The sequence below is a fragment of the Streptomyces sp. NBC_01304 genome (assembly GCF_035975855.1).
GTDB lineage: Bacteria > Actinomycetota > Actinomycetes > Streptomycetales > Streptomycetaceae > Streptomyces.
The window spans coordinates 6,760,927-6,986,552 of the sequence record NZ_CP109055.1 but is presented as its reverse complement, the minus strand read 5'-3'; the positions used below and the strand labels follow the sequence as shown (position 1 = coordinate 6,986,552).

The window sequence follows — 225,626 nt, the reverse complement described above, 5'->3', positions numbered from 1 at the left end:
CCCGGGTCCCCCACCTGCAGCCGCCGCGCGAGGACCGCGTCGAGGGCCGTGCCGGAGACCACGCCGAGCTGGCCGGTGCGGGACACCGCGCGGGCGAGCTGCCAGCCGGAGACGCCGACGCCCATTCCGCCCTGGATCACCTGGGGAAGCGCCCTGTTCGCCGTGGCCATCGGCATGCTCTACCTCATCGCTCGCATCCGTAACTTACGGAACCGTAAGTTCGCTCAATGCCCAGTGTTGGCCACCTGGACCCGGGGAAAGCACGGCGAAGGGCCCGACTGGCCGTGACCAAAGGCCTGCCACAGGGTCATTTCGGCAGGCGAAGGGCCCCGTACGCGGTGGACGGCACGGCGGGCCGCACCGGCGGGACCGGCCTGACCTGCGCATAGGCCGCACCCTGCGACGGCCGCGGGTCCGTCTCCCCCTTGTTCGGCCACAGCGACATCGCCCGCTCCGCCTGGGCGGTGATGGTCAGGGACGGGTTCACGCCCAGGTTCGCGGAGACCGCCGACCCGTCCACCACCGAGATGCCGGGATACCCGTACAGCCGGTGGTACGGATCGATCACCCCTGCCTCCGCAGACTCCCCGATCGGGCAGCCGCCCAGGAAGTGCGCGGTCAGCGGTCTGCCGACGAGTTCGCCGAGGTTGGTGCCCGCGAAGCCGCCGATGCGTTCGGCGAGGAGGCCGGCCGCCGTCCAGCCCTCCGGGATGTGCACGGGGTTGGGGGCGCCGTGGCCCTGTTCGGCGGTCAGCCGTCCCCGTCGGCCGAGGCGGGTCGTGAGCGAGTTGTCGAGGGTCTGCATGACCAGGCCGATGATGGTCCGCTCCGACCAGCGGTACGTCGTCGCCGTGCGGGCCACCAGGAGCGGGTGCCGGGCGAAGGCGAGGGCCGCGGCGATCGGCTTGGGCAGGTTCTGGGCGTACTGCGGGACGCAGATCAGGGCCATGAGGTTCGAGCCCTTGCCGTAGCGGACGTTCTCGATGTGGGTGGTGGGGGTGGGGTGGATGGATGAGGTGATGGCGACGCCCCGGGTGAAGTCGGGCTCCCCCGCGTCCGCCCCGCGCGCCTTGCGGTAGCGGCGCGGGAACGTCAACGCCCCCACCAGCGCTTCGGAGTTGGTGCGGGTCAGTTCGCCGAGGCGGTCGGAGAGACGCGGGAGCAGTCCGCGGTCCCGCATTCCGTGGAGCAGGGTCTGGGTGCCGTACGTTCCCGCCGCGAGCACCACGTGCCGGGCGCGCAGCACCTTGCGGCCGCGACGCCGGCGACCGGTCGGGACGGCCTCCACCTCGAAGGCACCCGCCTCGTCCTCGCGTGTGCCTGACGGCATTACTTCGTTGACCGCCGTGACGGTGGTGAGGGGGTGGATCACCGCGCCCGCCCGCTCGGCGAGGTGGAGGTAGTTCTCCGTGAGGGTGTTCTTGGCGCCGAACCGGCAGCCGGTCATGCACGAGCCGCACTCCACACAGGCCGTGCGGGCCGGACCCGCCCCGCCGAAGTAGGGGTCGGCGGCCTCCTGCCCGGGGGCCGCCTTCGTCGTGCCTTCCGCGTCCTCGCCGTCACCGAAGAACACGCCGACCGGGGTGAGTTGGAAGGTGTCGCCCACTCCCATGGTGTCGGCGACCGCGCGCAGGTGTTCGTCGGCCTCCGTGGTGGTGGGGTTGCGGCGCACGCCGAGCATCCGCCGGGCCTGGTCGTAATAGGGGGCGAGCTCGGTCTGCCAGTCGGTGATGTCCGCCCACTGCTCGTCCTGGAAGAAGGCGGGTGGTGGGACGTACAGGGTGTTGGCGTAGTTGAGCGAGCCGCCGCCGACGCCGGCGCCCGCGAGGACCATGACATTGCGAAGGAGGTGGATGCGCTGGATGCCGTACAGACCGAGTCGCGGCGCCCACAGGTAGTCCCGCAGCTTCATCGAACTGGTGGGCAGTTCCTCGCGGTTGAAGCGGCGGCCCGCCTCCAGGATCCCGACCCGATAGCCCTTCTCGGTCAGCCGTAACGCCGCCGCCGAGCCGCCGAATCCGGACCCTACGACGATGACGTCATAGTCGTACGCGGCCGGATCAGCCACGGTAGAGCTCCTCGATCTCCTCCGCGTACGCCGCCGCGACCGCATGCCGCTTGATCTTCAGGGAGGGCGTGAGCAGCCCGTTGTCCTCCGTGAACTCGCCCTCGACGAGGGTGAATTTGCGGATCGACTCGGCGCGCGAGACCGCCTCGTTGGCGTAGTCCACGGCCTTCTGGACGGCGGCGATCATCCGCGGGTCGGCGGCGACCTCGGCCATCGGGGTGTCCTTGGGCATCTTGCGTACGGACAGCCAGTGCTCGACGGCGTCCGGCTCCAGGGTGATCACGGCGGCGATGTAGGAGCGGTTGTCGCCGACGACGATGCACTGTCCGACCGGCGGGCGGCTGCGCAGCCGGTCCTCCAGGATCGCGGGCGAGACGTTCTTGCCGCCGCTGGTGACGAGGATGTCCTTCTTGCGGCCGGTGATCCTGAGATAGCCGTCGTCGTCGAGCTCGCCGAGGTCACCGGTCGCGAACCAGCCGTCGTCCAGGGCCTCTTGGGTGGCCTCGGGGTTGTTCCAGTACGAGCGGAAGACGATGCCGCCCTTGATGAGCACCTCGCCGTCGTCGGCGATGCGGACCGCGGTGCCGGGCACGGGAAGGCCGACAGTGCCCGGGCGGGGCTTGAGCGGGGGCGTGATGGTGGCGGCCGCGGAGGTCTCGGTCAGGCCGTAGCCCTCGTAGATGATGATTCCGGCGGCGTAGAAGAAGAGGTTGAGACGGTGGTCCAGGGGCGAGCCGCCGCTGATCGCGTAGCGCAGCCTGCCGCCGATCTCCTTGCGGACGCGGCGGTAGACGAGCAGGTCGTAGAGCGCCCAGGCGAGATAGAGGCCGAGCGAGGGGCCCTTGCCGGTCTCCAGGAACTTGTTGAGGTACGCCTCCCCGAAGCGCACCCCGATCCGGTCGGCCCGCTCGAAGGACGCGCCGCGTCCCAGCTTCTCCGCCGTCGCACGGCCGGTGTCGTGGATCTTCTCGAAGAGGTACGGCACCCCGACGATGAACGTCGGCCTGAGCGTGCGCAGTTCGGGGCGGAGTTCGTCGGGCTTGATGCTCGGGCAGTGGCCCAGTTCGATGCGCGCGAGCATGCAGGCGATCTGGATGGTGCGGCCCAGGATGTGGGCGAGCGGCAGGAAGAGGAGGGTCGAGGCGACCTGGCCCGTGACCTCCTTGAAGATGGGGTGCAGCAGGTCGACGGTGTTCGCAGCCTCGGCGTGCAGATTGCCGTGGGTGAGGACGCAGCCCTTGGGCTTGCCGGTCGTCCCGGAGGTGTAGCAGACGGTCGCGATGGTGTCGGGGGTGAGCGTGGCCCGCCGCTTGGCCACCTCGTCGTCGGGTATCTCCCGCCCGATGGTGGCGAGTTCGAACATCGCGCCCGAGTCGAGTTCCCAGACCCGGGGCGGCTCTGGCAGCCGTTCGGCCGCGCTCTGCACCGTCGCCACGTTCTCGGCGGTCTCGGCGATCAGGAAGCGGGCGCCGGAGTCCTGGACGATCCACTCGATCTGTTCGGCCGAGGAGGTCGCGTAGACGGGGACGGTCTGACCACCGGCCGCCCAGATGGCGAAGTCGAGGACCGCCCACTCGTAGCGGGTGCGCGACATCAGGGCGACCCGGCCGCCCGGCTCCAGGCCCGCGGCGATCAACCCCTTTGCGGCGGCGGTGACTTCACGGGCGAAGGACGCCGCGGACACCGGGCGCCACTTGCCGGCTTCCTTGCGGCGCAGGACGACCGCGGTGGGGTCCTCGGCGGCGTTGGTGAAGGGGATGTCGGCGATGGAGCCGGAACCGGGCTCCGCGGCGAGGCGTTCGGTGCGCACCTCGCGCACGACGCCGTCCTCCCGGACGAGCTCGGTGTGCACGCGCGCCGCCAGGTCGCTGTGCTGCTTCGCCTTCTTCAAGTCCTTGCGTACGCCCATGGGTCGCGGCTCCGTGGTCGACGTTCACTGGTGTGCCGTGCCGTGCTCCGAACTTCTTTACGCAGACGTCAACTTACCGATGCGTAAGCAGAAATCAATGGGTCTGGCAATTTTCTGACTTACGAGTAAGCTTACTCGCGAGTAAGGACGATCAGGGAGGGCTTCCATGGCGGACCGCGACAAGGAGAGCAACGTGGAGAACGTCGACAACCTGGCCGATCTGGACTTCGCGAGCATCTCCCCCGAGGAGTTCGCACGCATCGTGAAGGGCCTGTCGAAGAAGGAGATCAACGAGATCGCCCAGGACGGCGCACTGCGCGACCGCGTCCTGCAGGAGGTCTTCGGCCGCATGGAGCGGCAGTTCAAGCCCGACGCGGCGGGCTCGGTCAAGGCCCTGGTCCGCTGGAAGATCAACGGACTGACCGAGACGGTGTACGAGACGTCGATCGACGAGGGCACCTGCACGGTGACCGCCGGCCGCTCGAACGCGGAGCCGCGCGTGACGCTGATGATGGACGACGCGGAGTTCCTGAAGCTGGTCTCCGGCAACGCCAGCCCGGTCACCCTGTTCATGATGCGCAAGCTCAAGATCGCGGGCGATGTGGCGCTCGCGTCCGGGCTGACGCGCTACTTCGACATCCCGAAGGCGTGAGGGAGTTCGCACGATGCCCTTCTCCCTGGATCTGACAGAAGAACAACGGGACTTGCGGGACTGGGTCCACGGCTTCGCCGCCTCCGTCGTCCGCCCCGCGGCGGCCGAGTGGGACGAGCGCGAGGAGACCCCCTGGCCGGTGATCCAGGAGGCCGCGAAGATCGGGCTCTACGGATTCGAGTCCCTGGCCGACCTCTTCGGCGACCCCAGCGGGCTGTCGTTGCAGATAGCCAACGAGGAGCTTTTCTGGGGCGACGCCGGGATCGGCATGGCCCTGTTCGGCACGTCCCTGGCGGTGGCCGGGATCTTCTCGGCGGGCACTCCGGACCAGTTGGCCGAGTGGGTGCCGCAGTGTTTCGGGGACGAGGACGACCCGAAGGTGGCGGCGTTCTGCGTGTCGGAGCCGCAGGCCGGCTCGGACGTGTCGGCGATGCGGACGCGGGCGCGGTACGACGAGGCGCGCGACGAGTGGGTCCTGGCCGGACAGAAGGCGTGGATCACCAACGGCGGCATAGCGAATGTGCACGTGGTCGTGGCCTCGGTGGAACCCTCGCTCGGCGCGCGCGGGCAGGCGGCCTTCATCGTGCCGCCCGGCACGCGCGGGCTCGAAGGTGCCAAGAAGATAAAGAAGTTGGGGCTTCGGGCCTCCCATACGGCGGATGTGTTCCTGGACGACGTGCGGGTGCCGGGGCACTGTCTGCTCGGCGGCAAGGAGCGGTTGGATGCCCGGCTGGCCCGGGCCCGGGAGGGCTCGGCGGGTGGCGCCAGGGGGCAGGCCGCCATGGCCACGTTCGAGGTGAGCCGGCCGACCGTGGGTGCGCAGGCGCTCGGGATCGCACGGGCCGCGTACGAGTACGCCCTCGAGTACGCCGGGGAGCGTGAGGCGTTCGGCCGGCCCATCATCGAGAACCAGGCGATCGCGTTCGCCCTGGCCGACCTCCGGACCGAGATCGAGGCGGTGCGGCTGCTGATCTGGCAGGCGTCGTGGATGGCTCGGAACGACAAGGTCTTCGACGCGGGGCAGGGGTCGATGTCGAAGCTTCGGGCGGGGGAACTTGCCGTTGCCGCTTCGGAGAAGGCGATTCAGGTGCTTGGGGGTGCGGGGTACAGCCGGGAGCATCCTGTGGAGCGGATGTATCGGGATGCCAAGATCTACACGATCTTCGAGGGGACGAGTGAGATTCAGCGGCTGGTGATCGCTCGGGCCATCTCCGGGCGTCAGATCCGCTGATTCCCTTTCCCCACCCCGCCCCTTCCCGAAAGTCCTGCGGACAGCTTGGGGCTGCGCCCCTGGCCCCCGAATCGGCCTCCGGCCTCTGTCCTCAAACGCCGGACGGGCTGATCTACCGCGGCCGAGCTGATTTAGGCCGACGGCAGTCTTTCGGGAAGGGGCGGGGTGGGGGAAGAAGCCACCTTGCGCGTCACCCGCTCGGCGATCGCCGCGACCAGCGTGCGCGGACGCCGCGGCGTCAGGTGGGCGCCCAGCGCATTGCTCAACCCCGGCGTGACGTACGCCTTGTCCTTCGCCAGGGCGCGCAAGGCCGCCCGAACCACCGGCTCCGGGCCCGAGAACGACCCCGTCACCGCCGCATCCCGCGTCCCGATCGCCTCGAAGAACCCGGTCTCCACCGGGCCCGGGCACAAGGTGAGGACCTTGATCCCGCGCCCCCGGCACTCCTGCCGCAACGCCAGCGAGAAGTTGAGGACGAACGCCTTCGCCGCCGAGTAGACCGCGAAGTAGGGACCGGGCTGGAACCCCGCCGTCGAGCCGACGTTGAGCACCGCACCCCCGCCCCGCGCCAGCATGCCCGGCAGCAGTGCGTGGGTCAGGTCGACCAGGGCGACCACGTTGACCATCAGCTGGTCGTGGTCCCGGCCGGGGTCGATGTCCTCGAAGCGTCCGCAGGTGCCGAATCCGGCGTTGTTCACCAGCAGATCCACGCGCAGGTCACGCGCCGCCAGCTCGGCCTCGATCCGCCGGGCCGCGTCCGGCTCCGCCAGGTCCTGCACCAGGACGTGCGCGGCCACCTTGTGCTCGGCGCGCAGCCGGTCGGCCAGTGCGTGCAGGCGTCCTTCCGAACGGGCCACCAACACCAAGTCGTGCCCGGATGCAGCCAGTTGGACGGCGAACTCGGCGCCGAGGCCCGAGGACGCGCCGGTGATGAGCGCAGTGCTGTTCATGGTCTTTCCCTCCCAGGAACTTCAAGAAGCAGTGACATGAGAGTAGCGGTTTTTCAGTTAACTGCAACATCAATGTTGCAGTTATGCCACGAGCTGCAGCGGCCGCGTATCGTTGCCGCATGCCTGCACCCACCACCCGCCCCCTCCGTGCCGACGCGGAGCGCAGCGTCCGCGTCATCCTCGAAGCGGCCGAGCGTGTCCTCGCCGCCGACCCCGCCGCGTCGATGGAGCAGATCGCCGAGGCCGCGGGGGTGGCCCGCACGACCGTGCACCGCCGGTTCGCCAACCGGCAGGCGCTGGTCGACGCGCTCGCGGACTCCGCCGTACGGCAGCTGCGGCAGGCCATCGAGGACGGCCGCCCGGGCACCGCTCCCCCGCTGGTCGCCCTGCACCGGATCACCGCCAACGTGCTGCGCGTGAAGGGCGCCTGGAGCTTCGCGCTCGGCCAGCCGGCCGAGCCGGGCAGCGCGGCCGCCGCGGCCTGGGACGAAGTGGCGGCGGACTGCCTCGAACTGCTCGCCCGCGCAAGGGAGGGCGGCCTGCTCGCCGCGGACGCCGACCTCGACTGGGTGCGCCGCGTGTACTACGCCCTGATCGGCGAGGCCCTGCACGAGACCCCCGGCGCGAAGGAAGACTCGAAGGATGGCGCGAAGGACGACGCGAAGGACCCCGACGCCCTCGCCACCCGCGTACTCGACACGCTGCTGTACGGAGCGGGCCCGCGGCCCGGCAAGGGCTGACCCAACTCCCGCTCACACCAAGGGCTGCGGGAATCGAAATCTTTCCGCAACCCCCTCGTGCCATCCGTTCGGCCACCTCGCACGTCACAGTCACAAGCAATCGCGACGCGACTGAGGGGCGGCAGCAGCATGGCGCAGTACGGGACACGATCCGGGGGGATACGCAGGGGCCTGTTGGCCCTGACCTGCGCTGCGGGCCTCCTCCTCACCGGGTGCAGCGGCAGCGGGGACCACGCGACCTCGTCCCAGGACAAGAGCCGCGGCGGCAGCGGGCAGAACGGCGGCGGGCCGCTGCCCGGCGTGCCACAGCAATCCGGCGGCCCCGCCGACGGCGAGCAGGGCGAACGGTCCGACGGGTCGAAGGAGTTCGTGCCCCCGCCGGACTACCTCTCCACCTTCGCCCTCGACGTCGACACCGCCTCCTACGGCTTCGCCCGGCGCACCCTGGCCGAGGGGCGGCTGCCCGATCCGGCCACGGTGCGGCCCGAGGAGTTCATCAACAGCTTCCGGCAGGACTATCCACGTCCCAAGGGCAACGGCTTCTCCGTGACCATGGACGGCGCGGGCACCCCGCGCGACGACGACGGCTGGTCGCTGCTGCGCGTCGGCCTCGCCACCAAGGCCGCCGAGTCCCAGGGCGAACGCCCGCCCGCCGCCCTCACGTTCGTCATCGACATCTCCGGGTCCATGGCCGAACCTGGCCGCCTCGACCTGGTCAAGCAGTCCCTGGACCTCATGACCGACCAGCTGCGCGGCGACGACTCGATCGCGATCGTCACCTTCAGCGACGAGGCCGAGGAAGTGCTGCCGATGACCCGCCTCGGCGACCACCGCGGCCGGATCCACGACGTCATCGGCGGACTGCAGCCCACCGACTCCACCAACCTCGACGCGGGTATCCGCACCGGCTACGACACTGCCGTCGAGGGTCGCAGGAGCGGCGCCACCAACCGTGTCGTGCTGCTCTCCGACGCCCTCGCCAACACCGGCTCGACCAGTGCAGACGAGATCCTGGAACGGATCTCCGGCGCCCGCAAGGAGCACGGCATCACGCTGTTCGGCGTGGGGGTCGGCAGCGAGTACGGCGACGCGCTGATGGAGCAGCTCGCCGACAAGGGCGACGGGCACACCACGTACGTCTCCGACATCAAGGAGGCCCGCAAGGTGTTCTGCCAGGACCTGCCCGCGCACATCGAGCTGCGCGCCCGGGACGCCAAGGCGCAGGTGGCCTTCGACCCGCAGACGGTCCAGGAGTTCAAGCTGATCGGGTACGACAACCGGCAGGTCGCCGACGAGGACTTCCGCGACGACCGCGTGGACGGCGGGGAGGTCGGGCCCGGCCACACGGTGACCGCGCTGTACGCGGTACGGCTGAAGGGCAACGGCGGCGGCCACGTCGCCACGGCGAACGTCCGCTGGCTGGACCCGAACACCCGCACCCCGCACGAGACTTCGCAGCAGATCGAGACCGGCGGCCTGGAGGGCTCCCTGTGGGGCGGCGCCGACAAGCGCTTCCAGGTGGCCGCGGTGGCGGCGTACTTCGCGGACGCGCTGCGGGTGGAGTCGACGTACAGCCCGTGCGAGAGCGAGACCCGGTGCGCCGAGCCTGAGCCTGCCGGGGACACGACGACGTACAGCGCGACGCCTTACGACCAGGGTTATGGAGGCTACGGCGGGAAGCGTTACAGCAGCCTGCCGGGGACCATGGCGCTACCTGAACTGGCAGCGAAGGCCAAGGAATTGGCGAGCAACTCCGAGGACAGCGCCCTGCAGCAGCTGGCGACCGCGATACAGCAGGCCAGCGACCTCAGGGGCGACCGCTACTAGCTACTGGCGACGGCCGCACAACTCCCGTTCCGCTTCCGCCGCGTCGATCGGGAAGCGGAAGGCCGTACGTTCCCACGCCCCGGTCAGATTGCGCAGGAAGCGGTCCGCGGTGAGCGGGGCCGTGGTGGCTGTGCGGAGTTCGGCGAGGGGCCCGCAGTTCAGGGCGCGGCGGGCGGCCGCCACGCGCAACGGGTCGACGCGGGGCGGGAGTTCGCCCGCCCCGCGGTCGGCGATGATCCATTCGGCGGGGAGCTGCTTGTCGTGGCCGACCCGGCCCCCGGCGACCTGCTGCGAGTGAGCGGCCAGCGGATACGCGAGGCCGATCGGGTCGAGGGCGGCGCCGTCCAGCGGGACGGCGGTGCCGTTCAGGCCGAGGACGCTGTACACGCCGGTCACGGTCGGGGCGTTCGCGGCGAGCCTGGTGCGGCCGAGGAGGAGCGCCGGGGGCTCGGCGTGGGTGGCCAACTGCCGGTACTGGGCGTGCCAGTCGGCGCCGGCGAAGGTGTGGTGCAGCGGGTGGGCGGACGCGTTCTGCTTGACGTACACCCCGCGCTCGTCGGCGATCCCGGCGGGCCCGAGGCCGCCCTCGTACGGAATCCGCAGCCAGCCCGCGCACACCACCGCCCAGAGGCCGACAGCCGCACCGGCGAGCAGGCACGCGCGCGTGGCGGGCACGACGAACACGGGGAGCAGCATCAGCAGGAGCCCCGGCAGGAACATCCGGCCGTGCATGAAGTCGCCGCCGACCTTGATGACGTACACCCAGCACAGCGCCCCCGCCACGACGGGCGCGAGCGCGGGCACCAGCGGCACCGGGCGGCGCTCGCGGCCCGGTCCCGGCAGCACGGCGGCGACGATGAACAGCGCGGGCAGCCACAGCAGATAGGGGTGCGCGAAGTCGCCGAGGTAGCCGAGGCCGCGCCCCCACAGGCTCTGCGAGGCCTCCTTGGTGACGCCGGGGAGGGGGATCAGATGGCCGTAGTAGCCGGCCCTGAAGATCTCGTACGCGAACGGAAGGGCGAGCGCGATCGCGAGACCGGCGCCCGCGCGGCGCCAGGTCGGGCGGACCACGAGCCACTGCGCGGCCAGGAAGACGGCGGAGACGAGCCCCAAGTCGGGCCGCACCAGCGGGCCGAGGCCCAGGACCAGGCAGGTCCACGGGGAGGCGGGGCGCGCGACGAGGAGGAGCCAGGCGCCCGCGAGCCAGCAGGTGGCGAGGCCCGTCTCAAGGCCGGAGGTGGCGAAGTCCCAGACGGGCGGCAGCGCGAGGAGGACGAGCGCGCCGAGCGGCAGGGCGGCACAGGTGCCGTACAGGCGCATGCCCGCGAGCGCGGCGAGGGCGAAGCCGGCGGCGGTCAGGAGCAGCCCGCCGTACATGGCGGCGGTGGCGACGTCGAGGCCCGGCAGTCCGGCGAGGACGAGCAGCCACTGCCAGAGGGTGCCGGTGGAGGCCTCGGCGCGCTCGCCCGGATTGAAGACGGGCCCGTTGCCCGCGAGGATCTGCCGGACCGTGCGGACGTAGATGTGTCCGTCGTCCGACATCCAGCGGCGCTGGAATCCGGCGAAGAGGACCACGAGTGCGGGCCCGAGACAAAGCGCGATGCGCCGCACGCGCGCGTGGCGTTCATCGGCCCCGCTCCGTGCGGTGAGCAGGTCGACGAAGGTGCCGGGGGCGCGGGCGGGAGTGAACACCATGCCCGGTCAACTGCGGCTTGACGGGGAGGTCACCCGGGCTCGGCCGAACGGGTCGGTCCTGCCCGTCACCCTCTATCGCGGGAACTCCCAGGTGATCATCGCGAAGGTCCCGTCGTCCTTCCCGCCCGTCGAGCGGTACGCCGCGAGGGCCGGCTCGTTGTCCGTGTCCACGCCGACCCACATGTCGTAGCAGCCCCGCTCGCGCGCGAGGGCCGCGAGGCGTTCGATCAGGGCCCGGGCGATCCCGCGCCGCCGGTACGGCTCCGCGACCCCGAGCTCGTACAGGCACATCTCGACGCCCTTGTCGGGGTGGAGCATCTCGATGCCGGTGATGAAGCCGATCGGGAGTTCGCCCTCGTACGCGAGGAAGAGGTGGTGGCCGGATGCGCGCAGGAAGGCCTCGGCCCACTCGGGGCGGGCGGGGTGGTCGAAGAGGGGTGAGGCGGCGACGAGCTCCGCCGGACCGGTCGCGCGTCGGATTTCCATGACCGGGTTCGTACCACGGACGCGGTATGCGGGGCGCGGAGTTTACGCCCCAGGGAGGTGCCCGGGTTCCGCCTGGCGGGTGCCTCGGATGTCAGTTCACGCCCGTACGGTTGATCGTATGACTCGCCCTACGTCCGGAAAGACCGGGAAACCCTGGCTGAAGGCCGGGAAACCCTGGCCGAGGTCCCGTCGGCGGCTGCTCGCGATCGCGGCCGCCGTCGCCGTGCTGGCCGGGGCCGGGACCTGGACCGCCCTCGCGGCCGACGACAAGCCCGCCGTGCGCCAGGCCGACCAGGTCATGGACATGGGCGGCGGCGTCCGGATCGACACCTCCTACTTCACGGCCGGGTCGGCCGACAGCAAGCGCCCCGCCGTCCTCATCGGGCACGGCTTCGGCGGCAGCAAGAAGGACGTGAAGGGGCAGGCCGAGGACCTCGCGCGGGACGGGTACGCGGTGCTGACCTGGTCGGCGCGGGGCTTCGGGAAGTCCGGCGGGAAGATCGGGCTGAACGACCCGAAGGCCGAGGTCGCCGACGTCAGCAAGATGATCGACTGGCTGGCCGAGCGGCCCGAGGTCCAGCTCGACAAGGCCGGCGACCCGCGCGTGGGCATGACCGGCGCCTCGTACGGCGGGGCGGTGTCGCTGCTGGCCGCCGGGTACGACAAGCGGGTCGACGCGCTCGCCCCGCAGATCACGTACTGGAATCTGGCGGACGCCCTGTTCCCGGACGGGGTCTTCAAGAAGCTGTGGGCCGGCGCCTTCGTGTCCACGGGCGGCGGCTGCAAGAAGTTCGAGCCCCGCCTTTGCGAGATGTACGAGCGGGTCGCGGTCGCCGGGAAGCCGGACGAGGCCGCCCGGAAACTCCTCGAAGAGCGCAGTCCGGTCGCCGTCGGCGACAAGATCAAGGTGCCGAGCCTGATCGTGCAGGGGCAGACCGACTCGCTCTTCCCGCTCGGCCAGGCCGACGCGATGGCCAAGACCATCGGGGACAACGGCGCACCGGTGGCGGTGGACTGGATCGCGGGCGGGCACGACGGCGGCGATCGCGAGGCCGGCCGCGTCGAGGCCCGGATCGGCAAGTGGTTCGACCGCTATCTCAAGGAGGACACCTCCGCCGACACCGGGCCCGCCTTCCGCGTCACCCGTACCGGAGGAGTCGACTCCACCGACGGCCGGGCGCAGCTGCGCGGCGCGACGGACGGCGAGTACCCGGGGCTCGACAGCGGGCAGCGCAACATCCCGCTTGGCCGCGGCGGCAAGGCGCAGGCCAAGGCGACGCAGACGATCGACAACCCGGCCGGGGCCAACCCGCCCTCGATCTCGAACGTGCCCGGAATCAGCGGCGGCCTGGAGCAACTTTCCTCGCTCGGGATCGGCGGCCTCTCGGTCGACTTCCCGGGGCAGTTCGCCCACTTCGACTCCGCGCCGATGACGAGCGATCTGACGATCACCGGGTCGCCGACGGTGACCGTGCACGTGAAGTCGTCCCGGGACGACGCGGTGCTCTTCGGGAAGGTGTATGACGTCGGTCCTGACGGCAAGCAGCAGGTGCTGCCCTCCCAGCTGGTCTCTCCGATCCGCGTCACCGGCGCCAAGGACGGCAAGGACGTCCGGATCACGCTGCCGGCCATCGACCACGAGGTGCAGTCCGGACACCGGCTGCGGCTCGCGCTGGCCTCGACGGACCTCGGGTACGCCTCGCCGGCCGACCCGGCGACGTACACCGTGAGCCTCAAGGGCGATCTGGGCGTGCCCACGGCGCCCGGCGTGAAGACCGGCGCGGCCGCGCTGCCCGCCTGGGTGTGGATGCTGCCGCTGGCCGGACTCGCCATCGCGGCGGGGCTGCTCTACACCGCACGCCGTCGCACCAGCGCACCGCCCGCGGACCGCGAGCTCGCCGAAGTGCCGCTCCAGATCGCGGACTTGAGCAAGAAGTACGCCAAGGGCTCCGACCGGTACGCCGTCCGCGACCTGTCCTTCCGGGTCGAGAAGGGCCAGGTCCTCGGCCTGCTCGGCCCGAACGGCGCGGGCAAGACCACCACACTCCGCATGCTGATGGGCCTCATCACGCCGGACGCCGGTGAGATCCGCGTCTTCGGGCACGCCATCCGCCCCGGCGCCCCCGTCCTCTCCCGGGTCGGCGCCTTCGTCGAGGGCGCCGGGTTCCTGCCGCACCTCAGCGGGCGCGACAACCTGGAGCTGTACTGGGCCGCGACCGGCCGGCCCGCCGAGGACGCGCACTTCGACGAGGCGCTGGAGATCGCCGGACTCGGCGACGCGCTCGCCCGCGCGGTGCGCACGTACTCGCAGGGCATGCGGCAGCGGCTCGCCATCGCGCAGGCCATGCTCGGCCTGCCGGACCTCCTGATCCTCGACGAGCCGACGAACGGCCTGGACCCGCCGCAGATCCGCGAGATGCGCGAGGTGATGATCCGGTACGCGGCCGCCGGACGCACGGTGATCGTGTCCAGCCACCTCCTCGCCGAGGTCGAGCAGTCCTGCACCCACCTCGTGGTGATGCACCGGGGCAAGCTCGTCCAGGCCGGCCCGGTCGCCGAGATCGTCGGGTCCGGCGAGACGCTCCTGGTCGGCACCGAGGTGCCGCTCGACGTGGTGACGGTGGAGAAGGTCGCCGCCCTGGAGGGCGTGGCCTCCGCCGAGCCCACGGACGGCGGCGTACTCATCCGGCTCGATGACGCCTCGGTTCCCCAACTCCTCGCGGAACTCGTCCGGTTGGAGGTGCCGGTCACCTCGGTCGGCCCGCACCGCCGCCTGGAGGACGCCTTCCTGAACCTGATCGGAGGCACCGCATGAGCGCCACGCTGACCAAGCCCGCCGATGCCGCGCCCGGCTACCGTCCCGGCCGGACCCTGCCCCTGCGGGTGGAGGCCATGCGCCAGTTGAAGCGGCGCCGGACGCTGGTGATGGCGGCCGTCCTCGGGGCGCTGCCGCTGATCCTGGTGGCCGCCTTCGCGATCGCGGGCGGGGCGCCGGACGCCAACCCCAACCGGGGCGCGACGCTGATGCAGGTCGCCACGGACTCCGGGGCGAACTTCGCGGCGACGTGTCTGTTCGTCTCGGCCGGGTTCCTGCTCGTCGTCCCGGTGGCCCTCTTCTGCGGGGACACGGTGGCGTCGGAGGCCAGTTGGTCGTCGCTGCGGTACTTGCTCGCCGCGCCCGTGCCGCGCTCCCGGCTCCTCTGGAGCAAGCTGGCGGTGGCGCTCGGTTTCAGCGCGGCCGCGATGGTCCTGATGCCGCTGATCGCGCTGGTCGTGGGCACGGCGGCATACGGCTGGGGACCGCTCCAACTGCCGACAGGGGGCGGCCTTCCGGCCGGCGAATCGGTGGTCCGGCTACTGATCGTCGTCGGGTACGTCTTCGTCTCCCAGCTGGTGACGGCCGGGCTCGCGTTCTGGCTGTCGACGAAGACGGACGCACCGCTGGGAGCGGTCGGCGGGGCGGTCGGCCTGACGATCGTCGGGAACGTACTGGACGCGGTCACGGCGCTGGGCGACATGCGCAACGTGCTGCCCGCGCACTGGCAGTTCGCGTGGATCGACGCGCTGCAGCCCAAGATGGAGTGGGGCGGAATGATCCAGGGCGCGTCGGTCTCGCTGACGTACGCCCTGATCCTCTTCGCCCTGGCCTTCCGAGGCTTCGCCCGCAAGGACATCGTCAGCTAGCGGCGCCGAGGTCGCCCCGGAACGTCAAGTGGGGGAAAACGGGCAGCCAGACCGGTGCAAACCAAGACACCGATTGCCCGTTTCCCCCCACCTAACTTCCTTGCCGCCGTTAGTGGTTGCGCGGGAAGCCCAGGTCTACGCCCAGCGGGGACTCCGACGGGTCCGGCCAGCGGGTCGTGACGACCTTCCCCCGGGTGTAGAAGTGCGTGCCGTCGTTGCCGTAGATGTGGTGGTCGCCGAAGAGCGAGTCCTTCCAGCCGCCGAAGGAGTGGTAGCCGACGGGGACCGGGATCGGGACGTTCACGCCGACCATGCCGGCCTCGACCTCCAGCTGGAAGCGGCGGGCCGCGCCGCCGTCCCGGGTGAAGATCGCGGTGCCGTTGCCGAACGGCGAGGCATTGATGAGGGCCAGGCCCTCCTCGTAGGTCTCGGCGCGCAGAACGCACAGGACCGGACCGAAGATCTCGTCCTTGTACGCGTCCGCCGTCACCGGCACGCGGTCGAGGAGCGAGAGGCCGATCCAGTGGCCGTCCTCGAAGCCTTCGACCGAGTAACCGGTGCCGTCGAGGACGACCTCGGAGCCCTGGGCCGCGGCGCCGTGCACGTACGAGGCGACCTTGTCGCGGTGCGCGGCGGTGATCAGCGGGCCCATCTCGGAGGACGGGTCGTTGCCGGGGCCGATCTTGATCTTCTCGGCGCGCTCGCGGATCTTCGCCACGAGCTCGTCGCCGACCTCACCGACCGCGACGACCGCGGAGATCGCCATGCAGCGCTCACCGGCGGAGCCGTACGCCGCCGAGACCGCGGCGTCGGCCGCCGCGTCCAGGTCGGCGTCGGGCAGGACCAGCATGTGGTTCTTGGCGCCGCCAAGTGCCTGGACCCGCTTGCCGTTCGCGGCCGCCGTGGTGTGGATGTGGCGGGCGATCGGGGTCGAGCCGACGAAGGAGACGGCCGCGACGTCCGGGTGCTCCAGGAGGCGGTCGACGGCCACCTTGTCGCCGTGCAGGACATTGAAGACGCCGTCGGGAAGCCCTGCCTCCGCGAGCAGTTCGGCGATCTTGATCGCGGCCGACGGGTCCTTCTCGGACGGCTTGAGCACGAAGGTGTTGCCGCACGCGATGGCGAGCGGGAACATCCACATCGGCACCATGGCCGGGAAGTTGAACGGCGTGATGCCCGCGACGACCCCGATCGGCTGCCGGATCGAGGCGACGTCGACGCGGCTGGAGACGGACGTCGACAGCTCGCCCTTGAGCTGGACCGTGATCCCGCAGGCCAGGTCGACGATCTCCAGGCCGCGCGCCACCTCGCCGAGCGCGTCCGAGTGCACCTTGCCGTGCTCAGCGGTGATCAACTCGGCGATGGCGTCCCGGTTCGCGTCGAGCAACGCCCGGAACTTGAAGAGCACGGTCGTGCGCTGGGCGAGCGAGGACTGGCCCCAGGTCGCGTAGGCCGCCTTGGCCGTGGCGACCGCGGTGTCCACCTCGTCGACCGAGGCGAAGTCGACGCGGGTGGTGACCGCTCCGGTGGCAGGGTCGGTCACCGGGCCGGTGTTCCCCGAGGTGCCCTCGACGGTCTTGCCACCGATCCAGTGGTGAACGGTCTTCGTCATGACGTACAGCTCCTTCGCGTCCTTCACGTTTTTCAGAGGTGGCAGCCTTCACAGGTGGCGGCGGCGTGCTCTGGCCTGCCGGTCGTACTCCTCGCGGGCCTCGACCGCGGAGGGACGGCTCGCGGTCTCGGCCACCGGAACATCCCACCACGCCTGCGCAGGCGGCACGCCCGACACTGTGTCTGCCGTTTCGGTCTCCACGTAGACACATGTGGGAACGTCCGAGGCCCGCGCCTCCTTCAGGGCTTCTCGCAGGTCACGCACGGTGCCGGCGCGCAGGACCCGCATGCCGAGACTCTCGGCGTTGGCCGCGAGATCCACGGGCAGCGGGTCGCCGGTGTACGTCCCGTCGCCGGCCCGGAAGCGGTACGCCGTCCCGAACCGCTCACCGCCGACCGCCTCGGAGAGGCCGCCGATGGAGGCGTACCCGTGGTTCTGCAGGATCACCACCTTGATCGCGATGCCCTCCTGGACGGCGGTGACGATTTCGGTGGGCATGATCAGATACGTACCGTCGCCGACCAGCGCCCACACGGGCCGGTCGGGCGCCGCGAGCTTCACGCCGATCGCGGCCGGGATCTCGTAGCCCATGCAGGAGTAGCCGTACTCGACGTGGTACTGGTCGCGGGAGCGCGTACGCCAGAGTTTGTGGAGGTCGCCGGGGAGGGATCCGGCGGCGTTGATGAGGATGTCGTCGCCGGTGACCAACTCATCGAGCAGACCCAGGACTTGGGCCTGAGTGGGGGGCATCTTCTCGTCCGGGACCGCGTAGGCCTGGCTGACCAGGTCCTCCCAGCGGGCCTTGGCCTCGCGGTAGTCCATTTCGTAGGCGGGGTCCACGCGGTGGGCGGGGATGATCTCCGTGTCGACGACGTGCTCGCGCAGCTTGTCCCAGAGCTGCTGCAGCCCGACCCGCGCGTCCCCCACCAGCGAGATGCCGCCCATCTTGTGGGCGTCGAACCCGGCGATGTTGAGGTTCACGAACCGCACGTCCGGATTATCGAAGAGCGTGCCGGAGGCAGTGGTGAAGTCGGTGTAGCGGGTGCCGACCCCGATCACCAGGTCGGCGGTGCGGGCGAGTTGGTTGGCGGTGGCGGTCCCCGTGTGTCCGATCCCGCCGACGTCCTGCGAGTGGTCGTGGACCAGGGATCCCTTGCCCGCCTGCGTGGAGGCGACGGGGATGCCGGTCTGCTCGGCGAGCAGGCCAAGGACGTGCTCGGCCCGGCTGTGGTGCACTCCCCCGCCCGCGATGATCAGGGGGCGACCGGCCGCGCGGACCGCGCGTACGGCGTCGTACAGGTCCCGCTGCTCCGGCATCTGCTCGGCCACCCGCCAGACCCGCTCCCGGAAGAACTCCTCCGGCCACTCCCACGCCTCCGCCTGCACGTCCTGCGGCAGCGCAAGCGTCACCGCCCCCGTCTCCGCCGGATCGGCAAGCACCCGCATCGCCTGCAGCGCGGCCGGGATCAGGGCCTCGGGGCGGGTGATCCGGTCGAAGTACTTCGACACCGGGCGCAGACAGTCGTTGACGGATACGTCGCCCGCGTACGGCACTTCGAGCTGTTGGAGTACGGGGTCGGCGGGCCGGGACGCGAACACATCGCCGGGCAGGAGCAGTACGGGGATGTGGTTGATGGTGGCGAGCGCGGCCCCGGTGACGAGGTTGGTGGCGCCGGGCCCGATGGACGTGGTGACCGCTTGCGCGCAGAGCCGCCCCGACTGCCGGGCGTAGCCGACCGCCGCGTGCACCATGGCCTGCTCGTTGCGGCCCTGGTGGAAGGGCATGTCGTCCGCGTACTCGACCAGCGCCTGCCCGATCCCGGCCACGTTTCCATGGCCGAAGATCCCCCAGGTGCCGGTGATCAACCGCTGCCGGATGCCGGACCGCTCGGTGTACTGGGCGGCCAGAAACCGCACCAGCGCCTGTGCGACGGTCAGCCGGCTCGTACCGGATGTGCTTCCGGACGTGCTTCCGGACGTGCTCATCGGTATCCCTCCGCATGGTCGGGGTGGAACCGGATCCGCCACTCCCGCTCCTCCCCCGGGCCCGCCATCACATTCAGGTAGTACATGTCGTGGCCGGGCTGCGCGATCGAAGGGCCGTGCCAGCCGTCCGGCACCAACACCGCGTCCCCGCTGCGGACTTCGGCCAGCACGTCCGTGCCGCCTTCGCGCGAGGGCGAGACCCGCTGATAGCCGAAGCCGGGCCGGCCGCCCGGGCCCGAGTCGATCTCGAAGTAGTAGATCTCCTCCAGCTCGGCCTCGGCCCCGGGCTCGTACGCGTCGTGCTTGTGCGGCGGGTACGAGGACCAGTTGCCGCCGGGCGTGACCACCTCGACGGCGATGAGCCGGTCGCACTCGAAGACCCCGGCGGCCCCGAAGTTGCGTACCTCGCGGGCGCAGTTGCCGCTTCCCCGGCGCTCGACGGGAACCTCCGGCGCGGGGCCGTAGCGGGCGGGGAGTCTGCGCTCGCACCTCGCTCCTGCCAGGGCGAAGCGGCCTCCCGCGCCGGAGGCGATCTGGGCGTGGGCATCGCGCGGGACGTAGGCGAAGTCGGTGACATCGCCGAACACGCTTGCCCTGCCTTGGAGTTCGATGATCTCCCCGGCCGCGTGCACCGTACAGCCCCCGCCCAGCGGAAGCACGATCCATTCACGATCTTCCGTGCTGAGGAAGTGTGAACCGCCGGGCTCGAGTTCGATCACACGCAGACTCGTATGGGACAGGGCCGCCCGTTTGGGGCCGATGTCCACTGCGTACGGCCCTTGCGCCGCACTGCCTGCCGGTACGTACATCACGCCTCCGTAGCCGTGTCGCTAGAGCAGCCCGACCGCGGTGTCGACCGCCGCGGCCACATCATCATCCGCCGGATAGAGCAGCGAACGCCCGACGACGAGCCCTTGGACCGTGGGAAGTTGCAGCGCCTTGCGCCAGCGCTCGTACGCCCCTTCCTCGTCCCCGTGGGTGTCGCCGCCGAGCAGCACCGCGGGCAGGGTGGACGTCTCCATCACCCGTGCCATGTCGTCGGGGTCGTCCGTGACGGGGACCTTCAGCCAGGTGTACGCCGAGGTGCCGGCGAGCCCCGAGGCGACGGCGATGGCCGTGGTCACGGCGGCCGGGCTCAGGTCGTTGCGGAGCCGCCCCTCCACCCGGTGGGACAGGAACGGCTCGACGAAGACGGGCAGTCGGCGCTCCGCCATCTCGCCCACGGCCCGGGCGCCGGCCTCCAGGGTGTCGAGCGACGCCGGGTCGTCGTAGTCGATGCGCAGCAACAGCTTGCCCGCGTCGAAGCCGAGCCGCGCCAGGTCGCGCGGCCGGTAGCCGGTGAAGCGGTCGTCCAGCTCGAAGGCGGCGCCCGCGAGGCCGCCCCGGTTCATGGAGCCCATGACGACCTTGTCGTCGAGCACCCCGAGCAGCAGGAGGTCTTCGAGGATGTCGGCGGTGGCGAGGACCCCGTCGACGCCGGGGCGGGACAGCGCCAGGCACAGCCGTTCCAGCAGGTCGAGGCGGTTGGCCATGGCGAACTGCCGTCCCCCGACCGCGAGTGAGCCGCGCGCCGGATGGTCGGCCGCGACGATCATCAGCCGCCCGCTCTCCCCGATCAGCGCGCGCCGCCGGGTGCGCCGCGCCGCTGCCTCGGCGATGGCCTCGGGGTGGCGGGCGCGGGTGCGGGCGAGGGCCTGTGCCGAGATTCCCGTCGTCCGCCCGGAGGGCGGGCCCTGCGCCCGCTGCGGAGCAGCTGGTGTCTGCAGTCGGTGCGTGCTCTCGGCGTGCCGGCCGGAAGGCCCCGTCGACGGACCGGACGTACTTGGGCTTTCGGCCGGTGCGTCGAGAGGGCGTGCCGGGCGTCGCGGGGAGCGGGGCACCTCCCCGCTCGAGCGAAGCCGAGAGCTTGGGGGAGGGAATCTCGGCACGGGCTCTCGGTCGGCGGGGCTGATGCCGGGGCCGCTTCTCGGCAGGCTCACACCCGGCCGCCCTTCAGGACCGCCTCGACCTCGTGCGGGTACGGCATCGCGGCCGAGCAGGCGAGGCGTGAGGCGACGATCGCGCCCGCGGCATTCGCGTACCGCATGATCCGCTCCAGTTCCCAGCCTTCGAGCAGTCCGTGGCAGAGGGCCCCGCCGAAGGCGTCCCCGGCGCCGAGGCCGTTGACCACCTCGACCGGGACGGGCGGCACTTCGGCGCTCTCGCCCGCGCTGCTGACGGCGAGCACGCCCCTGGGGCCCTGCTTGACGACGGCGAGCTCGACGCCGGATGCCAGCAACTTCCTTGCCGCGGCGTGGGGTTCGCGCTCGCCGGTGGCGACCTCGACCTCGTCGAGATTGCCGACGGCGACGGTCGCGTGGGCGAGGGCCTGGGCGTAGTACGTACGCGCCTGGGCAGCGTCAGTCCCTTGCTTCCAGGCCGTGTCCTTCCAAAACATGGGCCGCCAGTCCAGGTCGAACACGGTCGTGCCCGACTTCGCGCGATGCTCAAGGGCGGCGAGCGTGGCGCTCCGGCTCGGCTCCTCGCTCAGGCCCGTCCCCGTCACCCAGAACACCCGCGCCGCCGACGTCGCGTCGAGGTCCAGCTCGGCGGCGTAGATCTCCAGGTCCGGTGCCTTCGGCTGCCGGTAGAAGTACAGCGGGAAGTCGTCCGGCGGGAACACCTCGCAGAACGTCACCGGCGTCGGCAGCCCCTCGACCCCGCCGACCCAGCGGTCGTCGACGCCGAACTCGCGCAGCGCCTCGTGCAGATAGTCGCCGAACGCGTCCTTGCCGGTGCGGGTGATCAGGGCGGTGCGGCGGCCGAGGCGGGCCGCGGCGACCGCGACATTCGAGGGGGAGCCGCCCAGGAACTTGCCGAACGTCTCGACCCGGGCGAGGGGGACCCCGGTCTGCAGCGGGTAGAGGTCGACCCCGATCCGGCCCATCGTGATGACGTCGTACGGAACCTCATGCGGAGCCTCTTGCGGATCCATCCACGCCCCTTCGGTCGTGCGGAAGCCTGCACCGAAAGCCTGCCCTCCCTTTCTACAGGTTGTCCTTACATCAGGACCACACCCGGCCGATGCCTTGACACTCAACTCCCGGCGCAAGGAGGCTGACCGCCATGACGTTGTCGCGTTTGTCGCGTATCCGCATCGGCTCGGCACCCGATTCCTGGGGTGTCTGGTTCCCGGACGACCCGCAGCAAGTGCCCTGGCGGCGCTTCCTGGACGAGGTCGCGGACGCCGGGTACGCGTGGATCGAGCTGGGACCGTACGGCTATCTGCCCGGCGACCCGGCCGTGCTCGGCGACGAGCTCCGCCGACGCGCGCTGCAGGTCTCGGCGGGCACCGTCTTCACCGGGCTGCACCACGGACCCGAGGTGTGGGACGCGACCTGGGAGCAGGTGGCGCGGGTGGCGGCGCTGACGCAGGCGACGGGCGCGGAGCACCTGGTCGTCATCCCCTCGTTCTGGCGCGACGACAAGACCGGCAAGGTCCTGGAGGACAGCGAGCTCACCGCCGCCCAGTGGCGTCAACTGGCCGTGCAGATCGAACGGTTGGGGAGTGAGGTACGGGAGCGGTACGGCCTGCGGATCGTCGTCCATCCGCACGCCGACACCCACATCGACACCGAGGAGAACGTCACCCGCTTCCTCGACGCCACCGACCCCGACCTGGTGTCGCTGTGCCTGGACACCGGGCACTACGCGTACTGCGGGGGCGACAGCGTCAAGCTGATCGAGACGTACGGCGAGCGCATCGGCTATCTGCACCTCAAGCAGGTGGACCCTCAAGTGCTGGCCCAAGTGCGGGCGGAGGAAGTACCGTTCGGGCCTGCCGTGGCCCGCGGCGTGATGTGCGAACCGCCGTCCGGGGAGCCCGCCCTGGAGCCGGTGCTCGCGGCGGCGCAGGGCCTCGGGGTCGACCTCTTCGCCATCGTGGAGCAGGACATGTACCCGTGCGAGCCCGACCGGCCGGGGCCCATCGCCCGCCGGACCCGACAATTCCTGCGCTCATGCGGGGCGTAGGCCGACTAGGAGCGCCCGCCCAGCGCTGCCCGGCCGGAACCTGGGAGCGGGCGCTCGGTGTGCCGCATCCACGACTGCGGCCCGGAGTCATCGGCTACCGGGGGTTCCGGCTGAACCTGGGCCGGCCGCGGAGCCGCCTGGAGGCGCCGGTCGGGGCGGTGACGCTGCTGCTCGGGTTCGAGCACGCGGTGCGCCTGCACCGGGCGGGGCGGCCCAGTGTGACGCGGATGTCCTCGGTGTCGGGGCTGCACACGGGGCCGGTGCTCGGTGAGCACGACGGGCGGCTCGCCGGCATCGAGGTGCTGATCGCCCCCTGGTACGCCTTCACCCTGTTCGGCGTCGCCCAGCACGAACTGGCCGACCAGGTCGCCGATCCGCGCGAAGCGCTGCCGCCCCGCCTCGGCAAGCGGCAGGGGCGGGCGGGCTGGGGCACCGTCGAGGATCTCGCGGGGGCCCTTGCCGCGCTGCCGGGCTGGGCCGCGCGCTTCGCCCTCCTGGACGAGGTGCTGATCCGCTGGGCCGAGGCCGGCACGCCCTGCTCGGCGCGTACGGCGCACGCCTGGGCGGAGCTGGTCCGCACCAGCGGGGCGCTGCCCGTGCACCGGCTCGCGGACGAAGTGGGCTGGAGCACAAGGCAGTTGGAGACCCGGTTCCGGGAGCAGATCGGGCTGAGCCCCAAGGCGGCCGCCCGGGTCCTGCGCCTGCAGCGGGCCCGGCGGATGCTGTCGGCGGGGTGCAGCCAGGCGGAGACCGCGGCGTCCTGCGGCTTCTACGACCAGTCGCACCTCAGTGGCGAGTTCCGGGCCATGACGGGGTGCACGCCCGGCGAGTTCGCGACGGCCCGCGGCGCCGGATCCGCTCCCGGGGGCGGCCCGCCCGGCCCCGACCGGCTCGCGGGCGAGGCGACCAGCCTGGTGCTGCCGCCCGGCCGAGGTGCGCGTTTTTCCAAGACCGGCAGGCTGGCCTGACGGCAAGGTGGGGGACCTGGCTCTCCTGAGCGGGAGTAGCGGGGGTCACCGTGAGCCGGGCCCGACGCAGCGGGTCCGGCCCGCGGTGTGTCCGGGCAACATCGGCCCCTCCGGCGTTTGAGGAGCGGGGTCCGGGGCGCTGTGCCCATCAGCGGCTTCGCCGCAGGCCCGTGACAACACCCCCATCCCGCCCACCCCCACGTGCCGGATTCGTAACCATCGTCCCCCTCCCGTCACACACGTCACGCTCACGCGGGTTCCCCGCAACAGGTGATCGACAAGGGGTCCCTCATGTACGACCGCTTCGTTCATCCGGGCACAGGCTGAGTGATCACCAGCTAGCGCACGCGTCCCGGCTCCCCCGACGGCCCCCCGGCCGCCGCCGCGGCGCGTACAGGGAGGTGCCATTCATGACCGACCGACGGCTCTGGTCGTACAAGGAGATCGCCGCACACATCAAGGTCCAGCCGGACACGGTGCGCTCCTACCGCAAGCACGGGCTGCTCCCTCCCCCGGACCTCGTCGAGGGTGGCAAGCCGTACTGGTTCGCGGACACCATTCGAGCCTGGGTCGCCCGACGGCCCGGCAACCGGGGCCGCAAGGAATGAGCCTTGCCGTCCATATCCCGGTCCCCGCGCACGCCCTGCGCGGGGACCTCTGCATGATGGAGGCATGACCGACCACGACACCCCCGCGACATCCCTGCTCAAGGAGTACGGCGCCGAGACCACCAAGCACTCCGGCGGTACGCTCCTGACGCATCTGCAGCGCGTCGAGGCGCTGCTCGTCGAGTGGGGCGCACGACCTGTCCTGGCGACCGCGGGCCTGTGCCACGCCTTCTACGGCACGGACGGGTTGCCGCTGGTCCTCCTCGAACTCTCCGAGCGCGACCGGCTGTCCGCCGCGGTGGGTACGGAGGTGGAGGAGCTCGTGTACTTCTACGCCAGCTGTGACCGCAAGGCGTCCTATCCCTCGCTCGCGGCCGAGGACGCGTCCACGGTGACCTTCCGGGACCGCTTCACGGGTGAGTCGTTCACGCCTTCGCTGCAGCAGCGGCGGGACTTCGCGGAGCTGACGGTGGCCAATGAGCTCGACCTGGCCAAGGTGAACGCGTCCTTCCGCGAGCGGAACGGGGCGGGACTTCTTGAGCTGTTCACGGGCTGGGCCCCGCTGTTGTCGGATGCGGCCCGCCGCGAGGTGACTGCCGTCCTGGGCTGAGGCCTTTTTTCCCCTCCCCGCCCCTTCCCGAAAGTCCTGCGGACGGCCTGACAAAGTCAGCCCGTCCGGCGTTTGAGGACACCGCCCGGAGGGCGGAAGGCTTCGCAGAATTTCGGGAAGGGGCGGGGAGGGGAAAAACTCACCACGACTCCTCACTCCGCACCGCCCCCGAAGGCCGAGCCCGCTCCCCCACCGCCGTCCGCAACTTCAAGGCCAGCAGCGGAAACACCAGCACCGAAACCATCGCCGCCCCCACCAACGCAGCGGCCTCGCTCGACTTCAACGCCCCGTCGTCAAGCCCGATCGTGGTGATCGCGACAACCAGCGGCAACGCCGTGGACGCGTACAACGTGAGCGCCCGGCGATCCCGTACGCCCAGGTCACGGGGTGCCAGGAACCACACCGGAAGCCCGCGTACGACGACGAACAGCAGCAGGAACACCGGCACCAGCAGCAGCGCCCGGCCACCCTCAAGCAGCGACTTCAGGTCGAACTCGATCCCCGTGACGACGAAGAACAGCGGGACCAGGAAGCCGAAGCCCATCGCCTCGATCTTCGCGAGGACCTCGTCCGCACTGTCCGGCGCCGCGCCTTGCAGCACAAGGCGCGTGATCATGCCGGCCGCGAACGCGCCTAGCAGCACGTCCAGGCCGAGCCACTGCGAGGCGCCCAGCATCAGGGCGAGCAGGAGCACCACGAAGCGGACCGCGAACTGGGCGCTGCTGTGCAGGGTCTTGGCGATGACGTTCGAGAACCAGGGCGGGCGCGGACGCAGCGCCCAGAACACGGCCGCCGCGGTCAGCAGCGCGAAGAGCGCGAGCAGGACCGTGGACTTGCCCGGCGAACGGCCGCTCAGGAGCAGCGCCATGGCGATGATCGGCCCGAACTCGCCCACCGCGCCGAACGCCATCATCACCGACCCGAAGCGGGATGACAGGTCGCCCGCGTCCCGCAGCACGGGCAGCACGGTGCCGAGGGCGGTGCTGGTGAGGGCCACGCCGATGTAGACGCCCTTGGTGTACGCGCCGCCCGCGAGCAGCGTGCCGATGCCAAGCCCCAGGGCGAGCGCGATCAGCCAGGCCCAGACCGAGCGGCGCAGGGTGTCGCCGCGGACCTTGTCGAACTGGATCTCGTACCCGGCCAGGAAGATCAGCATGGCCAGGCCCAGTTGGGAGAGGGCGTCGATGACCTGGTCGCGGTGGGCCCAGCCGAGGACGTCGGGACCGATGGCGATGCCGAGCAGGATCTCGAAGATGACGAGCGGCACCGGCAGCCAACGGCCGATGCCATAGGCGAGCAGCGGGGCGATCACCGCGATGGACATGATCAGGATCAGCGTCCCGGACTGCGACATAACGGCTGTCTACCATAAGCTCCGGACAATTCCGCCCAATTGACCGCACCCCCCATCGCCGCTTCGGGAGGCCCCTGCCGTGAGCTCGCCCGCACCCCTGCAGATCTCGCCCGGCCTGTGGAGACGCTGCCTGTGGGGCGGCCTCGCCCTGTGGCTGCTGACCGCGGTCATCACGTACGTCACCAAGAACACCACCCTGCTGCCGACCCTCATCCTGCTCGGCAGCTTCCTGGTGCCGGCCGTCTTCGTGCTGTGGGCGTACGAACGGCACGGGAGCGATCCACAGGGGGCGGGGAGCCAGACCCTGAGCATCGGCATGATCCTCGGCTGCTTCCTGGTCGGCGGGATCCTCGGGGTGCTCGGCGCCTCGGTGATGGAGTACTACCTGCTGCATCCCTCGCTCTGGCTGTACGTCGGCGTCGGCCTGATCGAGGAGGCCGTGAAGCTGGCCGCGCTGATGTGGGTCCTGCGCCGCTATCCGCAGATCCGCGGGCTGCGCGCGGGTGTGGTGCTCGGCGCGTCCGTCGGCTTCGGGTTCGCCGCGTTCGAGAGCGCGGGGTACGCCTTCAACGCCGCGGTGACCATGCAGGGCATCGATCTGCGTTCGCTGCTGCAGACGGAGATGCTGCGCGGGGTGCTCGCGCCCTTCGGGCACGGGCTGTGGACGGCGATCTCGGGCGCCGTACTGCTGTCCTTCCGGCGGCCGGACGGCCGGTTCAGGTTCGCGGGGCCGGTGATCGGGACGTATCTCGGCGTCTCGCTGCTGCACGCGCTGTGGGACTCGACGCACGGCATCGCGCTCTGGCTCGTCGCGATGCTCACGACCAGCGATCTGGACCGCTCGCTCTTCGCCCAGGGATATCTGCCGCAGCCCACTGACCAGCAGAAGCACCTCTTCACGCTCTTCTCGGTGGGGGGCATGGTCCTGGTCTCGCTGATCGGCCTCGCCTGGGCGCGCTCGCTCGCCCATCGCGACCCCACTTGGAAACGTACCCCCTAGGGGTATACGGTAGGTCCATGAGGGAGCACCGGACGCCCCGGTTTTCCCCTCATGCCACGTCTTCATCAGACTGTCTACGTACGCCCTCGACAGGAGAACGACATGACCGCCCAGACCGAGCTCCCCCAGGCCGAGACCACCGGCTCCTGCTGCTCCCCGACCGGCTCCTGCCACAGCGACAAGGCCGAGGCGAAGGCGGGCGCCGTGACCACGGTGTACCAGGTCACCGGGATGACCTGCGGTCACTGCGAGGGTGCCGTGTCGAGCGAGATCTCCGAGATCGCCGGCGTGACCTCGGTGAAGGCCGTCGCCTCCACCGGCCAGGTCACCGTGATCTCCGAGGCCGAGCTCGACGACGAGGCCGTGCGCGCCGCCGTGGACGAGGCGGGCTACGAGCTCACCGGCCGCGCCTGAGCACCACTTCCGCATCCGGGGATGCGGCGCCTGCCGGCGCCGCATCCCCCGTTCCGTTCTCAGGAAGACCCCATGCCCCCTACGGCGACTCCACCCATACCGACCGTGGACAGTTCCGAGGTCGAGCTCTCCATCGGCGGGATGACCTGCGCCTCCTGCTCGGCCCGCATCGAGAAGAAGCTCAACCGCCTGGAGGGCGTGACCGCTTCGGTCAATCTCGCCACCGAGAAGGCGAAGGTGTCGTACGCCGCCGGGGTCGAGGTCGCGGACCTGATCGGGACGGTCGAGAAACTGGGGTACACGGCCGAGGAGATCGTGCCGGCGCCGCCCGAGGCCACGGGTGCGGCCCCTCCCCTGCCGGACACCACCGACCTGGAGGCCGACGCGCTGCGGCAGCGCCTGACCGTGTCGGCGCTGCTCGCGCTGCCCGTCGTCCTGATGGCGATGGTCCCGGCCCTGCAGTTCGACAACTGGCAGTGGCTCTCGCTCACCCTCGCCGCCCCGGTCGTCGTCTGGGGCGGGCTGCCCTTCCACCGCGCCGCCTGGACCAATGCGCGCCATGCCGCCGCCACCATGGACACCCTCGTCTCGGTCGGCACGCTCGCGGCCTTCGGGTGGTCGCTGTGGGCGCTGTTCTTCGGGGACGCGGGGATGCCCGGGATGCGGCACGGCTTCGACCTCACCGTCTCGCGTACCGAGGGCTCCTCGACGATCTATCTGGAGGTCGCGGCCGGGGTCATCAGCTTCATCCTGCTCGGCCGTTACCTGGAGGCCCGCTCCAAGCGGAAGGCCGGCGCGGCGCTGCGGGCGCTGCTCGATCTGGGCGCCAAGGACGTCGCGGTGCTTCGCTCGGGCACGGAAGTGCGCGTTCCCATCGGCACCTTGGCGGTCGGCGACCACTTCGTCGTGCGCCCCGGCGAGAAGATCGCGACCGACGGGACCGTCCTTGAGGGCCGGTCCGCCGTCGACGCCTCGATGCTCACCGGCGAGTCCGTACCGGTCGACGTCGGCGCGGGGGACACGGTCACCGGCGGCTGCCTGAACACCTCGGGCCGCCTCGTGGTGGCCGCGACCCGGGTCGGCGCCGACACCCGACTGGCCCGCATCGCCAAGCTCGTCGAGGACGCGCAGACCGGCAAGGCGCAGGTGCAGCGGCTCGCCGACAAGATCTCCGCCGTGTTCGTCCCGGTCGTGATCGGCCTCGCCCTCGCCACCCTCGGCTTCTGGCTCGGCAACGGCTCGGGCCCGACCGCCGCCTTCACCGCCGCGGTCGCCGTCCTGATCATCGCCTGCCCCTGCGCCCTCGGCCTGGCCACGCCCACCGCGCTCATGGTCGGCACCGGGCGCGGCGCCCAACTCGGCATCCTGATCAAGGGACCGGAGGTCCTGGAGTCGACGCGGCGCGTGGACACTGTGGTTTTGGACAAGACCGGGACCGTCACCTCCGGAGTGATGCGACTTCATGAGGTGTACGTCGCCGAAGGCGTCCAGGAGCACCGACTCCTGCGCCTCGCCGGGGCCCTGGAACACGCCTCTGAGCACCCCGTGGCCCGGGCGGTCACCGAGGGGGCCGCGGAGCGCCTGGCGGCGGTGGACGGTACCGCCCAGGGCTCCACGGGCGTCGATCACTTCGAAGGTGTCTCGGACTTCGTGAATGTCGCGGGGCTCGGCGTGCGCGGCACGGTGGCCGGGCACGCGGTGCTCGTCGGACGGGAGCGGCTGCTCACCGAGGCGGGCATCGAGCTGCCCGCCGCGCTCGGCCACGCCAAGGAGGCGGCCGAAGCCCAGGGACGTACGGCCGTGGTGGTCGCCTGGGACGGGGCCGCGCGGGGTGTGCTCACGGTCGCCGACGCGGTGAAGGAGACCAGCGCGCAGGCGGTGCGCGAGCTGCGGGCGCTCGGGCTGCGGCCGGTGCTGCTCACCGGCGACAACCGGGCGGTGGCCGAGGCGGTGGCGGCCGAGGTCGGCATCGACGCCGCCGATGTGCACGCGGAGGCGCTGCCGCAGGACAAGGTCGCGGTGGTGGAGCGGCTGCGCACCGAGGGGCGGGTCGTCGCGATGGTCGGGGACGGCGTGAACGACGCGGCCGCCCTTGCCACCGCCGATCTGGGCCTGGCCATGGGGACCGGCACGGACGCGGCGATCGAGGCCGGGGACCTGACGCTGGTCCGCGGCGACCTCCGGGTCGCCGCCGATGCGATCCGATTGGCCCGGCGGACGCTGGCCACGATCAAGGGAAATCTCTGCTGGGCGTTCGGCTACAACGTCGCCGCGCTGCCGCTGGCCGCCGCCGGGCTCCTCAATCCGATGATCGCCGGTGCCGCTATGGCCTTTTCATCGGTGTTTGTCGTGACCAACAGTCTCCGACTGCGAACTTTCAGGTAAGAGAGACCTTCACATCGTCCCCACAACTCCCTTACGCTTGGGCCTCGTTCATCAATTCGGGGCCCTTGCGCACGTAGAGGACAAATGCAAGAGACGTAGATCACAGAGATCCGAACGTAACCATTTGCATGGCTCGCGGGTCTAAGAGTGCGATGGCTGGGACGCCTTGGGGGGCGTTCCAGACATTTGAGGACGTCTTGGGGGATGTCCTCGAACCGCGTTGGCCGGGGCACGTATACCGGGGAGCTTTGAGCGGCCCTCCCGTATATGCGCGTCCCGGCAGACACGCAGCAGGACCTGTACAGCAAGACCCGAAGCAACACCTCAGGTGCACTACCCGCAGACGCCCGGCCGGATCCCGTGGGGGGAATCCGCACCGGGACAAAGGGAAGCGCCCCGTATTGCCGGCCCGTGGGGGGACTGGCAGCGGGGCGCTTCTCTGTATCTGAGCCGTCCGGCGTTTGAGGACCGGGGTCTGGGGCGGAGCCCCAGGAAAAAACCCTTACCCCGCCCCACGCCGGAAGGCGCTAGCGAGCCTCGACCGGCACGAAGTCGCGCTCGACGACGCCCGTGTAGATCTGGCGCGGGCGGCCGATGCGGGAACCCGGCTCCTTGATCATCTCGTGCCACTGGGCGATCCAGCCGGGCAGCCGGCCGAGCGCGAAGAGCACGGTGAACATCTCGGTCGGGAAGCCCATCGCGCGGTAGATGAGGCCCGTGTAGAAGTCCACGTTGGGGTAGAGCTTGCGCTCGACGAAGTAGTCGTCGTTCAGCGCGTGCTCCTCCAGCTTGAGCGCGATGTCGAGCAGCTCGTCGGACTTGCCGAGGGCGGAGAGAACGTCGTGCGCGGCGGCCTTGATGATCTGCGCGCGCGGGTCGAAGTTCTTGTACACCCGGTGGCCGAAGCCCATCAGGCGTACGCCGTCCTCCTTGTTCTTCACCTTGCGGATGAAGGTGTCCACGTCGTTGCCCGAGTCGCGGATGCCCTCGAGCATCTCGAGCACCGACTGGTTGGCGCCGCCGTGCAGCGGGCCCCAGAGCGCGGAGATGCCGGCGGAGATCGACGCGAACATGTTGGCCTGCGAGGAGCCGACCAGACGCACGGTCGAGGTCGAACAGTTCTGCTCGTGGTCGGCGTGCAGGATCAGCAGCTTGTCCAGCGCCGAGACGACGACCGGGTCCAGCTCGTACTCGGCGGCCGGCACCGAGAAGGTCATGCGCAGGAAGTTCTCGACGTACCCGAGGCTGTTGCTCGGGTAGACCACCGGGTGGCCGATCGACTTCTTGTACGCGTACGCGGCGATCGTCGGAAGCTTCGCGAGCAGCCGGATCGTCGAGAGGTGGCGCTGCTTCTCGTCGAACGGGTTGTGGCTGTCCTGGTAGAACGTCGACAGGGCGCTGACCACGGAGGACAGCATCGCCATCGGGTGCGCGTCACGCGGGAAGCCGTCGTAGAAGCGCTTGACGTCCTCGTGCAGCAGCGTGTGCTGGGTGATCTCGTTGCGGAACGTCGCGAGCTCGTCGACCGTCGGCAGCTCGCCGTTGATCAGCAGGTACGCCACCTCGACGAAGGTGGAGCGCTCGGCCAGCTGCTCGATCGGGTAGCCGCGGTAGCGGAGGATGCCCTTCTCGCCATCGAGATAGGTGACGGCGGATTTATAGGCGGCGGTGTTGCCATATCCGCTGTCGAGGGTCACCAGTCCGGTGTTGGTACGGAGCTTCCCGATGTCGAAGCCCTTGTCGCCGACGGTGCTGTCGATCACCGGGTAGGTGAATTCGTCATCGCCGTACCGCAGTACAACCGCGTTGTCGTTGTGCTCGCTCACGTCTCGTCCCTCACCGACGTAGTGCCTCTTCTTCGAGGTGCCCTGACTGTTCTCTACCATCCCCCACTTGGCCCAGCAGAGTGCACTCGGGGTCGACCATTGGGCCTATTGACGGCACTCAGTGCCGTCAGCCTGCTCATCCTGCCCCGTTCGCCCCGGTTCCGGAAGGCCTGCGTGATGTTTACCACCGGGATGATCGATCAACGATCACGCAGGCGAATCGTCAGTTGTGACGGAGCCTGTGGTCAAGGGCCGTACAGCGTCTGCCCGCGGAAACCGTGCGCACCGCCTGCCCTACAGCCTTGCGCGAGCCGACGAGGACGACCAGCTTCTTGGCGCGGGTAACCGCCGTGTAGAGCAAGTTCCGTTGGAGCATCATCCAGGCTCCGGTGGTGACCGGGATCACGACGGCCGGGTACTCGCTGCCCTGCGAGCGGTGGATGGTGACCGCGTACGCGTGCGCCAGCTCGTCCAGTTCGTCGAAGTCGTACGGCACCTCCTCGTCCTCGTCCGTCAGTACGGTCAGCCGCTGGTCGTCGAGGTTCAGCGCGGTGACGACGCCCACCGTGCCGTTGAAGACGCCGTTCTTCCCCTTGTCGTAGTTGTTCCGGATCTGGGTGACCTTGTCGCCGACGCGGAAGGTGCGGCCGCCGAATCTCTTCTCGGGCAGGTCGGGGCAGGCGGGGGTGATCGCCTGCTGCAGCAGGCCGTTGAGCGTGCCGGCGCCGGCCGGGCCGCGGTGCATGGGGGCGAGCACCTGGATGTCGCGCCGGGGGTCGAGCCCGAATTTGGCCGGAATCCGACGGGCGGCCACGTCCACGGTGAGCCGCCCCGCCTCTTCGTTCTCGTCCTCGATGAACAGGAAGAAGTCCCCCAGGCCCTGAGTGAGCGGATGCTGCCCGGAGTTGATGCGGTGGGCGTTGGTGACGACGCCCGACTGCTGTGCCTGGCGGAAGATCCGGGTCAGCCGCACGGCGGGGACGGGGCTGCCCTCGGCGAGCAGGTCCCGCAGCACCTCTCCGGCGCCGACGCTGGGCAGCTGGTCGACGTCCCCGACCAGGAGCAGGTGGGCGCCGGGAGCCACGGCCTTCACCAGCTTGTTGGCCAGAAGCAGATCCAGCATGGAGGCCTCGTCCACCACCACCAGGTCGGCGTCCAGGGGGCGGTCCCGGTCGTACGCCGCGTCGCCGCCGGGCTTGAGTTCCAGGAGGCGGTGCACGGTGGACGCATCGGCTCCGGTGAGCTCGGCCAGGCGCTTGGCGGCCCGCCCCGTGGGGGCGGCGAGGACGACCTTGGCGTGCTTGGCGCGGGCCAGCTCGACGATCGAGCGGACCGTGAAGGACTTGCCGCAGCCGGGCCCGCCGGTGAGGACGGCGACCTTCCGGGTGAGGGCGAGGCGGACCGCCTGCTCCTGCTCGGGGGCGAGCTCGGCGCCGGTACGGGTCTTCAGCCACGCGAGGGCCTTGTCCCAGGCCACGTCCCGGAAGGCGGGCATGCGGTCGTCGGCGGTGCGCAGGAGGCGCAGCAGCTGTGCGGAGAGGGAGAGCTCGGCGCGGTGGAAGGGCACCAGGTAGACGGCGGTGACCGGCTCGCCTCCGTCGGGTCCGGGCACCTGCTCGCGCACGACGCCCTCCTCCTCGGTGGCGAGCTCGGCCAGGCAGTCGATGACCAGGCCGGTGTCGACCTGCAGCAGCTTCACGGAGTCCGCGATCAGCTGCTCCTCGGGCAGGAAGCAGTGGCCCTGGTCGGTGGACTGCGACAGCGCGTACTGCAGGCCGGCCTTCACGCGCTCCGGGCTGTCGTGCGGGATGCCGACGGACTGGGCGATGCGGTCGGCGGTGAGGAAGCCGATGCCCCAGACGTCGGCGGCCAGGCGGTACGGCTCGTTCTTCACTATCGAGATCGAGGCGTCGCCGTACTTCTTGTAGGTGCGTACGGCGATGGAGGTCGACACCTCCACCGACTGCAGGAAGAGCATGACCTCCTTGATCGCCTTCTGCTCCTCCCAGGCGTCGGCGATCTTCTTGGTCCGCTTGGGGCCGAGACCGGGGACCTCGATGAGGCGCTTCGGCTCCTGCTCGATGATGTCGAGGGTGTCCAGGCCGAAGTGCTGCGTGATCCGGTCGGCGAAGACCGGCCCGATGCCTTTGACCAGGCCTGATCCCAGATAGCGGCGGATGCCTTGGACGGTGGCGGGCAGGACCGTCGTGTAGTTCTCCACGGTGAACTGCTTGCCGTACTGCGCATGCGAGCCCCAGCGGCCCTCCATCCGCAGGGACTCCCCCACCTGGGCGCCGAGCAGCGAGCCGACCACGGTGAGCAGGTCGCCGGCGCCTCTTCCGGTGTCCACTCGGGCGACCGTGTAGCCGTTCTCCTCGTTGGCGTACGTGATGCGCTCGAGGACTCCCTCTAGCACCGCGAGGCGCGGCTGGGGGACGGCCGGGTTGGTCCCCTGATTGGTCGCAGTCGGGTTCGACATGATCCGACGCTATCGCCCGGGTCCGACAGCGCGGGCGGCCTGTGGACAACTCGGTCGCCTGCGGCTGAGGACGCACGACTGTGAAGCTGTGGACAAACTTCGAGGGGGCCCGGCCCGTCGGCCGAACCCCCTCGGTTTCCCCCTCCGTGTCAGAACCCCCCGATCCCCCCAGATCCCCCTCCGGCGGTCCTGATGCCAAGTACGACCCACGTCACCCGGCAAGGGTTGTACGACTCCGCCGAGTAATTTTCAGCAGCTTGCTGGGGGCCTCCGAAATGCCGACATAGCCGGGTGGTCGTAGCGTTTCAGGCATGAGCGAGAATTCCCTCGAGCAGGACGTGCTGGACGAGCTCAACGACGACAAGCTCCAGGAGATCGCCGGTCTCCTGGGCCCCGACGCGACCCCGGAGACCGCTCGCGGCTTCGTGGGCGACACCGTCGCGGCGCTCAGCACCGGCATCCAGGAGAAGGCTTCGGGCGCGCCCGAAGACGTCGACGAGGTCAAGCAGGCCTTCGCAGGCGCTGCCGATGCCCCGCTGCAGGGTGTGGCCGCGCTCGGCGGCGGCCTGGGCGGGATGCTCGGCGGCACCATGATGTCCGGCATGCTCGCGAAGATGAGCAAGCCGGTCGCCGAAGCGGTGGCCAAGAAGACGGGGCTGCCCGCGGAGAAGATCGCGGCGGGTATCGCGATGCTGATCCCGGTGATCATCGCGGCGATGAACAAGCGCGCTAAGAACCCGGGCGCGGCTCAGGCGGGGGCTCCGGCCCCGGCACCCGGCGCGGCGCCCGCGCCCGCCTCCGGCGAGTCGGGTGGGCTGGATCTGGGCGCGATCCTGGGCAGCATTTTGGGTGGCGGAAAGAAGTAGTCCCCACCCCGCCCCTTCCCGTAAGGCTGCCGCCGGCTTCAAAAGACTGTCCTCAAACGCCGGACGGGCTGATAAATCAGCCCGTCCGGCGTTTGAGGGATTTCGGGGAGAAATCAGCAGGCGTGTGCCACGAAGCGCTCCGCCGTCTCCCGCAGGACCTCGCGCCCGTCCCGCGCCCACAACGCCTCGTTGAAGAGCTCGACCTCGATGGGCCCCGTGTAACCCTGCTGATCCACGTACCCGCGCCACTCCCTCATGTCGATCGCACCGTCGCCGAGCTGGCCGCGCCCGGTAAGGACGCCCTCGGGCAACGGGGTCACCCAGTCGGCGAGTTGGAACGCGTGCAGACGCCCCGCGTCGGCGGCGCGGACGATCTGGGTGGGGGCCTGGTCGTCCCACCACACGTGGTACGAGTCCACGCAGACGCCCACCTGGGAGGCGGGGAAGCGGTCCGCCAGGTCGAGGGCCTGGGCCAGGGTGGAGATCACGCAGCGGTCGGCCGCGAACATCGGGTGGAGGGGCTCGATGGCCAGGCGCACGCCCCGCTCGGCCGCGTACGGGGCCAGTTCGGCCAAGGCGTCGCCGACCCGCTCGCGGGCGCCGGACAGGTCGCGGCTGCCCTCCGGGAGGCCCCCCGACACCAGGACCAGGGTGTCGGTGCCCAGGGTCGCCGCCTCGTCGATGGCCGCCTTGTTGTCGTCGATGGCGGCCACGCGCGCGTGCGGGTCGATGGCCGTGAAGAACCCGCCGCGGCACAGGGTGGTCACCGTGATGCCCATGTCGCGCAGGAGTTTGGCGGCGGACACCACGCCGTACTCCTGGACCGGCTCGCGCCACAGGCCGATGCCGGGGATGCCCAGCTCCAGGCAGGCGTCCACCAGCTCGGGCAGGAGCAGTTGCTTCACCGTCATCTGGTTGATCGAGAAGCGGGACAGGTCGCCCTCGATGCGGGACAGCTCCGTCATGGGGTCACTCCGTACACGTTCAGCAGGGACTTCATGCGGGCCTCCGCCAGCGCCGGGTCCGGGAACAGGCCGAGGCCGTCGGCCAGTTCATAGGCGCGCGCGAAGTGCGGCAGCGAGCGGGCCGACTGCAGGCCGCCCACCATCGTGAAGTGGGACTGATGGCCCGCCAGCCAGGCCAGGAAGACCACGCCCGTCTTGTAGTAGCGGGTCGGGGGCTGGAAGAGGTGGCGGGACAACTCGACGGTGGGATCGAGGAGTTCGCGGAACTTCTCCACGTCGCCGGTGTCGAGGACCCGTACCGCCTCGGCCGCGAGGGGGCCCAGCGGGTCGAAGATGCCGAGCAGGGCGTGGCTGAAACCGTGGTCGTCGCCCGCGATCAGTTCGGGGTAGTTGAAGTCGTCGCCCGTGTAGCAGCGCACGCCCTGGGGCAGCCGGCGACGCAGGGCGATCTCGCGGTCGGCGTCCAGGAGGGAGACCTTGATGCCGTCGACCTTGTCGGGGTGCGCGGCGATGACCTCCAGGAAGGTCTCGGTCGCCGCGTCCAGGTCGGTGGAGCCCCAGTAGCCCTCCAGGGCGGGATCGAACATCGGGCCCAGCCAGTGCAGGATCACCGGCGCGGAGGCCTGGCGCAGCAGGTGGCCGTACAGGTCGAGGTAGTCCTCGGGGCCGCGGGCCACGGCGGCCAGGGCGCGGGACGCCATCAGGATGGCCTGGGCGCCGCTGTCCTCGACCACGGTCAGCTGGTCCTCGTACGCCTCCAGCACCTGGCTCAAGGAGGCCGGGGGAAGCGTCAGTTGGTCGGTGCCCACTCCGCAGGCGATCAGGCCGCCGACCGCCTTGGCCTCTGCCGCGGAGCGCCGGATCAGTTCGGCAGCACCGGCCCAGTCCAGGCCCATGCCGCGCTGTGCGGTGTCCATCGCCTCGGCCACTCCCAGGCCGTGCGACCACAGGTGGTGGCGGAAGGCCAGGGTGGCGTCCCAGTCGATCCCTGCCGGGTCGTCGGGGGATATGTCGGCGAAGGGGTCCGCCACCACGTGGGCGGCCGAGAAGACCGTACGGGAGGTCAGGGGGCTTCCATCAGGGTGGGCTTGGAGCGGCTCCGTACGCGGGGCGTAGGTGTGGAGTTCGCCCTTGGCGTCAGGGAGTTGGATCACAGGGCACCTCCGGGGTGCGTCGCCGGGTGCGGGTACGTGGTGGGTGGGATTTGTCCCCTACCCGTCCCTTCCCGAAAGGCTGCGCCGCTTGGTGTCGGCTGAGGTACTGGGGGCTCCGCCCCCAGACCCCCGAGTCGCGCTCGTCCTCAAACGCCGGACAGGCTGAGAATGCGAACCCAGGACGGGATGGAAAGAGAGCAGCGGCCCCAGGACGGAATGGACGACTCACAACTCCGGCACCTCGAACCGCCGCCCCTCCGTGGAAGACCGCAGCCCCAACTCCGCCAGCTGCACCCCGCGCGCCCCCGCGAACAGGTCCCAGTGGTAGGGCTCGTCGAGCACCACGTGGCGCAGGAACAGTTCCCACTGGACCTTGAAGCCGTTGTCGAAGTCGCCGTTGTCGGGGACCTCCTGCCACTGGTCGCGGAAGGGCTCCGTCGCCGGGATGTCCGGGTTCCAGACCGGCTTGGGGGTCGCCGAGCGGTGCTGGGCGCGGCAGTTGCGCAGGCCCGCGACCGCCGAGCCCTCCGTGCCGTCCACCTGGAACTCGACCAGCTCGTCGCGGTTCACGCGGACCGCCCAGGACGAGTTGATCTGGGCGATCGCGCCGCCCTCCAGCTCGAAGATGCCGTACGCGGCGTCGTCGGCGGTCGCGTCATAGGGCTTCGACTGCTCGTCCCAGCGCTGCGGGATGTGGGTCGCGGCCAGGGCGGTCACCGACTTCACCCGGCCGAAGAGCTCGTGGAGCACGTACTCCCAGTGCGGGAACATGTCCACGACGATGCCGCCGCCGTCCTCGGCCCGGTAGTTCCACGAGGGGCGCTGCGCGTCCTGCCAGTCGCCCTCGAAGACCCAGTAGCCGAACTCCCCGCGCACGGACAGGATCCGCCCGAAGAAGCCGCCGTCGATGAGGCGCTTCAGCTTGAGCAGGCCCGGCAGGAAGATCTTGTCCTGTACGACGCCGTGCTTGATCCCCGCGGCCTGTGCGAGGCGGGCCAGTTCGAGGGCGCCGTCCAGCGAAGTGGCGCTGGGCTTCTCGATGTAGACGTGCTTGCCCGCCGCGATCGCCCGCTTCACGGCTTCCTCGCGGGCGGAGGTGACCTGCGCGTCGAAGTAGATGTCGATCGAGTCGTCCGCGAGGACCGCGTCGAGGTCCGTCGTCCAGTGCTCCAGACCGTGCGCCTCGGCGAGCGCGCGCAGCGCGTGCTCGCGGCGGCCAATGAGGACCGGCTCCGGCCACAGGACCGTGCCGTCCCCGAGGTCGAGGCCGCCCTGCTCGCGCAGCGCGAGGATCGAGCGGACGAGGTGTTGGCGGTGGCCCATGCGCCCCGTCACACCGTTCATGGCGATGCGCACCGTCTTGCGTGTCACGAAAGTCCCTCCGTACGCCCTTAGTAAGCGCTTTCTATCCAGGTAAAAGCTAGCCTGCCTGACAACCCCCTCACAAGGGGCCCGGGCCAAGTGCCGGCAAAGCACCCGCGGCGGCCCGCTCTGAGCACTCATGCGCACCCCGGAGGCAACGAGATGACCGTGACCCTGGCGGACGTGGCGGCCCGCGCCCAGGTCTCTCCCGCCACCGTTTCCCGCGTACTGAACGGCAATTACCCGGTGGCCGCGGCGACCCGCGAGCGCGTCCTGAAAGCCGTCGACGAGCTGGACTACGTACTGAACGGGCCCGCGAGCTCGCTCGCCGCCGCCACCTCGGACCTGGTCGGCATCCTCGTCAACGACATCGCCGACCCCTTCTTCGGGATCATGGCCGGTGCGGTGCAGTCCGAGATCGGGGGTCCGGGCGGGCGCGCGGGCGGCGAGCGGCTGGCGGTGGTCTGCAACACGGGGGGCTCCCCGGACCGCGAACTCACCTACCTCACCCTGCTCCAGCGTCAGCGCGCCGCCGCCGTCGTCATCACCGGCGGTGCGATCGAGGACGCCGGGCACGCGGCCGCGCTCACCGCGAAGTTGCAGCGCCTGACCGACTCGGGCACGCGCGTCGTGCTGTGCGGGCGACCACCCGCGCCCGACACCGACGCGATCGCCCTGACCTTCGACAACCGCGGCGGCGGCCGCGAGCTCACCGAGCACCTGCTCACCCTCGGCCACCAGCGCATCGGCTACATCGCGGGCCCCGAAGAGCGCACCACCACCCGGCACCGTCTCGAAGGGCACAAGGACGCCATCGAGGCGGCGGGGGTGGCCCTCGGGCCGGTCCTGCACGGGCCCTACGACCGCGGCACCGGGTACGAGGCGGCCCGTGAACTCCTGCGCCTGGACCCCGACTTGACCGCGATCGTCGCGGCCAACGACACGGTCGCGCTTGGCGCGTGCGCGGCGCTGCGGGAGGCGGGGCTGCGGATTCCGGAGGACGTGTCGGTGGCCGGCTTCGACGACCTGCCGTTCTCCGTGGACGCGGTCCCGGCACTGACCACGGTGCGGCTTCCGCTGTATGCGGCGGGGGCCAGGGCGGGGCGGATCGCGATGGGGCGGGAGAAGGCGCCGGGGGGCGAGTTGGGGACGGTGCGGGGGGAGCTGGTGGTGCGGGGGTCCACGGGGGCGCCGCGTCGGTAGTCCGGGGTTCGCCGGGGCCGTGGGGCCGGTAGTGACCGTGCACCCCCGGCTATCGTTTTGGTCATACCGGCTTACGGAGGTGTCATGGCGAGTACGACCATGGACGTACCCAGCGCCTGGGGTGTGCTGGAAGGCGCCAACTTGCCCCGCGGCTATCGCGTCGAGATCACCGACGGCCGGATCCTCATGACGCCGCGGACCGTACAACAGTCGGACATCGTCCTGTCGGTGGCCGCGCAGATCGACCGGCGACTTGAGGGAGGCGGCGTCGTTCTCGGCGACGTGATCGTCGACTTCCCATCCACCGAGTACGGGTACTCCCCCGACCTCACCGTGATCGCCCCGACCGCCCGGCGCAACCGGCGCGGAAGGTTCGAGTGGCACAGTGTCGACGCGATCCTGGAGGTCGTCCCGCAGAGCACCCGGGACGGCGACTTCGAGAAGAAGGTCCGCCACTACGCGCAATGCGCCATCCCGGTCTACGTGACCATCGACCCGGAGACGTCACTCTGCACCATGCACACCGAGCCACAGCGCGACCGTACGTACAGGGATCGCGAAGAAGTGCCCTTCGGCCGGGACTTGGTCGTGCCGACCAGCGGGAACCGGAACCTCGTCATCAACACCGACAGCTTCCCCGGCTCCCATGACCTCGACTGACCCCGCCCGCCCCCCGGGCGTCCGCCTCCGCGACCCCGCCCCCGGCGACCTGGGCTGGATCGTCCAGCGCCACGGCGCCCTGTACGCGACCGAGCAGGGGTACAACACGGACTACGAGGGTCTGATCGCCCGCATCGTGGCCGACTTCGCGCAGGACCACGACCCGTATCTGGAGCGCGTGTGGATCGCGGAGCTGGACGGCCGTCCGGTCGGCTCGATCATGTGCGTACGCGATGACGCACCCGGCACCGCCCGGCTGCGGCTGCTCCTCGTGGAGCCGGATGCCAGGGGGCACGGCATCGGGGACCAACTGGTGGGTACCTGCGTCGACTTCGCGCGCGGACAGGGCTATCGGGAGCTCGTGCTGTGGACGGTGGACGCGCTGGCGGCGGCCCGTGCGCTCTATCAGCGGCACGGCTTCGTGCTGGTGGCGGAGAAGCCCCAGCGGCTCTTCGGGGCGGACGTGGTGGGGCAGGACTGGCGGCTCGCGCTCCACGACACTCCTGCTTGAACCGCGAACGCCCGGCGAAACGCCTGCTTGACGGGGTGGCCGGGGCTTCCTAGGGTCCGCCTCATCCCCCGGTCGACTCCCTGCGGACCTTCCCCATGAAGCTGGAGCCCTCGCCATGAAGCTGGCCTTCTCCACCCTCGGTGTGCCCGGACTGCCGATCTCCGACGTGGTGTGGCTCGCCGCGTCGCACGGCTACCACGGCGTGGAGCTGCGGGCCCATCCCGAGGAGCCGGTGCACACCGGGCTCGGACTCACCGAACGGGCCGATGTGGCCGCCGAGTTCAAGGCGGCCGGGGTGGAGGTCCTCGGCATCGCGGGGTACGCGCGCGTGGCCGAGCCCGGCGAGGACGGCCCGGTACTCGTCGAGATCCGGGCGCTGCTCGAGCTCGCGCGCGACCTGGGGGCGCCGTACATCCGCGTCTTCCCCGGCGGCGGCGAGGAGCAGAGCGAGGCGGAGGCCGACGCCACGGCCGCGCGACGGCTCGGCGCGGCGGCGGAGATCGCCGCGGACCTCGGGGTCCGCATCCTGCTGGAGACCCACGACTCGCACCGGACGGGTGCGGCGGCCATGCGCGTCCTCGGCCAGGTCGGGCACCGGCAGGCCGGGGCCCTGTGGGACGTGATGCACACATGGCTGGGCGGCGAGCAGCCCGCCGAGTCGTACGCGGCCCTGGCCCCGCACCTCGGATACGTCCAGGTCAAGGACATCGCGTCCGGCGAGGACACGACGCCGCTCGCCCTCGGCCAGGGTGTGCTGCCGCTGGCCGAGCTGGTCGAGGTGCTGAGCCGGGCCGGCTGGGACGGGTGGCTGTGCTGGGAGTACGAGGCCCGGTGGTACCCGGAGGCGGCGCCCCTGCCGGGCCTGCTGACGGGAGGCCGGGAGCATCTGGCGCGGCTCCTGAACGAGTCGGCCTGACCTGAGCCGCGCCCAAAAGTACAGCCGTCACCGGCGCTGTCGGAGGGGGGCGCACCGGTGACGGCATGCTGCCGGCCGCGTGCGGCGGAGAGGGAGGTCAGCGTTCGCAGCCAGCAGCGAGGCCGACACCGCACTGCGGAGACTCTCCGGCAGCATGCCGGTTGGACGGAGGGGTAGGCGTACGGGTTCCCCTGAATCCCCAACTCCCTTGACTGGCAGAAACTTTCCGACTATCCGTATGTCCTCGGAAGTTTCCTTCAGTCAGGTTCAGTGCTCAGGCTCAGCCCCCGTTCCACTCACTCCAGCCCTGGGAGCGAAAGTGCAGCAACGCCGGCTCCGCACCGCCACCAGCCCTTCCAGACGCACCCTCCTCGCCGCCACCGCCGGAGCCACCGCCGCGGTCGCGATGGGAGCAACTCCGGTACAGGCGGCGGAAGATGGTCGTGTGAACCGCGACAAGCTCCGCGAGCTCATCGGCCGTATGACTCTTGAGGAGAAGGTCGGTCAGCTCTTCGTCATGCGCGTGTACGGCCATTCGGCCACGGCCCCCGACCAGGTGGACATCGATCACAACCTGGAAGAGATAGGGGTACGCAGCGCCGCCGAGCTCATAGCCAAGTACCACGTCGGCGGCATCATCTACTTCGCGTGGGCGCACAACACCCGCGACCCGCACCAGATAGCCGACCTGAGCAACGGGATACAGAAGTCGGGGCTCCAACAGACCACGCCCGTCCCGCTGTTGATATCCACCGACCAGGAGCACGGCATCGTCTGCCGCGTCGGCAAGCCCGCCACCCTGATGCCCGGCGCGATGGCCCTCGGCGCCGGCGGGTCCACGTCCGACGCCCGCCGGGCCGCGAAGATCGCGGGGGCCGAGCTGGCCGCGGTGGGCATCCGGCAGAACTACGCGCCGGTCGCCGACGTGAACGTCAACCCGGCCAACCCCGTCATCGGCGTACGCTCCTTCGGCGCCGACCCCCAAGCGGTCGCCGAGCTGGTCGCCGCGCAGGTCAAGGGCTATCAGAGCGGGGGCGTCGCGGCGACGAGCAAGCACTTCCCCGGGCACGGCGACACCGCGACCGACAGCCACACCGGGATTCCGTACATCCACCACACCCGCGAGCAGTGGCAGGAACTGGACGCCCCGCCGTTCGAGGCCGCGATAGCCGCCGGCATCGACTCAATCATGACCGCGCACATCGTGGTCCCGGCGCTCGACGCGGCCGAGGACCCGGCCACGCTCTCGCCGCCGATCCTGACCGGCATCCTGCGCGAACAGCTCGGCTACGACGGGGTCGTGGTCACCGACTCGCTCGGCATGCAGGGCGTACGCACCAAGTACGGCGACGACCGGGTGCCGGTGCTCGCCCTGAAGGCGGGCGTCGACCAGCTGCTCAACCCGCCCGACCTGGCCGTGGCGTGGAACGCGGTCCTCGCGGCCGTCCGCGGCGGCGAGCTGACCGAGGCCCGCCTTGACGAATCGATCCTGCGGATCCTTGAACTCAAGGCCAGGCGCGGTCTGTTCAAGCAGCCCTACGTCACCCACAAGGGCGTCGACCGCGTCGTCGGCACCCGCTCCCACCTGGCCTCCGCCGACCGCATCGCCGAAGCGACGACGACCCTGCTCGTCAACGAGGGCGGGGCCCTGCCCCTGTCGAGGCGGCGACAGCCCAACCTGCTCGTGGTGGGCGCCGACCCGGCCTCACCGTCCGGCTCGACCGGCCCGCCCACGACGGTCCTGGCCAAGGCGCTCACCGAACTCGGCTTCACCGCGACGGCGTTGTCGACCGGGACCGCGCCGACCGCCGCGAAGATCGACGAGGCGGTGGCGGCGGCGAGCGGCAAGGACGCCGTGATCGTGGGGACGTACAACGTGGCGGCGGGCAGCGCACAGTCCACCCTCGTCAGCAGGCTGGCCGCGACCGGGGTCCCGGTCGTCACGGTCGCCATCCGCAATCCCTACGACGTGGCGCAGTTGTCGGGGCAGAAGGCCACGCTGGCCGCGTACTCCTGGACGGATGTCGAACTCCGCGCCGCCGCAAGGGTGATCGCAGGCAAGGCCGAGCCCGAGGGGCGGCTGCCGGTGCCGGTGCAGCGGGCGGACGATCCGACCCGGACGCTGTATCCGATCGGCTACGGACTGTCGTACTAGAAGGTGAGGGGCGTGCCGGTTGCGCGTCGTATGCGACGTACGCCGCGCAACCGGCGCACTCCCCCCAACTGACGCAAACCCCCATACACCTCTGGCGTGCACCCCTCGGGACGGGCCACGCTGGAGGGACATACCGGGGGGTACACCATGCGCCAAGCACGATTCGCAGGGGTGGTGTGTGCGTGCGCGCTGCTGCTCGCGGCCGCGCTCACTTCATGTCAGAAATCGCCGGGCACCAGCAGCGGCAGACTCGGCGGCGACGCGTCCACCGTGTCCCCCTCCGGCTACGGCGCGGTCTTCCTGGCCGTCGACGAATGCAGCACGCGCGGTCAGGGCTTCACCGAAGTGGCCTGCGGCAGCGAGAAGGCACAGGCCCGCGTCGTCGCCCGCTACGACGGCAACCTCTCGGACGGCCCCGCCTGCCCCACCACCACCGACTTCGTCCTGCACATCACGGAGACCCGGCCCGCCCTCGACGAGGACGGCGACGGCAACGTCCCGCGCGGCTACGCCTGCATGCGCAACCTGGAGAACCCGCACCCCGGCGACCCGGGCGGCGGCGGTGGCCCGCGCACGATCGTCGGCGACTGCGTCTACCAGGCCAAGGCCGGCGAGGTCCGCGAGACGGCGTGCGACGGCTCGGGCAAGCAGTCACCGGAGTTCCGGGTGGGCTCGGCGGTCACGACCCGGGCCAAGTGCCCGGACTCGACACAGCTGTACGTCCAACTGGGCGGGACGAAGCCGGTGGGGTGCGCACAGCCGGTGTGACGGCCCAGAGGAAGGCTCAGAAGCAGGCGCTGAGGGTCCAGGTCCGCGGCCGCTCGGTATCATCCGCGCACGGCCGTACGACGATGGGGGAACGATGGCCCAGGATGCTCAGGGTGCCCGGGGGGCACAGGAGTTGCCGGACATTCCCGGCTATCGGCTGGATTCGCTTCTCGGGTCCGGCGGCATGGGCCATGTCTATCTCGGCACGTCGCCCTCGGGCCGCCAGGTCGCGGTCAAGGTCATCCGTACCGATCTCGCGCACCAGCCGGACTTCCGCCAGCGCTTCCGGCGCGAGGTGACGGCGGCCCGCCAGGTGAGCGGGGCGTTCACGGCGCCGGTCCTGGACGCGGACCCGGATGCCGACCCGCCGTGGATGGCGACCCTGTACGTGCCGGGGCGGCCGCTCGACCTGCGCATCAAGAACGGTCCGGCCTTCACCGACGACGAGCTGTACCGCCTGGCCCTCGGGCTCGGCGAGGCGCTGCGCGACATCCACCGGGCCGGGATCGTGCACCGCGACCTCAAGCCGGGCAACGTGCTGCTCGCCGACGACGGGCCGCGCGTCATCGACTTCGGGATCGTGCGGGCCGCCGACGCCGACATGCGCACGCACACCGGGATCGCGGTGGGCACCCCGCCGTTCATGTCCCCGGAGCAGATCCGCGCCCAGCGGGACGTGGGATCACCGAGCGACATTTTCTCGCTCGGGTCCGTGATGACGTACGCGGCGAGCGGGCACGTGCCGTTCGACGCGACGGACGTGTACGCGGTGGCCTACCAACTGGTCCACGAGCCGCCGGACCTGGACGGGGTGCCCGACTGGCTGCGGCCCGTCCTCGAGCGCTGCCTGGCCAAGGAGCAGGGTGAGCGGCCGGACGCGGACGAGCTGCTCGTGCTGCTCCAGAAGACGCGGGCCAAGCCGCCCTCGGCCGCGCCCGTCCCGGCCGCGCCGGTGTCGCCGGACACGGTGATGCTGCGGCGGGCGCCGGGCGGGGCGGCGCCTGCCGTGCCGGTGACGAATGGCACCGATGCGGCCTCGGCGCCCACCCCGCCGCCCGTCGGACGGCGCCGCCGCGTGCTCGCCGTGGCGGCCGCGGTGACGGGCGTCGCGGTGCTCACCGGAGGCCTGCTGTACGGGCTGCGGGAAGACACCACCACGGACGACCCCGCGGCCGCGCCCGGCGGTTCGGGCAAGCCGCCCGCGCAGAACACGGCGCCGCGCGAGACACCGCAGCCGCCCGGCGCGGGGGCGTACGCGAGCGTCCAGTCGGGGTCGACGGGGTTCACGTACGCCTACGAGGACAGCGCCGAGCGCCGCCCGGCGGGCTGGCAGCGGTGGGCGTACAACCTGCAGGGCAGCGACTGCGTCTACGCGCAGGCCTCGCTGATCTGCGTCGGGGACGAGACCGTACGGATCGACGCGGCCACCGGCGAGAAGATGTGGTCGACCAAGAAGGCGTCGGCGTACGGCCAGAACTCCCCCGTGGTCCTCGGCGACACCGTGCTCGTCAACAGCGGCGAGCGGATGGTGGGCCTGTCGATCGGCAAGGGCGAGGTGCTCTGGTCCACGCCCCTGCAGATCCTCACGCAGCGGCTGGTCGGAGCGGGCGACAGGGCGTACTCCGCCGACCACGCGGGCCGGGTCTACGCGTTCGACAAGGGCGGCAAGCGGCCGTGGACGACCAAGCCCCCGAACCCGGAGAACATGTCGGGCTATCCGCCCTCGCTGCGCATCGTGGACGGCAGGGTCTACTCGTTCTCCGCCGCGAAGGACGGCGCCGGGACCGAGGACTTCGTCACCGTCCTCGACAAGAGCGGTGAGACGGTCGGCTCCTTCGCGCTCGACAAGCCCTGTGTGATGGGCTCCGAGGCGCTCACCAAGGAGGACGGCAAGCTCCTGCTGCACTGCGCGACCACGGACGAGACCCAGGAGAACACCTCGGTGCTCCGCCAGGAACTGGCGAAGGGCGCCGACTCCAAGACCACGCGGGTGAAGGGGAGTTGGGGTTTCGGCCAGGTGGGTGCGGCCGAACTGTCGGTCACGAAGGGGAAGGTCCTGCTGCTTGCCGACAGCGAGCTCGTGGCCGTCGACCCGGTGGCGGGGCGGGAGCTGTGGCGGTCCCCGGTGCCGCGCAAGGGGGTTTCCGACGCGGCGCCCGTCTGGGCGGGCAACCGGATCTATGTGACCACCGACCAGAACGTCGTCGCCTTCGACCCGAAGACCGGTGACGTCGCCTGGCAGGGCGCAGTACCGACGCTCCCGGACGACAGCGGGATGCCGTCCATCGGATCGGACACCGAACCGCTGATCGCCGGGGGCATCGTCTATGTGTACTCCGAGAAGGACGGCTGGGTGAGCCTCGACAGCACCAAGAAGTGATGCCGAGGCCCACCGGGCCTTCCCCCGTGGAGGCTTACGGCCTGAGCCGCAGCTCCTTCTCGATGTCGCGCTTGTCGAGCTTCGCGTCGTACGAGGCCAGCGGCTTCGCCTTCGACGCGTCCGCCTGGACCGCGGCCGGGGCGACGCCCGCCCAGGCCAGGATGCGGGCGGTGGCCTTGGCCTTCTCGTCCGCGACCAGGCCGGCCACGTTCGCGCCGTGGTTCATGCCCGGGGCCGTGTAGACGTAGGAGTCGCGCGCGCCCTTGCCGGGGCGGAACTGCTCGGCGCCCCACGGGTCGTTCTGGCCGTAGACGAAGAGCATCCGGTTCGCATTGTGGCGGACCCAGGTGTCGACGTCGCGCATGGACTGCGGCTTGAACTTCATCGCGATGTCGCGCGGGACGAAGTTGCGCGGCGGCTGGTAGCCGTAGCGCGTCAGACCGTCCAGGTGCGGCGACTTGATGGTCGGGGCGCCCAGCTCGGTGCCCGCCTGGTAGTAGTACGGGGTGTAGGCGGAAAGGCTCTGGTCGGCGTAGTTCGCCCAGCCGTTGACCGCGTCGATGTAGTCGAAGAGCTGCTGGTCGGTGGCGGTCTTCGCGTTCGGCACCGCGGCGCAGTCGGTGACCGAGCTGTACTGCCAGAAGCCCCAGACGGTGTCCATGACGGTGGCCTCGTAGGCCTTGTCGAGGGTGCCGACCGTGTTCACCGTGTAGTTGTTCGCGGCCAGGAAGTCCGCGTACTTCTTCTCCAGCGGCTCACGGCGGACGAGGGCCTGGCGCTCGACGTCCTGCAGCGCCTCGCGGCACTCCTTGGGGCCGACCTTCTCGAAGAAGCGGTCGTACGCCGAGTCCTCCTTGTTCACCACGTCGTTGGGGGCGACGTACGCGACGACGCCGTCCATGTCACGCGGGTGGAAGCGCTCGTAGTACGTGGCGGTCATGCCGCCCTTGGAGCCGCCGGTGGCCAGCCACTTCTGCTTGTAGATCGGCTTGAGGGCCTTGAAGATGGCGTGCTGGTCGGCCGCGGCCTGCTTGATGTCGAGCTTGGTCCAGTCGGCGGGCGCGGGCCTGGACGGTGTGAAGAAGCGGTACTCCATGGAGACCTGGTTGCCGTCGATGATCCGGGTCGGCTCCGAACGGCCGGGATTCGTCGACACGTTGTAGCCCGAGGTCTGGAAGACCGTCGGCCGCGCGGTGTCCTTGTGCAGGACGGTGAACCGCTGCTTGAAGGTGCCCTTCGACGCGTCGCGGTGGTCGACCCGCTGCGTGAAGTTGAGGACGAAATAGCGGTAGCCGGCGTACGGCTTCTCCTCGATCAGGCTCACGCCGGGTATGGCGAGCAGCTGATCCTTGATGTCGGTCGCCTGCGGCTGTGCGGCGGTGGCCGCCGATGCCGTCGTACTCACGGTGCCTATCAGCACCGTCAGCGACAGCAGCCATCTGAGCGCCTTGCGCATGCACTCTCCCCTGTGGTCACGGATGTCAGCCGGAAGCTACCGGTAGCAACCTGCTCCGCACCAGGGGGAGTTTCGCCGTACGCGCCCTCGACGGGCGCCCCTCGTCAGACGTGCAGCCAGCCGTCGCTGACCTTGCCCGCCCCGACCGATCCCCTGACCCACACCGGACGGGTGCGGCCCGCGGTGACCGTCACGCCGCCCATGTACTTCTTGGCCTTGCCGCTGATCGTCACCGGCCGGTGCCCGCGCGCCTGGATGCTGACCATCATCGGCTTCTTGGAACCGGTGCGTTTGGCGACGGTGAGGGCGCAGAGCTTGTTGCCGCTCCGGTAGATCTTCACGCTGCCGGTGGAGAACCAGAGCGTGTCCACCTTGTGCCCCTTGCAGCGGCCGGCGGCCTGAGCGGTGCCGGTGCCGGGACCCACGAGGGACATCAGCACGATCGCGCTCAGCAGCGCCGCCCCCAGCGCCCAGTGTCTGCGCGCGCGTCCGGCCTTGCGTCCCGCCCGTGCTTCCCGTGTCTCGCGTATCTCCCGTTTCTCCGCAGCCTGCACCGTCAGTCCCTCCCGCCTCAGCAGCGTCTGAGCATACGGACGCCGTTTGGCGGCCGAACGGTTGCACCCTGGACCGGGCCTGAGCGAGGTTGGCCGAACTTGGCCATACCTTTCCCGTGGATTCGGATGTTTCAGGCAACCGTGGACGTATACCCGTGGTCCAACAGACGAGGCTCCGGTTCACCGATTCACCGATTCACCGGAGTCGAACGCGAAAGGCGGTTCCCCCCATGACTCAGCACCGCGTCCTCGTCATCTCCGCCGTACTCGTCTCGCTCGCCGCGGTCCCGGCCGCGGCGAGCACCCTGCCCGACAGGGGAACCGTGGCCCCGGCCTCGTCCCCCTCGTCCGGACCCCCGTCCCGCAGCGGCGGCCCGCACGTCGTCTACGACCGCGTGGCCCACTTCTACGGCGCGTACATCGACGTCGCCAACGACCCCGGCTCGAACGCCGCCGCGGCCGAACTGCGCAAGTTCTATCTGACGCCCGCCCTGCGCCAACGCCTCCTCGACTGGGAGAAGCGCAACGACGCGGACGGCGTCCTGATGGCGCAGAACGTGCCGAACGCCTGGAAGGTCACCGCGGGCGACAGCGGCATGGGCAAGACCCGGTCGACGGTGCGGCTCACCTGGGGTGCGGGCAAGAACCGTACGTACACCTATCTGGAGGTGTCCTCGGACCTCGCCACCCGCAAGATCGTCGACATCAGGGCCAAGTACTGATCCCCATGAGGCCCAAGTACTGATCCCCGCCCGGCAGTTGGAGCCGGCCCTTCACGCCGCGGCCGGCTCCTCCTCGCCGACGAAGGTCCGCCACAGGCGCGCGTACTTCCCGTCGAGCGCGAGCAGTTCCTCGTGCGTGCCGTCCTCCGCGACCTGCCCGCGGTCCATCACCACGACCCGGTCGGCCCGGGCCGCCGTGGTCAGCCGGTGCGCGACGACCAGCGTGGTGCGGCGTCCGGCGAGCCGGTCGGTGGCCTGGTTGACCTGCGCCTCGGTGGCGAGGTCGAGCGCGGCGGTGGCCTCGTCGAGCAGCAGCACGTCCGGGTCGACCAGCTCGGCCCGGGCCAGCGCGATCAACTGCCGCTGCCCCGCCGAGAGATTGCGGCCGCGCTCGCTGACCTCGTGCAGATAGCCGCCGTCCAGCGTCGCGATCATGTCGTGCGCCCCGACCGCGCGGGCGGCGGCCTCCACCTGCGCGTCGGTCGCGTCCGGCCGCCCGTACGCGATGGCGTCCCGCACCGTGCCCTCGAAGAGGTACGCCTCCTGCGGCACGACGCCGAGCCGGTGCCGGTACGAGGTCAGGTCGAGCGCGCGCAGATCGGTGCCGTCGACGGTGACCCGGCCCTCGGTCGGGTCGTAGAACCGCGCGACCAGCTTGACCAGCGTCGACTTGCCGGCGCCGGTCTCACCGACGAAGGCCACGGTCTGCCCGGCGGGAATCCGCAGCGAGACGTCACTGAGGGCCGCCTCTTCGTCGACGTACGAGAAACGCACGTCCTCGAAGGCGATCTCGCCCCGCAACGACAGCACGTCGAGGGGTTCCCCGGCGGCCTTCGTGGAGGTCGGCTCCTGGAGCAGTTCCTGGATGCGGCCGAGCGAGACGGTCGCCTGCTGATAGCCGTCGAAGACCTGCGAGAGCTGCTGCACCGGGGCGAAGAACAGGTCGATGTAGAGCAGGTACGCGACCAGCGCACCGGTCGTCAGGGTGCCCGCGTCGACCCGGTGCGCGCCCACGATCAGCACGGCCGCGACGGCCACGGAGGACAGGAGCTGCACGAAGGGGAAGTAGACGGAGATCAGCCACTGGCCCTTGACGCGCGCCTGCCGGTACTCGTGGCTGCGCGCCGTGAACCGCTCGCTGCCCGAGCGCTCGCGCCTGAAGGCCTGCACGATGCGCAGCCCGGACACGGACTCCTGCAGGTCGGCGTTGACGACCGACACCCGCTCACGCGCCAGCTCGTACGCCTTCACGCTGGACTTGCGGAAGAAGTACGTGCCCACGATCAGGATCGGCAGGGTCGCGAAGACGATCAGGGCCAGCTGTACGTCGATCACGACGAGCGCGACCATGATGCCGAAGAAGGTGACGACCGAGACGAACGCGGTGACGAGCCCGGTCTGCAGGAAGGTGGACAGGGCGTCGACGTCGGTCGTCATCCGGGTCATGATGCGCCCGGTCAACTCCCGCTCGTAGTAGTCGAGTCCGAGGCGTTGCAGCTGCGCGAAGATCTTCATGCGCAGCGAGTAGAGGATCCGTTCGCCGGTACGTCCCGTCAGCCGGGTCTCCGTGGTCTGCGCGGCCCACTGGATCACGACGGTGACCAGGGCGAGCCCCGCCGCCACCCACACCGCGCCGAGCGCGGTCCGCGAGACGCCCTCGTCGATGCCGTGCCGGATCATGACGGGCAGGAGCAGGCCCATGCCCGCGTCGACGACGACCAGGAGCAGGGTGAGGAGCAGCGGGCGGCCGAAGCCGCGGATCAGCCTGCGCAGGCCGTACGACTCCTCGGCGGCGACCGCGCGGGCCTCGTCGATGTCCGGGGTGTCGGTGGCCGGGGGCAGGGCCTCGACCGCGGTGAGGAGTTCGGGGGTGGCCGGGGTGCCGGACAGGGCCGCGTCCTTGGGGGTGCGGTCGCCCGCCCACAGGGTCGGCGTGATGCCGCGCTCGGCGTCGAACTCGGCGTCCAGCTCGGCACGTATGTCTATCGACATTGCTTCGCAGACGGACTGGTCCTCCACAGGCTCCTTGACCAGCGGCAGGGCATGGCCGGGCGAGACCCCGCCGAGCTCGTCCGGGTCGGTGAGCAGGCGCCGGTAGAGGGCGGACTGGGCCTCCAGCTCCTCGTGCGTGCCGATCGCGGCGAGCCGGCCGCCGTCGAGGACGGCGATGCGGTCGGCGAGGTTCAGGGTGGAGCGGCGGTGCGCGATGAGCAGCGTGGTCCGGCCGGCCATCACGCTGCGCAGCGCCTCGTGGATCTCGTGCTCCACGCGCGCGTCGACCGCCGAGGTGGCGTCGTCCAGGACGAGCAGCCGGGGGTCGGTGAGGATGGCGCGGGCGAGCGCGAGGCGCTGGCGCTGGCCGCCCGAGAGGGTCAGGCCGTGCTCGCCGACCTTGGTGTCGTAGCCGAGCGGCAGCTCGTCGATGAAGCGGTCGGCCTGGGCGGCGCGCGCGGCGGTCTCGATCTGCTCCTGGGTGGCGTCCGGGAAGCCGTACGCGATGTTGGCGCGCACGGTGTCCGAGAAGAGGAACGAGTCCTCCGGGACCATGCCGATCGCGGCCCGCAGCGATTCCAGGGTCAGCTCGCGGACGTCGTGCCCGCCGACCAGGACGGCGCCGTGCGTGACGTCGTAGAAGCGCGGCAGCAGCAGCGAGACGGTCGACTTGCCGCTGCCCGAGGAGCCGACGACGGCGACGGTCTCGCCGGGCCGGATGTCGAGGCTGAACCCTTCGAGGACCTGGCGCCCGTCCTCGTACGAGAACGAGACGTCGTCGAACTCGACGGTCGCGGGGGCGTCGGCGGGCAGCTCCTTGCTGCCGTCCTCGATGCTCGGCTCGGTGTCGATCAGCTCGAGCACCCGCTCCACACCGGCCCGCGCCTGCTGCCCGACCGTGAGCACCATGGCGAGCATGCGCACCGGGCCGACGAGCTGCGCGAGATAGGTGGAGAAGGCGACGAACGTACCGAGGGTGATCTTCCCCTCGACCGCCAGCCAGCCGCCCGTCGCCAGCATGGCGACCTGTCCGAGAGCCGGGACGGCCTGCAGCGCGGGCGTGTACTTGGCGTTCAGCCGGATGGTCCGCAGGCGCCCCGCGAAGAGCTTGCGCCCGACCTCCCGGAGCTTCCCGGTCTCCTGCTCCTCCTGCCCGAACCCCTTCACCACGCGCACGCCGGAGACGGCCCCGTCGACGACCCCCGCGACGGCGGCGGCCTGCGCCTGCGCGTACCAGGTGGCCGGGTGCAGGCGGGTCTTGCTGCGCTTGGCGATGAGCCAGAGGGCGGGGGCGACGGCGAGCGCGACGAGGGTCAGCGGCAGTGACAGCCAGGCCATGATGCCCAGCGAGATCACGAAGAGAAGGATGTTGCCGATCGTCATCGGCAACATGAAGAGCAGGCCCTGGATCAGCTGCAGGTCGCTGGTGGCACGCCCGACGACCTGCCCGGTCGACAGCTCGTCCTGCCGCCGGCCGTCGAGGCGGGTGATCGTCCCGTACATGTCGGTGCGCAGGTCGTGCTGGACGTCGAGGGCGAGCCGGCCGCCGTAGTAGCGACGGATGTACGTCATGACGTAGACGACGACCGCGGCGGCTATCAGCAGCCCGGTCCAGGTGGCGAGGGACCGCTCGTGGCTGTCGATCACGTCGTCGATGACGACCTTGGTGATCAGCGGGACGAGGGCCATGACGGCCATGCCGCCCAGCGAGGAGCCCAGCGCGAGGACGACGTCCTTCGGGTAGCGCCATGCGTACCCGGCCAGCCGCCGTGCCCACCCCTGCTGCTTTGCCCCGGTCACCAGTGGCCTCCCGTTGATCTGCTCTGCCGGAAGGCTCTAACGCCGTGGGGTGCGGATTTCATCCCGCCGCAACAATCGGCCCCCGATCACTCCCGATGTCCCCCCGGGCACGGATTTGACCCTGTCCATGACAACGACACAGAACCGACCCACCACGTTCACCCCGGACGCCATCCAGCCATGCCACTCTCCGGTTGTCCCAACGGTCAACCCGCGTAGATCGCCGCCTAGTTGGAGGTGCCCGTGCCCGCTGTCCCGCGCACGCCCCACATACGCCGCCTCAAGAGCCTCGCGCTCGCCGCCGCCGCCGTCCTCGTCGGCGTCACCCTGCCCGCCGCCGCCTCGTCCCCCGCCGCGGCCGCCGACGACACGTACTACCAGGACGCGATCGGCAAGACCGGCCCCGCCCTGAAGGGCGCGCTGCACACGATCATCAGCGACCAGACGAAGATCTCGTACGACGCCGTCTGGAACGCCCTCAAGGTCACCGACCAGGACCCGGCCAACAGCAACAACGTGATCCTGCTGTACGGCGGCACCTCCCGGGCCAAGTCCCTCAACGGCGGCAACTCCGGCAACTGGAACCGCGAGCACGTCTGGGCCAAGTCCCACGGCGACTTCGGCACCTCGACCGGCCCCGGCACGGACCTGCACCACCTGCGCCCCGAGGACGTGACGGTCAACAGCATCCGCGGCAACAAGGACTTCGACAACGGCGGCAGCGCGGTGAGCGGGGCCCCCGGCAGCTACACGGACTCGGACTCCTTCGAGCCGCGCGACGCGGTGAAGGGTGACGTCGCCCGCATGATCCTCTACATGTCGGTCCGCTACGAGGGCGACGACGCCTTCGCCGACCTGGAGCCCAACGACTCCGTCGGCAACGACAGCGACCCGTACATGGGCCGCCTCTCCGTCCTGAAGGCGTGGAGCGCGGAGGACCCGCCGGACGCGTTCGAGAAGAACCGGAACGACGTCATCTACTCCTCGTACCAGCACAACCGGAACCCGTTCATCGACCACCCGGAGTGGGTCGAGGCGATCTGGTAGCGGAGGGGGCGGCGGGGGCTGGGCCCGGCCCCCGCCGAGGCACCCGCAGGGTTGCAAGGGTTACGTGGGGGAAAAGAGGCAGCAGAATCGGGACATAGCGGACCGAAAAGTGCCCCTTTCCCCCCACAGCCCCCTCACGGTGCAGTCCGCCCCGTGGTCAGGCGAGGTGGGTCGCCGCGAACAGACTCAGTACCGCGGGCAGGACGACCACCGAAGGGCCGGGGGCAGCAAGGGACTTGGCGAGGTCCCCGGCCAGCGATTCGGGTGTCGTACGCAGCGCCGGTACGCCGAAGGACTCGGCGAGCGCGACGAAGTCGGGGCGGGCCAGCTCGGTGCCGGTCGTCGTGCCGTACGCCTCCGTCAGGTACTCGCGCAGCACGCCGTAGCCCCCGTCGTCCACGATCAGCCAGGTCACCGGCAGGTCGTGCTGCTTGGCGGTGGCCAGCTCGGCGATCGAGTACAGGGCGCCGCCGTCCCCTGACACGGCGAGCACGGGCTTCGTCGGGTCGGCGACCGCCGCGCCGAGGGCCGCCGGGTAGGCGTAGCCGAGGCCGCCGGCGCCCTGGGCCGAGTGCATGGTGTTGGGGCGGCGGGGGTCGAAGGCGGACCAGGCCCAGTAGGACAGGATCGTCATGTCCCAGAAACTGGGGGCAGCGGCGGGCAGGGCCTCGCGGATCGACGCGAGGACGCCCTGCTCCAGGTCGAGGCCCTGGGATGCGATCCGGTCGCGTACGAGGTCGAGGACCGTACGCACCCGGTCCGCCGCGGTGGCGTCCTCGCGCGGCCCCTCCAGCGTCTCCAGGAGCGCCGTCAGCGCGAGCCGTGCGTCCGCGTGGATGCCGAGCGCCGGGAGGTTGGCCTCCAGCTTGCCCGCGTCCGCGTCGATGTGGACGACGCGGCCTCGCGGCTTGAACGTGTAGTAGTTCGAGGAGAGTTCGCCCAGTCCGGAGCCCACCACCAGCAGGACGTCCGCGTCCTCCAGGAAGTCCGTGACGTGCCGGTCCTCCAGCCAGGACTGGAGCGAGAGCGGGTGGGTCCAGGGGAAGGCGCCCTTGCCGCCGAAGGTCGTGACGACGGGGGCGTTCAGCTGCTCGGCCAGCACCTTCAGCTTGCCCGCCGCGTCGGAACGTACGACCCCACCGCCCGCGATGATCGCCGGCCGCTCGGCCCCCGCGAGGAGGTGCGCGGCGACCGCGGTGAGCTCGGGGCGCGGGGCGAGCTCCTCGGGGAGCGCGTCCGGGGCGTTGACCTCGGGCAGGAGGGTCTCGGCGGCCAGGACGTCGGCGGGGATCTCCACCCAGACCGGGCCGTGCGGGACGGTCAGCGCGGACTCCCAGGCGGCGGCGATCGCGGACGGGATCTGCGACTGGGTGCGGGCCGTGTGCACGGACTTCACGACGTCCCGGAAGGACGCCTGCTGATCGCGGAGCTCGTGCAGATGGCCCTGGCGGCGGCCGCCCAGGCCCCGCGCCGGGATCTGGCTGGAGATCGCGAGCACGGGAGCGGAAGCGGCTGCCGCCTCCTGCAGTGCGGCGAGGGAGGTGAGCGCGCCCGGCCCGGTGGAGAGGAAGAGCGGGGCCGCCTCGCCGGTGATCCGGCCGTACCCGTCCGCCGCGAACCCCGCGTTGTTCTCGACCCGCAGGCCCACGTACTGGAGCGAGGAGCGGCGCAGGGCGTCGAAGAGCGCGAGGGCGTGCTGGCCGGGCAGGCCGAAGACGGTGGTGGCGCCGAGGCCGTGCAGGGTCTCGATGACGAGGTCGCCGCCGGTGCGGCCTGCCGGCGGCGCGAGGGCGGCTTCGGTCTGCCGGGCCGTGGGCTTGAGGACCAGGTCGTGGTCGTGCGTCACTTGCGTGCTCCGTCGCGTCCGCGGGGTGTACGGATTCGAACCTACGCTGCCCGTTGGCGTGCTGCTCGACCGGCCTGGCTCACGGGGCGCTGCCCCCGGACCCCTGCTCCTCAAACGCCGGAGGGGCTGATCTCAGCCCCTCCGGAGCGGGGTCTCAGCCGCGCGCCTCGGCGATCTGCCGGGACATGATCGTGGTGAGCTCGTACGCCGTGTGGGACGCCGCCACCGCCGTGATCTCCGCGTGGTCGTACGCCGGGGCCACCTCCACCACGTCGGCCGAGACGAGGTTGCAGGACGCCAACCCCCGGATGATCTCCAGGAGTTCGCGGGAGGTCATGCCGCCCGCCTCCGGGGTGCCCGTGCCCGGCGCGTGGGCGGGGTCCAGGACGTCGATGTCGATGGAGATGTAGAGCGGGCGGTCCCCGATGCGCTGGCGCAGCTGGTCGGCGACCTCGTCCACGCCCCGGCGCATGACATCGGCGGACGTCACGATGCCGAAGCCCATCTTGGCGTCGTCGTCCAGGTCCTTCTTGCCGTACAGCGGGCCGCGCGTGCCCACGTGGGACAGCGCCTCGGTGTCGAGGATGCCCTCCTCGACGGCCCGGCGGAACGGGGTGCCGTGCGTGTACTCGGCGCCGAAGTAGGTGTCCCAGGTGTCGAGGTGCGCGTCGAAGTGGAGGAGCGCGACCGGGCCGTGCTTCTTGGCCACCGAGCGCAGGAGCGGGAGCGCGATGGTGTGGTCGCCGCCCAGCGTCATCATGCGGGCGCCGGTGCCGAGCAGATCGTCGGCGGCGGCCTCGATGGTGTCGACGGCCTCGTTGATGTTGAAGGGGTTGGCGGCGATGTCACCCGCGTCCGCGACCTGGGCCAGGGCGAACGGCGAGGCGTCCTGCGCCGGGTTGTAGGGGCGCAGGAGGCGCGAGGCCTCACGGATCGCGTTGCCGCCGAAGCGGGCGCCCGGCCGGTAGGAGACGCCGCTGTCGAAGGGCACGCCGACGACCGCGACATCGGCCGAGCCCACCTCGTCGAGCCTCGGCAGCCGCGCGAACGTCGCGGGGCCCGCGTAGCGCGGGATGCGGGAGGAGTCGACGGGGCCGCGGGGCTGGGAGGGAGTGCTCATGAACCGAGCGTAGGTCTGGCTGCGGATTCCGCACATGTACGTTTCCGAGCAGACCGACCCATCATTTGGACACAGAGGCCAGGTCGCACCGTTCGGGCCACAATGGACCCATGCCGATATCGCGAGTACCCAGCCGCGCCGATCTTGTCGACCACCTCGTCCGCACGCGCATCGCCGGAGATGTCGCCACTCCCCGCGACAACAACCTCTCCCACTACCGGAAACTCGCGAACGGCGACCGGCACTACTGGCTGGGCCTGGAACTCGGCGACCGCTGGAAGGACGAGCAGGACGTGCTCGCCGTGATGGCCGAGCGCTGCGGTGTGAACGACGACCCGGAGTACCGCTTCGGCCAGGACACCATCGACCCGGAGCTCACGGTCGACGCCCTGGAGCGGATGGCGGCGCGGCTGCGCAAGGCGGCCGCCGGCAAGCAGCGCGTGCTCTTCGCGACCGGCCATCCGGGCGGTCTGCTCGACGTCCACCGGGCTACGGCGGACGCGTTGCGCCGGGCGGGTTGCGAGATCGTACGGATTCCCGGCGGCCTGACGGCCGACGAGGGCTACGTCTTCCAGTTCGCGGACGTCGCCGTCCTGGAGCGCGGCGCGACGCTCTGGCACACGCACTCGCCGGAGCCGATGAACGCGATCCTGGACGGCCTGGAGCGCGAGTCACTGCCGCTGCCTGACCTGGTGGTCGCGGACCACGGCTGGGCGGGACGCGCGGGCCAGCGCGGGGTCGACTCCGTCGGGTACGCGGACTGCAACGACCCGGCCCTGTTCCTCGGCGAGGCGGAGGGCACGCTCCAGGTGACGGTTCCCCTGGACGACCACGTCCTGGACCCCAGGTTCTACGACCCGATGACGGCTTACTTGCTGGACGCGGCGGGGCTCGACACCGACTGAGGCAAGCGGGCGCGGTCACCTGCGGGTACGTCGTGGCTGGTCGCGCAGTTCCCCGCGCCCCTTACGGGGCACGAACCTCGCCGCCCGGCGACGGCGTCGGGTCGATGAACACCCGCCGGATCGCCGGAAACCGTTCCTGAAGCTGCCGCTCGGCCTCCTCGCAGGCCCACTCCACATCGGCCGCGGTCGACACATCGCGAAAGTCCGCCTTGGCCGCGATCAACACCTCGTGCGGCCCCTGCACGATCGTCACCAGCTCCACCACCTGCACCAGGTGCGGCACCGTGTGCAGCTCCTCGATCACCTGCGCCCGCAGCTCCGGCGGCAGCGAACGCCCGATCAGATGCTCGGCGTTGCTGCGCCCGAGCTCCCAAGCCACCCACACGAGCAGCACCCCGATGAGGATCGACGCCACCCCGTCGAAGACGCCCGACCCGGTGAGATGTCCGCCGAGCAGCCCGCCGGCCGCGAGCACCAGACCGATCAGGGCCGCGACGTTCTCCAGGAGGACGGCCTTGACCGCCGTGTCCGGCGTCTCGCGCACGTACCGCTTCGTCCGTACGTGGAAGCGCGCGGCCTCCCCCTTCACCTGCCGCCACGCGACCAGGAGCGAGTAGCCCTCCAGCAGGAAGGCCACCCCGAGGACGATGTACGAGATCGTGGGATTGCCCGGCTCCTCGCCGTGGGTGAGCGTGTGGATGCCGTCGTACACGGCGAAGACGCCACCACCCACGAACGTCGCGACGGCGGCGAGCAGCGCCCAGACGTAGCGGGCGCCGCTGTAGCCGAGCGGATGGGCGTCGTCGGCGGGCTTCGCGCTGCTCTTCAGGGAGACGAGCAGCATCACCTCGGTGACGGTGTCGGCGACCGAGTGCGCGGCCTCGGAGAGCATCGCGCTGGAGCCGCTGATGACGCCGCCGACCGCCTTGGCGGCGGCGATCCCGAGGTTGGTGAGCGCGGCGATGACGACCGTGCCGACGCTCTCCGACTCCTCGGGGGACGCGCCCGCCTCGGGCCACTCCACCGGTTCCACAGGTCCAGGTCCGCTGTCACCCATGAGGCGACGTTATGCCGGATACATCCCGTACGCCTGGTCAGCGGGGTACACGGACGACTCAGCGGGGTACCCGGACCACGCCCTCCTGGATGACGGTGATCGCCAGCCGCCCGTCCTGCGTATAGATCCGCGCCTGCCCGAGCCCGCGCCCGCCCGAGGCGGACGGCGACTCCTGGTCGTACAGCAGCCACTCGTCGGCCCGGAACGGCCGGTGGAACCACATCGCGTGGTCGAGCGAGGCCCCGACCACGTCCCCGACCGCCCAGCCACCGCGTCCGTGCGCGAGCAGCACCGAGTCGAGCAGGGTCATGTCGGAGACGTACGTCGCCAGGCAGACGTGCAGCAGCGGGTCGTCGGCCAGCTTGCCGTTGGTGCGGAACCAGACCTGCGAGCGCGGCTCGCGCGGGGTGCCGACGCTGCCCCACGGCGGCACCTCCGCATAGCGGAGATCGACGGCACCACGGGCCTTGACCAGACGTGCCGCCACATCGGCCGGCAGATGCCTGGGCAGCATCTCGGCCGCGGTCGGCAACGTCTCCGGGTCGGGTGCGGGCGGCATGTCGTCCTGGTGCTCCAGCCCCTCCTCGTACGTCTGGAAGGACGCGGAGAGATGGAAGATCGGCTGTCCGTGCTGGACGGCGACGACCCGGCGCGTGGTGAAGGACTTGCCGTCGCGGATCCGGTCGACCATGTAGACGATGGGCGCGCCCGGGTCCCCGGCGCGCAGGAAGTACGCGTGCAGGGAGTGCGCGAGGCGGTCCTCGGGCACGGTGCGGCCCGCGGCCACCAGGGCCTGGGCCGCGACCTGGCCGCCGAAGACGCGCGGGACGATCGACGGCTTGGACCGGCCCCGGAAATAGTCCTGCTCGATCTGCTCCAGGTCGAGCAGATCGAGCAGGCCCTCAAGTGCCTCGCTCATAAGGGGTGTTAGAGCCCCATGTCCTTCGCGATGATCATCTTCATGACCTCGCTGGTGCCGCCGTAGATGCGGTTGACGCGGTTGTCCGCGTACAGGCGGGCGATCGGGTACTCGTTCATGAAGCCGTAACCGCCGTGCAGCTGCAGGCACTTGTCGATCACACGGTGCGCGACCTCGGTGTTGAACAGCTTCGCGGAGGCGGCCTCGGCCGCGGTCAGCTCACCCGCGTCCAGGGCCTCCAGGGAGCGGTCGGCGACGGCCTCGGCGGCGTCCACCTCGGCCTGGCAGGCGGCCAGTTCGAACTTGGTGTTCTGGAAGGAGGCGACCGGCTTGCCGAAGACCGTGCGCTCCTGCACGTACTCCTTGGCGAACCGGACGGCGGCCTTGGCCTGGGCGTACGCGCCGTACGCGATGCCCCAGCGCTCGGACGGCAGGTTGGCGCCGAGGTAGTAGAAGCCCTTGTTCTCCTCGCCGAGGAGGTCCTCGACGGGAACCTTCACGTCGACGAACGCCAGCTCGGCGGTGTCGGAGGTCTTCAGGCCCAGCTTGTCGAGCTTGCGGCCGATCGAGTAGCCCTCGGACTTGGTGTCGACGGCGAAGAGCGAGATGCCGTGGCGGCGGTCCTCGGCGGTCGGCGCGGAGGTGCGGGCGCAGACGATCACGCGGTCGGCGTGGACGCCGCCGGTGATGAAGGTCTTGGAGCCGTTGAGGACGTAGTGCGTGCCGTCCTCGGAGAGCTTGGCGGTGGTCTTCATGCCCGCGACGTCGGAGCCGGTGCCCGGCTCGGTCATCGCGAGGGCCCACATCTCCTCGGCGGAGACGAACTTCTCGAGGTAGCGCTTCTTCTGCTCGTCGGTGGCGAGCATCTTGATGTACGGCAGGGCGAGCAGCACGTGCACGCCGGAGCCGCCGAAGGTGACGCCCGCGCGGGCGGTCTCCTCGTACTGGATGGCCTCGAACTTGTGGGTGTCCATGCCCGCGCCGCCGAACTCCTCGGGCACGTTGATGCCGAAGAGGCCCAGCTCGGCGAGCTTGTAGTAGAACTCGCGCGGCACGATGCCCTGCTCGAACCACTCGTCGTAGTGCGGGACGACCTCGGCCTCGATGAAGGCGCGCAGCATCTCCCGGAACGCGTCGTGGTCCTCGTTGAAAACGGTACGGCGCACGGAAAACTCCCTCTACGGACGGTGGCTGCGACTGCCACACGCATGACTACGACGGCAACTAAGCGCTTGCTCAGATTCAGGTTACCCGTCAGTCACCAAAAGCGTCCAGAGATGTGTGTCACCCGGGGGCGCCCCGGAGGTCAGCCGGCGGCAGCGGCGGCGAAGGCCCCGCGCGCGAGCCGGTGCAGCAGCGCCGCCATCGCCGTACGGCCGGGCAGCGCGCCGGGCCGGCCCAGGTGCGGGGTCGAGTTGAGCAGCCCGAAGACGGCATGCACGGAGGCCCGGGCGTCGGCCTCGGCGAGGTCCGGATAGACCTTGCGGACGGCCTCCACCCACAGCTCGACGTACTGGCGCTGCAGCTGGCGCACCAGCTTGCGGTCGCTGTCCCGCAGCCGGTCCAGCTCACGGTCGTGCAGGGTGATCAGCGGCCGGTCGTCCAGGGCGAAGTCGATGTGCCCCTCGATGAGGGAGTCGAGCACCGCCTCGGGCTCCGCCGCGCCGTCGGGGGCCTCGGCGACGCGCCGCTTGCCGCCGATCAGGAGCTGCTCGCTGATGCCGACCAGCAGCTCGGCGAGCATCGCGTCCTTGCCCGCGAAGTGGCGGTAGAGGCCGGGGCCGCTGATGCCGACGGCGGCCCCTATCTCGTCGACGCCGACGCCGTGGAAGCCGCGGGCGGCGAAGAGGCGGGCAGCCTCCTTGAGGATCTGCTCGCGACGGCTCATCGACGCTGCGGTCGGACTCGTGGTGCTCATGAATCCATTCTAGACAGCGCTGTTAGCGGTCGTTAACCTGATGGCAACACGTTAACGCCCATTAACCACGTCCATCGCGTGACCACATCCATCACGTCACCACGTCCATCACGTCGGGGAGCTATGGCGATGCAGCAGGCACCGGAGCTGAAGAGCGGGGCAGACCCCGCTTCGGAGGCCTGGAAGTCCAACGAGGCCGCCCACCAGGCGCTGGTCACCCAGCTGCGCGAGAAGCTCGCCGCGGCGCAGCTCGGCGGCGGCGAGAAGTCGCGGGCCCGCCATGTGGCCCGCGGCAAGCTGCTGCCACGCGACCGCGTGGACACGCTGCTCGACCCGGGCTCGCCCTTCCTGGAGCTGGCGCCGCTGGCCGCCGACGGGATGTACGGCGGAGACGCCCCGGCCGCGGGTGTGATCGCGGGCATCGGCCGGGTGTCGGGCCGCGAGTGCGTGATCGTCGCCAATGACGCGACCGTCAAGGGCGGCACGTACTACCCGATGACGGTGAAGAAGCACCTCCGCGCCCAGGCCGTCGCCCTCGAAAACCGTCTGCCCTGCCTCTACTTGGTGGACTCCGGCGGCGCGTTCCTCCCGATGCAGGACGACGTGTTCCCCGACCGGGAGCACTTCGGGCGGATCTTCTACAACCAGGCGAAGATGTCGGGCGCCGGCATCCCGCAGATCGCCGCGGTCCTCGGCTCCTGCACGGCGGGCGGCGCGTATGTCCCCGCGATGAGCGACGAGGCGGTCATCGTCCGCAACCAGGGCACGATCTTCCTCGGCGGCCCCCCGCTGGTGAAGGCCGCGACCGGTGAGGTGGTCACCGCCGAGGAGCTGGGCGGCGGCGAGGTCCACTCCCGTACGTCCGGCGTCACGGACCACCTCGCCGAGGACGATGCCCACGCGCTCCGCATCGTCCGCAACATCGTCGCCACGCTGCCGCAGCGCGGCCCGCTCCCCTGGTCGGTCGAGCCGGCCGAGGAGCCGAAGGTCGACCCGGCCGGTCTGTACGGCGCCGTGCCGGTCGACTCCCGCACCCCCTATGACGTACGAGAAGTGATCTCGCGGATCGTCGACGGCTCGCGCTTCCAGGAGTTCAAGGCCGAGTACGGCCAGACGCTGGTCACCGGCTTCGCCCACATCCACGGGCACCCGGTCGGGATCGTCGGCAACAACGGCATCCTGTTCTCCGAATCCGCCCAGAAGGGCGCCCACTTCATCGAGCTCTGCGACCAGCGCGGCATTCCGTTGTTGTTCCTGCAGAACATCTCGGGCTTCATGGTCGGCCGGGACTACGAGGCGGGCGGCATCGCCAAGCACGGCGCCAAGATGGTGACCGCGGTCGCCTGCACCCGCGTACCGAAACTGACGGTCGTGGTCGGCGGCTCGTACGGCGCGGGCAACTACTCGATGTGCGGGCGGGCCTATTCACCGCGCTTCCTTTGGATGTGGCCGAACGCCAAAATCTCCGTCATGGGCGGCGAGCAGGCGGCGTCCGTCCTCGCGACGGTCAAGCGCGACCAGTTGGAGGCGCGCGGCGAGTCCTGGCCGGCCGAGGACGAGGAGGCCTTCAAGGACCCGATCCGCGCGCAGTACGAAACCCAGGGCAACGCCTACTACGCCACCGCCCGCCTCTGGGACGACGGTGTGATCGACCCTCTTGAGACCCGGCAGGTCCTCGGCCTGGCCCTGACCGCGTGTGCCAACGCCCCGCTCGGTGACCCCGAGTTCGGCGTCTTCCGGATGTGAGGCGGATGACCTTGAGCACCAAGACGACGGCCATGTTCGACACAGTCCTCGTGGCCAACCGTGGCGAGATCGCGGTCCGCGTCATCCGTACGCTGCGGGAGCTTGGCGTGCGGTCGGTGGCCGTGTTCAGCGACGCGGACGCCGATGCCCGGCACGTACGCGAGGCGGACACGGCGGTCCGGATCGGGCCCGCTGCCGCCTCCGAGAGCTACCTGTCCGTCGACCGGCTCCTGGACGCGGCCCGCCGTTCCGGCGCCCAGGCGGTCCACCCCGGCTACGGCTTCCTCGCCGAGAACGCCGCCTTCGCGCAGGCCTGCGCGGACGCGGGCCTGGTCTTCATCGGGCCGCCCGCCGCCGCGATCGACCTGATGGGCGACAAGATCCGGGCCAAGGAGACGGTCGCGGCGTACGGGGTGCCGGTGGTGCCGGGCTCCTCCGGAAGCGGGCTCAGCGATGCCCAACTGGCTGCCGCCGCGCGGGAGATCGGGGCGCCGGTCCTCCTCAAGCCCTCGGCGGGCGGTGGCGGCAAGGGCATGCGGCTGGTGCGGGACCTCGCCCTGCTCGACGACGAGATCGCGGCGGCCCGCCGCGAGGCCCGCGCCTCCTTCGGCGACGACACGCTGCTCGTGGAGCGCTGGATCGACCGGCCCCGGCACATCGAGATCCAGGTCCTCGCGGACGGGCACGGGAACGTCGTCCACCTGGGCGAGCGCGAGTGCTCGCTGCAGCGCCGCCACCAGAAGATCATCGAGGAGGCGCCCTCGGTGCTCCTCGATGACGGGACCCGGGCGGCGATGGGCGAGGCGGCGGTGCAGGCGGCGCGCTCGTGCGGGTACGCGGGCGCGGGCACGGTCGAGTTCATCGTGCCGGGCAACGACCCGTCCTCGTACTACTTCATGGAGATGAACACCCGGCTCCAGGTGGAGCACCCGGTCACGGAGCTGATCACGGGGATCGACCTGGTGGAGTGGCAGCTGCGGGTCGCCGCCGGCGAGCAACTGCCCTTCTCCCAGGGCGACATCCGGCTGACCGGGCATGCGGTGGAGGCCCGTATCTGCGCGGAGGACCCGTCCCGGGGCTTCCTGCCCTCCGGCGGCACGGTCCTGTCCCTGAACGAACCTTCCGGTTCCGGCGTACGCACCGACTCCGGGCTGTCCCTCGGGACGGAGGTCGGCAGCCTGTACGACCCGATGCTGTCGAAGGTCATCGCGTACGGCCCCGACCGGGCCGCCGCCTTGCGGGGGTTGAGGTCGGCCCTGGCCTCGACGGTCACCCTCGGGGTGCCGACCAACGCGGGCTTCCTGCGCCGGCTCCTGGCCCATCCGGACGTGGTGTCCGGGGACTTGGACACGGGGCTTGTGGAGCGGGAGGTGGATGGGCTGGTCGATGCTTCGGTGCCGGATGAGGTGTATGCGGCGGCGGCGTTGCTGGCTCAGGCGGATCTTTCTCCCCGCCCCGCCCCTTCCCGAAATCCTGCGGAGCTCGGAACGGCGGGGACCCCCGCCAGGGAGTGGGTCGACCCCTTCGGGGCCGCGAGCGGATGGCGGCTCGGGGGTACCCCGGCGTGGACGGTGCACCACGTACGCGTGCCGGGCCACGACCCGGTGACTGTCCGCGTGCGCGGCCTCGCGGATGATGCCGTCGTCCAGCTCACCACCCCCACCCGCGCCCGGCTGGTCACCGTCACCCCCACCCACCTCACCCTCGAACTCGACGGCATCACCCACAAGTTCAGCCACGCCACCAGCCCGGACGGGCACTGGCTCGGCAGGGACGGTGACGCCTGGCACGTCCAGAGCCATGACCCCGTGGCGGCCAACCTCACCGGAGCCGCCCACGCCGGTGCGGACGCGCTCACCGCGCCGATGCCCGGCACCGTCACCGTCGTCAAGGTCACCGTCGGCGAGGAAGTGGCCGCAGGCCAGAGCCTCCTCGTCGTGGAGGCCATGAAGATGGAGCACGTCATCTCCGCCCCGCACGCCGGCACCGTCACCGAACTGGACGTCACACCCGGCGCCACCGTCGCCATGGACCAGGTGCTCGCAGTGGTCACCCCCCAGGAGGAGTCATGACCGAGGGCCCGGGCAGCCTGCCCATGGTCGTCCCCACCCCCGACCTGCCCCCCAAGGTCCGCATCCACGAGGTCGGCGCCCGCGACGGACTGCAGAACGAGAAGGGGACCGTACCGACCGAGGTCAAGGCCGAGTTCATCCACCGCCTCGCGGACGCCGGGCTCACCACCGTCGAGGCGACCAGCTTCGTCCACCCCAAGTGGGTGCCCCAACTCGCCGACGCCGCCGAGCTGTTCCCGATGCTCGGCGACATCGAAGGCGTCCATCTGCCCGTGCTCGTCCCGAACGAGCGGGGCCTGGAAAGGGCCCTCGGCCTCGGCGCCCGCCGCATCGCCGTCTTCGGTTCGGCGACCGAGACCTTCGCCTCCCGCAACCTCAACCGGACCGTCCAGGAATCCCTGGAGATGTTCGAGCCGGTCGTGGCCCGCGCCAAGGCCGACAAGGTGCACGTGCGCGGCTATCTCTCGATGTGCTTCGGCGACCCCTGGGAGGGCCCGGTCCCGGTCCATCAAGTCGTCCGCGTCGCCAAGGCCTTGATGGACATGGGCTGTGACGAGCTGAGTCTGGGCGACACGATCGGCGTGGCCACCCCCGGCCACGTACAGAATCTGCTCTCCGCACTGAACGAGGAGGGCGTGCCGACCGACGTGATCGGCGTGCACTTCCACGACACGTACGGCCAGGCGCTCTCCAACACGCTCGCCGCGCTGCAGCACGGCGTCACCACCGTGGACGCGTCCGCGGGCGGCCTCGGCGGCTGCCCGTACGCCAAGTCCGCGACCGGGAATCTCGCCACCGAAGACCTCGTGTGGATGCTCGACGGCCTCGGCATCGAGACCGGAGTCGATCTCGGCAAGCTCACCGCGACCAGCGCGTGGCTGGCCGAACAACTGGGCCGACCCAGCCCGTCCCGTACCGTCCGCGCACTCACGAGTGCATCGCAGCCCCAACAGGAGCAGTGAGAACGATGGATCACCGCCTCACCCCCGAGCACGAGGAACTGCGCCGCACCGTCGAGGCGTTCGCGCACGACGTCGTCGCGCCGAAGATCGGCGACTTCTACGAGCGCCACGAGTTCCCGTACGAAATCGTCCGCGAGATGGGGAGGATGGGGCTCTTCGGCCTCCCGTTCCCCGAGGAGTACGGCGGCATGGGCGGGGACTACCTGGCCCTGGGGATCGCCCTGGAGGAGCTGGCCCGGGTCGACTCGTCCGTCGCGATCACCCTCGAAGCGGGCGTCTCGCTCGGCGCGATGCCGATCTTCCGGTTCGGTACGGAGGAGCAGAAGCGGGAGTGGCTGCCGCGGATGTGCGCCGGTGAGGTCCTCGGCGCCTTCGGTCTGACCGAGCCGGAGTGCGGTTCGGACGCGGGCGGCACGAAGACCACCGCCGTGCGCGACGGCGACGAGTGGGTGATCAACGGCTCGAAGTGCTTCATCACCAACTCCGGGACCGACATCACCGGCCTGGTCACGGTCACGGCCGTCACCGGCAGGAAGGACGACGGACGTCCGCTCATCTCGTCGATCATCGTGCCGTCCGGGACGCCGGGCTTCACCGTCGCGGCGCCGTACTCCAAGGTCGGCTGGAACGCGTCCGACACCCGCGAGTTGGCCTTCACGGACGTACGTGTCCCCGTCGCGAACCTCGTGGGCGAGGAGGGCCGCGGCTACGCCCAGTTCCTGCGCATCCTGGACGAGGGACGCATCGCCATCTCGGCGCTGGCGACCGGGCTCGCGCAGGGCTGTGTGGACGAGTCGCTGCGGTACGCCAAGGAGCGCAAGGCCTTCGGCCGGCCGATCGGCGACAACCAGGCGATCCAGTTCAAGCTCGCCGACATGGAGATGAAGGCGTACACGGCGCGGCTCGCCTGGCGGGACGCGGCATCGCGCCTGGTGAACGGGGAGCCGTTCAAGAAGGAGGCCGCGCTGGCGAAGCTGCACTCCTCGACGATCGCGGTGGACAACGCCCGCGAGGCCACACAGATCCACGGCGGGTACGGCTTCATGAACGAGTTCCCGGTGGCCCGCATGTGGCGCGACTCCAAGATCCTGGAGATCGGGGAGGGCACGAGTGAGGTGCAGCGGATGCTGATCGCGCGGGAGCTCGGGCTGGGATAGCGGAGGCCGGGCGGGGACCACATACCGCTTAGGTTAGGTTAACCTAACGCCGAAAACCGGCCAGTGACCCGGCCCGCTCACGCGAAAGCAGACACCTCCATGCGCAACGCCCGAGCCCCTCACCTCTCCCGTCGCGGCCTGCTCGCCGCAGGCACCGCCGTAGGCGCCGGTGTCCTGCTGGCGGCCTGCGGCACGGAAAAGGACAAGACGGGCGGCTCGGGCACCGCCGCGGGGAAGAAGGGCCCCTGGTCCTTCAAGGACGACCGCGGCACCACCGTGAAGGCGGACGCGATTCCGTCGAGCATCGTGGCGTTCACCGGTACCGCCGCCGCGCTGTACGACTACGGCATCCAGGTCAAGGGCGTCTTCGGCCCGACGACGACCCCGGACGGCAAGCCCGACGTCCAGGCCGGCGACCTGGACATCGACAAGGTCGAGATCCTCGGCAACGCCTACGACAAGTTCAACGTCGAAAAGTACGCGTCCCTGGCGCCCGATGCCCTGATCACCGACATGTGGATCAAGGACCAGCTCTGGTACGTCAGCGGTACCGCCGCCGAGAAGAAGATCCTCCAGCTGAAGGTGCCGACCGTCGCCCTGTGGGCCGCCGAGACCACGATGGACAAGGCCCTGGCCCGCCGTCTGGACCTCGCCGAGTCGCTCGGCGCCGACATCACGGCCAAGAAGGTCACCGACGCCAAGACCCGCTTCGAGAAGGCCGCCGCCCGACTGCGCGCCGCCGCCAAGGCCAACCCGGACATCAAGGTCCTGATCGGTTCGGGCAGCAAGGATCTCTTCTACGTCTCCCTCGCCAAGATGTCCGCGGACACCGCGTACTTCGCCCAGCTCGGCGTCAAGTTCGTCGAGCCGAAGGTCAACGCCCAGGGCTTCTTCGAGGAGTTGAGCTGGGAGAACGTCGACAAGTACGACGCGGACATCATCATGCTCGACAACCGTGCCCAGTCGCTGCAGCCCGACGCCCTGGACAAGTCCAAGCCGACCTGGAAGCAGCTCCCGGCGGTGCAGGCGGGCCAGGTCGTCCCGCGCGTCACCGAGCCCATCTACTCGTACGCCAAGTGCGCGCCGGTCCTGGAGGACCTGGCGAAGGCGATCGAGACGGCGAAGAAGGTCAAGAAGTGACGTCGGCCGAGGAGACCGCGGCGACGCCGCCCTTCACGCTCTTCGACCTGGAAGTCGTACGCGCCGAACAGCTCTCGCGCTCCCTGATCCGGGTCACCTTCACCGGCCCGGGCCTGGACGCCTTCACCTCCGGCGGCCGCGACCAGAGCCTGTCGCTGTTCCTGCCGCACCCGGGGCAATCGGATCCGGTCCTGCCGCCCGCGCAGGACCCGGCCACCTGGTACCAGGCGTACCGCGAACTCCCCACCGGCGTACGGGCGATCATGCGCTCGTACACGGTCCGCGCGCAGCGCCGCACCCCGGCACCCGAGGTCGACATCGACTTCGCGATCCACGAGGACGGCGGTCCCGCCTGCGTCTGGGCCGAGCGGGCGAAGGCGGGTGACCGGGTGAAGGTGCTCGGCCCGGCGGTCGAGGACAACACGGGCGTACGCTTCCGGCCGCCCGAGGGCACCGACTGGATCCTGCTCTGGGCCGACGAGACGGCGCTGCCCGCCGCTTCGGCGATCCTGGAGTGGCTGCCGGCGGGTACGAAGGCGAAGGTCTGGCTCGAAGTCCCGTACGCGGACGACAAGTTGGAGCTCACCACCCAGGCGGACGCCGACATCACCTGGCTGGTCCGGGACGGCGCCGAGGCCTCGCGCACCGACCTCACGGTGGACGCGATCCGCGCGGCGAACCTGCCCGGGGGCACCCCGTACACCTGGATCGCGGGCGAGGCGGGCACCATCAAGACCCTCCGCCGCCACCTGGTGAACGACCGCACCTTCGACCGCAAGGCGATCACCTTCGTCGGCTATTGGCGCCTGGGCGCAAGCGAGGACAACCTGCGGGACGAAGCCGAATCCGCTTAGCTTTTCAGCCCGTCCGGTTCCCTCATTCAGCCCGTCCGGCGTTTGAGGACAATCTTTTCCAGCCGACGGCAGTCTTACGGGAAGGGGCGGGGAGGGGAAGAAATCCCCACCCCGCCCCGACTGACCCGCACCCATCAACCCGCAGGCCAGGGCACCTTGCTCGACTTGTAGTAGTCCATCCCAAGGGCATCCCACCGAGGCCCTTGCTGAGCAAGCCGCCCCTTGTACTCCTCGAAGGAGTTCGGCTTCCGAAGCGTCCACCCGAGCTCAGCAATCCCCGGCAACCGCGGAAACGCCATGAACTCGATGTGCTTGCTCGTCGAGATCGTCTCGGCCCAGAGCGGCGCCTCGACCCCGGCGATCGATTCCGCGGGCGCCCCCGCCAGCAAGGTGTCCGGGTTCCAGCTGTAGGACCGGTCGACCTCGACATAGCCGGCCCAGGCCAGCCCCAGCGGGGTGTCCTTGTTGTACTTCATGTCGAGATAGGCCCGGTCGGCCGGCGAGAGGACCAGCTTGGTCCCGTTCTTCGCGGCGTTCACGACCTGGTCCTTCTCCGCCTGGCTGGTCCCGTCCAGACCCCACCACTGCGCGATCGCACCCTGCGCGGGCGTCGCCCCGGTCAGCTGGTGCCAACCCATCACGGTCTTCCCGTACTTGGCGACCACCGGCTGCACCCGGTTCATGAACTTCACGTAGTCCTCATGGCTGGTGGAATGCGCCTCGTCCCCACCAATATGAATGTACTGACCCGGAGTGATCTCGGCGATCTCCCGGATCACATCGTCCACGAAGTCGTACGTGACCTCCTTGGGCACGCACAGCGAACTGAAGCCGACGTTGGTGCCGGTGTAGAGCGGCGGCGCCACGCCGTTGCAGTTCAGCTCGGCGTACGAGGCGAGCGCGGCGTTGGTGTGCCCCGGCATGTCGATCTCCGGGACCACCTCCATGTACCGCGAGCCCGCGTACGCGACGAGGTCCTTGTACTGCGCCTTGGTGTAGTAGCCACCGGGACCGCCGCCGACCTGGGTCGAGCCGCCGTACGTGGCAAGCCTCGGCCAGGAGTCGATCGCGATCCGCCAGCCCTGGTCGTCACTCAGGTGCAGGTGCAGTTTGTTGATCTTGTAGAGCGCCAACTGGTCGATGTAGCGCTTGACTTGGTCGACGGTGAAGAAGTGCCGCGACACATCGAGCATGGCACCGCGGTAGGCGTAGCGCGGCGAGTCCTTGACGGTGCCGCCCGCGATCAGCCAGGGCCCGGACTGCCTGGTCTTCTTCTCGACCTTGGCGGGCAGCTGCTGGCGCAGCGTCTGGATGCCGTGGAAGATCCCGCCGGCCGACCAGGACTCGATACGCAGGACGCCGGATCCGGAGATCAGCCGGTAGCCCTCGGGGCCGAGCACCTTGTTCGCGACGTCCGCACTGGTACGCAGGACGATTCCGTCGGTGTCGACGTTGTCCCGGACGACGGGCAGCTTGTACCCCGTGGCGGGCCGCAGCAGCCGGGCCAGGTACTCGCCGGCCCGCAGATCGGCGGGGTCGTCGTGCCAGACGTGGATCTTGGTCTTGGAGTTGATCTGGAACGCGCCCCCGGCCGGCTCCACCGACATCGGCGCCGGAATCACCTGGCCCAGCGGCCTGGGCTCGGCGGCCCGGGCGTCGGCGTCGGGGGCGGCCCCGACGCAGGAGAGTCCGGCGGCCGCGACGAGCAGCAGCGAGCCGATCAGGCGGGTGAGGGCCTTGTTCGTTCTGAGCTGTCTCACAAGCTGGGTCCCTTCGCCGGGTGTCTCACCGGGGGTGGCCTCTGTCGTGCCGGGCAACTGAACGGTCACCATGCGTACCGTGCCCCTCATACAGGGTCAAGGTGTAGACCACTCCTCGCGGCCGCGGATGCCAGAATCGCTGCATGGCGGAAATCATCCAGCGCGAGGGGACCTGGACCTTCGACGGCGAGACGCTGCGGATCGTGCCGGGCCGCGACAAGAGTGTGAGTCTGCTCCGCAAGGAACTGGGCGAACTCGCGGTGCCCCTGGCCGCGTTGGCGGGGATCTCCTTCGAGCAGGGCAAGAAATCGGGCCGGCTGCGACTGCGGCTCCGCGAGGGCGCCGACCCCCTCCTCCAACTGACGGGGAACAGACTCAAGGACTCCGAGGACCCCTACCAGCTGGCGGTGGACCCGGACCGGTACGGCGTCGCCGAGTACTTCGTCGACGAGGTCCGCCAGGCCCACCTCCTCGACCAGATCCCGTCCGTCGGCTGCGACGGCTACCTCCTGCCCGGCCCGTCGATCCCCCTCTCGGTGACGGCGGGCGACGGCACGGCGAGCTTCGACGGGGATCAGCTGCGCCTGGAGTGGAAGTGGAACACCGAGGAGGCCAAGGCGGCCTCGGGCACCCGCACGCTCGCCCTCGCCGACATCACGGCGGTCGAGTGGCAGCCCTCGGCCGGCCTGGAGAACGGCTACCTCCGCTTCACCGTCCGCCACTCCCCCACCAAGGCTCCGCCGAAGTACGACCCGAACGCGATCGACCTGTACGGCTTCAAGAAGGACTCCCTGATGGCCCTGGTCGGCGCCGCGGTCCAGGCCCGCCTGCGCCACCCGGCGGCAACGGAGAAGAGCGCGGCCATCGCCGCAGCCCCCGCAGACGCGGTGGACCACGACACCCTCCTACGCCGCCTGCGCGAACTGGGCGACCTGCACCAGTCGGGAATCCTGACGGACGAGGAATTCACAACGGCGAAACAGGCAGTACTAAAACGCCTCTAGCCCCTCCACCCCGCCCGGCACCTCTCCAGCCCGCCCGCACCTCTCCATCCCGCCCGGCATCCCTCCAGCCCGCCCGCACCCCTCCAGCCCGCCCGCACCCCTCCAGCCCGTCCGGCGTTTGAGGACAGTCCTTTCAGTCGGCGGCAGCCTTTCGGGAAGAGGCGGGGTGGGGAAAAGACACGCCCTTGCCCGAAACCGGGCAGGATTCTTGCACCGGCCCCCCAGATCGAGCACTATCGCCTGGTGCACGACGACCTCGTAGATCACCTGACCCGCAGCACGCCGCTGCAAAAGGGCGAAGCCCTGCGCGTGATCCAGGACGTCCTGGCGTACTTCGACGAAACGACCGAAGGATTCGTCCGCCGCCGCCACCGCGAACTACAGGCCCAGGGCCTGCTGAACGCAGCGATCTTCGAGCAGATCCAGTCAGACCTGAAGTACCGCGCAGTCGCGCCGCCAGAGCTCTCTCTGCGCCAGCTGCGCCGCATCATCTACGGCTAGAGGAAGAGACCCATATGTGCGGAATCGTCGGATACATCGGCAAACGTGACGTAGCCCCCCTCCTCCTCGAGGGCCTCCAGCGCCTGGAGTACCGCGGCTACGACTCCGCCGGCATCGCCATCTTTAACAAGCACAGCACCGGCAAGGGCACGGCCGGCAAGCCCGCCGGCCTGAAGATGGTCAAGGCCAAGGGCCGCGTCCGCGACCTGGAGGCCAAGGTCCCGGCCCGCTTCAAGGGCACCACCGGCATCGCCCACACCCGCTGGGCCACCCACGGCGCCCCCTCCGACGAGAACGCGCACCCCCACCTGGACGCCGAGGGCAAGGTCGCCGTCGTCCACAACGGCATCATCGACAACGCCTCCGAGCTGCGCACCAAGCTCACCGCCGACGGCGTGGAGTTCCTCTCCGAGACGGACACCGAGGTCCTGGTCCACCTCGTCGCCCGCTCCCAGGCCGAGACCCTGGAGGAGAAGGTCCGCGAGGCGCTGCGGCACGTCGAGGGCACGTACGGCATCGCGGTGATGCACGCGGACTTCAACGACCGCATCGTCGTGGCCCGCAACGGCTCCCCGGTCGTCCTCGGCATCGGCGAGAAGGAGATGTTCGTCGCCTCGGACGTCGCCGCCCTCGTCTCGCACACCCGCCAGGTCGTCACCCTCGACGACGGCGAGATGGCCACCCTCAAGGCCGACGACTTCCGTACGTACACGACGGAGGGCTCCCGTACGACGGCGAACCCGACCACCGTGGAGTGGGAGGCCGAGTCGTACGACATGGGCGGCCACGACACGTACATGCACAAGGAGATCAGCGAGCAGGCCGACGCCGTGGACCGCGTGCTGCGCGGCCGCATCGACGACCGCTTCTCCACCGTGCACCTGGGCGGCCTCAACCTCGACGCCCGCGAGGCGCGCACCATCCGCCGCATCAAGATCCTTGGCTGCGGCACCAGTTACCACGCGGGCCTGATCGGCGCCGGCCTCATCGAGGGCCTGGCCCGTATCCCCGCGGACGCCGAGCCGGCCTCGGAGTTCCGCTACCGCAACCCGGTCGTCGACCCGGACACCCTCTACATCGCGGTCTCCCAGTCGGGTGAGACGTACGACGTGCTCGCCGCCGTACAGGAGTTGAAGCGCAAGGGCGCCCGCGTCCTCGGCGTGGTGAACGTCGTCGGCTCGGCGATCGCCCGCGAGGCCGACGGCGGTGTGTACGTGCACGCCGGTCCCGAGGTCTGCGTCGTCTCGACCAAGTGCTTCACCAACACGGTCGTCGCCTTCGCCCTGCTCGCCCTGCACCTGGGCCGCATCCGCGACCTGTCGGTGTCGGACGGCAAGCGGATCATCGAGGGCCTGCGCCGGCTGCCCGGCCAGATCCAGGAGATCCTCAAGCAGGAGGACGACATCAAGAAGCTGGCGAAGCGGTACGCCGAGGCCAAGTCGATGATGTTCATCGGCCGGGTCCGCGGCTATCCGGTCGCCCTGGAGGCTTCGCTGAAGCTGAAGGAGATCTCGTACATCCACGCCGAGGCGTACCCCGCCTCGGAGTTGAAGCACGGCCCGCTCGCCCTGATCGAGCCCGCCCTGCCGACGGTCGCGATCGTCCCGGACGACGACCTCCTGGAGAAGAACCGTGCCGCCCTGGAGGAGATCAAGGCCCGCAGCGGCCAGATCCTCGCGGTCGCCCACCAGGAGCAGGAGAAGGCCGACCACACCATCGTGGTCCCGAAGAACGAGACCGAGCTGGACCCGATCCTGATGGGCATCCCGCTCCAACTCCTCGCCTACCACACGGCATTGGCGCTCGGCCGGGACATCGACAAGCCGCGCAACCTGGCCAAGTCGGTCACCGTCGAGTAGTTCTCGTACGTACGCCGCCGAGGCCGCGTACGCCCGCAAGACATGAACGACCCCCCTGTGGGTGCCACCAAGCACACAGGGGGGTCGTTCTTCACGTGGGCCCAGGGTCGCCCATTACCCCGGGCCCTTGATGGCTGCTCAGCCGGCGGCCGTCACCCCCCGGCCCGCAGCTCGACCAGGAAGCGCCGTGGGCCAATTGGCCAGGGACGCCGTGGCTCCGTACCAGGCGAACGCACCCGCGGCCACCGCGAACCAGCCGCCGACCTTGGCGAGCCCGTCGCTCTCGCCGAACGTCCCGATGGCGAGCAGCAGCAGCGAGACGAACAGCAGGCCGTACCCACCCTGCGAGAGCAGACCGCCGCCGGCTGCCCCCAGGGTCAGGCTGAGCGCGAGGAGCGCGAAGAGCAGCAGGAACAGGCCCGCCGCGTTCTTCGAGACGCCGGCCTCCGCCGTGACGCCCCAGGTGAACCAGAAGGCGGCCAGGCCCGCGAAGGCCGTGCCGGTGAATGAGTCGTTGTCGCGGAAGGCGAAGAGCCCCGCGATGAACAGCGCGATCCCGCCGACGAAGGTCGCGATCGAGACCGCGTCCGCCGCCGTCACGCCGTCGATCACATCGGTGTGACCGAGCCCGAAGGCCAGCAGGGTGAGGCCGAGGGCCAGTGATCCGAGGGTTGATGTGGTGCTTCCCGCAGAGACGTCCTTGTCCACGGCGGGCTCCCTTCATGTGCAGTTGTGCTGCATGGTGGTGCTGGGCCATGCGGTTGTGCCAGCGAGCCTTATGTACCCTTCACAAGGGCACAAACCACCTCTACGCGCGAGTAGATTTATGCGCCGTCAAGCGGGAGTTGACCTGTCGGCGGTCCCATCTCACCTGGGACAACGCGGGGTTACGGAATGACAACGACGGGGCGCTGAGCGCGGCGCGCGAGCCGTCCCGCGACGGAGCCGAAGATCCGGCCGACGATGCCGTGCGTGGAGCCGACGACGATCGCGTCCGCCTCGTACTCCTTGCCGACCTCTTCGAGCTCGTGGCAGATGTCGCCGCCGCGCTCGACGAGGATCCAGGGGACGTCGCAGAGGTACTCGGCGCAGGCGAGTTCGAGTCCGAGGACCTCGGTGCGATGGTCGGGTACGTCGACGAAGACAGGGGGTTCGCAGCCCGCCCAGACCGTGGTGGGCAGCCGGTTGGCCACATGCACGATGATCAGGCCCGAGCCGGAACGGCCCGCCATGCCGATGGCGTACGCGAGGGCCCGCTCACTGGAGTTGGAGCCGTCGAAGCCGACGACAACCCCGTGCTTGAAGGCGGGATCGCAGGACTGACGTGTCTCTTCCGCCGCCAGGGGGGTCGTCGGATCGGCGACCTGCCGCTTGCGGTCCGCGGGTTCGAAGAATTCGTGACCGGCCATGTGTGTCTCGGCTGAAGGAAGTCCTCTGTGCGAGGGACGACTTTTCTCGGGCAGATTTTCTCGGGCAGAGTGGCGCTGAGGGGTGGAGCGTGTCCGGGAATCATCTTCCCAACCCCATACCCCCAAGGGTACGGCGACACTCCTCTCCTGCCCAGGTCCGCGGGGGTTCACCCACGGCGTTCCAGGGAGCATGCACGAGCGCGCCCCGTATGGCAACGGTTGCTGCCCTGTACAGCCTTTTGCCCTTGTAACGGTCTTCCGCTCTTCAACTACGTACGACAGTGACTGTCAACTCTGTACGCCAGTGACCGCCCGCGCCCGCAAGCGTTGAACTTGCGAATCTCCAGCCGCAGGGAGCAACGCCGTGCCCGGACCGTCGCCCGCGCCCCCGAACTCACCCCCGAACCCCCCTTCCCAGCCGCCACCGGGCGCCGGACGCCGCCGGGAGGGATGGGCGCCGCCCGAGCAACGGTGGAGTGCGGCTCAAAAACCGATTGACCTTTATTCTTCTGGCTCCCTCACACGGGCCCAGGAGACCCCGGCCGCCCCGGAGCCGCCGACGGGTCACGCGGTGGGCGACGTGGTGGGCTGGGCCGCCTTCAGCTGCGTCCTGGTACCGGTCGTCCTCGTCGTGTACGGCACCTCGTTCGGCGGGGCCGCCTGGGCGGCGCTCGGGCTCGCGGCGGTGACAGGGGTGTGCCGTGTGCTGCTTCGCCAGTCGGAACGCGGGGCGGCCCGGCAGCGGCTGCGGGACAACGGCGTTCCCGCGCAGGGCGGCGGCGTCCCAGCACAGGGCGGCGACACCCACGGGCCGGACGACGGCATCCGTCGTGGCCGGCGCGGCAGGACGGGCTCGGGGGCGCATCGGGGCGGCCGGCACTCGGCTTGAAATACACCGGGGGCTGACTCGAATCGGCTGCACGCTCCCGGCACTTTTCAGCCAAAGTGCTTGGGGCATGCACCTCTTGGCCCGGACACCCATCAACCCCCTGTCCACCAGGGCAGAAAGCCCAGCGGGGGGCGTCTGCACCCTACGGGGACCGGCCATGGGCCAAAGGCGTACTTCCCAGCAACGCCCTTGAGTGCAACGCTTCGTGATCGAATGCTTCACGCCAAGTTGCCATGTCGACTTTCTAGCGGGTGCTGAACTGGTCACGTCGGCACCACGGGACACAGTAGATTCGATCATGACCGTCTGGGCGGGGGACTTGTGCAGGACCGAGGGGCTGTGACTTTCAGAAGAGAAGTGCAGAAGCACACGACCCAGCAGGACAGCGCCGGGGGCACCGCGACCACCGAGGGGGGCTTAGCCGCATGAGCCACGACTCCGCAGCCGCGTTGGAAGGCGCGCGCAAGCTCTCGGGTCGGCGTCGCAGGGAAATCGTCGCCGTGCTGCTGTTCAGCGGCGGGCCCATCTTCGAGAGCTCGATACCGCTCTCCGTATTCGGAGTTGACCGACAGGATGCCGGGGTTCCCCGGTACCGCCTTCTTGTCTGCGCGGGCGAGGACGGCCCGCTGCGGACCACAGGGGGGCTCGAACTCACCGCGCCCTACGGCCTGGAGGCGATAGCGCGAGCGGGCACCGTGGTGGTGCCGGCCTGGCGCTCGATCACCTCTCCACCGCCGGAGGAGGCGCTCGACGCACTGCGCCGCGCACATGAGGAGGGGGCCCGCATCGTCGGGCTGTGCACCGGCGCGTTCGTACTCGCGGCGGCCGGCCTGCTGGACGGCAGGCCCGCCACCACCCACTGGATGTACGCGCCGACGCTGGCCAAGCGCTATCCATCCGTGCACGTCGATCCACGCGAGCTGTTCGTGGACGACGGTGACGTCCTGACGTCGGCCGGCACGGCCGCGGGCATCGACCTGTGCCTGCACATCGTGCGCACCGACCACGGCAGCGAGGCGGCCGGGGCACTGGCCCGCCGGCTCGTCGTACCACCGCGTCGGTCCGGCGGACAGGAGCGCTACCTCGACCGGTCGCTTCCCGAGGAGATCGGTGCCGACCCCCTCGCGGAGGTCGTGGCGTGGGCGCTCGAGCATTTACACGAACAGTTCGACGTGGAGACGCTGGCCGCGCGCGCCTACATGAGCAGACGGACCTTCGACCGCAGGTTCCGCTCGCTCACCGGCAGCGCACCACTGCAGTGGCTCATCACCCAGCGGGTGCTGCAGGCCCAGCGGCTCCTGGAGACGTCGGAGTACTCGGTGGACGAGGTCGCGGGCCGCTGCGGCTTCCGTTCGCCGGTCGCGCTGCGCGGGCACTTCCGCCGCCAGCTCGGCTCCTCACCCGCGGCCTACCGGGCGGCCTACCGCGCCCGCAGACCGCAGAGCGAGCGCCCGGCAGAGCCGGAAGACCCACTTCCGGTGCCGTCGCGGCGGGCCGCGGCAGCCTCCTCGCTCGGTCTGGCGGGGGCCACCGCCCCCACCGAACCGGGCAAGCCCAGCTCCGATGCGTACGCCCACACCCGCGCGACGCTCCCCGGCCAGCGGGAACGCCCCGTAGGCTGAGACGCATGAACGATCGCATGGTGTGGATCGACTGCGAGATGACCGGGCTCTCGTTGACGGACGACGCACTCATCGAGGTGGCCGCACTGGTCACCGACTCGGAACTGAACGTGCTCGGCGAAGGCGTGGACATCGTGATCCGCCCTCCGGACGCTGCGCTGGAGACGATGCCCGAGGTGGTGCGCAACATGCACACCGCCTCGGGCCTCCTCGAGGAGCTGGCGGGGGGCACCACGCTCGCCACCGCGGAGGAGCAGGTCCTGGCGTACGTACGTGAACACGTCAAAGAGCCCGGCAAGGCCCCGCTGTGCGGAAACTCGGTCGGCACCGACCGCGGCTTCCTGCTGCGGGACATGCCGACGCTCGAGGACTACATGCACTACCGCATCGTGGACGTCTCCTCGATCAAGGAGCTGTCGCGGCGCTGGTACCCGCGCGCGTACTTCAACAGCCCGGAGAAGAACGGCAACCACCGGGCGCTCGCCGACATCCGCGAATCCATCGCCGAGCTGCGCTACTACCGCGAGGCGATCTTCGTCCCGCAGCCCGGCCCCGACTCCGAGACCGCGCGGACCATCGCGGCCAAGTACGTCCTGCCCGCCGAATAGACCCTGCACAGGACCCCCTGCTCAGGGCCCCTGCGGGCCCGGGAAAAAGGTGGGCGCGAGCACCCGCTCGGACCCTGTACACTTTTTCTCGGCCGGTCAGAAAAACGACCGGACATGGTGGGTGTAGCTCAGTTGGTAGAGCACCTGGTTGTGGTCCAGGTGGCCGCGGGTTCAAGTCCCGTCACTCACCCTGATCGATTCGGGCCCCGGTTCTTCGGAACCGGGGCCCCTTTCGTTTGTCGGGGCCCCGGAGCCGCACCTACGAAGACGCCCGCACCACCAGCTCCGCCGGCAGGACGAGCTGGCGCCGGTCCGGGCGGCGGGCCGCCGCCGTGCGGCCCGCCGAGACCTCCGCGATCTCCTTGAGGAGCAGTCCCGTCATCGCGCGGCCCATCTCCTCGATCGGCTGGCGGACGCTGGTCAGCGGCGGATCCATGTGGCGGGCGATCGCCGAGTCGTCATAGCCGACCAGGGCCACGTCGTCGGGTATCCGGCGCCCCGCCTCCCGCAGCACCTGCCGCGCGCCCGCCGCCATCACGTCCGAGCCCGCGAAGACCGCGTCGAGGTCCGGGCGGCGGCGAAGGAGCTCCAGCATCGCGCGCCGGCCGCCCTCCTCCGTGAAGTCGCCCGGCTCGATCAGCCCCTCGTCCACCGTGTGGCCCGCCTCGGTCAGCGCCTCGCGGTAGCCGTCGAGGCGGCGCTGGGCTCCGTACACATCGAGCCGGCCCGTGATCGTGGCTATCACCGTGCGGCCGCGCGCCAGCAGGTGCTCGACGGCGGACCGCGCCCCGGCGAAGTTGTCGGAGTCGACCGAGGGGAGCGGCTCGACGGCACCGCGGCGGCCCGAGATCACGGCCGGGATCTCCAGCTGGGCCAGCAGATCGGGCAGCGGATCGTTGGCGTGCACGGAGACCAGGAGCACCCCGTCCACGCGGTGCGCCGCCAGATACTGGGCAAGGCGCTGCCGCTCCCGGTCACTGCCCGCGAAGATCAGCAGCAGTTGCATCTCCGTCTCGCCGAGCTCCGCGCCGACGCCGCGCAGGACGTCCGAGAAGTACGGCTCGGCGAAGAAGCGGGTCTCCGGCTCGGGCACCACGAGCGCGATCGCGTCCGTACGGTTGGCCGCGAGGGCGCGGGCCGCCGTGTTCGGCACATAGCCGAGCTCCGTGACCGCGGCCTCCACCGCCGCCCGGGTCGCCTCACTCACCCGCGGCGATCCGTTGATGACGCGGGAGACCGTGCCCCGGCCCACGCCCGCCCGCGCGGCGACCTGCTCCAGCGTCGGCCGTCCGCCGCTGCGGCTGCGCCCCGAGTGAGCTGCCATGACCGGCCTCCCGTCACGTCCTTGGGCCAGGAATCTAACAGTCTGATCTTTTCCGGCCTCGGGCACCGACCCCCGCAGCCGTACGCGATCCGCACGGGGCCGGCCGTCACAGCATTCCCCATAACAGGCCGATAACTGAGGACAGGGCGCACTGTCCGGTCCCTTGACACCCCCGCAGCGAACGGCGACTCTTCAACTCATCACCTATGGGAGCGCTCCCACAGTACCTGACGCATACACATCCCGCACGTTCCCCGCCCGAGCCGCAGAGTGAACCGACGGGCCCAGCAGTGGAGTTGGCCGGGGGGCCGGCACATCAGGCAATCAGGAGGACGCAATGCGCACGAGTTCCCGCCGGTCCCGGCGACTGGTGGCCTTGGCGGCCGTGACCACGCTGGCCACAGGCCTGCTGACCGCTTGCTCCAGCGACGACGACGGCTCGGGTGGCAGCGACGGAAAGATCACGCTCAATGTGGGCACGTTCGGTGTGCTGGGCCTGAAGCAGGCAGGGCTCTACGAGGAGTACGAGAAGGCGCACCCGAACATCAAGATCAAAGAGAACGTCATCGAGCGGAACGACCTCTACTACCCGAAGCTCCTCACCCAGCTGCAGTCCGGCGCCGGTGTCAACGACGTCGCGGCCATAGAGGTCAGCAACATCACCGAGGTCGTGCAGACCCAGGCCGCCAAGTTCGAGGACCTGAGCAAGGCCAAGGGCGTCTCCAAGGACACCTACCTCGACTGGAAGTGGGCGCAGGCCACGACCGAGGACGGCAAGACGGTCGGGCTCGGCGTCGACATCGGCCCCACGGCGCTCTGTTACCGCAAGGACCTCTTGAAGAAGGCCGGGCTGCCCACCGACCGCGAGGAGCTCGCCAAGGCGTGGGCCGGCGACTGGGACAAGTACGTCGCGCTCGGCGAGAAGTACATGAAGAAGGCGCCCAAGGGCACCAAGTTCGTCGACTCCGCCTCCAGCGTCTACAACTCCGTCTTCGCCGGCGCCACCGAGCGCTACTACGACAAGAGCGGCAAGGAGATCTACGAGGAGAGCCAGGGCCGCAAGGACGCCTGGGACACCGCGATGAAGGTCGCGCAGGGCGACATGTCCGCCAAGCTCAAGCAGTTCGACCCGACTTGGGACTCGGGCTTCGCCAACGCCAAGTTCGCCACGGTGTCCTGCCCCGCCTGGATGGCCGGCTACATCCAGGAGAAGACCGGCCCGAGCGGCAAGGGCCAGTGGGACATGGCCAAGGCGCCCACCGCCGGCAACTGGGGCGGCACCTTCCTCGGCGTGCCGAGCGCGGGCAAGCACAAGAAGGAGGCGACCGAGCTCGCCGTCTGGCTCACCCAGCCCGAGCAGCTCGCGAAGGTCTTCGCCAAGCAGGCCAGCTTCCCGTCCACGCCGTCGGTCTACGACAAGCTGAAGCCTTCGGCCGCGACGTCCGCGTACTTCAACAACGCCCCCATCACCGAGCTCTTCGCCGGCATCGCGAAGGACATCCCCTCTGCCATCTATGGCATCAAGGACGCCCAGATCGGCCAGTCCATCACGGACATCGGTGTGCTCCAGGTGGAGCAGCAGGGCAAGACTCCCGAGGAGGGCTGGGAGGCGGCCCAGGAGGAGATCAAGGATGTTCTGGGACAGTGACACCCATGTCCGAGACCGCTGAGGACGCCCATGTCCGAGACTGCTGAGTACGCCGAGACCGCGTCCCCCGGTGCGGGGGACGCGGCCCCGGCCGCATCGAAGAGCCGCAAGGCCGCCACGCCCTCGTGGCGCAGCCGTCTGTACCGCTGGGACATAAAGGCGTCGCCGTACCTGTTCGTCGCTCCGTTCTTCGTCTTCTTCGGCGCCTTCGGCCTGTTCCCGCTGCTCTACACCGGCTGGGCCTCGCTGCACCGCCTGGAGCTGACCAACCTCGACGGCGGCACCTGGCTGGGCCTGGAGAACTACCGCAACCTGCTGGGGAGCGACTACTTCTGGAACGCCCTTGGCAACACCTTCACCATCGGTGTGATCTCCACCGTCCCCCAGCTCGCCATCGCGCTCGGCATCGCCCATCTGCTCAACTACAAGCTGCGCGGCTCCACTCTGTGGCGGGTCGCGATGCTCACTCCGTACGCAACCTCCGTGGCCAGTGCCACGCTGGTCTTCACGCTGCTGTACTCGTGGGACGGCGGCATGGTCAACTGGCTGATCGGCCAGGTCGGCGTCGATCCGATCAACTGGCGTGAATCCACCTGGGGTTCACAGTTCGCGGTGTCCTCGATCGTCATCTGGCGGTGGACCGGGTACAACGCGCTGATCTATCTGGCCGCGATGCAGGCCGTGCCGCACGACCTGTACGAGTCGGCCGCGCTCGACGGGGCCTCGCGCTGGCAGCAGTTCCGGCACGTGACCGTGCCGATGCTGCGCCCGACGATCCTGTTCACCGTGGTCGTGTCGACCATCGGGGCCACCCAACTCTTCGGCGAGCCACTGCTGTTCGGCGGCACGTCCGGGTCCAAGGGCGGCGCGGCCCACCAGTTCCAGACCCTGGGCCTCTATCTGTACGACCAGGGCTGGATCAACGGCCATCTGGGGCGGGCCTCGGCCGTCGCCTGGCTGATGCTGGCGATCCTGCTGCTCATCGCCGCGGTCAATCTCCTGATCGCCCGACGTCTGAGGAGGGACCGGTGAAGTCCCGCCCCACGGGCCTGAAGGCCGACCGCCGTACGGGCCTGAAGGCCGACCGCCGTACGGGCCTGAAGGCCGACCGCCGTACGGGCCTGAAGGCAGGCCGCACGATGCACGCGGGGCCCGTCACCTATGCCGTGCTCGCCCTGTTCACCGCCATCTCGCTGGCGCCGCTGGTGTGGACGGCGATCGCCGCCTCGCGTACGAGCGGACGGCTCGCCCAGACACCGCCACCCCTGTGGTTCGGCGGGAACATCTTCAAGAACCTCGAGCGGGCCTGGACGGAGGCGAGCCTCGGCGACGCGATGCTCAACACGACCATCGTGGCGAGCACCATCACCTTCGGCACGGTCCTGTTCTCCACCGTCGCCGGATTCGCCTTCGCCAAGCTGAAGTTCAGGATGCGCGGCGCGCTGCTCCTGCTGACCATCGGCACGATGATGGTGCCGCCGCAGCTCAGCGTCGTACCGCTGTATCTGTGGATGGCCGACCTGCAGTGGACCAACCAGCTCCAGTCGGTGATCCTGCCGACGTTCGTCAGCGCCTTCGGTGTGTTCTTCATGCGGCAGTACCTGGTGCAGGCGCTGCCCACCGAGCTCATCGAGGCGGCCCGGATGGACGGTGCCAGCAGTCTGCGCATCATCTGGCACGTGGTCTTCCCGGCGGCGCGGCCGGCCATGGCCGTGCTCGGGCTGCTCACGTTCGTGTTCGCCTGGAACGACTTCCTCTGGCCGATCATCGCCCTCAACCAGTCGAACCCGACCGTGCAGGTGGCGCTCAACTCCCTCGGCACGGGCTACATCCCGGACCGGGCAGTGATCATGGCGGGCGCGCTGCTCGGCACGCTGCCGCTGCTCTTCGCGTTCATCCTGTTCGGCAAGCAGATCGTGAGCGGCATCATGCAGGGCGCGGTCAAGGGCTGAGCCCTTCGCGCCCTTCGCGCACGCGGGGCCGGGCCGCTGTCGCTCCGGCCCCGCCCGACTGCCCGCTCCGTCTGTCTCCCCTCCCCCATTTACCGTCTCATGGGAGCGCTTCCATGCCTGAACCCATTACGCCTGAGTCCCTTACGTCTGCATCCCTTGCGCCTGAATCCCTTGCGCCTGAGGCCATTTCGACCGGGCCCCTCGCCTTTCCGGCCGACTTCCTGTGGGGCGCGGCCACGTCCGCGTACCAGATCGAAGGGGCCGTACGCGAGGACGGCCGTACGCCGTCCATCTGGGACACCTTCAGTCATACGCCGGGCAGGACGGAGGGGGGTGACACCGGGGATGTCGCGGTCGAGCACTATCACCGCTACCGCGACGACGTCGCGCTGATGGCCGACCTCGGCCTGACCTCGTACCGCTTCTCCGTCGCCTGGACCCGGGTGCAGCCCACCGGGCGCGGCCCCGCCGTCCAGCGCGGCCTGGACTTCTACCGGCGGCTCGTCGACGAGCTCCTCGACCGGGGCATCACCCCCTCGCTCACCCTCTACCACTGGGATCTGCCCCAGGAGTTGGAGAACGCGGGCGGCTGGCCCGAGCGGGACACCGCGTACCGCTTCGCCGAGTACGCGGGGATCGTCGGCGCGGCGCTCGGCGACCGGGTGCAGCTGTGGACCACCCTCAACGAGCCCTGGTGCAGCGCCTTCCTCGGCTACGGGTCGGGGGTGCACGCCCCGGGCCGGACCGACCCGGCGGCGGCCCTGCGCGCCGCCCACCACCTCAATCTCGCCCACGGCCTCGGCGCGAGCGCCCTGCGCGCGGCCATGCCGAAGCGCAACCGGGTCGGCGTCAGCCTCAACTCCTCGGTGATCAGGGCGGTTTCGGAATCTGCCGAGGACCTGGACGCGGTGCGTCGTATCGACAACCTCGCCAACGGCGTCTTCCACGGCCCCCTGCTGCACGGCGCCTACCCGGCGGGCCTGTTCGAGCAGACGGCCCGGGTCACCGACTGGGGGCACGTCCAGGAGGGCGATCTGCGCGCGATCCACCAGCCGCTGGACTTCCTCGGCCTCAACTACTACACACCGGCACTTGTCTCGGCCGCGCCCTCCGCGCCCGCCGGTCCCCGCGCGGACGGGCACGGCGCCAGCGACCACTCGCCGTGGCCGGGCGCGGGCGACATCGCGTTCCACCAGACTCCGGGCGAGCGCACCGAGATGGGGTGGACCATCGATCCGGGCGGGCTGCACGAGCTGATCATGCGGTACGCGCGCGAGGTGCCGGGGCTGCCGTTGTACGTCACCGAGAACGGCGCCGCCTACGACGACAAGCCGGACCCCGACGGCACCGTCCACGACCCCGAGCGCATCGCCTATCTGCACGCCCACCTGGCCGCCGTCCACCGGGCCGTCGCCGATGGCGCGGACGTGCGCGGGTACTACCTCTGGTCGCTGATGGACAACTTCGAGTGGGCGTACGGCTACGGCAAGCGGTTCGGTGCGGTGTACGTCGACTACGAGACGCAGGCGCGGACTCCGAAGTCGAGTGCGCGGTGGTACGCGGGGGTTGCCGCGACCGGCGAACTGGGTGAGTTTCAGGGGTAGTTGGCGGGTACGTACGCAGGTGCTCATTCGCCGGTACGTACGTGCGCGTGCCCCGACCGGAGTGGGGGGAGTTCCGGTCGGGGCACGCTGTGGGGGATGGCAGTGGCTCGGGGTTCAGGCCCTGCTTACTTGTACGCGCCGAACGCCTTCGTGAACGCCAGCGGGTCCTGCGAGATCGAGCTGCAGGTCGGGGAGACCTGGGTGGAGCCGCCCTCGCAGGCCTTGTCACGGGTCGAGGACCACATCGACAGCCAGCCGAGGCCCTTGTCCTGCGCGAACTTCACCAGCTGCGTCGCGTCGTCGACCTTGAAGACCTCGGTCGTGACGTCGTTGACGCCGATCATCGGGGTGACCGCGACGGCCTTCCAGGCGGCGGAGTCGGACAGGCCGAGGACGCCCTTGATCTGGGCCTGCGTGGCGGTGGCCGCCTTGATCGCGTACTCGCCCATGTCGCCGCTGTAGGACGGGCCGTAGTCCATCGCCATGATGTTCACGGCGGAGGTCTTCACGCCGTTCTTCTTGGCGTCCGCGAGCAGGTCGACGCCCGGCTGAGTGAGGCCCTCGGGCATCACCGGCAGCGTGAACGAGACGTCCAGGCCCGGGTGTTCCTTCTGCAGCGCCGCGATCGCCTTCGCCCGCTTGGTGTTGGCCGCGGCGTCCGGCAGCGCGCCGCCCTCGATGTCGAAGTCGACCTTGGTCAGCTTGTACGCGTCCACGACCTTGCCGTACGCCTTCGCCAGGTCGTCCGCCGAGGAGCAGTTCAGCGCGAGCTCCGAGCCGGCCGCGCCGCCGAAGGACACGCGTACGTCGCCGCCCTTGGCGCGCAGGTCGCCGATCTGGGCGGCCACCTTGTCGTCGTTCAGGGCCCCGGTTCCGCCCCACAGCGGGGCGCAGCTGCCGCCCGAGGTGATGAAGGCGAGGTTGAACTCCTTCACGCCCGTCTTGGCGGCCGTGTCCACCATGTCGTACGCGGGTGCCAGGGACGTGTCGATGAAGGGCGCGAATCCCGCGGTGCCGGACGAGCCTGATCCGGATCCGCCGCCGGGCGTCTCGCTCGGCTTCTCGGTGGGCGTCGCCGTTTCGGTCGGCTTCTCGGAGGGCTTCGCGGTCGCGCTCGGCTCGGCGGAGGGCTTCGCGGTCTCGGTGGGGCGGCCGGTCGGCTGCGGCGTCGCGCCCTCGTCGACCGAGCACTTGTTGTCGTTGATCAGGCAGCCGGTGGGGTCGGCGTCGCCCGACGCGACGAAGCCGACGGTCACGGACTTGCCGGCCGCGAGGTCGCCGTCCCAGCTCGCGGGCTTCACGGTGACGTGCCCGCCCTTGAGCGTGTACTCGGCGTTCCAGAGCGAGCTCAGCTTGGTGCCGGCCGGGAGGTCGAACTCGAGCGTCCAGTCGGAGAGCGCCTTGTCGCTGTCGTTCGTGATCACGTACTTGCCGGTGTAGCCACCCGCCCAGTCGCTGGCCTTGGTGTACGCGGCTCCGGCGCCGGCGGCCTGTGCGGTGCCGGTGAACAGCAGGGCCGCACCCCCGACGGTCGCCGCGGCGACGACCGCGCCTATCGCCTTGGTCTTGCCGCTGACCGTGCGCCGGTGCGTACTGCTCATCGCGTGCCTGCCTCTGCTGGTACGGGGGTGGGTGCGGGCAGCACGTTAGCTTTGCGGAATCGGACAATCCGCGTGATCTGGGCGGGGGTTGGGGATCTTAGGGTGCGCTTAAGGTGGGGCTCGGGTTGGGTTGAGGTCGCGGGTCCCTGGCCGGGTGGGGCGGGGTTCGGTTCGGCTGAGGTCGCGGGTCCCTGGCCGGGTGGGGCGGGGTTCGGTTCGGCTGAGGTCGCGGGTCCCTGGCCGGGTGGGGCGGGGTTCGGTTCGGCTGAGGTCGCGGGTCCCTGGCCGGGTGGGGCGGGGTTCGGTTCGGCTGAGGTCGCGGGTCCCTGGCCGGGTGGGGCGGGGTTCGGTTCGGCTGAGGTCGCGGGGGCTCTGCCCCCGGGCCCCCGGTCCTCAGGCGCCGGACGGGCTGGGTTTGGGGCAGGCGGGGCTTTGGGGGCCAGCCCCTGCTGACCCGGTTGTGGCTGAGCGCCGTTGGTCAAGGCGGGGCCGTGTCGGTAGGTACGTGCTCGCCGCGGGCAATTGCAGGTGGTCCGGTATGCGTCGAGCACGCACCTACCGACCCGACCCCTCGCGTTCGTTCGTCGTGCGCTGCCGGTCAGTGGTGAGGCGCGTACCCGGCTGATCGCCGGTGGGGGGTGGCCCCCATGCCGACCGTGCGGCGAGGAGACCGGACTACGCCGAAGCGGAAGTCTTCTTGCGTCGGCGTACCGCGCCCCGGTGGCGGCGGCGGCCCGCCGAGGGCACGCGGGCGTCGAGTTGGATCCAGATGCGGATCTCGGTGCCGCCGAGGACCGAGTGGCCGATGCGTACGTCGCCGCCGGTGGCCTCTGCCATCTGGCGGACGATGTCCAGGCCGAGGCCCGTGGAGCCCGCCTGGTCGGAGCCGCTGCCGCGGGCCAGGGCCGCCTCCGGGTCGAGGATGCCGGCGCCCGCGTCCGAGACCAGGACGATCACGGCGTCCTCGGCGCTGTGTACGTCGACCGCGAAGGCGGTGCCCTCCGGGGTGTGCCGGAAGACGTTGCCCAGGAGGGCGTCGAGGGCGGCGATCAGGTCGGGGCGGGCGACGGGGACGCGGACGGGGTGGTCCACGCCCGCGACGCGGACCTTGCGGGCCTCGTCCTCGGCGAGTGCCGACCAGAAGTCCATGCGTTCGCGGATCACCTCGGCCGCGTCGCAGCCGACTCCGGGGCTGCCGGACACCTGCTGGGGTTTGGCCTCGCGGGCCGTGCGGATGATCGTGTCGACCTCCGCCTCCAGCTGCTCCACCGCGGCCCGCGTCTGGTCGGCGGCGGGGCCGTCGCCCAGGGAAGCGGTGTTGAGGCGCAGGACGGTGAGGGGGGTGCGCAGGCGGTGCGAGAGGTCCGCTGCCAGTTCGCGTTCGTTGGCGAGGAGTTGGACCACCTGGTCGGCCATCGAGTTGAAGGCGACGGCCGCCTGCTTGAGCTCGGTCGGTCCGTCCTCGGGCACGCGCGCGTTGAGCTTGCCGTCACCCAGGGCGCGGGCGGCGCCCGCGAGGCGCTTGGCGGGCTGGATGAGGCGTACGCCGAGGCGGTCGGCGACCGCGACGGAGCCGATGATCAGCGCGACTCCGACGCCGGCCAGGACCAGCCAGGCCGTGGCCACGCCATTGCTGACCTCGCCCTCGGGGACGAAGACCTCGACGATCGCGATCGCGCCGGAGCCGAGCGCGGTGGGCTGCAGCAGGGCGCTGCCGCCCGGGGCCTGCGCGATGGAGGGGCTGGCCACCTTGCGGGTCTTGTCGAGGTCGGCCTGCGCGGCCCGGCGGCGGCCGACCTCGATGGGCTCCTGGCCGTCGGACGCGGGGATGTGCACGGCCATCCGGCCGTCGGCGCCGGCCTGGGTGGAGGCGACGGCGCGCTCGAGCTGTTTGCGGTCGGTGGTGATGGAGAGTGTGGGGCCGATCGCGGCGGCCTGGCGCTCGGCGTTGGAGAAGGCGCGGTCGCTGGCCATCTCCTTGATGACCAGGCCGAGCGGGATGGCGAAGGCCACGACGACCATGACGGTCACGGCGAGGCACACCTTGACCAGTGCCCACCTCACTGCGGGGGCTCCAGCTTGACGCCGACTCCGCGCAGCGTGTGCAGATAACGCGGCTTTGCGGCCGTTTCGCCCAACTTCCGCCGGAGCCACGACAGATGTACGTCGATGGTCTGGTCGTCGCCGTACGACTGCTGCCACACCTCGGCGAGGAGTTCCTTGCGCGGTACGACGACGCCGGGGCGTCCGGCCAGGAAGGCGAGCAGGTCGAACTCGCGCCGGGTCAGGTCGAGGGCGGTGCCGTCCAGCTGGGCCTGGCGGCGCAGCGGGTCGATGGAGAGGCCGCCGACCTGGATCACCCGGGACAGCGGCGCCTCGGCCGCTCCCCCGCCGGCGCCCGCGCGGCGCAGCACGGCGGCCATGCGGGCGGAGAGGTGCTCGACCGAGAAGGGCTTGGTGAGGTAGTCGTCGGCGCCGTCATTAAGGAGGCGGACGATTTCGGCTTCGTCGTCCCGCGCGGTGGCGATGATCACGGGGACATCGGTGATGCCGCGCAGCATCTTGAGCGCCTCGGACCCGTCCAGGTCGGGCAGACCGAGGTCGAGGATGACGACATCAAAGCGGAAATGGGCGACCTCACGCAGCGCCTCGAGGGCCGTGCCGACGCTCCGCACGGTGTGGGAGGCCTCGGTCAGATGCCGGATGAGGGCGGAGCGTACGAACTGGTCGTCCTCAACGACGAGCACACTTGCCATGGGCGGCACCGTACGCCATTCGGGGGAGCTGGGTGCAGGTCGGGACGGCAGATGGGATGCCGGGGGCGCGTCTGGAGTTTCCCTGCGGGCGCCGGTCCCCACGGGACACGCGTGCGACGGATGGTGCAGTATGGCCCGCGATGCAACGAGGACTGGTACACGGCATGGCGTGGACGCTCGCCACAGGGGCGGCGGTCACGCTGTCCTGGTGGGGTGTGCACACGGTGATGTCGGGCACGGCCTACGACCCGCCGCACGCCCTGCCGATCGCGGGCATCGCCCAGGACGGCACGCCTCCTCAGGAGGCCGAGCCCCAGTCGGCGTCCACGCGGCGCCCGAAGCCGGGTGGCTCCGGCAAGGACGACAAGGGCGACAGCGACAAGCCGTCCAGCGGCTCCTCCGGCAAGAGCACTCCGCCCAAGTCGGGCGGCAGCTCGGCGGGTTCCACACCGACGGGCAACGTCAAGAGCTATACGGTCGCGGGCGGCCGGGTCGCCTTCGACATCGGCAACAGCTCGGCCGAGCTGGTCTCCGCGACGCCCAACTCGGGCTGGACGATGCAGGTGTGGAAGCCGCCGCAGCTGACCGACGGGATCCGGGTGACCTTCACCCAGGGCAGCCGTGAGATCTCCGTCTTCTGCACCTGGCACGACCACAGGCCGCTGGTCGAGATCGACGAGCGGTAGGGCGCACTTTTCGCCTAGCGGAAAACTCCCGGAGGAGGCGCCGGCGAGGCGACCGCGCTCACATCCGTGACGGCCGTCGCGCCCCCGGCGAAGTCCGCGAGCGCCTTTCCGTGCTCCACGCGCCCGGGGTGCGGGTCGCCCGCGATGCGCCGGGTGAGTTCGGCGACGGGCAGTTCCCGGTCGGAGCCGAGCAGCACCGCGTTGCCGAAGCGCTTGCCGCGCAGGACGGCCGGGTCGACGGCCAGGGCGAGCTCGGGGAAGACACCGGCCGCGGTGGCTATCTGGCCGCGCAGATGCCGGAGCGGAGGGCCGTCCGCGAGGTTGGCCGCGTAGAAGCCGCCGGGCTTGACGACCCTGCGTACGTCGTCGAGGAATTCGGTGCTCGTCAGGTGTGCGGGGGTGCGGGCGGCGCTGAACACATCGGCGATGACCAGGTCGGCCCAGCCGTCGGGGATCTTGGCGAGCCCTTCGCGGGCGTCGACGGCCCGCACGCGCACGCGTGCCGTCGGGTCCAACGGCAGCTCCCGGCGCACCAGTTGGACCAGGGCCGCGTCCCGCTCAACGACCTGCTGGGTGGAGCGGGGCCGGGTCGCGGCGATGTAGCGGGCCATGGTGAAGGCGCCGCCGCCCAGGTGGACGGCCTGGATCGGCTTGCCGGGTGGCGCCAGGAGGTCGGCGATGTGGCCGAGCCTGCGCTGGTAGGCGAAGTCGAGGTGGGCGGGGTCGTCGAGGTCCACGTGGGACTGCGGGGCGCCGTCGACCAGGAGGGTCCAGGCGCGGGCCCGGTCCGGGTCGGGCATCAGCTCGGCGAGCCCGCCGTCCACCTTCTCGACGACTGCTTCCACGTCCCGTTTTCTCCTGGCCACCCGATCATTATCGGCCGTACGGGCGAACCCGGCCCCGCGACCGCCCGGAGCTCAGCCGCAGAGGGGGCCCGCGGCCTCGATGATGCGGGCCGCCTCGCCGAGCGCCTGGCGCAGTACGGCCGGGTCCGTGACGGGGTCGGTGTCGGCGGGCGGCAGCAGCCAGCCGGTGCCGCGCACGGGAGGCGCGGGGTCGGCGGCCGGGTCCGCGGGGGCGAGGGACGTGCCGCGGCCGAAGGTCTGGGTGCAGGCGCTGCCCGGCAGGTCCCAGCCGTCCGCGGTGCCGGGCGGCACCAGGAAGCCGAGGGTGTCGCCTCCGTTGTCGTGCAGGACGGGTCCGACACCCGGGTCGGCGCCGCGCCGGAGGATGTCGACGGCCTCGAGGCCCTGCCTGGCCGGAACGGTCACCAGGTCGCAGCCGTCCCCGTCCGGCGGGCTGCTGTGGTCGAGCGTCGGCAGGTGCTGTGCGGTGGACATCGTGGGCATCGTGGACTGCGTCGTCAGGAAGTCGTTGTTCGTCAGGAAGTCGTTATTCGTCAGGAAGTCGCTGTTCTCCATGCCGGCCTCCAACAAGGGAACCCCTCCTCGCTCGAGAAGGCGCCGGGTAGCTCCTTCTCCACATGGTTCAACGCTGGACGGCGTCAACAGCTACGGCGATGAACCGCCGTAATGGATGGCAGTTCATGGCAGATACGGCGTGGGATTTCCGGTTTGTAGGCAAACCCTGCGTACCGACCCCGTCACAGCCGGTACGTTCGTGCACCGCCGGAACACGGGCCGCATCGCGGCCGGCACCGGGCAGCAACGGCCCACTCCGGCACGGACCGCACGAGAGGGCATGGCCATGGCTTCGTCTCCGGCTGCCGCAGCAGCGGGGCCTGCCGGATCTCCCCGGCCGAATCTGGCCTTCCGGCGGCTGCGCGGGCAGCTGTCGCCGGGCGAATTCGCCGCCGCGGTGCGCCGGGCGGCCCGCGAGATCGACGAGCGGGTCTCTTGCGACGCGCGCTACATCGGGCGGGTGGAGGCGGGCGAGATCCGCTGCCCCAACTACGCGTACGAGCGGGTGTTCCTGCACATGTTCCCCGGCCGGACGCTGATGGACCTCGGCTTCGCACGGCGCGAAACCGTGCGCGGCCGAGGAGCGCGCAGCACCGCCGGTGCGCCCCCGCCGCACCTCACGCTCCAGCCCATCGAGAACCACCAGCACCACGGCACCAACCACGAGTACAACGAGGAGAGCGACGTGCTGCGTCGCGCGTTCATGACCAGCGGTACGGCCACCATGGCCGCCGTCTCCCTGGGCCTCACCGGCCCCCTCACCGGTCCCTTGACCGGCGAGGCTCTTGCCGCGGGCCGCACGCCTCGCCGGGTCGGCGGGGCCGAGGTGTCCGCGGTCGAGGAGGCCGTGCGCCGGATCCGGCTGCTCGACGACCGGCACGGCGCCGACGGCCTCTACCAGCGGGCCGCGAACCCGTTGCGTACCGCCTACGCCCTGCTCGACGCGGGCGCGGCCCGCCAGTCCACGGCGGACCGGCTGCATGCCAGCGCCGGTGAACTGGCCATCTCCGTGGGCTGGTTGGCCCATGACTCGGGCCGCTTCGACGACGCCCGCTCGCACTACGCGGAGGCGCTGGCGACGGCCCGGATGGCGGGGGACGCGGCGCTCGAGTCGCACGCCTTCTGCAATATGTCGTTCCTGGCCAGGGACGCGGGACGCCCCCGCGAGGCGGTGCGCGCGGCGCAGGCGGCACAGCGTTCGGCGCGGCCGCTGGGCTCGGCGCGGCTGCTCTCGCTGCTGGCGATGCGCGAGGCGGGCGGCTGGGCGGGGCTCGGCGACCGGACCGGCTGCGCGCAGGCGCTGGCCCGCGCCCAGGCGCTGTTCGGGGGCGGAACCTCGGGCGCCGACCCGGAGTGGATGTCCTTCTACGGGCCCGCCGAGCTCGCGGGCCTGGAGGCGCAGTGCTGGTCGGCGCTCGGCGAGTGGTCCAAGGCGGCCGGGCAGGCCCGGCGGGCCGCCGCTCTGCAGGACCGGCACTTCGCCCGGAACCTCGCGCTCTACACCGCGGAGCTCGCCGACAACCTGGCCCGCGCGGGCCGCCCGGACGAGGCGGCGGCCGCGGGCCAGCGGGTTCTCGACCTGCTCAACGAGGTCAAGTCCTCGCGCGTGCAGGCCATACTCGCGGCGACCGTCCGGGCCCTGCTGCCGCATCGCCGGGCCGCCGGGGTTTCCGCGTTCCTGGAACGGCATGCTTCGCTGCCGCGTACTGCGTGAGTTCGTGATCGTGCCCGTATTCGTGTTCGCGGCGGGCGGTTCGGGTTCGTTGCGCCTGCGGCGGGCCGGGTCCCCTACCCGCCCCTTCCCGTAAGGCTGCCGCCGGCTTCAAGAGCGAAGAGATTGTCCTCAAACGCCGGACGGGCTGAAGACATGCCGGACGGGCTGATCAACCGGCCAGGTGCCCCGTGTCGTTCCAAGACTCGAGTGCCGGCTCCCCGTAGGCCCACCCGAGCACCGACAGCGACGTCGGGTTGAGGCGGATGCGGGCCGCGAAGTCGAGGGGCAGGCCCAGCCAGCGGGCGCCGATCGAGCGCAGCATGTGGCCGTGCGCGAAGACCAGGACGTCGCGGTCCGCCGAGCGCGCCCAGGACACCACTTCGTCGGCACGCGCGGTGACGTCTTCCAGCGTCTCGCCCTCCGGGACGCCGTCGCGCCAGATGAACCAGCCGGGCCGCAGCGCCTGGATCTCGGCCGGCGTCATGCCCTCATAGGCGCCGTAGTCCCACTCCATGAGCGTGTCCCACTCCTGGGCGCGGTCGCCGAACCCGGCGATGTCGCACGTCTCACGCGCGCGCGTGAGCGGACTGGTGCGGACCTCGACGTCCGGGAGGCCGTTGAGCGGCGCCTGGTGCAGGCGCTCGCCAAGCAGCTTGGCGCCGCGCCTGCCCTCGTCGAGGAGCGGGATGTCCGTCCTGCCGGTGTGCTTCCCGGACAGCGACCACTCGGTCTGTCCGTGCCGGGCCAGCAGGATGCGCGGTGCCATGAGGCGTCTCCCAAAGCTGTGAAGAGGTGTGTATACGCGGATTTACCAGGAAAGGTGGCGACCCGCCCCATCCATCATCGCGCACGCGTGGAGCCCCCTCCTGCGCGGTGTCACCTCGATGTCGCGCACAGGCAACCCACAGGGCGATCGTGACGTCGTACACCGTAAAGTGGGTCGGCGGCCACGAGCCGCCACAAGCGCGAGGGAGAGCGATCGGATGGCGCGTAAGCAAGTGCCGGGGGCCGACGCACCGCACCTGAACCAACGGCAGGCGGGCACGTCGGGCACCGGGGCACAGCGCGCCGCGTCGGCCGCCGCGCCCGGACGTCCGCGCTGGTGGACCGAGCTGCCGCTGATCGTTCTCGTGTACGCCGCCTACTCCGCGGGCCGCCTGGTGGTGAAGGGCGATGTGTCGAGCGCCGTCGACCACGGACTCGCGATCCTGCGGATCGAGAAGTCCCTGCACCTCAACGCCGAGCACCCGCTGAACCGTCTCTTCACCGAGCACGCCTGGCTGGGCGTGCCGTCCGACTTCGCGTACGCCTCGCTGCACTACCTGGTGACGCCGGCGATCCTGATCTGGCTGTTCAGGCGGCGGCCCGCGCACTATCGCGCCGCCCGCACCTGGCTGATGACGTCCACGCTGCTCGGTCTGGTCGGCTTCATGCTGCTGCCCACCTGCCCGCCGCGGCTGCTCGAGTCGACGTACGGGTTCGTGGACTCCATGGCGCAGTACAGCTCGTACGGCTGGTGGGGCAGCGAGGCCAGCGCCCCGCGTGGGCTCGGCGGGATGACCAACCAGTACGCGGCGATGCCGAGCCTGCATGTCGGCTGGGCGCTGTGGTGCGGGGTGATGCTGTGGCGTCACGGGCGTACGCCGCTGATGCGGGCCCTGGCGATCGCCTATCCCCTGCTGACCACGATCGTCGTCATGGGCACGGCCAACCACTACTTCCTGGACGCCGTCGCGGGCGCCGCCACGATGGGCCTCGGCCTGCTGCTCACACGGCCCGCGCTCCGGCTCGCGCACCGGGTGCGCTCCCGCTTCGCACCGGTCACTCTCGCCGCTCGTTCCACGGTTGTCAGTGCCGGATGCGAGACTTCCGCGGGTGAGCGAATTCCCCAACAGCGCGGGGCCGGCAGCGGATCCGCCAACGCAGACAGCACCGCCGGCGCCGCAGAGTCCGGCGCTGCGACAGCGGCTCGCTGAGCTGCGGGGCCCGGCACTCCAGCCGAAGGCCCTGGACGCACGCGCCCTCGCGGCACTCGCCGCCAACCCGGGCTGCAGGCGGCGCGCCCTCCTGGACGGGGCCGGGGTGGACAAGTCGGCGCTCGCCTCGGCGCTCGGGTCGCCCTCCGGGTTCGGGCAGTCCCAGTTCGCGTTCGTGCGGGGAAACGCCTTCGAGGCGAAGGTCAAGGCGGACGGCGGGGCGGAGCTGCTTCGCCTGGTCCAGGACCGGCTCGGCGGTGAGCCGGGGCCCGCGCGGGTTCCCGACCTCGCCGCGGTCGGGCCCGAGGGGCGGGCCGCGCGGACGGCGCTCGCGCTGCGGGAGGCCTCCGGCGCCGGAGAGTGGACGCTGCTCGACCATCCGATGCTCGCCCTGGACGTGGCGGGCTCGCCGGCCTTCCTGGAGCCGGATGCGGTGGTGGTGCATCCGGACGGGCACTGGACGGTCGTGGAGATCAAGTCCTTCCCGATGATCGACGGTTCGGCGGACGCCGCGAAGGTAGGCGCCGCGGCCCGGCAGGCCGCGGTGTACGTACTGGCGCTTGAGCAGGTCGCCGGACGCCTCGATCCGGCGCCGGTGGTCGACCACCGGGTGCTCCTGGTCTGCCCGAAGGACTTCTCGAACCTGCCGACCGCGTCCGTGGTGGACGTACGCAAGCAACTGTCGGTCACCCGCCGTCAGTTGGCCCGGCTCACCCGGATCGACGACATCGCGGCGGCGCTCCCCGAGGGCACGACCTTCGACGTCGAGCGCCCGGCCGCCGAGCTGACGGCGGCGGTCGAGTCGGTTCCGGCGCAGTACGCACCGGAGTGCCTGGCCGCCTGTGAGCTGGCCTTCCACTGCCGCGACCGCTCGCGCGCGGAGGGCGCCGTGACCTCGCTCGGCCGTTCCGTGCGCGGCGAGCTCGGCGGTCTCACGACGGTCGGCGGGGTGCTCTCGGCGGCCCGTGGCGCCGCGGGCGACCCGGACGATCCTGCGGTCGCGGCGCTGCGCCGGGCGGCGGGACTGCGGGCCGCGGCGCTGGCCTGCGCCCCGGTCGCCGACCCCGGCCCCGGCCCCGGCCCCGGCCCCGGCCCCGGCCCCGGGAGGGTGACTTCATGTCCCTGATCACCACGCTCGCCCGGCTCGAGGCCGTCGAGTCCGGCCGGGCACAGCCCCTGGCCACCGTGCGGCACCGCCATCTGTCCGACCGGCCGCTCGTCCTCGTCCCGCTCACCACCGCCGGCGAGGCGGGCGCCCCGCTCGGCGCCCTGGTCGGCACCGACCGGGAGCGGCCCCGGCTGCTCGTCGTGCCGCAGCCGCGCGACCGGGACCTGCGCTTCGCCTTCCTGGCCGAGCTCGCCGAGGAGGTCCTGCCGTACGTCGACTCGTTCGCCGAGGAGACGGATACGACCGAGCGCAACGAGACCGACCCGGAGACCGGCAAGCGGGTCAAGGTCGAGGTCGAACTGTGCGTGGAAGCACCGCAGTTGATCGTGCCCAGCCGGGCGGGTGTGGAGTTCGTGCGGCTCCTGGGCCGCTCCATGCGCTTTCGCCGGACCGCCGAGCAGGACCCCGAGGGGCCGTTCCCCGCGCCCCCGCGCGTGCCGCTGCTCGGTCGCTGGCTGACGCACTTCGCGGAGCGGGCGCGGGTGCCGGGGTCCGCGCTGCTCCTCACAGCGACGGAGCTCCTTTCGCGGCACTGGGCGACCGGGCAGTCCAGCCTGGAGGACCAGCACCTGGGCGCGCTGCTCGCCTGGATCGACCCGCCCGAGGGCACTTCGGGCGCGGCTGCGGCGCTCCGGGCCGAGCTGGGCCGGGACCGCGCGGGGCAGCTGCTCTGCCCTCCCGCAGGTCCGGCGACCGATCCGGCCTTCGACAACAAGCTGCTCGCCCCGGCCATCGAGCGCTACGACCGCGCGCGTACGGCTCTCGCGGCCGCCGAGGACGGCCTGGTGGCGGACGACCGGCTGGGCCAACTGTCGTCCGCCGAGCGGGAGATCAGGGACCTGGTCGAGTCCCGTACCCGTCCCACCTGGGACGCTGTCTGGCGCGGCCTGGACCTGCTGCGGGCCCTGCCCGGAGGGGCGCACACCGCCGACCGCCGCATCAGTGACCGCTGGTCGTACCACGGCCAGCGCGAGCGCATCCTGGCCGGCGAACCCCCGCAGCCCCGCCGCGACGACGCGGTGACGGCGGCGAACAAGCTGGCCACGAGGGAGACCGCGCAGACCCGGCTCGAGGCCCAGGAGGCCCTGGACGACCCGCTGGTGATGGCCGGGCGGCGGCTCACCGGGGAGGCCTTCGCGGGCGAGGTGACCGAGGTCGTCATGGCGTACAGCGAGAGCAAGCGGCCGAGCCCGCGCCCCCTGATCACCGTCCGGACGGACGACCGGCCGCACCTCGGCGAGCGCGCCAAGGTGTACCGCACCCTCGAAGGCAAGGCGCAGAGCGCGGAGTTCGTGGGTTACGCCACCGACGAGGGAGCCGGCGTCGTGGTGCTGCGCCTGCTGGACAAGATGGGCCGCGGCAAGGAGCCGGAGGCGGGATCCGTCCCCGGCAAGGGCGACCAGGTGTGCTGGACCCTCTTCGAGCACACCCCGCCCGGGGGCGCGAAGCTGCCGGACCCGGAGGAGACCCCGTGGACGCACGGCGGGCCGCCGGGGGGCGAGGCGGAACGCCCGGATGCGGTGACTGCGGAGGACGTGCTGTGACCGCGAGCCACGGGGTGCGGGGCGGGCCTTCCCGGCAGGGCAACGCGGACCACGCGCCGGGCCGCACACGCGCGGGCGGCCGGAAGCGACGCGTCGATGCCGAGAGCTGCCCGGGCCCCGCACGCGCGAGCAGCCGGGCGCGACGCGTCGCTGCTGCGACCTGCCTGACCTCATGCCACAGCACCAACTCACCCCTCGGCACGCCGCATTCACTGCCCGCCACGCCGAAGCCGCCGCCCCGGCAGGGTGGTACGACCTGCCCGGACCCCGCCCGCACGAGCAGCCAGGCGCAACGCGTCGCTGCCGCGACCTGCCTGACCTCATGCCACCGCGCCAACTCACCCCTCGACACGCCGCATTCACTGCCCACCGCGCCGAAGCCGCCGCCCCGGCAGGGTGGTACGACCTCCCCGGGCACCGCACGCGCGAGCAGCCAGGCGCGACGCGTCGCTGCCGCGAGCTGCCCGGCCTCACGCCACAGCACCAACTCACCCCTCGGCACGCCGCATTCACTGCCCGCCGGGCCGAAGCCGCCGCCCCGGCAGGGTGGTACGACCTGCCCGGACCCCGCACGCGCGAGCAGCCGGGCGCGACGCGTCGCTGCTGCGAGCTGCCCGGCCACCGGCCCGGCCCGCCCGGTGCCCCTCGCCCTCGTGATCGCGGAGAAACCCCTGTGAACAGGCCCAACGACACCGCCTTCGACCCCGGCGCCGCGGCCTCCCGGGCCACTGCCGCGATCCTGGAGGACACGCTGCACGGCACCGCGCGCGGTGTCGTCGTGGACTCGCCGCCCGGCGCCGGGAAGTCGACGCTCGTCGTCAACGCCGCACGCGAACTGGCTGCTGCCGGGCGCTCGTTGATGGTGGTCGCGCAGACCAACGCACAGGTCGACGACCTGGTCCTGCGGCTCGCCGAGAAGGACCCGGAGCTGCCCGTAGGGCGGCTGCACAGCAGTGACGCGGACCCCTACGACAAGGCGCTGGACGAGCTCGATCACGTACGGAAGTCGACCAAGGCCGGCGACCTCGCGGGACTGCCCGTCGTGATCTCCACGGCCGCCAAGTGGGCGCACGTCAAGGACGTCGAGCCCTGGCAGCACGCGATCGTCGACGAGGCCTATCAGATGCGTTCGGACGGGCTGCTCGCCGTGGCCGGGCTCTTCGAGCGGGCGTTGTTCGTGGGCGATCCGGGGCAGTTGGACCCGTTCTCGATCGTCGGCTCGGAGCAATGGGCGGGGCTTTCGTACGATCCGTCGTCGAGCGCGGTGACCACGCTGCTCGCGCACAATCCGGAACTCCCGCAGCACCGCCTGCCCGTGTCCTGGCGACTGCCCGCCTCGGCCGCTCCCCTGGTCAGCCGGGCCTTCTACCCGTACACACCGTTCCGCAGCGGCACCGGACACGAGGACCGCAGGCTCAACTTCGGTGTGCCGTCGGACGGTTCGGGCCCGGACCGGGTGATCGACGAGGCCGCCGAGTCGGGCTGGGGCCTGCTCGAACTCCCCGCGCGGCACACCCCGCGCACGGACCCCGAGGCGGTGCGCGCGGTGGCCCAGGTCGTCCGCCGCCTCCTGGACCGCGGCGGCGCGGCCACCTCCGAGCGGGGCCCGGACCCGGTGCCGCTCACCGCGGACCGCATCGCCGTCGGCACGGCCCACCGCGACCAGGCCGCCGCGGTGCGGGCCGCGCTCGCCGAGCTGGGCGTGGCGGGCATCACGGTGGACACCGCGAACCGGCTGCAGGGACGCGAGTACGACGTCACGGTCGTGCTGCACCCGCTGTCCGGGCGGCCCGACGCGACGGCGTTCCACCTGGAGACGGGCCGGCTGTGCGTGCTCGCCTCCCGGCACCGGCACGCCTGCATCGTGGTCTGCCGCGCGGGCGTCGCCGACCTCCTGGACGACCATCCCTCAACAGAGCCAGTGCAGTTGGGGGTCACCGTGAAGTTCCCGGACGGCTGGGAGGCGAACCACGCGGTGCTTGCGCAGCTGGCGGAGCATCGGGTGGCCTGGCGGGGCTGAGGCCCTCTTGCGCGGGGCTGGACAATAGAAGGCGGCCCAACGGCCACGTATGCGTACGACGAAGGGACTGACACATGGCGGAGCCGGAGCAGGGCAGTAGGCGGTTGCGACCCGCGCCGCTGCTCTTCGAGCCGACCTCGGCGACCGCCGACCCGGACCATTTCTTCGACCTGGAGTCGATCGAGGACCCCAGGGAGCTGCTGAGCCGCGCCACCGAGCTGACCCACGCCTTTCGCGCCGCGACCGACCGGTCGATCGAGTTCCAGGCGATCGCGGCGGCCCAGCTGGCCGATCCTCGGCGGTTCGATCGGCTGACCCCGGCGGATATCGCTGCGCAGGCCGAGTGGACCGAGGATTACGCGAAGCGGATGGTCGAGTTCGGCCGGGAGTTGCTCCGCACCGGTACGCAGCAGTAGAGGCCTCGCCTCTTGGGTGGGGCTTGCCCCGGCTCGGGTCGCGGGGGCTCCGCCCCCGGGCCCCCGCTCCTTGCCGGAGGGGCTGTTTCCCGTGCCGGAGGGCTGTCGGTCAGCTGCGGGTGCCTCGTGGCTGGGCGCGCAGTTCCCCGCGCCCCTGGCGGGACGAGCCTGTCCCCCGCTTCGTCGCGAGCCCGAACCCGCCTGGCTCACGGGGCTCCGCCGGGGGAAATCAAGATCGCTTGGCATATGCCGGAGGGGCAAGGTACTCCCCCGCACCCCACCCTGTCCCGGTTTCTGCCAACCCACAGAAACGGAACGCTCACTCCCGGTACACCTGGACCCATGAGCACTCCGCAGATGAGCCACCCCGCCGCCGCCCACGACCACGACCACGCCGGCCTGGTCACCGCGCCGGGTGCGGCCTGGCTTGCCTCGGCCACGACGTTTCCGCGCAGCACTCTCGCGCTGTGGGAGTCCCGCCGGGCCGCCCCGGTCGTGCTCCCCTGTGGCTCCGCCTTCGACGTGGTGAGCGTTCCCGCGATCTTCGGGCGGCGCATGCTCGACCGCTTATGGGACGAGGGGCCGGGCTCCGGCCCGGTCGCCGCGTACCGCGGGCGGATGCTGCTCTTCGCCGCCCCCGGCACCGCCCAGCGCCTGCCCGCGCTGCTCGCCTGGGAGGAGTGGAGCCCGGACGTTCCACTCCCGCTCTGCCACGGCACGGGCGACGCCGTCACGGTCCCGCCGCTGGTCAGCGACCCGGACACGGCCCCGGCCGGCCGGCTCGGCTCGCGCTGGCTGGTCGCGCCGGACACCCGGCACCCCTGGCTGCCGGGCCCCGAGGTGATGCTCTGGGCCGCGGTACGGGCCGCCCGGGCCGCCGCCGGAGCCGCGGTGCGCATATCGATTTTTCCTCCCCCGGATCAGGATGCTAAGGTCTACGACGTCAGCAAGCGCCGCTAGCTCAGTTGGTTAGAGCAGCTGACTCTTAATCAGCGGGTCCGGGGTTCGAGTCCCTGGCGGCGCACAGACGACGAAAGGCCCCTCGCGAGAGCGAGGGGCCTTTCGTGTGTCCGGACACTGCCTGGGCACTGTCCGAAAGCCGTGCCTCAGGTGGTGATCTTCACCGTCCACGCGCCCGACTTCGAGCGGTCCACCACCTGCACCCGCACCTTCTCGCCCGGCACCGAGAAGCTCTCCCCCACCCGCACCGGCGCATCGGCGAGCGGCGGGTACACCGACTCGTTCCAGCACGCCTCCGAGTGCGGATGGGCGTCCACCACCTCGACCGGGCCGCCGCCGGACGCCGTCTCATTGCGTACGCGGTAGATCAGCACGCCCTCGGTGCAGGTCGCCCCGTCATTGCCGGCGGAGCCCCGCGCCTCGATCGCGATCGCGCTGCCCCGCCCGGTACGGACCACCGCGAGCCGGGTGCCGCCGCTCTGCCCCGGCTGCACCTTGCCCCCCAGCGGCTCCAGGGTGACCAGGCTGTCCCCCTTGCCCTGCACACAGTGCACCTGGGGCTCTTCCAGCCAGCCCAGCTTCCACTTGTGCCAGCCGAAGAGGTCGGGGGCGAGCCCGAACTGGCTGCCCATGACGTCCCAGTCGCCGACGTACGTGTCCCAGTCGCCCTTGCCGTCGGACGGGCGGTGATAGAGGTCGGGCAGGTCGAAGACGTGCCCCGTCTCGTGGGCCAGCACATTGCGGTCCGGCGGATGCTGCTCGAAGACCGTGACGATGCGGCGTACGTCCACGCCGTCGGCCTTCAGCGGCTTGTCGAAGTTCACGACCTTGGTGGCGTCGGAGTCGACGCCCGGCGCGTCCGGGTCGGCCACGAAGTAGACGATGTCGTACTTGCTGAAGTCCACCGCCGCGTCCGAGACCCGCATGGCGTCCCGCAGATAGGCGGTGCGATGCCCCGCGTCCCAGTCACGCTCTATCTCGTACGACATCGAGGCCTGCGGCATCTCGATCCACTCGCGCTGCGGGTGCGGGCGCAGCGCGAACCTTCCGTACGAGGCGCGCTCGAAGAAGCGGCTGGTCGTCGGGAAGTAGTCGGCGGTCAGCTCCTCGGGCGTGGTCATCGGGATCGCGTCGGGGAACGACAGGAAGACCATCACCGCGTCGAGCGTCTGCACCGGCTTCGGGTACGAGCTGTTCCAGTTGTCGAGGCCCTCCGAGTGATGTGCGGACGTGCGCTCCAGGGCGCACGGACCGGCCAGCGGTTCGGCGGTGGCCGGACCCGCGACGAGGGACATCGCGGCAAGGGCCACCAGGGAAGTGAAGCCGGCCGCGGCACTGCGCGGCCTGGCTTGAGGACCCCCTGCACGAGGGACTCCCTCAGGGGGGTGCTGACGTGGCACGTCGACCTCCGGGTGCGGACGGCGGAACACCTCACCCAGCCTGTGACGGTTTGTTGAAGTTCGCCCTGTTTCGGTGCCCCAGTCGAGTGAGTGGGCGACACCCCGGCCCCGGCCGAGTGCTCACAGAACGTCACAGAGGCAGCCGTAACCGATCAGGGGCGGGCGACCCGACGGAACGAGCTCGACCAGCAGTGAGCAGAAACGATCGGGCAATCCGACCGGCGGGTCACCCGGCCGTGGCAACCCGAACCGGACCGTGTCCCTCCGGAGTGCTCAGAACTGTGGCGGAGCTGGATCGCCGCTCCAACCAGCCTCTATGATCGGCACACTTTCCAGCCGACCCACCCCGAATCAGACGCCGGACAGACCCCGACCAGATCTGTACGTGAACAACTCCACCTGCGGGAGCGAGCGGTGAGCGGAACCTCCGAAGGACCGTCGCCCACGGCGACGACGGCCTCCGATGCCCTCGGGCCGGCCTTCACGGAAGGCCTCACCTTCACAGAGCGTCACCATCAAGCCTCATCTCCGGAACACCGGGGCCGAACCTCACCTCCGGATCACCTCGGCCGTCCTTCACCGCCCGAGCACGTGGGCCGTACCGCCTCCGAGCTCCGCGACTACCGCGCCGCCTTCCACGCCGCCCAGTTCGCGATGGCCGTCGTCGACCGCGAGGGCTTCGTCGCCGCCGCCAACGACGCGCTCGGCACGCTGCTCGGGGCCCCGGCTCCCGAGCTCGCCGGGCAGGTCGCCGCGGACCTGGTGGATCTGGCGTCGGACGCCCGCACCTGGCACGCGTACCGCGAGGTGCTGCGCGGCCGGCAGGCCAAGCTGCGCTGCACCCGTCGCCTCAAGCACCCCGACGGGCACTCGCTGTGGGCCCAGGTCACGGTCTCGCCGGTGCCGGGCAGCGCGACCGTGCTGCTCGCGGTCGCCGACATCAGCGCCCGGCGGGAGCTGCAGGCGCAGCTGCGGCATCTGCAGATGCACGACCCGGTGACCCGGCTGCCCAACCGCACCCTGTTCTTCGAGCGGCTGACGTCCGCGCTGGAGGCCGCCTCGTACGAGGACGGCGGGACCGGCCGGATCGGCCTGTGCTACCTCGACCTCGACGGCTTCAAGGCCGTCAACGACACCCTGGGCCACCGCACCGGCGACCGGCTGCTCTCCGCGGCCGCCGCCCGGCTCACGCACTGCGCGGACCGGGCCGGATACGGCAGGGGCGGGGCGCCGCTCGTGGCACGGCTCGGCGGGGACGAGTTCGCGCTGCTCGTCGAGGACTCCACCGGCACCGAGCAGCTGGCCGACCTCGCGGAGGCCGTCCTCAAGACTCTGCAGGAACCATTCGACCTGTCCGGACAGCGGCTTTCCCTGTCCGCCTCCATCGGCGTCGTCGAGCGTCGCGCGGCCGGGACCAGCGCGACAGGCCTGATGCAGGCGGCGGACACCACGCTGTACTGGGCCAAGGCCGACGGCAAGGCCCGCTGGACGCTCTTCGACCCCGAGCGCAACGCCCACCGCATGACCCGCCAGGCGCTCTCCTCGACCCTGCGCCCCGCCGTCGAGCGCGGCGAATTCGCCCTGGAATACCAGCCGTTGGTGGGCCTGGACGACTGCGGCGTACGCGGCGTGGAGGCCCTGGTCCGCTGGCATCACCCGCAGTTCGGCACCTTGACGCCGAATCGGTTCATCTCACTGGCCGAGGAGGACGGCTCCATCGTCCAGCTGGGCCGCTGGGTCCTTCGTACCGCCTGCCGCCAGGCCCGGCGCTGGCAGCTCGACCACCCGGACGTCCCGCCGGTCTTCGTCAGCGTCAATGTCGCCGTGCGCCAGGTGTGGGACTCCGACCTGGTCGCGGACGTCGCGGAGATCCTCGCCGAGACCGGACTCGCCCCACATCTGCTGCAGTTGGAGCTCACCGAGTCCGCCGTGATGGGCTCGGCGGGCCGCCCGCTGCAGGCCCTGCAGGCGCTCAGCGACATGGGCGTACGCATCGCCATCGACGACTTCGGCACCGGCTACTCGAACCTCGCCTACCTGAGCCGTCTGCCGGTGTCCGTCCTCAAGCTGGACGGTTCGTTCGTCCGCGGCTTCCAGTACGAGAACGGTACGCATCCCAATCCCGCCGACGAGACGATCGTCGAGGCCCTGGTCCAACTCGCCCACAAACTGGGCCTGACCGTCACCGCGGAGTGCGTGGAGACGGCCGACCAGGCCGCCCGGCTGCGTCGCATCGGGTGCGACACCGGGCAGGGCTGGCTGTACTCGCGGGCGGTGCCGCCGGATCGTATCTCCAAGCTGATCCACGCGACGCTGCCCATGACCGGCAGCTAGCTCCGGCTAGCTCCTGGGCAAGTCGTAGGCGTCCGCGATCAGTTCGTAGCTGCGCAGGCGGGCCTCGCCGCTGTGTGCGTTGGCCGTGATCATCAACTCGTCGGCGCCCGTGCGCTTCTGCAGGTCGTCGAGGCCCGCGCGGACCTGGTCCGGGGTGCCGTGGATGACGTTCTTCAGCCAGCTGTCGACGAACTCCCGCTCCATCTCGCTGAATTCGTACGCTGCCGCCTCGTCCGGCGTCGGGATCAGGCCGGGCCGGCCGGTGCGCAGGCGGAGCATCGACAGGGCGCCGGTGAGGACCTGGCGGCGGGCCTCGGCCTCCTCGTCGGTGGCGAGGGCGGAGGCGCCGATCAGGGCGTACGGCTCGGCCAGGATCTCGGAGGGGCGGAACGAGTCCCGGTAGAGGTCGAGGGCCGGGACCGTGTTCTGCGCCGAGAAGTGGTGCGCGAAGGCGAAGGGCAGGCCGAGCATGCCGGCCAGGCGGGCGCTGAAGCCGGAGGAGCCGAGGAGCCAGATCTGGGGGCGGTGCGGGTCCTGTACGCCGCCGGGGGACGTCGCCTGGACCGGGCCGGGGACCGCGTGGATGCGGGCGTAGCGGTGGCCGTCGGGGAAGCTGTCGTCGAGGAAGTGGGTCAACTCGGCGAGCTGCTGCGGGAAGTCGTCGGCGCCTTCGTTCAGCTGGTCGCTGCGGCGGAGTGCTGCCGCGGTGGCACCGTCCGTGCCGGGGGCCCTTCCGAGGCCGAGGTCGACGCGGCCGGGGGCCAGGGCTTCCAGGGTGCCGAACTGTTCCGCGATCACGAGGGGGGCGTGGTTGGGCAGCATGACGCCGCCCGAGCCCAGGCGGATGCGGTCCGTGTGGGCGGCGAGGTGGGCGAGGATCACCGCGGGTGAGCTGCTGGCGACGCCGGGCATGGAGTGGTGCTCGGCGACCCAGTAGCGGGTGAAGCCTCTTGCCTCGGCGAGGCGGGCGATGTCGACGCTGGTGCGTAGGGCCTGGGTGGCGGTGCGGCCTGCGCCGACCGTGGCGAGGTCCAGGACTGAGAGCGGGACTGGGGCCGTCCCGTGGGCCCTGCCGTGGATCTGGTCGCTCACCGGGGGTGCCTCCTGCTGCTGCCGCTGTTCGTTGCGTTTGCTCGCGGCGTTGACAACAGGTTGAGGCTTGTACGTATTCCGTAGTGACTTTTCCCCTCCCCGCCCCTTCCCGAAATCCTGCGGAGCCTTCCGCCCTTCGGGCGGTGTCCTCAAACGCCGGACGGGCTGATAGATGAGCCCTGATCTATCAGCCCGTCCGGCGTTTGAGGACAGTCTTTGAAGCCGGCGGCAGCCTTACGGGAAGGGGCGGGGAGGGGCAAAGTCAGCCCGGGACCTGGATCAGGGGCTCCTTGGTGAAGAGTGCGCCCAGAGCGGGAGCGTTTACCCGGCGGCCGACCAGGCGGAGGGCCTCCCAGACCGTGACCTGGTTGGCGGTGAGGACCGGCTTGTCCAGCTCGGACTCGAGGTCGCGGACGTACGCCCCCGTGTGCAGGGCCGTGTCCGGCAGGAGTACGGCCTGGGCGTCGGGGTGGTCGCCCGCGCGGGCCAGGGCCAGGACCTCGTCCCAGCCCCAGGTGCCGACCTCCGCCGCCGTGATGATGCCGCTGCCCCGCATGGACACGACCTCGACGCCATCCGCCTGCAGGAACTCGCGGAAGTGGGCGGCCACGTCCTCCGGATAGGTCGCCGCGATCGCGACGCGGGCCGCGCCGAGCTCGCGTATCGCATGGGCGAACGCGAAGGACGTCGACGACGCGGGCAGGCCGGCCGCCTTGGCCAGCGAGCGGACCTGGTCGTGCGCGCCGTCCCAGCCGAAGACGAAGCTGCCCGACGTGCAGGCCCAGACCACCGCCTCCGCGCCGGAGAGCCGTAGCTCCTCGACGCCCGCGGCGAGGCGAGCCGCGGAGCCCATTTCGAGGAGCGCGTCGACCCGGTGGGCGTCCTCGCCGATGTCGGTGTGGACGAGGGCCAGGCGGATGTCGCTGCCCAGAAGCTGTTCGATGCGCGGATAGTCGTCCTCGGCGGAGCGGCCCGGGTAGAGGAATCCGACTGCGGTCATCTGCGGCCTCCGTGACGTACGGAACGAAGAGAGAACAGGGCGTGTCACTCGGGAAGAGCCGGCGGTTCCGGCTCCGGCTCCTGCAGAGCCGGTGGATCCCGTAACGGATCCCGCACCAGCATCTGCCGCGCCGAGTCGTCGAGCAGCGCCTGGTACGGGCCCACCGCACGCGTACCCAGCCTGCGCAGGGCTGACCACATCGTGACCTGGTTCGCGGAGAGCACCGGCATCCGCAGCTCGGCCTCCAGCTGCGGGATCGCGTCGTACGTCGGCAGATTGGTGCAGCTGATGAACAGCGCGTCGAAGCCCCCCGACGCGGGCACGGCCTGCCGGGCCATCTGGACGACGTCCCGGTACGGCACCTTCCAGATGTGCCGGGTCAGCCCCAGGAAGGCGCAGGAACCGACCCCGATGCCGGCCTCGGCGAGATAGTCCTCCAGGGCCTGGGTCACCGACTGCGTATAGGGCGTGACCAGTGCGATCCGTCGGGCGCCCAGCTCGAGCAGGGCCTCCAGGAGCGCCCCGGAGGTGGTCAGCGCGGGCACCTCGGCGGCCGCCTCCATGGCCGCGCTCATGGTGCGCTCGCCCACCATGCCGTCGACGAAACTGCCCGACGTACAGGCGTACGCGATGACTTCGGGTTCGGCGGCGCTGAGGGCGAGTACCGCCTCGCGCAGCGTCTGGTGCTCGCTGACCAGGCGGGCCAGGTCGAGGCTCACCTCGACGGGAACGTACGGCGTGCGGGTCAGATGGAGGGACACCTCGTCCGGGACCCAGCGCCACAACTCCCGGTCGAGGGCGAAATCAAAAGGGGCGACGATGCCAATGCCCCGTTGCGGGTGTGGACCACCCAGGAAGGAGACGTCCATGTATAGCCCCCAGGCGTCGAGCAACGTACTTGTTGACGAAGGTAGGTTCGGGTGCCAGCGTGGTCAATCCGCACATCTCAGACGGCCGCCGGACTCTCGGCAGACAGCTATCAGGGGAGCAGGTCAGCGTTGCGTAATGGTTTCCCCGCGATGTCCGAAGTGACCCCCTCCGAACCGACCCTTCTGGTCCTCGACGCGGACCCGCCGCCACGCCTGGGCAAGCTCACCGGGCGGGCCCGCGTCCTGCATGCCGACGAGTCGACGCTCGCGGCTCAACTCCCGCTCGCCGACGTGCTGTTGGTCTGGGATTTCACCTCCCACGCGGTGCGTCACGCCTGGCCGGGCGAGGGGCCGCGGCCGCGCTGGGTGCACACCGCGAGCGCCGGCGCGGACCATCTGCTCTGCCCCGAACTCGTCGCGTCCGACGCGGTGGTGACCAATGCGCGGGGCATCTTCGACAAGCCGATCGCGGAGTACGTCGCCGGGCTCGTGCTCGCCTTTGCCAAGGATTTGCCCCGCACCCTGGAGCTCCAGCGCCAGCGGCGCTGGCTGCATCGCGAGACCCGGCGGATCGCGGGCACGCGCGCGTGCGTCGTGGGGTCGGGCCCGATCGGGATCGCGATCGCCAAGTCCCTGATGGCGCTGGGCATTCAGGTGGCGATCGTGGGGCGCACCGCGCGCAGGGGAATCCATGCCATCGGCGACCTGGACCGGCTGCTCGCGCGGTCCGACTGGGCGGTGTGCGTGGCGCCGCTGACCGAGGAGACGCGGGGCATGTTCGACGCCCGGCGGTTCGGGATGATGCAGCCGTCGACGTACTTCATCAACGTGGGGCGGGGCCCGCTGGTGGTCGAGGCCGACCTCCTCGACGCGCTGGCGAAGCGGTGGATCGCGGGGGCCGCGCTCGATGTGTTCGAGGAGGAACCACTGCCTGCCGACAGCCCGCTGTGGGACGCCCCGGGGCTGCTGGTCTCACCGCACATGAGCGGGGACACGGTCGGCTGGCGCGATGAACTCGGCGCCCAGTTCGTCGAGTTGTACGAGCGGTGGGCGGCCGGCGAGCCGTTGGTGAACGTGATCGACAAGAAACGTGGGTATGTCCCTGGGCATTGATCCCACCCTCTCCTGAGCATTGATCTCACCCTCTTGCGCCCCATGGAGGCCTGGATGACCGAGCTCGGCAGGCTCACGGCAGTTCAGCTCATCGACGGTTACCGGAAGGGCGAGTTCGATCCGGTGGACGCGCTGTCCGCGGCGGTCGAACGGATCGCAGCGACCGAGCCGGCCGTCAACGCGTTCGTCCGCGTGGACCGGGAGGACGCCCTCGTCCAGGCGGAGGCCTCGGCGCGGCGCTGGCGGCGCGGGGAGCCGGAGGGGCTGCTCGACGGAGTGCCGGTCACCGTCAAGGACGTACTGCGACAGCGGGGCCGGCCGACGCTGCGGGGCTCCAGGACCGTGAGTGAGGAAGGCAGTTGGGACTGGGACGCGCCCGCCGTGGCCCGGCTGCGGGAGCACGGTGCGGTGTTCCTCGGGAAGACGACGACCCCCGAATTCGGCTGGAAGGGCGTGACGGACAGCCCGCTGTCGGGCGTCACCCGCAATCCGTACGACTTCTCGCGCACGGCGGGCGGTTCCAGCGGCGGCAGCGCGGCGGCCGTGGCGGTCGGCGCGGGGGCCGTCTCGCTCGGCACGGACGGCGGGGGCAGCGTGCGGATACCCGGCGCGTTCTGCGGGATCTTCGCGCTGAAACCCACGTACGGCCGGGTCCCGCTGTATCCGGCGAGTGCCTTCGGCACGCTGGCGCACGTGGGGCCGATGACGCGGGACGCGGCGGACGCGGCGCTGGTCATGGACGTGATCAGCGCGCCGGACGCGCGGGACTGGTCGGCCTCCGCCCCGCCCGCGGTGAGCTTCCGGGAAGGCCTGGGCGGTGGGGTGCACGGGATGCGGATCGCCTACTCGCCGACGCTCGGGGGGCAGGTGGCGGTGCAGCCCGCGGTGGCCTCGGCGGTGCGGCGGGCGGTGGAGCGGCTGGCCTCGCTGGGGGCGTACGTGGAGGAGGTCGACCCGGACTTCAGCGATCCGGTGGAGGCGTTCCACACGCTGTGGTTCGCGGGGGCCGCGCGGCTGTTGCAGCAACTTGGGCCCTCACAGCTGGAGTTGCTCGATCCGGGGCTGCGGGAGATGGCCGGGCGGGGGGTTCGGTACAGCGCGCTGGACTATCTCGCCGCGGTGGATGTGCGGATGGAGTTGGGGCGGCGGATGGGGTTGTTCCACTCGACGTACGACCTGTTGGTGACGCCCACGTTGCCGATCACGGCGTTCGAGGCGGGGGTGGAGGTGCCCAAGGGGTCGGGGCATCGGCGGTGGACGGGGTGGACTCCGTTCACGTATCCGTTCAATTTGACGCAGCAGCCTGCGGCTACGGTGCCGTGCGGTTTGGATGCGGGTGGGCTGCCGATCGGGGTGCAGCTGGTCGGCGCTCGGCACCAGGACGCGGTGGTGTTGCGGGCGGCGCATGCGCTGTATGAGGCAGGGGCTGCGGGTGGGGTCTTGCCGCCTTCGGCGGGTTGATTCCCCACCCCGCCCCTTCCCGTAAGGCTGCGCCGCCTTCCGCCCTGCGGGCGGTGTCCTCAAACGCCGGACGGGCTGAATTACGCCCGCCGGAAGCTGAGGGTCTCGCCCTCCGCCCCCTTGCGCCACAAGTCCTGGCAGGCCTCTGCCATCGCGTCCAGGCCCTCCACCACCTGGCCCCACACGATGCCGGGGACCCAGCCCACGTCGCCGTTGAGCAGGAGGTTGTTGCGTTCGTAGAAGAGGGCCAGGTCCACCACCGTGGACTGCTGGGGGGTTCCGTAGCCGTAGGCCTTCGTGCCCAATTCCGCACCGGAAAAGGTGAAATAGCAGAGGTCACCCGGAATCGGAGTCACCGTGGGATTTTCCAGTGGTGGCTCCGATTCCGCGAAAGGCGGGAAGAGGGCGTAGATCTCGTTGCGGGCGTATTTGGCGTGGTAGACGTCACCGGACAGGGGCAGTGCCTCCCACACGGCGGCGCAGGTGAGCGGCGCGCGGTCGTCGAGGAGCAGGACCGTGCAGCTCACGCCCCGCTTGTCCAGGGAGAGTTCCAGGTGTCGTTCGCTCATGAACTCATCGTCCCCACGCGGTCAATACCGCCTCGTCCGCAACCGGGGCTGAAATTGATCCGCATACCTTGATTGAGTTCGGGTAGCCGCGCGCCCATGGCTCCACCATTTGGGAACGACAAGGGATTCATAGGCAGAGCAGTACGCCGCCGCTCCCTGCTCACCGGAGCAGGAGCGGCGGCTTTTGGCGCGTTCGGTGTCTCGGCATGCAGCCGGGTGCCTGAGGAAGGGAAGGTCGAGGGCGGGGATCTGCTGGACCGGCTGCGCGACAGCGGCACGGTCAAGATCGGTGTCGCCGGTGAAGTGCCGTTCGGGTACATCGACGAGAACGGCGAGGTCACCGGCGAGGCTCCGGCCATCGCGAAGGTGATCTTCCCGAGGATCGGGATCCCCCACGTGAAGGCGGTGCCGACCAAGTTCGGCGCGCTGATCCCGGGGCTCACCCAGGCCCGGCAGTTCGATGTCGTATCGGCGGGCATGTACATCAATCCCGGCCGCTGCGAGCAGGTGCTGTTCTCCGATCCCGACTACCTGATGCTCGACGCCTTCATCGTGGCGAAGGGCAACCCGCACGGCATCGAGTCGTACGAGGACATCGCCAAGAAGGGCCTCAAGCTGGCCAGCGGGACGGCCTACGCCCAGATCGCCACGGCCCAGGCCGCGGGCATCAAGGAGATCCTCGAGCTCCCCGACCAGGTGGCGGGCCGCGACGCCGTGGCGCAGGGGCGGGTGGACGCCTTCGCCGGCACCTCGGTCACGGTCCGCGACGTGATCAAGGGCAGCAATGGGGCCGAGGGCTCCAAGCCCTTCCAGCCCGAGATCGACGGCGAACCGGTCTACGGCGCGGGCGGCTTCGCCTTCCGGCTGTCGGAGAAGAAGCTCCGTGACGCGTTCAACGCGGAACTGCTCAAGATGAAGAAGAGCGGCGAACTCCTCCGGGTCGTCAAGGAGTTCGGCTTCACCAAGACGGAGATGACCGACATGAAGATGACGGATCTCTGCCCGGACCTGAAGGGAGCCGCCTCATGATGACCTCAGGGTTCTTCACCACCTGGTTCCTGCCCGGACTGTGGATCACCATCCAGGTCACGGTCTACAGCGCGCTGCTCGCCTTCGCGATCGCCTTCCCCATCGGCGTCCTGCGCACCTCCCGCTTCTGGATCGTGCGCTTCCTGGCCGGCGCCTACTTCGAGATCTTCCGCGGCACCTCGGCCCTGGTCTTCATGTTCTGGGTCGCCTTCACGGTGCCGATGATGTTCGGCATCAGCTTCCTGCCGATGGCCGCGGGCGTGCTCGCGCTCGGGATGACGTACGGGGCGTACGGCTCCGAGATCGTGCGTGGTGCGCTCGCCGCGGTGCCGCCCGCCCAGCGTGAGGCCGGCATCGCGCTGAGCTTCACGCGCGCGCAGCGGCTGCGCCGGATCGAACTCCCGCAGGCCTGGCCGGAGATGATCCCGCCGTTCAACAACCTGCTGATCGAGCTGCTCAAGGGCACCTCGCTGATCTCGCTGATCGCGGTGGCCGACATGACCTTCGCGGGCGACCTGTGGCGCCTGGTCAAGGCCGAGAGCGCACCGATCTACACGCTGCTCCTGGTGGTGTACTTCGTCATCGCGTTCGTCCTCACCCGGGTGATGCGGCTTCTTGAGCGACAGGCGAAGTCGAAGATCGGCCAGACCCCGGAGAAGTTCCGGCTGCTCGGCGGTCTGCGCGCCAAGACCGATTCGGCTTCCTCGATGGGCGCCTACCCCGCCGGAGGTGCCGGATGAACTGGAACTGGTCCAATGTCGACGCCTTCATGCCGACGTTCTGGGACGGGGTGCTGCTCACCCTCCAGGCGCTGCTCGGCGGCGTGCTCATCGCCTTCTCGCTCGGCCTGGTCTGGGCGATAGCCCAGCGCTCCAAGGCCAGATGGGTCCGCTGGCCAGTGACCGCGGTCACCGAGTTCATCCGCAACACCCCGCTGCTCGTGCAGCTGTTCTTCCTGTTCTACGTGGTCCCGGCGTGGGGGCCGTCGATGTCCCCGCTGGTCACCGGAGTGGTCGGGCTCGGTCTTCACTACTCGACGTACACCGCCGAGGTCTACCGGGCGGGCATCGAGGGCGTACCGGCAGGCCAGTGGGAGGCGGCCACCGCGCTCAGCCTGCCCAAGCGCCGCACCTGGACGGCGATCATCCTGCCGCAGGCGGTCCGCCGCGTGATCCCCGCGCTGGGCAACTACGTGGTGGCGATGCTGAAGGACTCTCCGCAGATCGCCGCCATCGGCGCCCTGGAGATGCTGGGTGAGGCCCAGGCCTTCAGTCAGCTGACCTTCACCTACGAGGCGATAACCGTCGTCGGCGTCGCCTTCATCCTCATCGCCTACCCGGCCTCCATCCTTCTCCGAGCCCTGGAGCGACGCCTTGTCCGCTGACAGCAGCAACAGCACTTCGCAAGAGATCCCCAACCCGGCCGTCGACGGCAGCGAGCTGATCCGCTTCGACAAGGTGACGAAGCGCTTCGGCAGCAACGTCGTCCTCGACAGCCTCGACTTCTCGGTGGCCTCCGGCAAACACGTGACGCTGATCGGCCCGTCCGGCTCCGGCAAGACGACGATCCTGCGCCTCCTGATGACGCTCCTCGAGCCCGACGAGGGCACCATCAAGGTCGGCGGGCAGTACCTCAACCACGAGGAGAAGAACGGCAAGCTGGTCAAGGCCTCCGAGAACCACGTCCGTGAGGTCCGCAAGAACATCGGCATGGTGTTCCAGCAGTTCAACCTCTTCCCGAACATGAAGGTGCTGCGCAACGTCACCGAGGCGCCCATCCACGTCCTCGGCCTCTCCACCGACGAGGCCGACCAGCGCGCCCGCGAGCTGCTCGAACTGGTCGGTCTCACCGAGCACATGGACAAGTACCCGACGCAGCTCTCCGGCGGCCAGCAGCAGCGCGTCGCCATCGCCCGGGCGCTGGCGATGCGTCCCCAGGTGCTCCTCCTGGACGAGGTCACCTCGGCGCTCGACCCGGAGCTGGTGGCCGGCGTCCTGGACGTGCTGCGGGACATCGCGCACTCCACGGACATCACCATGCTCTGCGTCACACACGAGATGAATTTTGCGCGTGACATTTCGGACCAGGTACTGATGTTCGACAAGGGGCGGGTCATCGAATCCGGGTCACCTGAGAAAATCTTTGGTGAACCTGATCACGACCGGACCCGGGAGTTCCTCAGCGCAGTCCTCTGAACGCGCAGCGTAAGCGGCAAGGTCACGGCGTCGCACTGGGCGGAATCCCGTGACTGTGGCATATGCCAGGGTGGCGCGTTCCTGCGTACGCGGTATGCGTGCAGTAGGAATGCGCCACCAATCTCGCCAACAGCCCCTCCGGTAAGGGGGCTTGACGGCTATCGTGGTACGGAGCCCAGCTGTCCGGAACCGGTCCATGCAGGGGGATACCGTGGCGCTGAAGCCAGACTCGACCGCGCCGTACCACTCGGTGCAACACGCCCTCCGCGTGCTCGAAGCCGTGTCCCGGCACGGCGGCGGGGTCACTGACGTACAGATCGCCCGCGAGACCGCACTGCCCGCCAGGCAGCTCGCCGCCCTGCTCCTGATGCTGCGCCGCGAGGGGTACATCCAGCAGGTGGCCGACGGCGCCTACGTGACGGGCGACGCACTCGCCCGCCTCGGCTCCACGGCCGGCCGCGAGCAGGCGATAAGGGACAAGCTCCAGCTCACGCTGGACGAGCTGCGGGACACCGTGGGCGCGGCGGTCTACATCAGCCGGTACATCGACGGCGAAGTGAAGATCACGCAGTACGCGGACGGGCCCGATGCCCCGGCCGTCAAGGAATGGGTGGACTTCCGCTCCTCGGCACACGCCAGCGCCGTCGGCAAGAGCCTGCTCACGCAGCTCGACCTGAACGGCCGCAGGGACCACCTCTCCCGCCACAAGCCGGCCCGCCTCACCTCGCGGACGATCACCAACGAACGGCTGCTGTTCAGCAAGCTGGACGCCCAGCCGCCCACGGTCCCGGTGCTCGACCTCCAGGAGTACGCGGTCGGCACGGTCTGCGCAGCCGTCCCGATCACCGCCGGGTCGGCGGTGGGCTGCCTGGCCCTGTCCATGCCGATCGAGCACGCCCACCGGCTGCGGGCGGCCGCCCAGACGCTGAATCGCGGAGCGGCGCCGGTGCTGCTTTCCCTGGCGCTCTAGGGGCGCTCCGGGGCCGGATCATTAATGGTTCGAGGCACCCCCTCGGACCAGGTACTATTTACGAGTCAGCAGGCGCCGCTAGCTCAGTTGGTTAGAGCAGCTGACTCTTAATCAGCGGGTCCGGGGTTCGAGTCCCTGGCGGCGCACGATGACGATGGCGAGGCATGTTCGCGGAAAGCGCGAACCGCCTCGCCATCTCTGTTTTTGCGCGGCTTCGCCGCGCGTCGCGGGGGCTCCGCCACCCGCACCCCCTCCACCGCCCGGGCCAGACCTTTACCGGGCCCGGCAAGTGGGCGATTCTTAGCCATCGTTGAGGCCGGGAAGCGGCCCCACCAGGCAGGGGGAATCGTGGCACTGAGGGTGGATCTGCTGGGCTCGGTGCAGGCGCACGACGGGGAGCGCCCCGTCGACATCGGCGGCGTGCGGCTGCGGATGCTCCTCGCCCGCCTCGCCCTCGAACCCGGCCGCCCCGTCTCCGTCGACTCCCTGGTGGACGGCCTGTGGGGCGAGCACCCCCCGGCCGACGCGGCCAATGCCCTGCAGGCCCTGGTCTCCCGGCTGCGCAAGGCGCTGCGCGGCGCCGGCACGGTGGACTCCGCGGCGGGGGGCTACCGGCTCTCCGCAGCAGAGGCGGACGTGGACACGTACCGCTTCGAGGACCTGGCGGGCCGGGGCAGACGCGCCCTGGCGGCCGGCCGGGCCGAGGAGGCGGCGCAGGCGCTCGCGAGCGCGCTCGGCCTGTGGCGGGGCGCGGCGCTCACCGATGTGCTGGAGGCCCCGTTCGCGGGCGCCGTCGCCACCCGCCTCGACGATCTGCGGGCGGCGGCCGTCGAGGACCACTTCGACGCGGAACTGCGGGTGGGCCGGTACGCCGACATCCTGGCCGACCTCGAAGCGGCGGGCGCGCGGCGGCCGTTGAGCGAACGCCTCGCCGGCCTGCGGATGCGCGCACTGTCGGCGGCGGGACGCCAGTCGGACGCCCTCGGCGTCTACGAGGACCTGCGCGCCAGGCTCGGCGACGAGCTCGGCGTCGACCCGTCGGCCGAGGTGCGCGAGATCCATCTCGCCCTGCTGCGCGGCGAGTTGGAGCGCCCGGCCGCCCGCCCCGAGAACGCCCCCAGCCGCCTGCCCGCCCGGCTGACCAGCTTCGTCGGCCGCGACGACGAACTGGACCGGCTCGCCGATCTGATGCGTACGGCCCGTCTCGTGACCCTGGTCGGCCCGGGCGGCGCGGGCAAGACCCGGCTGTCCCTCGAAGCGGCGACCAGGGACGCCGCCCACGCGCGGGACCGCGTCCGCTTCGTGCCGCTCGCGGGCGTGAGCGGGCCCGAGCAGCTGGCCGACGCGGTGCTCGGCGCGCTCAGCTCCACCGACGGCCGGCTGTACGAGGGCGGCGGGGCCCAGCAGGCTTCGCCCGCGGAGCGGATGGCCGGGCTGCTCGGCAGCGGCGACGCCCTGCTCATGCTCGACAACTGCGAGCACCTCGTCGAGGCAGCCGCCGAGCTCGCCGATCAACTCCTCCTGCGCCTCCCGGAGTTGCGCATCATCGCCACCAGCCGCGAACCCCTCGCCATCGACGGCGAGTCGCTGTTCCACCTCGGCCCGCTCGACGTCCCCACGGGATCGCCGGAGCCGGCCGCGGCGCTGGAGGCGGCCGCGGTCCGGCTGTTCGTGGACCGGGCAGCCGGTGTCCGGCAGGGGTTCGCCCTCGACGAGTCGACCCTGGACGCCGTCCTGGAGATCTGCCGGCGCCTCGACGGGATGCCGCTCGCCCTGGAGCTGGCCGCGGCCAAGCTGCGCTCGATGGGCGTGGAGCAGATCGCGCGCCGCCTCGACGACCGGTTCCGGCTGCTCGCCTCCGGCAGCAGGACGGCCATGCCGCGCCAGCGCACCCTGCTCGCGATGGTCGAGTGGAGCTGGGACCTGCTCGACGAGCCGGAGCGGATCCTCGCCCGCAGGCTGTCCGCCTTCCCCGGCGGGGCGACCCTCGCCGCCCTCGAAGCGGTCTGCTCGGGCCCGGACCTGCCCGCCGACGACGTCCTGTACGTCCTCGGCTCGCTGGTCGAGAAGTCCCTGGTCTCTGGCGTCGACGACGGTGAGGGCGACGAGCGGTACCGGATGCTGGAGACCGTACGCGCCTACGCGGGCCGCAGGCTCGCCGAGTCCGGCGACGACATCTCCGCCCGCTTCACCGCGTACCACCTCGAACTCGCCGAGGAGAACGAGCCGTTGCTGCGCACCGGCCGGCAGCTGAGCGCCATCAAGGTCTTCGACGGAGAGCACGACAACCTGGTGTTCGCGCTGCGGCTGCTGCGCGAGGCGGACGACCAGGAGACGGCGGTGCGGTTCGGTGCCGCGATGTTCTGGTACTGGGGCATACGCGGCATGAGCAGCCAGTTCGAGACGCATCTGGCTGCCGTCGGCGCCTCCCCGCAGCAGGCCGCGTCCGCTCCCGGAGCATCGGCGGTGGGCCGCGAGTTCCACCCGGCGGGGCTGCTCCTGCGGATGTCCCAGGTGGCCTTCGCGGGCAAGGCGGCGGACCAGGGCGAGCCCGGCTTCGAGGAGCTTCTCGCCTCGCCCGACCCGTGGGTGCGGGCCAGCGCCCACCTGGCACGCGACTTCGAGCTCACCGAGCAGGGCGACCTGAAAACGGGCGAGGAGTCCCGGATCGAGGCGCTGCGCGGGTTCGAGGCGGTGGGTGACCGCTGGGGCATCGTCTTCGCCCTCATCCCCATCGGCCGCGACCACTCCCTGCGCGGCGAGAACGCCGAGGCCATCGCGGTCTTCGAGCGGGCCGTCGCACTGAGCTCCGAGCTCGGCACGGAGGACTACCTGTACCTGAGCAAGGCGCGGCTCGCCCGCGAACGCCGGCGCGGCGGCGACCTCGACGGCGCCTTCCGCGATCTGCGGGCCGCACACCGCCAGGCCAGGGAGCGCGGCCAACTCCGCCTCGAGGCCAACATCCTGGTCGGCCTCGCCAACGCGCACCGGATGTCCGGCAATGTGGGCGAGGCGAACCGGACCCTGGACCACCTGGAGGCGCTGTCCCGCCGCCGCCCCGATCTCGCCGAGCTCGCCCACGACTTGATCATCAGCACCCGCATCGAGAACCGCATCGCCGAGCGCCGGGCACCCGCGGCGCGCGCCCTGCTGCCCGAGGCGGCCGGCGGCCTGTTCGCGCTGGGGGCCGGGGCCGGGCTCGCCTGGGTCGCCGAACTCCTCGGCGGGATACGTACGTTGGAGGACGATCCGGCGACCGGGGCGATCGCCTTCGGGATCAGCGAGGTCATGCGCGGCGCCTTCGACGCGGGCGAGCCGGAGCTGCAGGGGCATGTGTCCCGGATGGTCGAGGCCCTCGGCGAGGACGGCTATCGGGCCGCGTACGGGAAGGGGGCGGCGATGCCTCGCGAGGAGGCGAAGGGGTGGCTGGAGCGGGAGGCGTTGGGCGGCTGAGGCTCGGGACGCGAACCAGGCGTACGTACGCCGAACCGGCCGGCCACGATGCGTGGCCGGCCGGTTCGGGTTGGGGCGGTTCGGGTTGGGGCGGTTCCGCGTGGGGCGGGGTCGTCAGCCGTTGTTCTTGCGGTAGGCGCGCATGGCCAGCGGGAAGAAGACCGCGGTCACGCCGGCCATCCAGAGGAAGCTGCCTGCCAGGGGACCGGCGACCTCGCCGCCGTTGAGCAGGCCGCGGACCGCTCCCGCCACCAGGGAGACGGGGTTCACGTCGGAGAAGCCCTGGAGCCAACCGGCCATCTTGTCCTTCTCCATGAAGACGGTGCTGGCGAAGGTGAGCGGCAGGATCAGGATGGTCATCAGGCCCTGCACGGAGGCGGGGTTCTTGATCAGCATGCCGAGGTAGACCGACATCCAGGAGAAGCTGAGGGCGAAGCCGATGAGCAGGGCGACCGCGGCGAGCGAAGCGACCGGGTTGGTCCCGATGCGGTATCCCATGATCAGGGCGAGGACGACCAGGGTGGCCAGGCAGATGACGTAGCGGACGAAGTCGGCGAGGACGGCGCCGATCAGTGGGCTGGAGCGGGCGATCGGCATGCTGCGGAACCGGTCGAAGATCCCTGTGCTGGCGTCCGCGCTGAGCGAGGCGCCGATGCCGATGCTGGCCTGGAAGACGGCCATGACCATGACTCCGGGTACGACGTGCTGCAGATAGCGGTCGGTGTCGCCGCCCGGGGCCATGGACTCCCCGAAGAGGTAGATGAACATCAGCAGGCTGATGATCGGGGTGAGGACGACGTCGACCAGCTGCATCGGCGACTTCATGAACTTGGTGACGCCACGGCCTGCGAGGGCGAGGCTGTGCTGCGCGGTCTGCGCGAGGCTGATGCGCCCGGGGAGCTGCTTGGCTGCGGGGGCGGGTGCGGTGGCGGTGAGGGTCTGGGTGCTCATGACGGGGTCCTTTGGGGAAGTCTGTGCAGGGCAGCGGGCGTTGGGGGAAGTCGGGGGCTCAGACGGTGACGGGCTGTCCGTCGGCGACGGGCTGCTCGTCGACGGCGGTGGGTGCGTTGCCGGTCAGGGCAAGGAACACCTCGTCCAGGCTGGGCAGCCGCAGCCCCAGTTCGTCGGCCGAGATCCCGGCGCTGTCGAGCCGGCGGGCGACGGCCGAGACGAGGAGCGGCTCGTCGGCCGAGACGGTCAGCACGCCCGACTCCTCGGTGGGGGCGTGCCCGGACAGTTCGGCCAGGATCGTGGACACCTCCGGTACGTCGGCCAGGACGCTCGGGCGGACCTGCAGCACCTGACCGCCCACGCGCCGCTTGAGCTCCCCGGGCCGGCCCTCGGCGACCTTGCGGCCCTTGTCGAACACCGTGATGGAGTCGGCGAGTTGGTCGGCCTCCTCCAGGTACTGCGTGGTGAGCAGGACCGTGGAGCCGTCCGCGACCAGGCCCTTCACCACGTCCCAGACCTCCTGGCGGGCGTGCGGGTCGAGGCCGGTGGTGGGCTCGTCGAGGAACAGGACCGAGGGCCGGCCGACCAGGCTGGCCGCCAGGTCGAGGCGGCGGCGCATACCGCCGGAGAAGGTGGCGATGGGGCGCTTCGCGGCCTCGGTGAGCGAGAAGTTCTCCAGGAGGTCGGCGGCCCGGGCCTTCGCGTCCCGCCGGGACAGTCCGAGCAGCCGCCCGATCAGGACCAGGTTCTCGGCACCGGACAGCGTCTCGTCCACCGAGGCGTACTGACCGGTCAGGCCGATCAACTGGCGTACTCGGACCGGGTCCTTGATGATGTCGTGCCCGCCGATGGTCGCGTGGCCCGCGTCGGGCCGCAGCAGCGTGGCCAGCATGCGCACCGTGGTGGTCTTGCCGGCACCGTTGGGGCCGAGGACGCCGACGACCTTGCCGGCCGGGACCTCCAGGTCCACACCGTCCAGGGCGGTGAAGTCCCCGTACTTCTTGACCAGTCCCTCGGCCTTGATTGCGTAAGACACGTCGACTCCTCGTCAGCTGCTTGCCGTTCTCGATGGGCAGGACTCTGCCGGGGGGCGCTGACAGCCGACGGACAGCACGCTGACAGGGCTGTCAGAGGCGCTGACAGGACGGCCGCGGGCTGTCAGGAGCGCTTGCCCGACGCCGTCGGCTCATTCCAAGATCACCTCAACTACCCCTCCAGAAACAGGAGTTGAAAAACCGGTTCCGCATTATGCTGGCCGCCTCGAACCGAGCGTGATCAGCAACAGCGGGGATGCTCTATGTCTGGTTGGGTCGGCTTGCCATGCCCTGGCAAGGGCGCGTCCGGCAAGGACGCGTGGATGTGGATAGCGTGCGGGAGCGGTCATGGCCTCTGACTTCTCCCGGTTGATGAATCAGGACTTCTCGGACCTGGAGGCCGCCGCCAAGGCCTGGCGGAGCCTGTCGACGACGATGGACGGCCTCACCGACCGGCATCGCAAGCAGGTCACCGGCCCGCTGCACCACTCCTGGAAGGGCGACGACGCCGACGCGGCGCTCTTCTACCTGGAGGACGTCGAGTCGCGGATCGGCGTGGTCGAGACGGAGGCCATGGCGATCGCCTCCGTCCTGGACACCACGAAGTCCTGGATGGAGCAGGCCCAGACGGACCTGCGGGGCGCGGTGCAGCGCGCGGAGGCCGACCGCTACAAGGTCGACGAGGACGGCTGGGTCAGCGACCCGACCACCTCGGACCTGCCGCACCAGGATCCCGATGCCCAGCAGGCGATCGCCGACCGCAGCGGTGCGCTCGGCGAGTACCGGGCGCGTATCGACGAGGCCCTGGCCGATGCCCGTAAGGCCAGTGACGACGGCAAGAAGGCCCTCGGCCAGCTGAACGGTGACATCCTCACCGACCAGTTCAACAACGACGCGACGGCCGAGTCCGCCGACGACGTGAAGAGCGCGATGAAGGCCATCGGCGTCCAGGACCCGCAGATCCCCAAGGACGACCCGAAGGCCGCCGCCGAGTGGTGGAAGGCGCTGAGCCCCGAGGAGCGCCAGGAGTACGAGACGCTCCACCCGAAGGAGATCGGGGCGACGAACGGCCTGCCCACGGAGACCCGCAACGACGCCAATCGCACGGCCCTCGCGCAGGAGCTCAACCTCCTGGAGGAGGGCAACACCCACGACGGGTTCAAGGGCGAGAGCCAGGAGACCGTCAACAACCGTCTGAACAACGCCCAGTTGCTGAGCGACCGGCTCGACCAGGGGGACAGCGCCCCCAAGGGCAAGGAGCTGTACCTCCTGGGCTACGACTCCAAGGACGACGGACGGGCCATCATCGCGATGGGCAACCCGGACACGGCCGCGCACACCGGCGTCCTCGTACCGGGAACCAACACGGACATGACCGGAGTGCCCGGTCAGCTGGAGCGCATCGACAAGCTGCAGAACTCCGCCACGGCACAGTCCGACGGCGAGGACGTGGCCATGATCACCTGGCTCGGCTACGACGCCCCCGAGGCGTCCATGACCGACTTCAACAGCGTCGGCGGCACCGGCCGCGCCGAGGACGCCGCTCCGGACCTGCGGCAGTTCGTGGCCGGCACCCAGGCCTCGCACGACGGTTCGCCGAGCCACACCACCGTGATGGGCCACAGCTACGGCTCGACCGTGGTGGGCGCGGCGGCTTCCGGTGGCAACGGCCTGGGCGCGGACGACGTGGTGGTGGTCGGCAGTCCGGGCATGACGGTCAACACCGCGGACGAACTCCAGATGGACTCGGAGCACGTGTGGGTCGGCGGGGCCCCGGACGACCCCATCATCAACAACTTCGCCGGGGCGACGCTGGGCGCGGACCCGATGCTGCAGCCCTTCGGCGGCAACAACTTCCAGGTCGACACCAGCGGTCACAGCGGCTACTGGAACGAGGGCAGCGACTCGCTCGCCAACCAGGGGCTGATCATCGCGGGGAAGCCCGCGCCCGAGGCACCCAAGGAAGTCGACAACGGCCCGCCGCCGGACCCGATCATCATCGGCTGAGCGCACCCGCTGAGCCCTGATCGTCATCCTGCTGCCGACTGGAGGCCGTGTGTCCCCGTACGAAGACCCCAACGACCCCAATGCCCCGCTGCCGCGCATGGACAAGGCGGCGGCCCTGCAATGGGCCGAGAACTACACCACGTACATGGCCGAACTGACCGGCGTCCCGCTGATCCCCGGGACGGCCAAGGTGCACTTCGAGGCGTGCGTCGGCGCGCGCAACGAGGTGGCCGAGGACGGCCGGTACAGCCTCTTCTACTACATCTACTCCCCCGTCTCCCCCACCGAGCACACCCGCATCGTGCGCACCCTGCGGGGCGAACTGCCCAAGCAGGGCTACGAGGTGACCGGGTACCGCGAGTTCCAGGACGCCTACTACTCGGCCGCGTTCCGGGCCCGCAGCAGGCAGAACGCCTACTCGGTGACGGCCGACACCGTCGGCTCCGGCCGGGCGAAGCCGCAGCGCTTCTCCTTCGCGGTACGCACCCCGTGTCTGCTTCCGCCCGGTGTCGAGCAGCAGCAGTTCTGAGAGGAGAGGAGCCTTCCATGTCCAGCGGACCCAAGGTCGACCCCGCCGAACTGCGCTCGTCGGCCGGAGCGTGTGACGAGATAGCCAAGACGATGAAGGAGCCGTCCGACAAGGCCGTCAAGGAGGCGGACACGGCCGGGAGTTCACTCACCGGCTGGTCGCTCGGCCCGGCCCTGACCACCATCTCCACCAGCTGGAAGCCCGCCCTCCAGGGCCTGCACGACCGCGCCAAGGCCGGGGCGGCCAACCTGCGCTCCTCGGCCGACGGCCACGAGTGGAACGACAAGCGGACGTCCCAGGACTTCGAGAACCTCGGCGGCGAGACCCAGACACAGGCGGCCTTCGGCACGATGCCCGCCGCGCTGCGTCCGGGCAGCCCCCTGGGTCCGGGCCCAGGGCTTGGCTCCGGGAACGACCCGGTCGCCAGGCCGCCGGGCGCGGGACCGCTCGACCCCCGGCTCGACCCGCGCACCCCGCTCATCACCAACATGCCGACGTACGACGAGAACATCAGCACCCAACCGGCCCCGGGCGGGAACGACTTCGGCTGACCGCCGACCCCTGTCCGTCGCCCGGACGCACGACTTCGGCTGACCGCCGGCCCTGTCCGTCGCCCGGACGCAGGGGCGGGACCACTACCGCCCGAGCAGCTCCTCCCGCCCCTGCGCCCGGTACTCCCCGACCAGCCCCTCCACATCCCCCGCGTCCAGCGGGCGGTACACCTCCCCCACCCGCCACCACACCGGGTCCGCACACCGGAAGCCCTCCCGCCGCAGCGCGACCCGGTGCACCTTGTTCGTGGCCGTGACCGGCATCCGCCGCACCACCCGTACGAATCGGGGCAGCATCTTCGGCCCCAAGTCCCCTTGCTCAGCAAGGAATTGCATGAAGTGGGCCGGATCGAAATCATCGGGATCCGGCACCGCCAGCGTCGCCATCACCTGGTCCCCGGCCACCGGATCCGGCACCGCGTACACGGCGACCGCGGCGGCGGCCTCGTACCGGGCGAGGATGCTCTCGATCATCGCGGCGGCCAGGTTCTCGCTGTCGACGCGGAGCCGGTCGTCCGTGCGGCCCGCGAAGTACAGGAAGCCGTCCGCGTCCCGGAAGAAGAGATCCCCGGTCCAGTACCAGCCGCCGTGCACCCGGGCCGCGTTGGCCTCGGGGTTGCGCCAGTAGCCCTCGAAGGGGTTGCGGCCGCGGTTGACCAACTCGCCTATCGCCTCATCGCCGTTGAGCAGCCGCCCCGCCGCGTCGAACCGCGCCGCCGGACGCTCCGTCCCGGTCGAGGCGTCCACCACCGCCAGGTCGTCCGTGGGCTGGGCCAGGCCGATCGCGCCGGCCGGGGTGTCCGGGGTGCGCTGGATCGCGGCGCCGCCCTCGGACGAGCCGTACCCCTCGACGAGCCGCACCCCGAACCGCTCGGCGAACCGCGCCGCGTCCACCGCGCCCGCCTCCGTGCCGAAGCCCATCCGCAGCGGGTTGTCCCGGTCGTCGGGGCGCTCGGGGGTGGCGAGGAGGTACTGCACGGCCCTGCCCACGTAGGTGAAGTACGTGGCCCCGTAAGCCCGTACGTCATCCAGGAAGCCGGACGCCGAGAAGCGTCGCCGCAGGGCGACCGAGGCTCCGGCGGCCAGCGCGGGCGCCCAGTCGGCGATGACCGCGTTGCCGTGGAACATGGGCATGCAGATGTAGTGCACGTCGTCCGGGCTGACCTCGAACTGCCGGACCAGGGACTGCCCGGCCGCCGCGAGCCGCCCCTGTGAGCAGATCGCCGCCTTGGGTGCGCCGGTCGAGCCGGAGGTGAAGTAGAGCAACATCCGCCGGGCGGGGTCCACTTCGGCGACCGTGGCCTCGCCGGGCTTGGCGCCCTCGTACCCGGCGAGGAGCCGGTCGTACGCCTCGGTGTCGGTGACGAGGAGACGTACGCCCGGCAGATCGAGATCGTCGAGCAGCGGCAGATGGGCCCGCTCGGTGATCAGGATCCCGCACTCGGTGTGGCGGATGTCGCGGGCCAGCTCGGCGCCCCGCCGGGTCGGATTGATCCCGGCGACGGCGGCGCCCGCGAGGGCTGCGGCGCTCAACCACAGGGGATATTCAGGGGTGTTGTCGAGAAGCACCCCGATGTGGGGCTCCGCGCCGGGCGGCAGCAGGTCGGCCAGGAGCGCGGCGCGGGCTGCCGCGCCCGCCGCCACCTGGTGGTGGCTGAGCACCTGGTCCTCGAAGTGGAGGCCGGGGCGGTGGTCGCCCCACCGGGCCCGGACGAGATCGGCGACGGTCGCGGCCTGAGCACCCTTGGTTGCCATGGTCGGGCACGATAATTGACGTACCGTCAGATGTGGAGGGTGCGCTCGCCGAAAGAGGGTGCGTCCCGTCAGAAGTCGGGGCCGGAGCCGGCCGTCGTCATGAAGAAGACGCAGAACGCGATCATGACGGCCACGAAGGCCAGCGTCCCCGCGGTGCCCGCGAGGTTGCCCACCGGGCTCGGCGGCCGGGCCGTGGCGCGCTCGGGGTGTTCGGCCGTGTAGTGCACGGGCACGATGTCGCCCTCGATGATCGTGCCGGGGCCGTTCTCCTCCTCGAAGCGGATCTGCCGGCCGTCCCTCGTCATGAACTCGAAGACGTGGTGCCGCGTCGTGGTGACGTGGTTGTCGTTGCGCCGCGTGGTCGTGTAGAAGCGCAGACAGCGCGCCTCGGCGGTGAGCCCGCTGCGCCACGCGCTCCTCAGCTGCAGGGCGCGCATGACGGTCTTGACGCCGATCAGGATCGCCACACCCATGATGAACAGCGGTATGACGACAAACATGAAGTCCATTGGTTCCCCCCGAGATTCCGGTACGCGCACGCCGTGCCATTCGATCACGGCGCGCGCGGACCGTATGTGCCCGTAGAACCGGGGGGAAGAACCGGATCTGAGGAAGAACTGAGACTGCCGAACCTGAGACTGCAGGCCGTAGGCCCTACGGACCTAGAACGTCACGTCCGAGCAGGCGTAGAACGCATTCGACGTGTCCGCGATCGTCCACACGGCCAGGATGATGTGGTGCCCGGACTTGCCCGTGGGCAGCTTGCCGGTGTGCTCCAGCGTGGCCGGGGGCTGGCCGCTGTAGGGGACGGTGAAGAAGGGCGCGGTCTCCAGGGACGCCCTGGTCAGCGGCTGGCTCTGGTTCCAGCCGTTCTTGGTGACGTAGTACTTGAAGTCGGTCGTGGAGTGCCGGGCGGTGAACTGCCAGCGGAACGTGTAGTTCTGCCCGTTGCTGACCGATGTGGTGGGCCAGGCGCCGCCGCCCGGCTTCGTCGCGGAGTTGAGCTCGTTGAACTGGGAGAGGCCCGCCGAACAGATCTTGCCGTCGGCCGGACCCGAGGCCGGGAATCCCTTGGGGCCCTCGACACTCTGCGGCTCCCACTGAATGGCGCCACACCCGGTCACCGTGCCGTTCTGGCACAGCTTCTGCCGGCTGATGGGTGAGTCGGTGTAGCCATGGCTGCTGGCGCCGCCCGTGGTGAGCGCAAAGGCTCCGGCGGTGGCGAGGCCGAGCATCGCCGCGTACGTCTTCTTCCTTCGCATGCTGCTGCTCCGATGCTCCGTTGAGAACGTGGGGGAGTTCTTCTTCGAGCGCGCGCAGGACTGCTGCGGTCTAGACCAAGTTCAGATTATTGCTGAGAGTTGAACATGTCCATACCAATCGTGGAGAGGTTTCGGTCGGCCCGTTCCCGCCAGTTCTCCACAAGTTCCCCGTTGGGCGCGTCATTGGTCCCGACCCACTCCCGCGCCTCGTCGCCCGTTCGACCGCCGCTCAACTGTCGGTCCACCAAACGGAGTTGACGTACATCTGCCGGTGCCTCGACATACCAGAGCGCCGCCATCAGCTCGCGCGCTTCGCGCCAGCCGGGCAGGTCGCAGGCGAGGTAGTTCCCCTCGGTGACGATCAGCCGCGCCGACGGCGCGACGAGGTGCCGCGCGGCAATCGGATCGTGCGCGAGCGTCCGGTCGTAATCCGGTACGTAGATGTCGCGCGCCCCGTCGCGCTCGTCGAGCACGCGGTGCAGGAGGGCGACGTAACCCCAGACGTCGAAGCTCGGCTCGGACCCCTTGCGGGCCATCAGCCCGAGCCGCGCCAGCTGCACATTGGACAGATGGAACCCGTCGAGCGGCAGGTACCCGGCGGCCCCGGCCCCGTGCTCGGCGTCGAGCGCGGCGACCAGGGCGCGGGCGAGGGTGGACTTCCCGGCGCCGGGCGGGCCGGCGAGGCCGAGCACGGCGCGCGGGACGTCGGCCGTCAACTGCCAGGCGTCAGCGGCCAGATCCGGGATGAGGGGCGGGTCAGCGATCTCCATGCCCCGTATAGAACGCCACCGTCAGATCCTTCACCAGGGCCTTTCGTTCGTAGTCGTCGAGCTCCACGAGCCCGCGCGTGGTCAGCCGCGTCACCGTGTCCTCGACCGAGTCGACGACCTGGGTCAGCAGGCTGTCCCGGTGCCGGGCGTCCAGAGCGGCGATCCGCCTGCGCTGCATGGCGGCCGCGACTTCGGGGGCGTACTCGATCCGCGTCGGCTGCGCGGAGAACACCTCGATCCCGGCGGGCTCCGCGTCCTTCCTGATCCGCCGGGTCAGCGCGTCCCCGACCGCCTCCACGTTGCGCAGGGTCGGGCCGCCGCCCTGGAAGGCGTCGGCGGGCAGCTGCGAGAGGACCCGGGCGAGCGCCGCCTCGACGCATTCGCGCAGGAATCCGGCGTGGTCGTCGACCGCGAAGACGGCCCGCGCGGTGTCCTTGACCCGCCAGACCACGAGGACGACGACCTGCAGCGCGACCCCGTTGGCGTCGACGGCGGGCATCGGCTCGCTGCGCCAGTGCTTCAGTCGTACGTCGATGCGTTGCCGCCTGAGCAGCGGGTTGATCCAGACCAGGCCGGTCCGGCGCACGCTCCCCCGGTACCGCCCGAACAGCGAGAGCACCCACGCCTTCCCGATCCGGCCCCGCCCGAGCCCGCCGAACGCGAACAGCGCGACCGCTCCGGATCCGGCGACGACAGCCCACTGCGCGGGCCCCAGTTCGGCCCCTTCGTGGATCGGCAGCCGCGCCAGCTTCAGGGCGAGCGGCGGCACGACCCCCGCCCACCACAGCCCGGCGCCGCACCCGGTGAGCGCCGCGGTCCCGGCGAGCGCGGCGGCCGGTCCGGAGCACGCCGGGCCCGCGCACTCGGCCGGCGAGGCGTCGACGGGCGGGCCGGTGGGTGCGACGGTCGGCGCGGGGCGGCGCGGGGTGCGCGGCTGCTCCCCGGTGCCCTGCCGGCGGCCGACCACGGTGGGCGGCAGGGGCAGCGGGGTCTGCCCGGTGTCGTCGCGGAAGAGGAGGTGGACGGGGATCTCGGTGGTGGCCTCGTTCTGGATGAGGCGGGGCGCGCGCTGGGGGGTCTCCGGCGCCCCGCCCTCACCCTCGTCACGCTTCCCTGCGGTCCTGCTCATCGCTGCCTCCGCGAACTCTCGGGTGGGAGATGGAGATGTGGGGGATAACGGACAGCTTGGCGCCCGGTTCCGCCCGTTTTGCCTGCCCCTTTTCCCTCACAACGCTCAGGAGAAGAGGCGCCGCCAGGTCTCCGGGCCGGGGAAGCCGTCGGCCGCTCCGCCGCGCCAGCCCTGGGCGCGCTGGAAGGCCTCGACGTTGCGGCGGTCCGCCTCGCCCCAGCGGGGACCGGGGCCCTGCGCGTAGTACTTGCCGAACCCTCGCTGGACGAGCCGCTTGCCGAGGAGTTCGACGTACGGGTTGGACTGTCCCGGGCGGAAGTGGGCCCTGCCCGGGTACGCGGGCACCCGGACCGAGGCGGCACTCGCCCCGGAGGTCGCAGCCGGGGCCGAGGCCGCCGCCGGGATGTCCCGGCCCTTGCCGCTGACCAGGTACTCCCAGGTCAGCCGCCCCGGCAGTCCGTCCGCGTCCCGCCCGGTCCAGCCCTGCGCACGCTGGAACGCCTGCGTCGCCCGGCGGTCCGCGTCGCCCCAGGACGGGCCGGGACCCGAGCGGTAGAAGCGGGCCCCGCCGCGCCCGCTCAGCAGGCGCCCCAGATCGGTGATGTGCGTGCCGTGCGTGCCGGGGCCGAAGGCGGCGGAGCCGGGATAGCGGCGGGTGACATCGCTGCCGGCGGTCGGCGCCGGGGAGCTCAGGGCCTTGTAGCGGTAGGCGGTATAGCGCCCGGAGTGGCTCCAGTATGCATACGGCGTGGCCTGTTTGCGGGCGTGCGGCCGGGCCTGTTCATAGGCGAGGTAATAGGCCTTCGTGTAGTCGGTCCAGCCGCCGAAAATGGTCACGTGCGATCCCTTCCCCGGGTCGTCCGGATTGTGGAAGAGCAGAATGTCGCCGGGCTTGAGCTGATCCCGGCCGATGCGCACGGCATACCGGTCGAGACTTCCGGTCCATTCATTGCGGCCGAGGTTCCAGGCCATCGAGACGAATCCCGAACAGTCCTGCCGATAGCCGTCCCGCCAGTACCGGTCCATGCTGTACGGCACCTGCGTGCCGACCCATTGCTTGGCCCGCTTGATGATGTCGGCGCGGGTGGTCGGCCGGGCCTGCGCGGGCTTCCATTCGCCGCGGCCGTGCAGTGCGCTGGAGCCGCCCTGCGGGTGCCCGTCGGGCTCGTCCGCGGCGGGCCTGGCGGGACCGCCCGGGACGGCCGGCCCGGCCGGGCTGACCTGCCCGTGCTCGGCGGCCGGCGCCGCGAGGGCCGGCGAGCCGGAGCCGGAACCGAGCGCCGTGCCCGCGGCCGCCGCGAGCAGCAGCGCGCGGTGCGCCCCGCGCGAGGGCCTTTCACCGGACCGGGAATTCCGCAGCTGGACGCAGCCCGCGCAGTCGCAATCAGCCGGAGGTTCGAATTCTTCGAATACCGGAGCGGATGTGGAAGCCGAATCAGAAGCGGCAACCGACGCCGGAGCCGGATTCTTCATGCGATCCCCCTCACATCCCAGGAAGAAATCTGTACGGATCTGCACAGGCGTCAGTTTCTCAACTGTCCACGGAAATCGCATGCTGACGGTCCGAATGCTGTATTCGCCCACGTCGGGCCCGCCCCGGCCGCGCGCCGGGCGCCCGTCGGCGGTCGGGACCACCTCCGGACATCGGGTAGAGTTCTCCAGGTCAGCAGGCGCCGCTAGCTCAGTTGGTTAGAGCAGCTGACTCTTAATCAGCGGGTCCGGGGTTCGAGTCCCTGGCGGCGCACAGACACCGAAAGGCCCTTCGCGAGAGCGAGGGGCCTTTCGCGTACCCGGGCACCCTCAGGTGCGTGGCCGGATACCGTGTGCGCCATGGCGCGCGACATACAGGAGCGGATCAAGAAGCTCATCATCGACCAGCGGCTGCCGTCGGGCGCCTCCCTCCCCACCGAGCCCGAACTGATGGAGCTCCTCGGGGTGAGCCGGAACTCCGTGCGCGAGGCGCTCAAGGCGCTGCAGGCGATGGGCATCGTCGAGATCCGGCACGGGTTCGGGACGTACGTCGGGCCGATGTCGATGGCGCCGATGATCGAGGGCCTCACCTTCCGCACGGTCGCCGGGCACTACCGCGGCGAGGACAGCCTGCTGCAACTCCTGGAGCTGCGCGAGGCCGTGGAGACCGGTCTCATCGCCCGGCTCGCGGGGCTCGTACCGGCCGAGGACCTGGCGGAGCTCGACGCGCTGGTCGGGCGGATGGACGCCGAGGCCGCCGAGGGGGCGGTGCGGGCCGAGACCGACCGGGCCTTCCACGCGACGCTCTACCGGGGGCTCGGCAATCAGCTGCTCGGCGAGGTCCTGGAGGCGTTCTGGGACGCGTTCCACCGGGTGCGGACCGACCTCGTGGACGTACCGCAGGATCCGAAGGTGACGTGCCGGCAGCATCGGGAGATCCTCGACGCCGTGCGGTCCGGCGACACTCTCCGGGCCGAACAGGCCATTCGCGAGCACTTCGGGAATATCAGGACGAGGTTGGGCTCTCCCGCCCCAACTGCTGTCCCAAATCGCGTGTATGACCGGTAACGACCTTGTTTCGCTCTTGCGATCATGATGATGCTCGTAGAAGTCTTACCGAGAGCCATTGGCTCCTATGAGGCTTGCGGTACAAGGTAGTTGAGCAGACGGCACGAGGAAGCCGAGGGGGCTCGGCCGGTTGCGGAACGGATGCGGGGTGGGGGCCCCGTTCATGAACAGATGTCGGGGCGGGCATCATGCAACCGGAAGGTCGCGTTCTCAGTCCTAAGGATCAGGAACCTCAAGGATCAGGAACGGTGGCCTGCCACTGATGCGTTCGCGGAGGTCGAGGGGGACCCGAGCGGACGGAAGGACCAACGACCACGCAACGCACGCGTGCGGGGGGATGACTCATGACGTCGACGCCGACAGGCGCCCGACCGGGACCGGACCCGTCCCAGACTCAGCAGTTGAGAGTGCCGTCGCATCGGACGGGCGGCTTCAAGCGGCTCAAGAAGTCGCTGCCGCGCTATGACTACGAGCACTACAGCAGGCTCGCCGGCCCCCTCACCAACCCCGACCCGACGAAGCCGTACAAGGTGCAGTACCGCACCCTGCTCTCGCAGGAACCGCACCGCATCCGCGCCGCGTTGATGCTGGGCGCGGCCCCGCTGCTCTCGCTGGTCCTGCTCGCGTGGCTGCTTCAGCCCGAGCACTGGACCAAGCGCGACTACGTCGAGTACGACTTCCTGCCGACGCTCGACGTGATCATGCTGGTCTCGATCGGCCTGATCGAGTTCTTCCGCTGTATGAACGTGCTGTCGAACGCGCACGCCACCCTGGTCGCCCGCGACCCGGTCCCGGTGGTGCCCGAGACCGGCACCCGCGTCGCCTTCCTCACCTCCTTCGTTCCCGGCAAGGAACCCCTGGAGATGGTGACGAAGACGCTGGAGGCGGCGGTCAAGATCCGGCACCGCGGCCTGATGCACGTCTGGCTGCTCGACGAGGGCGACGACCCGGCCGTCAAGGCCGTCTGCGAGCGCCTCGGGGTGCACCACTTCTCCCGCAAGGGCGTGGAGCGGTGGAACCAGAAGAAGGGCCCGCACCGCGCCAAGACCAAGCACGGCAACTACAACGCCTGGCTGGACGCGCACGGCGACCACTACGACTTCTTCGCCTCGGTCGACACCGACCACGTCCCGCTGCCCAACTACCTGGAGCGGATGCTCGGCTTCTTCCGCGACCCGAACATCGGGTTCGTGATCGGCCCCCAGGTGTACGGCAACTACGACAACTTCATCACCAAGGCCGCCGAGTCCCAGCAGTTCCTGTTCCACGCCCTGATCCAGCGCGCGGGCAACGCGTACGGCGCCCCGATGTTCGTCGGCACGTCCAACGCCGTGCGCATCAAGGCGCTCAAGCAGATCGGCGGTCTGTACGACTCGATCACCGAGGACATGGCGACGGGCTTCGAGATCCACCGCGCCAAGAACCCGGCCACCGGCAAGAAGTGGCGCTCGGTGTACACCCCGGACGTGCTCGCGGTCGGTGAGGGTCCCAGCGCCTGGACGGACTTCTTCACCCAGCAGATGCGCTGGTCGCGAGGGACGTACGAGACGATCCTCAAGCAGTACTGGAAGGGCTGGTACTCGCTTCCGCCGAGCAAGCTCTTCAACTACACGATGATGATCATCTTCTATCCGATGTCGGCCCTCAACTGGATCCTGGCAGCGATGAGTTGTGCGCTGTTCCTGGGCCTGGGCGCATCGGGTGTGAACATCGACCCGACGATCTGGCTGATGCTGTACGGCAACGCCTCCGCCCTGCAGATCGGGCTCTACGTCTGGAACCGCCGGCACAACGTCTCGCCGCACGAGCCGGAGGGCTCCGGCGGTGTGGCCGGCATGGTGATGTCCGCGCTGTCGGCGCCGCTGTACGCCAAGGCGCTGATCGACTCGATGCTCCGCAAGAAGAGCAAGTTCGTGGTGACCCCCAAGGGCGACTCGGCAAGCCCGGACCGCTGGTTCGGCACGTTCCGGTACCACTGGTACTTCATCCTGCTCTTCGGCGGCTCGATCGCCGCCGGAGTCGTGTACGGGCACTCGCACCCGGCGATGATCATCTGGGCGACGTTCGCCATGACGATCACGGCGCTGCCGATCTTCGTCTGGCGCCACATGGTGCGCCAGGAGAAGAAGAAGCGCAAAGCCGGTGGCACGCCGCCGGGTTCGGGCACACCCGCACAGCCCGAGGCCGTGGTGCCCCCGCAGGGCGCCGCGCCGCCGGGGCCGGGCGCCCACACCCCGCAGCAGAAGCCCAGTTGGGCCAACGCGCCCGACCAGACCATGCAGATCGCCCTTGGGGGACGTAAGAAATGACCGACGGTTCCACCCCGGCGAAGCACAAGCACCGCCGCGCCCGCCGCATAGCGATAGGCGCGGCGGTGGTCCTTGCGCTCGCCGGGATGAACGGCCCGGCCCTGTGGCGCTTCGGCTCGGAGAAGTACCACGACTACAAGATCAACAAGCCCGAGTACAAGGCGGACAACGGCCACTGGGACATAGTGGACATGCCGGAGAAGTACCGGCTGAACACCATCCACGCCGCCCTGCTGCACACCGGCAAGGTGCTCCTGGTCGCGGGTTCGGGCAACAACCAGAAGAACTTCGACGCGAAGAAGTTCGACACCACCCTCTGGGACCCGGTGGCGAACACCTTCAAGGAGATCAAGACCCCCAACGACCTGTTCTGCACGGGCCACACCCAACTGCCGGACGGCAAGCTCCTGGTGGCGGGCGGCACCAAGCGGTACGAGAAGATCAAGGGCGACGTCACCAAGGCCGGCGGCCTGATGGTGGTGCACAACGAGGACCCGGACAAGCCGATCACGCTGCCCGCGGGCACCCGGTTCACCGGCAAGAAGAACGGCAAGACGTTCGTCGCCAAGGACGACACGGTCGTCGACCGGGCGAAGAAGGTGTTCGACCCGGCGACCGGCGAGTTCATCCGCAACGACCCCGGCCTCGGACGGGTCTACGTCGAGGCGGAGAAGAGCGGCAAGCAGTACGAGACCGGCTCCGAGGACAACTACCGGGTGCAGGGCCTCAAGGGCTCCGACACCCGCAACGTCTACGGCATCGGCCAGAAGATCGCCCTGGACAAGAAGGACTTCCAAGGCATCAAGGACGCCTACGAGTTCGACCCGGTCGCCGAGAAGTACATCAAGGTCGACCCGATGAACGAGGCCCGCTGGTACCCCACCCTCACCACGCTCGACACCGGCAAGATCCTCGCCCTGTCCGGCCTCGACGACATCGGCCAGGTCGTCCCGGGCGACCGGAACGAGGCGTACGACCCGAAGACCAAGAAGTGGACGTACGTCAAGCAGAAGCGCCAGTTCCCCACCTACCCGGCGATCTTCCTGCTGCCGAACGGCAAGCTCTTCTACTCGGGCGCCAACGCCGGCTACGGCCCGGACGACGTGGGCCGCAAGCCCGGCATCTGGGACTTCGAGACGAATGACTGGACCAACCTCAAGGGCCTGAGCGACCCCACCCTGATGGAGACGGCGGGCACGGTCATGCTGCCGCCCGCCCAGGACGAGAAGTTCATGGTGATCGGCGGCGGCGGCGTCGGCGAGTCCGAGCAGTCCAGCAAGAAGACCCGCGTCATCGACCTCAAGGACACCAACCCGGTGTTCAAGGACGGCCCTTCGCTCGACAAGGGAACCCGTTACGCCCAGTCCTCGGTGCTCCCCGACGACACGGTGCTGATCTCCGGCGGCTCCGAGGACTACCGCGGCCGCGGTGGCTCGAACATCCTCGAGGCCCGCATGTACGACGCGAAGACCAACGAGATGCGCCGCGTCGCCGACCCCCTCGTCGGCCGCAACTACCACTCGGGCTCGCTGCTCCTGCCCGACGGCCGCGTCGTGGTCTTCGGCTCGGACTCGCTCTTCGACGACCCGGCCAACACCAAGCCCGGCACGTTCGAGCAGCGCATCGAGATCTACACCCCGCCGTACAACTACGCGGGCCCCAAGCCGACCCTGACCGGCGGCCCCAAGTCCATCGAGCGGGGCGGCACCGCGACCTTCAAGTCGCGGCACGGGGCGTCCATCAAGAACGCCCGCCTGATCCGCCCGAGCGCCTCCACGCACGTCACGGACGTGGACCAGCGCTCGATCGCCCTGGACCTGAAGAAGTCGGGCAACGACATCCAGGTCACGGTGCCGAGGAACAAGAACCTGGTGCAGCCCGGCTGGTACATGCTCTTCGTCACGGACGACCAGGGCACGCCGAGCCAGGCGGTGTGGGTGGAGATTCCGAAGTAATAAGCAGCCGTACGTAGTTGAGGGCGGGCCCCGATCGGGGCCCGCCCTCAACTACGTACGGGAAAGGGCTACTTGCTCGCTCTCGCGAGCCCCAGCGCGTACTCGGGCCACCACTCGCCCGCCTTCGGACCGCCCTTGCACGTGCCGTCCGACTCCCCGGGGCGCTTGACCCACAGATAGGCGTCCACCTGGCCGTCGGCGGTCTTGGTGGTGGGTGCCTCGCCGAGGGCGCGGCCGGGCGGGTTGCACCAGCGCTCGTTCGGATCGCCCTCGTTGTAGGGGCCGTTGCCGTTGCGACTGGTGTCGATCACGAAGGGCTTGTTGCCGACCTTCGCCGAGAGTTCCTTGCCGAAGGCCGTGGCGTCCTGCGTGGTGAAGAAGTTCGACACATTCACCGCGAAGCCGTCGGCCTTGGCGATCCCGGCTCTGTTCAACGGCTCGGCGAATCCGTCGGCCTTGCCCGCGCCCGGGTTGCCGCCGTCCAGATAGACCTTGGTGTTCTTGCGCGCCTTCAGCTTGTCGATCGCCTCGTTCAGGAGGGCGTACCTCTCCTCGTGCAGCTCCTGCGGGGTGCAGTTCTGTACCAGGTGCAACAGCGCGTCCGGCTCCAGGATCACCGTGGCGTGCCGGTCGCCGATGCCCTTGGCCACGCTGTCGATGAAGGCGCGGTACGCATTGCCGTCCGCGGCGCCGCCCTTGGAGTACTTGCCGCAGTCGCGGTGCGGGATGTTGTAGAGCACCAGGAGCGCGTCCCGGTCGACCTTCTCGGCGGCCTCCGTGAAGCCACGGGCCTCCGCCTCCGCGTTCTCCGTCCCGATCCACTGACCGACCGGCTGGTCCGCGATCTTCTTGATAAGTTCGGCGTCGTCCTTCTTGCCGTCCTCGAGGAAGGTGGCGACCTGTTTGGCCGCGTTCCCATCGGGGTTGACCCAGTAGGGGTCCGTGCCCTTCGGCTGCTGCTTTCCCGAAGTCTTGGGCGCGTCGGGGTCCCCGCCACTGTCGGAACAGCCGGCGAGCAGCAGCACCGCCCCCACGGCCACCGCTGAAGCCTTCACCCCCGCACCTGCAGACCTGCGCTTACGGCGGTCATCGCTGCCGTACATCCACTCCCCCTTGGGTGCACCGTCCGGCTCCCAATCCTGACATACGTACCCGCACGCCACGAGGCTGACCGGGGCCTGCATCTTCTTCGTAGATGAGCCGTTACACCCTTCCCAGATCGGGTAGGCGCGGAGATGCCTGCCAACTGAATCGGTCGAGAGAGGCCACCATGCAACACTCCATGAGCCAATTGCGGCTGGCCTCCGCCTTCGTGGAGACCGCCGACACCCTGACCACCGACTTCGATCCGGCCAAGTACCTGGCACGCCTCGCCGACCGCTGCGTGGAGCTGCTCGGGGCGGTGGCCGCCGGAGTCGTGCTCTTCTCCGAGGAGCAGGTCTCCCTGGTCACCAGCTCGGACCGGGACGACTGGGTGCTCGGTCTGCTCGAGGTGCAGCACCTCGGCGGGCCCTGCCTGGACAGCTTCACCACCGGCGCCCCGGTCGGGCCGGTGCCGCTCGACGAGCCCCAAACCCTCACCCGCTGGCCGGATTTCACCGTGCGGGCCCGGGTCCAGGACATCAGCTCCACCTATGCGGTGCCACTACGGCTGCGCGAGACCGTGCTCGGCGCGGTGATCGTCTTCACCACGCACCAGCGGCCCCGCGCCGAGGTGGAGCTGGCCCAGGCGCTCGCCGACGCCGCGACCATCGGTCTGCTGCACCAACGCGAGATGTCCCAGTGCCGGGAGCTCTCCGAGCAGTTGCAGACCGCGCTGACCAGCCGCGTACTGATCGAGCAGGCCAAGGGGCTGCTCGCCGAGCGCTGGGGCGTCGGGGTGGACGAAGCCTTCCGGGCCCTGCGCCGCCATGCCCGCACGGCCCGCCGGCCGCTCAGCATGGTCGCGCAGGCCGTGATGGACGGGGATCTGGACGACTATGCGCTGCGTGGAGAACGCAACACACCGTCCTGATCGGGACGCCCGGCGGTCGCGGTCGGGAGGCGCGGCTGCCGTGATCGCGCGGCACGGCAGCCGTGATCAGAACTCACCCACCGCCACCAGGCCACGACTTGGCGTCAAAGTGCCTCTAGGCCTTGGCGTTCATCCGTTCTAGAGTTGGGCCAACGGCTCTACGCAGAGTTGCCGTTCAACGGCCCCAGCCCCCGGCCACACGCCAGAACAACTGGACTGGCCTCAGAACCTCCCGTGCCGGCGCCGGGTTACTCCCGCAGCCCGAGCGCGCGCGGTCGAGGACCGGCCCGGCCGGCGGCTCCGGGGGGAGCGGGTCACCGGCCGGGTCAGGTGCGCCCCCCGAGCCTCCAAGAGCCCCCCTTGCCGCCCCCGGTGACCTCGCAAAGGACAGGCAGGCCTGGTTGACAGGGGTTGCCGTGGACTGCGACTCTCCCGGACGACAAGTCCATACATTGAGGCGACGGTTGACAGGAACCCGGTGCAACTCCGGGGCGGTCCCGCCACTGTGACCCCACGCGCCACCCTCCGGTGACGCGTACGGGAAGTCAGGAACTGAACCCGTCGTCCTCCTGCCATGGGGCGTGGAAACCCCAGAAGGAGGTCACCGGTATGTCTCTGCAGCACGCGCAGCACACCGACACCGCGGCGGTTTCGGCCGCCACCACCCGCACCCGCGACCTGCTGATCGCCTCGGCCGCGGTCATCATCGCTCTTGTGGCGCTGTACGCGATCTTCCTGGACAACGGAACGATGATCGCCGCGACGGGCGACTACCTGCACGAGTTCTCCCACGACGGACGGCACCTCTTCGGCGCCCCCTGCCACTGATCGGGGCGCTCGCACCATGTCTTCACCCGTACTCCCCCTGCTCGGGCGCGGTCTTGCGGCAGGAGGAGCGGCCGGTCTTGCCACCGGTCTCTTCTCCCTGCTGCTCGCCGAGCCCTTGATGGACAAGGCGATCCGCCTCGAAGAGGCACGCTCCGAATCCGGCCACAAGCACGAGCCGGCCGGCGCGATAGTCAAGCACCACGAGGAGCTCTTCACGCGCTCCCAGCAGCACTTCGGCCTGGTCGTCACGGCGATCGTCGCGGGCCTCGCCCTCGGCCTGCTCTTCGCCGTCGCCTACGCCCTGGTGCACCGCCGCACGCCCACCGCCGGTTCCCCGTGGACGCGCGCCCTCACCTTCTCCACGGCCGCCTTCCTGGCCGTCTCGCTGCTCCCCGGGCTGCGCTACCCGGCCAACCCGCCCGGCGTCGGCGACTCCACCACGGTCGCCAACCGGCAGGCCCTGTGGCTGGCCGCGGTCGCCATCGGGGTGCTCGGCATGGTCCTGGTCTGGCAGGTGTACGTACGCCTCGCGTCCCGCTCCGTGCCGGTCAGGCACCTCGCGGTCGCGGTGGCCACGATCGCCGTCCTGGTCGCGCTGTTCGCGCTGCCGGGCAACCCGGACGAGGTCCCGGTCGCGGCGACGCTCCTGTGGGATTTCCGGGTCCTCTCGATCGCTTCACACGTGCTGCTCTGGGGCGTGTTCGCGGCGGTCTTCGGCGCACTCGGCCTGCGGGCCGCCGCCCGCGCCGCCGCTCCGGCCCCGGCCGCCGCGGAGGCTTCGGGTCAAGGGCCGGTGCCGGTGGGCTAGGGCCTGTCTCCCCGATCTCTGTGGATCAGCCTGCGGCGTCTGGTGCGTGCTCTCGGCGTGCCGGGCGGAAGGCCCCGTCGATGGGCCGGACGTACTTGGTCTTTCGCCCGGTGCGGCGAGAGGGGGTCCCCCCTGCTCGAAGAGCTTGGGGGAGCGTGCCAGGCGTCGCGAGGCAGACGGGAGTTTGAAGACAGGCCCTAGTTGAGTCGGGCCGGGTGGCTCAGGGCCCGGTGCCCGTGAGGTAGGCCGAGACCACCACGTTCGACGTGTACGCCTTGGCCGCCCGGTCGAAGGTGCCGCCGCAGGTGATCAGGCGCAGCTCGGCCCGGTCCGGCTCGCGGGCGCCGTAGGCCTGCTGTGCGTCGAACCGGTCGCGGGTGAAGACCTGGACGTCCTCGACGGTGAACTCCGCGAGCGAGCCGTCCGCGCGGGTCACCCGGATCTGCTGGCCCGGGCGCAGCGTGCTGAGGTTGTAGAAGACAGCGGGCTGCGTCTCGGTGTCCACATGCCCGACGAACAGCGCGGCCCCCTTGGCACCGGGCTTCACCCCGCCCCCGTACCACCCGACCACACCTTTCTGGTCGTACGGGGGCGGGTCGATGGCCCTTTCCGCGTCGAGGCCCCGCTTCACGACGGGGGCCTGCACTCCTATGGCGGGGATGTCCACGCGGTGCGGCCGGGCGGGCGGCAACGGCTTGTGGGCGGGCGGCAGTTGGACCTCGGCGGGCTGCCCGATCCCCGACACGTCACCGATGCTCGGGCCGCTCTGCGGCACATCGGTCAGATCGCTCCCCCAGACCAGCAGACCGGCGAGGAGCACGACCCAGGCAAGACCGGTGAGCAGCCGGCTGGACACCGGCGACCTCTCGTCGGCCATCTCACCGACTCACTCGGAGCGACGACGCCGACGACGGCTCACGAGCCGCCCCGCCACGGCCAGGGCCGCGGCTCCGGCCAGCATCCCGCCGATGAGCGTGTGCCGGGTGCCCGGCCCGTCGTCCGTGGTCGCGGCAAGCTTGGCGGTGCCGCCGCCGCCGGCCTTGATCGGGGCGGTCGGCGAGGGCTGGTTCCGCACGACGGTGACGGTCCCCTTGGCCTTCCCGTCCTGCCCGTCGCAGGTCACGGACACGTCGTACGTTCCCGGGGTGGCGGTCGACCGGATCATCGCCTCACCGGCCAGCGGAAACCCCTTGCCGTCCCGCCCGGTGAGGGCGCCGTCGGCGACGAAGGCGGGCGATTTGGCGGAGCCGGTGGTGCCGTCACAGCCGGAGGCGTAGAGCTGGATCTGGGCGCCGGGGGTCGCTTGCGCGGGCGTGACCTTGACCGTGCCGTCCGCTGCCGCGGCGGGGCTGGTCAGGGTGATTGCCGCGAGGGCGGCGCACAGGGTGGGTGCAACTCGGCGCATGGTTGCAGCTTGCGGCGCTTTGGCTGCGGCCGCATCCGGGGGTGGGCTGTTCAGGGCTTTTTCTCCCCGCCCCTTCCCGAAATCCTGCGGAGCTGTGTCCTCAAACGCCGGACGGGCTGATTTCATCAGCCCGTCCGGCGTTTGAGGACAGTCTTTGAAGCTGGCGGCAGCCTTACGGGAAGGGGCGGGGTGGGGGCTAAATCCTGTCCACCAGATCCGCGATCGAATCCACGATCTTCGACGGCCGGAACGGGTACTTGTCCACATCACCCGCAGCCGTGAGCCCGGTGAGCACGAGATACGTCAGCATCCCCGCCTCCAGCCCGGCCAGGACATCCGTGTCCATGCGATCCCCGATCATCGCGCTGGTCTCGGAATGCGCCCCGATCGCATTCAAGCCCGTCCGCATCATCAAGGGATTGGGCTTGCCCGCGAAGTAGGGCTCCTTACCCGTCGCCTTGGTGATCAGCGCGGCAACCGCCCCGGTCGCCGGCAACGGCCCCTGCAGCGAGGGCCCGGTCTCGTCCGGGTTGGTGCAGATGAAGCGCGACCCGGCATTGATCAGCCGGACCGCCTTGGTCATGGCCTCGAAGGAGTAGGTCCGGGTCTCGCCCAGCACCACGTAATCGGGCTCGGAGTCCGTCAGGACGTACCCGATGTCGTGCAGCGCCGTGGTCAGACCCGCCTCGCCGATCACGTACGCCGTGCCGCCCGGCCGCTGGTCGTCGAGGAACTTCGCCGTGGCGAGGGCCGACGTCCAGATGTTCTCGACGGGGATGTCGAGCCCCATCCGCTGCAGCCTGGCGTGCAGGTCACGCGCGGTGTAGATGGAGTTGTTGGTCAGCACCAGGAAGGGCTTCCCGGACTCCCGCAGCCGCTTGAGGAAGGCATCCGCCCCGGGGATCGGCACACCCTCGTGGATGAGGACGCCGTCCATGTCGGTGAGCCAGGATTCGATCGGCTTGCGCTCTGCCACGGGACTGTTCTCCGCTCACGTCAAACGGTGGCCAAAGGTCTACGCCTTCACCCTAACCGGGGCGGGCCCACGGGGCCCGCCCCGGTCAGCAGGCGAGATCAGCGGACGTGCTCAGCGGCTGTCAGGCGATCCAGACGTTGTCGACCGCCCAGTACCAGTTGTTGTCACCGCTGTAGCGGAACTTGACCTGCACGTTCGTGGCCCCCGCCGGCACGTTCAGCGCAATGCTCTGCCACTGCGCCACGGCGTCGGCGCTGAACGTCTTCACGACGGACGACGCGCCACCGTCGTACGAGACGAGCACCTGGGCCGTCTGGCCCGCCTCGTGGTGGTAGTGGCTCTGGAAGCGGAGGCTGCGGGTGGTGCCGCCGGTGACCGGCCACTTCGGGCTGACGAGCGTCGAGTCGTACGTGCCGGTGAAGGTCTTGTCGGCCCACTCGTCGGAGTCGGCGACGGCGAAGACGTCACGGCTGCGGACGTTCAGCTCGCGCCACTGGTCGCGCTGCGACTGGGTCCAGAACTCGTCCGTGGCGAAGGCCCAGCCGCGCCACTCGGTGACGCCGCCGGTGCCCATCTTGGAGTTGTCGACGGACCAGCCGGCGGGCGGGGTGTGGGTGTAGCCCTTCACGTCCGCCGGGATGCCGGTCTCGTCCGTACGGGACTGCAGCTTCGGCCGTACGGTGTCGAAGTCGTCGTTGTCCGGGGAGTCGAGCGGCACCCCGTCCAGCCCGGACGTGGACACGCCCACGTGCTTGAGGGCGGTCGCCGCCACGTCGACGAGGCGTACGTCGTGGCGGACCGAGCCCGCCGGGATCCCCGCGCCCTTGGCGATGACGAAGGTGCCGCGCTCCTGGGTGGTGGAGCCGCCGTGACCGCCGGAGTCGGTGTGCCCGTGGTCGGTGGTGACCAGGATCTTCCAGTTCTCCTGGGAGTACGTGGGCCGCGAGGTGACCGCGTTCAGGATGGTGCCGATGTGCTTGTCGGTGCGTCCGATGGCGTCCAGGTAGGCCTGGCTCGCGGCGCCGCTGCTGTGGCCCGCGACGTCTATCTCGCCGAAGTAGACGAAGGAGGCGTCGGCGCTGGTGTTCTTGAGTTCGCCGGCCGCCGCGGAGGCGATCTTCGGGTCCTCCACGCCGTAGCCGTTGGCGTCGCCCTTGAGGCTGTAGCGCTTGTCGACCTTCGGGGAGTAGATCGGGCCGTTCTGGTCGGTGGAGGCGATGGGCTCCCAGTCGGCGGCCGCGTAGGTGGTGAGCGACGGCTTGGCGTTCTCGACGCGGGTCAGCCAGTCCGGGTAGGTGCCGAACTGCTTGCCGGTGAAGGAGTTGTCCTTCACGCCGTGCTTGTCGGGCCACACGCCGGTGGCGATCGTGGACCAGCCGGGGCCGGAGGAGGTGGCCGCCATGGGGTTCGCGTACAGCTTCGAGTCGGCGGTGAGGCCTTCGGACATCAGGCGCTTGAGGTTCGGCGCATTGGCGGCCTTCACCCGGCTGAGGACGGCGCCGTCGACGCCGATGACGAGGACCTTGTCGGTGGTCGCCGCGGCTGCGGCGGTGGGGGTGGCGGCGGTGGCGCCGCCGGTGCTGAGCTGAACCGTGCCGGCGAGCAGGGCAACTGCCGTCGCGCTCATGGCGATTGCGCGGGTGCGGCTGCGTCTGGGCAGGACAGTGGGCACGTACTCCTCCATGGTGGGGGTCGGGATGGGCCGCCGAGGATCCTCGGCGGCCCACATGGACGTACGGTTACCGATCAACTTCCGGTGGCAGATTTCCAGGCGTCGACGTAAGAGGAAAGGTTCTTGTCGATGTCCGCCCAGTCGGGCTCGAAGACCTCGACGCCGTCCAACAGCTTCTTGAGAGCGATGGAGTTGGCGTCGACGGGCTTCACGTCGGAGCGTGCGGCGAAGCCGCCGCCGATCTCGCTCACCTGCTTCTGGGCCTTCTCGGTGAGCATGAAGTCAAGGAGCTTCTTGGCGTTCGCGGAGTGCGGGGCGTTCTTGACCAGGCCGGCCGCGTAGGGCAGCGCGAAGGTGGTGGGCTTGCCGCCCGCCGTCTTCGGGAACCAGATGCCCAGGTTCGGCATGGACTTGGCCTGGGCGAAGTTCATCTGTACGTCGCCGTTCGCGACGAGCAGTTCGCCCTTGTCGGTCTTGGGCGCCAGCTTGGACGTGGACGAGGACGGGCCGACGTTGTTGGCCTGCAGCTTGCCCAGGTACTCCATGGCGGCGTCCTTGCCGCCGAAGTCGTGCATCGCCTTGATGACGACCGCGGTGCCGTCGCCCGCGACGCCCGGGGTGGAGTACTGCAGCTTGTTCTTGTACTTGCCGTCGAGGAGCTCCTGCCAGGTGGCCGGGGGCTGCTTCAGCTCCTTCTTGTTGTAGATGAAGGAGAAGTAGTTGTTGACGACGGCCGTCCAGGTGCCGTCGGCCGCCTTGTCGGCACCGTTGACCTGGTCCGACCCTTCCGGCTTGTACTTGTCCAACAGGCCCTTTCCGTCGGCCTGTTGGATGAACGGCGGCAGGGTGACCATGACATCGGCCTGGGTGTTGGACTTCTCGCGCAGCGCCCGCTGCACCATCTCGCCCGAGCCGCCCTCGACGTACTTGACCTTGATGCCGGTCTTGTTCTCGAAGTCCTTGAAGACCTGGTCGTACCAGCCGTCGCCGTTCTCGCCCTTGAGGCCGTCGGCGCTGTAGACGGTGACGACGTTCTCGTCGGACGCGGCGGAGTTGCCGCCGCAGGCAGTGAGGAGCGGGGCTGCCAGGGCGAGGCTGCCGACGGTGGCGGCTATGGCTTTGACACGCATGAGGTTCGTATCTCCAGGAAGAGGGGCCAGGAAGAGGGGGTGGAAGGAGAAGCGGCGAAGGACGGCAGGCGTCAGCGGTAGGAAGCCTTGGTGCGGATGCGGGAGACCGCGAGCAGCACGAGCAGCGTCGTGCCCATCAGGACCACCGCGACGGCGGAGCCCGAGAAGAGATAGCCGCGGTCGGTGGCGGTGAAGATCTGGACCGGCAGCGGCATCCAGTCCGGCGGGTAGAGCATCATCGTGGCGCTCAACTCGCCCATGGACAGGGCGAAGCAGAGCCCGGCTGCCGCGTTCAGGGACGGCAGCAGGAGCGGCAGTTTCACCCGCCACAGGACGTACGAGGGCCGCGCGCCCAGCGACGCCGCGGCCTGCTCATAGGCCGGGTCCAGCCTGACGATGGCAGCGGAGACCGACTGATAGGCGAACGCCGTGACAAGAACGGTGTGCGCGAGGATGACGATCGAGCTGGTGCCGTTGAGCAGCATCGGCGGCTTCGAGAACGCCACCAGGACGGCGAGCCCGACGACGACGCTGGGCACGGCGACCGGCAGCATGAACAGCGCGTCCAGGACTCGCTTCCCCCGCTTCTTCAGCGCGGCCGCGGAGAGCGCGGCCCAGCTCCCGACGGCCAGCGCGAGCAGGCTCGCGGTGAGCGCGGTGACCAGGCTGGTGGTGAGGGCCTGCAGGGACTCGCCGCGGGTGGCGGCGGCGTAATTCTCGGTGGTGAACCCGGACGGAAACGCACTCGACCAGTGCGTGGAGAACGAAGCCGCGACGATCACGAACAGCGGCAGCGCGAAGAGCGGAAGGAAGAGGACGAAGAAGACGACCCAGGTGGCCCACTTGCCCTTCTTGCTATGCACCAACACGACGGCTCACCAACCTGTAGAGGCCGTAAAGGCCCACGGAAATCCCGATGTTGACGACGGCGACGACACAGGCAGCCGGGTAATTGGATTCGAGAATGGCCTCGCTGTAGACCAGCATCGGCAGGGTCGTCACCCCTTTCGCCCCCGTGAAGAGCACGATCCCGAACTCGTTCAGGCACATGACGAGGACGAGGCTCCCGCCGGCCATCAGCGCGGGCAGCGCCTCGGGCAGGATGACCTGCCGGATGATCCGCGGCGCCCTGGCGCCCAGCGAGGAGGCGGCCTCGATCTGCGCGGTGTCCAGCTGCGAGAAGGCGGCGAGCAGGGGCCGCATCACGAACGGCGTGAAGTACGTGATCTCGGCGAGCAGCACACCCCAGGGCGTGGTCAGGAACTGGAACGGCCCGTCGGCGGCCCCGGTGACGTCCGTCCACAGCCCGTTGGCCATGCCGACACTGCCGTAGATGAAGAGCAGTGCGAGCGTGATGAGGAAGGACGGGAAGGACAGGAACACGTCGATGAACTTGGCGACGGCCTTCCCGCCGGGAAACGGCACGAACGCGATGACCAGCGCCAGCACGAACCCGAGCACCAGACACCCGACGGTCGCCCCGACCGCCAGCCACACGGTGGTGGACAAAGCCTCCCGAAACGCTACGGATCCGAAGACATCGGCGTACGGCTGAAGGGAAGTCCCTCCGGTGTCGGGCTGGAAGGACTGCTGGACGACCAGAGCGAGGGGGTAGAGGAAGACGAGGGCGAGCGCGGCTATGGGCGGCAACGCCCAGACCCAACTCGGCACCTTGTCCGGCGACTTCGTCCCCTTCTTGGTTGCCCCGATGAGTGTGGCGCTAGCCATGCTTGCCCACCCCTGCGGAAAGCAGCACCGCGTCTTCCGGCGCGAAGTGCAAGGTGACCTCATCGCCCAAGCCGGGCGGATCCCGAAGCTCCCGGAGGTCCGCCTTCACCCGCTGCCCGTCCACTTCGACGTACAACCGGTGTGTGGAACCCCTCCACTGCACCTCGGCCACAGTCCCGGTCAGGGCATTGGGCCCATCCCCGAGCCCCACCAGATGCGGCCGCACACAGAGGGTCGCAGTCGCCCCCGAGGCGACCTCCTCGGTGGACACCTTCAGCTCGGCCCCGCCGAACAACACGACCCCTGAGCCCACTTGCACCGGCAGAAGATTCGCATTGCCCACGAACGAAGCCGTGAACTCCGTCCGAGGCCGGCGATAAAGCTCCTGCGGAGTCCCGCAATCCTGCAACCGCGCCTTGTCCATCACCGCGATCCGATCGGCCAAGGTCAAAGCCTCGACCTGGTCATGGGTGACGTACAGGATCGACACATCCGGCAACTCCCGGTGCAGCCGGGCGAGTTCGGCCAGCATCCCCGACCGAAGCTGAGCGTCCAGCGCCGAAAGCGGCTCGTCGAGCAGCAACACCCCCGGCCGAATCGCCAGCGCCCGCGCAATCGCGACCCGCTGCTGCTGCCCTCCGGACAGCTCGCGCGGAAACCGCTTGGCATAGGCCGCCATGCCCGTCATCTCCAGGGCCTCGGCAACCCGCCCCGGTATCTCGGACTTGGCGACCTTCTGCGCCTTCATCCCGAACGCGACGTTGTCCTCGACCCGCAGATGCGGAAAGAGCGCGTACTGCTGGACGACCATCCCGATGCCGCGCTTGTACGGCGGCAGCCCGGTGACGTCCCGCTCCCCGATGAACACCCGCCCGGCGACCGGCTGGACGAACCCGGCGACCGCCCGCAGCGCCGTGGTCTTGCCCGACCCGGAGGGCCCGAGGAGCGCCATGACCTCACCGGGTTCGACGGTCAGGTCCAGTGCGTCAAGAACGACGTTCTTGCCGTACGCGACCGACACGCCGTCGAACCGGATCCCGCTGCCCGCCCCGCCGCTCCCGCCCATCACCGAACTGCCCATCACCCAACTCCCCCAAGAACACCGGGCAGTTCGGCGACCGACCCGAGCACATGGGTGGCCCCGCCCGCACGCAGCGCCGCCGCGTCGTGCGCTCCGGTCAGCACGCCCGCGACGACCGAGGCCCCGGACCGCGCGCCACTGCGCATGTCGTACGCCGTGTCCCCCGCGACCGCGATCTGCCGCACGTCGTCAGCGGCCTGCGTCCGCAGCAGCGCCGCGAGCACCATGTCGGGGTAGGGCCGCCCCCGGCCGCCCGCGTCGGCCGGGCACAGGGTGAGCTCCACCAGGTCCCGCCAGCCGAGCGCATCGAGGATGGCGTCCTGCGTGACCCGCGCGAACCCGGTGGTCAGCACGACCCTGCGGCCGTCCGCCCGCAGCTCCTCGATGGCCTCGCGCGCCCCGTCGATCGGGGCGATCCGCCCACCGTCGACGAGTTCCCCGTACGCCGCCTCGAAGGCCACGTTCGCCTTCTGGGCCGCCGCCTCGTCCCCGAACAGCGCCCGGAACACGGTGATCTTCGACTCGCCCATGGTGTCGCGTACGTACTGCAGCTTCTTCGCGTGGTCCTCGGACCCGGGCTCGACGCCCAGCTGCTCGGCGGCCCGCGAGAAGGCCTGCTCGACGAGGCCACCGTCGGCGACGGTCGTGCCGGCCATGTCCAGAACCACCAGCTTGATGCTCAAGTTGCTCAATTCCCTCACCAGCCCAGCTCGTTGGCAGTGGTCTCGCCGATCGCGGGCGAGCAGGTCATACCGCGTCCGCCGGGCCCGGTGACCAGCCACACGCCGTCGCGGACCTGCTGGCGGTGGACGACGCGGGAGGTGTCGGTGCACTGCGCGTACACCCCGGCCCAGCGCCGGCGGATCTTCGGCAGCGGCCGCCCGAGGAACGACTCGACGACCTCGGTGAGGTGGTCGTAGGGGTCCTCGAGGGTGTCGAAGGCGAAGGGGTGCTCGTACTCGTGGGTGTCCCCGATGGTCAGCCCGCCGTCCGCGCGCTGCACCATGAGCAGCTGCATCTTGTACGCGGCCGCCGTCGGGGCCTGCGCCTGCGCGGAGTTGAGCTCGTCCAGCGCGGGTGACTTGTACGCCGGGTAGTAGCGGAAACTGTCCGCGTCGGCGACGGAGGTGGTGAGCGGCTCACCCAGCGGATCGGTCTGCATCATCTGCAGCCGTACGCGCCGCACGGGCAGGTCGCCCGCCAGCTCACGGACGAGCCCACCGAGCCAGGCCCCGGTGCACAGCACGACCGCATCGCCCGTGTGGACGTCGCCGTGGTCGTCGCGCACCGAGTTCTCCCCGATGACCTCACGGACCTCGCGGCCGGGCAGGAAGGTGTAGTCGGGCGACTTCAACAGCTCCTCGCGCAGGGCGAGTTGGGCGGTACGCGGCTCGACCGCGGCATCCCGCTCGCAGTACAGCGCGGCCTCGAACTCGCCCCGCAGCGCCGGGTTGACCTCGCGCGCCTCGCCCGCGGTGAGCAGCTTGTAGCCGCGCGCCGCCGCGTCCTCGCGGGCGAGTGCCGCCTCGGCGACGGCAAGCTCGCGGTCATTGCGTACTGGCGTCAGCGAGCCGTTGGCCCGGAAGCCGAGCCCCGGCACTCGCGTGCCTATCTGCTCCCACAGCTCCCGGGCGCGGAGCGCGGTGTCGAGTTCCTCGCCACCCGCGCGGCCGCTGACCCATATCTGGCCGAAGTTGCGGAGGCTCGCCCCGCGCGCTTCCGCCTCGCGCTCGATCTGTACGACCTCGTGGCCGCGTTCCAGTGCATGCCAGGCGTGCATGGTTCCCACCACGCCGGCTCCTACGACGATGACTCTCACGACGTCAAAGCTCCTGGGGGCGAATGACCCGGGCCGTACGTCACGGCAACGGGAGGGTGAACGACCCCCCAAACTTGGCCTAGACCCGTTACGTTCTCGTTATCAAAATGCGTCAGGTGAGGCCTTCTTCACGGTGAACTTGCCCTGAATTCAGCCCTGTTGGCCCAAATGCGTGGTGAAACTGAACCGGTCGCCCCGGAACAGGGTCCGTACCCGCTCGAGCCGGCGCCCGTCGGCGTCCCGCGAGATCCGGTGGATCAGCAGCATGGGCAGCGCGGGCGGCGTCCCGATGAGCAGGGCCTCGCGAGGCGTGGCGAGCACGGTCTCGATGCGCTCGTCGGCGGCGCCGAAGGAGATGCCGAGCCGGTCGTGCAGGTAGGCGTAGAAGGACGAGTCCGGATCGAAGTCACGCTCGAGATCCGGTACGCGGTCCACGGCGACGTACGTACTCTCCAGGCCGACCCGTTCGTCATCGGCGAGCAGCACCCGCTCCAGATGCCACACCGGTTCACCGCGCCCGACCTCGATCTCGGCGGCGAGCGCGGCCGGGCACGGGAAACGGTCGAGGGAGATCAGGGTGCGTCCGGGGCGGCGCCCCTGCCGGCGCACGCCCTCGGTGTAGCTGGCGAGCGCGAGCGGCTGCTCCAGCTTGGGCCCCGCGACGACGGTCCCCCGCCCGAGCCGCCGCAGCCGCCCCTCAAGCACCAGCTCCCGCAGCGCCTGCCGCACGGTCTCCCGGGCCACCTCGAAGCGCAGGGCGAGGTCACGCTCGGCGGGGAGCGCCTCGGCTTCGTCCAACTCATCGATGAGCGCGACCAGTTGAGCCTTGACCGCGTAGTACTTGGGGATCCGGCCGTGCTCGGGGATGCCTGCCTTGACGGGGGCGCCGGGGTGCTGGTCGTTCGGGTAGTCCACGAAGGAACTCTAGGCGGCGGCGCTGCACCGCCCGGACGTGGCTGTGCCCACGCTGCCGGTTGAGATCGGCTGGAGCAGCGCGGGCACGGCCTTCCGGAAGGGCGGGAACGGCTGGTTCAGCGCTTTCGCAGGCGAAGGCGCCGAGATCCCACCACTAGGGCACCGCCGCCGAGGAGGAAGACGCCGGCAGTGGCCCCAAGCCCGAGCAGCGAACTGCCGGGGCCTGTCTTGGCGAGCCCCGTGGGCGGCGGGTTCTGACCCTCGTCCGCCTGGAGGCTGCTGATGATGCTGAACTTGTAGTCGTTGGACTCGCCGACCCACTCGCCGTCGTCGTTCTGACGCTGTACGAGGGCGACGTTGGCGGTGACCTCGTTGGGCTGGGTGTCGGCGGTGAAGGCGAGCCGCACGTCGACGGTGATCTTCTTGCCCGGGGCGAGCGAGAATCCCGCGAAGCCGTCGTCGAAGACGCCCACGTTCTCGTCCTGGTCGGTCTTCTCGAAGGGCACCGGCCGCCACTTGGTGCCGTCGAAGAACTCGAGCTGCGGCTGGCCCGGCGCGAGGGTGCGGGCCTGGTCGACGAAGACGACGATCGGGTGGAGGTTGGCGCAGGTGTCGCCGGAGGTATTGGTGAGGTCGACCTTCCAGTGCTGGAAGCCGCCGCCGGGGGTGTAAGTGGTCGGACCGTCGTGGATCTTGGTGTCGATGGGGAAGTCGTCGCTGTCGGCCGCCGCATCGCAGCTGGGCTGCAGGCTGGAGGCGGTGTCGGTCAAACCCTGCTTGGCGGGGGGCTGTTGGGCCGGGGGCTGGGCCTGGGCGGCGGTGTCGGCGGCCGTATCCGCAGCGGTGTCGGCTGCGGTGTCTTGAGCCGTGTCGGCTGCGGTGTCCTGGGCGGTCGTGTCGGACGCCGCAGTGTCCGCAGCGGTGTCGGCAGCCGTGTCCGCGGCGGTGTCGGCGGCCGTATCCGCAGCAGTGTCGGCGGCGGTGTCGGCCGAGGTGTCCGCGGCCGTGTCAGCAGCCGTATCCGCCGAAGTATCAGCCGCGGTGTCGGCAGCCGTGTCGGCCGAGGTGTCCGCAGCAGTATCAGCAGCGGTGTCGGCTGCGGTGTCCGCTGCCGTATCCACCCCCGTCTGCTGCCCCGTGTCCGCGACGCCCCCAATGTCCGCAGCCGTCGCCTGGTCGGCCGTCTGCGCCGCCTGGTCAGCCGTCTGCGCCGTGTGGTCCGGCTGCAGCATCCCGTCGGTCTGGGCCCCACTTCCACCGCACGACGAGTCCGCCACAACAGCGCTCAACAACCCGGTCACCGCGCACACGTTGCTCGAGAGCAGGCTTTCGTCCGCCTCGGCAGCAGGCACCGAAACCACCGTGGGGGCAATGGCGGCGGCGGTGACACCGAGGGCGAGGGCGCTGCGCAGTCGCATGGAGGAAGAGCCTTTGCTGATCGCGAATCAAGGGCCGAGCAAGAAGCCAGCACGAACCGTGCAGAACATGCAGAACATGCAGAACATGTAGAAATGCAGAACATGCAGGACGAACGCCGACATCAGCCGTTCGTGGTGCCCGTGACCCTGCCACGCGCGCGCGACCTTTCGCACGCGCCACGACCCCGTACGGCCGAATGGCCGCCGAACACCCCCCTATCAGCCCAGTTTCAGTCAATTCCGATTGGCGGGAAAGGCCACATTCGCCCGGCCGAACAGCGGCGCGAGGAGCAACTGTGCGGCCCCGTCCGCGACTACGCGCTCCGCACCGCCGGCCATGCGCACGGGCACCCCCGCGATCGCCCCTCCGCGCCGGGCGCGTTCATCGACGACGGCACCGACGCCCCGCACAAATCGCTGCGGAGCAGCGGCAATTGCCTGCCCGCCGAGCAGCACCAGATCGATGTCGAGCAGGCTGACCAGATTCGCGGCGCCCTCACCGAGCACGCGCGCGGCCTCGTCGATCGCGCCCCGGCCGACGGCGGCGAGGCAGAGCGCCTCGACGCATCCCCGGTTGCCGCACTCGCACGCGGGCCCGTCCAACTGCAGGACCTGGTGGCCGAATTCACCAGCCCCGGTGCGCTCCCCGCGATAGACGGAGCCACCGAGCACGAGCCCCGCGCCAAGTCCGGTACCGAGATGGAGATACGCGAACGAACCGCGCGGCGACACGGTGGCACCGGCCAGGGCGAGCCCGAGCGCGGCCGCGTTGGTGTCCTTGTCGACGACGACGGGCAGCCCGAGCCGTCGCCGCAGCGCCTTGCGCAGCGGAAAACCGTCCCACTCGGGGAACCCGGTGACCCGGTGCAGCATCCCCTGCCGATGGTCGAGCGGCCCGGGCAGCGCGACACCGACCCCGAGGACACCGGGCCGGCCCGCGCCGTCACCGTGACCCTCGGACCGGACCTCGCCAAGGCCCCCGGGGCGGCCCGCCATCTCGCCCGCCCCGCCCTCGCCCAGCAGCCCTGCCACCTCCGCGGCCGCCGCCTCGACCACCGCCTCGCCGCCCGCCCCGAAGTCCAGCGGCGCCCGGCGCTCGGCGATCAGCGCGCCGGACAGGTCGACCAGGACCGCCGTCAGCGAGTCCCGGTCCAGATGCAGCCCCACCGCACGCCCCGCCTCCGGCACCAGCCTGAGCACGGTCCGCGGCTTGCCCCCGGTCGAGGCGCGCTGCCCCGCCTCGGCGACGAGCCCGACCCCGCGCAACCTCGCCGTGATCTTGCTGACGGCCTGCGGAGTGAGCCCGGTCCGCTCGGCGATCTCCAGCCGGCTGATCCCGTCCGGCCCCGCGCCCCGCAACAGATCGAGCACCAGCGCATCGTTGTGCCCCCGCACGGCGGTCACCCCTGCCCCGCCGCCGCCCCCGCCACTGGTCCCCTCGCCGCCCCGCACCCCGTGCCCCTCACCCTCGCTCGCGCTGTTCACGCGCCCATTGTCCCCCGAGCTTGCACTTTGGCAACAGCGTTGCTTAAGTGGATGGCATGACCTCCTCGATCCCCGCCCCGCTCCGCGTCGGCCTCGTCGGCTACGGGCTCGCCGGCTCCGTCTTCCACGCCCCGCTGATCGCGGCGACCGAGGGCCTGGTCCTCGACACGGTCGTCACCTCGAATCCGGAGCGGCAGGAGCAGGCACGTACCGAATTCGGTGCGGACGTACGCACCGCCGACTCCCCCGACGAGCTCTGGGAGCGTGCCGACGAGCTCGACCTGATCGTCCTCGCCTCGCCGAACAAGACCCATGTCCCGCTCGCCACCGCCGCACTGAAGGCGGGCCTGCCCGTCGTCGTGGACAAGCCGCTGGCCGGCACGGCCGCCGAGGCGCGCGAGCTGGCCGCGCTCGCGGACGAGCGGGGGCTGCTGCTCTCCGTCTTCCAGAACCGCCGCTGGGACAACGACTTCCTGACCCTGCGAAAGCTGATCGCGGACGGCGAGCTCGGCGACGTACAGCGCTTCGAGTCCCGCTTCGAGCGGTGGCGGCCGCAACTCAAGGGCGGCTGGCGGGAGTCCGGGAACCCGGAGGAGATCGGAGGTCTCCTCTACGACCTGGGCAGTCACGTCGTCGACCAGGCGCTCGTCCTCTTCGGACCCGCGGTCCAGGTGTACGCCGAGTCGGACGTACGCCGCCCGAACGCGGAGGCCGACGACGACACGTTCCTCGCGATCACCCACGCGAACGGCGTCCGCTCACACCTGTACGTCTCCGCGACGACGGCCCAACTCGGTCCGCGCTTCCGCGTGTTGGGATCGCGCGCGGGCTACGTGAAGTACGGCCTCGACCCCCAGGAGGCAGCCCTGCGCGAGGGCAAGCGGCCCACCGACGAGGGCGAGTGGGGCGTCGAGCCCGAGTCGATGTGGGGCGGTGTCGGGTCCGGCGAGTCCCCGCTGACCGGCGGCGGACGGCCCGAGCCGACGCTCCCCGGCGACTACCCCGCGTACTACGCGGCCGTCGCGGCGGCCCTGCGCGAGGGCGCCTCGAACCCGGTGACCGCACAGGAGGCGGCGGCCGCCCTCGACGTCCTGGAGGCGGCCCGGCGCTCGGCCCGCGACGGTGTGACGGTGACCCTGTGAGCACCGAGAACACCGACGCCATAGCGACCCTGGAAGCCCAGGAACGACGCCTCGTCCTCAAGCAGTTCACGTACGACGACGCCTGGGCCCTCGGCTCCCTGCTCGTGGACATGGCGCGCGAGCGCAGCGCCCCCGTCGCGATCGACATCCGGCGCGGCGGCCAGCAGCTCTTCCACGCGGCACTGCCCGGCTCGACCCCGGACAACGACGCCTGGATCGACCGCAAGCGCCGCGTCGTGGAGCGCTACGGCTGCTCGTCCTTCCTGGTCGGCGCGCGCTTCCGGGCCAAGGGGACGACCTTCGAGGCTTCGTCACGGCTCGACCCGAACCGGTTCGCCGCGCACGGCGGGGCGTTCCCGATCGCGGTCGAGGGCGCGGGCGTCATCGGCACAGTGGTCGTCTCGGGCCTGCCCCAGGCCGAGGACCACGCGATGGTGATCGAGGCACTGGAGCGCTTCAGCACGCGCTGACCCGCCCATACGTTGCTGGGCCCGACCTCTGATCAGAGGTCGGGCCCAGCAACGTATGAACACTACGAACGCTTACGCGTCCTTCAGCTCCTGGCGCTGGCGCCCAAGCCCCGCGATCTCCAGCTCCACCACATCACCGGCCCGCAGATACGGCTTGGGCTCCGGCTGCCCCATGGCCACACCCGCCGGCGTACCGGTGTTGATGACATCGCCCGGGTACAGCGTCATGAACTGGCTTACGTAGCGGACCACTTCGGCGACCGGGAAGATCTGCTCGGCCGTCGTGCCGTCCTGCTTCAGCTCGCCGTTGACCCAGAGCTTCAGGGACAGGTCCTGCGGGTCCGCGATCTCGTCGGCGGTGACCAGCCAGGGGCCCAGCGGGTTGAACGTCTCGCAGTTCTTGCCCTTGTCCCAGGTGCCGCCGCGCTCGATCTGCCACTCGCGCTCGGAGATGTCGTTGGCCACCGCGTAACCGGCGACGTACGACAGGGCCTCCTCGGCGGAGTCCAGGTAGCGGGCGGTCTTGCCGATGACGACGGCGAGTTCGACCTCCCAGTCCGTCTTCACGGACTTGCGCGGCACGAGCACGGTGTCGTTGGCGCCGACCACCGTGTCCGCCGCCTTGAAGAAGACGATCGGCTCGGCGGGTATCGCGGCGCCGGTCTCGGCGGCGTGGTCGTGGTAGTTCAGCCCGATGCACACGACCTTGCCGATGCTGCCCAGGGGCGCACCGATGCGCAGTCCGTCGGCGTCGAGCGCGGGCAGCGTGCCCGCGGCGGCGGCCTCCCGGATCCGGGTGAGCGCGGCGGCGTCGGCGAGCACCGTGCCGTCGATGTCGGGGACGAGCTCCGACAGATCACGCAGGGTGCCGTCCTGGTCGAGCAGCGCCGGGCGTTCCGCCCCCACGTTTCCGACTCGCAGCAGCTTCATCGTTCGCTCTCCTGTGGTCGTAGGGTCGGTCCGGGCGCGCGGCGTTGCGCAGCCCTGACCGGCCGATGGGTTGCGGCCATCGGAGGATTGGCTGATCCTCCAATGAATTCGTCCACTCCGCAATACCCCATTCACGTACTGGACCGTAGGGATCAGGTCCGAGGCGGCCGCGCGGCAGTCACATCGCGGTGGCGAGGGTCCCGGGGACCATGTCCCGGTAGAGGAAGAAGCGCTCCGCGGCGCTCCATGTGGTGCTGGTCACGACGTAGAGCGCGGCCGCGAGCGGGACGACGCCGACCGTGAAGAGCGTCATGAAGGACATGAGCGGCATGAACTTCATCATTGCTCCCATACCGGGCATCTGCGGGGTGCCCTCGGGCTGCGCGGGCGCGGCCGCCATCTGCCGCTTCGTACGCACGTAGTTGAAGGTCGCGACGGCGGCGACGAGCGCGAACAGCGCGAGGTAGACAAGCCCGGCCGCACCGAAGAGACCGCCGTCCGCAAGCGCGTCGTGGAAGCGTCCGCCGAGGGGCGCCCCGCCGAGCTGGTGGCCGAGCAGGGTGTTGGGCTCGCCGCCGATCGAGGAGCTCGAGAACAGGTGGTACATCAGGAAGAACGCGGGCAGCTGCAGCAGGCTCGGCAGGCAGCCGGCGAACGGCGAGACCTTCTCCTTGGCGTGCAGTTCCATGAGCGCCTTCTGCATGCGCTCGGGGCTCTTGGCGTGCTTCTTGCGCAACTCGGCGACCTGCGGCGCGATCCTGCGCTGGGCCCGCTGACCGCGGGCCGCGGCCCGCGAGAGGGGGTGCACGGCGAGGCGTACGGCCATGGTGAACAGGATGATCGCGGCGGCGGCCGCGGAGCTCTGGAAGATCGGGTGCAGCACGTCGGCGAAGCGCTCGACAAGGTCGGCGAAGCCGCCGAAGAAAGCGGAGAAGACGGACATGGGTGAGCCCTCCGGGGGTCTCGTCAGTGCCGGGAAGTGAAGAACGTCGGCGTGACGGACCGCAGCCAGGGCTACAGGTGGATGCGCGTGTGCCCTACGCGGCCGTCAGGACGAGACGGCCGGGTGCTCGGGGGCGCCGGCGCCCGGAGGCGTCGGGGTCCCGCTGGGGCAGGAAGGCGGTGCGTTGCTCACGGTCGCGGATGGCCGTACGCACCCTCGCGGGCGGCACGGCGGGCGCGGTGCGCGAGGCGATGACCGTGCACACGGCGAGGGCGGACCCGGCCGCGGCGGTGGCGGCGAGCGCGACGGCGGCGGAGAGCGTGCCGGCGTCGGTGAGCAGGACCTGGGCGAGGAGGAAGAGCAGCACGGCGATCGGGCGGGTGGTCTTCATGGACTTCCAGCCGTTCAGCATGTGCGGTTCTCCTCTCTGGTCTCGCAGGGTCCTGTCTCGCACGGTCGACACGAGCCTACTTGCCGGGCGGCTAGTTCGCCAGGGCCTCTTTCCCTGATACGTCCTTCCCGAGCACGTCCTTCCCGAGCACATCCTGCGCCAGTACGTCGCCGTCGGGTCGTTCGTCCCGGTCCTTGGGCCCCGCGTACGTCACCACGAGCGCGACCGCGAGATTGGCGGCGAGGGCGACCATCCCCGCGTTCACGCCGAGCACCGGATCGTTGTCGGTGAACACCAGCGCACACACGATCGCCACCCCCACGGCGACCCCGCTCAGCGCGGCGGCCGTCGAGAAGCGGCGCCAGACCAGGCCGAGCAACAGCATCGGGACGAGCTGCGCCATCCCCTCGTACGAGATCAGTGACAGCCGTACGAGGGTGTTGGGAACGGCATAGGTCATGATCAACGCGATCGTTCCGGCGACCACGACGACGACCTGCGAGGCGGCCTTCTGTCGCCGGTCCCGGGCGAGGCTCGGCACGAGCGACAGCACACTGCGCCCCCACATGGTCCCGATCACCAGCATGAACACGGCCATCGGCACGACGGAGGAGAGCGCGGCCGCGACCCCGATCACCCCGACCGCCCAAGCGGGCAGCGAGTCCACGATGAGCTTGAAGAGGGCGAGGTTGGAGTCGGCGCCCGCAAGCCCGGGCACGACGAACAGGGCCGCCATCCCGAGCAGCATCGGCACGAAGAGCAACACGTTGTACGCGGGCAGCCAGATGGCATTGCGGCGCAGGGCGTCGGCGTTGCGGGCGCCGAGATAGCCCGCGACGGTCGTCGGGAAGATCACGACGGTCAGGGCATTGAGGAAGGAGGTGGTGGCGAACCAGGCCTGCCCGAGCCCGCTGGTACTGCCCCCGTGCCCCGGCAGCGTCAGCCAGTCGCGCTTCTCGGCGACGATCCGGTCGAGGAGCGGCCCGTACCCGTCGAAGTAATGAAAGGGAACGTAGAACGCCAGAAACCCCAACGTCCCGATCACCAGCACGTCCTTCAGCACGGACACCCAGGCACTCCCCCGCAGCCCGCTCACGACCACGAACCCGGTGGTGACGGCAAAGGCAATGAAATAGGCCCAGTTGAGGCTGATGGACCCGTAGGAGATCGTCGAGACGACGACACCCATGCCGGTGATCTGCAGCTGGATGTAGGGCAGCAGGAACACGGTCGCGAGGACGGCGATGACCGCGCCGAGCCAGGGCCGGCCGTACCGGTGGGCGATGATGTCGGTGATCCCGACCAGCTGATGATCACGCGCGTACGCCCACAGCATGGGGCCGACGAGATACCCGACGGCGTACCCGCAGGACATGTACGCGACGACGTACAGCACGGGCGACCCGTAGTTGTACCCCCACCCCGCGGCGCCCAGATAGCTGAAGCTGGTGTAGCTCTCCCCCGCCATCAACACCCAAATGAAAACGGCTCCGAGGCTCCGCCCACCCACCGACCACTCGGCAAGCCCGCCCTGCCCGCCCCGGCCCCGCACGGCGAACAGCCCGAGAGCCACGGTGGCGACCATGAAGACGCCGAAGATGGTGGTGGCGATGGTGGCGTCGCTGCTCATCGGGTCCCCGCCTCGCTGTGCGTCGCCGCCTTGTGATCGCCGCGCCAGGCCAGCCACACGGACACGGGCGTGAGGACCGTCGCGCCGAGCAACCAGGCGAAGAAGAACGGAAGCCCGAGAACGACGGGCTCGACCCGGTTCACGAAGGGCAGCGCGACGATGAAGAGCAGGAAGGGGACGACCAGCCACAGGAGATGGCGATGCGGGTGACGTCGGCGGGGGCGTGTGATCACGCCGCGAGCCTAGCGAGGACGCGTGCCGGTGAGCTTGCCCCACACCACGAGGCGGTACTTGGACGTGTACTCGGGTGTGCAGGTGGTGAGCGTGATGTAGTACCCCGGCTCGCTGTACCCCGCGCCCGGCTTGACCTGACTCTGCGGAACCTTGGCGATGACCCCGCCGTCCCGGGGCGAGGTCTGCGCAAGCGTCCTTCCCACGGTGTACGTATACGTCGCCGCCTTCGTCTCGACCTTCAACTGGTCCCCCGACCGAAGCCGGTTGATGTACCGGAAGGGCTCACCATGGGTGTTCCGATGCCCGGCGAGCGCGAAGTTCCCTTTCCCGCCCGGCTGAGCGGTGCCGGGGTAATGACCGACGTAACCCTTGTTCAGCACCCCGCTCTTGCTGACGCCCTGGGCGACGGGGACGCGAATGCCGAGGCGCGGGATGGTGAGCACGGCGTAGGCCTGGTCCCAGTCGGGCTTCGGGGGCGGCTTGGCTGCGGAGACGGGCTGTTGCGGGCCATCGCCGGCTCCGTCCCCGCTCCCGGGCTCCTCTTCCGCCTGCTCGTCCGGCTCCTCGGAAGGGACGTCAGCGAGGTCGTCAGGCGAACGCTCCTCGGACGCCGCCCATTCCCTTTCCAGGGCCTGCACTTGGCGCTCGGCGCCCTGCCTGGCCTGCCGATTGGTCCACCACAACTGATGGACGACGAGCAGCAGAAGCACGAGCCCGACGGTGACGGCGACTTCGGCACCACCCCAGAGCACGCCGGCCCCCCGGGACCGCTGCCGCCGCCCCCACCCCCGAGCACCGCCCTGCACGATCACTTCGGGCTGCCGCCCCCGCCTCGTCCACTCCCGCAGCACCGGCTGTCCTCCCTCCGCCGGGGCGCACGATAGGTGCTGGCCGCACAACTCACCAGGGCCGGGCTCGTGGACGTACGCCGCGATGGAGACGAGGGACTGTCCGCCCTGGCCCCCTGCGCACATACACCCGACTACACCCGACCTGAACAGCCCTGCGCCCATTTCCCCCGGCCGCAGTACCGTGTCCCTCATGCGCCCCGACACGCCTGCCGAAGCCGACGCCGAGCCCGGTCCCGACCACGGCCACCCGGACCTGAGCGCCGACCACATCGCCGAAGCCGAGCGCCTGCTGCGTACCGCGACCCAGTACCCCGAGGACGCCGAGCAGCTACTGCTGCACGCGGCGGCCCACCTGGAACTGGCCGGCGAACGGGCCCGCGCGACCACGCTCTACGACCAGTTGCTGTCGGGTGCGCTGGACAACCCTGTCCTGGTCCGGGCCCTGAAGGCCGCCAACCTCTGGGAGTACGGCCACGAGGCGGAGGCCCGCGCGATCATCGACGGCGTACGCGTCGCGGCTCCGCGCGACCCGGCGGCCTGGGTGATCGTGGCCGAGGCCCTCGAATCCCACGACGAACTGACCCAGGCCCACGAGATCTTCACGGAGGCCGCCGACCTCCTGGTAACCCCGGACACCCCGATCCCCCACGAGTCCCGCCCCCTCCTCATCGGCCGCCACCGAGTCCGCCGCCTCCTGGGCGCGGCCCACGACGCCTGGGACTTCGCAGCAGACTCCCTGCACACGGCACCGGTCCCGCTGGACGAGCTGCACGACCCGAAGCGGCTGTGGGCACTGGGGTCGTCCAACCCGGCGGAGCTACAGGCTGAAATCACGCGGCTGCGGGCGGAGTTGGGGTCTTACCGGGAGGCCTTGTCACGGCCGTTCCCGGTGGCGGTGCTGCACTGGCCTGCAAGCGAGATGGCGGAACTGCTTTCCGCGTATCCGGCGCTGGCTTCTGAGTACCCCTCGCATGAGGAGCATTTGGCGGGGATAGAGGGGGCGTTGCGGGAACTCTCGGCTTCGGGGACGCCGAATCTGGGGATCGTTACGGCGACTGTGCCTTCTTATGAGGCGTTTGCGGCTTCGGAGGCTGCTTCTCCGGGGGATGCGGATCTGCTGCCTCAGTATGCGACGACGTTGGCGGCTAGGGGGAGGGCTGTGGGGTGGCCGCCTCGGGGGGAGTGCTGGTGTGGGTCGGGGAACCAATACGCACAATGCCATGGGCCCTTTGCGCCGTAGGCGAGCCGAGACCTTCACGGAGAAGGCGGGGTCAGGAGAATCCCGACCCCGCCCCTTTCACACGCCCCTCCGCTGGCTCACGAACGGTTCCGGACTCGCTCGCACAGCTTCAGCCCGATCCCGAAGGCAGACCACCAGGCCATGCCCTCTACGTCGCCGGGCGCGATTTCGATGAGTGTGACCATGAGGTCCGCGTACGACTGCGCCGTCGGCAGGCTGCCCCATGCCAAGCGAGCCTCACCAGCCACGATGCGGCGCCGCCTCGCCCACACTGACCTCAGTGGCCGATAACGGTTACCATGCATGAGTCCCCCTCCCATGACACATCTGATAGCGGATCGCACTGCTGATGGGTTTGTTCATGAGACGGAGACACGGGGTCGCAGCCCTGCCGCCAAGCTGATGGCTGCGACCCCCCTCCTTAAGGAGATGAGGTCTGTCGGGTGGCGCCAGCGCTGCCCGGAGGTCGATCACGCGGTGCATGTAGGGCCTTCCTCGAAGTCGAGTGACACATGCGCCCCGATCTGTCACTTATGTACGTGATGCCCTTTTTAGCGCACCACCCAGCCCTCACTTAGGCACCACAAGTCACAGGACGAGTCACGGGCCGAGTGTAGTACACGCGTCCACAGGAAACTCGAACGGGTGACCCGTCGACCCTCCAGTAACTCCGGGAAAACTCGTACCTGTTGAGTTTCACTGTCTGCACACACCCCTTGAACACGACGTTCTACACCTTTAGTTGCTTGCTCGGTCGCCCGACTTTCCGGCCACCCAAGCCCAGTTGTTGCAGCACGGAGACGTCCGTCAGCTTCCGCAGCGACTGATCATTGTCGGCAAGCCACCGCAAGGTCTCCTTGATTGCGGCCTCGTACGTCGTGCGTGTCGCGCCACCAGGCGCCGCCCGCCACATCCCCGCCTTGGTGTCGAAGGCCGTGTTCACGAGTGTTCCTTCATAGAGCTCGTGAACACGAACAACCTCACCGTCACGTTGGGTCTCACGCAGGTCGTACCGACTCCACGGAGCCTCCGCCAACGCATCGATGACAGCTTCCGTATCGATCCCAGCCGCTCGAGCGACCGCAATGACATTGGCAATTACATGGAGGCCCGCAGCCGACGAATGGACAAAGTTGGCCTTGAAGTCGGACACCGTCGTTGTCCCGGCCAGCAACTGCTTCCATCCAGGTATGCGGCCCGCGGCGTAGTCGACTGCCGACGCCACTTCATCGGCGACCGCCTTGAGGACGTCCTCCATGGACCGTTGCTCATCGCGCGCCCGCTTCTCGATCAGCGCGGTGAGGATGCCCTCACGTTGGTCAGGACTTCGGTCGCGCACGCCAACGCCCGCCATGGACGCAGCAGCCGATCGCACAGCGGCAGCCGGATACAGGGGGTCGTACCCCCTCCCCTTCGCTGAGGCCAGCTTGCGTGCGGCTGCCGCACTCAGGTAGGAGGTGCGATCCGCCAGGAAAATGCTGCCCCTTGTGACCATTTGCCCCAGCCGATTCTGGATCGCGCTGGAGTCCATGATGGCTATCAGGCTGGAGCTGATCGGCCGCGTACTGGCCATCTTCACGAAGATCGTCGACAAAACAGACGCATCGTTCTCTAGCAGCATCGTGACCTCGATGCTGCTCGCCTCCAGGAGATTCCGAGCCTCACTGAACTGCTGCTGCTCCGGCAACCTCTTGGCGTCCTCGGTGATGACCTGCCAAGCCTGCGTCAGACCCTTGACACGATGCTGACCGTCCTCGATGACAGGGTTGTCGCTGGTGCTAGGGATCGTCAGACGCACGAGTGAGACGTTTGGCGAGACACGTTGGATCTCCTCGATCCTGACGTCACTCTCGTCAATGGCCACGGTAAGCGTGCCGAGGTAGGGCCGGTCTGCCCCCTGCAGGAAGGTGGCGATCTTGTCCGCATGCGACTGGCTGATGTCTCGCTGACCAGGCGTGGTCAGGCTCTCAGCGTCGAAATCGTGCCGGTCGAGGAGCCGTTCAAAGGTGAGCTGTTCGGCAACCTCCCGGAACGGAACAACGAACGTCACCTTCTTCATCACGCCCGCGGCCGAGAGGAAGCCGATCGCCTCGAACTTCGCTGGCAAACTCAGCAAGTTGCCCTTGAGGCTGGACGCAACGGCATCCAGATCGCTGGTCGCTTCTATGTGTTCAGACATGTCCCTCGTCTCACTCCCCTGCGCCTGGCGGGAGTGCAGCACAACACCCCTGCACTCAACCACTCGGCGACTATACGCCAGGCCTATTTTGAGAAGTGTTGTGAGGTTGCCGGACAAGCGCCGCCCTCCTCACCTGCCCGGGAACCAACTAGACCTCTTGTTCCACGATCCGCCAACGCCGCCGATGTGCACGTACGAAACGTTTCTGTATCCGGTGCCGTTCGTCTGTTGTCAGCCGCACCCGCGGCGCCTCGGCAGCGAACCTGTCGACCACTCGCAGGTCATCCGTAAGGTAGAGAGCTCCACGGTCGAAGCGGATGTGACAGTTGGGGCACAGGCAAAGAACGTTGCCGTCAACATCAGGGCCAGGGTCGGAGTTGCCCAGACTTTGAATATGGGCGCCCTCCGCGTAGCTCGCCCCATCCGCCCCAACAGTGAGGGCTAGTTGGCATATCTGGCACCTGTGTCTGTACCAACTCTTGACTCGACGGCTGACCGCGGTATCGCGCACGATGCGATCAATGGTCGAAGTCCGACGGGGCGGCACCCCAGCAAGCAGATCCGCTATTTGCTGCTCGATGGGCGTGAGCTCCTGCTGATCATCCGTCAGGCGCCGAAGCCGGAAGCGGCACATCTGGAAGCCGGCTTGCCCTTCGCTCTGACGCCACTCAACGACCTGGTACAGCCCGTCATACCGGTATCCCGTGACTGGCGAGTACAGCTCTTCACCGCTGGCCCCCCGGAGTACCCGGACCGGGTACTCCCTCTCACCACTCCGCCGAAGTGCGGCGTTCCCGCGATCAGTCCAGTTCTGGTCTCTCACCTGACGCTTGGTCGACCGGTCTTGCCCACCATGGCCGGTGTAGATGATGTCCGACCACCAATCCACGTCATCTTCGTAGCCATGGTTCAGCACGATCGCATCGGCGGCCACCTCGCCCTGAACGTCGCGCCCCCACGAGATGCCGGCCTCCGCCTCCTTCGTAAGACCGGCATCCTTGGCTTCCTTCCTGGAAGCAAAGTGCGCGCCCGGCAGATGGTCCCCGATGTGCCCGAAGGCAGCCCTGTATGCAGCCATGCGGCCATGCTGCCTACCGGGTGATCGATTGTGGAAGCCTCGATCACGTGACGTTCATCAGCGGCCGGATGTGGGTGCTACTTGGCCGAGAAGTGATGCCTTAAGCCCCTAGGTACGTCCTGACCATGCAGACCTTCGAGTTCACCGACACGGACTCGCTCGCAGGCTCCTCCTGCGGGCTCCTGTCGCTCAACCGTCGCCCACAACCACCGACACCAGCCGCCCCCGCCTGCCCCCAACTCCGCTCGGATTTCGGCCACTACCTCCTCAGGGCACTCCGCCCCCCGGCGCCACACTCACCACGTCCACCGCGGCCGTCTCCATTCGCAACCTCCTCCACAAGGTCGCCCGATACGAGGCCGGCTCCAAATGGAACTCTTCCGAATCGATCTCAAGGGCCACCCCCTCCCGAGGCCAGTACGCGGCCGGCTGGGCCAGGAAGGCACCCGACGGTGTGCGCAAAGCCGGATTCCACAAGGGGGTGGGGAGCCCGGACTTGGTCAGGATCCGCCGAGCGTCCTCCCCAGCCACCGGCAGTGCCCCCGCGATCAACGCCTGCAGCGCCGCGGCGACGTGCGGTGAACTGGCCAGATAGGCGGAGCTTAGGGCCGCGATCAGTTGCTCGACCGTGCAGCGGCTCGCCTGGATCACCCCCGCCAGCAGCGCCAGAACGTCGGACTCGTGGCACAGGGACGGGACCACGTTCGCCACCTCGCGGGGCAGCGGGACGCAGGGCAGGCCTTGGACGAGCAACCCATGGGGGGAAGGGGCGGGTTCGATGGATACGGACGTAGGCGGCGTTGCGTAGGCGGCGGGGTTCCGGGACCAGGACGTCGACCGTGCGGAGCACAGCAACGTGCGGGGCCGAGCGCACCGCGTAGCAGGAGAGCGCTGCCTGGCCTGTGAGCAGGGCGTTCGGAGATGCGTACAAGAGGGGGCTGCCTGCAGGCGCTGTCGAGGTGTGGGCGGGCCCGTCTGAGCAGCACCACTCGGGGGAGCACGCGTTGCCAAGGCCCGTCGGGGCGCCAGCAGTGGCTCACCGTTCCTCTGGGACAGCCCAGTTCGATCAGCTAGAGGCGGGCGAGCAGACCGTGCTGGACCCGGGCCACGAGGTGAAGGGGGGGGTGAAGTCGGCCGTAGTTGGAGTCGTACGCATGGCATTGGCCTGCCCCGCCCCCGAGGGCACCTGCCTGGAGGGACGGCAGGACGGCGCAGGCCCACCGCCCTAAACCGCGCCCATCTCGGCCTCGAAGTGCACCTGCGCTCGATCCAGCACCTCGTCGGGATCGCACCCATGTGCCCGAAGCCAATGAAGGAGGTCGGCGATCAGGTCGATCGCCCACGCCTCCCCCACTACCGCGCTCAAGCGACTGGTACTGAGGGCCCATTGAGGCACTGCGGAGCCGTACAGAGAAAGACATGCCTCCGCCTGCTCAACCCGTGGGCCCCCGGCGTGCCCGTTCGGCGACATCAGCCCAGTCTCCAACTCGCACCACACCGCCTTGCCATCCTCCCGAAGCGTCACGCCCCACCGGTGAGTGATCGCGTCGACGATCGCCATGCCTCGCCCTTCCTCAGCCTCGCCGTCTACGGAGAGCAGCGTGGGCAGAGCCCGAGTATTCGGGTCCCGCATCTCGATGCGGAGATAGGTGCCATTCATGGACACCGCAAGCTCGGCCGGCGTTCCGACGCCCACGTGATTGATGACGTTCGTGGCCAGTTCCGTGACGCAGAGCTGAGCCGATTCGATGAGTTCGGGTAGGCCCCACAACGGCAAGTGCAGCCGCATCACCCTGCGCAGACCTGCGACTTCACAGGCCTCCGCGACGAAGGGCAAGTCCCAAGACTTCCGTGTGACACAACCATCGGCATCCATCATCTCTGGTCGCCTCCCAGCGCATAGCTGAGCCCAACTAACCGCACAGAGTGGGCTGTTCAGCACTGAAGGTAGGGTCACAACCACAGCGGGTGCAATCCACTCGGGGAAAATTACACCCGATGTGGTTGCGAGCGTTCCGTGGTCAGATCCAAACTGTGCTCGCACCCAGGGAGGGAAACCGCGTGAGGCAAGAACAGGCACCCCAGGGCAACCGTGCTTCCACGGTGTTGGGACGACGCTTGGGCGGGGAGTTGCTGAAGCTCCGTCTCGCCGCCGGCCTGACCCAGACCCAGGCGGCCAAAGCCTTGACCGCATCCACGGCGAAGGTCGCCAAGATGGAGAGTGGTTGGGTGCCGATGCGGGACCCGGACATTCGGGCCCTGTGCGAGTTGTACGGAATCACGGATGCCAAGGTCGGCGAGCACCTGCTGGCCCTTGCAGCTGCTGATCGGGATCGACGGAAGGCCCGCGGCTGGTGGAATCAGTACCCGGAGCTTCGCTCGCTGGTTGAGTACGTCGCTCTGGAGGATGTCGCCACGTCGGTCCGGACCTGGCAACTGGCCTTTGTTCCCGGGCTGTTCCAGACCCCCGACTACGCTCGCGCACTCGCCGTCGGTAGCGCCTCCTGGGAAGACCCGGACGAGATCGAGCGGTTCGTGGAGGCCAAGGTTGCCCGTCAAGCTCGGCTCAAGGGTGAGTCCCCGCTGCGGATCTGGGCCGTCGTCGCCGAGGGTGCGCTCCGCCAACTCGTAGGCGGGCGGGAAGTTATGCGGGCGCAGCTCGACCATCTCGTACGCACTGCGCGACTGCCCAACGTGAAGCTTCAGGTCATGCCGGCACTCGCCGGAGCTCACCCCGGGATGACCAGCTCATTCAACCTTGTCTCGTTCGCCGAGTCCGGCGCGATGGACGTGGTCTACATGGACACGTCGTCATCTACGCTGTGGCTGGAGAGCGAGAAGGATGCGGCCCACCACGGGAACCTCTTCGACCGCATCGCCCGGCTCTCACTGGCGCAGCACGACTCGCGCGCCCTGATCGAGAGCATCCGCAAGGAGATGTGAGCATGCCCGGCTACGAGTTCGCGAAGTCCAGCTACAGCAGCGGCAACGGCGAGTGCGTCGAGGTGGCCACCAACCTTCCCGGCTCCGTGGCGGTGCGTGACTCCAAGCAGCCCAGGGGCGCAACCCTCCGCTTCTCCACTGCCGCTTGGCATTCCTTTCTGCGAGAGGCCGGGGCCGGCACGACCCAAGTCCGCACTGCGGACTGACGCGATCCCTGGCGGTGGGGTAGGAGCAGGATTGCGTGGCTGGTGGGGGTAGGTGGTTTCGGTGGCCTCCGCATGTCTCGTTGTCGTCTGCGGCTGCTCGTGGGCTGACTTTCCCCTATTTCTGTCAGTACGGGGCTTTCGAGTTACACACCGGTGACAGGCAGAGCATTAGGGCGGTCGTGTAGGGGCAAAGACGGCAGCAGGGTAGGAAGCCAGGGGGTGTCGCCCCGCTGGGGGCGCTAAGGGTCCGATGCGGGGCGGGGGCGGGAAAGCTGAGCTGCGAGCACGCCCGGGCTGAATGCCCGGGCGCGGGCTCGTAGCGTCGCTTACCGGTCGGCCACGACCACCGACACAGGCCTGACCCGCCCCACCCCCAACTTCGCCCGAATCGCAGCAACCACCTCCCCAGGGCACTCCCGCACCAACCGAGGCGCCACACTCACCACCCCCACCCCATACCCCTCCATCCGCAACCGCCTCCGCAAAGTCGCCCGGTACGAGGCCGGACCCAGGTGGAACTCCTCCGAGTCGATCTCCAGAGCCACCCCCTCCCTGGGCCAATACGCATCAGGCCTGGCCAGGAAGGCCCCCGACGGCGTGTGCAGGGTTGGGTTCCACAAGGGGGTTGGGAGGCCTGAGCCTGCGAGGAGACGGTGGGCCTCTTCCTCCGCCACCGAGAGCACCCCGGCGATCAGGGCCTGCAGCGTGGCGGCGACGTGCGGGGAGCTGGCCAAGTGGGCCGCGCGCAGGGACGCGATCAGTTGCTCGACCGTGCAGCGGCCTGCCTGGACCACTCCCGCCAGCAGGGCCAGTACGTCCGATTCGCGGCGCAGGGAAGGGACCGTGTCCGCCACCGCGCGGGGTAGCGGGACGCAGGGCAGGCCTTGGATGGGGAGGGCTCGGGGGACGTGGCGGGTGCGGTGGATGCGGACGTACGCCGTGTTGCGGAGGCGGCGGGGTTCCGGGACCAGGATGTCGACCGTGCGGAGCGAGGCCACGTGTGGGGCCGAGCGGACCGCGTAGAGGGAGAGTGCCGCCTGGCCTGTGAGCAGGGCGTTCGGGGATGCGTACAAGAGGGCTGCGCGTAGGCGTTGTTGGGGGGTGGGTGGGCCCGTCTGGAGGAGGACCACTCTGGGGAGTACGCGCTGCCAGGGGCCGCTCGGGCGGCAGCGGTGGCTGATCGTTGCCCTGGGGCAGCCCAGTTCGATCAGCTGGCGGTGGGTGAGCAGGCCGTCCTGGCCCTGGGCGAGTGGGTAGGCGGGTTCGTTAAGGAGCGCGTGTGCAAGGGCAGTTGGAGTCGTACGCATGACCTGGCCCTGCCCCGCCCGCAGAGCGCCGGATCGGCGGTGACGAAACCGGGACAGCCCTGCCGATCGGTCGTAGCGGAGTCGGGGGTTCTGCGGAGCGGGAGTTCGAGCGGATCGAACTCCCGCTCCGCAGAATCTCCGGTTCCGGATGCCCCACCCCTGATCGCCGGCCGGTCGGGCCCCCGGGCTGTCTCGATGAGGGCCCCGGATAGCCTCGTACGCACACGTTTCTCACCACTCGCACCACGCCGGAGGTTCCCCATGCCCCAGATCCCCACCGCGGCCACCGCAGCGACGGGCCTCGTCGGCGGGTACGCCGTGGCGCGCTGGACCAAGAAGCGGCCCCTCGGTGGGATCACGCTCGCCGCGGCGGGGGCCGTTGCCTCTCGGCAGTGGCAGCGGAAGGCGGGTATCGGGGCTGCCGTGGCGCTTACCGGGGCGTACGTAGCCGGGTTCGGGGCCGCCCATCCGTTGGCCAAGAAGGTGGGGGCCTGGCCTGCGGTGTTCGCTGTCGCGGGGGTTGTGGCGGGGGCTTCCTGGGTCGTTGCCGATCGACGCGGTTAGCCTCCGGCTCGGGCCCGGCCACGTCGGGTCGGCCTGCACCGCCCGGGGTTGGCCTGCGTCGCCCAGGGTTGGCCTGCACCGCCCGGGGTTGGCCTGCACCGCCCGGGGTTGGCCTGTCCCCGTGTCGTCTCGGGGCTCTGCCCCGGGCCCCGGTCCTCGCCGGACGGGCTGACCCTCGCCCCTCCCCGCCCCTTCCCGTAAGGCTGCGCCGCCGTCCGCCCTGCGGGCGGTGTCCTCAAACGCCGGACGGGCTGATTCATCCGGGCTCATCCATCAGCCCGTCCGGCACTTGAGGACAGAGGCCGCAGGCCGATCTGAGGCCGGCGCGGAGCCGAGCCGGTGGCCGCAGGCCGATCCGGGGGCCAGGGGCGAAGCCCAGGCGTCGCAGACCTACGGGAAGGTCCGGGGCGGAGCCCCGAAGCTGTTCGCAGGGCGACCAGCAGACCCGCCTCAAGCCACAGCAGGATGCCTCGGCGCCAGGAACACCATCAGCTCGGACCCCGACGACGGCAACGACGGCACCTCGTGCCAGCCCAGCCTTCGGTAGCTGGCCACCGCGGCCGCAGCCCGGCGGGCAAGGACCACCCAGGCCCGCCCCAGCGGAGCGTCCGACGTGAGCTCCGAGAGCAGGGAACGTCCCACTCCCTGCGGTCGCGCGTGCCGGCGTACCGCCAGCTCGTCCAACTCCAGTGCCCCGACCAGGAGTTCGGCGACCCGTTGAGGGCCGAGCTGTTCCATGATCCGGGCGTACGTGGGCGTGTCCGGCAAGGACTCCGGCGTGATCCAACCCGTGGCGAAGCCGTCCACGCCCTGCCCGGACTGGACCAACGCGGCCCGGAAGCCGGGACGTTCGGTGTCGTTGCAGAGGCGGTACTGGAATCGCTGAATGCTTTCTTCGTTCTCGTTCCACGGCGGGGCGGAGAACACCTCGGCGTAGGCGTCCACCAGGTCCTCCACGAGGTCGAGGACGGTGGGTCCGTAACAGATCACCTGTTCCACTCCTTGTTCACGTCAACTCCGGTGTACTGAGGGGGAGTCCGGAGTCCGTACCGACCCTGTGGGCCTCATGGTCGAATGTAGGCGAATTGGAAAGCTTGCGGGTTAAGCGCAGGATGATCCGACCCCATACGGTTCGCCCTGGATCATCAACTACCGCCACATAAAGCCGAGATGAGCCACATGATGGCCCCCGGTAAGGGCTCAAGTGGATCATCCTTCGCCAGACCTGAAATCCGCCCCCACGCCCGGGCGTGTCGCGCTCCCCCGCTCAGCCCGCGCCGGGCCCCGAAACGTCGCCCGGTAGGCCCGAGGCGTAACCCCCAGCAGCGCGTGGAAGTGCTGCCGCAGCGACGCCCCCGTGCCGAACCCCGCATCCGCCGCGATCCGGTCGACCGTGCGGTCCGTCTCCTCCAGCAACTCCCTTGCCCGGTCGAGGCGTTGCCGCGTCAACCACTGCATGGGGGTCATCCCCGCCTCCGCGAGGAACCGGCGACTGAAGGTGCGTACGCTCATCGAGGAACGGGCCGCCAACTCCCCCAAGGTCAAAGGCTCTCCGAGCCGTCCAAGGGCCCAGGCCCGCGCGCTCCCGGTCGACGACTCCAAAGCCGCCACCACGGGCCGGGGGATGTACTGCGCCTGACCGCCCTCCCGGTGCGGCGGCACCACCGTGCGCCGGGCCACCTCTGCCGCGACCGCCGCGCCGAAGTCGCAGCGGATCATGTGCAGGCACAGGTCGATCCCGGCGGCCTCCCCCGCCGAGGTCAGCACCCGCCCTTCGTCGACGTACAGGACCTCGGGGTCGACGCCCACCGCCGGGAAGGTCCGCGCGAAGAGCCCCGCCGAAAGCCAGTGCGTGGTCGCCCGCTGCCCGTCCAGGAGGCCCGCCGCCGCCAGCAGGAAGGCGCCGGTGCAGATCGAGGCGAGCCGGACCGAGGGTGCGATGCGGGTGAGGACCGACCCCAACTCCCCTGCCAGCGGCGCCCGTAGCGACTCGTCCTCCTCCCGCGAGGCCGGCACCAGGACCGTGTCGGCCCAGTCCAGGGCCTCCAGGCCGTGCGACGCAAGGATCGGGAAGTCGGCGTTCGTACGCACCGGACCGGGGGCGAGCCCGCAGGTGCGCACCTCGTACAGCGGCTCCCCGGCAGGCGACCTGGCGGCGCCGAACAGCTCGTGGACCAGGCCGAGTTCCATCGGCAGCACACCGTGCCGGACGAGGACGGCCACGCGGTGAACGGAAGTGGACCTCACAGAAGGCATGGCCAGATTCTTGCATAACCTGTCCATCTGGCCACTCGTTGAGGATCGCCGCAAACCGCAGGCTTGAAGCATGACGACGAAGACGAAGATGAAGACGAAGGCGAAGGCGAAGGCGTACGCATCCGACACGTCCGACGCATCCCCCGCTCCCCACGCCTCCCCCACCTCCGACCAAGCCCCACAGCCCCCGCAGACCCCACAGCCCTGGACCACCTGGAAGGCCCGCCGAACCCGGTCCGCACAGGAAGCCCAGCAGTCCCGGCAGGCCTGGCGCGCATGGCAGGACCGGCAGGACCGGCAGGACCGGCAGAGTCGATAGCGGCCCGTGGTGGCCGGAGCGGTCGGGCGCATCAGTGGGCGGCTCGATCAACGTAGGGAAAATCAACCGGAGTTCAGGAAGACCCCCCGGACTTGAGGACTGGACTTGTCCGCAAGCCTCCCTAGATTCGACCTCACCGGAACGGAACCTCACTGGAACGGAACGCCCTCCGCTCCACAGTCGTACGGGAGGAACCATGTACCTCGTCACCGCAGCCACCGCCCCCGTGGGCCGCTCCGTGGCCGAGCAACTTGCCGCCGCCGGGCACCCCGTCCGCGCCCTGACCCGCGACCCGGCGAAGGCGGACCTGCCGGCCGGGGTCGAGGCGGTCGCGGGCGACCTGGTGGATCCGTCGACCTACAAGGCCGCACTTCAGGGGGTCGACGCGCTGTTCCTGCTGGCCGTGCCCGGCTTCGACGCGAAGGCCTTCGTGGCCGCGGCCAAGGAGGCGGGCGTACGCCGCATCGTGTTCCAGTCGTCCGCGGAGATCGTGGAGCGGATGGGGCCGGAACAGCGCAACGAGATCGCGCAGTTCCATCTGGCGGTCGAGTCGGCGATCAACGCCTCGCTCATCCCGCGCGTCCACCTCCGTCTGCTGGTCCGCTCGTCCGGTGCCCTGGAGTGGGCCTTCGACATCCCCGGCCAGCTCGCCAAGGGCGATGTGGTGCGCGGCCCGTACGCCGATGCCGTCGAAGCCCCCATCGCCGCCTCGGACTTCGCCGAGATCGTCGTCGCCCACCTCGTCGACACGGAGTTCGTCTCCGGCACGACGAGGGTCGGCGGCCCGCACAATCTGACCCTGCGCGAGCAGATCCGACTGATCGGCGCGGCCCTCGACCGGCCGCTCCGCTACGAGGAGTTGACGCCGGAACAGGCCCGGAAGGAGATCAGCCCGTACGCCCCCGTGGAGGTGCTGATGGCGCGCTGGCAGGGCAGCATCGGCAGCGACGAGCCCGAGGTGGACCTGGTCCAGGCGATCGTCGGGCGCCCGGCGCTCAGCCCGGAGGCCTGGGCGGCAGAGGCGGCCGCCCGCCTGACCGGCAGGTCGTGAACACCCCCGGCCACGTGACCGGCGGGCCCTGAACCCTCCCGCCGGTCACGTGGCCGACGCGGCCGACAACGGCGTGGCGATGTCCTCCAGCGACCGCCGCTCCGCGCGCACCGCGAGCACCGCCGCGACAAGGCCGGCCAGGCACATCAGCGCGGCCCCGATCTGGAAGGCGAGGACCGTGTCGGCGACCACGCCGGTCTCGGTGAGCTTGGCGAAGAGCAGCGGGCCGCTGATGCCGCCGGCCGCCGTGCCGACCGTGTAGAAGAAGGCGATGGCCATCGCCCGGGTCTCCATCGGGAAGATCTCGGAGACCGTCAGATACGCGCTGCTCGCCCCCGCCGACGCGAAGAAGAGGACCACCGACCAGCAGGCCGTCAGCCCGACCGCACTCAGCGAGCCCCGGTCGAAGAGATAGGCGGTGCCGAACAGGAGGAGCCCCGACAGGAGATACGTCGACGTGATCATGATCCTGCGGCCGAGGGTGTCGAAGAGCTTGCCGAGCAGCAGCGGGCCGAGGAAGTTGCCGGCCGCGATCACCGCGAAGTAGTAGCCGGTGCGGGAGGTCGACACGTCGTAGAACTTGGTGAGGATGGCGCCGAAGCCGAAGGTGATCGCGTTGTAGAGGAAGGCCTGCCCGACGAAGAGGGAGAGGCCGAGGACCGTCCGCTTGGGGTAGACCGAGAACACGGTCCGGGCGATCGTCAGGAAGCCGATCGACTTGCGCTGATGGATGGTGATCTCCCGGTCGGGCGGCGGGAGTTGCCGGCCGTGTTCGGCTTCGATCCGTTCCTCGATCCCGGTCACCAGGGAGTCGGCCTCCTCGCCCCGGCCGTGGATGAAGAGCCAGCGCGGGCTCTCCGGCACGTTGCGGCGTACGAGCAGGATCACCAGGCCGAGGACCACCCCGAGCGCGAACGTCAGCCGCCAGCCCACGTTCGGCGCGAACAGATCGGTGTCGAGCGCGACGATCGAGAGCAGCGAGCCGCCGATCGCGCCGAGCCAGAAGCTGCCGTTGATGATGAGGTCGACTCGGCCCCGGAAGGTGGACGGGATCAGTTCGTCGATCGCCGAGTTGATGGCCGCGTACTCGCCGCCGATCCCGAAGCCGGTGAAGAAGCGGAAGAGGAAGAACCACCAGGTTTCGAAGGAGACGGCTGTCAGCGCGGTCGCCGCGAGATACACGGCGAGGGTGATGATGAAGAGCTTCTTGCGGCCGAACCGGTCGGTGAGCCACCCGAAGAACAGTGCCCCCGAGCACGCCCCCGCCACATACAGCGCCGCCGCGATGCCCGTGACCTGCGCCGAACTGATCGGCAGCCCGCTGCCCTCCTCGGAGAGCCGCCCGGCGATGTTGCCGACGACCGTGACCTCCAGCCCGTCCAGGATCCAGACGGTGCCGAGGCCGATCACCACCATCCAGTGCCAGCGCGACCAGGGCAGCCGGTCCAGTCGGGCGGGTACGGCAGTGGTGATCGTCGATGTCTCCGACGGGGTGGGCGCGGTCGACATGGCACCTCCTTGTGGCCAGTGCCGACCGAGTCCCCGCAGGCCGCGGCTTTACGCTCCCAGCGCGTGCGTCAGGGCGTAAATGGCAAGCCCCACAAGGGAACCCACCACCGTGCCGTTGATCCGGATGAACTGCAGGTCGCGCCCGATGTGCGCCTCGATCTTCTTGGTGGTCTGCTCGGCGTCCCAGCCGGCGATCGTGTCGGTGATCAGTGAAGTGATCTCATTGCGGTACGTCGTCACCACGTGCACCGCCACGTCCTCGACCCAGCCTTCGACCTTGCCCTGAAGGCGTCCGTCGGTCGCGAGCCTGGCGCCCAGGGAGAGCAGCGCGGACCGTACGCGCAGCCGCAGTTCGCTGCGCTCGTCGTCGGCGGCGGCCACGATCATCTGGCGTACGGAGGACCAGGCGGAGGCGATGACGTCCTGCACCTCGCCCCGGCCGAGGACCTCCGACTTGAGGCGCTCCACCTTCATCCGGGTGTCGGTGTCGGACTGCAGGTCGGCGGCGAAGTCGGCGAGGAAGCGGTCGACGGCGCCGCGTGCCGGGTGCTCGGGCATGTCGCGCATCTCGGTGACGAAGCGCAGGAGTTCCTTGTAGACCCGCTCGCCGACCCGCTTGTCGACGAAGCGCGGCGTCCAGCCGGGGGCGCCGCCCTGGACGGCGTCCATGACCTGGTCGCTGTGGACGACGAGCCAGTCGTGGGCGCGGGCGCACACCAGGTCGACGACCTTCTTGTGGCCGCCGTCGGCGACGACCTTCTCCAGGGTCTTGCCGAGTCCGGGCGCGATCTCGGCGGCGTTGGCGCGACGGGTGATGGCCTCGCCGACGACGGCCTGTACGTCCGAGTCGCGCAGCACGGTGAGTGCGCCGCGCAGGGCGGTGGAGAGCTCGGCCGTCACCCGGTCGGCGTTGGCGGGTTCGGCCAGCCAGGCGCCGAGTTTGCCGCCGATGCCGATCGAGCGAAGGCGGCCGCGTACGACCGACTCGGAGAGAAAGTTCTCGCCGACGAACTCACCGAGCGAGACGCCCAGCTGGTCCTTCTTCGTCGGGATGATCGCGGTGTGCGGGATGGGCAGGCCGAGCGGGTGCCGGAAGAGGGCGGTGACCGCGAACCAGTCGGCCATCGCACCCACCATGCCCGCCTCGGCGGCCGCCGCGACATAGCCCGACCAGCCGCCCGCGCCGGAGTTCTGCGCCCATTTGGCCAGGACGTACACGAGCGCGACGAAGACCAGGAGGCCGGTCGCGGTGAGCTTCATCCGGCGTACGCCGCGCCGCTTCTCCTCGTCGGCGGCGCTGTAGGAGAACGCGGCCTTCAAGGACTCGGCCGACTCGGCCTTCACCGACTCGGCCTTGAATGACTCCTCGTCAGGACGGGCATGCTGCCCAATGTCGGGTTCATCCGGTTTCGTACGTTGCATCCGCTCCACCGTCCGCTGTCGCCCCTATGCATTGTCTCTACCTGCACGACTTCTGGAACGAACCACGAGTTCCCGGCGTCTGTTCGGGCGGGGGGTGCCGTGCACGACCTCGGAACCCATGCCGCAAAATGGGATTGTCCAACCGGAGCCTCGGGCTCCCTTGCCCGAGGAGACACAGGCCGCATGACCAGACGTCATGGTTATGCCCTCTTGGCTGCGCTCGCGGCCGTCGTGGTGCTGATTTCGGCGGCCATATACGTGGGCGTGTCGGGCGGGGACAGCGCCAAGGACGAGCTCCGGGCGGGCCCCCACACCCCCCAGGGCTCCGCGGACCCCGCCTCCGCCGGCCGCTGGGTCGGCACCTGGTCCACCTCGCCGGCCGCGGCCGAGCCGCGCACCGAACAGGGCTTCGCGGGCCGCTCGATCCGCAATGTGGTGCACACCAGCGTCGGCGGTACGAGTGCCCGCATCACGCTGTCCAACCTCTTCGGGCACCAGCCGCTGACCCTCACGCACGTCTCGCTCGCGGTGGCCTCCGCGCCGAGCAACCCGGCGGCCGCGGGCGGCACGGTGCGCCGACTGACCTTCGGCGGCAACCACTCCGTGGTGATCCCGCCGGGCAGACAGATCGTCAGCGATCCCGTACGGCTGCGGATCCCGCACGACGCGGACCTGTTGGTCACGACGTTCTCGCCCACCCCGTCGGGCCCGGTCACCTATCACCCGCACGCCCGCCAGACCAGCTTCGTGGCGCAGGGCGACCACGTGGAGGACCCGCTCGGCGACGCGTACACCGAGCAGAGCCCGTACTGGCGTTACCTCGCCGCCGTCGACGTGATGACCCGCGAGGCCGAGGGCGCGGTAGTCGTCCTCGGCGACTCGCTCACCGACGGCGTGACCTCCACGCTCGGCGCCAACAGCCGCTGGACGGACGTCCTGGCCGACCGGCTGCGCGAGGAGTCGGGCGCGCCCCGCTACAGCGTCCTCAACCAGGGCATCAGCGGGAACCGGATACTGTCCGACGGCCTCGGCCGCCCGGCCGGGAACCCCAGCGGCCTGTCCCGCTTCGACCGCGACGCGCTCTCCCGCACCGGCGTGAAGGCCGTCGTCATCGCGCTGGGCGTCAACGACATCCTGCGCAACCCGCACCAGACGGACCCCGACAGGATCGTCGCGGGCCTGCGCGAACTCACCCGTCAGGCGCACGCCCGCGGCCTGCGCGTGATCGGCGCGACGCTGATGCCGTTCGGCGGCCATCGCGGCTACACCCCGCACCTCGAGGACGTACGCAAGCAGGTCAACGCGCAGATCAGGGCGGGCCGCGTCTTCGACTCGGTGGCCGACTTCGACCGCGCCCTGCGCGACCCGTACGCACCGGACAGGCTGCGCGGGGTGTACGACTCCGGCGACCACCTGCACCCGAGCGACGCGGGCTACCGGAAGATGGCCGACAGCTTCAATCTGGCGCAGCTGAAGGCATCGGCGCCGGCGGAGCTGTGACGCTGTGAAGCGGTGAGCCCCGCCGGCGGCAGGGCTCAGATCCCCAGATCCTTGATGATCTTCGCGACGTGGCCGGTGGCCTTCACGTTGTAGAAGGCGTGCTCGACCTTGCCCTGCTCGTCCACGACGATCGTCGACCGGATGACCCCGGTGACGACCTTGCCGTACAGCTTCTTCTCGCCGAACGCCCCGTACGCCTCAAGGACTTCCTTCGACGGGTCGCCGACCAGCGTCACCTTGAGCTCCTCCTTCTCGCGGAACTTCGCGAGCTTCTCCGGCTTGTCGGGCGAGACGCCGATGACGTCGTAGCCCGCGCCGGCGAGCAGGTCGAGGTTGTCCGTGAAGTCGCAGGCCTGCTTGGTGCAGCCGGGCGTGAGGGCGGCCGGGTAGAAGTAGACGATGACCTTGCGGCCCTTGTGATCGGCGAGAGAGACCTCGTTGCCGTCCGCGTCGGGCAGGGTGAAGGCGGGGGCGGTGTCGCCGGGCTGAAGGCGCTCGCTCATCGGTGGCTCTCCTCAAAACTTGGGTCGGTACTTCAGGCAGCGTAATGGGGGTGCTGTGCGGTGCGGGGTCGCAGGAGCTGACAGACTGTCCACCACTACGACGGAAACGGAGGCGGCGCGGTGTCGGATGCCAGGACCCCCGCTGAGATCGAGGCGGACATCAAGCGTCGGCGCGCCCAGCTCGCCGACACGCTCGACGAGATCGGTGTGCGGGTGCACCCGAAGACGATCGTCGGCGACGCGAAGGCCCGTTTCGTCGGCAGCGTCGACCACACCGTCGGACGGGCGTACGTCTCCGCCAATCGTGCCGTCTCCGATGTGAAGGCCCGCTTCGTGGACGACGAAGGCGCGCCCCGCCTGGACCGTCTCGTGCCCGTCGCCCTCGTCGTGGTCGGCGTGGTGGGCCTGCTCGCGGTGTCCTCGCGGCGCAGGCGCGGCTGAACGCTTCAGAAGCTTCAGAAGTGGCCGACCCGGCCGCGTACGGAAGAGACAGGGCCAGGTAGGTTCGAGGCGTGAGTCAGAACAGCCCGCACGACAAGCTGCCCATCCGGATGCTGCACGACCGGGTCCTGGTGCGCACCGACACGGTCGAGGGCGAGCGACGCTCGACCGGCGGCATCGTCATCCCCGCCACGGCAGCGGTCGGCCGCCGCCTGGCCTGGGCCGATGTGGTCGCCGTCGGGCAGAACGTACGGACCGTGGAGCCCGGCGACCGGGTGCTCTACGACCCGGAGGACCGGGCCGAGGTCGAGGTGCGGGGCGTGGCCTACATCCTGATGCGCGAGCGCGATCTGCACGCGGTGGCGGCCGATCGCTTCGAGGGGTCGGAGGACTCCACGGGGCTCTATCTGTAGCTCCGCTTTTGCTGAAGAAGGCCTGGTGACCGGAGTCACCAGGCCTTTTGTGTGGTCCTGAGCCCCACGTCGGGGCCGCGCGTCGCCGGGCGGCGCTAAGTGCCCGAGTGCGAGCCGTCCAGGCCGTCCAGGAGCCCGCCGTCCGCGCCTCCGTCACCGCCCTGGGTGGCTCCGCCGTCGGTCTGGCCCCCTTGGGCCGCGCCGCCGTCGGTCGTGCCTCCGTCGGTCTGGCCCGCCGTCTGGCCCTGGTTCTGGCCGCCCGTCTGGCCCTGTGTCTGCCCTTGGGTCTGGCCCTGCGTCTGGCCCTGGTCCTGGCCTGCGGTCTGGCCCTGGTTCTGACCGGCCGTCTGGCCCTGCGTCTGACCCTCCGTCTGGCCCTCGGTCTGCCCGGCCGTGTCCTCCTCGGGCGGCCCCGAGGTCTCCGGGACCGGCGGCGGCTCGGCCGCCCCCGCCTGCAGTTGCAGGTCGAAGTCCTTGGGCGACACCCCTTGCAGCGCCGCCTTCGTGAACTGCGCCCAGATCCGCGCCGGATAGGCCCCGCCATTGATGCGCCGCTCACCGAGCGCCCCGTACAGCGGCTCCTGCGCCCCGGTGTCCGGGTCCTGCCCCATCACCGCGACGACCGTCGCCAGATCCGGCGTGTACCCGGCGAACCAGGCCGCCTTGTCCTCCTCCGCCGTCCCCGTCTTGCCCGCCGCGGGACGCCCCGCCGCCAGCGCCGCACGGCCCGTGCCGCCGTCGACGACGGACTGCAGCAGCGAGGTCGTGGTGTCCGCGGCCTCCCGGCTCACCGCCTGCCGCGACTCCGACTTGGGCAGCGCGATCGGGTGGCCGTCCTTGGTGATCTCGTCGACGAGCGTGTACGTGCCGCGCTTGCCGTGATTGGCCAGCGTCGCGTACGCCTCCGCCATGTCCAGGACGCTCGCGGTGGCCGTGCCCAGTGCGATGGCCGGGCCGTCCGGCATGTCCTTGGTGTCCTTCGGGATGCCCAGGTCGATCGCGGTCTGCTTGACCTTGGACGGGCCCACGTCCATCGCCATCTGCGCGTACACGCTGTTCACGGACTTGTCGGTGGCGGTACGCACCGTGATGTTGCCGTAGTCGACGTTGTCCTCGTTCTCCGGCGCGAAGGGGTCGCCGTTCCAGCCCTGCACCAGGCGCTTGTTGGTGCCGTCGTAGATGGTGTTCGGGGTGATCCGGACGCCGCTCTGCGTCGTCGAGTTGTTCTGCACGGCCGCGGTGAACACCAACGGCTTGAAGGTGGAGCCGACTTGGTACTCGCGGCGCGTGGCGTTGTTCACGTACTGCTTCGTGTAGTCGATGCCGCCGTACATCGACACGACCCGCCCCGACGCCGGATCGACCGCGACGCCGCCCGCCCGCACATTGCGGTCGGCCTTGCGGGCGTCCTTGTCGACCTTCGACATCAGCTGGTCCTCGACGGCCTCGGCGAAGGCGTCCTGCTTGTCCTTGTCGAGCGTCGTGGTGATCCGGTAGCCGCCCTTGCGGAGGGTCTCCTCGTCCTCGACCACCTTGTTGGTGATGAGCCAGTCGTTGACCGCCTCGACCAGATAGCCGCGCTGCCCCGAGAGCCCGGACGGCAGCCGGCCCGGCTTGGGCTCGGGGAACTTCATCGCGGCCCGGTCGGCCTGGCTCAGCCACTTCTCCTTGACCATGCCGTCCAGGACGTAGTTCCAACGCCCCTGCGCCCGCGGCTTGTTCTCCGGATGGGCCGCCACGTCGTACGCGTTCGGCGAGTTGAGCAGCGTCGCCAGATACGCCCCCTCGGGGATCGTCAGCTTCTCCGCGTCCTTGTCGAAGTAGGCGTGCGCCGCGGCCTGCACCCCGTACGCATTGCGCCCGAAATAGCTGGTGTTGAGATAGCCGGCGAGGATGTCGTCCTTGCTGACCTGCCGGTCCAGCTTGATGGCGATGAAGAATTCCTTCGCCTTGCGGGTGATCGTCTGTTCCTGGCCCAGGTAGTAGTTCTTCACGAACTGCTGGGTGATCGTCGACCCCGACTGCTTGCCCTTGCCGGTCACCGTGTTCCACGCCGCCCGCAGCATCGCCTTCGGGTCGACCGCCGACTCCGAGTAGAAGTCCCGGTCCTCCGCGGCCAGTACGGCGTGCTGTACGTCCTTCGGAACCGAACTCAGCGGAATGTTCTCGCGGTTGACCTCGCCGTCCCGGGCGAGCTGCGTCCCGTCGGCGTACAGATAGACATTGCTCTGCGCGGTCGCCGACGCGTTCGCGGGCGGAATGTCGACGAGCATGTAGCCCGCCACCAGGGCGCCACCGACCAGCAGGCAAAGGAGCAGGAGCGTACCGAGCACCATCCGCCAGGTCGGGAAGATCCGCCGCCAGCCGGTCCGCTTGCGCCGCCCCTTCTTGCCGCCGCCCGCGTTCTTGCCCCCGCCCTCCCCCGCGGGCGACGGGCTCTGCGCCGGCTCCTCGGGCCCGGGGGCCGAGGAGCGCTCGGGCTCGCGGGGCGCCCAGCCCTGGTGGCCGGCGGCCTTGCCCGCATCACCCTGCTGCTGCGGCTCGTCGCTCATCTTCCCGTGTCTCCCGGAACTCCCGATTCGCCTTGTACGCCCTATTGGACACTGTTGCATCACCGAACGAGGGCCCCGAGCGTGGCGCGCGCCCGTGACGGGACTGTCATCCACCAGGCGAGTGAAATTGCCTGGCGCCCCTGCCCACCGCGCCGCTAGGGTCGTGCGCTTGTGCCCGAACCGGAAGGAGCGCACGTGCGGCTGTACGCGGCCGTCGCGGCCGGTGGATTCCGGCGCTACGCGACCTACCGCCTGGCCACCATGGCAGGAATCTTCACCAATACCGTCTTCGGCTTCATCGGCTCCTACACCTACATCGCCCTCTGGGACGAACGCCCCCACCTCGGCGGCTACGACCAGCCCCAGGCCCTCACCTACGTCTGGATCGGCCAGACCCTCCTCGCCGCCTGCGCCCTGCTCGGCGCCGGCTTCGAGGACGAGCTCATCGAACGCATCAAGACCGGCGACATCGCCATCGACCTCTACCGCCCCGCCGACCTCCAACTCTGGTGGCTCGCAGCCGACTTGGGGCGCGCCACCTTCCAGCTCATCGGCCGTGGCATCATCCCCATGGCCGTCGGAGCCCTCGCCTTCGACCTCGCCCTGCCGGGCTCCGCCTGGCCCTGGCTCGCCTTCCTCGTCGCCGTCACGCTCGGCGTCGTCGTCAGTTTCGCGATCCGCTACCTCGTCGCGCTGTCCGCGTTCTGGCTGATGGACGGTGCCGGGGCGGCCCAGATGGCGTGGCTCGCCAGCGCGTTCTTCTCCGGCATGCTGCTGCCGCTCAACGTCTTCCCGGGCGTCTTCGGCGAGATCGCCCGCGCCCTGCCGTGGTCCGCGCTGCTCCAGGTCCCCGCCGACGTCTTCCTCGGCAAGCACGCCGGCTGGGGGCTCCTGCAGGCGTACGCGTTCCAGGCCGGCTGGGCCGTGGCGCTGCTCGGCGCCGGGCGGGCGCTGCAGGCCGCGGCCACCAAGAGGGTGGTGGTGCAAGGTGGTTGACCGGGTCGACCACACCGGTGGCCTCACCCATGGGCTGCGTACGTACTCGATGATCGTCGCCATGTGGGTGCGCTCGACGATGACGTACCGCGCGTCCTTCGCGCTGACCGCGTTCGGCAACTTCGTCGCGACGGCCTTCGACTTCGTCGCGATCCTGCTGATGTTCTCGCACATCGACGCGCTCGGCGGCTACACGCTCGGCGAGATCGCCTTCCTGTACGGCACCACCAGCACGTCCTTCGGCCTCGCCGATCTCGCCATGGGCTCCATGAACCGGCTCGGCAGGCGCGTCCGCGACGGCACCCTCGACACGCTCCTCGTCCGCCCGGCCCCCGTCCTCGCCCAGGTCGCCGCCGACCGGTTCGGGCTGCGCCGGCTCGGCCGCGTCACCCAAGGCCTGCTCGTCCTCGGGTACGCCCTCGTCGTCGCCGACATCGACTGGACGCCGCTCAAGGTGCTCATGCTGCCGGTGATGCTGCTCAGCGGCGCGGGCATCTACGCCTCGCTGTACGTCGCCGGAGCGGCCTTCCAGTTCGTCGCGCAGGACGCCTCCGAGGTGCAGAACTCCTTTACGTACGGCGGCAATACGCTCCTGCAGTACCCGCCCTCGATCTTCGCGCAGGACCTGGTGCGCGGCGTCACCTTCGTCCTGCCGCTCGCCTTCGTCAACTGGCTGCCCGCGCTCTACGTGCTCGACCGCGAGGATCCGCTGGGGTTGCCCGACTGGCTCGCGTTCCTGCCCCCGGTGGTGGCCGTCGTCTGCTGCGGTCTTGCCGCGCTGGCGTGGCGGGCCGGGCTTCGTTCCTATCGCAGCACCGGGAGTTGATGTCACCGATGGACAAATTCATCGAACTCGACGGCGTGAAGAAGGTCTTCGACGTACGGAAGAAGACCGGCTTCCTGCGCCGCGAGCGCCACGAAGTACGCGCCGTCGACGGCATCTCCTTCTCCGTCCCGCGCGGCGAGATGGTCGGCTACATCGGGCCCAACGGCGCGGGTAAGTCCACCACCATCAAGATGCTCACCGGCATCCTCACCCCGAGCGGCGGCCGTCTGCGCGTCGCCGGGATCGAGCCGGCCCGCGAGCGTACCCGGCTCGCCCGGCGCATCGGCGTCGTCTTCGGCCAGCGCACCACCCTGTGGTGGGACCTGCCCCTGATCGACTCGTACCGCCTGATGCACCGCATGTACCGCATCCCCGACGCCCGCTTCCGCGCGAACCTCGACCGTTGCGTCGAACTCCTCGAACTGGCCGACCTGTTGGACACCCCGGTCCGCCAGCTCTCCCTCGGCCAGCGCATGCGCGGCGACATCGCGGCCGCCCTGCTGCACGACCCCGAGATCCTCTATCTCGACGAGCCGACCATCGGCCTCGACGTGGTCAGCAAGGCCAAGGTCCGGGGTTTTCTGCGGGACTTGAACTCCGAGTCCGGCACCACGGTCCTCCTCACCACCCACGACCTGCAGGACATCGAGCAGCTCTGCAAGCGCGTCATGGTCATCGACCACGGCCGTCTCATGTACGACGGCGCCCTCGCCGGACTCCACGAGGTGGGCGAGAGCGAACGCACGCTCGTGGTCGACCTGGAACGGGAGTTGCCCGCGCTGGACGTCAAGGGCGCCCGGGTGGTGAAGGTCGAGGGCCCCCGCCAGTGGCTGGCCATCCCCGCCTCCGCCTCTGCCGCCCCTGTCGTCACGGAGATCGCCTCGTCCTTCCCGCTCCTGGACCTGTCCATCCGCGAGCCCGACATCGAGACGGTGATCGCCAAGATGTACGCGGACCGGGCCGCATCGCTAGGCTGACTTGTATGACGGATGACCTCCCCGAACTGCGAGCCTCCGACGCCGACCGCGAGCGCGTCGTCGAACGACTGCGGGACGCGGTCGCCGAAGGCCGACTGGACATGGAGGAGTTCGAGGAACGCCTCGACGCGACGTACAAGGCGCGTACGTACGGCGAGTTGGAACCTCTCACCCGCGATCTGCCGGCCACCACGGGGGCGGCACCCGTCCCCGCTCCCACCGGCGGCTGGGCGGACCGCATCGTCGGCGGCGAGGGCACGTCCGCCGGCGGCGTCGCCATCATGTCCGGCTTCAGCCGCAAGGGCAGCTGGACGGTGCCGCGCCGCTTCAACTGCTTCGCCTTCTGGGGCGGCGGCGAAATCGACCTGCGCGAGGCGAACTTCGCCGCACCCGAGGTCACCATCAACTGCGTCGCCATCATGGGCGGCATGAGTGTCATCGTCCCCCCGGGCGTGGAGGTCGTGGTCCGCGGCTTCGGCCTGATGGGCGGCTTCGACCAGCGGCACCTCGGCGAGCCCGGCGAGCCCGGCGCTCCACGGGTGATCGTCACGGGCTTCGCCTTCTGGGGCGGAGTCGGCGTCGAGCGCAAGCTCCCGAAGGCGGAGCGGCTGCGGCTCAAGGAGGAGCGGCGGCAGGCGAAGCTGGAGAAGCGGGCGGACGATCGGAAAGAGTTGGGGGACGCGTAGGACTGCCCAGTAGAGTGGGCGGCGCTGCGGGCCCGTACCCCAGCAGGCTAGAGGGCGCCGGTTTAGGTCCGGTGTGTCGTGGGTTCGAGTCCCACCGGGCCCACTTTGATCATCGAATCGAAGGCATGGCATCGAAGGCCCGGCCCGCCGTGTGCGCGAGCCGGGCCTTCGTCACGCCTGGGCCCGCTCACCTTCGCCACACCCGGGCCGTCGGCTACCCCGCCAGATACCGCACCTGATCCCACACCACCGGATCCGCGACCCCCACCCGCCGCCGGAACTCCCACAGCGGCACCTCCCTGAGCTCGTCCGTCTCCAGGAAGCTGGCCCGGCCGTGGGCGTCGCCCACCGAACCCGGGGGCAGCGGGATCACGCCGGCGCGTTCGTCGTGGTACTTGCTGGTGATCTTCGCGACGAGCACCGATTCGCCCCGTACGGACAGGACCAGGCAGGGCCGGTCCTTCGATCCCGGGCCGTCCTCGAAGGGCACGTCGGCCCACCAGATCTCGCCCGGCTGGGGCCTGCGCTTGGGCAGGCGGACCGGCCCGCGCGGGCGCGACGGCGGCCGGGTCCGGCCCTCGGGCCGGCGCCGGGAACGGCCCCATCCGTCCGCCAGCGCCGCGACCAGCGCGATCGCGACCACGGCGGCCAGCGCGAGCCACCAGGACGTGTCCATGCCTTCGACGGTACCGGTGCGCCCACGCCCCCGCGCGCGGTACCGCAAGAGCCCCGCACGCCTCGTCGAGGAGCCCCCCGAACCGGTGACAGCGCAGGTGAGTTCCCCCACAACGCCCGGGGAGGTAGGAACGACGGGTCCTTTTGCGCCTTACGCTCGACGAACCGCACCACCGAAGCCGCATAGCCCCCGTCCGTCCTGCCAGCGCGGAGGTCCCCGCTCCATGAAGCTCACTGTCGTCGGCTGCTCGGGGTCGTTTCCGTCCGCGGATTCGGCCTGCTCGAGCTACCTCGTCGAGGCCGACGGCTTCCGGCTGCTCCTCGACATGGGCAACGGTGCCCTGGGCGAGCTGCAGCGTCACTGTGGTCTCTACGATCTCGATGCGATCTTCCTGAGCCATCTGCACGCCGATCACTGCATTGACATGTGCGGCTATTTCGTGGCCCGCTACTACCGGCACGAGGGCGGCCGGGCCGGCGCCATTCCGGTGTTCGGGCCGGAGGGCACGGAGCAGCGGCTGACCACGGCGTACGCGGACACCCCGTCGGCGTCGTCGATGAGTGAGGTCTTCGACTTCCAGACGCTGAAGTCGGGGTCGTTCGACATCGGCCCGTTCGCGGTGCGCACGGAGAAGGTGTGCCATCCGGTGGAGGCGTACGCGATCCGGATCGAGCACGACGGCCGTACGTTGACGTACTCCGGGGACACGGGCGTGTGCACGCAGCTCGACGAACTGGCCGCGGGGAGCGACCTGTTCCTGTGCGAGGCGTCGTTCACGCACGGCAAGGAAGACATTCCCGATCTGCACCTCAACGGCCGCGAGGCGGGCGAGTCCGCGCGGCGGGCGGAGGCCGGGCGCCTCGTCCTCACGCACATTCCGCCGTGGACGGACGGCCAGGTGAACCTCGCCGACGCACGGGCGGCGTTCGACGGCCCCGTCGAACTGGCCCGCCCGGGCGCGACGTACGAGATCTAACGCTCGGTGGTGCGGAAGCCGCGGCCGCTGATGGCCATGCGGTTCCAGGTGTGGCGGCGGCCGCGGATGGCGACGGAGTAGTCGTAGAAGACCTCCGGGTCGCACATGCCGGGGATGTACGAGTCGCCGAAGTGATGGGCGTCGAAGCCGATCTCCTTGGCGTTGAGGGCGAGTTGGGGAACGATGTTGCGGTGCGAGCCCTCCTGGCTCGTACCGATCGCACCCATCACGATCGCGCCCGCGTCCTGCACCGCGGCGACCGCCTTGGCGGCCAGTTCCTTGGTGACGCCGGGCATGGTGCCGGGCAGCGGCATGACGACGCCGTCGGCGCCCGCGTCGACCAGGGCGGTCAGCTTGGCGGTGGTGACCCGCTCGACGTGACCCGCGTGGTGCATCTTGCCGCTCCACAGCGCGACGTCGTCACCGAGACCGCTGCGCAGCTCCTCGGTGACGCGGGCCATGCCCTCGAAGGAGCCGCCGGTGCCGGGGTTGGCGGTGATGCAGAGCATCGCGGCGCCCATGTCGATGAGCTTCTTGGCGTGCTCGGGCTTGGCACGGCGGATTTCCGGTACGTCGCCGGGTTCGAGGTTGATGCCTACGGGGCGGCCGATGTACGCGGCGAGGTCGGCGATCGAGGTGAAGGTGCCGAGGCCCGGCAGGTCGAGCTTCTCGCCGTCCCAGGCGCGCTCGATGAGGTTGAGGATGACGATGTCGGCGCCGAAGGCGGAGACGAGCTCCATGTTGTGCACGCCGCGGCCACCGGGGTTGGGGATCATCGCGGCACGCTCGGCGAAGACCTCGCCGATCATGGTGCGGCCTTCGGCGGCGGCGACGGCGGCGGTGAGCTCTCGGCCTCGGAGGGCGGAGAGCTGTTCGCGGTCGAGGTCGAGGATTCGGGTCGTCATATATCGACGGTATGCGGCATTGCATGACAAAGCCCCCGGTCGTTGGTACCAACGACCGGGGGCTTTGGTCCCGAGTGGGACAGAGGCTTACTTCGCCTCTGCCTTCTCCAGCTCGGCGAGCTCCTCGTCGGACTCACGGCCCGGCGTCGGGAGGTTCCACTTGGTGATCGCGAAGCGGAAGACCACGTAGTAGACCGCGGCGAAGCAGAGGCCGACCAGGGCCAGGCCCAGCGGGTTCTGCGTGTTCTCCTTGCTGAAGTTCAGCAGGTAGTCGATGGCACCGGCCGAGAAGCCGAAGCCGTCCTTCATGCCGAGGGCCCAGGTGAGCGCCATGGAGACACCGGTCAGGACCGCGTGGATCGCGTAGAGGACCGGCGCGATGAACATGAAGGTGAACTCGATCGGCTCGGTGATGCCCGTGATGAAGGCGGTGAGCGCGAGGGAGAACATCATGCCGCCGACGATCTTGCGACGCTCGGGGCGGGCGCAGTGGGTGATCGCGAGGCATGCCGCCGGGAGGGCGAACATCATGATCGGGAAGAAGCCGGTCATGAACTGTCCGGCGGACGGGTCACCGGCGAGGAAGCGCGGGATGTCGCCGCTGGCGCCCTCGTAGGTGCCGGCCTGCCACCACGGGAAGGAGTTGAGCAGGTGGTGCATGCCGACGGGGATCAGCGCACGGTTGGCGACACCGAAGATGCCGGCACCGACGGAGCCCGAACCGACCAGCCACTCACCGAAGTTGTGCAGACCCGTGCCGAGGACCGGCCAGATGAGGCCGAAGAGGATGCCGATGACCAGGCCCGCGAAGGACGACAGGATCGGGACCAGGCGGCGGCCACCGAAGAAGCCGGCCCAGTCGGGCAGCTTGGTCCGGTAGAACTTCTGGTAGAGCAGGGCAACGACGATGCCCATGACGACACCGCCGAGGACACCGGCGTTGACGGGGGCGTCGACCAGGGCGACCTTTCCGTCGACGACGGTCTCGATCTGCTTCAGGTTGCTGTCCGTGAAGGTGGCGAGCACCTTCTGGAAGACGAGGTAACCGGCGACGGCCGCGAGGGCGGTCGAGCCGTCCGACTTCTTGGCGAAGCCGATCGCGATACCCACGCAGAACAGGATCGCGATGTTGTCGATGATCGCGCCACCACCGGCCGCCATGTAGCCGGCGATCTTGGTGATCCAGGTCGGGAAGGACTCCCGGCCGAGCATGTCGGTGGCGCCGAGACGCACGAGCAGCGCGGCTGCGGGCATCACCGCGACGGGCAGCATGAGGCTGCGGCCGATGCGCTGCATGACCGACATCACGCTGGAGCGCTTCTTTGCCGCAGGTGCGGCAGCCGTGGACACAACTTCCTCCAGTGGGCATGACGCCGCCAGAGGACAAGTGGGGGACGGCGACGTCGCTCAGAAGACACGGCCCGGACAAGGCCATGTGGTCTACACCAATTAGTGGTGTAGACCTGTTGTAGCACGGTGAAGGTCAGATAAGGAACCTGCGATTCCAGTGGCCTGGAACACATCGGGACATGCATGACAAAAGACCCTCGAACCGACTGCGGTTCAAGGGCCTTTGGTCACTCTCCGGAAGCACAATAGGGCGCCTCAGGCGACTACTTGACGTTCTCCCGTTCCAGCTCCGCCGCCTCTTCCTCGGGTTCTCGGCCCGGGGTCGGCAGGTTCCATTTGGTGATCGCGAAGCGGAAGATCGCGTAGTACACGGCCGCGAAGCACAGGCCGATCGGAATGATCATCCAGGGCTTCGTCGCCAGGCCCCAGTTGATGGCGTAGTCGATCAGACCCGCGGAGAAGCTGAAGCCGTCCTTGACGCCCAAGGCCCAGGTCACCGTCATCGAGACGCCGGTGAGCACCGCGTGGACCGCGTACAGGACGGGCGCGACGAACATGAAGGAGTACTCGATCGGCTCGGTGATCCCCGTGACGAACGAGGTCAGCGCCAGCGAAAGCATCATGCCGCCGACCACCTTGCGCCGCTCGGGCCGTGCGCAGTGGACCATCGCGAGGCAGGCCGCCGGGAGGGCGAACATCATGATCGGGAAGAAGCCCGTCTGATAGATGCCCGCACTGGGGTCGCCGCTGAGGAACATGTTGATGTCGCCGTGCACGACCTGGCCGTCGGGCTTGGTGTACGAGCCGAACTGGAACCACATCGGCACGTTCAGGAACTGGTGGAGGCCGATCACCAGCAGGCCGCGGTTGACGACGCCGAAGATGCCCGACCCCACGGCCCCCAGTCCCTCCAGCCAGCTGGAGAAGCTTTCCAGGGCGTCACCGATCGGCGGCCAGACCCACAGGCAGAGCACGGCGAAGACGATGCCGACGAACGCCATGATGATCGGGACGAGCCGGCGGCCGTTGAAGAAGCCGAGCCAGGAGATCAGCTTGGTGCGGTGGAAGCGGACCCAGAAGAACGAGGCGAGCAGACCCATGATGATGCCGCCGAAGACGCCCGGGTTCTGGTACGTCGCATTGGCGGCGGCTTTCGCCGCGTAGTCGACGCACTGGTTGCCCGCGAGGGCCTGGCCGTCCGGGCAGTCCACCGGGAACTGGTTCAGCACGCCCCGGTAGACGAGGAATCCGGCCACTGCCGCGAGCGCGGTCGAACCGTCGGCCTTCTTGGCCATGCCGATCGCGACACCGATGCAGAACAGCAGGGGCAGACCGAGGGTGGCATCGAGCAGCGCGCCGCCCGCGCCCGCGAAGACCTTGGCGACGTTGGTCCAGCCGAGGCCGTCGGCGCCGAAGACGTCGGGCTGGCCGAGCCGGTTCACGATGCCCGCCGCAGGGAGCACGGCGATGGGCAGTTGCAGGCTGCGGCCCATCTTCTGGAGCCCTTGGAGGAGGTTCCCCCAATGACTCGGTTTGGCTGCGGCCGCGGCATTCGTGCTCATGGTCGTCCTCCCGGAACAAGCCGCGTTTGGCTGTCGTTGGAAACTGGTGTAGACCAGTTGCGGGACGGGGTCGGTCCTCGTGCTCGCCATCTTTGGGTACGGGCGGTGTCACCGCCCGCGAAGTTGCGCCAACCGTGCGTTACCGTGACGAAACGGACCACGCGGTGGGCCGAGGCTGCGTTACGTGAACAGGGAGAAAGACATGGCCACCAAGGCTGAGAAGATCGTCGCCGGGCTCGGCGGTATCGACAACATCGAGGAGATCGAGGGCTGCATCACCCGCCTTCGCACCGAGGTCGTCGACCCCGCCAAGGTCGACGAAGCCGCCCTCAAGGCCGCCGGCGCCCACGGCGTCGTCAAGATGGGCACCGCGATCCAGGTCGTCATCGGCACCGACGCCGACCCGATCGCCGCCGACATCGAAGACATGATGTGAGCCTTTGAACCCACTGGGCCCAGCGGCCCATTGAGTTCCGAGAAGGCCCCGATCCGGACGACCGGAACGGGGCCTTCTCGCATGCCGATAGGCTCGACGGCATGTCCTCAATGCCTCGTATCGACGGTCGCACCCCCGAACAGCTCCGCCCCATCACCATCGAACGCGGATGGAGCAAGCACGCCGAAGGCTCCGTGCTCATCTCCTTCGGTGACACCAAGGTCTTCTGCACCGCCTCCGTCACCGAGGGCGTCCCGCGCTGGCGCAAGGGCAGCGGCGAGGGCTGGGTCACCGCCGAATACTCGATGCTCCCCCGCTCCACCAACACCCGCGGCGACCGCGAGTCCGTCCGCGGCAAGATCGGCGGGCGTACGCACGAGATCAGCCGACTGATCGGCCGCTCGCTGCGCGCCGTCATCGACTACAAGGCCCTCGGCGAGAACACCATCGTCCTCGACTGCGACGTCCTGCAGGCCGACGGCGGCACCCGCACCGCCGCCATCACCGGCGCGTACGTCGCCCTCGCCGACGCCGTCTCCTGGGCCCAGGGCAAGAAGCTCATCCGGGCCAACCGCCAGCCCCTCACCGGCACCGTCTCCGCGGTCAGCGTCGGCATCGTCGGCGGCGTACCGCTCCTCGACCTCTGTTACGAGGAAGACGTACGCGCCGACACCGACATGAACGTCGTCTGCACCGGCGACGGCCGCTTCGTCGAGGTCCAGGGCACCGCCGAGGCCGAGCCCTTCGCCCGCGACGAGCTGAACTCGATCCTCGACCTCGCCGTCGGCGGCTGCGACGAGCTCGCCGCGCTGCAGCGCAAGGCCCTCGAGGAGACGCTCGCGCGCTGACCGCCCCGGCCGGGGCGGCCGGCCGCCTGCGAAGATCGGCCGCCACGCAACCAGGCACGCCCCTGCGGGCGTTCATACAGATACGGGATCCGGATACGGGCGTACGGGCACATCCGTGCGCCCGTCCGGTTCAGGGAGGGGAACGTTCCATGGCCTTGCGCCGCCGCCGTACCGCCATAGCCGTCGCCACCGTGGCCCTTGTCGCGCCACTCGCCATCAGCTGCAGCGCGGTCGAGAAGGCCCTCGACTGCGCCCAGACGGCCCACGCCATCGCGGGCAGCGTGTCCGATCTGCAGCAGGCGGCACAGGACGCCGCCGAGAACCCGCTCCAGGCGGACAAGGCGCTCGACCGGATCGACGAGAACCTCGGCGAGATCACCGACAAGACGGACAACGTCGATGTCGACAAGGGCGTCAACGACCTTCAGAAGGCCGTGGACAACGTCCGGACCGCCATCAAGAACGGCGACAACACCCCGGACCTCGGGCCCGTCCTGGATGCCTCCGGCGAGATCACCAAGGCCTGCACGTCCTGACCCGCTGAACCCGGCGGGCCGGCGCAGGGCCGATAATCGGGGCATGACGCGCCTGATCCTCGCCACCCGCAACGCCGGGAAAATCACCGAACTCAAAGCGATCCTCGCCGACGCAGGGCTCACCCATGACCTCGTCGGCGCGGACGCCTATCCCGACATCCCCGATGTCAAGGAAACCGGCGTCACGTTCGCCGAGAACGCGCTGCTCAAGGCCCATGCCCTGGCCCAGGCGACCGGGCTGCCCGCGGTCGCGGACGACTCCGGGCTGTGCGTGGACGTGCTCGGGGGTGCGCCCGGGATCTTCTCGGCCCGGTGGGCCGGGCGGCACGGGGACGACGTGGCGAACCTGGAGCTTCTGCTTGCGCAGCTCGGGGACATCGCCGATCCGCATCGGGGGGCGCACTTCGCGTGCGCGGCTGCGTTGGCCCTGCCGGACGGGACGGAGCGGGTTGTCGAAGGTCGCCTTCGGGGGGTGCTGCGGCATGCGCCGTCGGGGTCGGGCGGCTTCGGGTACGACCCGATCCTGCAGCCCGACGGGGAGTCGCGGACCTGTGCGGAGATGACGGCCGAGGAGAAGAACGCGATCAGCCATCGCGGGAAGGCGTTCCGCGAACTGGTGCCCGTGGTGCGGGAGTTGTTGGGCTGAGGTCTATTTCGGCCCCTCCCCGCCCCTTCCCGTAAGGCTGCCGCCGGCTGCAAAGACTGTCCTCAAGCGCCGGACGGGCTGACTTTGTCAGCCCGTCCGGCGCTTGAGGACACAGCTCCGCAGGATTTCGGGAAGGGGCGGGGTGGGGAAGAAATCAAGCCCAGAGCTGGCCGTGCAGCGCCGCCACCGCGTCCTCCGTGGTGGCCGCCGTGTAGATCCCGGTCGACAGGTACTTCCAGCCCCCGTCGGCCACGACGAACGCGATGTCCGCCGACTCCCCCGCACGCACCGCCTTGTTGCCCATGCCGATGGCCGCGTGCAGGGCGGCACCGGTCGACACACCCGCGAAGATGCCCTCCTGCTGCAGGAGTTCCCGCGTACGCGTCACCGCGTCGACCGAGCCGACCGAGAAGCGGGTGGTCAGGACGGTCTCGTCGTACAGCTCGGGGACGAAGCCCTCGTCCAGGTTGCGCAGACCGTAGACGAGGTCGTCATAGCGCGGCTCGGCGGCGACGATCTTCACGTCCGGCTTCTGCTCGCGCAGGAAGCGGCCCACGCCCATGAGCGTCCCCGTCGTGCCGAGCCCCGCCACGAAGTGCGTGATCGAGGGCAGGTCGGCGAGGATCTCGGGGCCGGTCGTGGCGTAGTGCGCGCCCGCGTTGTCCGGGTTGCCGTACTGGTAGAGCATCACCCAGTCCGGGTGCTCGGCGGAGAGCTCCTTGGCGACGCGTACCGCCGTGTTGGAACCGCCCGCCGCCGGCGAGGAGATGATCTCCGCGCCCCACATGGCGAGGAGTTCGCGCCGCTCGGACGAGGTGTTCTCGGGCATGACGCAGACGATGCGGTAGCCCTTGAGCCGGGCCGCCATCGCGAGCGAGATGCCGGTGTTGCCGGACGTCGGCTCGAGGATGGTGCAGCCGGGCGTCAACCGGCCGTCCTTCTCGGCCTGTTCGATCATGTGGAGCGCGGGGCGGTCCTTGACCGAGCCGGTCGGGTTGCGGTCCTCGAGCTTGGCCCAGATCCGTACGTCGGCGGACGGGGACAGCCGCGGCAGGCGGACGAGGGGCGTGTTGCCCACCGCGGCGAGCGGGGAGTCGTACCGCATGTCAGACCGAACCGCCGGCGACCGCGGGGAGGATCGTGACGTTGTCGCCGTCGGCGAGCTTGGTGGAGATGCCGTCCAGGAAGCGGACGTCCTCGTCGTTCAGGTACACGTTCACGAAGCGGCGCAGCTGCTCGCCGTCCACGATGCGGGCCTGGATGCCCGTGTGCCGGGTCTCGAGGTCGGCGAAGAGGTCGGCAAGGGTGGCTCCGCTGCCGTTCACGGCCTTCTCGCCGTCGGTGTAGGTGCGGAGGATGGTCGGGATGCGGACCTCGATGGCCATGGCTGGGCTCCTGTCGGAAGTTTCGTAGTCGGTGGCACGCACGGCCTGGCCAGGCATTTCTGCCCGGGGAGACCGGTGGAAACGGGGGTGGTACGCGGACGGGCGCGCCTCGGCTCACGGCCGGATGACGGCAGGGGTCAGCGCGGACAGATGGCGCTGCCGATCCTGCACAGGTCGACGTGAAGGCGCGCCACGAGCAGCATGCCCGGCGTCTTGTCGTTCACGTCGTCGATAACCATGGGCTCATCGTATCGATTCCCCTCCCGCATTCCGGAATGTGATCTCGAATGCTGGACGAAAATCGTCCGCTACTCGGACACCTCCACCGGCACCTGAGGGGCGGGGGCCGCAGTGGGAGCCGGGCCCGGCAGGTAGGTGACCGTGGGCGCGCCGGTCGTCGGATGCACCGTGACCTCGGCGTTCACCCCGTACACCGAGGCCAGGAGGTCCGGGGTGAGCACGTCGCCGGGCGGGCCGGATGCCACGGCGCGGCCGTCCTGGAGGACGTAGAGGCGGTCGCAGTAGTACGCGGCCAGGTTCAGGTCGTGCAGGGCGAGGAGGTTGGTGGTGCCGAGGGTGCGGACCAGGCCGAGAATCTGCAGCTGGTAGCGGATGTCCAGGTGGTTGGTGGGTTCGTCGAGGACGAGCAGGTCTGGATCCTGCACCAACGCCCTTGCCACCAGGGCGCGTTGGCGTTCGCCGCCGGAGAGCCGGTCGAAGGGGCGCTGGGCGAGGTCCGCGACGCCGACCTCGGCGAGGGCCTCGCGTACGAGCGTCTCGTCGTGCGGGGTGTCCTGCTCCCAGAAGCTCTTGTGCGGGGAGCGGCCCATCGCGACGACCTGCTGGACGGTCAGCTCGAAGCCGGCCTGCCCGTCCTGCGGGACGGTGGCGATGCGGCGGGCGCGGGCCTTGGTGGAGTGCGTACGCAGGTCCTCGCCGTCTAGGAGGACGCGGCCGGAGGTGGGGGCGAGGGTGCCGTAGACGCATCTCAACAGGGTGGTCTTTCCACTGCCGTTGGGGCCGACGAGGCCCACGGTCTCGCCCTTGTCGGCGTGCAGGGTGACCGCGTCGACGAGGGTGCGGCCGCCGGTCGTCTCGTAGCCGAGTGCTTCGGTACGCAGCATCGTCGCCGCCTAGGACCCTTCGGAGGTGCGGCTGCGGTGCAGCAGCCAGAGGAAGAACGGGCCTCCGGTGAGGGCCGTGAGGATGCCGACCGGGATGTCCTGCGGGGCGGCGACCGTGCGGGCGGCGAGGTCGGCTGCGACCAGGAAGACGGCGCCGGTCAGGGCCGCGACGGGGAGCAGCCTGCGGTGGGCGGCACCGACGAGCATGCGGGCGGCGTGCGGGACCATCAGGCCGACGAAGCCGATCGCTCCGCTGTACGCGACGAGGACGCCGGTGAGGAGGGAGGCGAGCACGAAGATCGCTCGGCGGAAGCGGGCCGTGTCGAGGCCGAGGACGGTGGCGCCCTCCTCGCCGACGAGGAGCAGGTCGAGGGGGCGGGCCAGGGCGAGCAGGAGTGCGGTGCCCGCGGCGAGGGCGGTCAGGGGCAGGGCGAGCATGTCCCAGCGGGCGCTGCCGAGGCCGCCGAGGGTCCAGTAGAGGACTTCCTGGAGGTGGTCGGCGCGGGCCGAGGTGACGAGGAGGAGGCTGGTCAGGGCGGAGAGAATGTACGCGACCGCCACTCCGGCGAGGATCAGACGGCCGGTGGTGAAGCCGCCGGCGCCACTTCTGGCCAGGGCGTAGACCAGGGCCAGGCTGGCGAGGGCTCCCGCGAAGGAGGCGGCCGGGATGGTGAGGGTCGTGGCCACGCCCGCGAGGCCCAGGCTGCCGCCCAGGACGATGACGCCGACTGCGCCGGCGCTCGCTCCGGACGACACTCCCAGGAGGAAGGGGTCGGCCAGGGGGTTCCGCACGAGGGCTTGCAGCACGGCTCCGATTACGGCCAGGCCCGCGCCGACGGCTGCGCCGAGCAGGACCCTGGGGAGTCTTACGTCGAGGACGATGGTGCGGAAGGGGCTGGGCCTTGCCTGGCCCGTGAGGATCTCGACCACTTCGGTCGGGGCGATTCTTACTGGGCCCAGGGCGAGTCCGGCGACTGTGGCTGCAGCCAGGGCGACGACGAGTATGGCTATGACCAGGGCGTACGGGGGCCGGCCCCCGTGGCCCCGCTTCATCGGCATGCGGCGCCTTCGGCCTGGAGGTAGCCCCCCATCGCCCCTTTGCAAAGGCCTGCGGCACCTCCGGCCCAGGGGTAGACCCCCATCGCCCCTCTGCAACGGCATGCGGCACCTTCGGCTGCGCCCACCCGTGCCGCCCTGCGGCACGCCTGCCCGCAGGTTGGGCGGGAGCGGGGAGGGCGGGGGCGCGTCCTGGGGCACGCCTGCCCGCAAGGGAAGTGGGGGTGGGACGTCGCCCTGGGGCACGCCTGCCCGCAGGGTTGGCGGGGAGGGTGGGGAAGCGCCTTGCGGCCCCCGCTCGCCCGCCCGCGGGGAGAGTGAGGAAGCGCCCTGCGAAGTTTGCTCCCCCGACCGCGGGGAGGGTGGGGCGGCGCCCTGCGGCCCCCGCTCGCCCGCCCGCGGGGAGAGTGAGGAAGCGCCCTGCGAGGTTTGCTCCCCCGTTGGTCCCGGTCCGCTGCTCACTTCGTCGCGTCCGGGTGGAGTTGAGCCGCCAGCCTTGCTGTCGCTGCCGGCGCCCGTACGCCCAGCACCGCGTCCGACAGCGGGAGTACCGCGAAGCGTTTGTTCTTGATGGCCGGGACGTCGGCCAGGGCCGGGTCCGCCAGGAGGCGGCGCTTCTTCTGGGCGACCGTGGTGCCGCCGTAGTCGTAGATCACGATCACTTCGGGGGCCCGCTCGACCACGTTCTCCCAGGACGCGTCGCCGAAGGACTTGTCGAGGTCGGCGAAGACGTTGCGGCCCCCGGCGCGGGTGATGATCTCGTTGCCGATGCCCTTGCCGCCCGCCGTGAAGGCCGTTTTGTCGCCGCTGTCGTAGACGAAGACCGACAGGGGCTTCGTACCCTTCAACTGCTCGGCCGTGGCAGCGACTTCACGCTCGGCCCCCGCCACCCAGCGGTCCGCCCGGGCCCGTACCCCGAAGGTGGACCCCGCCTCGCGGACCTCGCGGTAGACGTCCTTCATGGTCACCGCCCGGCCGCCCGCGCAGTTCTCGACGTTGAGGCGGGTCTCGATCCCGGACTTGGCGAGGGCCGCCCGCGACCGGCCCTCGCTCGCCGCGAAGGCGCTCGCGTAGCCGCCGTAGACGAAGTCGGGATTCGCGGCCAGGAGCTTCTCGTACGAGGGGTACTCGGCGGCGAGCACCGGCCGGGCCTCGTAGTCCTTCGCGTACTTGGGCAGGACCTTGTCGTCCAGATACGCCGTGCCCGCGATCCGGTCCGCCAGGCCGAGTTCGAGCAGCACCTCGGTGGCGTGCTGGTTCAGTGTGACCGCACGCTCGGGCGGCGCCGAGAAGGTGGTCTTCACCCCGCAGTTGTTCACCGTGTACGGGAACCCGGCGGCCTCGGCCGCGGGCTTGTCACCGCCTCCGGGAGCGCCGGCACAGGCCGTGAGCGGGGTGAGCAGGGCCAGGGTCGCGACGAGTGCGCGCAGGGGCCGGGGCATGGCTGAGCTGCCTCCTGAAGGGGATTTCCGCGTCCCCTCGAGTTGCGTGGAAGAAGGCGGCAGGTCAGTTCCTGACTCCCCCACCGGCAAAAGGTGGGGTCACAGTGGCGGGACCGTCCCGGATTCGCACCGGGTTCCTGGCTCCTGCCGCCTCAAGGTCGAAGCTCAGTATGCCTGTACGACCCTGACGTCTTCCTCGGTGACCTCGCCGTCGACGATCCGGAACGAGCGGAACTGGAACGGGCCCGCCTCGTCCTCGTCGGCGGTCGACACCAGGACGTAGTGCGCGCCGGGCTCGTTGGCGTACGAGATGTCGGTCCGGGAGGGGTACGCCTCGGTCGCCGTGTGCGAGTGGTAGACGACGACGGGCTCCTCGTCCCGGTCGTCCATCTCGCGGTACAGCTTGAGCAGGTCGCCGGAGTCGAACTCGTAGAACGTGGGCGAGCGGGCCGCGTTCAGCATCGGGATGAAGCGCTCCGGCCGGTCCGAGCCGGCCGGGCCCGCGATGACGCCGCACGCCTCGTCGGGGTGGTCCTTGCGGGCGTGGGCGACGAGCTGGTCGTGCAGCGCCTGGGTGATGGTGAGCATGCCCATGAGAATAAGCAGATGGGCCGTGGATCTGAGATCCACGGCCCATCTGGTGAGACGCGTTCATGAGACGGGCTCATGAGACGCAGGCACGGGACGGGCACCCGGCAGGAAGCGCCCGTCCCGGACGATCGCTAGCTCTTGGCGTCCTCGGTCTGCGCGTTGACCGAGGGGGTTCCCGAGCCGTTCTTGCGCTGGATGGCGAGGTAGCCGACGCCCAGGATCAGGGCCCAGAGCGGGGCCGCGTACAGCGAGATCCGCGAGTCCTTGTCGATGCCCATCAGCACGATCACCATGCCGATGAAGAGCAGCGCGAACCAGCTGGTGTACGGGGCACCGGGTGCCTTGAAGGTGGACTGCGGGAGCTCCCCGCGGTCGGCCTTGCGGCGGTACTTGATCTGGCTGACCAGGATCGCGATCCAGGCCCACATGCCGGAGATGGTCGCGAAGGAGACGACGTAGTTGAACGCCTCACCGGGGAACTCGTAGTTGATCCAGACGCCGACGAGCATCAGCGAGGCGGAGACGCTGGTGCCGATGAGCGGCAGGCCGTTCTTGGTGAGCTTGGTGAAGACCTTCGGGCCCTGGCCGTTGAGCGCGAGGTCGCGCAGCATGCGGCCGGTGGAGTACATGCCCGAGTTGCAGGAGGACAGCGCCGCGGTGAGGACCACGAAGTTGACGATGGCGGCGCCGACGCCGAGGCCCATCTTCTCGAAGGCGGCCACGAACGGGCTGACGCCCGGCTGGAAGTGGGTCCAGGGCACCACCGAAAGGATCATGATCAGCGCGCCGACGTAGAAGACGGCGATGCGCCACGGCACGGCGTTGATGGCCTTGGGCAGGACGGTCTTCGGGTCCTTGGACTCGCCCGCGGTGACGCCGACCAGCTCGACGGCGAGGAAGGCGAACATGACCAGCTGCAGCGTCATCAGCGTGGAGCCGATGCCCTTGGGGAAGAACCCGCCCTCGGACCACAGCAGCGTCATGGAGGCGGTGTCTCCGGCGTCGGAGAAGCCGACGGTGAGGATGCCGGCGCAGATCAGGATCATGCCGATGATCGCGGTGACCTTGACCATCGAGAACCAGAACTCGAGCTCACCGAAGAGCTTCACGGAGACCAGGTTCACGAGGAAGAGCACGACGGTGAAGATGAGGGCGAACACCCATTGCGGCTGATTGAGCACGCCGTCGGCGTTCTTGGTCCAGAACTGCATGTACTCGGACGCCGCGGTGACCTCGGTGATCCCGGTGACGACCCAGAAGAGCCAGTACGTCCAGCCGGTCACGAAGCCCATGAAGGGGCCGACGAACTCACGCGCGTACTCGGAGAAGGAGCCCGACACCGGGCGGTACATGAGGAGCTCGCCGAGCGCCCGCATGATGAAGAAGATGACGAGGCCCGCGATGGCGTAGGCCAGGATCAGGCTGGGGCCCGCCTTGGAGATGCCCTTGCCGGCACCGAGGAACAGGCCGGTGCCGATGGCGCCGCCGATCGCGATCATCTGGATCTGACGGGATCCGAGTCCTCGCTGGTATCCCTCGCCGGACGTGCCCTCAGGGCCGCCGTCCTGCACGGCCCCATTGCCGTCGGACTTGCTGTCGACCTGCACTGAGGTCATGTTGGTGCGCCTTTCTCCATGCCGACCCGGCCGTACTTGTGTACGCGCCCGGATCGGGTCCCGATCCCCCCGGATGTGGATGGAGCTGTGCCTACCGACGATCCGTCGGTGGGGCGCCCCTGACCGGAACATGGGTGGCGTCCGTCAGGTGGTCGTGAACATTTATCACGCGCACAACAGGGGAGAAACAAGACCTTTGTGGCGGACAGCACATGAAAAAGGGGACAAAGGTCCCTGGGGGCACCAAAGGGCTACCGCTTGGTGACGCGATCGTTATGCGGATTTGAGCGTCCGCTGAGCGAACACATCGCCCAGCGGACACCTCGCGAAGATCGCCGGGACGTCGGCGTCCCGAATCAGGCCATCAAGGTCTCGACGAGCGTCTCCTGCAGCCCGCCGAGCCAGAGGTACGCCATCACCATCGGCTTGCGCGGGTCGGAGTCCGGGAGCCGGTAGAGCAGCTCCGTGTCCTCGTCGGCGATGACATCGAGGCGGGAGGCGACCGCGAGCCGAAGATCGTTGAGCGTGCCCATCCACTGCCGGGATTCCTCGACCGACAGCTTGAGGACGGCACCGCCCTCGCCGCCGGAGCTGAGCGCGTCGAGGGAACGTACGACCACGAGGGCGTTCTCCCGCTTGCCGGCCCGCAGGTCGTTCTCCGTGAAGCGCCTGAACTCGGCGGAATACTCCTTGAGTTGGTCGTCCGGGACGACCTCCGGGTCGCCGTACGCGTCCGGGAAGAGGCGTTGCAGGACCGGGTCGGACGGCGGCTCGCTCGGCCCCTCCGCGAAGAGCTCCGCGAGGGGGTCGTCGGAGATCTCACCGCCGGGGCCGGGGCCGATCAGCTCCAGGAGCTGCACCGCGAGGGAGCGCAGGATGGAGATCTCGACCTCGTCGAGGGCGACGGCCGCGCCGCCGCCGGGGATCGGCTCGAAGTGTCCGGCCATCAGTTGCGGTCCTGGCTCAACGTCGCCCACAGGCCGTAGCCGTGCATGGCCTGCACATCGCGCTCCATCTCCTCGCGGCTCCCGCTGGAGACGCAGGCGCGGCCCTTGTGGTGCACGTCGAGCATCAGCTTGTGCGCCTTGTCCTTCGAATAGCCGAAGTAGGTCTGGAAGACATACGTCACGTAGCTCATCAGGTTGACCGGGTCGTTGTGGACGATCGTGACCCAAGGGACGTCCGGCTCGGCAACGACGGAGACCTCCTCGGCCGATTCGGTGCGTTCGATCTCTACGGGAGCCACATCTGGAGCCACACTCACCTGTCCCATGCTGCCACTTGAGGGCGGGCACCGCACAAACGGCCCTGGACGGCGCTAGAAATCGTCAGAGTGACGAGATGTGCGCTAGGCTCCCTGCCATGAACACTGCGGACCTTGGGCTGCCGGTGGATGTCCCGTCGACGGCGCTTTTCACGGATCACTACGAGCTGACGATGCTGCAGGCAGCGTTGAAGGCCGGCACGGCCGAGCGGCGCTCGGTCTTCGAGGTCTTCACCCGCAGACTGCCCGAGGGGCGCCGGTACGGCGTCGTGGCGGGCACCGGGCGGGTCCTGGACGCGGTCGAGAACTTCCGCTTCGACGCGGACGTCATCGGCTTCCTGCGCGAGCGCCGCATCGTCGACGAGCCGACCCTTCAATGGCTCGCCGGCTACCGCTTCCGCGGCGACATCTGGGGCTACCCGGAGGGCGAGATCTACTTCCCTGGCTCGCCGATCCTGCGGGTGGAGGGCTCCTTCGCCGAGTGCGTGCTCCTGGAGACCGTGATCCTCTCGATCCTCAACCACGACTCGGCGATCGCCGCGGCGGCCTCGCGCATGTCGTCCGCCGCCGGGGACCGGCCGCTGATCGAGATGGGCGCGCGGCGCACGCACGAGCTGGCCGCGGTGGCCGCCTCGCGTGCGGCGTACGTCGGCGGCTTCACCTCCACCTCGGACCTCGCGGCCGGATTCCGCTACGACATCCCCACCGTCGGCACCTCGGCGCACGCCTTCACGCTGCTGCACGACAGCGAGCTGGACGCCTTCACGGCGCAGGTCGACTCGCTGGGCCGGGGCACGACGCTGCTCGTGGACACGTACGACGTGGCCGAGGCGGTCCGGATGGCCGTGGAGGTCGCCGGGCCCGAGCTGGGCGCCGTACGCATCGACTCCGGCGACCTGCTGCTCGTCGCCCACCGGGTACGCCAGCAGCTGGACGACCTCGGCGCCACCAAGACCAAGATCACCGTCACCTCCGACCTCGACGAGTACGCCATCGCCTCCCTGGCCGCCGCGCCCGTGGACGCGTACGGCGTCGGCACCCAGCTGGTGACCGGCTCCGGGCACCCCACCTGCTCGATGGTCTACAAGCTGGTGGCCCGCGCGAAGTCCGCCGACCCGAAGGCGCCGCTCGAGGCGGTCGCGAAGAAGTCGCTCGGCGGCAAGTCCTCGATCGGCGGCCGCAAGTGGGCCGCGCGCCGCATCGGCTCCGACGGGCACGCCGAGGCCGAGGTCATCGGCACCGGTCCGGTCCCGGCGGACCTTGCCGACCAGCAGCTCCTCGTAGAGCTGGTCAAGGGCGGCGAGATCGTGGCTCGGGAACCGCTCGACGTCGTACGCGACCGGCATGCGGCCGCCCGCGACCGGCTGCCGCTGTCCGCGACGCAGCTGTCCCGCGGGGAAGCGGTCATTCCGACCGAGTACGTGTGATCGCGCCGTACGCCTCCAGGGGCGTACGCCCGGCCGAGTGCGCATGAACCCCGGGTGAGCGGGCATGCAACGCAACGTCCCTTAGCAGCCAAATGCCCTCTCCCGCAACGCACTTGGAGTCTCTACGCTCGGTCATGAGGCCGGGCCCCCGCCGCACTCTCCAGCTGAAGGAACCCATCATGCGCCGCGCCCTGATTGTCGTGGATGTGCAGAACGATTTCTGCGAGGGCGGCAGCCTCGCGGTCGCGGGTGGCGCGGACGTCGCTGCGGCGATCACGGATCTGGTCGGCCAGACGGCCGGGGCCTGCTACCAGCACGTGGTCGCCACCCGCGACCACCACGTGGCGCCCGGTGACCACTTCTCGGACAACCCCGACTTCCGCAACCACTGGCCGGCGCACTGCGTGGCGGGCACGGAGGGGGTCGGGTTCCACCCGAACTTCGCGCCGACGGTCGCCTCCGGGGCGATCGACGCGGTCTTCGACAAGGGGGCGTACGCGGCCGCCTACAGCGGGTTCGAGGGGGTCGACGAGAACGGGGTCACGCTCTCGGCGTGGCTGCGGGCCCGTGAGGTGTCCGAGGTGGATGTCGTCGGTATCGCCACCGACCACTGCGTGCGGGCCACTGCGCTGGACGCGGCCCGGGAGGGCTTCCGGACCCAGGTCCTGCTCGACCTGACGGCCGGGGTGGCCGAGGAGACCACGGAGGCCGCCCTGGAGGAGCTGCGTTCGGCGGGGGTCGAGCTGAGCGGGAAGCCCATCGTTTGATTTATCCCCTCCCCGCCCCTTCCCGTAAGGCTGCCGCCGGCTGAAAAGACTGTCCTCAAGCGCCGGACGGGCTGATGAATCAGCCCGTCCGGCGCTTGAGGACACAGCTCCGCAGGATTTCGGGAAGGGGCGGGGTGGGGAAAAGATCAAGCGGGACGAGCCGGACGCAGCAGCGCCCGAATCGGATGCCACAGTTCGTCCACGTCGTCCGGTGCCGTGCGCCAGATCAGCCCGTCCGGATGGTGCAGCACCGCCGTGATCTCATCCGGCGTCGGGGGCTCGCTGTTCCCCCGCAAGTACACCGACCGGAGCCCCAGATTCCGTAGCCGCGTCAGCGCCCGCGCACGGTTCGCCGCGTGCACCAGGACACGTATCCGCCGCCCTTCACCCGCCGGGCTCGGCAGAGCCACCGCCACCACCACACTGCCACCGGGCAGCCTGCTGAAGCCTCCTCCAGCCATCCCGCATCACACCCCCGTGAGACGTCGCGTCAATAAGGAACTCACAGGACGCACCTAAACACGATCGGCCGCGACCCGCTAGAGGGTCGCGGCCGATCACGTTCTGACCTGCGGTGATGTCACTCAGTCCGTGGACGGGCCCACTCGGACAGTGATCGTTTCGCCGTTCTTCGGCTCCTTCAGGATCTCGATCCGCGTGTTGGTGTCAGTGACCTTCACGCTGGCGAGCGGGTTCGACGGGTCGTAGTACGACACCCAGTGACCGTCGTCGAAGACCGGCACGCCGGCCCGGGCGGGGATCTTCTTCGCCACGCCGTTCTTGTGCAGCGTGACGGAGTCGGTCCGGTAGCGGCTGAAGGGCGAGTCGTACGACTGGATGCGCGAGCGCATCAGCGTGCCGTCGGTCCACTTCTCGGCCTTCGGGTGCGAGTCGATCGGCAGGAGCAGACCCTTGCCCGGGTGCTGGCTCGTGTTGTTGTCCGCCTGCGAGGTGTCCCACTGCCAGATCAACAGGCCGTTCTGGTACGGGAAGTGCTCGACCCAGTTGTCCCGCGTGTCGGCCCAACCGAAGTTGTACGGACCGACCTTGAGGGTCTTGTCGTACGACACGTACTGACGGTTCTCCGCGATGTAGTACTGCGGGTAGTCCTTGGTGAAGGACTCACCGATGCGCGAGAAGCCCTTCGCCGTCCAGCCGTTGTCGTCGCCCTCGGCGCCGTCCGTGAACAGCGCGGCGCCGTCCGCGGTGACGCTGATCGCGTCGACGGCCAGGCCCTTGAGCGAGTAGCCGCCGTCGGTCTGGTAGCGGAAGCGCAGGTCGATCTTCTTGCCCGCGTACGCGTCGAGGGAGAAGTTGAGCTTCTTGTACGCGCCCGAAGTGCCGGTCAGACCGGGCTTGTCGCTGCCGTCGCGCGGGAGCGGCTTGCCGTCGGCGGTGCCGTCGAGGGCGGTGTAGTTGGCACCGCCGTCGGTGGAGACCTCCGCGTACGCGAAGTCGTAGTTCTCCTCGATGTCCCACCACGCCGAAAGGTCCAGGCTCGCCTTGGACTTGCCGGTGAGGTCGACGCTGCGCGTCAGGGTGTTCTTGAGGTCGTCGCCCTGGCCGCTCCACCACTGCTTGGTGCCCTCGGCGGGCTTCGCGATGGTGGTCGTCACCGGCTTGGCGGGCAGCTCGACCACGAGGGCCTGCTCGTTCTTGGTGTTGTACTCGGCGAGGCCCAGCTTGTGCGTGGACTTCGTCTTGGAGGTCACGCCCTCCTTGAAGTCCAGCCAGCCCAGCTGCAGCTTGTCCCAGGCGGTCATGTCGCCCGGCAGGTTGCCGATCTGGTCCTTGCCGGTGCCGAGCCAGGAGCCCGACGACATCAGCGTCCAGAAGGCGGTGGAGTTCTCGCCGCCGCCGCTGGTGTCGTAGTGGTCCGGCAGACCCAGGTCGTGGCCGTACTCGTGGGCGTAGACGCCGAGGCCGCCGTTCTCCGGCTGCATCGTGTAGTCGCCGACCCAGACGCCGGTGTCGCCGATCTGGGAGCCGCCCGCCTTGTTGTCGGCGGGGCCGGTCTTGCCGGCGTCGGTGCCGTACGCGTACCAGCGGTGCGCCCAGATGGCGTTGGTGCCCTCGACGCCGCCGCCCGCGGACTCGTCCTCGCCCGCGTGCACGATCTGGAAGTGGTCGATGTAGCCGTCGGGCTCGTTGAAGTTGCCGTCGGCGTCGAAGTCGTAGCGGTCCCACTCGTCGTACTTGGCGAGCTGGGCCTTGATCTCGGCGTCGGTCTTGCCGGCGGCCTTCTGGTCGGCGGCCCACTGCTTGGTGCCGTCGCGGACGGCGTCCCAGACGTTGGCGCAGTTGGTGTCGCCGCAGTAGTTGGAGCCGTAACGGGCCTCGTTGGCCTCGACCTTGACCCAGTCGGAGACCTCACCGTCGACCGAGTAGCGGCCCGAGGACTGCTTCTCGTAGTACTTCTTCACGGACTCTTTCTTCTTGTCCTTGGAGAAGTACAGGTCCTGGAAGTGCTGACGGTTGTAATCCGCCTGCCAGGCCGTGGAGTTGTCGTTGGTGCGGTCCGGCTTGGCGATCTTGTTGTGCAGCGGGCCGGGGGCGCCGCCGTACTTCTTCTCCGGGGGCTTGGGGCCCTCGGGACCGTCCGGGTCGTACATGGTCGTGTCGTCGACCTTGTCGCCGAACTCGACCAGGATCGTGAAGATCTTGTCGGTCTTCTGGCGGCCCAGCTCGACGTACTTTCCGTCGTCGAGCTTGACGACGTCGGAGGCGCCGCGCTTCGTCTTCTTCGCGTCGCCGGATATGAGCTGTTTGAGGGCTTCCTCGCGCAGCTTCTCCTGCTTCTCGCTGAAGGGGCCCTTCAGATCGTGCTCGGTGTCCTGGCCCTTCGCGGGTGCCGGGTCCCGGCGTTCCACCGGGGCGTTGGGGCCCCGCTCGTCGGCCTGGGCCGTGGCGTACGCCGAAGCCGTGGCTCCGGTCGCCGCCAGTGCCGCCAGCACAGCCACGGCGCGTACGGTGCGCCGTCTGCCGCTGGTGCTCGTTTCTTTGGTCACTTGGATGCAGTCCTCCCCCGCGACCGCGCCTGCGGATGAGGAGTCGGATGAGTTCCGCGCGCCATGTCGCGTGTCACAAGTGACGACATTCGACCGGAGTTACCAGAGAAAAGACAGACCTTGACTTGTGTGGCCCAAGTGCGTTACGCGGTGGCCGTGTTGCGCTATCCGGACACCTCAGGCAGGTCACGCAACGGCACCAGCGCGTTCGTCTCGCGTACTGGACAGCCGAATGAACCCGTGCGCCCCCCATGCTTCGCGACCGTGGGTTAGGTCACGCTTACCAACCGTTCCACTCGGGAATCCAGCCCAATAGAGTTACTTGACGGCGCGCTCAGCGAAGTCGAACGACTCCCCCGCAACCACTGTCCATGCAAGGACGGTTCCGCCATGCCTGGTTACGCCCTGCCTCGTCCGACTGCCGCACAGCTCGCCTACGGTTCGGCCACCGTGGTCTTCTCCACGCTCGCCATGCTGCTGCTCTCGCAGACCCGTACGGGCATCGGCGTCGCCGTCATCACCCTCGCCGCGCTCGGCCTCGGCCTCCTGGTGGCGGTGACGGTACCCATGCCGAAGCCCGCACCCCGACAACCCCTGGCCGCGCCCGAACCGGTCGAGGAGCGAGTGCCGGTACAGCGCCTGCACACCGGCGCGGAGTCGCGTGCCGCCGAGCATTCCTTGCGCAACTGACGTCACACGACAGCGTGTTGGGCGGGCCCGAAGACTCTCGGGCCCGCCCAACACGCTGTCGTACGTGGGGTGAGGCGTGGGTCAGACGGTGACCACCACGGTCTTCGCCGCCTTGTCGTGCAGACCTTGTCGGTACGGTTTGTCCGACGCGATCAGCACGATGAGGATCAGCCACCAGACGCAGCAGCAGAGCACGGCGGGGATCTGCAGGACCGCGGCGCGGGTCAGCGCCGCGCTCGAGTCCGGGGTGCTGCCGTCGCTGAGGTTCGCGACGCGCAGGCCCAGCCACTTCTTGCCGAGCGTCTGGCCGTTCTTGCGGACCATCAGCCAGTCGTAGAGGACGTACGCGGCCAGCGCGATGATCTTCCAGAGCCACTGGCCGCCGCTGTTGGCATCGGCCACGACGTCGCCGAAGTCCTCGCCCTTGTCCGCGGTGACCTTGATGCTGCCGGTCAGCGTGGAGAGCAGCGAGATCGGGATGACGATGACCAGGATGTCGAGGAAGCGGGCCAGGAGCCGCTTGCCGATGTCGGCGAGGGGCGGCATTCCGGCGAGCGGGTCGGAGCCGCCGTAGCCGCCGCCGTAGGGGTCGCCGCCGTACGGGTTGCCGCCACCGGGCGGCGGTGCACCGTAGCCGCCGGCTCCGCCTGCGCCGGGCGGGGGTGGCGGGGGTGCCGCGCCGAAGCCGCCGCTGTCTCCTCCGGAGGGGGGCGGGGGCGGGGGTGTGGCGCCGTAGCCGCCGCCGTTGCCTCCGGAGGCGGGCGGTGGGTCGTACGGGGATCCGCCGTTGCCCTGCGGAGGCTGAGGCGCGTCGTAGGGGGAGCCGCCGCCACTGCCGGCGGGCGGCTGCTTCAGATACGGGTCGTCCTCCGGCTGTCCTGCACCGGGGGGCGGCGGTTGGGTCGTCATGGGCCGAGTCGACCGCATGGCCCTGCCGGGCGCACGCCTGGTGGGGCCATTCGGGGGACCCTCAGGGTACGGATTGCTCCCCGCCCCGCCCCGCCCCTTCCCGACTGTGACATCAGCGGCTGCCGCCGCGGGCTGCGCCGCCTTCCGCCCTGCGGGCGGTGTCCTCAAACGCCGGACGGGCTGAAGAGATGCCGGCGGCAGCCTTTCGGGAAGGGGCGGGGTGGGGAAAAGAAGCTAGCCCGCCACGAACGTCCGCGCCGCCTTGTCGTGCCAGCACTGCTTCCACGGGCGGTCCCACAGGCACCACAGGACGCCGAGCACGCCCACCACCAGCAGGCCCGGCACCACGTACACGAACCAGCGGCGCAGGGCCGCGCCGAACGTCGGCGGGGCGTACTCCTCGATGTCGCGGACCTCGATCTTGCAGAGCTTCTTGCCGAGCGTGCGCCCCCACTTGGACGTCGGCAGCGCCTCGTAGAGGACGCCGAAGACCAGCAGTACGCCGAGCACGACGCCCAGCGTCACCGAGGTCGTGCCGTCGAGCAGCCACACCGTGGTCTTCAGGCCCGACTGCTTCGCCGCCTCGATCTTGTCGTCGATGTGGTCGAGGGTCTTGCCCACGAACGGGAACGCCGCCCCGCCGACGACCGCCACCAGCACGATCGTGTCGATGAGCCGGGCAAGGAGCCGCCGCCCGAGCCCCGCGGGCCGCGCCGCCGCCGCGGCCTGCGCCGCCGCCAGGAACGGGTCGACCGTCACGGGCCGGATCGGCGCGGGCGCCCCGGCCTGCGCCTGCCCCTGCGCCTCGCCACCGCCCTGCGCCAGTTGCTGCACCTGCTGCGGCCAGGACGCGGCACCCCCACCGGGCCCCGCGACGGCCATTGGGGAGGACGCGGCCGCGGCGGCGGCGGGCGGTGGATAGCCGTACCCCGAGCCGGAGTTCGCGGGCTGCGCGGGAACGCCGGGCGTGCCCTGCTGCGGCGGATAGCCGTAACCGCCGCCCTGGGCGGGAGCGGGCCGGGCGGCGTTCGCGGGCAGGGCCCGGATCGCCATCGTGCCGTCGGCGACGGGCGCCTGAGCGGCCGGGCCGGGCTGCGCGGAGGCCGCGCCACCGGCAGCCGCGCCACCGGACGCGGCGGGGCGCGGGCGGCGCACCATGACCGTGTGCCCGTCGGCCTGCTCGGCCGGCGGCTGCGGAGTCTCGGCCTGCCGGGCCGGGGCCCGGTCCCCGTCGTTGCGGGGCGCGCCGGCGCCGGGGCGGGCCGCGCGCATCATCACGGTGCCGTCCCTGCGCTCGTTCCCCGCCGGGGGCGCCGCGGGCGCGGGCTGCTCGGCGGGCTCGACCGGTTCGGCGGCCGGGGCCTGCTGCCCGGCGCGCGGGTCCGGCTGCGGGGCGCCGGGAGCCTGAGTGTTCTGCGGGGCCTGCTGCGGAGCGCCCTGCTGGGGCGAGCCCCAGGAGACGCGCTGGTCCTGCTCCCCACCGAACCCGGCCTGCCGCGACGCGTCCGCGCCCCAGGCGGAGGCGGGCTCGGGGCGGGCGCCGTGCAGTTCGTCGGGGGCCGCGGCACCGGGCTCCTCGTCCAGGAAGACCGGGCCCGTCTCCTCCACCGGAGCCGCGGGAGCGGGGGCGGGAGCGGCCGGAGCGCCACCCTGGCCCGGAGGGGCCGGCATGGGCTCACCCTCCGCCGGGGCAGGGCGACTTGTACCCGGAACCCAGGCCGCACCATTCCAATACCGGACATATCCGGGAATGGACGGGTCGGGGTAGTAGCCAGACGTGGGGCTGCTGTCGCCCGGTGCCGGAGTTGGGGCGCTCATGGTCCGTCGTCCCGTATCTGCTCGGTGGTCTTGTGGAGGCTCCACATCTATCAGACCGCCGGACCCGGGCGGGCCGGTCCCCGGGTTCCGTCCACTTTCCGGGCATCAAAAAGAAACTCTGAAAAGTCGCGTAAGGGAACGGCGCCGACGCCCTCTCTGCTTGTACGGGCCTGCTCCACGGCCCGGGCCGTGCAGTACAAGTCGAAAGGAAACGCACCGAGATGCACACCGTGGTGGAACGCGAGCTGGAGCTCAAGCTGGTGCTGTCGCCCGAGCGCAGCATTCCCGTACCGGCCCGGCTCGTCTATCGCACCGACGATCCGTACGCCGTGCACATCACCTTCCACGTCGGCTCCGACCAGCCGGTCAACTGGACCTTCGCCCGTGAACTCCTGGTCGAGGGCGTCTTCCGCGCCTGCGGTCACGGCGATGTGCGGGTCTGGCCGACCAAGCTGGACGGCCGCAGCGTCGTCCTGATGGCACTGTCCTCGCCCGACGGCGACGCGCTCCTCGAGGCGCCGGCCGCCGCCGTGTCCGCCTGGCTGGAGCGCACCCTGCGGATGGTCCCTCCGGGCTCTGAGTCCGAGCAGCTCGGCATCGACGACGGCCTCGCCGAGCTGCTCGCGCCCACCCCGGCCGACGATCTCTGGCTCAGGGACCCCTGGCCCTCCGACGAGTCGAAGGACGGTGAGTGAGCAACGTACGAGTGAACGTACGGAACGTACGCGCATCCGGCATGCGCGCCTCAGAAGATCGGATCGGATCGAATCGATCGGAAGAGCCTTCAGAAGAGCTTTCCGGGGTTGAGGATCCCCAGCGGATCGAACGTCTCCTTGATCCCGCGCTGCAGTTCGACGCCCACCGGCCCGATCTCGCGCGCCAGCCACTCCTTCTTGAGGACGCCCACGCCGTGCTCGCCGGTGATCGTGCCGCCGAGTTCCAGGCCGAGGGCCATGATCTCGTCGAAGGACTCGCGGGCCCGCCGGGACTCGTCCGGGTCCTGGGCGTCGAAGCAGACCGTGGGGTGGGTGTTGCCGTCGCCCGCGTGGGCGCAGACGCCGATGGTGAGGCCGTACTTCTCGCCGATGGCGGCCGTGCCTTCGAGCATGGCGGCGAGCTGCGAGCGGGGCACGCAGACGTCGTCGATCATCGTGGTGCCCTTGACGGCTTCGAGCGCGGTGAGCGACAACCGCCTTGCCTGGAGCAGCAGTTCGGACTCCGCATGGTCCTCGGCGGGCACGACCTGAGTGGCACCCGCGGCCTCGCAGAGCGCACCGACCGCGGCGAGGTCGGCGGCCGGGTCGAGGGTGTCGAAGGCGGCGAGCAGCAGGGCCTCGGTGGATTCCGGGAGGCCCATGTGCGCCATGTTGTTGACGGCCTGGACGGTCGTACGGTCCATCAGTTCCAGGAGCGAGGGGACGTGGCCGCCCTCCATGATCTTGCACACCGCGTCGCAGGCCGCGGCCGCTGAGCCGAACTCGGCTGCCAGCGCCAGCTGCCCGGGTGGTTCCGGCTTCAGGGCGAGGATCGCGCGTACGACGATGCCGAGGCTGCCCTCGGAGCCCACGAAGAGCCGGGTGAGGTCGTACCCGGCGACGCCCTTGGCCGTGCGGCGGCCCGTCGTCAGCAGGCGCCCGTCGGCGAGGACGACGTCGAGCCCGAGGACGTACTCCGCGGTGACGCCGTACTTCACGCAGCACAGGCCGCCCGAGGCCGTGCCGATGTTGCCGCCGATGGTGCACTGTTCCCAGCTGGAGGGGTCCGGCGGGTAGTACAGGCCGTGTTCGTTGACCGCGCGGGAGAGGGTGGCGTTGACGACGCCCGGCTCGACGACCGCGATCCGGTCGATCGTGCTGATCTCCAGGATCCGGTCCATCTTGACGAGCGAGAGCACGATGCAGCCGTCGGAGGCGTTGGCCGCCCCGGACAGGCCCGTGCGCGCGCCCTGCGGGACGACCGGGACGCGCAGCGCGGTGGCCGTGCGCATCACGTGCTGGACCTGTTCGACGGTGCGCGGCAGGACGACGACGGCGGGGGTCCCGGCCTCGCAGAAGCTCGCCATGTCATTGGCGTACGCGGCGGTGACGTCCGGGTCGGTGAGGACGGCGTCGGCGGGGAGCCCGTCGCGCAGGCGGCCGACGAGGGTGTCCTGGGAAGGCTGACCGGGGGCGGCGTTCATGATCTCAGCCTGGCACTCGGGGCCATCGGTGTGAACCCGTCTGCGAACCCTCGCGCATGCACCGATGTGTTCTTCGTATTGACGCACAGTGTGCGCCATGGAGATCGAACCGGAACCGCGGCCGCAGGGCCGGCAGCCTGAGACCCCGCCGTCCGAACCGCCGCCTCCTGCCGCGACCCAGTCCTGGTCCGGGCCGTTCGGCGACCCGCCGCCGCGCTGGCCGGTGCCGGACGCCGAGGCCCCGCCCGCGCCCGCGCCGAGGCCCGCGCACTGGGCCGAGGCCACGCCCGTGCCGCTGCCTACATCGACGCCGGAGCCCGCCGCCGTGCTGCCGGACGGGCCCTCGGCTCCGGCCGCCGATGCCGCGGGGCCCACTCCCCCGGCCCCGCGGCGCGGCCTCTCCCCCAAGGTCAAGCGGGCCCTGGTCGTCACGGTCGCGGCCTCGACCGCGCTGGCCGGCGTCCTGATGATCGTGCCCGCCCTGCAGGGCAGCGGGACCCCGCCCGCGCTCGGCCCCGTCGGCCGGGCGAGGGCCGCGGCCGGTGCCGGCGCGCCCGCCTCGCTGCGGGATCTGGGCGCGCTGATCCGCGACCGCGAGGCGCACCTGGCGCAGCACCCCGGTGACGAGGAGTCGTGGGCGGTGCTCGGGGCCGCCTACGTCGACCACGGGCGCCGGGTCGCCGACTACAGCTACTACCCGCGGGCCGAGGAGGCGCTCAATAAGTCCCTCGCCGCCAAGCCGGGCGACCAGGGCAACATCGAGGCGCTGTCCGGGATGGCCGCCCTCGCGCATGCCCGGCACGACTACCGGGCGGCCAAGAAGTGGGGCGAGCTCGCCGTCATGCAGGCGCCCCAGCGGTGGACGCTCTACCCGGACCTGATCGACACCTACGGGCGCCTCGGCGACCACAAATCCGTGGGCAAGGCCCTGGAGAAGCTGCAGGAACTGCGGTCCGGCTCCGCCGTGATGGCCCGCGCCTCCCAGGTCTTCCGGGACCGCGGCTGGCGCGAGGACGCGGCGGCGGCGATCTCGGACGCGGCCGCGCTCGCGGAGACCCCGGCCGAGCGCGCCGCGTACCTCCATCGCATCGGCGAGCTGTCCTGGGAGCGGGGCGAGGCGGCGGAGGCCCTGCGCTACTTCGACGAGGCGCTGCGCACCGACCCCGACCACCACCCCTCGCTCGCGGGCCGGGCCCGGGCGCAGGCGGCGCTCGGCCGGCACCGGGAGGCGATGCTCAGCTATCAGGCGGCCCTCACCAAGCAGCCGCTGCCCGAATACAACCTGGAACTGGGCGAGTTGCAGGAGTCCCTCGGCCAGGAGGCGGCCGCGCGCGTCCAGTACGGGCTGCTGCGCGACCGGATCAAGAAGGAGGCCGGGCTCGGCGTCAGCGACGAGCTGGTGCTCGGCATGTTCGAGGCCGACCACGGCGACCCCGACGCGGCCGTGCAGCGGCTCCAGGCCGAGTACCGGCGCCACCCGAGCCGTCAGGCCACCGACGCGCTGGGCTGGGCGCTGTACCGGGCCGGGGACCACAAGCGGGCCTTCGGGTACGTGAAGCGGGCGATGGAGAAGGGCCCGCGCAGCGCCCTCTTCGTCTACCACCGGGGCCAGATCGAGCGTGCCCTCGAGGAGTTCGGCGCGGCCCGCCGCCACCTCCAGGAGGCGCTGCGCCTCAACCCGGCCTTCTCCCCGCTGCTCGTCCCGCTCGCCAAGGAGGCCCTGGACGCGCTGGGCGAGCCCTCCGAGGGCGGCCCCGAGAACATGCACGGCCAGGCGCCGCAGGCCCCGGAGTACGGCAGGCCCTCCTCGGGCGGCGGGCAGCAGGTCCGTCCGGGCAAGCCGGGGCGGGGCTCCGGCCAGGGCGGCGGGAGCGGGCAGCCGAAGCAGTCCGGATCCCGGGAGACGTACCGGAAGTCCCAAGGAAACGGCAGCGGTCAGGGCACCAGCAGCGGCCAAGGCACCGGCAGCACCCCCCGCCGCACGCCCTCGACGGCCCCGCGCCGCACCCAGCAGTCCGAACCGCGGCGGACGCAGCAGTCCGAGCCGCGCCGCACCGCTCCCCGCACGACCGGCAAGGCGGACAAGCCGGCGCCGAAGCGCACCAAGCAGCGCTGAACCCCCCACCCTCCCAGGAGAGTTGCCATGCTTCATCACGTACGCCGACTGCTGACCGGAGCCGTGCTGGCCTCGGCCCTGACCGTGTCCGCGGCCCTGCCCGCGGGCGCCGCGAACGGCGGGAACCCCAATCCCCCGCCGGACCCGTACCACGCGGGAACGACCGTCTCGGACCTCAACCTCTATGTGGCGGCGGGCGGTTACGCCGAGATCCCCTTCAGCCCCGAGTTCAAGGCGGCGCTCACGAAGGCGGGTGTGACGGTCAAGCAGCTGCACCCGTTCAAGCCGCTGCCCGGCAAGTCGCCGAACGACGGACTGTGGCTGCCGGTCGGCAACCGGTACGACGCGATCCAGCTGGACACCCGGTTCACCTACCCCGGCGGCTTCGTCCTGACGAACAAGGCGGGCAAGACCTGGTCGGCGAACGGCTGGTCGCTGCTGATCGAGCCGGTCGTCGCCGGGTTCTACGTCAACCCCTGGGTCGGCAACCAGCAGTTGGGCAAGAACTTCAAGGTCGTCGACGCCAGCTTCGTCGAGGCGCTGACCACCGGCGGATTCTTCGCGCCGCACTTCGAGGGCGGCCAGTTCTCGTGGGGCCCGACGAAGGTCGCGCTGCGGATCACCGCGAAGATGGCCGACGTACTGAAGAAGCACCTCGGCGTGGTCGTTGCGAAGGGGACGGTGCTCGGGCACATCACGGTGCGCTGGAGCGACCGGCCGATGTGGCAGAACGAGGACAGCATCGAGATGGGCAAGCAGAAGCCCGCGCCCCCGGTCATCAGCTTCAACTGAGTCGTGAGCCTCAGCTGAGGCACGAGCTTCAGCTGAGGCACGAGCTTCAACTGAGGCCGGGGATCCGGATTCTCAGATCGCTGCCGTGCCGATCAGGGCGTTGCGGGAGACGAGGGCGGCCAGTTCGTCCTCGGTCAGTTCTTCCGTACGTTCCGGTCGGCGCGGCAGCACCATGTAGCGGGTCTCCGAGCTGGAGTCCCACACGGTGATCGCCGTGTCCTCGGGCAGGTCAAGACCAAACTCCGCCAGCACGGCGCGGGGTTCGCGCACCACGCGTGAGCGGTAGGCCTCGCTCTTGTACCAGCTGGGGGACGGGCCGAGCAGCCGTACGGGATAGCAGGAGCACAGCGTGCAGACGACCACGTGGTGCTCGTGCGCGGTGTTCTCGACGACGCGCAGGCGCTGCGGCTGGACGCCGCCGGCCGAGTAGCCGAGCTCCGCGACGGCGGCGGTGCCGTCCTCGACGAGCCGCTGACGGTACGCCGGGTCGGTCCAGGCCTTGGCGACGATGCGGGCGCCGTTGGCGGGGGAAGCGCCGGACAGGAACGCGTCGAGGGTCTCGTCGAGGGCGGCGCCCGCGACCAGGCCGCGGTCCTCCAGGAGGGTCTCCAGACGGCGGACCTGGCGGGAGATCCGGGCGTCGGTGTGGTCGCTGCTCATCCTTGTTCCTCGCTCGGTTCCAGGGCTTCCGTCGGCTCCAAGTAGCTTTCCCACAGGTCGAGTACGACGTGGTGGTCGCCCTCTCCCCACAGGTCGCGGGCCGTGAACCGGACCGCGTACACCGCCTCGACGGGTGCGTCGTCGCGGCCCTGCGAGCGGATGTCCGCGAGGGGGTGGCGGCCCTCCGGCTCGACGATCACGCCCTGTTTGCCGCGGGCGTAGCGCGGGATGCGGGTGTGGTGGGGCGGGTCGGTGTGCGTGGTGCGTACGCGGGTGCCGGGGCGGTAGCGCGCGTCGGCGTCAGTCATCGAGGGCCCCGGGTTCCAGGACGCCCTTGCGTTCGAGGAGGGTGCGGATCGCGTGGAACCAGCGCTCGTAGTACGAGGCGGCGAGGTACTCGGCCGGGGCCATCGTCTCGACCGCGTCGCGGAACTCGTCGAGGTTGTAGACGCCTTGCCCGATCAGGGCGCTGTTCAGGGCGAAGACGCGGGCCTCCCAGTCGTGGTGGAAGGGCTCGTCCTCGGTGGTGGTGTCGATGGGGCCGAAGCCCTGCATGCCGCCTACGTCGTTGATGCGGGCCATGGCCGCACTCTAGGGCCTGTCCGCCACACCCGGGGCCATCGGTGTGATCTTCTGCCAGGACGCCATTTCGGGGCCGTGCCGACGCGGCGTACGCCCGCACAGTGAACGGGTGGATTCCTCCGAGACCTCCGAGACCTCCAAGACCTGCGAGACAGAGACCAGGCGGTCGGCCGGGCGGTTCGGCGGCCGGAAGGCGGCGGTGGCGGTGGCGGTCCTCGTGGTCGCGGCGGTGGCCGGCGGGCTGCTGACACTCGGCCCCGACGACGTGCCGCCGTCCGCGGCGCCCGTGATCCGGGCCGACACGGTGACCGGGGCGGGCGCGCCCGCCGCGGCCGGGGACCTCTCGGCGCTGATCGACGAACGGCAGAAGGCGCTGCGCGAGCACCCGGACGACGACGCCTCGTGGACGGTGCTCGGCACGGCCTACCTGGAGCAGGCGCGGCGTACCGCCGACCCCTCGTACTACCCCAAGTCCGAACAGGCGCTGGGTCGTTCGCTGAAGCTGCGGAGCGCGGCGGGCGGGAACTACGCCGCCATGGTGGGGATGGGCGCCCTGGCCAATGCCCGGCACGACTTCGCCGGGGCCAGGAAATGGGGCGAGCGGGTGCGGGCCGCCGAGCCGTTGCGGTGGACGGTCTATCCCGTGCTGATCGACGCGTACACCCAGCTCGGCGCGTACGACGACGCGACGGCGGCCGTGCAGCGGCTGCTCGATCTGCGGCCCGGGCTGCCCGCGTTCACCCGGGCCGCCTACGAGCTGGAGATGCACGGCCGGACGGGCGAGGCGAAGAGTGCGCTTGAGCAGGCCGTGGGGGTGGCAGGTTCGCCCGCCGAGACCTCCTTCTGTCTGCACCGGATCGGTGAACTGGCCTGGGAGCGCGGCGATGTGCGCGGGGCGCTGCGGAGCTACGAGGCCGCGCTGCGGGCCGACCCGGACTCGCATCCGGCACTCGCCGCGCGGGCCAGGGCGCGTGCGGCGCTCGGCGATACCGAGGCGGCGCTGCGGGACTACCGGGAGGTGACCGGACGGGTTCCGCTGCCCGAATACGTGCTGGCCCTGGGCGAGTTGTACGAGTCGCTCGGACGCGGGGCCGAGGCGCGGGAGCAGTACGAGGTGCTGCGGGCGGAGGTCAAGCTGTTCGCCGCGGCCGGGGTGAGCGACGACCTGACGCTAGGCCTGTTCGAGGCCGACCACGGGGACCCGAAGGCGGCGGTGCGGACGCTTCAGGACGAGTGGCGGCGACGTAAGAGCGTGCTGGTGGCGGATGCGCTCGGCTGGGCGTTGCACCGCGCGGGCCGGGACGCCGAGGCGTTGCCGTACGCGCGGAAGGCGGCCGGGATCGGCTGGCGGGGCGCGTCGTTCTCGTACCACCGGGGGGAGATCGAGCGGGCGCTCGGCATGCGGGCGGCGGCCCGGGCGCACCTGGGCGAGGCGCTGAAGCTCAACGCGCACTTCTCGCCGCTGCAGGCACCGGCGGCGCGCAAGGCCCTCGATGCGCTGGACAAGGGCAAGGGTCAGGACGAGGCATGAGGGTGCGGGTACGGGTACGGGCATGGAGTGCCGTCGTGGCGGCCTTGGCGCTGCTCGGCATCGGTGAACTGCCCGCCGCTGCGCATCCGTTGGGGAACTTCACCGTGAACCGCTATCACGGGCTCCGGGTGTTTCCCGACCGGGTCGAGGACACCGCCGTCGTGGACCGGGCGGAGATCCCGACCCTGCAGGCCTCGCGGGCGGTCGACGCCGACCGGGACGGGCAGGCGGAGCCCGGCGAGCTCGCCGCGCACGCCGGCGAGGTGTGCGCGGGGATCGCGCGCGAGGTGCGGGCCGAGGCCTCGGGGCGGGCCCTGTCCTTCCGGGTCACGCACAGCCGCATGGAGGTGGTGCCGGGCGAGGCGGGGCTGCGGACGAGCCGGATCACCTGTGCGCTGAGCGCGGCCGCCGAGTTGGGGCGCGGGGCCGAGGTGGTCTTCGCCGACGAGTCGGAGCGCGGGCGGATCGGCTGGCGCGAGATCACCGCAGGGGCGGCCGACGGGGTGCGGCTCGCCGCCTCCGATGTGCCGGGCCGGAGCGTCTCCGGGGAGCTGCGCCGCTACCCGGACGACCTCCTCGCGGATCCGCTGGAGGTGCGCCGGGCCGTACTGCGGGTCGCTCCGGGTGCCGGCGGGTCGGCGGCCGAGGGACTGCCGGGTGGATTCAACTCATCTGCTGGTCCCGGCACTTGGCTCACCGCGATGGACGGACGGCTCGCCTCGCTCGCCGCGCGGGACGGCCTCACGTTGCCGGTCGGGCTGGCCGCGGTGTTCCTCGCCCTGCTGCTCGGGGCGGGGCATGCGGCGCTGCCGGGGCACGGCAAGACGGTGATGGCGGCGTGCATGGCGGGGCGGCGCGGGGGCGTCCGGGACGCGGCGGTGGTCGGGGCGACGGTCACCTTCACGCACACGGCGGGCGTGCTCGCCCTCGGCCTGCTGATCACGGTGTCGGCTTCGCTCGCCGCGGACCGGGTGCTGAGCTGGCTGGGGGTGGCGGGCGGGGCCGTGGTGACGGGGGTGGGGGTGATGCTGCTGCGCGGGGCCCTGCGGGGCAAGGAAGGGGCGTACGGGCACAGCCATGGGCCTGGGCATGGGCCTGGGCATGGGCATGGGCATGGGCACAGCCACGGTCATGTGCACGGGCACAGTCATGAGTACGGGCACAGCCATGAGCAGGGGCACGGGCCCGACCACCACGATCATCACGACCACCACGATCACGTGCACCAACCCCCCACCCCCTACCGCCGGTTCACCCTCCTCGGCATGGGTGTCGCGGGCGGGCTCGTGCCCAGTCCGTCGGCGCTCGTGGTGCTGCTCGGCGCGATGGCGCTGAACCGTACGGCCTTCGGGGTCGGTCTTGTCCTCGCGTACGGCCTCGGGATGGCCGCCGTGCTCACCGCCGCCGGGCTGCTCGTGGCCCGGCTCGGCGACCGGGCCGGGCGGTTGAACAGCGCGCGAGCGCGGCGGATCCGGGCCTTGATGCCCCGGGTCACCGCCGCGCTCGTCGTCGCGGTGGGCCTGGGCCTCGCGCTGCGCAGCGCCGTGCCGTTGCTGCACGGCTGAGCGGGGCGCGGGGCGCGAGGCCCCAGCCGTCAGAAGAGCGCGCTGGGCAGCTCCACGTACGGGAAGTGCCCCTTCGGCTTGGGCGGGAACGGGCCGAGCTGCGGCTCGAAGAGCAGCGGGGCGCCCTTGCCCTGCGGCTCGCCCATCAGCAGCCGGCCGAAGACGACGGTCGCGTCGTCGGTGAGCCGGCGGCCGTTGGGATAGCCCTGCTTGTCGCCCACCAGCCAGCCGTACTTCTTGGGGCTCTTGGTGACGGGCGTCGACATGTTGAGCCGGATCATCTCGCCCGGCACGATCTTGTCCGCGTCGACGTCGGCGTTGAGGTTGTGCGCGTTGAGGTCACCGGGGATCGGGCCGTTCTTCTTGCCGATGCCCTTGGTGAAGACCTGCCAGAGGTCCTCGCGCGGATCCTTGGGCGCCGGTACGAGCGCGAGGTGGCCGAGCGAGGCCAGCTTGGGGCCGAGCGGCCGCTTGACCATGTCGACGAAGGCCCGCCACTTGCTGTCCATGTGCGGCTTGCTGCCGTTGAACTGGTCGGCGACGCCGCCGGGGATGCCGACGAGCAGCCCGCCCGGGTTGAGGAACGCGTCCGGCCCGAGCGCCTCGTTGAGGAACGAGTGGCCCATGCGGGACATCTGGACATACCCGCCACCGGAGTTGTTGATCTTCAGGGTCTTGGCCGAGGCGGTCGCCCAGGCGCCGATCACCGGGTTGCGCGACGGGTTGCCGCCCAGGGCGAGGCTCTTCTTCGGGACCTGGACGGCGGTGACGATCACGTTGGAGCCCAGCGCGGACAGCGGGTTGACCGGGGCCGGGAGGTCCACCCCGAGCTTGAGCATCGCGAAGGTCCGGATGTCGACGATGAACGGGTCGGCGGCCGGGCCCGCGTACGCCTTGATCCCGCCCGGCAGGCTGACCGTCGCCTGGCGCTGCAGCTTCTCGTAGTTCGGCATGAGCACTCGGCTGAGCCGGCTCGGCGCGGAGAGCTGGTTCTTCGTCAGGACCTTGGTGCCGCCGGGGCGGATCTCCTCCAGCTGGTAGGTCTGGCGCTCCAGGCGGTCGGTGTCGGCCAGGTCGTCGACCACGCCCTTCGCGTGCAGCAGGCCCGGGTTCTGGGTGCGGAAGGTCCAGCGGTAGGTGACATCGGGCCTGGCGTCGCCGTTGCTGTCGATGTTGAGGTCGTAGTGCGCATCGGGGCGGAACAGCCGCGGCGGCAGTACGCCGACCACCTTCGGGGGGTTGACCGGCTGGTACGTCGACATGATCGTCACCGAGTCCGGGTCGTCCGGGCTGGTGAACATGAACAGGTCCGCGCCGTTGAGGTCGGGGTTGAGCATCGCGACGGGCGCGTCGATGTGGCTGCCGGCCGCGGAGACGCCGGTGCCGGGGCCGGCCAGGGTCGCGGCGGCGAGCAGTGAGGTGCCGGTGAGGAAGGCCAGGGCGTACGGAACCCTGAATCGCAGCGTTGACTTCATGGTCGTACTCCCAGGGGGTGTGGTCCTGAGAGCCACTGAAACCCGGGCCGCTACACACGGCGACACGGAGAGTGCCAAATGGGCACTCTCCGTGTCGAACGTGTCAATGTGCCGAGATGGCGGTCGGCTACAGGTTGCCGCGCTTCTCCTGCTCGCGCTCGATCGCCTCGAAGAGGGCCTTGAAGTTGCCCTTGCCGAAGCCCATGGAGCCGTGCCGCTCGATCATCTCGAAGAAGACGGTCGGCCGGTCCTGGACCGGCTTGGTGAAGATCTGCAGCAGATAGCCGTCCTCGTCGCGGTCGACGAGGATCTTCTGCTCGCGCAGGATGTCGACCGGTACGCGGGTCTCGCCGGCCCACTCGCCGAGGGTGTCGTAGTAGCTGTCGGGCACGTCGAGGAACTCGACGCCCGCGGCCCGCATGGCCTTGACGGTGGCCACGATGTCGTTGGTGGCGAGCGCCATGTGCTGGACGCCGGGGCCGCCGTAGAACTCGAGGTACTCGTCGATCTGCGACTTCTTCTTCGCGATCGCCGGCTCGTTGATCGGGAACTTGACCTTCTTGGTGCCGTCCGCGACGACCTTCGACATCAGCGCGCTGTACTCGGTGGCGATGTCGTCGCCCACGAACTCCTTCATGTTCGTGAAGCCCATGACCTTGTTGTAGAAGGCGCACCACTCGTTCATCTTGCCGAGCTCTACGTTGCCCACGCAGTGGTCGATGGCCTGGAAGGTCCGCTTGGCCGGGGGCTCCACGATCGGCTTCGCGGGCACGAAGCCGGGCAGGTAGGGGCCGTCGTAGCCGGTGCGCTCGACGAGGGTGTGGCGGGTCTGGCCGTACGTGGCGATGGCGGCGCGCACGACGATGCCGTGCTCGTCCTTCGTCTCGTAGGGCTCCTCGAGGCCGGTGGCGCCGTGCTCGACGGCGTAGGCGTACGCGGCGCGCGCGTCCGGGACCTCGATGGCGAGGTCTATGACGCCGTCGCCGTGCGCGGCGACATGGGCCTCGAGGAAGCGGCCCCAGTCCGTGGACGCCTTGATGACGGAGGTGAGGACGAAGCGGGCGGCGCCGCTCTCCAGGACGTAACTGGCGGTCTCGCGGCTGCCGTTCTCGGGTCCCGAGTAGGCGACGAGCTTCATGCCGAAGGCGGTCGAGTAGTAGTGGGCGGCCTGCTTGGCGTTGCCCACGGCGAAGACGACCGCGTCCATTCCCTTGACCGGGAAGGGGTCGGCCTGCCGGGCGGTCGCTGGAGTGGTGTGGAGGGTCTCAGTCATGGCGGCAGCGTCCCTCCGAACTTCAAAGTGCGCAATAGTTCGCGGATTTGCTGGGCATTCTGCACAGCGACGCGCGAGTATGGCCGGACGATCTGTACAGGATGACCACCGGGAGTGTGAGCCACGCCATGAGCCATCCCTCGTCCCCCTCAGCGCACTCCGCGCCGCCCGGGATCGACCCGCTCGACGGGCGGCTCCTCGTGCTGCTCGCGCAGGAGCCCCGGATCGGGGTCCTGGAGGCGTCCCGGCGGCTCGGGGTCGCGCGGGGCACGGTGCAGGCGCGCCTTGACCGGCTTCAGTCGAATGGAGTCATCCGGGGTTTCGGCCCGAACGTCGATCCGGCCGCGCTCGGCTACCCGGTCACGGCCTTCGCGACGCTGGAGATCAAACAGGGCCAGGGGGCGGACGTCCGGGCGCACTTGGGCGGCGTACCGGAGGTGCTCGAACTGCACACCACGACCGGGCACGGAGACATGCTCTGCCGCCTGGTGGCCAGGTCGAACGCCGATCTTCAACGTGTGATCGACCGAGTTGTCGGTTTTGATGGCATCGTTCGGGCCTCCACGGCGATCGTGATGGAAAACCCCGTTCCGCTGCGGATCATCCCGCTGGTGGAACAGGCCGCGGAGGACAACCCCTGACCCCTGTCCTCGGGGGTCGCCGGATCCTGACCGCGAGGTGAATCCGTGTGAGCTTCTGGGAGTACCTGGGCAACCGGCATCAGCAGCTCCTTGCCGACGCCTTTCAGCACGCCAGCGCGGTCTTCCAGTGCATGGTCGTGGCGACCCTGATCGGGGTCGCGATCGGCGTGCTCACCTATCGCAGCCAGTGGGCGGGCAATCTGGCCACACTGACCACCTCCACCATCCTGACCATCCCGTCGCTCGCCATGATCGGTCTGCTGATCCCGGTGGTGGGGCTCGGTGTCGCGCCGACCGTGATCGCGCTGACGCTGTACGGCCTGCTGCCCATCGTGCGGAACGCGATCGTGGGGCTGCGCGGTGTGGACCCGTCGCTGGTGGACGCCGCGAAGGGCATCGGGATGTCGCGCATGGCGCGGCTGTGCAAGGTGGAACTGCCGCTCGCCTGGCCGCCGATCCTCACCGGCATCAGGGTCTCCACGCAGATGCTGATGGGCATCGCCGCGATCGCCGCCTATGCGTCGGGCCCCGGGCTCGGCAACGCGATCTTCCGCGGCATCGGCTCGCTCGGCAGCAAGAACGCGCTGAACCAAGTGCTCGCGGGCACGCTCGGCATCATCGTCCTGGCGCTGCTTTTCGACGCCGCGTACGTCGTCATCGGACGGCTGACCATCCCGAGGGGTATCCGTGTCTGAGACGTCCGCGAGCACAGCTTCGGCCGCGACCACCGCGCCGCCCAAGCCGGCAGGCTCGGCCGCGACCGGCGCGACCATCGAGCTGGAGAACCTGACCAAGCGCTACCCGGGCAGCCCGAACCCCGCGGTGGACGAGGTCAACATGGAGATCAAGGCGGGCGAACTCGTCATCTTCGTGGGCCCGTCCGGCTGCGGTAAGTCGACCACGCTGAAGATGATCAACCGGCTGATCGAGCCGACCAGCGGCCGCATCAGGATCGGCGGCGAGGACGTCACCGACATGGACCCGGTGAAGCTGCGCCGCAAGGTCGGCTACGCGATCCAGTCGTCCGGGCTCTTCCCGCACATGACCGTCGCCCAGAACATCGCCCTGGTGCCGAAGATGGTCGGCTGGTCCAAGTCGAAGATCAAGGACCGGGTCGAGGAGATGCTGGACCTGGTCGGTCTCGACCCCGGCGAGTTCCGGGGCCGCTATCCGCGCCAGCTCTCCGGCGGGCAGCAGCAACGGGTGGGCGTGGCAAGGGCGTTGGCGGCCGACCCGCCGGTGCTCCTGATGGACGAGCCGTTCGGCGCGGTCGACCCGATCACCCGCGACCACCTGCAGGACGAGCTGATCCGGCTGCAGCACGAGCTGCACAAGACGATCGTGTTCGTCACCCATGACTTCGACGAGGCGATCAAGCTGGGCGACCGCATCGCGGTCCTTCGCGAGCGCTCGCACATCGCCCAGTTCGACACCCCCGAGGCGATCCTGACCAACCCCGCCGACGACTTCGTCTCCGGATTCGTGGGCGCGGGCGCCGCCTTGAAGCGGCTCAATCTCACCCG

200 protein-coding genes, 5 tRNA genes, 1 pseudogene and 2 riboswitches (2 of these 208 only partly in view) are annotated in these 225,626 nt (G+C 70.2%); of the genes and pseudogenes, 102 read left to right on the top strand and 104 right to left on the bottom strand.

Annotated elements, in window-relative coordinates; genetic code table 11:
- From OG430_RS31010 to OG430_RS31000, 3 genes are all read right to left on the bottom strand, one after another.
- Positions 1-170, bottom strand: the start of a protein-coding gene (locus OG430_RS31010) for a nitronate monooxygenase (protein ID WP_327355939.1). Its footprint begins 1,468 nt before the window's first position; 170 of the gene's 1,638 nt are visible here — the first part of the coding sequence; it begins with the start codon at positions 168-170; the stop codon falls past the left edge of the window.
- Between the two features lie 137 nt (positions 171-307).
- A complete protein-coding gene (locus OG430_RS31005; protein WP_327355938.1) occupies positions 308-2,113 on the bottom strand; it encodes a GMC family oxidoreductase in 1,806 nt (601 codons plus the stop codon).
- Positions 2,061-3,977 (bottom strand): AMP-dependent synthetase/ligase, encoded by a 1,917-nt coding sequence (locus tag OG430_RS31000; RefSeq protein ID WP_327355937.1) that lies wholly within the window; start codon positions 3,975-3,977, stop codon positions 2,061-2,063. The genes OG430_RS31005 and OG430_RS31000 overlap by 53 nt, the downstream gene beginning before the upstream one ends.
- Positions 3,978-4,143: 166 nt before the next feature.
- Between OG430_RS31000 and OG430_RS30995 the strand changes: the two genes are divergently transcribed.
- Positions 4,144-4,629 (top strand): SCP2 sterol-binding domain-containing protein, encoded by a 486-nt coding sequence (locus OG430_RS30995; RefSeq protein ID WP_327355936.1) that lies wholly within the window; start codon positions 4,144-4,146, stop codon positions 4,627-4,629.
- Between the two features lie 13 nt (positions 4,630-4,642).
- Entirely contained in the window at positions 4,643-5,860 is a 1,218-nt protein-coding gene (locus OG430_RS30990; protein ID WP_327355935.1) for an acyl-CoA dehydrogenase family protein, read from the top strand.
- Positions 5,861-5,991: 131 nt separating this feature from the next.
- Here the strand turns inward: OG430_RS30990 and OG430_RS30985 are convergent, their stop codons facing one another.
- Positions 5,992-6,810, bottom strand: a complete 819-nt coding sequence (locus tag OG430_RS30985; protein WP_327355933.1) for an SDR family NAD(P)-dependent oxidoreductase — start codon at positions 6,808-6,810, stop codon at positions 5,992-5,994.
- A 119-nt stretch (positions 6,811-6,929) separates the two neighbouring features.
- Between OG430_RS30985 and OG430_RS30980 the strand changes: the two genes are divergently transcribed.
- On the top strand, positions 6,930-7,550 hold the full coding sequence (locus OG430_RS30980) for a TetR/AcrR family transcriptional regulator (RefSeq protein ID WP_327355931.1): 621 nt from the start codon (positions 6,930-6,932) through the stop codon (positions 7,548-7,550).
- Between the two features lie 129 nt (positions 7,551-7,679).
- Positions 7,680-9,377, top strand: a complete 1,698-nt coding sequence (locus tag OG430_RS30975; RefSeq protein ID WP_327355930.1) for a vWA domain-containing protein — start codon at positions 7,680-7,682, stop codon at positions 9,375-9,377.
- On the opposite strand, the gene OG430_RS30970 is transcribed toward OG430_RS30975, so the two are convergent.
- Both OG430_RS30970 and OG430_RS30965 read right to left on the bottom strand, forming a co-directional pair.
- Entirely contained in the window at positions 9,378-11,072 is a 1,695-nt protein-coding gene (locus OG430_RS30970; RefSeq protein WP_327355929.1) for a hypothetical protein, read from the bottom strand.
- Between the two features lie 72 nt (positions 11,073-11,144).
- Positions 11,145-11,558 carry a GNAT family N-acetyltransferase gene (locus tag OG430_RS30965; RefSeq protein WP_327355928.1) on the bottom strand — a complete coding sequence of 138 codons (414 nt, stop codon included), beginning with the start codon at positions 11,556-11,558 and terminating at the stop codon, positions 11,145-11,147.
- Positions 11,559-11,676: 118 nt separating this feature from the next.
- Between OG430_RS30965 and OG430_RS30960 the strand changes: the two genes are divergently transcribed.
- Together OG430_RS30960 and OG430_RS30955 are read left to right on the top strand one after the other, a co-directional pair.
- Complete coding sequence (locus OG430_RS30960; RefSeq protein ID WP_327355927.1) at positions 11,677-14,373, top strand: alpha/beta fold hydrolase; 2,697 nt, start codon at positions 11,677-11,679, stop codon at positions 14,371-14,373.
- Entirely contained in the window at positions 14,370-15,242 is an 873-nt protein-coding gene (locus tag OG430_RS30955; RefSeq protein ID WP_327355926.1) for an ABC transporter permease, read from the top strand. Before OG430_RS30960 ends, OG430_RS30955 begins: the two co-directional genes overlap by 4 nt.
- A gap of 109 nt (positions 15,243-15,351) precedes the next feature.
- Here the strand turns inward: OG430_RS30955 and mmsA are convergent, their stop codons facing one another.
- The 5 genes from mmsA to iolC form a co-directional block, all read right to left on the bottom strand.
- Positions 15,352-16,854 (bottom strand): CoA-acylating methylmalonate-semialdehyde dehydrogenase, encoded by a 1,503-nt coding sequence (gene mmsA / locus OG430_RS30950; protein ID WP_327355925.1) that lies wholly within the window; start codon positions 16,852-16,854, stop codon positions 15,352-15,354.
- 48 nt (positions 16,855-16,902) lie between these two features.
- A complete protein-coding gene (iolD, locus tag OG430_RS30945; protein WP_327355924.1) occupies positions 16,903-18,840 on the bottom strand; it encodes a 3D-(3,5/4)-trihydroxycyclohexane-1,2-dione acylhydrolase (decyclizing) in 1,938 nt (645 codons plus the stop codon).
- Entirely contained in the window at positions 18,837-19,649 is an 813-nt protein-coding gene (gene iolB / locus OG430_RS30940) for a 5-deoxy-glucuronate isomerase (RefSeq protein WP_327355923.1), read from the bottom strand. The genes iolD and iolB overlap by 4 nt, the downstream gene beginning before the upstream one ends.
- 21 nt (positions 19,650-19,670) lie before the next feature.
- Entirely contained in the window at positions 19,671-20,546 is an 876-nt protein-coding gene (locus tag OG430_RS30935; protein ID WP_327359290.1) for a Cgl0159 family (beta/alpha)8-fold protein, read from the bottom strand.
- A 269-nt stretch (positions 20,547-20,815) separates the two neighbouring features.
- Positions 20,816-21,814: a 5-dehydro-2-deoxygluconokinase gene (gene iolC / locus OG430_RS30930; RefSeq protein WP_327355922.1), complete on the bottom strand. Its 999-nt coding sequence runs from the start codon at positions 21,812-21,814 to the stop codon at positions 20,816-20,818.
- 131 nt (positions 21,815-21,945) lie between these two features.
- Here iolC and OG430_RS30925 point away from each other — a divergent pair, with 131 nt between their 5' ends.
- From OG430_RS30925 to OG430_RS30910, 4 genes are all read left to right on the top strand, one after another.
- On the top strand, positions 21,946-22,851 hold the full coding sequence (locus OG430_RS30925; RefSeq protein WP_327355921.1) for a sugar phosphate isomerase/epimerase family protein: 906 nt from the start codon (positions 21,946-21,948) through the stop codon (positions 22,849-22,851).
- A complete protein-coding gene (locus tag OG430_RS30920) occupies positions 22,839-23,819 on the top strand; it encodes a helix-turn-helix transcriptional regulator (protein WP_327355920.1) in 981 nt (326 codons plus the stop codon). Before OG430_RS30925 ends, OG430_RS30920 begins: the two co-directional genes overlap by 13 nt.
- 410 nt (positions 23,820-24,229) lie before the next feature.
- Complete coding sequence (locus OG430_RS30915; protein ID WP_327355919.1) at positions 24,230-24,427, top strand: helix-turn-helix transcriptional regulator; 198 nt, start codon at positions 24,230-24,232, stop codon at positions 24,425-24,427.
- A 64-nt stretch (positions 24,428-24,491) separates the two neighbouring features.
- The gene (locus OG430_RS30910; protein WP_327355918.1) at positions 24,492-25,037 is read left to right on the top strand and encodes a DUF6817 domain-containing protein; all 546 of its coding nucleotides are present in this window, start codon (positions 24,492-24,494) and stop codon (positions 25,035-25,037) included.
- A 139-nt stretch (positions 25,038-25,176) separates the two neighbouring features.
- On the opposite strand, the gene OG430_RS30905 is transcribed toward OG430_RS30910, so the two are convergent.
- A complete protein-coding gene (locus OG430_RS30905; protein ID WP_327355917.1) occupies positions 25,177-26,391 on the bottom strand; it encodes a cation:proton antiporter in 1,215 nt (404 codons plus the stop codon).
- 79 nt (positions 26,392-26,470) lie between these two features.
- On the opposite strand from OG430_RS30905, the gene OG430_RS30900 reads away from it, so the two are divergent.
- The 3 genes from OG430_RS30900 to OG430_RS30890 all read left to right on the top strand — a co-directional run bounded on the left by OG430_RS30900 (position 26,471) and on the right by OG430_RS30890 (position 30,190).
- Complete coding sequence (locus tag OG430_RS30900; protein ID WP_327355916.1) at positions 26,471-27,391, top strand: PrsW family intramembrane metalloprotease; 921 nt, start codon at positions 26,471-26,473, stop codon at positions 27,389-27,391.
- Between the two features lie 102 nt (positions 27,392-27,493).
- Positions 27,494-27,805 carry a heavy-metal-associated domain-containing protein gene (locus OG430_RS30895; protein WP_327355915.1) on the top strand — a complete coding sequence of 104 codons (312 nt, stop codon included), beginning with the start codon at positions 27,494-27,496 and terminating at the stop codon, positions 27,803-27,805.
- A 72-nt stretch (positions 27,806-27,877) separates the two neighbouring features.
- Complete coding sequence (locus tag OG430_RS30890; protein WP_327355914.1) at positions 27,878-30,190, top strand: heavy metal translocating P-type ATPase; 2,313 nt, start codon at positions 27,878-27,880, stop codon at positions 30,188-30,190.
- A 527-nt stretch (positions 30,191-30,717) separates the two neighbouring features.
- Here OG430_RS30890 and OG430_RS30885 read toward each other — a convergent pair.
- The gene (locus OG430_RS30885) at positions 30,718-32,016 is read right to left on the bottom strand and encodes a citrate synthase (protein WP_327355913.1); all 1,299 of its coding nucleotides are present in this window, start codon (positions 32,014-32,016) and stop codon (positions 30,718-30,720) included.
- 223 nt (positions 32,017-32,239) lie between these two features.
- Positions 32,240-34,495, bottom strand: a complete 2,256-nt coding sequence (recD2, locus tag OG430_RS30880; RefSeq protein WP_327355912.1) for an SF1B family DNA helicase RecD2 — start codon at positions 34,493-34,495, stop codon at positions 32,240-32,242.
- Positions 34,496-34,806: 311 nt separating this feature from the next.
- Here recD2 and OG430_RS30875 point away from each other — a divergent pair, with 311 nt between their 5' ends.
- Complete coding sequence (locus OG430_RS30875; RefSeq protein WP_327355911.1) at positions 34,807-35,361, top strand: DUF937 domain-containing protein; 555 nt, start codon at positions 34,807-34,809, stop codon at positions 35,359-35,361.
- A gap of 113 nt (positions 35,362-35,474) precedes the next feature.
- On the opposite strand, the gene OG430_RS30870 is transcribed toward OG430_RS30875, so the two are convergent.
- The 3 genes from OG430_RS30870 to OG430_RS30860 all read right to left on the bottom strand — a co-directional run bounded on the left by OG430_RS30870 (position 35,475) and on the right by OG430_RS30860 (position 38,851).
- Positions 35,475-36,326: a sugar phosphate isomerase/epimerase family protein gene (locus OG430_RS30870; protein WP_327355910.1), complete on the bottom strand. Its 852-nt coding sequence runs from the start codon at positions 36,324-36,326 to the stop codon at positions 35,475-35,477.
- Complete coding sequence (locus OG430_RS30865; protein WP_327355909.1) at positions 36,323-37,480, bottom strand: dihydrodipicolinate synthase family protein; 1,158 nt, start codon at positions 37,478-37,480, stop codon at positions 36,323-36,325. The genes OG430_RS30870 and OG430_RS30865 overlap by 4 nt, the downstream gene beginning before the upstream one ends.
- A 225-nt stretch (positions 37,481-37,705) precedes the next feature.
- Positions 37,706-38,851: a Gfo/Idh/MocA family protein gene (locus OG430_RS30860; RefSeq protein ID WP_327355908.1), complete on the bottom strand. Its 1,146-nt coding sequence runs from the start codon at positions 38,849-38,851 to the stop codon at positions 37,706-37,708.
- 153 nt (positions 38,852-39,004) lie between these two features.
- On the opposite strand from OG430_RS30860, the gene OG430_RS30855 reads away from it, so the two are divergent.
- The 7 genes and pseudogenes from OG430_RS30855 to OG430_RS30825 all read left to right on the top strand — a co-directional run bounded on the left by OG430_RS30855 (position 39,005) and on the right by OG430_RS30825 (position 47,435).
- On the top strand, positions 39,005-40,045 hold the full coding sequence (locus OG430_RS30855) for a LacI family DNA-binding transcriptional regulator (protein WP_327355907.1): 1,041 nt from the start codon (positions 39,005-39,007) through the stop codon (positions 40,043-40,045).
- 84 nt (positions 40,046-40,129) lie between these two features.
- Positions 40,130-40,705 (top strand): Uma2 family endonuclease, encoded by a 576-nt coding sequence (locus OG430_RS30850; protein ID WP_327355906.1) that lies wholly within the window; start codon positions 40,130-40,132, stop codon positions 40,703-40,705.
- 10 nt (positions 40,706-40,715) lie between these two features.
- Positions 40,716-41,216: pseudogene (locus OG430_RS30845) on the top strand (GNAT family N-acetyltransferase); the annotation flags it as partial.
- Positions 41,217-41,331: 115 nt separating this feature from the next.
- Positions 41,332-42,132, top strand: a complete 801-nt coding sequence (locus OG430_RS30840) for a sugar phosphate isomerase/epimerase family protein (protein ID WP_327355905.1) — start codon at positions 41,332-41,334, stop codon at positions 42,130-42,132.
- Positions 42,133-42,538: 406 nt separating this feature from the next.
- Positions 42,539-44,287, top strand: a complete 1,749-nt coding sequence (locus OG430_RS30835; RefSeq protein WP_327359289.1) for a glycoside hydrolase family 3 protein — start codon at positions 42,539-42,541, stop codon at positions 44,285-44,287.
- 147 nt (positions 44,288-44,434) lie between these two features.
- Positions 44,435-45,055 (top strand): hypothetical protein, encoded by a 621-nt coding sequence (locus tag OG430_RS30830; protein ID WP_327355904.1) that lies wholly within the window; start codon positions 44,435-44,437, stop codon positions 45,053-45,055.
- Between the two features lie 94 nt (positions 45,056-45,149).
- Entirely contained in the window at positions 45,150-47,435 is a 2,286-nt protein-coding gene (locus OG430_RS30825; RefSeq protein WP_327355903.1) for a protein kinase domain-containing protein, read from the top strand.
- A 34-nt stretch (positions 47,436-47,469) separates the two neighbouring features.
- Here OG430_RS30825 and OG430_RS30820 read toward each other — a convergent pair whose 3' ends face one another.
- Positions 47,470-48,891 (bottom strand): S28 family serine protease, encoded by a 1,422-nt coding sequence (locus OG430_RS30820; RefSeq protein ID WP_327355901.1) that lies wholly within the window; start codon positions 48,889-48,891, stop codon positions 47,470-47,472.
- Between the two features lie 104 nt (positions 48,892-48,995).
- The gene (locus OG430_RS30815; RefSeq protein ID WP_327355900.1) at positions 48,996-49,445 is read right to left on the bottom strand and encodes a hypothetical protein; all 450 of its coding nucleotides are present in this window, start codon (positions 49,443-49,445) and stop codon (positions 48,996-48,998) included.
- A 230-nt stretch (positions 49,446-49,675) separates the two neighbouring features.
- Here OG430_RS30815 and OG430_RS30810 point away from each other — a divergent pair, with 230 nt between their 5' ends.
- Positions 49,676-50,167, top strand: coding sequence for a hypothetical protein (locus OG430_RS30810; protein WP_327355899.1), 492 nt, complete (start codon positions 49,676-49,678; stop codon positions 50,165-50,167).
- A 51-nt stretch (positions 50,168-50,218) separates the two neighbouring features.
- Here the strand turns inward: OG430_RS30810 and OG430_RS30805 are convergent, their stop codons facing one another.
- Positions 50,219-53,959 (bottom strand): ABC transporter ATP-binding protein, encoded by a 3,741-nt coding sequence (locus OG430_RS30805; protein WP_327355898.1) that lies wholly within the window; start codon positions 53,957-53,959, stop codon positions 50,219-50,221.
- Between the two features lie 237 nt (positions 53,960-54,196).
- On the opposite strand from OG430_RS30805, the gene OG430_RS30800 reads away from it, so the two are divergent.
- Positions 54,197-55,006 carry an endonuclease I family protein gene (locus tag OG430_RS30800; RefSeq protein ID WP_442816579.1) on the top strand — a complete coding sequence of 270 codons (810 nt, stop codon included), beginning with the start codon at positions 54,197-54,199 and terminating at the stop codon, positions 55,004-55,006.
- Positions 55,007-55,163: 157 nt separating this feature from the next.
- Here the strand turns inward: OG430_RS30800 and OG430_RS30795 are convergent, their stop codons facing one another.
- Together OG430_RS30795 and speB are read right to left on the bottom strand one after the other, a co-directional pair.
- Positions 55,164-56,852: a thiamine pyrophosphate-binding protein gene (locus OG430_RS30795; protein WP_327355896.1), complete on the bottom strand. Its 1,689-nt coding sequence runs from the start codon at positions 56,850-56,852 to the stop codon at positions 55,164-55,166.
- Positions 56,853-57,006: 154 nt separating this feature from the next.
- Positions 57,007-57,972, bottom strand: coding sequence for an agmatinase (gene speB / locus OG430_RS30790; RefSeq protein WP_327355895.1), 966 nt, complete (start codon positions 57,970-57,972; stop codon positions 57,007-57,009).
- Between the two features lie 110 nt (positions 57,973-58,082).
- Here speB and OG430_RS30785 point away from each other — a divergent pair, with 110 nt between their 5' ends.
- Positions 58,083-58,877, top strand: a complete 795-nt coding sequence (locus OG430_RS30785; protein ID WP_327355894.1) for a phosphatase — start codon at positions 58,083-58,085, stop codon at positions 58,875-58,877.
- 61 nt (positions 58,878-58,938) lie between these two features.
- Here OG430_RS30785 and OG430_RS30780 read toward each other — a convergent pair whose 3' ends face one another.
- The 4 genes from OG430_RS30780 to OG430_RS30765 all read right to left on the bottom strand — a co-directional run bounded on the left by OG430_RS30780 (position 58,939) and on the right by OG430_RS30765 (position 62,771).
- Positions 58,939-59,934: a cation diffusion facilitator family transporter gene (locus tag OG430_RS30780; RefSeq protein WP_327355893.1), complete on the bottom strand. Its 996-nt coding sequence runs from the start codon at positions 59,932-59,934 to the stop codon at positions 58,939-58,941.
- 58 nt (positions 59,935-59,992) lie between these two features.
- The gene (gene tesB, locus OG430_RS30775) at positions 59,993-60,853 is read right to left on the bottom strand and encodes an acyl-CoA thioesterase II (protein ID WP_327355892.1); all 861 of its coding nucleotides are present in this window, start codon (positions 60,851-60,853) and stop codon (positions 59,993-59,995) included.
- 8 nt (positions 60,854-60,861) lie between these two features.
- On the bottom strand, positions 60,862-62,019 hold the full coding sequence (locus OG430_RS30770) for an acyl-CoA dehydrogenase family protein (protein WP_327355891.1): 1,158 nt from the start codon (positions 62,017-62,019) through the stop codon (positions 60,862-60,864).
- A gap of 140 nt (positions 62,020-62,159) precedes the next feature.
- The gene (locus OG430_RS30765) at positions 62,160-62,771 is read right to left on the bottom strand and encodes an SACE_7040 family transcriptional regulator (protein ID WP_327355890.1); all 612 of its coding nucleotides are present in this window, start codon (positions 62,769-62,771) and stop codon (positions 62,160-62,162) included.
- A 129-nt stretch (positions 62,772-62,900) separates the two neighbouring features.
- Here OG430_RS30765 and OG430_RS30760 point away from each other — a divergent pair, with 129 nt between their 5' ends.
- The 6 genes from OG430_RS30760 to OG430_RS30735 all read left to right on the top strand — a co-directional run bounded on the left by OG430_RS30760 (position 62,901) and on the right by OG430_RS30735 (position 70,702).
- A complete protein-coding gene (locus tag OG430_RS30760; RefSeq protein WP_327355889.1) occupies positions 62,901-64,517 on the top strand; it encodes a carboxyl transferase domain-containing protein in 1,617 nt (538 codons plus the stop codon).
- A 32-nt stretch (positions 64,518-64,549) separates the two neighbouring features.
- On the top strand, positions 64,550-66,589 hold the full coding sequence (locus OG430_RS30755; protein WP_327359288.1) for an acetyl/propionyl/methylcrotonyl-CoA carboxylase subunit alpha: 2,040 nt from the start codon (positions 64,550-64,552) through the stop codon (positions 66,587-66,589).
- Entirely contained in the window at positions 66,586-67,551 is a 966-nt protein-coding gene (locus OG430_RS30750) for a hydroxymethylglutaryl-CoA lyase (RefSeq protein WP_327355888.1), read from the top strand. The genes OG430_RS30755 and OG430_RS30750 overlap by 4 nt, the downstream gene beginning before the upstream one ends.
- 5 nt (positions 67,552-67,556) lie before the next feature.
- Positions 67,557-68,708 (top strand): acyl-CoA dehydrogenase family protein, encoded by a 1,152-nt coding sequence (locus tag OG430_RS30745; protein ID WP_327355887.1) that lies wholly within the window; start codon positions 67,557-67,559, stop codon positions 68,706-68,708.
- Between the two features lie 99 nt (positions 68,709-68,807).
- Positions 68,808-69,848, top strand: coding sequence for an ABC transporter substrate-binding protein (locus tag OG430_RS30740; RefSeq protein ID WP_327355885.1), 1,041 nt, complete (start codon positions 68,808-68,810; stop codon positions 69,846-69,848).
- The gene (locus tag OG430_RS30735) at positions 69,845-70,702 is read left to right on the top strand and encodes a siderophore-interacting protein (RefSeq protein ID WP_327355884.1); all 858 of its coding nucleotides are present in this window, start codon (positions 69,845-69,847) and stop codon (positions 70,700-70,702) included. Before OG430_RS30740 ends, OG430_RS30735 begins: the two co-directional genes overlap by 4 nt.
- Positions 70,703-70,836: 134 nt before the next feature.
- Here OG430_RS30735 and OG430_RS30730 read toward each other — a convergent pair whose 3' ends face one another.
- On the bottom strand, positions 70,837-72,534 hold the full coding sequence (locus OG430_RS30730; protein ID WP_442816578.1) for a beta-N-acetylhexosaminidase: 1,698 nt from the start codon (positions 72,532-72,534) through the stop codon (positions 70,837-70,839).
- A gap of 71 nt (positions 72,535-72,605) precedes the next feature.
- Here OG430_RS30730 and OG430_RS30725 point away from each other — a divergent pair, with 71 nt between their 5' ends.
- The 3 genes from OG430_RS30725 to glmS all read left to right on the top strand — a co-directional run bounded on the left by OG430_RS30725 (position 72,606) and on the right by glmS (position 75,826).
- Positions 72,606-73,466 (top strand): DUF4429 domain-containing protein, encoded by an 861-nt coding sequence (locus OG430_RS30725; protein WP_327355881.1) that lies wholly within the window; start codon positions 72,606-72,608, stop codon positions 73,464-73,466.
- Positions 73,467-73,709: 243 nt separating this feature from the next.
- Entirely contained in the window at positions 73,710-73,967 is a 258-nt protein-coding gene (locus OG430_RS30720) for a hypothetical protein (RefSeq protein WP_327355880.1), read from the top strand.
- A 14-nt stretch (positions 73,968-73,981) separates the two neighbouring features.
- A complete protein-coding gene (gene glmS, locus OG430_RS30715) occupies positions 73,982-75,826 on the top strand; it encodes a glutamine--fructose-6-phosphate transaminase (isomerizing) (RefSeq protein ID WP_327355878.1) in 1,845 nt (614 codons plus the stop codon).
- Between the two features lie 138 nt (positions 75,827-75,964).
- Here glmS and OG430_RS30710 read toward each other — a convergent pair whose 3' ends face one another.
- Both OG430_RS30710 and OG430_RS30705 read right to left on the bottom strand, forming a co-directional pair.
- Entirely contained in the window at positions 75,965-76,534 is a 570-nt protein-coding gene (locus tag OG430_RS30710) for a GPR1/FUN34/YaaH family transporter (RefSeq protein ID WP_327355877.1), read from the bottom strand.
- Between the two features lie 179 nt (positions 76,535-76,713).
- Entirely contained in the window at positions 76,714-77,235 is a 522-nt protein-coding gene (locus OG430_RS30705; RefSeq protein ID WP_327355875.1) for a universal stress protein, read from the bottom strand.
- A 571-nt stretch (positions 77,236-77,806) separates the two neighbouring features.
- On the opposite strand from OG430_RS30705, the gene OG430_RS30700 reads away from it, so the two are divergent.
- The 4 genes from OG430_RS30700 to OG430_RS30685 all read left to right on the top strand — a co-directional run bounded on the left by OG430_RS30700 (position 77,807) and on the right by OG430_RS30685 (position 80,544).
- On the top strand, positions 77,807-78,124 hold the full coding sequence (locus OG430_RS30700; RefSeq protein WP_327355874.1) for a hypothetical protein: 318 nt from the start codon (positions 77,807-77,809) through the stop codon (positions 78,122-78,124).
- Positions 78,125-78,549: 425 nt separating this feature from the next.
- Positions 78,550-79,746 carry a helix-turn-helix domain-containing protein gene (locus tag OG430_RS30695; protein WP_327355873.1) on the top strand — a complete coding sequence of 399 codons (1,197 nt, stop codon included), beginning with the start codon at positions 78,550-78,552 and terminating at the stop codon, positions 79,744-79,746.
- 5 nt (positions 79,747-79,751) lie between these two features.
- Positions 79,752-80,354 carry an oligoribonuclease gene (orn, locus tag OG430_RS30690; protein WP_327355872.1) on the top strand — a complete coding sequence of 201 codons (603 nt, stop codon included), beginning with the start codon at positions 79,752-79,754 and terminating at the stop codon, positions 80,352-80,354.
- A 117-nt stretch (positions 80,355-80,471) separates the two neighbouring features.
- Positions 80,472-80,544 (top strand) — tRNA-His (locus OG430_RS30685).
- Positions 80,545-80,613: 69 nt separating this feature from the next.
- Here OG430_RS30685 and OG430_RS30680 read toward each other — a convergent pair.
- Positions 80,614-81,678, bottom strand: coding sequence for a LacI family DNA-binding transcriptional regulator (locus OG430_RS30680; protein ID WP_327355871.1), 1,065 nt, complete (start codon positions 81,676-81,678; stop codon positions 80,614-80,616).
- Between the two features lie 337 nt (positions 81,679-82,015).
- Here OG430_RS30680 and OG430_RS30675 point away from each other — a divergent pair, with 337 nt between their 5' ends.
- The 4 genes from OG430_RS30675 (at position 82,016) to OG430_RS30660 (ending at position 86,882) form a co-directional block, all read left to right on the top strand.
- A complete protein-coding gene (locus OG430_RS30675) occupies positions 82,016-83,326 on the top strand; it encodes an ABC transporter substrate-binding protein (protein ID WP_327355870.1) in 1,311 nt (436 codons plus the stop codon).
- 30 nt (positions 83,327-83,356) lie between these two features.
- Positions 83,357-84,358 (top strand): carbohydrate ABC transporter permease, encoded by a 1,002-nt coding sequence (locus OG430_RS30670; RefSeq protein WP_327355869.1) that lies wholly within the window; start codon positions 83,357-83,359, stop codon positions 84,356-84,358.
- A 107-nt stretch (positions 84,359-84,465) separates the two neighbouring features.
- Positions 84,466-85,278, top strand: coding sequence for a carbohydrate ABC transporter permease (locus tag OG430_RS30665; RefSeq protein WP_327359287.1), 813 nt, complete (start codon positions 84,466-84,468; stop codon positions 85,276-85,278).
- 113 nt (positions 85,279-85,391) lie between these two features.
- Positions 85,392-86,882, top strand: coding sequence for a GH1 family beta-glucosidase (locus tag OG430_RS30660; protein WP_327355868.1), 1,491 nt, complete (start codon positions 85,392-85,394; stop codon positions 86,880-86,882).
- A gap of 125 nt (positions 86,883-87,007) precedes the next feature.
- Here the strand turns inward: OG430_RS30660 and OG430_RS30655 are convergent, their stop codons facing one another.
- The 3 genes from OG430_RS30655 to OG430_RS30645 form a co-directional block, all read right to left on the bottom strand.
- Complete coding sequence (locus OG430_RS30655; RefSeq protein WP_327355867.1) at positions 87,008-88,483, bottom strand: cellulose binding domain-containing protein; 1,476 nt, start codon at positions 88,481-88,483, stop codon at positions 87,008-87,010.
- Positions 88,484-89,158: 675 nt separating this feature from the next.
- On the bottom strand, positions 89,159-90,547 hold the full coding sequence (locus OG430_RS30650; protein ID WP_327355866.1) for a HAMP domain-containing sensor histidine kinase: 1,389 nt from the start codon (positions 90,545-90,547) through the stop codon (positions 89,159-89,161).
- Positions 90,544-91,239, bottom strand: a complete 696-nt coding sequence (locus OG430_RS30645; protein WP_327355865.1) for a response regulator transcription factor — start codon at positions 91,237-91,239, stop codon at positions 90,544-90,546. The genes OG430_RS30650 and OG430_RS30645 overlap by 4 nt, the downstream gene beginning before the upstream one ends.
- Before the next feature lie 140 nt (positions 91,240-91,379).
- Here OG430_RS30645 and OG430_RS30640 point away from each other — a divergent pair, with 140 nt between their 5' ends.
- Positions 91,380-91,925, top strand: a complete 546-nt coding sequence (locus OG430_RS30640) for a hypothetical protein (RefSeq protein ID WP_327355864.1) — start codon at positions 91,380-91,382, stop codon at positions 91,923-91,925.
- Positions 91,926-91,939: 14 nt separating this feature from the next.
- On the opposite strand, the gene OG430_RS30635 is transcribed toward OG430_RS30640, so the two are convergent.
- Positions 91,940-92,725: a spermidine synthase gene (locus tag OG430_RS30635; protein ID WP_327359286.1), complete on the bottom strand. Its 786-nt coding sequence runs from the start codon at positions 92,723-92,725 to the stop codon at positions 91,940-91,942.
- A 117-nt stretch (positions 92,726-92,842) separates the two neighbouring features.
- Entirely contained in the window at positions 92,843-93,265 is a 423-nt protein-coding gene (locus tag OG430_RS30630; RefSeq protein WP_327359285.1) for a hypothetical protein, read from the bottom strand.
- 367 nt (positions 93,266-93,632) lie between these two features.
- Here OG430_RS30630 and OG430_RS30625 point away from each other — a divergent pair, with 367 nt between their 5' ends.
- Positions 93,633-95,060, top strand: a complete 1,428-nt coding sequence (locus OG430_RS30625; RefSeq protein ID WP_327355863.1) for a hypothetical protein — start codon at positions 93,633-93,635, stop codon at positions 95,058-95,060.
- A 169-nt stretch (positions 95,061-95,229) separates the two neighbouring features.
- Here OG430_RS30625 and OG430_RS30620 read toward each other — a convergent pair whose 3' ends face one another.
- Positions 95,230-95,826 (bottom strand): histidine phosphatase family protein, encoded by a 597-nt coding sequence (locus tag OG430_RS30620; RefSeq protein ID WP_327355862.1) that lies wholly within the window; start codon positions 95,824-95,826, stop codon positions 95,230-95,232.
- Positions 95,827-96,043: 217 nt separating this feature from the next.
- Here OG430_RS30620 and OG430_RS30615 point away from each other — a divergent pair, with 217 nt between their 5' ends.
- From OG430_RS30615 to OG430_RS30585, 7 genes are all read left to right on the top strand, one after another.
- Positions 96,044-97,036 (top strand): phosphatase PAP2 family protein, encoded by a 993-nt coding sequence (locus tag OG430_RS30615; RefSeq protein WP_327355861.1) that lies wholly within the window; start codon positions 96,044-96,046, stop codon positions 97,034-97,036.
- Positions 96,936-98,162 (top strand): hypothetical protein, encoded by a 1,227-nt coding sequence (locus OG430_RS30610; RefSeq protein ID WP_327355859.1) that lies wholly within the window; start codon positions 96,936-96,938, stop codon positions 98,160-98,162. The genes OG430_RS30615 and OG430_RS30610 overlap by 101 nt, the downstream gene beginning before the upstream one ends.
- Positions 98,153-99,748 (top strand): hypothetical protein, encoded by a 1,596-nt coding sequence (locus tag OG430_RS30605; RefSeq protein WP_327355858.1) that lies wholly within the window; start codon positions 98,153-98,155, stop codon positions 99,746-99,748. The genes OG430_RS30610 and OG430_RS30605 overlap by 10 nt, the downstream gene beginning before the upstream one ends.
- Positions 99,749-100,421: 673 nt before the next feature.
- Positions 100,422-101,768, top strand: coding sequence for an AAA domain-containing protein (locus tag OG430_RS30600; RefSeq protein WP_327355857.1), 1,347 nt, complete (start codon positions 100,422-100,424; stop codon positions 101,766-101,768).
- 74 nt (positions 101,769-101,842) lie between these two features.
- The gene (locus tag OG430_RS30595) at positions 101,843-102,184 is read left to right on the top strand and encodes a hypothetical protein (RefSeq protein WP_327355856.1); all 342 of its coding nucleotides are present in this window, start codon (positions 101,843-101,845) and stop codon (positions 102,182-102,184) included.
- Positions 102,185-102,526: 342 nt separating this feature from the next.
- Positions 102,527-103,144 carry a bifunctional DNA primase/polymerase gene (locus OG430_RS30590; protein ID WP_327355855.1) on the top strand — a complete coding sequence of 206 codons (618 nt, stop codon included), beginning with the start codon at positions 102,527-102,529 and terminating at the stop codon, positions 103,142-103,144.
- Positions 103,135-103,208: transfer RNA gene (locus tag OG430_RS30585), tRNA-Lys, on the top strand. Before OG430_RS30590 ends, OG430_RS30585 begins: the two co-directional genes overlap by 10 nt.
- Before the next feature lie 82 nt (positions 103,209-103,290).
- Here OG430_RS30585 and OG430_RS30580 read toward each other — a convergent pair.
- Entirely contained in the window at positions 103,291-104,544 is a 1,254-nt protein-coding gene (locus tag OG430_RS30580; RefSeq protein WP_442816577.1) for a M6 family metalloprotease domain-containing protein, read from the bottom strand.
- 399 nt (positions 104,545-104,943) lie between these two features.
- Between OG430_RS30580 and OG430_RS30575 the strand changes: the two genes are divergently transcribed.
- The gene (locus OG430_RS30575) at positions 104,944-106,878 is read left to right on the top strand and encodes a putative bifunctional diguanylate cyclase/phosphodiesterase (protein ID WP_327359284.1); all 1,935 of its coding nucleotides are present in this window, start codon (positions 104,944-104,946) and stop codon (positions 106,876-106,878) included.
- Between the two features lie 6 nt (positions 106,879-106,884).
- On the opposite strand, the gene OG430_RS30570 is transcribed toward OG430_RS30575, so the two are convergent.
- From OG430_RS30570 to OG430_RS30560, 3 genes are all read right to left on the bottom strand, one after another.
- Positions 106,885-107,970, bottom strand: coding sequence for an LLM class flavin-dependent oxidoreductase (locus OG430_RS30570; RefSeq protein WP_327355853.1), 1,086 nt, complete (start codon positions 107,968-107,970; stop codon positions 106,885-106,887).
- 262 nt (positions 107,971-108,232) lie between these two features.
- Positions 108,233-108,970 (bottom strand): maleate cis-trans isomerase family protein, encoded by a 738-nt coding sequence (locus OG430_RS30565; protein ID WP_327355852.1) that lies wholly within the window; start codon positions 108,968-108,970, stop codon positions 108,233-108,235.
- A gap of 44 nt (positions 108,971-109,014) precedes the next feature.
- Positions 109,015-109,839 (bottom strand): maleate cis-trans isomerase family protein, encoded by an 825-nt coding sequence (locus tag OG430_RS30560; protein ID WP_327355851.1) that lies wholly within the window; start codon positions 109,837-109,839, stop codon positions 109,015-109,017.
- Between the two features lie 150 nt (positions 109,840-109,989).
- Between OG430_RS30560 and OG430_RS30555 the strand changes: the two genes are divergently transcribed.
- On the top strand, positions 109,990-110,952 hold the full coding sequence (locus tag OG430_RS30555; protein WP_327355850.1) for a D-2-hydroxyacid dehydrogenase: 963 nt from the start codon (positions 109,990-109,992) through the stop codon (positions 110,950-110,952).
- Positions 110,953-111,006: 54 nt separating this feature from the next.
- Positions 111,007-112,413, top strand: coding sequence for an amidase (locus tag OG430_RS30550; RefSeq protein ID WP_327355849.1), 1,407 nt, complete (start codon positions 111,007-111,009; stop codon positions 112,411-112,413).
- A gap of 80 nt (positions 112,414-112,493) precedes the next feature.
- On the opposite strand, the gene OG430_RS30545 is transcribed toward OG430_RS30550, so the two are convergent.
- Positions 112,494-112,982, bottom strand: coding sequence for a DUF3830 family protein (locus OG430_RS30545; protein ID WP_327355848.1), 489 nt, complete (start codon positions 112,980-112,982; stop codon positions 112,494-112,496).
- A gap of 96 nt (positions 112,983-113,078) precedes the next feature.
- Here OG430_RS30545 and ehuB point away from each other — a divergent pair, with 96 nt between their 5' ends.
- The 7 genes from ehuB (at position 113,079) to OG430_RS30510 (ending at position 120,629) form a co-directional block, all read left to right on the top strand.
- Positions 113,079-114,011 carry an ectoine/hydroxyectoine ABC transporter substrate-binding protein EhuB gene (ehuB, locus tag OG430_RS30540; protein WP_327355847.1) on the top strand — a complete coding sequence of 311 codons (933 nt, stop codon included), beginning with the start codon at positions 113,079-113,081 and terminating at the stop codon, positions 114,009-114,011.
- A complete protein-coding gene (gene ehuC / locus OG430_RS30535) occupies positions 114,011-114,751 on the top strand; it encodes an ectoine/hydroxyectoine ABC transporter permease subunit EhuC (RefSeq protein ID WP_327359283.1) in 741 nt (246 codons plus the stop codon). Before ehuB ends, ehuC begins: the two co-directional genes overlap by 1 nt.
- Complete coding sequence (gene ehuD, locus OG430_RS30530; RefSeq protein ID WP_327355846.1) at positions 114,748-115,395, top strand: ectoine/hydroxyectoine ABC transporter permease subunit EhuD; 648 nt, start codon at positions 114,748-114,750, stop codon at positions 115,393-115,395. Before ehuC ends, ehuD begins: the two co-directional genes overlap by 4 nt.
- A complete protein-coding gene (ehuA, locus tag OG430_RS30525) occupies positions 115,385-116,206 on the top strand; it encodes an ectoine/hydroxyectoine ABC transporter ATP-binding protein EhuA (protein WP_327355845.1) in 822 nt (273 codons plus the stop codon). Before ehuD ends, ehuA begins: the two co-directional genes overlap by 11 nt.
- A 211-nt stretch (positions 116,207-116,417) precedes the next feature.
- Positions 116,418-117,176: an IclR family transcriptional regulator domain-containing protein gene (locus OG430_RS30520; RefSeq protein WP_327355844.1), complete on the top strand. Its 759-nt coding sequence runs from the start codon at positions 116,418-116,420 to the stop codon at positions 117,174-117,176.
- 72 nt (positions 117,177-117,248) lie between these two features.
- Positions 117,249-117,322: transfer RNA gene (locus tag OG430_RS30515), tRNA-Lys, on the top strand.
- Positions 117,323-117,524: 202 nt separating this feature from the next.
- On the top strand, positions 117,525-120,629 hold the full coding sequence (locus tag OG430_RS30510) for a BTAD domain-containing putative transcriptional regulator (protein ID WP_327355843.1): 3,105 nt from the start codon (positions 117,525-117,527) through the stop codon (positions 120,627-120,629).
- Positions 120,630-120,743: 114 nt separating this feature from the next.
- On the opposite strand, the gene OG430_RS30505 is transcribed toward OG430_RS30510, so the two are convergent.
- Both OG430_RS30505 and OG430_RS30500 read right to left on the bottom strand, forming a co-directional pair.
- On the bottom strand, positions 120,744-121,580 hold the full coding sequence (locus OG430_RS30505; protein ID WP_327355842.1) for an ABC transporter permease: 837 nt from the start codon (positions 121,578-121,580) through the stop codon (positions 120,744-120,746).
- Positions 121,581-121,638: 58 nt separating this feature from the next.
- The gene (locus OG430_RS30500) at positions 121,639-122,616 is read right to left on the bottom strand and encodes an ATP-binding cassette domain-containing protein (protein WP_327355841.1); all 978 of its coding nucleotides are present in this window, start codon (positions 122,614-122,616) and stop codon (positions 121,639-121,641) included.
- A gap of 346 nt (positions 122,617-122,962) precedes the next feature.
- Here OG430_RS30500 and OG430_RS30495 point away from each other — a divergent pair, with 346 nt between their 5' ends.
- From OG430_RS30495 to OG430_RS30485, 3 genes are read left to right on the top strand one after another with little or no spacing between them, the layout of a single operon-like run.
- Positions 122,963-124,621, top strand: coding sequence for an alpha/beta hydrolase (locus OG430_RS30495; RefSeq protein WP_327355840.1), 1,659 nt, complete (start codon positions 122,963-122,965; stop codon positions 124,619-124,621).
- Positions 124,622-124,670: 49 nt separating this feature from the next.
- The gene (locus OG430_RS30490; protein ID WP_327355839.1) at positions 124,671-125,150 is read left to right on the top strand and encodes a hypothetical protein; all 480 of its coding nucleotides are present in this window, start codon (positions 124,671-124,673) and stop codon (positions 125,148-125,150) included.
- Between the two features lie 17 nt (positions 125,151-125,167).
- Entirely contained in the window at positions 125,168-125,701 is a 534-nt protein-coding gene (locus OG430_RS30485) for a type VII secretion target (RefSeq protein ID WP_327355838.1), read from the top strand.
- An 84-nt stretch (positions 125,702-125,785) separates the two neighbouring features.
- Here OG430_RS30485 and OG430_RS30480 read toward each other — a convergent pair whose 3' ends face one another.
- The 6 genes from OG430_RS30480 to OG430_RS30455 all read right to left on the bottom strand — a co-directional run bounded on the left by OG430_RS30480 (position 125,786) and on the right by OG430_RS30455 (position 132,090).
- Positions 125,786-127,456 carry an AMP-binding protein gene (locus OG430_RS30480; protein WP_327355837.1) on the bottom strand — a complete coding sequence of 557 codons (1,671 nt, stop codon included), beginning with the start codon at positions 127,454-127,456 and terminating at the stop codon, positions 125,786-125,788.
- A gap of 68 nt (positions 127,457-127,524) precedes the next feature.
- Positions 127,525-127,965, bottom strand: a complete 441-nt coding sequence (locus tag OG430_RS30475; RefSeq protein ID WP_327355836.1) for a DUF3592 domain-containing protein — start codon at positions 127,963-127,965, stop codon at positions 127,525-127,527.
- Positions 127,966-128,118: 153 nt separating this feature from the next.
- Positions 128,119-128,718, bottom strand: a complete 600-nt coding sequence (locus OG430_RS30470) for a lytic polysaccharide monooxygenase auxiliary activity family 9 protein (RefSeq protein ID WP_327355835.1) — start codon at positions 128,716-128,718, stop codon at positions 128,119-128,121.
- A gap of 86 nt (positions 128,719-128,804) precedes the next feature.
- On the bottom strand, positions 128,805-129,488 hold the full coding sequence (locus OG430_RS30465) for a nucleoside/nucleotide kinase family protein (RefSeq protein WP_327355834.1): 684 nt from the start codon (positions 129,486-129,488) through the stop codon (positions 128,805-128,807).
- Positions 129,475-130,617 carry an SPFH domain-containing protein gene (locus OG430_RS30460; protein WP_327355833.1) on the bottom strand — a complete coding sequence of 381 codons (1,143 nt, stop codon included), beginning with the start codon at positions 130,615-130,617 and terminating at the stop codon, positions 129,475-129,477. The genes OG430_RS30465 and OG430_RS30460 overlap by 14 nt, the downstream gene beginning before the upstream one ends.
- Positions 130,618-130,722: 105 nt before the next feature.
- A complete protein-coding gene (locus OG430_RS30455) occupies positions 130,723-132,090 on the bottom strand; it encodes a peptidoglycan-binding protein (protein WP_327355832.1) in 1,368 nt (455 codons plus the stop codon).
- Positions 132,091-132,287: 197 nt separating this feature from the next.
- Between OG430_RS30455 and OG430_RS30450 the strand changes: the two genes are divergently transcribed.
- From OG430_RS30450 to OG430_RS30435, 4 genes are all read left to right on the top strand, one after another.
- A tRNA-Lys gene (locus OG430_RS30450) sits at positions 132,288-132,361 on the top strand.
- An 86-nt stretch (positions 132,362-132,447) separates the two neighbouring features.
- Positions 132,448-133,155, top strand: coding sequence for a FadR/GntR family transcriptional regulator (locus OG430_RS30445; RefSeq protein WP_327355831.1), 708 nt, complete (start codon positions 132,448-132,450; stop codon positions 133,153-133,155).
- A gap of 344 nt (positions 133,156-133,499) precedes the next feature.
- Positions 133,500-135,464 (top strand): glycosyltransferase family 2 protein, encoded by a 1,965-nt coding sequence (locus tag OG430_RS30440; protein ID WP_327355830.1) that lies wholly within the window; start codon positions 133,500-133,502, stop codon positions 135,462-135,464.
- Complete coding sequence (locus OG430_RS30435; protein ID WP_327355829.1) at positions 135,461-137,419, top strand: kelch motif-containing protein; 1,959 nt, start codon at positions 135,461-135,463, stop codon at positions 137,417-137,419. Before OG430_RS30440 ends, OG430_RS30435 begins: the two co-directional genes overlap by 4 nt.
- Positions 137,420-137,487: 68 nt before the next feature.
- Here OG430_RS30435 and OG430_RS30430 read toward each other — a convergent pair whose 3' ends face one another.
- Complete coding sequence (locus OG430_RS30430) at positions 137,488-138,522, bottom strand: glycoside hydrolase family 6 protein (RefSeq protein WP_327355828.1); 1,035 nt, start codon at positions 138,520-138,522, stop codon at positions 137,488-137,490.
- Between the two features lie 179 nt (positions 138,523-138,701).
- Here OG430_RS30430 and OG430_RS30425 point away from each other — a divergent pair, with 179 nt between their 5' ends.
- From OG430_RS30425 to OG430_RS30415, 3 genes are all read left to right on the top strand, one after another.
- Positions 138,702-139,433, top strand: coding sequence for an ANTAR domain-containing protein (locus tag OG430_RS30425; protein ID WP_327355827.1), 732 nt, complete (start codon positions 138,702-138,704; stop codon positions 139,431-139,433).
- 424 nt (positions 139,434-139,857) lie between these two features.
- A riboswitch (cobalamin riboswitch) is annotated at positions 139,858-140,009 on the top strand.
- A 33-nt stretch (positions 140,010-140,042) separates the two neighbouring features.
- Positions 140,043-140,261, top strand: coding sequence for a CbtB domain-containing protein (locus tag OG430_RS30420; protein ID WP_327355826.1), 219 nt, complete (start codon positions 140,043-140,045; stop codon positions 140,259-140,261).
- A gap of 16 nt (positions 140,262-140,277) precedes the next feature.
- Entirely contained in the window at positions 140,278-141,069 is a 792-nt protein-coding gene (locus OG430_RS30415; RefSeq protein WP_327355825.1) for a CbtA family protein, read from the top strand.
- A 220-nt stretch (positions 141,070-141,289) separates the two neighbouring features.
- Here OG430_RS30415 and OG430_RS30410 read toward each other — a convergent pair whose 3' ends face one another.
- The 13 genes from OG430_RS30410 to OG430_RS30350 form a co-directional block, all read right to left on the bottom strand.
- Positions 141,290-141,946 (bottom strand): class F sortase, encoded by a 657-nt coding sequence (locus tag OG430_RS30410; RefSeq protein ID WP_327355824.1) that lies wholly within the window; start codon positions 141,944-141,946, stop codon positions 141,290-141,292.
- A 9-nt stretch (positions 141,947-141,955) separates the two neighbouring features.
- Positions 141,956-142,474 carry a hypothetical protein gene (locus tag OG430_RS30405; RefSeq protein WP_327355823.1) on the bottom strand — a complete coding sequence of 173 codons (519 nt, stop codon included), beginning with the start codon at positions 142,472-142,474 and terminating at the stop codon, positions 141,956-141,958.
- A gap of 196 nt (positions 142,475-142,670) precedes the next feature.
- Positions 142,671-143,450, bottom strand: coding sequence for an HAD-IIA family hydrolase (locus tag OG430_RS30400; protein WP_327355822.1), 780 nt, complete (start codon positions 143,448-143,450; stop codon positions 142,671-142,673).
- Between the two features lie 121 nt (positions 143,451-143,571).
- On the bottom strand, positions 143,572-145,077 hold the full coding sequence (locus OG430_RS30395) for an alkaline phosphatase family protein (protein ID WP_442816743.1): 1,506 nt from the start codon (positions 145,075-145,077) through the stop codon (positions 143,572-143,574).
- A 119-nt stretch (positions 145,078-145,196) separates the two neighbouring features.
- Positions 145,197-146,252, bottom strand: a complete 1,056-nt coding sequence (locus OG430_RS30390) for a 2-aminoethylphosphonate ABC transporter substrate-binding protein (protein WP_327355820.1) — start codon at positions 146,250-146,252, stop codon at positions 145,197-145,199.
- Between the two features lie 71 nt (positions 146,253-146,323).
- On the bottom strand, positions 146,324-147,121 hold the full coding sequence (locus OG430_RS30385; protein WP_327355819.1) for an ABC transporter permease: 798 nt from the start codon (positions 147,119-147,121) through the stop codon (positions 146,324-146,326).
- Positions 147,108-147,980, bottom strand: a complete 873-nt coding sequence (locus tag OG430_RS30380; protein ID WP_327355818.1) for a 2-aminoethylphosphonate ABC transporter permease subunit — start codon at positions 147,978-147,980, stop codon at positions 147,108-147,110. The genes OG430_RS30385 and OG430_RS30380 overlap by 14 nt, the downstream gene beginning before the upstream one ends.
- Positions 147,973-149,061 carry an ABC transporter ATP-binding protein gene (locus tag OG430_RS30375; RefSeq protein ID WP_327355817.1) on the bottom strand — a complete coding sequence of 363 codons (1,089 nt, stop codon included), beginning with the start codon at positions 149,059-149,061 and terminating at the stop codon, positions 147,973-147,975. The genes OG430_RS30380 and OG430_RS30375 overlap by 8 nt, the downstream gene beginning before the upstream one ends.
- Positions 149,061-149,744 (bottom strand): phosphonatase-like hydrolase, encoded by a 684-nt coding sequence (locus OG430_RS30370; RefSeq protein ID WP_327355816.1) that lies wholly within the window; start codon positions 149,742-149,744, stop codon positions 149,061-149,063. The genes OG430_RS30375 and OG430_RS30370 overlap by 1 nt, the downstream gene beginning before the upstream one ends.
- Before the next feature lie 14 nt (positions 149,745-149,758).
- The gene (locus OG430_RS30365) at positions 149,759-150,880 is read right to left on the bottom strand and encodes a TIGR03364 family FAD-dependent oxidoreductase (protein ID WP_327355815.1); all 1,122 of its coding nucleotides are present in this window, start codon (positions 150,878-150,880) and stop codon (positions 149,759-149,761) included.
- Between the two features lie 150 nt (positions 150,881-151,030).
- A complete protein-coding gene (locus OG430_RS30360; protein WP_327355814.1) occupies positions 151,031-151,795 on the bottom strand; it encodes a GntR family transcriptional regulator in 765 nt (254 codons plus the stop codon).
- 116 nt (positions 151,796-151,911) lie between these two features.
- A complete protein-coding gene (locus OG430_RS30355; protein ID WP_327355812.1) occupies positions 151,912-153,213 on the bottom strand; it encodes a hypothetical protein in 1,302 nt (433 codons plus the stop codon).
- Positions 153,214-153,447: 234 nt separating this feature from the next.
- Positions 153,448-154,665 carry an ROK family transcriptional regulator gene (locus OG430_RS30350; RefSeq protein WP_327359282.1) on the bottom strand — a complete coding sequence of 406 codons (1,218 nt, stop codon included), beginning with the start codon at positions 154,663-154,665 and terminating at the stop codon, positions 153,448-153,450.
- A gap of 89 nt (positions 154,666-154,754) precedes the next feature.
- Here OG430_RS30350 and OG430_RS30345 point away from each other — a divergent pair, with 89 nt between their 5' ends.
- Positions 154,755-155,840 (top strand): Gfo/Idh/MocA family oxidoreductase, encoded by a 1,086-nt coding sequence (locus tag OG430_RS30345; RefSeq protein ID WP_327355811.1) that lies wholly within the window; start codon positions 154,755-154,757, stop codon positions 155,838-155,840.
- A complete protein-coding gene (locus OG430_RS30340; RefSeq protein ID WP_327355810.1) occupies positions 155,837-156,310 on the top strand; it encodes a heme-degrading domain-containing protein in 474 nt (157 codons plus the stop codon). Before OG430_RS30345 ends, OG430_RS30340 begins: the two co-directional genes overlap by 4 nt.
- A gap of 72 nt (positions 156,311-156,382) precedes the next feature.
- Here OG430_RS30340 and OG430_RS30335 read toward each other — a convergent pair whose 3' ends face one another.
- The 6 genes from OG430_RS30335 to OG430_RS30310 form a co-directional block, all read right to left on the bottom strand.
- Entirely contained in the window at positions 156,383-157,240 is an 858-nt protein-coding gene (locus OG430_RS30335) for a fumarylacetoacetate hydrolase family protein (protein ID WP_327355809.1), read from the bottom strand.
- Between the two features lie 178 nt (positions 157,241-157,418).
- Positions 157,419-158,183 carry a YidC/Oxa1 family membrane protein insertase gene (locus OG430_RS30330; protein ID WP_327355808.1) on the bottom strand — a complete coding sequence of 255 codons (765 nt, stop codon included), beginning with the start codon at positions 158,181-158,183 and terminating at the stop codon, positions 157,419-157,421.
- 94 nt (positions 158,184-158,277) lie between these two features.
- Positions 158,278-158,595: a DUF6412 domain-containing protein gene (locus OG430_RS30325; RefSeq protein ID WP_327355807.1), complete on the bottom strand. Its 318-nt coding sequence runs from the start codon at positions 158,593-158,595 to the stop codon at positions 158,278-158,280.
- A 70-nt stretch (positions 158,596-158,665) separates the two neighbouring features.
- Entirely contained in the window at positions 158,666-160,204 is a 1,539-nt protein-coding gene (locus OG430_RS30320; RefSeq protein WP_327355806.1) for a sodium:solute symporter family protein, read from the bottom strand.
- Positions 160,201-160,437, bottom strand: a complete 237-nt coding sequence (locus tag OG430_RS30315; RefSeq protein WP_327355805.1) for a DUF3311 domain-containing protein — start codon at positions 160,435-160,437, stop codon at positions 160,201-160,203. The genes OG430_RS30320 and OG430_RS30315 overlap by 4 nt, the downstream gene beginning before the upstream one ends.
- Positions 160,438-160,446: 9 nt before the next feature.
- Positions 160,447-161,190, bottom strand: coding sequence for a class E sortase (locus OG430_RS30310; protein WP_327355804.1), 744 nt, complete (start codon positions 161,188-161,190; stop codon positions 160,447-160,449).
- Between the two features lie 289 nt (positions 161,191-161,479).
- On the opposite strand from OG430_RS30310, the gene OG430_RS30305 reads away from it, so the two are divergent.
- Complete coding sequence (locus tag OG430_RS30305) at positions 161,480-162,529, top strand: SEC-C domain-containing protein (RefSeq protein ID WP_327355803.1); 1,050 nt, start codon at positions 161,480-161,482, stop codon at positions 162,527-162,529.
- A gap of 730 nt (positions 162,530-163,259) precedes the next feature.
- On the opposite strand, the gene OG430_RS30300 is transcribed toward OG430_RS30305, so the two are convergent.
- From OG430_RS30300 to OG430_RS30285, 4 genes are all read right to left on the bottom strand, one after another.
- The gene (locus OG430_RS30300) at positions 163,260-164,708 is read right to left on the bottom strand and encodes a DNA sulfur modification protein DndB (protein WP_327355802.1); all 1,449 of its coding nucleotides are present in this window, start codon (positions 164,706-164,708) and stop codon (positions 163,260-163,262) included.
- A 148-nt stretch (positions 164,709-164,856) separates the two neighbouring features.
- Positions 164,857-165,786: a YDG/SRA domain-containing protein gene (locus OG430_RS30295; RefSeq protein ID WP_327355801.1), complete on the bottom strand. Its 930-nt coding sequence runs from the start codon at positions 165,784-165,786 to the stop codon at positions 164,857-164,859.
- A gap of 267 nt (positions 165,787-166,053) precedes the next feature.
- Positions 166,054-166,488, bottom strand: a complete 435-nt coding sequence (locus OG430_RS30290) for a hypothetical protein (RefSeq protein WP_327355800.1) — start codon at positions 166,486-166,488, stop codon at positions 166,054-166,056.
- A 523-nt stretch (positions 166,489-167,011) separates the two neighbouring features.
- Positions 167,012-167,623 carry an ATP-binding protein gene (locus OG430_RS30285; RefSeq protein ID WP_327355799.1) on the bottom strand — a complete coding sequence of 204 codons (612 nt, stop codon included), beginning with the start codon at positions 167,621-167,623 and terminating at the stop codon, positions 167,012-167,014.
- Between the two features lie 224 nt (positions 167,624-167,847).
- Here OG430_RS30285 and OG430_RS30280 point away from each other — a divergent pair, with 224 nt between their 5' ends.
- Together OG430_RS30280 and OG430_RS30275 are read left to right on the top strand one after the other, a co-directional pair.
- Entirely contained in the window at positions 167,848-168,729 is an 882-nt protein-coding gene (locus tag OG430_RS30280; protein ID WP_327355798.1) for a helix-turn-helix domain-containing protein, read from the top strand.
- 2 nt (positions 168,730-168,731) lie between these two features.
- Entirely contained in the window at positions 168,732-168,935 is a 204-nt protein-coding gene (locus tag OG430_RS30275; protein ID WP_327355797.1) for a DUF397 domain-containing protein, read from the top strand.
- Between the two features lie 326 nt (positions 168,936-169,261).
- Here OG430_RS30275 and OG430_RS30270 read toward each other — a convergent pair whose 3' ends face one another.
- A complete protein-coding gene (locus OG430_RS30270; protein WP_327355796.1) occupies positions 169,262-170,242 on the bottom strand; it encodes a hypothetical protein in 981 nt (326 codons plus the stop codon).
- Between the two features lie 261 nt (positions 170,243-170,503).
- On the opposite strand from OG430_RS30270, the gene OG430_RS30265 reads away from it, so the two are divergent.
- Complete coding sequence (locus tag OG430_RS30265) at positions 170,504-170,806, top strand: hypothetical protein (RefSeq protein ID WP_327355795.1); 303 nt, start codon at positions 170,504-170,506, stop codon at positions 170,804-170,806.
- A 450-nt stretch (positions 170,807-171,256) separates the two neighbouring features.
- On the opposite strand, the gene OG430_RS30260 is transcribed toward OG430_RS30265, so the two are convergent.
- Together OG430_RS30260 and OG430_RS30255 are read right to left on the bottom strand one after the other, a co-directional pair.
- On the bottom strand, positions 171,257-171,796 hold the full coding sequence (locus OG430_RS30260) for an N-acetyltransferase (RefSeq protein WP_327355794.1): 540 nt from the start codon (positions 171,794-171,796) through the stop codon (positions 171,257-171,259).
- Between the two features lie 219 nt (positions 171,797-172,015).
- Positions 172,016-173,089 carry a GlxA family transcriptional regulator gene (locus OG430_RS30255; RefSeq protein WP_327355793.1) on the bottom strand — a complete coding sequence of 358 codons (1,074 nt, stop codon included), beginning with the start codon at positions 173,087-173,089 and terminating at the stop codon, positions 172,016-172,018.
- A gap of 43 nt (positions 173,090-173,132) precedes the next feature.
- On the opposite strand from OG430_RS30255, the gene OG430_RS30250 reads away from it, so the two are divergent.
- Together OG430_RS30250 and OG430_RS30245 are read left to right on the top strand one after the other, a co-directional pair.
- Entirely contained in the window at positions 173,133-173,381 is a 249-nt protein-coding gene (locus tag OG430_RS30250; protein WP_327355792.1) for a hypothetical protein, read from the top strand.
- 196 nt (positions 173,382-173,577) lie between these two features.
- Positions 173,578-174,432 (top strand): SDR family oxidoreductase, encoded by an 855-nt coding sequence (locus OG430_RS30245; protein ID WP_327355791.1) that lies wholly within the window; start codon positions 173,578-173,580, stop codon positions 174,430-174,432.
- Between the two features lie 45 nt (positions 174,433-174,477).
- Here the strand turns inward: OG430_RS30245 and OG430_RS30240 are convergent, their stop codons facing one another.
- A complete protein-coding gene (locus OG430_RS30240; protein WP_327355790.1) occupies positions 174,478-175,941 on the bottom strand; it encodes an MFS transporter in 1,464 nt (487 codons plus the stop codon).
- A 48-nt stretch (positions 175,942-175,989) separates the two neighbouring features.
- Entirely contained in the window at positions 175,990-177,201 is a 1,212-nt protein-coding gene (locus tag OG430_RS30235; protein ID WP_442816742.1) for a DUF445 domain-containing protein, read from the bottom strand.
- Positions 177,202-177,546: 345 nt separating this feature from the next.
- Between OG430_RS30235 and OG430_RS30230 the strand changes: the two genes are divergently transcribed.
- Positions 177,547-178,863, top strand: a complete 1,317-nt coding sequence (locus OG430_RS30230; protein ID WP_327355787.1) for an SGNH/GDSL hydrolase family protein — start codon at positions 177,547-177,549, stop codon at positions 178,861-178,863.
- A 35-nt stretch (positions 178,864-178,898) separates the two neighbouring features.
- Here the strand turns inward: OG430_RS30230 and bcp are convergent, their stop codons facing one another.
- Entirely contained in the window at positions 178,899-179,366 is a 468-nt protein-coding gene (gene bcp, locus OG430_RS30225) for a thioredoxin-dependent thiol peroxidase (RefSeq protein ID WP_327355786.1), read from the bottom strand.
- Positions 179,367-179,486: 120 nt separating this feature from the next.
- On the opposite strand from bcp, the gene OG430_RS30220 reads away from it, so the two are divergent.
- Both OG430_RS30220 and OG430_RS30215 read left to right on the top strand, forming a co-directional pair.
- Positions 179,487-179,807, top strand: a complete 321-nt coding sequence (locus OG430_RS30220) for a DUF3618 domain-containing protein (protein ID WP_327355785.1) — start codon at positions 179,487-179,489, stop codon at positions 179,805-179,807.
- 110 nt (positions 179,808-179,917) lie between these two features.
- Positions 179,918-180,220 (top strand): GroES family chaperonin, encoded by a 303-nt coding sequence (locus OG430_RS30215; RefSeq protein WP_442816741.1) that lies wholly within the window; start codon positions 179,918-179,920, stop codon positions 180,218-180,220.
- Positions 180,221-180,315: 95 nt separating this feature from the next.
- On the opposite strand, the gene OG430_RS30210 is transcribed toward OG430_RS30215, so the two are convergent.
- Complete coding sequence (locus OG430_RS30210) at positions 180,316-182,772, bottom strand: transglycosylase domain-containing protein (RefSeq protein ID WP_327355783.1); 2,457 nt, start codon at positions 182,770-182,772, stop codon at positions 180,316-180,318.
- A 195-nt stretch (positions 182,773-182,967) separates the two neighbouring features.
- Between OG430_RS30210 and OG430_RS30205 the strand changes: the two genes are divergently transcribed.
- From OG430_RS30205 to OG430_RS30185, 5 genes are all read left to right on the top strand, one after another.
- Entirely contained in the window at positions 182,968-183,768 is an 801-nt protein-coding gene (locus OG430_RS30205; protein WP_327355782.1) for an ABC transporter permease, read from the top strand.
- Between the two features lie 49 nt (positions 183,769-183,817).
- Positions 183,818-184,594 (top strand): ABC transporter permease, encoded by a 777-nt coding sequence (locus OG430_RS30200; protein ID WP_327359281.1) that lies wholly within the window; start codon positions 183,818-183,820, stop codon positions 184,592-184,594.
- An 8-nt stretch (positions 184,595-184,602) separates the two neighbouring features.
- A complete protein-coding gene (locus OG430_RS30195; protein ID WP_327355781.1) occupies positions 184,603-185,571 on the top strand; it encodes an ABC transporter ATP-binding protein in 969 nt (322 codons plus the stop codon).
- A 5-nt stretch (positions 185,572-185,576) separates the two neighbouring features.
- Complete coding sequence (locus tag OG430_RS30190) at positions 185,577-186,257, top strand: DUF1707 SHOCT-like domain-containing protein (protein WP_327355780.1); 681 nt, start codon at positions 185,577-185,579, stop codon at positions 186,255-186,257.
- Between the two features lie 28 nt (positions 186,258-186,285).
- A tRNA-Leu gene (locus OG430_RS30185) sits at positions 186,286-186,360 on the top strand.
- Between the two features lie 111 nt (positions 186,361-186,471).
- Here OG430_RS30185 and OG430_RS30180 read toward each other — a convergent pair.
- Complete coding sequence (locus OG430_RS30180) at positions 186,472-186,933, bottom strand: type II toxin-antitoxin system PemK/MazF family toxin (RefSeq protein WP_327355779.1); 462 nt, start codon at positions 186,931-186,933, stop codon at positions 186,472-186,474.
- Positions 186,934-187,156: 223 nt separating this feature from the next.
- On the opposite strand from OG430_RS30180, the gene OG430_RS30175 reads away from it, so the two are divergent.
- Complete coding sequence (locus tag OG430_RS30175) at positions 187,157-187,909, top strand: MBL fold metallo-hydrolase (protein ID WP_327355778.1); 753 nt, start codon at positions 187,157-187,159, stop codon at positions 187,907-187,909.
- Here OG430_RS30175 and OG430_RS30170 read toward each other — a convergent pair.
- The 3 genes from OG430_RS30170 to OG430_RS30160 all read right to left on the bottom strand — a co-directional run bounded on the left by OG430_RS30170 (position 187,906) and on the right by OG430_RS30160 (position 191,726).
- On the bottom strand, positions 187,906-188,814 hold the full coding sequence (locus OG430_RS30170) for a DUF7916 family protein (RefSeq protein ID WP_327355777.1): 909 nt from the start codon (positions 188,812-188,814) through the stop codon (positions 187,906-187,908). The two genes, OG430_RS30175 and OG430_RS30170, sit on opposite strands and share 4 nt — an antisense overlap.
- 87 nt (positions 188,815-188,901) lie before the next feature.
- Entirely contained in the window at positions 188,902-190,119 is a 1,218-nt protein-coding gene (locus OG430_RS30165; RefSeq protein ID WP_327359280.1) for a PTS transporter subunit EIIC, read from the bottom strand.
- Between the two features lie 308 nt (positions 190,120-190,427).
- The gene (locus OG430_RS30160) at positions 190,428-191,726 is read right to left on the bottom strand and encodes a PTS transporter subunit EIIC (RefSeq protein ID WP_327355776.1); all 1,299 of its coding nucleotides are present in this window, start codon (positions 191,724-191,726) and stop codon (positions 190,428-190,430) included.
- Between the two features lie 202 nt (positions 191,727-191,928).
- Here OG430_RS30160 and OG430_RS30155 point away from each other — a divergent pair, with 202 nt between their 5' ends.
- From OG430_RS30155 to rdgB, 4 genes are all read left to right on the top strand, one after another.
- Positions 191,929-192,162, top strand: coding sequence for a PTS glucose/sucrose transporter subunit IIB (locus tag OG430_RS30155; protein ID WP_327355775.1), 234 nt, complete (start codon positions 191,929-191,931; stop codon positions 192,160-192,162).
- A 110-nt stretch (positions 192,163-192,272) separates the two neighbouring features.
- A complete protein-coding gene (rph, locus tag OG430_RS30150) occupies positions 192,273-193,010 on the top strand; it encodes a ribonuclease PH (RefSeq protein WP_327359279.1) in 738 nt (245 codons plus the stop codon).
- Positions 193,011-193,159: 149 nt separating this feature from the next.
- The gene (locus OG430_RS30145; protein WP_327355774.1) at positions 193,160-193,546 is read left to right on the top strand and encodes a hypothetical protein; all 387 of its coding nucleotides are present in this window, start codon (positions 193,160-193,162) and stop codon (positions 193,544-193,546) included.
- A gap of 43 nt (positions 193,547-193,589) precedes the next feature.
- Positions 193,590-194,192 (top strand): RdgB/HAM1 family non-canonical purine NTP pyrophosphatase, encoded by a 603-nt coding sequence (gene rdgB, locus OG430_RS30140; RefSeq protein WP_327355773.1) that lies wholly within the window; start codon positions 193,590-193,592, stop codon positions 194,190-194,192.
- 154 nt (positions 194,193-194,346) lie between these two features.
- Here rdgB and OG430_RS30135 read toward each other — a convergent pair whose 3' ends face one another.
- The 10 genes from OG430_RS30135 to clpS form a co-directional block, all read right to left on the bottom strand.
- Positions 194,347-195,297, bottom strand: a complete 951-nt coding sequence (locus tag OG430_RS30135; RefSeq protein ID WP_327355772.1) for a PLP-dependent cysteine synthase family protein — start codon at positions 195,295-195,297, stop codon at positions 194,347-194,349.
- Position 195,298: 1 nt separating this feature from the next.
- Positions 195,299-195,577: a MoaD/ThiS family protein gene (locus tag OG430_RS30130; protein WP_327355770.1), complete on the bottom strand. Its 279-nt coding sequence runs from the start codon at positions 195,575-195,577 to the stop codon at positions 195,299-195,301.
- A gap of 137 nt (positions 195,578-195,714) precedes the next feature.
- On the bottom strand, positions 195,715-195,816 hold the full coding sequence (locus OG430_RS30125; protein ID WP_327355768.1) for a putative leader peptide: 102 nt from the start codon (positions 195,814-195,816) through the stop codon (positions 195,715-195,717).
- A 69-nt stretch (positions 195,817-195,885) separates the two neighbouring features.
- Entirely contained in the window at positions 195,886-196,701 is an 816-nt protein-coding gene (locus OG430_RS30120) for an ABC transporter ATP-binding protein (protein WP_327355767.1), read from the bottom strand.
- A gap of 9 nt (positions 196,702-196,710) precedes the next feature.
- Positions 196,711-197,754, bottom strand: a complete 1,044-nt coding sequence (locus OG430_RS30115; RefSeq protein ID WP_442816740.1) for a FecCD family ABC transporter permease — start codon at positions 197,752-197,754, stop codon at positions 196,711-196,713.
- A gap of 461 nt (positions 197,755-198,215) precedes the next feature.
- Positions 198,216-199,199 carry an ABC transporter substrate-binding protein gene (locus OG430_RS30110; protein WP_327355765.1) on the bottom strand — a complete coding sequence of 328 codons (984 nt, stop codon included), beginning with the start codon at positions 199,197-199,199 and terminating at the stop codon, positions 198,216-198,218.
- A gap of 45 nt (positions 199,200-199,244) precedes the next feature.
- A riboswitch (cobalamin riboswitch) is annotated at positions 199,245-199,362 on the bottom strand.
- A 2-nt stretch (positions 199,363-199,364) separates the two neighbouring features.
- Positions 199,365-199,787 (bottom strand): M67 family metallopeptidase, encoded by a 423-nt coding sequence (locus tag OG430_RS30105; protein WP_327355764.1) that lies wholly within the window; start codon positions 199,785-199,787, stop codon positions 199,365-199,367.
- Positions 199,788-199,921: 134 nt separating this feature from the next.
- Positions 199,922-201,406: an amino acid permease gene (locus OG430_RS30100; RefSeq protein WP_327355763.1), complete on the bottom strand. Its 1,485-nt coding sequence runs from the start codon at positions 201,404-201,406 to the stop codon at positions 199,922-199,924.
- 356 nt (positions 201,407-201,762) lie between these two features.
- On the bottom strand, positions 201,763-202,353 hold the full coding sequence (locus OG430_RS30095) for a DUF2017 domain-containing protein (RefSeq protein ID WP_327355762.1): 591 nt from the start codon (positions 202,351-202,353) through the stop codon (positions 201,763-201,765).
- A complete protein-coding gene (gene clpS / locus OG430_RS30090; protein WP_327355761.1) occupies positions 202,353-202,679 on the bottom strand; it encodes an ATP-dependent Clp protease adapter ClpS in 327 nt (108 codons plus the stop codon). Before clpS ends, OG430_RS30095 begins: the two co-directional genes overlap by 1 nt.
- A gap of 89 nt (positions 202,680-202,768) precedes the next feature.
- Between clpS and OG430_RS30085 the strand changes: the two genes are divergently transcribed.
- The gene (locus tag OG430_RS30085) at positions 202,769-204,097 is read left to right on the top strand and encodes a nicotinate phosphoribosyltransferase (RefSeq protein ID WP_327355760.1); all 1,329 of its coding nucleotides are present in this window, start codon (positions 202,769-202,771) and stop codon (positions 204,095-204,097) included.
- Positions 204,098-204,276: 179 nt separating this feature from the next.
- Entirely contained in the window at positions 204,277-204,864 is a 588-nt protein-coding gene (locus OG430_RS30080) for an isochorismatase family protein (RefSeq protein WP_327355759.1), read from the top strand.
- Positions 204,865-205,010: 146 nt separating this feature from the next.
- Here OG430_RS30080 and OG430_RS30075 read toward each other — a convergent pair whose 3' ends face one another.
- Together OG430_RS30075 and OG430_RS30070 are read right to left on the bottom strand one after the other, a co-directional pair.
- Complete coding sequence (locus OG430_RS30075) at positions 205,011-205,325, bottom strand: hypothetical protein (RefSeq protein WP_327355758.1); 315 nt, start codon at positions 205,323-205,325, stop codon at positions 205,011-205,013.
- Positions 205,326-205,448: 123 nt separating this feature from the next.
- Positions 205,449-207,872 (bottom strand): immune inhibitor A domain-containing protein, encoded by a 2,424-nt coding sequence (locus tag OG430_RS30070; RefSeq protein ID WP_327355756.1) that lies wholly within the window; start codon positions 207,870-207,872, stop codon positions 205,449-205,451.
- Between the two features lie 405 nt (positions 207,873-208,277).
- On the opposite strand from OG430_RS30070, the gene OG430_RS30065 reads away from it, so the two are divergent.
- Complete coding sequence (locus OG430_RS30065) at positions 208,278-208,562, top strand: hypothetical protein (RefSeq protein ID WP_327359278.1); 285 nt, start codon at positions 208,278-208,280, stop codon at positions 208,560-208,562.
- Between the two features lie 81 nt (positions 208,563-208,643).
- On the opposite strand, the gene OG430_RS30060 is transcribed toward OG430_RS30065, so the two are convergent.
- Together OG430_RS30060 and OG430_RS30055 are read right to left on the bottom strand one after the other, a co-directional pair.
- On the bottom strand, positions 208,644-209,471 hold the full coding sequence (locus OG430_RS30060; protein ID WP_327355755.1) for an RDD family protein: 828 nt from the start codon (positions 209,469-209,471) through the stop codon (positions 208,644-208,646).
- A gap of 234 nt (positions 209,472-209,705) precedes the next feature.
- Positions 209,706-211,289 carry an RDD family protein gene (locus OG430_RS30055; protein ID WP_327355753.1) on the bottom strand — a complete coding sequence of 528 codons (1,584 nt, stop codon included), beginning with the start codon at positions 211,287-211,289 and terminating at the stop codon, positions 209,706-209,708.
- A gap of 221 nt (positions 211,290-211,510) precedes the next feature.
- Between OG430_RS30055 and OG430_RS30050 the strand changes: the two genes are divergently transcribed.
- Positions 211,511-211,984, top strand: coding sequence for an SsgA family sporulation/cell division regulator (locus OG430_RS30050; RefSeq protein WP_327355751.1), 474 nt, complete (start codon positions 211,511-211,513; stop codon positions 211,982-211,984).
- 89 nt (positions 211,985-212,073) lie between these two features.
- Here OG430_RS30050 and OG430_RS30045 read toward each other — a convergent pair whose 3' ends face one another.
- Positions 212,074-213,468, bottom strand: a complete 1,395-nt coding sequence (locus OG430_RS30045) for an FAD-binding oxidoreductase (RefSeq protein WP_327355750.1) — start codon at positions 213,466-213,468, stop codon at positions 212,074-212,076.
- Between the two features lie 97 nt (positions 213,469-213,565).
- Between OG430_RS30045 and OG430_RS30040 the strand changes: the two genes are divergently transcribed.
- Together OG430_RS30040 and OG430_RS30035 are read left to right on the top strand one after the other, a co-directional pair.
- Positions 213,566-215,584: a tetratricopeptide repeat protein gene (locus OG430_RS30040; RefSeq protein ID WP_327355749.1), complete on the top strand. Its 2,019-nt coding sequence runs from the start codon at positions 213,566-213,568 to the stop codon at positions 215,582-215,584.
- A gap of 27 nt (positions 215,585-215,611) precedes the next feature.
- Positions 215,612-216,376, top strand: a complete 765-nt coding sequence (locus OG430_RS30035) for a hypothetical protein (protein ID WP_327355748.1) — start codon at positions 215,612-215,614, stop codon at positions 216,374-216,376.
- A 72-nt stretch (positions 216,377-216,448) separates the two neighbouring features.
- Here OG430_RS30035 and nthA read toward each other — a convergent pair whose 3' ends face one another.
- The 3 genes from nthA to OG430_RS30020 are packed head-to-tail and all read right to left on the bottom strand — an operon-like array spanning position 216,449 to position 217,618.
- On the bottom strand, positions 216,449-217,036 hold the full coding sequence (gene nthA, locus OG430_RS30030; RefSeq protein WP_327355747.1) for a nitrile hydratase subunit alpha: 588 nt from the start codon (positions 217,034-217,036) through the stop codon (positions 216,449-216,451).
- On the bottom strand, positions 217,033-217,344 hold the full coding sequence (locus OG430_RS30025; RefSeq protein ID WP_327355746.1) for an SH3-like domain-containing protein: 312 nt from the start codon (positions 217,342-217,344) through the stop codon (positions 217,033-217,035). The genes nthA and OG430_RS30025 overlap by 4 nt, the downstream gene beginning before the upstream one ends.
- Positions 217,337-217,618: a hypothetical protein gene (locus OG430_RS30020; protein WP_327355745.1), complete on the bottom strand. Its 282-nt coding sequence runs from the start codon at positions 217,616-217,618 to the stop codon at positions 217,337-217,339. The genes OG430_RS30025 and OG430_RS30020 overlap by 8 nt, the downstream gene beginning before the upstream one ends.
- A 109-nt stretch (positions 217,619-217,727) precedes the next feature.
- Here OG430_RS30020 and OG430_RS30015 point away from each other — a divergent pair, with 109 nt between their 5' ends.
- Both OG430_RS30015 and OG430_RS30010 read left to right on the top strand, forming a co-directional pair.
- A complete protein-coding gene (locus OG430_RS30015) occupies positions 217,728-219,149 on the top strand; it encodes a tetratricopeptide repeat protein (RefSeq protein WP_327355744.1) in 1,422 nt (473 codons plus the stop codon).
- A 35-nt stretch (positions 219,150-219,184) separates the two neighbouring features.
- Positions 219,185-220,714, top strand: coding sequence for a HoxN/HupN/NixA family nickel/cobalt transporter (locus OG430_RS30010; RefSeq protein ID WP_327355743.1), 1,530 nt, complete (start codon positions 219,185-219,187; stop codon positions 220,712-220,714).
- Positions 220,715-220,743: 29 nt separating this feature from the next.
- Here OG430_RS30010 and OG430_RS30005 read toward each other — a convergent pair whose 3' ends face one another.
- Both OG430_RS30005 and hppD read right to left on the bottom strand, forming a co-directional pair.
- A complete protein-coding gene (locus OG430_RS30005; RefSeq protein WP_327355742.1) occupies positions 220,744-222,189 on the bottom strand; it encodes a DUF4331 domain-containing protein in 1,446 nt (481 codons plus the stop codon).
- Positions 222,190-222,316: 127 nt separating this feature from the next.
- Positions 222,317-223,462 carry a 4-hydroxyphenylpyruvate dioxygenase gene (gene hppD / locus OG430_RS30000; RefSeq protein WP_327355741.1) on the bottom strand — a complete coding sequence of 382 codons (1,146 nt, stop codon included), beginning with the start codon at positions 223,460-223,462 and terminating at the stop codon, positions 222,317-222,319.
- 128 nt (positions 223,463-223,590) lie between these two features.
- Here hppD and OG430_RS29995 point away from each other — a divergent pair, with 128 nt between their 5' ends.
- The 3 genes in view from OG430_RS29995 to OG430_RS29985 are tightly spaced (at most 47 nt apart) and all read left to right on the top strand, a layout consistent with a single transcriptional unit that may run on beyond the window.
- Positions 223,591-224,103: an Lrp/AsnC family transcriptional regulator gene (locus tag OG430_RS29995; RefSeq protein WP_327359277.1), complete on the top strand. Its 513-nt coding sequence runs from the start codon at positions 223,591-223,593 to the stop codon at positions 224,101-224,103.
- A 47-nt stretch (positions 224,104-224,150) separates the two neighbouring features.
- On the top strand, positions 224,151-224,798 hold the full coding sequence (locus OG430_RS29990; protein WP_327355739.1) for an ABC transporter permease: 648 nt from the start codon (positions 224,151-224,153) through the stop codon (positions 224,796-224,798).
- A protein-coding gene (locus OG430_RS29985) for a betaine/proline/choline family ABC transporter ATP-binding protein (protein ID WP_442816576.1) crosses the window boundary here: on the top strand, positions 224,791-225,626 show its 5' portion. Its footprint extends 472 nt past the window's final position; only the first 836 of its 1,308 coding nucleotides appear in the window; the start codon lies at positions 224,791-224,793; its stop codon lies beyond the right edge, outside the window. The genes OG430_RS29990 and OG430_RS29985 overlap by 8 nt, the downstream gene beginning before the upstream one ends.

What these genes read in the sequence shown, in the direction of transcription:
- OG430_RS30910 (WP_327355918.1), top strand. Translation starts at nt 24,492, where the DNA reads ATGACCGACCACGACACCCCCGCGACATCCCTGCTCAAGGAGTACGGC.
- bcp (WP_327355786.1), bottom strand. Translation starts at nt 179,366, where the DNA reads ATGAGCGAGCGCCTTCAGCCCGGCGACACCGCCCCCGCCTTCACCCTG.
- OG430_RS30235 (WP_442816742.1), bottom strand. Translation starts at nt 177,201, where the DNA reads ATGAAGCTCACCGCGACCGGCCTCCTGGTCTTCGTCGCGCTCGTGTAC.
- OG430_RS30855 (WP_327355907.1), top strand. Translation starts at nt 39,005, where the DNA reads ATGACCGTGACCCTGGCGGACGTGGCGGCCCGCGCCCAGGTCTCTCCC.
- OG430_RS30480 (WP_327355837.1), bottom strand. Translation starts at nt 127,456, where the DNA reads ATGGCAACCAAGGGTGCTCAGGCCGCGACCGTCGCCGATCTCGTCCGG.
- OG430_RS30990 (WP_327355935.1), top strand. Translation starts at nt 4,643, where the DNA reads ATGCCCTTCTCCCTGGATCTGACAGAAGAACAACGGGACTTGCGGGAC.
- OG430_RS30745 (WP_327355887.1), top strand. Translation starts at nt 67,557, where the DNA reads ATGGATCACCGCCTCACCCCCGAGCACGAGGAACTGCGCCGCACCGTC.
- OG430_RS30100 (WP_327355763.1), bottom strand. Translation starts at nt 201,406, where the DNA reads ATGACCTCAGTGCAGGTCGACAGCAAGTCCGACGGCAATGGGGCCGTG.
- OG430_RS30615 (WP_327355861.1), top strand. Translation starts at nt 96,044, where the DNA reads ATGGCGCGTAAGCAAGTGCCGGGGGCCGACGCACCGCACCTGAACCAA.
- OG430_RS30545 (WP_327355848.1), bottom strand. Translation starts at nt 112,982, where the DNA reads ATGAGCGAACGACACCTGGAACTCTCCCTGGACAAGCGGGGCGTGAGC.
- OG430_RS30180 (WP_327355779.1), bottom strand. Translation starts at nt 186,933, where the DNA reads ATGGACACGTCCTGGTGGCTCGCGCTGGCCGCCGTGGTCGCGATCGCG.
- OG430_RS30405 (WP_327355823.1), bottom strand. Translation starts at nt 142,474, where the DNA reads ATGCGCCGAGTTGCACCCACCCTGTGCGCCGCCCTCGCGGCAATCACC.
- OG430_RS30110 (WP_327355765.1), bottom strand. Translation starts at nt 199,199, where the DNA reads ATGCCCCGGCCCCTGCGCGCACTCGTCGCGACCCTGGCCCTGCTCACC.
- OG430_RS30355 (WP_327355812.1), bottom strand. Translation starts at nt 153,213, where the DNA reads ATGCGACTGCGCAGCGCCCTCGCCCTCGGTGTCACCGCCGCCGCCATT.
- OG430_RS30330 (WP_327355808.1), bottom strand. Translation starts at nt 158,183, where the DNA reads ATGTCCGTCTTCTCCGCTTTCTTCGGCGGCTTCGCCGACCTTGTCGAG.
- OG430_RS30895 (WP_327355915.1), top strand. Translation starts at nt 27,494, where the DNA reads ATGACCGCCCAGACCGAGCTCCCCCAGGCCGAGACCACCGGCTCCTGC.
- OG430_RS30095 (WP_327355762.1), bottom strand. Translation starts at nt 202,353, where the DNA reads ATGGCCGGACACTTCGAGCCGATCCCCGGCGGCGGCGCGGCCGTCGCC.
- OG430_RS30670 (WP_327355869.1), top strand. Translation starts at nt 83,357, where the DNA reads ATGTCCGAGACTGCTGAGTACGCCGAGACCGCGTCCCCCGGTGCGGGG.
- OG430_RS30460 (WP_327355833.1), bottom strand. Translation starts at nt 130,617, where the DNA reads ATGAGCAGGACCGCAGGGAAGCGTGACGAGGGTGAGGGCGGGGCGCCG.
- OG430_RS30465 (WP_327355834.1), bottom strand. Translation starts at nt 129,488, where the DNA reads ATGGAGATCGCTGACCCGCCCCTCATCCCGGATCTGGCCGCTGACGCC.
- OG430_RS30155 (WP_327355775.1), top strand. Translation starts at nt 191,929, where the DNA reads ATGGCCACCAAGGCTGAGAAGATCGTCGCCGGGCTCGGCGGTATCGAC.
- recD2 (WP_327355912.1), bottom strand. Translation starts at nt 34,495, where the DNA reads ATGTCGAACCCGACTGCGACCAATCAGGGGACCAACCCGGCCGTCCCC.
- OG430_RS30915 (WP_327355919.1), top strand. Translation starts at nt 24,230, where the DNA reads ATGACCGACCGACGGCTCTGGTCGTACAAGGAGATCGCCGCACACATC.
- OG430_RS30925 (WP_327355921.1), top strand. Translation starts at nt 21,946, where the DNA reads ATGACGTTGTCGCGTTTGTCGCGTATCCGCATCGGCTCGGCACCCGAT.
- OG430_RS30905 (WP_327355917.1), bottom strand. Translation starts at nt 26,391, where the DNA reads ATGTCGCAGTCCGGGACGCTGATCCTGATCATGTCCATCGCGGTGATC.
- iolC (WP_327355922.1), bottom strand. Translation starts at nt 21,814, where the DNA reads ATGGATCCGCAAGAGGCTCCGCATGAGGTTCCGTACGACGTCATCACG.
- OG430_RS30395 (WP_442816743.1), bottom strand. Translation starts at nt 145,077, where the DNA reads ATGAGCGCGACGGCAGTTGCCCTGCTCGCCGGCACGGTTCAGCTCAGC.
- OG430_RS30505 (WP_327355842.1), bottom strand. Translation starts at nt 121,580, where the DNA reads ATGAGCACCCAGACCCTCACCGCCACCGCACCCGCCCCCGCAGCCAAG.
- OG430_RS30645 (WP_327355865.1), bottom strand. Translation starts at nt 91,239, where the DNA reads ATGGCAAGTGTGCTCGTCGTTGAGGACGACCAGTTCGTACGCTCCGCC.
- OG430_RS30835 (WP_327359289.1), top strand. Translation starts at nt 42,539, where the DNA reads ATGGGAGCAACTCCGGTACAGGCGGCGGAAGATGGTCGTGTGAACCGC.
- OG430_RS30725 (WP_327355881.1), top strand. Translation starts at nt 72,606, where the DNA reads ATGGCGGAAATCATCCAGCGCGAGGGGACCTGGACCTTCGACGGCGAG.
- OG430_RS30630 (WP_327359285.1), bottom strand. Translation starts at nt 93,265, where the DNA reads ATGTCCACCGCACAGCACCTGCCGACGCTCGACCACAGCAGCCCGCCG.
- OG430_RS30080 (WP_327355759.1), top strand. Translation starts at nt 204,277, where the DNA reads ATGCGCCGCGCCCTGATTGTCGTGGATGTGCAGAACGATTTCTGCGAG.
- speB (WP_327355895.1), bottom strand. Translation starts at nt 57,972, where the DNA reads ATGAGCACTCCCTCCCAGCCCCGCGGCCCCGTCGACTCCTCCCGCATC.
- OG430_RS30605 (WP_327355858.1), top strand. Translation starts at nt 98,153, where the DNA reads ATGTCCCTGATCACCACGCTCGCCCGGCTCGAGGCCGTCGAGTCCGGC.
- OG430_RS30625 (WP_327355863.1), top strand. Translation starts at nt 93,633, where the DNA reads ATGGCTTCGTCTCCGGCTGCCGCAGCAGCGGGGCCTGCCGGATCTCCC.
- OG430_RS30300 (WP_327355802.1), bottom strand. Translation starts at nt 164,708, where the DNA reads ATGTCTGAACACATAGAAGCGACCAGCGATCTGGATGCCGTTGCGTCC.
- glmS (WP_327355878.1), top strand. Translation starts at nt 73,982, where the DNA reads ATGTGCGGAATCGTCGGATACATCGGCAAACGTGACGTAGCCCCCCTC.
- OG430_RS30730 (WP_442816578.1), bottom strand. Translation starts at nt 72,534, where the DNA reads ATGGTGACCGTTCAGTTGCCCGGCACGACAGAGGCCACCCCCGGTGAG.
- OG430_RS30060 (WP_327355755.1), bottom strand. Translation starts at nt 209,471, where the DNA reads ATGACGACCCAACCGCCGCCCCCCGGTGCAGGACAGCCGGAGGACGAC.
- mmsA (WP_327355925.1), bottom strand. Translation starts at nt 16,854, where the DNA reads ATGACGAAGACCGTTCACCACTGGATCGGTGGCAAGACCGTCGAGGGC.
- OG430_RS30170 (WP_327355777.1), bottom strand. Translation starts at nt 188,814, where the DNA reads ATGACGACCCGAATCCTCGACCTCGACCGCGAACAGCTCTCCGCCCTC.
- OG430_RS30050 (WP_327355751.1), top strand. Translation starts at nt 211,511, where the DNA reads ATGCACACCGTGGTGGAACGCGAGCTGGAGCTCAAGCTGGTGCTGTCG.
- orn (WP_327355872.1), top strand. Translation starts at nt 79,752, where the DNA reads ATGAACGATCGCATGGTGTGGATCGACTGCGAGATGACCGGGCTCTCG.
- OG430_RS30675 (WP_327355870.1), top strand. Translation starts at nt 82,016, where the DNA reads ATGCGCACGAGTTCCCGCCGGTCCCGGCGACTGGTGGCCTTGGCGGCC.
- OG430_RS30995 (WP_327355936.1), top strand. Translation starts at nt 4,144, where the DNA reads ATGGCGGACCGCGACAAGGAGAGCAACGTGGAGAACGTCGACAACCTG.
- OG430_RS30035 (WP_327355748.1), top strand. Translation starts at nt 215,612, where the DNA reads ATGCTTCATCACGTACGCCGACTGCTGACCGGAGCCGTGCTGGCCTCG.
- OG430_RS30045 (WP_327355750.1), bottom strand. Translation starts at nt 213,468, where the DNA reads ATGAACGCCGCCCCCGGTCAGCCTTCCCAGGACACCCTCGTCGGCCGC.
- OG430_RS30560 (WP_327355851.1), bottom strand. Translation starts at nt 109,839, where the DNA reads ATGGACGTCTCCTTCCTGGGTGGTCCACACCCGCAACGGGGCATTGGC.
- OG430_RS30105 (WP_327355764.1), bottom strand. Translation starts at nt 199,787, where the DNA reads ATGCTCACCATCACCCAGGCGCTGCACGACCAGCTCGTCGCCCACGCC.
- OG430_RS30485 (WP_327355838.1), top strand. Translation starts at nt 125,168, where the DNA reads ATGTCCAGCGGACCCAAGGTCGACCCCGCCGAACTGCGCTCGTCGGCC.
- OG430_RS30985 (WP_327355933.1), bottom strand. Translation starts at nt 6,810, where the DNA reads ATGAACAGCACTGCGCTCATCACCGGCGCGTCCTCGGGCCTCGGCGCC.
- OG430_RS30345 (WP_327355811.1), top strand. Translation starts at nt 154,755, where the DNA reads ATGACCTCCTCGATCCCCGCCCCGCTCCGCGTCGGCCTCGTCGGCTAC.
- OG430_RS30075 (WP_327355758.1), bottom strand. Translation starts at nt 205,325, where the DNA reads ATGGCTGGAGGAGGCTTCAGCAGGCTGCCCGGTGGCAGTGTGGTGGTG.
- OG430_RS30055 (WP_327355753.1), bottom strand. Translation starts at nt 211,289, where the DNA reads ATGAGCGCCCCAACTCCGGCACCGGGCGACAGCAGCCCCACGTCTGGC.
- OG430_RS30265 (WP_327355795.1), top strand. Translation starts at nt 170,504, where the DNA reads ATGCCCCAGATCCCCACCGCGGCCACCGCAGCGACGGGCCTCGTCGGC.
- OG430_RS30115 (WP_442816740.1), bottom strand. Translation starts at nt 197,754, where the DNA reads ATGAAGCGGGGCCACGGGGGCCGGCCCCCGTACGCCCTGGTCATAGCC.
- OG430_RS30810 (WP_327355899.1), top strand. Translation starts at nt 49,676, where the DNA reads ATGACTCAGCACCGCGTCCTCGTCATCTCCGCCGTACTCGTCTCGCTC.
- OG430_RS30020 (WP_327355745.1), bottom strand. Translation starts at nt 217,618, where the DNA reads ATGGCCCGCATCAACGACGTAGGCGGCATGCAGGGCTTCGGCCCCATC.
- rdgB (WP_327355773.1), top strand. Translation starts at nt 193,590, where the DNA reads ATGACGCGCCTGATCCTCGCCACCCGCAACGCCGGGAAAATCACCGAA.
- OG430_RS30455 (WP_327355832.1), bottom strand. Translation starts at nt 132,090, where the DNA reads ATGAAGAATCCGGCTCCGGCGTCGGTTGCCGCTTCTGATTCGGCTTCC.
- OG430_RS30640 (WP_327355864.1), top strand. Translation starts at nt 91,380, where the DNA reads ATGCAACGAGGACTGGTACACGGCATGGCGTGGACGCTCGCCACAGGG.
- OG430_RS30040 (WP_327355749.1), top strand. Translation starts at nt 213,566, where the DNA reads ATGGAGATCGAACCGGAACCGCGGCCGCAGGGCCGGCAGCCTGAGACC.
- OG430_RS30145 (WP_327355774.1), top strand. Translation starts at nt 193,160, where the DNA reads ATGGCCTTGCGCCGCCGCCGTACCGCCATAGCCGTCGCCACCGTGGCC.
- OG430_RS30165 (WP_327359280.1), bottom strand. Translation starts at nt 190,119, where the DNA reads ATGTCGGTCATGCAGCGCATCGGCCGCAGCCTCATGCTGCCCGTCGCG.
- OG430_RS30250 (WP_327355792.1), top strand. Translation starts at nt 173,133, where the DNA reads ATGACGACGAAGACGAAGATGAAGACGAAGGCGAAGGCGAAGGCGTAC.
- OG430_RS30850 (WP_327355906.1), top strand. Translation starts at nt 40,130, where the DNA reads ATGGCGAGTACGACCATGGACGTACCCAGCGCCTGGGGTGTGCTGGAA.
- OG430_RS30635 (WP_327359286.1), bottom strand. Translation starts at nt 92,725, where the DNA reads ATGCCCGACCCGGACCGGGCCCGCGCCTGGACCCTCCTGGTCGACGGC.
- OG430_RS30970 (WP_327355929.1), bottom strand. Translation starts at nt 11,072, where the DNA reads ATGGTGTTCACTCCCGCCCGCGCCCCCGGCACCTTCGTCGACCTGCTC.
- OG430_RS30955 (WP_327355926.1), top strand. Translation starts at nt 14,370, where the DNA reads ATGAGCGCCACGCTGACCAAGCCCGCCGATGCCGCGCCCGGCTACCGT.
- OG430_RS30695 (WP_327355873.1), top strand. Translation starts at nt 78,550, where the DNA reads ATGAGCCACGACTCCGCAGCCGCGTTGGAAGGCGCGCGCAAGCTCTCG.
- OG430_RS30785 (WP_327355894.1), top strand. Translation starts at nt 58,083, where the DNA reads ATGCCGATATCGCGAGTACCCAGCCGCGCCGATCTTGTCGACCACCTC.
- OG430_RS30335 (WP_327355809.1), bottom strand. Translation starts at nt 157,240, where the DNA reads ATGAAGCTGCTGCGAGTCGGAAACGTGGGGGCGGAACGCCCGGCGCTG.
- OG430_RS30420 (WP_327355826.1), top strand. Translation starts at nt 140,043, where the DNA reads ATGTCTCTGCAGCACGCGCAGCACACCGACACCGCGGCGGTTTCGGCC.
- OG430_RS30415 (WP_327355825.1), top strand. Translation starts at nt 140,278, where the DNA reads ATGTCTTCACCCGTACTCCCCCTGCTCGGGCGCGGTCTTGCGGCAGGA.
- OG430_RS30435 (WP_327355829.1), top strand. Translation starts at nt 135,461, where the DNA reads ATGACCGACGGTTCCACCCCGGCGAAGCACAAGCACCGCCGCGCCCGC.
- OG430_RS30275 (WP_327355797.1), top strand. Translation starts at nt 168,732, where the DNA reads ATGCCCGGCTACGAGTTCGCGAAGTCCAGCTACAGCAGCGGCAACGGC.
- OG430_RS30495 (WP_327355840.1), top strand. Translation starts at nt 122,963, where the DNA reads ATGGCCTCTGACTTCTCCCGGTTGATGAATCAGGACTTCTCGGACCTG.
- nthA (WP_327355747.1), bottom strand. Translation starts at nt 217,036, where the DNA reads ATGAGCAGCGACCACACCGACGCCCGGATCTCCCGCCAGGTCCGCCGT.
- OG430_RS30550 (WP_327355849.1), top strand. Translation starts at nt 111,007, where the DNA reads ATGACCGAGCTCGGCAGGCTCACGGCAGTTCAGCTCATCGACGGTTAC.
- OG430_RS31005 (WP_327355938.1), bottom strand. Translation starts at nt 2,113, where the DNA reads ATGCGGTCGCGGCGGCGTACGCGGAGGAGATCGAGGAGCTCTACCGTG.
- OG430_RS30390 (WP_327355820.1), bottom strand. Translation starts at nt 146,252, where the DNA reads ATGCGTGTCAAAGCCATAGCCGCCACCGTCGGCAGCCTCGCCCTGGCA.
- OG430_RS30565 (WP_327355852.1), bottom strand. Translation starts at nt 108,970, where the DNA reads ATGACCGCAGTCGGATTCCTCTACCCGGGCCGCTCCGCCGAGGACGAC.
- OG430_RS30195 (WP_327355781.1), top strand. Translation starts at nt 184,603, where the DNA reads ATGGACAAATTCATCGAACTCGACGGCGTGAAGAAGGTCTTCGACGTA.
- OG430_RS30210 (WP_327355783.1), bottom strand. Translation starts at nt 182,772, where the DNA reads ATGAGCGACGAGCCGCAGCAGCAGGGTGATGCGGGCAAGGCCGCCGGC.
- OG430_RS30620 (WP_327355862.1), bottom strand. Translation starts at nt 95,826, where the DNA reads ATGGCACCGCGCATCCTGCTGGCCCGGCACGGACAGACCGAGTGGTCG.
- OG430_RS30980 (WP_327355931.1), top strand. Translation starts at nt 6,930, where the DNA reads ATGCCTGCACCCACCACCCGCCCCCTCCGTGCCGACGCGGAGCGCAGC.
- OG430_RS30295 (WP_327355801.1), bottom strand. Translation starts at nt 165,786, where the DNA reads ATGGCTGCATACAGGGCTGCCTTCGGGCACATCGGGGACCATCTGCCG.
- OG430_RS30380 (WP_327355818.1), bottom strand. Translation starts at nt 147,980, where the DNA reads ATGGCTAGCGCCACACTCATCGGGGCAACCAAGAAGGGGACGAAGTCG.
- tesB (WP_327355892.1), bottom strand. Translation starts at nt 60,853, where the DNA reads ATGAGCGAGGCACTTGAGGGCCTGCTCGATCTGCTCGACCTGGAGCAG.
- OG430_RS30960 (WP_327355927.1), top strand. Translation starts at nt 11,677, where the DNA reads ATGACTCGCCCTACGTCCGGAAAGACCGGGAAACCCTGGCTGAAGGCC.
- OG430_RS30590 (WP_327355855.1), top strand. Translation starts at nt 102,527, where the DNA reads ATGAGCACTCCGCAGATGAGCCACCCCGCCGCCGCCCACGACCACGAC.
- OG430_RS30375 (WP_327355817.1), bottom strand. Translation starts at nt 149,061, where the DNA reads ATGGGCAGTTCGGTGATGGGCGGGAGCGGCGGGGCGGGCAGCGGGATC.
- OG430_RS30175 (WP_327355778.1), top strand. Translation starts at nt 187,157, where the DNA reads ATGAAGCTCACTGTCGTCGGCTGCTCGGGGTCGTTTCCGTCCGCGGAT.
- OG430_RS30555 (WP_327355850.1), top strand. Translation starts at nt 109,990, where the DNA reads ATGTCCGAAGTGACCCCCTCCGAACCGACCCTTCTGGTCCTCGACGCG.
- ehuD (WP_327355846.1), top strand. Translation starts at nt 114,748, where the DNA reads ATGAACTGGAACTGGTCCAATGTCGACGCCTTCATGCCGACGTTCTGG.
- OG430_RS30190 (WP_327355780.1), top strand. Translation starts at nt 185,577, where the DNA reads ATGACGGATGACCTCCCCGAACTGCGAGCCTCCGACGCCGACCGCGAG.
- OG430_RS29995 (WP_327359277.1), top strand. Translation starts at nt 223,591, where the DNA reads ATGAGCCATCCCTCGTCCCCCTCAGCGCACTCCGCGCCGCCCGGGATC.
- OG430_RS30470 (WP_327355835.1), bottom strand. Translation starts at nt 128,718, where the DNA reads ATGCGAAGGAAGAAGACGTACGCGGCGATGCTCGGCCTCGCCACCGCC.
- OG430_RS30680 (WP_327355871.1), bottom strand. Translation starts at nt 81,678, where the DNA reads ATGGCAGCTCACTCGGGGCGCAGCCGCAGCGGCGGACGGCCGACGCTG.
- OG430_RS30410 (WP_327355824.1), bottom strand. Translation starts at nt 141,946, where the DNA reads ATGGCCGACGAGAGGTCGCCGGTGTCCAGCCGGCTGCTCACCGGTCTT.
- OG430_RS30825 (WP_327355903.1), top strand. Translation starts at nt 45,150, where the DNA reads ATGGCCCAGGATGCTCAGGGTGCCCGGGGGGCACAGGAGTTGCCGGAC.
- OG430_RS30660 (WP_327355868.1), top strand. Translation starts at nt 85,392, where the DNA reads ATGCCTGAACCCATTACGCCTGAGTCCCTTACGTCTGCATCCCTTGCG.
- OG430_RS30890 (WP_327355914.1), top strand. Translation starts at nt 27,878, where the DNA reads ATGCCCCCTACGGCGACTCCACCCATACCGACCGTGGACAGTTCCGAG.
- OG430_RS30245 (WP_327355791.1), top strand. Translation starts at nt 173,578, where the DNA reads ATGTACCTCGTCACCGCAGCCACCGCCCCCGTGGGCCGCTCCGTGGCC.
- OG430_RS30840 (WP_327355905.1), top strand. Translation starts at nt 41,332, where the DNA reads ATGAAGCTGGCCTTCTCCACCCTCGGTGTGCCCGGACTGCCGATCTCC.
- OG430_RS30920 (WP_327355920.1), top strand. Translation starts at nt 22,839, where the DNA reads ATGCGGGGCGTAGGCCGACTAGGAGCGCCCGCCCAGCGCTGCCCGGCC.
- iolB (WP_327355923.1), bottom strand. Translation starts at nt 19,649, where the DNA reads ATGTACGTACCGGCAGGCAGTGCGGCGCAAGGGCCGTACGCAGTGGAC.
- OG430_RS30750 (WP_327355888.1), top strand. Translation starts at nt 66,586, where the DNA reads ATGACCGAGGGCCCGGGCAGCCTGCCCATGGTCGTCCCCACCCCCGAC.
- OG430_RS30765 (WP_327355890.1), bottom strand. Translation starts at nt 62,771, where the DNA reads ATGAGCACCACGAGTCCGACCGCAGCGTCGATGAGCCGTCGCGAGCAG.
- OG430_RS30875 (WP_327355911.1), top strand. Translation starts at nt 34,807, where the DNA reads ATGAGCGAGAATTCCCTCGAGCAGGACGTGCTGGACGAGCTCAACGAC.
- OG430_RS30870 (WP_327355910.1), bottom strand. Translation starts at nt 36,326, where the DNA reads ATGACGGAGCTGTCCCGCATCGAGGGCGACCTGTCCCGCTTCTCGATC.
- OG430_RS30975 (WP_327355930.1), top strand. Translation starts at nt 7,680, where the DNA reads ATGGCGCAGTACGGGACACGATCCGGGGGGATACGCAGGGGCCTGTTG.
- OG430_RS31000 (WP_327355937.1), bottom strand. Translation starts at nt 3,977, where the DNA reads ATGGGCGTACGCAAGGACTTGAAGAAGGCGAAGCAGCACAGCGACCTG.
- OG430_RS30255 (WP_327355793.1), bottom strand. Translation starts at nt 173,089, where the DNA reads ATGGACAGGTTATGCAAGAATCTGGCCATGCCTTCTGTGAGGTCCACT.
- OG430_RS30240 (WP_327355790.1), bottom strand. Translation starts at nt 175,941, where the DNA reads ATGTCGACCGCGCCCACCCCGTCGGAGACATCGACGATCACCACTGCC.
- OG430_RS30160 (WP_327355776.1), bottom strand. Translation starts at nt 191,726, where the DNA reads ATGAGCACGAATGCCGCGGCCGCAGCCAAACCGAGTCATTGGGGGAAC.
- ehuB (WP_327355847.1), top strand. Translation starts at nt 113,079, where the DNA reads ATGGCTCCACCATTTGGGAACGACAAGGGATTCATAGGCAGAGCAGTA.
- OG430_RS30655 (WP_327355867.1), bottom strand. Translation starts at nt 88,483, where the DNA reads ATGAGCAGTACGCACCGGCGCACGGTCAGCGGCAAGACCAAGGCGATA.
- OG430_RS30325 (WP_327355807.1), bottom strand. Translation starts at nt 158,595, where the DNA reads ATGCTGAACGGCTGGAAGTCCATGAAGACCACCCGCCCGATCGCCGTG.
- OG430_RS30760 (WP_327355889.1), top strand. Translation starts at nt 62,901, where the DNA reads ATGCAGCAGGCACCGGAGCTGAAGAGCGGGGCAGACCCCGCTTCGGAG.
- OG430_RS30125 (WP_327355768.1), bottom strand. Translation starts at nt 195,816, where the DNA reads ATGGTTATCGACGACGTGAACGACAAGACGCCGGGCATGCTGCTCGTG.
- OG430_RS30820 (WP_327355901.1), bottom strand. Translation starts at nt 48,891, where the DNA reads ATGCGCAAGGCGCTCAGATGGCTGCTGTCGCTGACGGTGCTGATAGGC.
- OG430_RS30430 (WP_327355828.1), bottom strand. Translation starts at nt 138,522, where the DNA reads ATGTACGGCAGCGATGACCGCCGTAAGCGCAGGTCTGCAGGTGCGGGG.
- OG430_RS30215 (WP_442816741.1), top strand. Translation starts at nt 179,918, where the DNA reads ATGCTGCACGACCGGGTCCTGGTGCGCACCGACACGGTCGAGGGCGAG.
- OG430_RS30595 (WP_327355856.1), top strand. Translation starts at nt 101,843, where the DNA reads ATGGCGGAGCCGGAGCAGGGCAGTAGGCGGTTGCGACCCGCGCCGCTG.
- OG430_RS30830 (WP_327355904.1), top strand. Translation starts at nt 44,435, where the DNA reads ATGCGCCAAGCACGATTCGCAGGGGTGGTGTGTGCGTGCGCGCTGCTG.
- OG430_RS30120 (WP_327355767.1), bottom strand. Translation starts at nt 196,701, where the DNA reads ATGCTGCGTACCGAAGCACTCGGCTACGAGACGACCGGCGGCCGCACC.
- OG430_RS30780 (WP_327355893.1), bottom strand. Translation starts at nt 59,934, where the DNA reads ATGGGTGACAGCGGACCTGGACCTGTGGAACCGGTGGAGTGGCCCGAG.
- OG430_RS30270 (WP_327355796.1), bottom strand. Translation starts at nt 170,242, where the DNA reads ATGCGTACGACTCCAACTGCCCTTGCACACGCGCTCCTTAACGAACCC.
- hppD (WP_327355741.1), bottom strand. Translation starts at nt 223,462, where the DNA reads ATGACTGAGACCCTCCACACCACTCCAGCGACCGCCCGGCAGGCCGAC.
- OG430_RS30005 (WP_327355742.1), bottom strand. Translation starts at nt 222,189, where the DNA reads ATGAAGTCAACGCTGCGATTCAGGGTTCCGTACGCCCTGGCCTTCCTC.
- OG430_RS30130 (WP_327355770.1), bottom strand. Translation starts at nt 195,577, where the DNA reads ATGGCCATCGAGGTCCGCATCCCGACCATCCTCCGCACCTACACCGAC.
- OG430_RS30965 (WP_327355928.1), bottom strand. Translation starts at nt 11,558, where the DNA reads ATGGAAATCCGACGCGCGACCGGTCCGGCGGAGCTCGTCGCCGCCTCA.
- iolD (WP_327355924.1), bottom strand. Translation starts at nt 18,840, where the DNA reads ATGAGCACGTCCGGAAGCACGTCCGGAAGCACATCCGGTACGAGCCGG.
- OG430_RS30230 (WP_327355787.1), top strand. Translation starts at nt 177,547, where the DNA reads ATGACCAGACGTCATGGTTATGCCCTCTTGGCTGCGCTCGCGGCCGTC.
- OG430_RS30085 (WP_327355760.1), top strand. Translation starts at nt 202,769, where the DNA reads ATGAACACTGCGGACCTTGGGCTGCCGGTGGATGTCCCGTCGACGGCG.
- rph (WP_327359279.1), top strand. Translation starts at nt 192,273, where the DNA reads ATGCCTCGTATCGACGGTCGCACCCCCGAACAGCTCCGCCCCATCACC.
- OG430_RS30740 (WP_327355885.1), top strand. Translation starts at nt 68,808, where the DNA reads ATGCGCAACGCCCGAGCCCCTCACCTCTCCCGTCGCGGCCTGCTCGCC.
- OG430_RS30705 (WP_327355875.1), bottom strand. Translation starts at nt 77,235, where the DNA reads ATGGCCGGTCACGAATTCTTCGAACCCGCGGACCGCAAGCGGCAGGTC.
- OG430_RS30445 (WP_327355831.1), top strand. Translation starts at nt 132,448, where the DNA reads ATGGCGCGCGACATACAGGAGCGGATCAAGAAGCTCATCATCGACCAG.
- ehuC (WP_327359283.1), top strand. Translation starts at nt 114,011, where the DNA reads ATGACCTCAGGGTTCTTCACCACCTGGTTCCTGCCCGGACTGTGGATC.
- OG430_RS30025 (WP_327355746.1), bottom strand. Translation starts at nt 217,344, where the DNA reads ATGACTGACGCCGACGCGCGCTACCGCCCCGGCACCCGCGTACGCACC.
- OG430_RS30475 (WP_327355836.1), bottom strand. Translation starts at nt 127,965, where the DNA reads ATGGACTTCATGTTTGTCGTCATACCGCTGTTCATCATGGGTGTGGCG.
- OG430_RS30425 (WP_327355827.1), top strand. Translation starts at nt 138,702, where the DNA reads ATGAGCCAATTGCGGCTGGCCTCCGCCTTCGTGGAGACCGCCGACACC.
- OG430_RS30755 (WP_327359288.1), top strand. Translation starts at nt 64,550, where the DNA reads ATGTTCGACACAGTCCTCGTGGCCAACCGTGGCGAGATCGCGGTCCGC.
- OG430_RS30135 (WP_327355772.1), bottom strand. Translation starts at nt 195,297, where the DNA reads ATGCGGTACGACTCCCCGCTCGCCGCGGTGGGCAACACGCCCCTCGTC.
- OG430_RS30305 (WP_327355803.1), top strand. Translation starts at nt 161,480, where the DNA reads ATGCGCCCCGACACGCCTGCCGAAGCCGACGCCGAGCCCGGTCCCGAC.
- OG430_RS30200 (WP_327359281.1), top strand. Translation starts at nt 183,818, where the DNA reads ATGATCGTCGCCATGTGGGTGCGCTCGACGATGACGTACCGCGCGTCC.
- OG430_RS30665 (WP_327359287.1), top strand. Translation starts at nt 84,466, where the DNA reads ATGCACGCGGGGCCCGTCACCTATGCCGTGCTCGCCCTGTTCACCGCC.
- OG430_RS30320 (WP_327355806.1), bottom strand. Translation starts at nt 160,204, where the DNA reads ATGAGCAGCGACGCCACCATCGCCACCACCATCTTCGGCGTCTTCATG.
- clpS (WP_327355761.1), bottom strand. Translation starts at nt 202,679, where the DNA reads ATGGGACAGGTGAGTGTGGCTCCAGATGTGGCTCCCGTAGAGATCGAA.
- OG430_RS30440 (WP_327355830.1), top strand. Translation starts at nt 133,500, where the DNA reads ATGACGTCGACGCCGACAGGCGCCCGACCGGGACCGGACCCGTCCCAG.